Consider the following 230,686-nt stretch of genomic DNA (forward strand, 5'->3'; position numbering starts at 1 on the left):
TGTTGGCTTAGAAGCAGCCATCATTTAAAGAAAGCGTAATAGCTCACTGGTCGAGTCGGCCTGCGCGGAAGATGTAACGGGGCTAAACATACCACCGAAGCTACGGGAGCATGCTTGCATGCTCGGTAGAGGAGCGTTCTGTAAGCCGTTGAAGGTGGATCGTAAGGTCTGCTGGAGGTATCAGAAGTGCGAATGTTGACATGAGTAACGATAAAGGGGGTGAAAAGCCCCCTCGCCGAAAGACCAAGGTTTCCTGTCCAATGTTAATCAGGGCAGGGTGAGTCGGCCCCTAAGGCGAGACTGAAAAGTGTAGTCGATGGGAAACAGGTTAATATTCCTGTACTTCGTATAATTGCGATGGGAGGACGGAGAAGGCTAGGCCAGCGTGGCGATGGTTGTCCACGTGAAAGGCAGTAGGCGGTAAACTTAGGCAAATCCGGGTTTACATTACGCTGAGAGTTGATGACGAGTGTCTACGGACACGAAGTGGTTGATGCCCTGCTTCCAGGAAAAGTCTCTAAGCTTCAGATTATACGAAACCGTACCCCAAACCGACACAGGTGGTTGGGTAGAGAATACCAAGGCGCTTGAGAGAACTCGGGTGAAGGAACTAGGCAAAATGGTACCGTAACTTCGGGAGAAGGTACGCTCTTGATGGTGATGGGACTTGCTCCCTAAGCTGCTGAGAGTCGCAGATACCAGTTGGCTGCAACTGTTTATTAAAAACACAGCACTGTGCTAAATCGAAAGATGACGTATACGGTGTGACGCCTGCCCGGTGCCGGAAGGTTAATTGATGTGGTTAGTCTTTGGACGAAGCTATTGATCGAAGCCCCGGTAAACGGCGGCCGTAACTATAACGGTCCTAAGGTAGCGAAATTCCTTGTCGGGTAAGTTCCGACCTGCACGAATGGCGTAATGATGGCCAAGCTGTCTCCACCCGAGACTCAGTGAAATTGAAATTGCCGTGAAGATGCGGTGTACCCGCGGCTAGACGGAAAGACCCCGTGAACCTTTACTACAGCTTGACACTGAACATTGACCCTACATGTGTAGGATAGGTGGGAGGCTTTGAAGCGTTGTCGCTAGATGATGTGGAGCCGACCTTGAAATACCACCCTTGTAGTGTTGATGTTCTAACGTTGGTCCCTTATCGGGATTGCGGACAGTGTCTGGTGGGTAGTTTGACTGGGGCGGTCTCCTCCCAAAGAGTAACGGAGGAGCACGAAGGTTGGCTAAGTATGGTCGGACATCATACGGTTAGTGCAATGGCATAAGCCAGCTTAACTGCGAGACAGACACGTCGAGCAGGTACGAAAGTAGGTCATAGTGATCCGGTGGTTCTGTATGGAAGGGCCATCGCTCAACGGATAAAAGGTACTCCGGGGATAACAGGCTGATACCGCCCAAGAGTTCATATCGACGGCGGTGTTTGGCACCTCGATGTCGGCTCATCACATCCTGGGGCTGAAGTCGGTCCCAAGGGTATGGCTGTTCGCCATTTAAAGTGGTACGCGAGCTGGGTTTAGAACGTCGTGAGACAGTTCGGTCCCTATCTGCCGTGGGCGTTTGAGAATTGAGGGGAGCTGCTCCTAGTACGAGAGGACCGGAGTGGACGAACCGCTGGTGTTTGGGTTGTTATGCCAATAGCATTGCCCAGTAGCTACGTTCGGAACTGATAACCGCTGAAAGCATCTAAGCGGGAAGCAGGCCTCGAGATTAATTCTCACTAGGACTTTAAGTCCTCTGAAGGGCCGTTGGAGACTACAACGTTGATAGGCAAGGTGTGTAAGTGCTGTGAGGCATTGAGCTAACTTGTACTAATTACCCGTGAGGCTTAACCATACAACACCTAAAGGGTGTTGCTTATAGATACCTTATTTTTTGACCATGAATACTTGTTAGTACTCGTGAGATATTTTTAGCTTTTTCGAATGTTAAAGACAACAGTTTTTGCCTGGTGGCAATAGCGTTGTGGACCCACCTGATTCCATGCCGAACTCAGAAGTGAAACGCAACTGCGCCGATGATAGTGTGGGGTTTCCCCATGTGAAAGTAGGTCACTGCCAGGCTCTCAATTTAAAAACCCAGCTTATAGCTGGGTTTTTATTTCGCTGATATAGCTCAGTTGGTAGAGCGCACCCTTGGTAAGGGTGAGGTCGGCAGTTCGAATCTGCCTATCAGCACCATATTCAATAAAGCCCGGCACTATTGCTGGGCTTTTTTGTTTTTATCGGCCAATTGTTGGTCGATATATCTGATTAGGTTGGGGCAAATAGCTTCAACTCTAATAACCTAAATGCGAAATTAGCCTCTTTTTAGCTGTTTTTTGATTGCAGCTTTCGTGGTAACTCTTTGTTTATTATTGTTTTTTTAATTAAATTAAACAAAATTTAGACAATCCTACCAATTAAAAAATTAGGGTGTTATAATTTCGCGCCCTTTAATTAGGCAGCCAGAGATCTCAGCGCTAATTGCTGGGGTCAGTTGTAATATATAGCGGAGCACTGAAATGATCCAAATGCAATCTACTATGGACGTGGCGGACAATTCCGGCGCGCGCCTTGTACAATGTATTAAGGTCCTAGGTGGTTCGCACCGCCGTTATGCACGAATTGGCGACATCATTAAAGTTACTGTTAAGGAAGCAATTCCTCGCGGTAAAGTTAAGAAAGGTGACGTAATGAATGCTGTGGTAGTGCGTACTAGAAAAGGCGTACGTCGTCCTGATGGTTCTGTAATTCGTTTTGACCGCAATGCAGCGGTTATCTTGAATGCAAACAATCAGCCTATTGGTACTCGTATCTTTGGTCCTGTGACACGTGAACTGCGCAACGAACAGTTCATGAAAATTGTGTCTCTAGCGCCAGAAGTACTTTAAGGAGTCCAAAATGGCTAATAAAATCCAAAAAGGCGATGAAGTAATAGTTATTGCAGGTAAAGACAAAGGCAAACGCGGTAGCGTAACCAAAGTTTTATCTACTGGTAAACTATTCGTTGAAGGCGTGAACGTGATCAAGAAGCACCAAAAGCCAAACCCACAATTGGGTGAAGCAGGCGGTATTGTTGAGAAAGAAGCGGCCCTTGATGCATCAAACGTAGCGATTTTTAACCCTGCCACTGGCAAGGCTGATCGCGTTGGTTTTCGATTTGAAGACGACAAAAAAGTTCGTGTATTCAAATCGTCTAATGAAATTGTAAAGTAACTGGAGTTAACGATGGCGAAACTGCATGACCTATATAAGGAAACTGTAACGCCTGAACTCTTAAAGGAGTTCGGTTACAAATCCATCATGCAAGTCCCTCGGATTGAGAAAATCACCCTTAACATGGGTGTGGGTGAAGCGGTTAATGACAAGAAAGTACTAGAGCACGCAATTGCTGATCTAGCGGCTATCTCAGGTCAAAAACCACTTACTACCAAAGCTCGTAAATCTGTAGCAGGCTTCAAAATCCGTGATGGATACCCAATTGGTTGTAAAGTGACTCTACGCGGTGAGCGTATGTGGGAGTTTTTAGAGCGTTTGATTTCGATCGCTATTCCTCGTGTTCGAGATTTCCGTGGTTTGAATGCTAAGTCATTCGATGGCCGTGGTAATTACAGCATGGGTGTACGTGAGCAAATCATCTTCCCTGAAATCGATTATGACAAAGTTGATAAGGTTCGTGGTATGGATATTACTATCACTACTACTGCCGAAACCAACGAGGAAGGCCGCGCTCTGCTGGCTGCCTTTAACTTCCCATTCCGTAAGTAAGGTAGAGTTAGTTATGGCTAAACAATCAATGAAAGCTCGTGAAGTGAAACGTGAAAAAGCCGTTGCTCGCTTCGCGGAAAAGCGCGCTGCGCTTAAAGCGATTATTAGCAGCGTGAACAGCTCTGATGAAGAGCGTTGGGACGCAGTGTTAAAATTGCAATCGTTACCTCGTGATTCAAGTCGGTCTCGTCAGCGTAACCGCTGTAACGTAACTGGCCGTCCACATGGCTACCTACGCAAATTCGGCCTAAGCCGTATTAAATTGCGTGAAGCTATGATGCGCGGTGAGGTTCCTGGCCTTAAGAAAGCCAGTTGGTAATCCACTTAATTACGGAGTAAACGATTATGAGCATGCAAGATCCTATTGCAGATATGTTGACTCGCGTTCGCAACGGTCAATCAGCAAATAAAGTATCTGTTGTTATGCCTTCATCTAAAGTAAAAGTGGCAATTGCTAACTTGTTGCAAGAAGAAGGTTACATCACAGGATACGCTGTGACTGGTGACGTGAAAAAGTCATTAGAAGTTACCCTCAAGTATTTTGAAGGTAAAAAAGTTATTGAAAAGATTGAACGTGTAAGCCGTCCAGGCCTACGCATTTATAAAGGTGCTAAAGACCTACCTAAAGTTATGGGTGGCCTTGGCGTTGCAATCGTTTCTACATCTAAAGGCGTAATGACTGACCGTGCAGCACGTAAAGCTGGCATGGGCGGTGAAATCGTCTGTTACGTAGCTTAACCGGAGGTAGGTAATATGTCTCGCGTAGCCAAGGCTCCCGTTACGATTCCTGCTGGCGTTGAAGTAAATATCAACGGCCAAGAATTAACGGTTAAAGGTAGCAAAGGTACATTGACTCGCGTTTTTAATGACGCAGTTGTTGTAACGAAAGAAGAAAACGAATTGAAATTTGCTGTTGTTGAAGGTGGTTCTTCAGCTCAAGCAGGTACAGCTCGCGCTCTTAGCAACAACATGGTTGTTGGCGTTACAAACGGGTTTGAGAAGAAACTGACTCTTTTAGGTGTTGGTTACCGTGCAGCCGTAAAAGGCTCGGTAGTTAACCTTACTTTAGGTTTTTCTCACCCTGTAGAATACACCTTACCAGAAGGTGTTACAGCAGAGTGTCCATCACAAACTGAAATCGTACTGAAAGGTGCTGATAAGCAAGTTGTTGGTCAGGTAGCAGCAGACATTCGCGCGTTCCGTCCACCAGAGCCTTACAAAGGTAAAGGTGTTCGTTACTCTGACGAAAATGTTCGCCGTAAAGAGGCTAAGAAGAAGTAGGTTAACACTATGGAAAAGAAAATTGCTCGTCTGCGTCGTGCAACACGCACTCGCAAAGCTATGCAAGAGTTGGGTAAAACCCGCCTGGTGATTCACCGTACTCCGCGCCATATTTACGCGCAGGTGATTGCACCTGATGCACAGGTTATTGCCGCAGCATCAACAGTAGATAAAGCCGTTGCTAACGGTCTTGAAAGTTTAAGCAATGTAGCTGCCGCTACTGCAGTAGGTAAAGCAATCGCTGAACGTGCTGCTGAAAAAGGCGTTACATCTGTAGCTTTCGACCGTTCAGGCTTTAAGTACCACGGCCGCGTAGCTGCGCTTGCAGAAGCAGCTCGTGAAGCTGGTCTTCAGTTCTAAGGAGTGAGTCATGTCTAAATTTGAAGCACAAGCCGGTAGTGATCTGAACGAAAAGCTTATCGCTGTAAACCGTGTGTCAAAAGTAGTTAAAGGTGGTCGTATCTTCAGTTTCACTGCTCTAACAGTAGTGGGTGACGGTAACGGTCGCGTAGGGTTTGGTTATGGTAAAGCTCGCGAAGTTCCAGCTGCTATTCAAAAAGCAATGGAAAAAGCGCGTCGTAACCTTACAAGTGTACAGCTGAGAGGCACTACACTTCAGCATCCTATTAAGGGTCGCCACTCTGGGTCGCGTGTTTACATGCAACCTGCATCAGAGGGTACTGGTATTATTGCCGGTGGTGCGATGCGTGCTGTTCTAGAGGTTGCGGGTGTGCAGAACGTATTGTCTAAGGCATACGGTTCTACTAACCCAATTAACATTGTTCGCGCTACTATCGACGCTCTTGAGAATATGCATTCTCCACAAGACGTTGCTGCGAAGCGTGGCCTAAGCGTCCAAGAAATTCTGGGGTAATAAGCCATGTCGAACAAAATTAAAGTAACACAGACTAAAAGCGGTATCGGGCGTTTGCCTAAGCACCGTGCGACCTTAACTGGTCTAGGTCTTCGTCGCATTAACCACACTGTAGAACTTGAGGATACTCCTTGTGTTCGCGGTATGATTAATAAAGTTTCTTACATGGTTAAGGTTGAGGGAGAATAATCATGCGTTTGAATACTCTTTCTCCAGCAGCTGGCTCTAAGCCAAATGCTAAGCGTGTAGGTCGTGGTATTGGTTCTGGTTTAGGTAAAACAGCCGGTCGTGGTCACAAAGGTCAGAAGTCTCGTTCTGGCGGTAGTGTTCGCCCAGGTTTCGAAGGCGGTCAAATGCCTTTGAAACAGCGTTTGCCTAAATTTGGTTTTACTTCACGTAAATCAATGGTAACTGCTGAAGTTCGCACTAGCGAGCTAGCTAAAGTTACTGCTGACGTGGTAGATTTGGACGCTTTGAAGGCTGCTGGTCTTATTACTCGCAACATTAAGTTTGCAAAAGTAGTACTATCTGGCGAAGTAAAAGCACCAGTTACCTTACGTGGCCTGCGTGTAACTAAAGGCGCACTGGCAGCAATTGAAGCTGCTGGCGGTAAAATCGAGGAATAGTACAAAACATGGCTAAGAATCCAGGAACAGCATCAGCAAGTGCACAAGGCGGCTTAAGCGAGCTTAAGAGTCGTTTATTATTTGTGCTTGGAGCCATTATTGTGTTCCGAGCCGGCTCCTTTGTGCCGTTACCTGGGATTGATGCCGCTGTACTGGCCGCGTTGTTTGACCAGCAGAAAGGTACCATTCTGGAAATGTTTAATATGTTTTCAGGTGGTGCACTTTCACGTGCGTCTATTTTCGCGTTAGGTATCATGCCGTATATTTCGGCATCGATTATCATACAGTTATTGACTGTTGTTCACCCAACACTTGCCGAACTTAAAAAGGAAGGTGAGTCGGGTCGACGTAAAATTAGTCAATACACGCGTTATAGCACACTGGTTCTAGCAACCTTCCAAGCTATTGGTATAGCTACTGGCTTACCAAATATGATGGCTGGTCTGGTAATCAACCCAGGTCTACCATTCTATTTCACTGCGGTGGTTAGCTTGGTAACGGGAACAATGTTCCTAATGTGGTTAGGTGAGCAAATTACTGAACGCGGTATTGGCAATGGAATCTCGATTCTGATTTTTGCTGGTATTGTGGCAGGATTGCCTTCTGCAATCGGTCAGACGGCTGAGCAGGCGCGTCAAGGAGAGTTACATTTGTTGTTACTCTTGTTCATCGTTGCTCTTGTATTTGCGGTGACCTTCTTTGTGGTATTTGTAGAACGTGGACAACGTCGTATCGTTGTTAACTATGCAAAACGCCAACAAGGTCGCAAAGTGTTTGCTGCGCAAAGCACACATTTACCACTTAAGGTAAACATGGCGGGTGTTATCCCAGCTATTTTTGCTTCAAGTATTATTCTGTTCCCTGGCACGTTGGCGCAGTGGTTCGGTCAAAATGAAGGTTTATCTTTCTTATCTGACCTGTCACTAACCTTACAACCTGGGCAACCGTTATATGTGTTCTTGTATGCAGCAGCCATTATCTTCTTCTGCTTCTTCTATACTGCGTTGGTATTTAACCCGCGCGAAACAGCAGATAATTTGAAGAAGAGTGGTGCGTTCATTCCGGGTATTCGCCCAGGTGAGCAAACCTCGCGATACATCGACAAGGTGATGACTCGTTTAACCCTAGCTGGTGCTTTGTACATCACGTTTGTATGTTTAATTCCTGAGTTTATGATGATCGGAATGAACGTTCAGTTCTACTTCGGTGGTACTTCGCTACTTATTGTAGTGGTGGTTATCATGGACTTTATGGCTCAGGTCCAAACCCATTTGATGTCTCATCAATATGGTTCGGTTCTGAAAAAAGCTAATCTTAAAGGTTACGGCCGATAGGCCGCCCTTGAGATTGGACTTTAACTTTCGCGGAGATAGCAATGAAAGTACGTGCATCCGTTAAGAAAATCTGCCGTAACTGTAAAGTTATTAAGCGCAACGGTGTTGTGCGTGTAATTTGCAGTGAGCCAAAGCATAAACAGCGCCAAGGCTAGTTAGTAGATTTCAAGACAATATTATTTGCAATGTGGTCATCTGTTGAGTATCCTTACGGGCTTTTCACAGATGGCCTTCGTTTAACACGAAAAATAGGAGTGTGCCAATGGCCCGTATAGCCGGCATTAACATTCCTGATCAGAAGCACGCAGTTATTGCTTTAACTGCAATCTTCGGCATTGGCTTAACCCGTTCACAGAAAATCTGTGCGGCAGCCGGTATCGCTGAAGATGTTAAGATCAGAGAACTTGACGAAACACAAATCGATAAACTTCGTGACGAAGTAGCTAAATTCACCGTTGAAGGTGATCTACGCCGTGAAGTATCAATGAACATTAAGCGCCTGATGGACCTCGGTTGTTACCGTGGACTTCGTCATCGTCGCAGTTTGCCCCTTCGCGGTCAGCGCACTAAAACTAATGCGCGCACCCGTAAAGGTCCTCGCAAACCTATTAAGAAATAAGGGGTGAGTGATAATGGCTAAAACTCCGACTCGCGCTCGTAAACGCGTAAAAAAACAAGTTGCTGATGGCATGGCTCATATCCATGCTTCTTTCAACAATACTATCGTGACTATCACTGATCGTCAGGGCAACGCGCTTTCTTGGGCTACCGCAGGTGGTTCAGGTTTCCGTGGTTCTCGTAAGTCTACTCCGTTTGCTGCACAGGTTGCTGCTGAACGTGCTGCTGAAGCAGCTAAAGACTACGGCCTTAAGAACGTAGAAGTGTTTGTAAACGGCCCAGGTCCTGGTCGTGAGTCTTCAATCCGTGCATTACATGCAGCGGGTTTCCGTGTGACTAACATCACCGACGTGACTCCGATTCCACACAATGGCTGTCGTCCACCTAAGAAACGCCGCGTGTAGTTTCTGGATAGATTGGAGAAAGAAAAATGGCAAGATATTTAGGTCCAAAGCTTAAACTTAGCCGTCGTGAGGGTACCGATCTTTTCTTGAAAAGTGGTGTACGTGCGATCGACACAAAGTGTAAGTTGGATACAGCACCTGGACAACACGGTGCACGTAAAGCGCGTCTTTCAGACTACGGTTTACAGCTTCGTGAGAAGCAAAAAGTTCGTCGTTTATACGGCATTCTTGAAAAGCAATTCCGCAACTACTATAAAGCTGCTGCTCGCCTTAAAGGCAACACCGGTGAAAACTTGTTGCAATTGTTAGAAAGTCGTTTAGATAACGTTGTTTACCGTGTAGGTTTTGGTGCTACTCGCGCCGAAGCTCGTCAACTAGTTAGCCACAAATCTATTCTAGTAAACGGTAAAGTGGTAAACATTCCTTCTTACAAGGTACTACCAGAAGACGTTATCAGTGTTCGCGAAAAATCTAAGAAGCAAGCGCGTATCGTTGCATCTTTGGAAATCGCTGGACAACGTGAAGCGGCATCGTGGGTAGAAGTAGACGCAACTAAGATGGAAGGCACTTTCAAGCGCCTACCTGAGCGCGCTGACTTGTCTGCGGAAATTAACGAACAGCTGATCGTCGAACTTTACTCTAAGTAAAGTTGAATTATAGAGAGGACACAATGCAGGGTTCTGTAACAGAGTTTCTAAAACCAAGGCTAGTTGAGATCGAACAAGTTAGCCCAACTCGTGCAAAGGTTACGCTTGAGCCATTAGAGCGTGGTTTTGGCCACACTTTAGGTAACGCTCTTCGTCGTATTCTTTTATCTTCTATGCCAGGTTGTGCGGTAACTGAAGTAGAAATCGATGGCGTGTTGCATGAGTACAGCAGTAAGGAAGGTGTTCAAGAGGATATCTTGGAAATCTTACTTAACCTGAAAGGTATTGCTGTAAAGTTAGAAGGCAAAGACGAAGTAACATTGAGTCTTGCCAAGTCTGGAGCAGGTCCTGTGGTTGCAGGCGACATTCAGCACGACGCTGATGTCGAAATCACTAACCCTGAGCACGTTATTTGTCACCTTAGCAGCAACGCTGAAATCAGCATGCGTATTAAGGTAGAACGTGGTCGTGGTTACGTACCAGCTTCAGTTCGGGTTCACTCTGAAGATGAAGAGCGTCCAATTGGTCGTTTGCTAACGGATGCGGCTTACAGCCCAGTAGAGCGTATTGCTTATACTGTTGAAGCTGCACGTGTAGAGCAACGTACTGACTTGGACAAATTGGTTATCGATATGGAAACCAATGGTACTCTTGATCCAGAGGAAGCTATCCGCCGCAGTGCAACAATTCTTGCAGAGCAGTTGGATGCCTTCGTTGACTTACGTGACGTAAGTGAGCCTGAAGAAAAAGAAGAGAAGCCAGAGTTTGATCCAATCCTGCTTCGTCCTGTCGATGATCTAGAGTTGACAGTACGCTCTGCTAACTGTTTGAAGGCAGAAGCGATTCATTACATTGGTGACTTGGTACAACGTACCGAAGTTGAGCTACTTAAAACCCCTAACTTGGGTAAAAAGTCGCTTACAGAAATCAAAGATGTATTGGCATCACGTGGTTTGTCTCTAGGCATGCGCCTAGAAAACTGGCCACCTGCTAGCATCGCTGATAAGTAGTCACTGGTTTTAACGTCTTAATATAGAAGGATAAGGTCATGCGCCATCGTCAGAGTGGTCGTCAATTGAACCGAAATAGTAGCCATCGTCAGGCTATGTTCCGGAATATGGCCAGTTCATTGGTTCGCCATGAAGTTATCAAGACAACATTGCCTAAAGCCAAAGAGCTTCGCCGTGTTGTTGAGCCATTAATTACATTGGCTAAAAATGACAGTGTAGCTAACCGTCGTCTAGCTTTTGCTCGTACTCGCGATGCAGAAGTTGTTGGTAAGCTATTTGCTGAAATCGGCCCACGATTCAAAGAACGTGCAGGCGGTTATACTCGCATTTTAAAATGTGGTTTCCGTGCTGGCGACAATGCTCCTATGGCATACATTGAATTATTGGACCGTCCTGAAGTTGAAGAAGTAGCTGAAGAAGCTGCTGAGTAAACTCAGACACCAAGCTTAAAAAGCCGGACTTAGGTCCGGCTTTTTTTTGTCTAAAATTTGTAGTCGTTAAGAAGTTATAGCTGAATAACTACAAACGCTTATTGTGGTCGAAGTAGTAAGAAATCCTCGCGCGAGGGTTAAGGTATTCAAACACTGCATCCGGCAACGCACTTGGTTTTAAGGCTTTTTCGATGGTTAAGCCAGCAGCTTCTAAGTCGATGATTGGTGCTTCGGTGCGTGGGATATTGGCATCATAAACTTGCACTGCAGGAAATAATAAGCGCTCCGAGTTAACTGACATCACCAAGCCAATTTGACCGGAACTAAGCTGTACCACACTGCCAGGTGGGTAAATCCCCAGTAAACGGATCAAAATCCCCAAATCTGCTGTATTAAGCTGTTCTTTGCGCTGTTTATAGAGGTATGAGATAACCGTAAAAGGAATGCGAGTTTGTTTTACATCGCGTGGATGACACAAACTATCGTATTCGTTTACCACTGAAATTAGCTGAGACAAGCGGTCTATCTGCTCGCCTTTTAGCTTCTTCGGATAGCCGCTCCCATCTAAAAACTCGTGGTGCTGTTCAGCAATTAACTTTACTTTTGCTGGTAAGGTTTCTGAGAGTTTAAGAAAGTCTGCACCGTACTTGGTGTGCATCTTGAGTAAGTTGTCTTCTTGCTTGGTTAACTTACCTACTTTGCGCAATATTTTGTCTGGGATTTTCATTTTCCCAACATCATGGAATAAGCCAGCTAAACCTAAAATCTTAATATCTCGCTCAGAAAAGCCTGCAGCTTTAGCCAGCATCATCGCTAGGATTGATACATTGAGGCTATGGTAATAGAAGCTGTCAGCATCTTTACTGTCGTTCATTAAATGAAGTACAACGTTTTCGCCGGACAGTAAGTCATCGGCTAAGTTGTTAATGAGGCTGGTAGCGTCGTCTACCGCATTTAGCGGGCGGCTCTTAAGCTTAGACATGACAGCGCGAACTTGAGCCATGGATCTGTCGAACTCTTTTTCCACTTTTTGCAGATTGCGCCGGTAGTTTTTAAGCTCTTCAATACGGGCGCGCTTTTCTTCCCAGAGGGCTTTTTCAGCTTTTTCTTGCGCCTTGCTATCAGCTTTTGGATTGCCGTTACTTTCTTGATCAACAGGCAAGGGTGGTTTGTCGCTCTTTTCAGGAACAACAATGACATGTTTTAAACCGAGGTTGTGAATTACTTCGATTTGGTCTTGGCTCTTTATCTTGAAGCTGGTGAACATAAATGGGTGTTCGCCCCATTTAACAGGGAGTTTTACATAAACTCCTATCTGTAAACGTTCAACATTTAGCTTTAACTCTGCCATTTTCCCTTTCTACTTCATCCGTCTAGCCTGCATTATGAAGAATTTGCTGCATAAAATCAGCTGCTTTTAACAAGTTCTAGACATAGCGTACAATCTAACTAAAATAGGTATCTAGATGTCTAGACATACATTTCCTGTTGTTAGCAAGGAACCTTTATATGCCAATTTGTATTCCTGATCAGTTACCCGCTGCTGAAGTATTGCGCAATGAAAATATATTTGTAATGCCAGAGAGCCGAGCTGCTCATCAGGATATTCGTCCCTTAGAAGTGGTATTGCTTAATTTAATGCCAAAGAAAATCGAGACCGAGAATCAGATCCTCCGCTTGCTTTCTAACTCGCCGCTGCAAGTGAACGTAAAGCTATTACGGATTAATCATCGAGTGTCTAAAAATACCCCGCAAGAGCATATCGATAAGTTTTATCGAGATTTCGAGAAATTGCGAGAACGTAATTTTGATGGCTTGATTATAACCGGCGCACCACTGGGGCAAGTGGCCTTTGAAGACGTTTATTATTGGGATCAGGTGAAAGAGATCATTGATTGGTCGACGACTCACGTAACCTCCACGCTTTACCTATGCTGGGCAGCTCAAGCCGCTTTATATCATTTATACGGTTTAGAAAAACAGACGCGTGAGAAGAAGTTATCAGGCGTGTATTGGCATCAAACTAAACACAAGCACAATCCCTTAGTACGTGGCTTTGACGATGCATTTTTAGCGCCTTTGTCACGTTATGCCCACTTTGATTCCAATTTGATCAACGAAGAAACCGACTTAAAAGTGCTGGCCGATAACCCTGAAGCAGGCAGTTATTTATTTGCCAGTGAAGATTTTCGCCAAGTATTTATTACCGGCCACCCTGAGTATGCCGCAGATACCTTACATAATGAGTATCAACGCGATAGCCAAGAAGGCTTAACACCTCAGTTGCCTGAGAACTATTATCCTCAGGACGATAGCAGCAACCCGCCGTGTGCAACTTGGCGTAGTCATGGGCATTTACTCTACAATAACTGGTTAAACTATTGCGTCTACCAGATCACCCCATACGACTTAGCCGAGCTAAAACCAAAATCCGATAATATCTTGAAATAATTTCATATAACTTTATCGCAGCTAAGCCAATAAAGGCAGTGTGCTACACTGCCGTGTCGAAATACCAGCGAAAGAAATAGGATGTTCCCGTGTCAGCAAGGCCTCAACTAGAAAAGCAACTTTCTCAACGCATCATGATTATTGATGGCGGCATGGGAACCATGATTCAGTCTTACAAATTGGAAGAGGCTGACTACCGCGGCGAACGCTTTGCTGATTGGCATACAGACGTTAAAGGTAACAACGATATGTTGGTACTTTCTCAGCCAAAAATCATTGCGGATATCCATCGTGATTACTTATTGGCGGGCGCTGACATTCTCGAAACCAATACCTTTAACGCCACCACTATCGCGATGGCTGATTACGACATGGAAGCCTACTCGGCTGAAATCAACCGTGAGGCCGCCAGAGTTGCTCGTGAAGTAGCCGACGAGGTTACTACTCTAAACCCAGAGCGTCCGCGTTTTGTAGCGGGGGTGTTGGGGCCAACAAACCGCACCTGTTCTATCTCTCCCGATGTAAACGATCCTGGCTACAGAAACGTTACCTTCAACGAGTTAGTTGAAGCGTATATAGAATCAACTAAAGCTTTAATCGAAGGCGGTAGTGACTTAATTCTTATCGAAACTATTTTCGATACCCTAAATGCTAAAGCGGCTGTATTTGCTGTTGAAACGGTGTTTGATGAACTGGGTTACAAACTGCCTGTAATGATTTCCGGCACCATCACCGACGCCTCTGGTCGCACCTTGAGCGGGCAAACCACCGAAGCATTCTATAACTCGCTACGCCACGCCGATCCAATTAGCATGGGTTTGAACTGTGCTCTTGGCCCTGATGAGCTGCGCCAGTACGTCGAAGAGCTAAGCCGGGTGAGCGAAAGCTATGTATCGGCTCACCCTAATGCCGGTTTACCCAATGCCTTTGGTGAATATGACTTAGAAGCTGCCGAAATGGCCGAACATATTGGAGAGTGGGCGCGTGCTGGGTTCTTAAACCTTGTGGGTGGTTGTTGTGGTACCACTCCTGAGCATATTAAAGCGATGGCCGAAGCGGTAGAAGGTGTTAAGCCTCGCCAACTGCCAGAAATAGATGTTGCTTGTCGCTTGTCTGGTCTAGAGCCCCTTACCATCACGCCAGAAACCTTATTTGTAAACGTGGGTGAGCGTAACAATGTTACTGGCTCGGCCATGTTTAAGCGCCTGATTAAAGAAGAGAACTACGATAAAGCTATCGAAGTTGCCTTGCAGCAGGTAGAAAACGGCGCGCAAATCATCGATGTAAACATGGACGAAGGCATGCTTGATTCAAAGGCTGCCATGGTGCGTTTTCTAAATATGGTGGCTTCAGAGCCAGACATCGCCAAAGTACCGGTGATGATCGATTCTTCTAAGTGGGACATTCTAGAAGCTGGTTTACAGTGTGTTCAAGGTAAACCGGTAGTTAACTCCATCTCAATGAAAGAAGGTGTTGAGCCCTTTATTGAACAGGCAAAAATACTGCGTCGCTATGGAGCGGCAGTAATTGTGATGGCCTTTGATGAAGTAGGGCAAGCCGATACTCGAGAGCGCAAGTTTGAGATTTGTAGTAAGTCTTACGACATTTTGGTTAACCAAGTTGGCTTCCCACCAGAAGATATTATTTTTGATCCAAATATCTTTGCGGTAGCCACCGGTATCGATGAGCATAATAACTACGCCGTTGACTTTATCGAAGCGGTTAAAGACATTAAAGATAACTTGCCGCATGCGATGATCTCCGGCGGTGTATCTAATGTTAGCTTCTCATTTCGTGGTAACAATCCAGTGCGTGAAGCCATTCACGCGGTGTTCTTGTATTACGCCATTAAAAACGGCATGGATATGGGCATTGTAAACGCTGGGCAATTGGCCATTTATGCAGACATTCCCACAGAGCTTAAAGACAAAGTTGAAGCGGTTGTTCTAAATACCCATGATAACGCAACTGAAGAGCTGCTAGAGATCGCCGAGAAGTACCGCGGCGACGGTAGCCAGCAAGAAAACACTCAAGATTTAGAGTGGCGCAGCTGGGACGTAAACAAACGCTTAGAGCACGCCTTAGTTAAAGGCATTACCGAATTTATTGAAGAAGATACCGAGCTCGCTCGCCAAGCGGCAGAGCGCCCGCTGCATGTGATTGAAGGGCCATTAATGGATGGCATGAACGTTGTGGGCGACTTGTTTGGTGACGGTAAAATGTTCCTACCACAAGTGGTTAAATCTGCGCGGGTAATGAAACGTGCAGTGGCTTACTTGCAACCTTATATCGAGGCGGAAAAAGGCGAAGGGCAGCGCTCTAACGGTAAGATTGTAATGGCCACTGTAAAAGGCGATGTGCATGACATTGGTAAAAACATTGTTGGCGTAGTGCTGCAATGTAATAACTTTGAAGTGATTGACTTAGGCGTAATGGTACCTTGCGACAAGATCTTAAAAGTGGCCAAAGAAGAGCAAGTAGACATGATTGGTCTATCTGGCTTGATTACGCCATCGCTAGATGAAATGGTGCATGTTGCTAAAGAAATGCAGCGTACTGGTCTAGATTTACCATTGCTGATTGGCGGCGCGACTACTTCAAAAGCCCATACCGCAGTAAAAATTGAACAAAACTACGAAAAACCAGTGGTGTATGTATCTAACGCTTCTCGTGCCGTTGGTGTGTGTCAAAGCTTGTTATCAGACGAGTTACGCCCGGCATTTGTTGAAAAGCTCGATAAAGACTATGAGATTGTGCGAGAGCAACATGCGCGAAAACGCCCGCGTACTCCGCCAGTTAGCCTAGACGTCGCTCGCGCCAATCGCGTAGAAATTGATTGGCAAAACTATACGCCGCCAGTACCTAAGCAGCTGGGTGTACAAAAATTCGAAAATGTATCAATTGCCGAGATAGAACCTTATATCGATTGGACTCCATTCTTCATGACCTGGTCATTGGCCGGTAAATACCCTCGTATTCTAGAAGATAAAGTGGTGGGTGAAGAGGCCAAGCGGATTTTTGCTGATGCCAAAGAGATGCTAGAGCGCTTTAAAGCCAAAGGTGAGATTAAAGTTTCAGGGGTATTTGGTTTATTTCCTGCTAACAGCGTGGGTGACGATATCGAAATCTATCGCGATGAGTCGCGCAGTGAGTTGTTGGGTATAAGCTCTCAGCTTCGTCAGCAAACTGAAAAGAAAAAAGGAGCCAACAACTGTTTAGCAGACTTCATTGCACCTAAATCTTCAGGCAAAGCTGACTACTTTGGCGCCTTTGCGGTAACCGGTGGGATTGGCGAAGATGAATTGGCCGAAGCTTACAAACAAGAAGGCGATGATTACAACGCCATTATGGTTAAAGCGGTGGCCGATCGTTTAGCCGAAGGCTTTGCAGAATACTTGCATGCTCAAGTACGTAAAGAGTATTGGGGCTATGCCGCCGATGAAACACTTAGCAATGAAGAATTGATTCGCGAAAATTACCAAGGTATTCGTCCAGCACCGGGTTACCCCGCTTGCCCAGAACATACCGAGAAGGGCCTTATTTGGGAGCTGCTGGACGTTGAGCAACGTATTGGTATGCAACTTACCGAAAGCTACGCAATGTGGCCTGGTGCCGCTGTGTCTGGTTGGTATTTCTCACATCCTGATAGCCGTTATTTTGCAGTGGCATCAATTCAAAAAGATCAGGTTGAAGATTATGCTCAACGTAAGAATATGAGCCTGGAAGAAGCCGAGCGTTGGTTAGCACCAAACCTAGGCTATAACAGCTAACAAAGCCCGTTATTATTGCTCCGAGGTGCTGGCCTCGGAGCAATAATAACTTGAAATAAAGCCCGTTCCCCCCTACAATTTGCGCCGATTTTATTACCGAGAAACCTCTATGAACCCGGACCCCGACAGTCGAAATTTTTATTGTTTTATAAGTTTTATACAACCTTATTTCTTCGTGTAGTCCGGTGCGTTGGTGTCTGGCTCTATGCGATAGCTGGAGCAGTACATGGCACAACTTCAACAAAAACTAGAGCTAGCCCTACTTAATCTCGATAAGTTAACTCTTCGTTCCACCCTTGATGAATATCACTTTGCCGATATTGGCCAAGCCTTGGCTGAGTTCGAGCCCAAAGAAGCTTTGCCGCTTATTTCTATGTTTTCATTGGGTGACCGCGCCAAGGTCTTTTCCTATTTGCCGCCTTACTTGCAAGCAGATGTTGCCGCATTAATGAAACGCCATAAGTTGGCCGCCTTGTTTTCTCGTATGGACGCCGATGAGCGAGCCGATTTATATAATGACTTAGACGAAGAGCAACGCGCCATGGTGTTGCCGGGTCTAGCACAAGCTGAACGCGAAGATTTGCGCAAGTTATCAAGCTATGCAGAAGGTACTGCAGGGGCGATTATGACTTCTGACTACGCCACTCTAAAAGAGCATTGGTTAGTCAGCCGGGCGCTTAAGCAATTGCGATTAGAAGCGCCAGATAAAGAAACCATTTACCAAACCTACGTGATTGATGGTCAGCGCCGTTTGCTAGGTACCGTGTCTTTGCGTGAACTAATACTCGCTTCTCCAGATACTCAAGTACGCGAGCTAATGCGAACCGAAGTGGTATCGGTTTCGGTGGATGAAAGCCAAGAGCAGGCAGCTAAGCAAATTCGCCACTACGACTTATTAGCTTTACCAGTGGTTGATGAGGTGCAAAAACTGGTAGGTATTGTTACTTATGATGATGCAATGGATGCTGCCGTTGAAGAAGCTACTGAAGATGCGCAAAAGAGTGCTTCGGTGGGCAAGTTGGATGAAACTGTAGACCGAGTGAGCATTTGGGAGCTATATCGCAAGCGAGTAATGTGGCTAGTATTACTTGTTTTTGGTGCGATGTTCTCAGGCGCAGGTATTGCCCACTTTGAGGATACTATTGCTAGCCATGTTGCCTTGGTGTTCTTTTTACCCTTGCTTATTGGTAGTGGTGGTAATGCTGGTTCACAGGCCGCTGCATTGATGGTGCGGGCGCTGGCAACTGGCGAAGTCGACAAAAATGATTGGTCGAAATTGTTCGCTCGAGAGCTTCTGGTTGGTTTAGCCTTAGGTCTAACCATGGCTGCTGCGGTATACAGCGTTGGGGTATTTAGAGGCGGTCCCGATGTTGCGATGATCGTATCTATGTCGATGATCATTATTGTTTTGGTTGGCTCTTTAGTAGGTTTAAGTCTGCCGTTCTTGCTCAACAAGATGAAAATGGACCCTGCCACAGCATCGGGGCCATTAGTTGCCACCATTGCCGATGTATCCGGGGTATTGGTGTACTTTGGTTTGGCCAGCATGGTGCTAGGTTTATAAGCCTAAGCAAATTTAAGACACAAAAAAGCGAGTGCTTAACACTCGCTTTTTTATTGCCGATATAAAACTTACTGTTTGTTTTTCTCGTTGCTATTCGCAGGTTTAATTAGACCAACCCCTTCGCGAATAAGCATTAAGCCTACGCCAACTAACTTCACGCACACCCAGAGAAATACTACCAATACGATAACCTTAATAAAGGTTTGAAATATTTCGAAAAACTCTTCGCTTACTTGCTCAGTAATCGCATTGCTATCAGCCATTAGCCATTCAAAAAAGCCCTGCATAAATGGTGCATCATGGGGCAGTGAAACTAAGCTGATGGTTTGCGGTAATACATAGGCGATTACTGCAATACCCACCACAATTAGCACAATGGCAATAATCAATCGAGAGCGGTCTAACGCCGTGTTCATATACATCCTTGAATCATTATTAATAGTTCTGTTGTTAGTTACCTTACTGTACTAACAAAATTGGTCAAGTGGCTTAATTCACCTGCTCTATGCCAAAAGCTTGTTGTTGCTCTTCTAGCTGTTCTTGCAGGTCAAACCAGCTTAGCTCAGTTTCTTCGAGTTCGCTCTTAAGTTCGGCTTGTTGTTTTAACAGTTTTTGCAGCTGAGCTTTATTTTCAGCCTCATACAGCTCTGGCTCTGCCATTTTCTGCTCGATATCATCAAGACTTTTTTGGGCTTTAGCGCTGCGCTTTTCCAAGCTTTCTAGCTCTTTTCGAATCCCTTTAGTTTGTTGGCGAAACTCTGCTTCTCGGCGCTTTTGTTCTTTGCGCTGGTTAACCGGGTTATTGGTGGATGCTGTACCGGCGCTGCTATTTTCTACTCGGTTAGCTTGGCTAAGCCATTGTTGGTAGTCTTCTAAGTCGCCATTAAAGGGGGACACCTGTTGGCTATCGACTAAGTAAAACTCATCGGTAGTAGCTCTTAGTAGCGCCCGGTCGTGCGAAACAATAATCATCGCTCCAGTAAACTCTTGCAAGGCAAGGGTTAGCGCGTGGCGCATCTCTAAATCGAGGTGGTTGGTAGGCTCATCCAGCAAGAGTAAGTTAGGTTTTTGCCAAACTACCAAGGCCAATACTAGGCGGGCTTTCTCGCCACCGCTAAAAGGTGCCACAGGCTCTAGAGCTTTATCACCTTGAAAGCCAAAACTGCCTAAGTACTTACGCAGCTCTGCTTCGCTGCTAGTTGGGGCAAGGCGTTGCAAATGCTGCATTGGGGTATCGTCGGGGCGCAGGGTTTCAAGCTGGTGTTGAGCAAAGTAGCCCACTTTCGCCATTTTGTTTATTTCAACCGTGCCCGCTTGTGCTTTAAGCTCGCCAGATAAGAGTTTGATAAAGGTAGATTTACCAGCACCATTACGCCCCAATAGGCCAATTCGGCTGCCGGGAACTAAGTTAAATTTAACCTGTTCTAAAATGGTTTTGTCTTCATAACCAGCGCTCACCTTTTCCATAGTGAGCAAGGGAAGTGGCAAGTTGTCGGGCTCTCTAAAGTGGAAGCTAAACTGCGAATCAACATGCGCTTGGCTTATCACTTCCATTTTCTCTAGCGCTTTTAAGCGGCTTTGAGCTTGTTTGGCCTTGCTAGCTTTATAGCGAAAACGGTCCACAAAACTTTGCATGTGGGCGCGTTCACGTTGCTGCTTTTCGTACATGGCTTGCTGCTGGGCTAGCTGGGTAGCACGCATTTGCTCAAAATCGGAGTATCCGCCGGTGTACTCATTAAGTTTTTGGTGTTCGATATGCACGATGCGATTGATGATGTTATCGAGAAAATCGCGGTCGTGAGAAATCAAAATTAGGGTGCCAGGGTAGCGTTTAAGCCATTGCTCTAGCCACACAACGGTATCTAAGTCTAAGTGGTTAGTTGGCTCATCCAATAACAGCAAATCTGAGCGCACCAACAGGGCTTGCGCTAAGTTTAGACGCATGCGCCAACCACCAGAGAAATCACTCACGCTTTGCTGTTGGCCGGCTTCGCTAAAACCTAAACCAGCCAGTAACTCGGCAGCTTTGGTTTTTATCTGGTAGCCACCAATGGTATCCATTTGGGTGTGCAAGGTAGCTATAAGCTCACCTTTGCCAGACTCTTCAGCCGCCGCAATGTCTTGTTCAAGCTTACGAAACTCTTGGTCGCCATCAATCACGTAATCTATGGCGCTGCGGTGTAGCTCTGGGGTTTCTTGAGCCACGCTGGCAATTTCCCATTTGCTGGGTACTTTTAGATCGCCTTCATCCACTTGCAGTTGATTTTTAAGCAAGGCAAAAAGCGAAGACTTACCACAGCCATTTTGACCGACTAAACCCACTTTTTGACCGGCGTGAATAGTGAGGTTGGTTTCTGCTAATAGAAATTTGCTGCCGCGCTGCAGGCTTATGTTGTTGGCTACGATCATGGTTGTTGCTATGTGCTGCTAAAAGTATGCAATAATGCCGCTATGATAACCGATGCGGTGAATGCCGCATAGCAACATGGTAGTGCAAACTAGAGTTAACTATGGCAAGACATCGTTTTATTGCTGGCGCAGTATGCCCAGAATGTAGTGAACAAGATTCTATTCGTTTAATCGTTGAGCAAATCGACGGTGAAGAGCGCGAGCACATTGAGTGTGTAAGCTGTGACTACCGCGCCGAGCGTCCCAAGCAAGCTGCAGAAAAAGCAGAGCAAGATATCATAGGTTTGTTTAAGCCTTAATGAGGTTTTAGCCTTATCGACTTAAGCAATTTGCGGCTCTATTAAGGCATAGCTTACCCTTTTATTTCGGTAAGCAGTGATCATAATGCTTATTTTAGTCCAGTTAGCTCATCTGACTTTAAGTGAGAGTTTTACCCAGTATTGTTAAGCTGAAGTCTTGGCCATCCATTCGGGCTACATTAGGTAGTTGGCCCCAGCGTTGATATTCAAGTTTTTCGAATAGGGTTAGGCTAGGGGTATTGTGACTAAATATGAAGGCAAGTAGGATTTCTATTCCTAGCGCTTGGGCTAAGCTTTCGGCCTCAATTAACAACTTACCGCCTAAACCTTTACCACGCTGGCTTTCTGCTAGATATAAACTTATCTCAGCGCTATGTTGGTAGGCTGGCCGACCATAAAAATCACTAAAGCTTAACCAAGCAATCACCTCTCCTGTTTGTTCTAGCACATATAAGGGGCGCTTGGGATTCTGGTGTTGTTCAAACCAAGCTTGGCGAGAGGTCACTGTTTGTGGCTCTGTGTCTGCCGTTACTTTGCGTGAGGCAATCGTTGAGTTATAGATCTCAACGATGCTGGGCAGATCGGCCTGCTGGGCTAAACGAAATGAGTGAGACATAACGGCGCTTAGTAGTGAGGAGGGGGCGTTTCTTGCTCTTGCGGAGCAACCGCTGCGCTGCCATCACCTTCAAACAGTTTGGCGCGAATCAATTTAAATTGGTGCTCTAAGGTTTCTAATTGGTTTTGCTGGCTTTGTAAAGCGAGGTTTAGTTGTTCGATAGTGTCCTCTTGAAAAGCCAACTTTGTTTCTAAGCGTTCAATAACACTTTCTAATTCTTGCTGATTCATACTACTTTTTAACCTGCCAAATTTCGACCAATCCACTGGAGCTTGCGCTCGCTAGCTGGCCATTATCAAGCATCGCTGCGCTATACACAACTGCGCTTTTGGGACGGGTTTTCTTGGTGGGGGTGACCAACCAATCTTGCAAGGCTTGGCCGCTGGCCACATGCCATAAACTGAGCTTTCTAGCCGCAGAACCGGTGATTAGCCACTCACCATTATTGGTAAAACTCACATAAGAGAAAATGTTTTGTCGGGCGGTGAGCTTAAGTTTACTCACCTGTTCGCCGCTCGGTAAGGCCCATACTCGCGCAAGTTTGCCGTTGTCAGAAGTAAAAGCGTACTTTCCATCAGATTCTAAAGCCACCGAGGAAACGCGCCCTTGATGAGGGAAACGCAAAATAACTTGCGCGGTTTGGGTATCCCAAAAGAGTGCTTGGTAGTCGTTACCGCCAGTGAGCGCATAGCGCCCGTTGGCCGACAGTGCAACAGAGTTGATTTTTTCGCTGTGCCCTAGAAACTCTAAGCGGCGGCCAGATACCAAGTTAAGGTGAATCACTTTGCCATCGCCCAAGCCAATCAGCACTTGTTGGCCATTGCTTGATAAAGCGATGTCGCGAATGCTTGATTCACTGAGCTTCCAATAGCCTAAAGCTTGCCCGCTATTGATGTCCCAAACTACAAAATCATCGCGGCTAGCGCTCACCGCAAACTGACTACCTTCGGCAATTTTAACCAAGAATACTTGGTTATTTTGCTGGTTCTGATGATCCCATTGAAACAGCTGACGTTGTTGTTTTACATCCCAAAGGCTTAAACCATGATGAATAGAAGAAACCAAACTCAAGCTTCCATCACTCGAAAAATCGGCAGCATAAGCGCCGTCGGTAGCCTGTTGCCAGCTACTTAACGGGGGAGCATCGTCACTACAACTACTGAGTAGCAAAGCGATACCATAAATCACAAACAACTTAATAAATGTCATTTTTTTACGTTTTTTTACGGAACTGTCACTAGGTTGTGTTGACTAATAGGGTTAGTATAAGGGCTTTGTCGGCTAAGTGTTTAATTATTCATAATGATCTTGCACGCAATGCCACAGATTTAATGCGACTCTATTGGAGATAAATGAATGAAAAAGTATTTTGCCGTGTCGGTTTTAGCCGCCTCGATTTTTGCCGTTACTGGCTGTCAGGAAGAAAAAGCTGAAGCTCCAGCGGCAGCGCAAGTTGCCTTAGAAAATGTAGACCAGCAGCAAGCATACGCGATCGGTGCGTCTGTTTCTCGCTACATTGCGACAACTCTAGAACAGCAAAAAGAGCTTGGTCTTGAATTAGACAACGCATTGGTTCTTAAAGGTATGCAAGATGGACTTAGCGGCGAAGTTGCTATGTCTGAAGAAGATATTCAAGCTTCTCTTAAAGCACTAGACGAAAAGCTAGCAGGTTTAGTTGAAGCAAAAGCTGCTGAAGATGCAGCAGCTGCTAAAGCAGAAAGCGACAAGTACCTAGCTGATAATGCAGCGCGTGAAGGCGTAACGGTTACTGAGTCTGGCCTTCAATTTGAAGTACTTACTGCTGCTGAAGGCGACAAGCCAAGCGCTGCAGATACTGTAACAGTTCACTACAAAGGTACCCTAACTGACGGTTCTACTTTTGATAGCTCTTACGACCGCGGTGAGCCAGCAACATTCCCACTTAACCGTGTAATTCCAGGTTGGACTGAAGGCGTTCAGCTAATGTCTAAGGGTGCGAAGTACAAATTCTTCATCCCTTCTGAGTTAGGTTACGGTGAAAACGGTGCTGGTAGCATTCCACCAAACTCTATCTTGGTATTCGAAGTTGAGCTAATCGAAATCGAAAAAGCTGATGCACCAGCTACAGAAACTCCTGCTAGCTAATAAAGCCTTAAGCTTAAACAAAAAACGCAGCACTAGGTGCTGCGTTTTTTCATGGCTTTTTTGTATAACTAAGGGCTATCGTAGGCCTTAGAAATTATTCAGCGGCTTCGCTTTGTTGACTGTGTTGGTAAAGGTGATCCAGTAACTCATCTTCAATGGCAAAGCGCACTTCCATTTCTTGACCAAGTAGCGACAAATCTTTATCAAAGCTGCCAAGCTCTAAATCTTCATTTACTTCGGCGTATTTGTCATTAAAGGCTAAGGCTGTGTCGGTGGTTTCGGTAATTTGTGGGAGCAGCTTCTCGCCAGGTAGTGTGTCCCCGTCATTGGCGCATTCACTAACAATTTGCTCGTAGATTTCGAAATGGCCGGTGGAGGCATAATCAACCAGCTGTTGGCAAAACTGAGTTATTTGAGATAGTGCGGGTAGTGAGCGTTCGTCACTGTCGTAAGGTGGCAGCCCTGCCAATTCACAATAAGCGATGAGTAACTGTTTTCTGGCATCTAGCCAAGCATCAATAACTTGACTGGCGCCTCCCCATTTGGCTTGAGCTTGTTCTAGTTTGCTTAGCATCGCTCTTGCTCCTAGTTCCCTAATTTATGTAACTATAACTAAATAAAATCGCGGCTCTCGTCAACCGATATTTAGTTTAAGTGCGGCGTAGCTAAACATTTGTCAGTCGGTAAAAGCTTGTTATGTAGTGTAAGCTTGGTCATTATTCGCTAATTGAGCAAGCGCACGATAGAAAAGGACGAACCGTGAATAAGCAATTTGGCTGGTGGTTTTTCACCTGTGGTAACCAAATACTCGTTATTCCTCAAGGGGAACGGATCCCCTATGGCGATGTTGACGATCTGCCTTTGCCAGAGTTGGATTTTTCCCAAGTAGAACGCTTTTCTCACTATCAAGGTGAAGCTTGTTTGCGCCTAGAGCTTGCCGAGCCGATTGATTTAGGCATGGGCGAGTGGATAGAGCTGCGCGCCAGTATGGCGGTGCTAAATAGTCAGTTATTTGATTTGGTGGGCAAGGCACAGCAGTTTGCTTTGTTTCTAAAAACCCACCGCTTTTGTGGCAGTTGCGGCGAGGCTCTGCAAAGAGTGGACTGGGAGTTGGCGATGCAATGCCAACAATGTGGTTTTCGTGCCTACCCGCGCATTTCACCGAGCATTATTGTGTTGATTAGCCGCGGCTCTAAGGTATTGCTGGCTAATCATCGTCGTCATCAAAAACAAGAACATCCCATCTATACTGCTATTGCCGGTTTTGTAGAAGCCGGCGAAACGCTGGAGCATACAGTTCATCGCGAAGTGAGTGAAGAAACCGGATTGCGTATAAAAAATTTGCGCTATTGGAAAAGCCAACCTTGGGCTTTTCCGCACTCGATAATGGCTGCTTATTTTGCTGAATATGAAAGCGGTGACATTCACATCGATCGCCGAGAACTGGCCGATGCTCAATGGTTTGATGTTAGCCAATTGCCGCATTTACCTCCACCAGGCACCATTGCCCGCGAAATGATTGACCATTGGACAGAGCAAGTTAGCCACAATAAGTGATAATCGGGTACAGAATTGCCCATTGCTAGTGCTAAAGGCTTGAGTTGTTAAGGCAGCTAGTTACAATGCTCTAGCTAAAATTTCAGATAATTGGGAAAGGTATGTCGGAACTCAAAAACGATCGCTATTTGCGTGCACTGTTAAAGCAGCCAGTTGATGTGACGCCAGTTTGGATGATGCGTCAAGCTGGGCGCTATTTACCAGAGTATCGCGAGGTTCGCGCTGGCGCTGGTGATTTTATGTCGGTATGCCGCGACGCTGATTTGGCTTGTGAAGTTACTTTGCAGCCATTGCGTCGTTTTGATCTTGATGCCGCTATTTTGTTTTCAGACATTCTTACTATTCCCGATGCCATGGGCTTAGGTTTGTACTTCTCTACTGGAGAAGGCCCTAAGTTTGAACGCCCAGTCACCAGCAAAGCCCAGGTTGAGGCTTTAGGTGTGCCAGATCCTGAGCAAGAGCTGGGTTACGTAATGAATGCGGTTCGCACCATTAAGCGTGAGCTAAAAGGTGAAGTGCCTTTGATCGGCTTCTCTGGCAGCCCGTGGACTTTGGCCACCTATATGGTTGAGGGCGGCACAACCAAATCCTTTGCCGGTATTAAAAAAATGGCCTTTAGTGAGCCAAAAACCCTGCACATGTTGTTAGATAAACTGGCCGACTCGGTAATTCTGTATCTGAATGCTCAAATCGCTGCTGGTGCGCAATCGGTGATGGTATTTGATACATGGGGCGGAGTGTTGTCGCCACGCGATTACAATGAGTTCTCGTTGCAATACATGCATAAGATCGTTAATGGTTTAACCCGCAGTGTCAATGGCCAAGCTGTGCCTGTGACTTTGTTTACTAAAAATGGCGGCCAATGGTTAGAGCAAATCGCCGCTACCGGTTGTGATGCAGTTGGCTTAGATTGGACCATTAATATTGCCGATGCTAAAAAGCGCGTTGGCGACAAGGTTGCCCTGCAAGGCAATATGGATCCTTCTATGTTGTATGCACCGGTAGAGCGGATCCGCGAAGAAGTACAAACTATTTTGGCGGGCTTTGGTGAAGGCAACGGCCATGTGTTTAACTTAGGCCACGGCATTCACCCAGATGTAAATCCAGAGCATGCTGGGGCATTTATTGATGCTGTTCATGAGTTTAGTGCTCAATACCATAAATAGATTAATATGTGGTTACCACCACATATTACGAAGTTAAATAACACATATAAGCGCCATGTTTAGTTATTGAACTGAAAAGCGCTCGCTATTGTAAATGTTTTTGCTATAGTGAGTGCCTTAGAACTCTTTACGGATGAAGTTCGTTTATACCCGTAACAGAGAGCTTGATGTTATGAAATCCCCATTACAAATAGGCATTGTTGTTGTATTGATGCTGATAGTTGTTGTCACCTACAAGTTAAAAAGCGTAGGTGAGTCCAGCGTACACCCCTATATTTCTTCGCATTTTTCCCATGCTGATACAGAAAATCTTGCGCAACCTTTACGCATAACGCAGACTGAGCGCATTAACTAAAAAGTAGCGCTGTTATTGTTGTGATGTTTTTAAGCTTTCTGCTCATTGGCGCAGTGGCCGGTTTGATGTCGGGACTGTTTGGTATTGGTGGCGGTCTTGTCATTGTGCCGGTGTTAATTGGTAGCTTTGGCGCCATGGGCTTTGCCAGTGATTCCGCTATTCATCTCGCCATTGGCACATCTTTAGCTTCTATTATTGTTACCGCTAGTAGCGCCAGCTATGCCCATTACTGCAGAGGTTCTATTGACTGGCAAGTGGTTAATCGCTTAGGCATTGGACTGATTGTTGGCTCAATGGTTGGTGCTTGGGTGGCCACGCAATTACACGCTGATCACTTAAGTGCTTACTTTGCAGCCTTCTTATTGTTTATGGCCGCATACATGGCGTTTGGCAGAACTCCCAAGGCGCAGAGAAGCTTACCAGGGCCGGTTGGCACGGGGCTGCTGGGTACGCTGGTTGGAAGTATTTCGGCAATGTTTGGAATTGGCGGTGGCACCATTACTTTCCCTAGCCTTAGTTGGTTTGGTGTGCCAGCGCCAAAAGCTGTGGCTATTTCTGCCGTGTGTGGGCTACCGATTGCGCTGGTAGGTACTATTTCTTATATCTACAACGGTTGGCATGTTGCTGAGCTACCAAGTTGGAGCCTAGGTTATGTGTATTTGCCTGCGTGGTGCGGCATAGTATTAACTAGCTCTATTTTTGCTCGCTTAGGCAGCCGTTTGGCTTACCGTTTGCCCGCGCGACGACTAAAACAAGCCTTTGCGCTGTTGTTGCTAGTGATGGCCATTAAATTGCTCACAGAATAGGAGTGTACTTTTGAAACCACTGATATTAGGCATCCTGATTTTCTTTAGCAGTATATATTCTACTTATGCTTGTAATGGAGTATCTCAAGAGTATTTAGGTGAAGTGCTGGTGGAGTCTCGAGAGGGGCTTTATCAAGAGCCACCGGAGCAAGATTATGCACGTTTAATCGCTTTTGGCTTAGATACACGATATGGCGTTTTTGTAAGAAGTTGGCTGTATTTTGAGCTGGAGATGGTGACTCAAAAGCTGAGCATGCAACCTGACGACCAAGCAGCCCAGCAACGTAAGCAAATTCTTTTCAACTTACGCCGTCAAATTGATTTAGAATAAGCCCGATTTCAACAAGGAGTATGCATGTCGTTACTGTTAGCTATCACCATTTTGGTGTGTGATGTATTTGCCATCGTAAAAATCATAAAAAGTAGCGCTGAAGTAGGGCGTAAGTATTTGTGGGTATTTTTGATTTGCTTGCTGCCATTGGCAGGCTTTTTACTGTGGTTAGTTAAAGGGCCAAAAGATTAAGCCGATTTAACCTGCTCTAATAATTGCTGCATTTGTTGGTTGTTATAATCTAGCACCACTAATTCGGAGCGAAATAGAGCAGGCAGTTCTACTATTGTAATTGCCACTAATAAGCCTAAACCAAGCAGCCCTGCGCCTAAAACTACCAGTAGTATTGCAAGTATTGATATCAGTAAATTAACCGCACCACGTAGCCATTTCCCCAAATAAAAATGATGCAAGCCAGCCAATAACAGGTAGTTAAGCACTGCGTAACTGTCGGGATCTTTAACCTGATTTTGCCAGCGCTGATAAAAACGCTTGCGTTGCTCTTGAGGCAACAGAGCAATTTGCTCTCGCAATTGCTCTTGCTGTTGCTCGACCTGCTCGCGGTTTAACATGTTTAGCGTCCTAAAGTGACAATCACCGTCTCGCGGCTCCAAAAGAGCCAAAAACGACGATTCTCGATAACTTGGAATACTAACTGCCAACCATTGGCCGCTTCTTTATTCAGTGTGGCTTCTACTTTTTGTAGAGGCATGCCGGAAGCTCCCAAAAATAAGGTGCCTAGGGCGCCCTCGGTAATTGCTAAAACTTTGTATTCTTTATACGCCATAATTTCTCTCTTCATTTAACCTTAGATGCGACTATAAGCTATGCTTAAATGCAAAACCATCATTAACCACTAAACAGAAGCTATGCTAATGTTAATTAAGGGATGACGTTTTGAACAAGCTGTTTTTAAAGGTAATTGTTGAATAGCGTCCGCCACTTGGTACACAGAAAGCAGAGCTTTGGCTAGGTCAAAGTTGCTATTTGTTGGTTAATTTGTTGCTATTGTTATGTGAATGGCTAAGCGTTAGGAACCTACTATGAAAGTAACCATGCTTTATTACGATGAGGATAACCCGCTGTTGTTACAACAACAGGTATTGTCGGGGCTAAACCAAAGTAGCAAAGGCCGAGTGATTATTCCTAATGAAGACAAAGTAGGTAAGATAATTATCGCCATTCTCGATGGCGAGGTGAAAGTACTTAACTCTCTAGGAGACCGTGCTTTTGCGGCTTTTGATTTAGAAAAACAAATTGCCTTTGAAGGTGACTCTTAAAGCGTCGTGAGGCAGCGGACCTTTCGCTGCCTAAATAATCCTTCTCACTAATACCCCTTTGCAAAATCGACTCTATCGCTTAACTCTTCCCCTGCTAAATAGTGCTGCAATTTACTCGCAAACAGTTCGATGATATCGCTCACTCGACTTGGCGCTGCAATATGAGGGGTAATAGTACAGTTAGTTTGCGACCAAAGAGGATGGTTACTTGGCAAAGGTTCTGGGCTAGTAACATCTAAAATGGCTTTAGCTGTGGGCTTAGCCTGTAAAAAGTTAAGTAAGGCATCTTGGTCTAAGGTGTCGCCACGGCCAACATTAAAAAACACTACGTCGTCGGCTAAGCTGGCAAAAAATTCAGCGTTTAATAAACCTCGTGTCTTAGGCGTATTGGGCAATACGGCTACCACCGCTTTGGCACTGGGACATAGCTGTTGGTGCTGCTTAAAGTTAGCGACTTGGGCAAAAGGCGCTTTAGCTTTACCGCTATAACTTAAGGCTACTGGGCGCATACCAAAATGAGCGGCGGTGCGAGCAAGGTGCTGGCTAATATTGCCGCTGCCTACACAGCAAAATGTTTCTCCTTGCAAGCCTTGGCTAGATTGCGGCTGCCATAAGCATTGCTGCTGTTGTGTTTGGTAAACGGGGTGCAGCTGAACGTGGGCAAGTAAGTAAGAAAATACATATTCGCTCATCAAAGGGCCAAATACACCACGGCTATTTGTAAGCAAGTAGTGCTTAGGCAGGTGAGCTTGTAATAGCGCGTCGACTCCGGCAAAGCTAGAGTGTAACCACCGCAAGTTTGTCATCTGCGAAATAATTTTAGCAGCTTCGCTAGGTGTGGCTAATAGAACTTCACTTGCCAAACCCACCTGTTTTAGGCTGTGCGCATCTTCGGCATAAAACCATTGGCATTGAGGGAAACACGGGCTTAAAGCCTCGACATACCGCTGAGCTTGAGGAGTTACAATGGTAATTTGCATATGGCACCTTGTGGTTGAATAAGACTAAACTTCGCTAAGCAAGCGTGCTGGTGTTAAGCTGCATAGCAAATTAGCCCTGATTATCTTAATCGTTTTATTGAGTGCGGAGCAAACCATGCTTACCCCTTGTGATATCGACCGTTTAGCCCAGTTAAGTAGTAAGCAACAATCACTTTATTGTTTAGCTTTATGCCAACGCATGGCGCCAAACTACTTATTGTTTTGCCAAGCTGTAGAGCTGGAACACGACAGTGACTTTAACAAATTACTCAGTCTATTTTGGGAAAGCGCCCTTCATCCTAAAACCAAAATTAACTTTTCTGCTCAGCGTGAGCGCTTTGATAGCTTAATCCCAGACCCACAGAGTTACGACATGTATGGCGTTTATCCTGCCTTAGATTGTTGTGTGGTGGTGGAGTGCTTATTTAATGCTTTACTTGAACCAACTGGTCAAGAAGCTGAACAAGCTAGTCAAACCTCATTAGCTAGTGTTTTAAGCTTGTTAGAGCTGCAATTTGGAGAACAAACAGAACAAGAGATCTTGGCGCAAGATTTAGTGATACAAGAGTTGGCTTTTCAAAGTGAATTACTTGACCTAATTGAGCAACTTGAACTAGGCAAAGCATCTATGCAAGCCTTGAAAACGCTGGCTGTTAACCAAGGTGTTAGCAATTTAGGGATCTGTTTAGAAGACAATGCTTAAGGAATAATCCTCTTTTAAACGGTGTTTTTGTGACTGTTTACGCATAAATTGGTTAAAGCCCCGCCAAACAAGGCTCTAAAGAAGAAAAACTCTTTGCGCAGCGTTTTTTTTTCTCTTAAAGTGAAGCTGGATTATTTAAAACGAACATAAAGGATTTAGACATTATGAACAAAACTGAACTAATTGATGCTATTGCTGAAAAAGCTGACCTATCTAAAGCTCAAGCTAAACTAGCACTAGAAACAACTTTAGGTGCAGTAACTGACGCGCTTAAAGAAGGCGACCAAGTTCAGCTAATCGGCTTTGGTACATTCAAAGTTAATCATCGTGCAGCGCGCACTGGTCGCAATCCTCAGACTGGCGCTGAGATTCAAATTGCAGCAGCCAATGTACCTGCCTTTGTAGCTGGTAAAGCATTAAAAGACGCTGTTAAATAGTTTCTTTAAAACTAGCCCTCAACTCTGAGGGCTGGTTTTCTTCAATATCTCCTTTCCCATCTCTAGACACTTTCAGTAAGATACCTGCAATACCTACTCAATTGGCTAGCGCCTAAATTGAATTAATCTAGTAACTCTTAGGAAGTGTATGAAAGCCTTATTGGTCGTGGCACACGGAAGCCGCCGTCCTCAATCAAATCAAGAAGTGGTTGAGCTGGCAAAACAGTTGGCTGAAAAGCTAAGTCATTACTCTCAAGTACATGCCGCTTTTTTGGAATTGGTTGAGCCTACTATTCCGCAACAAATAGAACGTTGTTACCAGGCTGGCGCTAAACAAATAACCTTATATCCGCACTTTTTAGCTGCTGGTACCCATGTGGTGAACGATCTGCCACGTATTATCGAGCAAGCCACTAGCGAACACCCAGACCTAAATATAGAGCTGTTGCCGCATTTGGGGGGCTTTGATGGCTTGGCCGAGTATATTAGCCAAGCGCTCTAGTTGATAATTGTCGAGTCAAGCTGAGTTGGATCTGCTTGGCCTTATAGTTTGCTTAAAGCAGTAAGCCACAGCTGCAAGTTCGCTGTGGCAACTTAGCCGAGCTTTTATACCAAAAGCTTTATGTGGCCTGTCTAATTGGGTTTACTTAAGCCGTATGCTTAGACTCTGAAAAATCGCGTAATCGCTCTAGCAACTGAGATAAATAGTGTGGGTGCGCCAAGCGCAGTAAATCATTCCAGTTGCGATAGGTGAGGGTCTCTTTTAGCAGCAGTACCACTTTGGTGAGCGGAGCCGAACGCAGCAACTCAGGGCGGTACAAGTAATCGCCTCCCTCTTGCACAAACCAAGAGCTCGCTTCAAAGTGCTCAAAAAGCTGTTGGCGCTCTGCGGTGTCTCTTAGTACGGCTAATTGGTTTAGTTGATCAAGTGAGCGAATGCTTAGGCTTATACTGGCTAACTCATCAATGTGTTGCTGTTGTGGCAAGCTGCGCAGAGAGAACAAATGTTCCATTAATGCTTGCGATGCATTAGACGGGGTTTGGTTGGACGGGTAGGGTACTACGTTGTCGATACTCATCGGCTATCTCCTAATTTTCAACCTCCTTGTTGATTAATATTGCAGCGTTATTGAGTGAATGATGAACGGTTTCATAAGTGCTCGCAAGCGACTTACGGTTATTACTGATATGTAAAAAATGAATCAGTTAGTAAGTGCTTGAAAAGGTTTGCAAGAAAAAAGTAAATAAGACTAAGGTCGAGGTGTAGATGTCATAAACTTGGTCTAGTCTGTTGGTCTATCATCTCTAAAATAATTAGAAATACCAATTGCAGGGAGCACACAATGTTAGCCTACCAAGCTAAAGACATGGAGTTGTCATTATTACCCAGTAGAAGACGACGCAATAGAAGAAATTCCTTGGCTAAATCGGAATTGGATGTAAACGTTTCCACCAGGCTTCGTGATAATCAGCAAGTTAATAAGGGAGCATTTGCCACTGCCTCCGAGAGTTGTATTGTGCAGTGCTTAGACTGAGAGCTCGACCAGCGAACTAAGTAGTGGCAAGGTTTGCTGATAATGCTTGGCAAAGCTGCTGTGTTTTGTTGTAGTGTGGCAACGTTTATTTTGAGAGATAGTTATGAAAGTTGCTAAAGACACAGTGGTTCGTTTTGAATATACCTTACACGAAACCGATGGAGCTCTATTAGAGAGCACTAATGGCGAAGCTGTAGCTTATTTACATGGGCACAAGTCGATGATCCCTGCCATTGAAGAGGGCTTAGAAGGTAAAGAGGCCGGCGCTGAAGTAGCCCTGAGTTTAGCACCAGAAAATGGCTACGGTGTGCGTAATGAAGAAGCAGTAGAGCGCATTTCTGTTAAGCACTTACAGGGTGCTAAAAACTGGAAAGCGGGCATGCCAGCAGTGGTGCAAACAGAGCAGGGGCCGCGCCAGGTTACAGTGATTAAAGTGGGTAAGTTTATGGCCACTATCGATACTAATCACCCCTATGCAGGCAAACACTTAGACTTTGCGATTAAGCTAGTGGAAGTGCGTGCAGCCAGCGAAGAAGAAATTTCTCATGGCCACGCCCATGGTGCAGGTGGCCATCAACACTAACAATTCACTCGCGTAGCATCGGCTACGCGAGTTATCGTTTAGGCTGGTTGAGCTTGGCCTTGCTCTTGAGTAATCAGCTGCTGATTAAACGCACACAATACGGCTTTAAGGCTGGCGGTTAATATGTCTTTATCAATAGCTACACCTAAGTAGCGTTTACCGGCAATTTTGGCTTCTATGTAACACACCGCTTCTGCTTCCGCACCTTTACTTAATGCATGCTCGTTATAGTCGAGTACTTCAATTTGCTGGTCGAACTCTGCCTCTAAACCAACTACAAATGCGGCTAAAGCGCCGTTGCCAATGGCTTGAATATCGCAGCGTTGTTGCTGGCGCTCAATAAGGACTTGGATCTGCTCTTGTGCTTGGTAGTTAACTTGGTAATTGGCTAACTGGTAACCTTGAGGTTGCTTCAAATAGTGGTTTTGGAATAGAGACCAAATTTTTTCAGGGCCAATCTCTTCGCCACTTTGCTCTGCATCTGCTTGGACTATTGCGCTAAATTCAATCAAGGCCCACCGAGGTAATTGGATGCCGTAATCCTTATCGAGGATATAGGCGATGCCACCTTTACCTGATTGGCTGTTAATGCGGATCACTTCTTGATAATCGCGGCCTAAATCAGCCGGGTCTATCGGTAAGTAGGCTACATCCCAATGTTGATCGGCTTGTTGAATATCTAAGCATTTCTTAATCGCGTCTTGGTGACTACCCGAGAAAGCGGTAAATACAAGTTCGCCCACATAAGGGTGGCGAGGATGAACCGGCAATTGGGTGCAAAACTTCACTACTTGTACAATTTCGTCTATGTCGGCTAAATCCAATTTAGGATCGATTCCTTGGCTATAAAGGTTCATAGCCATGGTAACAATGTCCATATTGCCGGTACGTTCGCCATTGCCTAGCAAGGTGCCTTCTACACGGTCGGCTCCAGCCAATTGTCCAAGCTCTGCAGCGGCTATGCCACAACCTCGGTCATTGTGAGTATGCTGGCTAATAATAATGTTTTGGCGATGGGCAATATGCTGAATAAACCATTCTATTTGGTCGGCATATACATTGGGTGTCGACATCTCAACGGTGGCGGGCAAATTAAGGATGATTTTCTGTTGTGCTTTAGGGCGCCATTCAGCCACTACTGCATTGCAAATATCTACCGCAAAGTCTAATTCAGTGCCAGTAAAACTCTCGGGAGAATACTGAAATTGCCAATTGGTTTGTGGATAACAGTCGGCATGTTTTTGCAGCTCTTTAGCGCCTTGCACGGCAATATCTATAATGCCGGCTTTATCTAACTTAAATACCTTATCGCGCTGCACCTTAGAGGTGGAGTTGTACAAATGCACAATGGCATTCTTAGCCCCCTTTAAAGCCTCAAAAGTACGAGAGATCAAGGCTGGTCGCGCTTGAGTTAATACCTGAATCGACACGTCACCAGGAATTTGATTAGTTTCAATTAGCCAGCGTACAAAGTCATAGTCAGTGGTGGAAGCTGCCGGAAAGCCCACTTCAATCTCTTTAAAACCAAGTTTGATTAATAGTGCAAACAAACGTTGCTTTTGTTCTACCGACATTGGCTCGATTAGCGCTTGGTTACCATCGCGCAAATCTACGCTACACCACTGGGGGGCTTGATTAATGCTGTTATTTGGCCATTGGCGATTTGCTAAGACAACGGGCTTAAACGAAGAGTATTTAGTGTGATTAAACTGAGACATTGCGACATCCTTGATAAGAGTAAAAGAGTGAGTAAGGCCAATTGGCAGCCAGCGCTTGCCTAGTTAATGCGCTGACTGTGGCTTAGTCGCAGAGGAAAAGTCATAGTGTTTATCTCAGATAATGAATATGGATAAAGTGTAAGCACTATAGAGGGGAGAATGTTTGCAAATATTGCAATGTACGGAGTGGTTTGAGCAATTATTGCTTACAAGTGGCGCTTGGTAAGCAATAATTGTCTAAATGATGACGTGTGTGTAGCGTCGACAGCCTTACTCAGCCGTTTTATTATAAACGCGAACCGCTTCATCGGCATGGTTGAACAGGTAGCATTCAGACAGTTCGCAGCTCAGCGTAATGTCGGTGTAGCGCGCAACTTGATGGTCGCCATTCACGTGTACTTTAATTCCATCAATATCGCCGAGTTGGCCAAATAGATAAGTCGCATTACCGAGGCGCTCGCTCACTTCATTTTTGAAGCTAAGTTTGAGTTCACCTGTTTCATCTAAGCGCAGGTGCTCAGGGCGAATACCTAGCTTAAGTTCTTCCCCAACTGCGACACTATTATCACGCACAGTAATATTAATGTGCTGTCCATCGGCCAATTGAATATCGGCTTGGTCGCCTTGCAAGGCATGAACTTTACAAGGCATGAAGTTCATTTTAGGTGAGCCGATAAAGCCTGCAACAAACAGGTTCTCTGGGTAGTTATAAAGCTCAAGCGGTGAACCTACTTGCTCAATATTACCAGCACGCAAAACCACAATTTTGTCGGCTAAGGTCATTGCTTCTACTTGGTCATGGGTTACATAAACCATGGTGGTTTGCAGTTCTTTATGCAGCTTGGCGATTTGTAAACGCATTTCCACCCGCAATTCAGCATCAAGGTTAGAAAGAGGTTCATCAAAAAGAAAAACCCGAGGATCACGAACGATCGCACGACCAATTGCAACTCGTTGACGTTGTCCGCCAGAGAGTTCTTTTGGGGTTCTTTGTAACAAGTTTTCCATCTGCAAGGTTTTTGCTGCAAGGTTCACGCGTTTGTCGATTTCGGCTTTCTCTACGCCATTCATCTTCATGCCAAAACCCATGTTTTCGGCCACGGTCATGTGTGGGTATAGGGCATAAGATTGGAATACCATTGCGACGCCGCGCTCAGCTGGGTCAACATTGTTAACCACTTGATTATCAATGCTTAATTGGCCATCTGAAATATCTTCTAGACCCGCGATCATACGTAGTAGGGTAGACTTACCGCAGCCCGAGGGCCCAACAAATACTACAAACTCTCCGTGTTTAATATCTAAGTCAACGCCGTGAATCGTTTCAATTTTGGCGTAGCGTTTCACTAAGCCGGTAAGTTTTATATCTGCCATTTTCTATCCCTATCTTTGGTCGCTTTTAAATCTTAGCAACGGAACAAGTATGATGTTGATCATAAATCTTACTTTACCTTAACATTCTCCTTGTGAAAACGTTTACTTGTCACAATTTTTGATCTAAGTTTGATTATAACAATAGTTAATTGATTGCTCGTAAGAGTGGTCAAAATTGCTGAAATGCGATGTGTATCAAGGGTAAGCCGCTATTTATAGCTATATTGTTTGATACCTGCAGGCAAATAAGGAACATGGAATGACGTCGAGTTCTTCAAATAAATCTCCAGAAAATGCCGTAAATTCGGCTTCTGAGTTAACTGCGGGTAAACGATTACGCGCTAGTGATGTCGCACCTTGGATGTTTTTGGGTCCGGCATTAATCATTTTTTCCATTTATGTGCTTTTTCCAGTGCTGCAAAGTATCTGGCTAAGCTTTTTCGAATGGGATGGTCTAGGTGAAAAGACGTTTATTGGTTTTGGTAACTATGTTGAATTGTTCGACAGCGATCAGTTTTGGACAGCCTTAACCAACAACATTATGTGGATGGTGTTGTTTATGTTGGCGCCGCCCATGGGCTTAGCTATTGCACTATTTCTTAACCAGCAGGTTTATGGAATTCGCCTGGTAAAAGCTTTGTTCTTTTTCCCCTTTGTTATTTCGCAAGTTGTTGTAGGTTTGGTGTTCTCTTGGTTCTACGACCCAAGCTTTGGTGTTTTGAATAGTGTGATCACTTTCTTTGGTGGCGATCCAGTTTCTATTCTAGCCGACGAAGACTTAGTTACTTACGGCATTATCGCCGCCGGGCTTTGGCCGCAAATCGCTTACTGCATGATCTTGTACCTTACAGGCCTCAATAACCTCAATCATGAGCAGCTAGAAGCGGCACGTTTAGACAATGCCAAGGGCTGGAAAATGTTGTGGTACATCGTATTACCGCAATTAAGGCCTGCCACCTTTATTGCCATTGTGGTAACCGTGATTGGCGCACTGCGTTCATTCGACTTAGTGGCCACTATGACCGCGGGTGGTCCGTGGGGCAGCTCAACAGTATTAGCATACATGATGTATGAAGAATCAATTTTCAATTATCGCATGGGTTACGGCGCAGCGGTGGCTGTAGTGCTATTTTTAATTATGGATATCTATATCGCTTACTTCTTGTGGCGGATGATAAGGAGTGAGAAATAATGTACCCACGTCCTATAGAAAAGGCGTCTGCCTTCACCAACATTAGCTACCGTGTGGCATTGCCCATTTCGATTGTATTGTGGCTACTGCCATTGCTAGCTGTAATGGCAACCTCGGTGCGCTCGCTTAACGATATTAACCAAGGTAATTACTGGGGCTGGCCAAGTGAGTGGATGTTAATTGAAAACTACACTCAGGTATTTACTTCAACGCCGATGTTCCAGTACCTGATGAATAGCTTAATCATTACTCTGCCCGCAGTAGCGGGTTGTGTAGCCTTGTCTACCATGGCGGGGTTTGCCCTGGCTAAATACAACTTTAAAGCCAACATTTGGATCTTTGCTACCTTTATCGCGGGTAACTTTGTGCCGTTTCAGATTTTGATGATCCCGGTGCGCGATTTAACCATTCAGTTTGGTTTATACGATACTCACTGGGCGCTTATTTTATTCCATGTGGCCTTTCAAACAGGGTTTTGTACCTTGTTCATGCGTAACTTTATTGTTGGCTTACCTACTGAGTTGATTGAGTCTGCGCGGGTAGAAGGCGTAAGTGAATTTAAGATTTTTTGGCACATTGTATTGCCATTGGTAAAACCGGCTACAGCGGCGTTAGCGGTACTGGTGTTTACCTTTATATGGAACGATTTTTTCTGGGCCTTGGTACTGGTACAAAGCGATGAAGTGCGACCAGTTACCGCCGGTCTCAGTGCGTTGCAAGGTCAGTGGTTGGCATCATGGCAGTTGATCTCAGCTGGCGCGGTAGTAGCGGCCTTACCTCCGGTCATACTATTTTTTACCATGCAACGTCATTTTATTGCTGGGTTGACCCTCGGGGCAACTAAAGGCTAAACACACCCTCAAGCAATAATGAGGGAAGTAAACAAATCCTGCTCAAGGACAACAAAACTAAAGGAATGTAAATGATGAGTAAACTAAAACAATGTGGTCAAGCCTTAGCGCTAGCTACTTTAATTGGTGGCTATGCTAACGCTGGCGAACTGATTATTAACTCTGACGCTTCTGACCCTGCACCTAAAGCCGCATTTGCAGAAATCATTGCTGAATTTGAAAAAGAGTACCCAGACATTAAAGTGAAGTACAACTTGTACGATCACGAAGCCTACAAAACTACCATTCGTAACTGGCTAGTAACCTCGCCGCCAGATGTTGTGCACTGGTATGCAGGTAACCGTATGAAAGCCTTTGTTGATAAGGGCTTGTTTGAAGATGTGAGTGACCTTTGGCAACAAAACGATATGGCTGCAGACTTTGCAACGGCAGCGCCAGCAATGACCATTGACGGTAAGCAATGGGGTGTTCCTTACACCTATTACCAGTGGGGCATTTACTACCGCAAAGACATTTTCGAAAAATATGACATCGAAGAACCCTACTTATGGGAAGAGTTAGTTGAGGCGTCTAAAATTCTTAAAGAGAATGGCGTAGCGCCTATCGCTATTGGTACTAAGTACCTATGGACAGCCGCTGGTTGGTTCGACTACATGAACTTGCGTGTGAATGGTTTAGACTTCCACATGGAGTTAATGGACGGCAAGGTGCCTTACACCGATCCACGTGTTGTCAAAACCATGGAAAAATGGAAAGAGATGATTGAACCTGGTTACTTCCTAGAGAACCACGCATCATACTCTTGGCAAGAAGCACAACCATTCTTGTACAACGGCGACGCAGCCATGTACTTAATTGGTAACTTCATTACTCCTAACTTCCCAGATGAAATTAAAGATAAAATGGGCTTCTTCCAGTTCCCAATTATCGACCCAACCGTGGGTGTGGCAGAAGATGCGCCAATGGATACCTTACATATTCCAGCTAAAGCCAAAAACAAAGAAGATGCTCGTAAATACCTAGCGTTTATGGCTCGTCCTGAGAATCAAACTAAGATCAACAAAGCCTTGTTACAAATTCCACCTAACAAGAAAGCAAAAGCAGAAGACAATGAGTTCTTAAATAAAGGTGTGGCAATGTTAGGTTCGGCATCCGGTACTGCGCAGTTTTATGATCGCGATACTGATCCAGCAATGGCTAAAGCAGGTATGAAGGGCTTCCAAGAATTTATGGTACACCCTGATCGCCTAGACAAGATTTTGAAAGGTCTTGAAAAAACGCGTCAGCGTACTTTTAAATAAGATTGCTAGTACTTTCCTTAACTACATATCCCTAATAAAAAGCCCTGCTTAGCAGGGCTTTTCTTTTTAGAAGTTAAAGGCGGCACCAATATAAAGGCCTTTAGTAAAATCTAAATCGGGTTCGTTAGTGTAACGGAACTGAATCGCGCGGTAGCCTAGGTAAACATCTGCTTGAGGCATGATCGAGTAGGCAATTTTTGCGTCTAAATCGTAGTAACGATTTAGCTCACTGCTGGTTAATACCGACGGCGCATAATAAGCACTGCCAGATACTTTTAGGTTTTGAGCGATAGCAATGCTGTAGTCGCCACCAATCGCGAAGGCATGAGGGTTTGCGCGGTGGTTTGCCCAAAGCTTGGTAAATTTAGCGCCAATGGCAAATTTATGAATGTCTTGCTGGTGGGTCGCTTTAATGCCGAAGTCTGCTAAATCACCCTCTGGACGAGAGTACATATAGTTGGCTGACATCTCTGCGCCAGGTGCTATTTCTGTTGCAAAGCCAGTTTCAAAAACGTCGTTATTAAGGTCAAACTTAATTGAACTCGCTAAGGCTGCGGTACTACTTACAGCGAATAGACTCGCCACTAACAAAGAACGCTTAAACATAATTCTCCTACAATAAGCTCTAATCAGACTAAAACGCGGCGATCATACCATTTATCTAAGTTATTATCTGATTACATTGTATTTATTGAATGTAAAAACTGATTTATACGATATTTTAGGTGAATTGATTAAACCGCTCTCCTCAACTGTAAAGCTTGTACAGCAGGCTAAATCACCTATCTGAAGTAAAAATCAGTGATGATGTAATTTGTGACCTATAGTTAGGCTGCTGTAAGACAATTTGTATTGTTAACTAAATGTTTGAAAAGGAGAGCAAACATGCCGTTGTTTAATCGTTTAATTGCCGAAGGGATCGGCACATTTTGGTTGGTATTAGGTGGATGTGGCAGTGCGGTTTTAGCTGCTGCTTTTCCCGAAGTGGGGATTGGCTTAGTCGGCGTGTCTATCGCCTTTGGCTTAACGGTGCTTACCATGGCTTATTCCATTGGCCATATTTCTGGTTGCCATTTAAACCCAGCGGTTACTATTGGTTTAACCGTTGCCGGGCGTTTTTCTAAAGTAGATGTGTTTCCTTATATTTGTGCCCAATTGCTTGGCGGTTTTGTAGGTGCAATTATTCTGTATTTAATTGCCAGCGGCAGTGGTGATTATGATTTAGCCAGTCACGGTTTAGCCAGTAATGGCTATGACATGCATTCACCGGGTGGCTATACACTAATCGCAGCTTTGGTCTGTGAAATTGTGATGACTTTTATGTTCATTTTCATAATTTTGGGAGCAACCGATGAGCGTGCGCCAGCTGGATTCGCCCCCATTGCTATTGGCCTGGGTTTAACCCTTATTCACCTCATCTCTATTCCGGTGACGAATACATCGGTTAACCCGGCACGAAGCACCGCACCAGCGCTTATTGAGGGCGGCATTGCCTTAGGCCAGCTTTGGCTATTTTGGGTAGCACCGCTAATTGGCGCGGTATGTGCTGCCCTTATGTATAAGCAGGTATCGGCTAAAAACTAACTTTTCAGCTTCAATCAAACCCCGCTTAAAGCCTTTCTTTTTAGAAAGGCTTTTTAGTCTCTGTTTACTCACTAAATGCTGTTATGAGTCGGGCTAAGGCTCTGTTATTATTCTGTTAATGAAACCCACAAATCGAATTAGGTTTCAGCAACACAACATAATAATAATCAATGAACAACTACCTACACATAAGGACCTATCATGAGAAAAGGATTGCTCTGTTTCGCTGCGTTGTTGGCGAGCTGCTTTTCAATTAATGCCATTGCTGAAGGCAAGGTTTACAAGCTTAAATTGGCAGAGTCTTGGCCAACCAAATTCCCATTGCTGGATACCGGAGTACAGCGTTTTGCCAAAATGGCTGAACAGATGTCAGATGGCCGATTACAAATTCGGGTAGATTCTGCTAACAAACATAAAGCCCCTTTGGGCATATTTGATCTGGTAAAAAGCGGCCAATATGACATGGGCCACTCTGCTTCTTACTACTATAAAGGCAAGGTGCCCAACACCATGTTCTTCACCACCATGCCTTTTGGCATGACAGCAATGGAGCAACACGCTTGGTATAGCTATGGTGGTGGCAAAGAACTTATGGCGAAGGTGTATGAGCCGCATAACTTGCTAACCTTCCCAGGTGGCAATACTGGTGTACAAATGGGTGGCTGGTTTCGTAACGAAATAAACAGCGTTGATGACCTACAAAATCTAAAAATGCGTATTCCTGGTTTTGCCGGAGAAGTATTAGCCAAGCTGGGTGCTACGCCGGTAAACATTCCACCGGCTGAGTTATATACCGCACTTGAGCGCAATACCATTGATGCCTTGGAGTGGGTTGGGCCATCGCTTGATTTACGTATGGGCTTTCACAAAATAGCGCCTTACTACTACACCGGTTGGCATGAGCCAGGTTCAGAGAACATGTTTCTTCTGAACAAAAAGAAGTTTGAGTCTTTACCAGCCGATTTACAGGCGATACTCGAAACCGCAATGCGCGCATCTGCCTTTGATATTTACGTAGAAGCCACTGCAATGAGCACTAATAACTGGGCAACTATGCTGCAAGAGTATCCAGACATTAAAGTACGTACTTTTCCTAAAGAAGTATTAGTGGCATTGAAAAAAGCCAATGATGAGCTGTTAGCGGAACATGCTGCTCGTGATCCATTAGCTAAAGAGATTATCGAGTCGCAGCAAAGCTTCACAGAAAAAGCGCGCGCCTATACGCTGATTTCTGATTTAGGTTACCTAGAGAGCACCAAAGATTTGTAAATCACGAGTAATAAAAAAGCGGCTTAGGCCGCTTTTTTTTATCTTGGTTATGCGCCTCTGCGTTACTTAGTTAGCAACCTTGACCACTATATTGCCAGTGGCACCTGCTTGCATAACTGCTTCATGGGCTAAAGTGGTGTCAGCTAAGTTAAAGCTCTGGCTGATGACTGGGCGAATAAAGCCAGCGGTAGCGCCAGCATAAATGGCAGCGTGAATTTGAGTAAGTTGTTGGCTGTCAGCATTAGCTAGGGCCATGCCCATAACGCAGGCATCTCGAGCCATTAAGTCGCGAGGGTTAATTTCAACGCTACCACGGCTGCCTATTACCACTACTCGTCCGCCTTTATTTAGTAAGGGCAAATCATCTCCCAAGTTCTGATTAGCCAGCATTTCAAGAATTACATCCACCTTGCCTGCCTGTTGCAGCGTTTGGTAATGCTCCGCTTGGTGGTGATTGGCAACCACATCGGCCCCTTGTTGCTTTAATAAGGCCAAGCCAGCTTCGCTGCCTGCGGTGGCGAAAACTCTGCAGCCCGCAGCTTTCGCTAATTGAATTGCCGCTAAACCTACGCCGCCGCTCGCGCCATGTATTAATACCGTTTCTGCCGATTGGCTATGGGCACGAATAAACAATGCCCGCCAAGCAGTGGCATAGGGTGTTCCTAAGCAAGCGCCTTGTTCATAGCTTAAACAGTCGGGAAGCGGATGAACTTGCTGTGGGCTGGCTAAACATAATTCAGCGCTGGCGCCACTTAAGGTGCCTGCACAATAGACTCGCTGGCCTATTTTGAAGCCGCTTACCTTTGCTCCCAATTGCACAATAGTGCCGGCAGCATCTTTTCCTGGAGTATGAGGAAAGGTGGCCGTGTAGTTGTTGGTTCCCGCAACAATATAAGTATCAACCGGATTTACACCTGCTGCCTCAACCTTTATTAGGATCTGCTCTTCGTTAGCTTGTAAATCGGTAATCTGCTTAAGCCTAAGTTGGTCGCCATGATGTTGGGCTTGGATAGCTTGCATTGTTGCTCCTTATTTATAGAGAGACGATCTTTTTCCAAGGGTCTGTTGACCTATCGCGGTTAAATTTCGTTCGAAAGTTTAACAAACCCTAGCATAGTGCAAATAAGTGCAGGAAAAAGAGTACCAAGTAAGGCCTTTAGGATCTTTTTGCTGCTTATAAGTGAAAAATTCTTCGCTCAAGCTGAAAGAAAACTGTAATGAAAGTGTTTTCAAAGAAGTTGTTTGGTAATTAAATTACCAAAAAATAAATTTAGCAATATAAAAAGTAAATTTAATAATACTAAATGTGCGCCGTGTCGCATAATATTGAAGCCGTAAGAGAAAGTTAGTAACAAAAAGCCTTTGGCAGCGGTTATTTTCTTTCAAGATTAAGTTAAATAAATAGGTGGAAACATTATGGAATTATTCGGTTTATATTACGCTCTTCGCGCTAAAAACGTTAACAACGAACAAACTGTAGCTGAACGTAGCCGCTAGTTAATCAACTAACAATAGGAAACAAATTATGTACGAATTATTTGGATTAGTAGCCCTTAACTACTTAAACAACAAAAAAACTGAAGAACAACGCTTAGCTGAACTAAGACGCTAAACTAAACACTAATAGAGAGAGAATTATTATGATGGATTTAATGGGTTGGGTTGCACTAAGCTACCTACACAACAAAAAAACTGAAGAACAACGCATTGCTGAATTAAGCCGTTAATCTCAGAAAACAGTTAGATAAGTAAAGATTCACAGTAACAATGATGTAATCGCCGATCAGGCGAACCGGCTCTCCTCAATATCACCGAGGAAGCAAATACCTTAAGTACTCACTCCAACTTCACTACACAGATAATCGCAACTCAGTTAAGAGTTACGCGTTTAGCTATGCTTGCTATTCTAGTCCTTACACTTTTGCCTGCGCTACCGTTTCTTGATACACATGACAGCCAGTGATGTGATCGTTCACCATGCCTACAGCTTGCATAAATGCATAACAAATAGTGGGGCCAACAAAACTAAAACCAGCTTTCTTTAAGGCTTTTGACATGGTTTGTGACTCTGGGCTTTCCGTTGGGATCTCTTGCAAATTCGCGTAGCTGTTTACAATGGTTTTACCACCGACAAACTGCCAGATGTATTGATTAAAAGCTTGGCCGCTAGCCTCGATAGCTAAATAGGCTTTGGCATTTTTCACGATGGAATTGATCTTAAGTTTATTGCGAACGATCCCTTTATTTTCCATCAAGCGCTGACAATCTTGCTCTGTAAACAAAGCAATTTTTTCTGCTTGGAACTGAGCATAGGCTTGATAGTAGCTTTGCTGCTTCCGCAATATAGTTATCCACGATAAACCCGCTTGTTGCCCGTCTAAGCAGAGTTTGGCAAATAACTCGACGGAGTCATAAACAGGGCGGCCCCACACTTTGTCATGATATTGTTGATACAGCTGATCGCTTCCGCACCAAGGGCAACGTTGCAGAGTGGGCATTATCCATCCTCATCTTCAGGTTGTGGCATCCGTTCTTCAGGAATCAAGTCGATTAATTCCTGTTGGGCAGGTTCTTCGGTATTTGGCGCTTGAGCCTCGTCTTGAGCTTGGCTGTTTGGTTGCGCCTCATTACTTACTGCTGGAGCTTGCTCACGTGATTTACCGCTAGTTTCTTCGGTTGATGGAGTGGGCTGATCAACTTGGTTTGGTTGGACAGCGTCAGCATCGGTTGCTGTTTGCTCGCTGTTGGTTTCTTCGCCTTTGGTTTCGCTTAAGCCCAATTGCTCTACAGTTTGCGCAGCCACTTGTTTCTTGATTTGTTCACCTTCCTGCTCGAGGTCTTCAATGCTGCGGCGTTCTCCCAAGTTGTATATGGCGAAGCCAGCACTGACCACTTGGTTTTGAGCTCGGCCTAGGACCACCGCGTTGAATGGTGCCAAGACTTGTTCTTCATCATCAGTGATTGGATTAGAAATAGTACCCAACAGCTGGCCTTTATTAACCCGAGTGCCTAGGTCGACTTGATTCAGCAGAATGCCGCCATCGCGTGCGCGTAACCACTGAGAAGCATAAAAAACCGGCTGTGGCGAAGACCAAAAAAACGAACGTGGTAGCATATTTACCGAGCTCAGGTAACTTTGTACGGCTTTAACTCCGGTCTCTACCTGTTTCTCATCCACGGTATAAGGGCCGCCTACTTCCATAACTACTGCTGGAATACCTGCTGCAGTTGCTGCGCCGCGCAGGCTGCCTGAAGGAGCAATGCTTTGTAGTACCGAAATGGCGCCAAACTGCTTAGCCACTTCGGCCACTTCAGGAATGGTTAGATCAGCGCGAAGCTGGGTGAGATTCTCACGAAACATCGAACCAGAGTGTAAATCCACTAAACTATCGCAGTGGAGAATGATGCTGTTAAACAAGCTATAGGCAACCCGTGAAGCGGTAGAGCTGTTTGGGCTGCCAGGGAATGCGCGGTTTAGGTCGCGGCGGTCAGACATGTAGCGATCTTGACGCCAAAGTCCGTCAATGTTGACTACCGGAACCGAGATCACCGTACCTTTAAGGTTTTCAGGACTGAGCCCTTTTACCACTCGTCGGGCTATCTCTACGCCATTTAGCTCGTCACCGTGAATGGCCGCGGTAATGCACACTCTTGGACCGGGCTCGCTGCCATGTATAGCGATGACTGGGGTGGCGACCTCAAATCCACCGGGCAAATGGCCTGAGTACCAGTCTAGAGTGGCGCTACTGTTTGGGCTAAGTTCGGTATTGAGTAAAGACAGTGGTCCCCATACTTCTTCCTGCGCTGGTTCTTCGGTGGTTTGGCTGGCACTAGCTGGGCTAGTGTTACCGGCTACGATGGGAATGATGGGCTTGGGTTGATCTGGCAGAGCCGGTTCTACTTGCGGTTGGCTTTCAGCTTCAACTGAATCAGCTTCTGCATTGGGCTCGGTGACATCCGAGCCCACCTCTGCCTGCTGTTTGTTAGTCTCTGTTGTGGTTTCTTCTATGTCGGAAAGTTTTGGATTGTAGACTTCTTCATATTGGTCTTCTTGTTCTGTCGCAGAGACACTGAAGCAGAAACATAACAAAACCAAAATTAAACGGCGTGACATAGCGTCTCCAAAGATTGAGCAAGCGGCAATTTTTGTTAAGCCGCGAGTGTAGCAATTAAAAGTGTAAACCAGCCTCAGCCTAGCTGTGCCTGTATTAATACATTACGTGGACTCGTTTTAAAGGGAAAAAGTTCCACTAATCTAACTTGATAGCCTTGTTGTTGAAGAAACAAACATCTATCTAACAATAGCCAACGTTCCATGATGGGGCGAAATAGCTGCTGGACTAATTCTAAACGCCTCACTAGCAAGTGGCGTTGTTGGCCTTTTTCTAGATAGCGCTGTTCATCAAGCTCTGCCGGTGCGCTTATTTGATGTTGCTGGCAGGCCCATTCAACAAAGTCTTTAAACGTAGCGTTTTTGCTAAACCATTGTTTGGCGATGGACGGAAGTGATTGGTAGTGCGCTTGCTGGGTGAGTTCCTCGCGCAAGCATTGGTAGCTGAGTCGCCAATGCAGTTCACGTTGACGTAAGGTTTGTACTCGCTGTCCGGAGGTGACCGATTGCGCAACTGCCAAGCGTAAATCTGTTTTGCTTAAGCGCAGCTTAGTTTGTTGGGCAAGGTCAGATAAGGGGGCGTAGTGCTCGCCATTAATAAGGTGATAGCAGCAAGGGCAAATGCTTAGTTTTTGTGGTTTGTGCTGGGCCGCTAGGCGCAATAGCTGCAGGTGCAGCTCTCCGCAAGCGTGTAAAGCAACGGCATGCTGCTGGCTTTGTAAGTAGCGCTGAGCTTGAGGTTCTAATACATCACAATGATGAAACTGTTGGGGTAATTTAAGCTGTTTGGCTTGTTGCTCGCCACTTTCACACAGCGTTGCTTGCCATTCCAAACTGGTAACGGGCAAGTGATGGTGAAAACTAATTAAGCGGCCTAAGTGTCCTTTACCTGCACACCATTCTAGTATGGCTAAATTTTCTCCTTGTAGCTGCTCACTAAAGGCTTGGATCTGCTCGGCCTTGCGACCTTTTATGCCGTTGGTTAGCCAAAATGGTGTTGCCAATTTAGCAGCATTTTTAGGTGCTAGTTGCCACTCTGCCAAGCAAGTACTTAGCTCTGGAAAGTGCTCAGAAAAATGTAAGGCTGCTTGTTCAGGTTGTTGCTCCAAGGCCTCAATCTCTTGAAGGCTTAAGGCTTGAAGGTTCTCGAGCAGCGGGTTGTTGTCCCAAGGTAAAACGTGTTGCTGAAAAGGGCTAAATTGCCAGTATTGCTGGTAGCCTTTTAGCAATTGGTCGTGTTGGAGAAAAACCGCTTCGAGTGATTGATTAAACATAGTGAAAGATTAAGACAGCCCTTGATAGCGACCACTTTTATGGTTGAGTGCAATAACAATGTTTAAGGCAAAAGCGCCAACAATGGACCACAGTAACACACTCAGGGGTACTAAGAAGTAGGAAGCCGTTACTATCACTACGTCTAATGCCATTTGTACGTGGCCAGCGCGAATATTAAAGCGCTTTTGTAAATACAGCGCCAGAATGTTTACCCCACCTAGGCTGCCCTTGTGGCGAATTAAGATCAGCATACCAGTACCAATTAAAAAGCCACCACTGAGCGCGGCATAGATGCGATTAAGCTCTGCTAGCTCAATAACTAAGTGCATATAGTCGGTAAAAACCGATACCAGCACCACACAAGCCATGGTTCGAAAGGTAAAGGCTGCGCCCATTTTGGCAAAACCCAGGATAAAAAAGGGCAGGTTAATTAATAAGAAGAGTTGGCCAAAGGAGAGACCAAAAAACTGCGCGGCCAGCAAAGCTAAACCGGCTGTGCCACCAGTGAGCAATTGGGTTTCTTTAAAAAAGAATACGCCCAAAGCCACCATAGTAGTGCCAATCAATAATGCTAAGAAATCTTCTAGCCAATTATGTTGTTCCATAAGACTACTGAACTTAAGAAGTGATTTTGAATAGTGAATAATAGCACTTATGGTCTAGCTTTGAGATAACTCGCTGCACCAATCGTTAAAAACAAAAAAAGCCACTGCGAAGTAAACTTCTAGTGGCTTTTTATATTGTTCAGCTTGTGCTTAGCTTAACTTACTTAGCTGTTCTCACGAGCAATTGCGCGGTAGCCAATATCGTTACGGTGGAACATGCCTTCCCAGGAAACTTTTTTCACTAGTTGGTAAGCATTAGCTTGTGCTTCGGTAACGTTGTTGCCTAGGGCTGTTGCACACAATACGCGGCCACCGTTAGTTACAATGTTGCCATCTTTTTCGCTAGTGCCTGCATGGAATACTTTAGCACTGCTAGTTTCTTCGCTTAGGCTAGGAAGCGTAATTACGTCGCCCTTAGGATAAGAGCCAGGGTAACCGGCTGCTGCTAGTACCACACCCATGGCGGCGCGAGGATCAAACTCGGCAGTTTTAGTATCCAGTTTACGGTCAACCGCAGCTAAACACAGTTCAACAATGTCTGATTGCATACGCATCATAATTGGCTGAGTTTCTGGGTCGCCAAAACGGCAGTTGTATTCAATGATTTTTGGCGAACCGTCGGCCATGATCATCAAACCTGCGTATAAGAAACCGGTGTATTCATTGTCTTCTGCGGTCATGCCTTTAACCGTTGGCATGATCACTTCGTCCATAATGCGCTGGTGGATTTCAGGCGTTACAACTGGAGCAGGAGAGTAAGCACCCATGCCGCCGGTGTTTAAGCCGCTATCGCCATCGCCAACACGTTTGTGGTCTTGGCTGGTTGCCATCGCCAATACATTGCTGCCATCTACCATTACGATAAAGCTGGCTTCTTCACCGTCTAAGAACTCTTCAATCACCACGCGAGAGCCGGCTTCACCAAAGGCGTTATCGGCAAGCATGTCTTCAATGGCGGCAATCGCTTCGGCTTCGGTCATGGCAACAATTACGCCTTTACCTGCCGCTAAGCCATCGGCTTTAACCACAATTGGCGCACCTTGCTCTTTAACGTAAGCAATCGCAGGAGCGACCTCAGTAAAGGTTTGGTAGTAACCGGTTGGAATGTCGTGACGGGCTAAAAAGTCTTTAGTGAAAGACTTAGAGCCTTCTAGTTGAGCTGCTTTCTCGGTTGGGCCGAAGATTTTAAGGCCAGCCGCTCTAAACGCATCAACTACACCAATTACTAATGGCGCTTCTGGGCCAACGATAGTCAGTTCAACCTGGTTTTGCTGAGCAAAGCTAAGTAGTGCTGGGATGTCTTCCACACCAATCGCTACATTCTCTAACTTTGGCTCTAGAGCCGAACCAGCGTTACCGGGGGCAACAAATACTTTTTCAACTAAAGGAGATTGCGCAGCCTTCCATGCTAGAGCATGTTCGCGGCCACCGCCGCCAATCACAAGTACGTTCATGTTTGTCTATCCAATACTGAGTAAACGGGGCTTGGCGCACCAAGCCGAAATACAAAACAGCCAGCGCGAGGCTGGCTGTGGTTTTTAGTGGTAGAAGTGGCGCATGCCAGTGAACACCATGGCCATGCCATGTTCATCGGCTGCGGCAATCACTTCGTCATCGCGCATTGAGCCACCCGGCTGAATCACACAGGTGATACCGGCTTCTGCTGCTGCGTCGATGCCATCGCGGAATGGGAAGAAGGCATCAGATGCCATAACGCTACCCGCAACTTCTAGTTTCTCATCGGCGGCTTTAATGCCAGCAATTTTAGCGCTGTATACGCGGCTCATTTGGCCTGCGCCTACGCCAATAGTCATGTCGCCTTTAGCGTAAACAATGGCGTTAGACTTAACGTATTTAGCCACTTTCCAGCAGAATAGTGCGTCACGCAGCTCTTCTTCACTTGGCTGGCGCTTACTCACTACACTTAGTTCGTCTTGAGTTACCATGCCTTGGTCGCGGTCTTGAACCAATAAACCACCGTTTACACGCTTAAGCTGCAAACCGGTAGTTTTAGTTGACCATTCACCACACTCTAATAAACGTACGTTTTTCTTAGCGGCAACAATTTGCGTAGCAGCTTCAGAAATCTTAGGTGCAATGATTACTTCAACAAACTGACGAGACACAATGGCTTCCGCTGTATCGGCGTCTAACTCGCGGTTAAACGCGATAATGCCGCCAAAGGCAGAAGTTGGGTCAGTTTTATAAGCGCGTTCGTAAGCTTCTTGAATATTGCCGCCTAACGCTACACCACATGGGTTAGCGTGTTTTACGATTACACAGCAAGGCTCGTCGAATTCTTTCACACACTCTAGTGCGGCATCGGTATCAGCGATGTTGTTAAACGACAAGGCTTTACCTTGAAGTTGAGTAGCAGTAGATACCGAAGCTTCTTCAATATTGTTTTCAACATAAAAAGCAGCGGCTTGGTGGCTGTTTTCGCCGTAGCGCATATCTTGCTTTTTAATGAATTGGCTGTTGAAGGTGCGTGGGAACTTGCTGTCTTCGTCGCCTTCTTTGTTGTCGCCGTAGCTTGGTACCATGGTGCCAAAGTAGTTAGCGATCATGCCGTCGTAAGCCGCGGTGTGTTCAAAGGCTGCAATGGCTAAATCAAAGCGAGTTGCATGCGTTAGAGACTTATCGTTAGCTGCCATTTCGGCTAGCACGCGGTCGTAGTCTGAGGCGTTAACTACAATGCTTACGTCTTTGTGGTTTTTCGCTGCACTGCGCACCATAGTTGGGCCGCCGATGTCGATGTTTTCTACTGCATCCTCAAGGCTACAATCTGGGTTGGCTACAGTAGCTGCGAAAGGATAAAGGTTAACAACAACCATATCGATGGCATTAATGCCGTGGTTGTTCATTACTTCATCGTCGGTACCGCGTCGACCTAAAATGCCACCGTGTACTTTTGGATGTAAGGTTTTAACACGTCCATCCATCATTTCTGGGAAGCCAGTGTAGTTAGAAACTTCAATAACTTCGATGCCGTTTTCGGCCAGTAATTTTGCGGTGCCACCAGTAGATAAGATCTCTACACCTTGTTGGGCTAAAGATCGTGAGAATTCGATAATGCCTGTTTTATCTGAAACACTAATCAGTGCACGTCGAATCGGTCGAGCGTTTTCCATTGGGGTTTTATCCTCATTAGCAGTTACATGCGCTAGCGGTACAAGTTGCCCGAAAAATAAACAACTTAGGTTTGAGGCGCGCATTTTACAGCAAAAGTGTGAAGAATGCGCCGTTTTTAGCTGAGAAATGTTGCTATGAGGGCCAAAATTGGCGAATCAAATGGCCAAATTGGCTGTTATGCCAAGCTGTTAAATGGCCTTAGTTGACCACTTGGTAAGCATTAATTGCGGTTTAGTCAGGATACTAAGCTTTAGCGTCTGTTTCTTATCTTTAACAAATCTTTATTAACTGTTTATCCATTCACTTTAGTATTTGAATCTATAGTTGGCTTGCTTGAATCGGCTTCTGGCAGTTTAAAGCGAAAAGTATTGCGACCGTTTTGTTTGCTTAAGTAGAGTGCTTTGTCGGCTAAATCGATGATTTCTGCTAAGCCAATATCGGCGTTTTCGGCAATCGATACGCCTACGCTAATAGTGACGTTTTTCTGGTTTTCAACCAAGCTAAATTGATGGGGGATCTCGGCTTTATTGATGGCTTTTACCAAGCGATTAGCCGAGAACTCGGCATAGTCGAAATCACTATTACTCAAAATGGCAATGAACTCCTCACCGCCGTAACGGGCAATTAAATCACCGGGTCGCTTACAGATACCAGTCTCGATCAGTGTTTTTGCTACCTTCTCTAAACATACGTCGCCCGCTGGGTGACCGTAGTGGTCGTTGTATAGTTTAAAGTGGTCAATGTCGATAAGCATAATCGTTATAGGGTAGCCACCACGCTGAGCACGGCGCCATTCTTGCTCAAGAAATTCATCGGCGCAGCGGCGATTGGGTATGCCAGTAAGGCTGTCGGTAACCGCCAATTTTTCTAGCTCGCGATAGGCGGTGCGTAGCTCTTGTTGTGAAGCTTCTAAATCCGCAGTGCGCTCTTTTACTCTATCTTCCAATACCAACCTTGCTTGGCGCAGATCTTGTTTTGCATTGCGTTGACTAAAGTAGAGCAACAAAAACAAACTCACCGCGACCAGCAAAGAGCTGATTATACCCAGTACCACAATGTTGCGGGTGCGATAGTAAATTTGAAAAGCTTCGGCTTTGTCTATTTCGGTGGTTAAACCAAAGTTATAGCTGGGTTGCCACGTCCACGCGCCAACTACATTAACGCCGCGATAATCGGGATAGCCTTTGATATTAAAGGCAGTATTGCCTTTGATAGCGCTTTGCGCCATTAGTGTTAGGGCTTGCGAGGCATTGTTTAGATTAGCTTGGGGAACGGTGACATATAAACTATTAATAGCGTCTTGGCCGGGCTCTAATATGCCGACGCGGTGTAGCTGTTCTTCAAAGCGGCTAGCAGAGAGCATTAAGCCGTTTTGATCAAAGGCGTAGGTCTCGCCAGAGTTCCAAATCCGACCTAGCTGAGTGATGCGACTGAAGTGATCGCGTTGATTTACGCTAACAATCAACGCGCCATGCACTTGCTGATCTAAATCTACAATAGGCGCGCTGAAGTACATGTTATTGCTATGCTTGTTTTGTTGCGGCAAGCCGGTGATAAACAAGCTTTCGCCCTCAATCACCTGTTCCATTTTGTCACGTTTTAACTCAAATAAGGGATGAACTTGCTTTGCGGGAACCCTTTGGTTGGAGAAAACCACCCGCCCTTGCCGGTCGCTAATCCAATAGGATTTATCTTGATAGGTTTCCATCATTTGGGTGAAGCTGCGTTCAATGTTAGCTTCAGCACTGGCGCGCATGATGGAAGGGCTTGCTGGGTTATTGAGAATGTCGGTAGCTACCACCAATCGCTCTGACCGAGCAGTATTACCCAGCTCTAAAAGCCGATGTTGGATCCAAATGTGGTGAGCCTCTTGGGTGGCACGTAGCACCGTTTGAAGTGACTCTTTAACCTTTTGCTCTACTTCTTCTTCGATGTTTTCTAGTGCGGTAAGTACAATCGCCAAGATCGCCAAGCTGAATACCGCCACCATCACCACTACTGTTCCGAGTTTGACGTATTTAGTATTGAATTGTGGTGGTGCGGTCGCTTTGTCGGCCATTTGACTAAAAAGTTACAATTGCTTGATATTTGACCAGTATGGACGGCTAAGCAGTATGACTCAACTATTTTTCCTAAAATAACTTTTATATCAGTAACTTGCGAAACTGTTGCTGTGAATTTTGTTAGTTATTATTGCTGAGATTCAAGTTGCTCTATTTCTTTCCATAGTTCGTCAGCATCGGCACTTAACATCGAGTAAGTCATAATATCGCCACGCCGCTGAGCCAGCATTGCAGACTCCAACAATGCATCGTACTTTTGGCGCTTGCGTTTAAGTGGGTTAGGTTTTAGAAAACTAAACATAGACACTCCTTTGTTATCAACAATAGAACGCTTTAATGCAGTAAATAGTTCTCAAGTATGCGGGAAAAAGATGACTTTTTTATGAGGACTGGTTATTGCGGTTTAAAATAACTGGTCCTTGTCCTTCGCTGGCGAGTTGGTCATCGGGGTTATAGAGCGGGCAGCTTTTCATGGATAAACAACCACATCCGATGCAGCCAGTGAGGGAGTCGCGTAAATTCTCCAGCTGTTTGATACGTTGGTTTAGTATATCGCGCCATTGCTGCGAGAGAGCTTCCCAGTCGGTTTTATTAGGGGTACGTTGGTTGGGCAGCTTAGCAAAAGCGGCTTTTATCTCTGCCAAACTTATCCCCATTTTTTGAGCAGCCTTAATGACCGATACCCGCCGCAGTACATCGGGATGATAGCGCCGCTGATTACCGTGATTACGCCAACTATTAATTAAACCTTTAGTTTCGTAAAAGTGCAGCGTAGACACCTTAATACCACAGCGTTTAGCCACAAAACCAACAGACAAGGCCTGTTTAGGTCGATCTTGCATAGCTACCTCCTACAAATTTTAAAGATTAGGCAAAAAATCTCTTTACCTCAACTTAAGTTGAGGTTTTAGGCTGGTAAGCACAGTAACAATAAATAGCTTTAATTAGCACTAAAAGCGCAAAGGAGAACATGATGCAATTAGAACATCTGAACTTAGTGGTAAATGACATGCAGCAAACCTTGGCTTTTTATCAAGCGGCTTTTCCTCATTGGCAAGTGAGAGGAGAGGGTAAGCAAACTTGGTATGGGGTAGACCGGCATTGGTTACATTTTGGCGATGATGACCAATACCTTACGTTTAACGATCAGGGGTATGGGGAGAATCGACCGCTTGAAGGGAATCAAGTAGGTATGGCGCATTTTGCTTACATTACGGCTGATTTAGACGGCTTAATCACTCGTATGTTAAATGCAGGCTTTCAGATTCACCATGAAGGGGCCCAAAGTCGCCATCGTCGTAATGTGTATTTTCGCGATCCGAATAACTTTGAAGTGGAGTTTGTTGAGTATTCTTCAGACTTGCCCGAAGAGCGTAATCGTTACGAGTAGCGCAAGGCTAAAATTACTATCCCCAAAAGCCTGATTTTTATCAGGCTTTTTTGTTTCTTTAATAAAACTCTTGACCCTATACCTAGCTACAGGGTTTATCATAAAAGAAATGGAGGATGGCTATGTACAAGATTGGTGAGCTAGCAAAGCTAAGTGGTTTAACGGTGGAAACCTTGCGTTTTTACGAACGCAAAGGTTTGTTGGTGCCGACTGCTCGCGGCGAGAACCTCTACCGTATGTACAGCAAGCAAGATTTAGCACGTTTGAGGTTTATCCAGCGCGCTAAACAAGCCGGTTTATCAATTAAAGATATATTGGAGCTACTCACTCTGCGAGAGCATGCAGAAACCGCCAGCTGTAACGATGTAAGCAATGTTGTAGGGCAAAAACTGGCTAAGGTGCAGCAGCAACTAGCAGAGCTAAAAGCCTTTGAAACAACCCTTAAAACACTTCACGATGCCTGCTGCGGCGGAGAAGAAAGCGCCCGTTCTTGTTCAATACTAAAGGCCTTAGATGATGCTATTGAATAACTTTATAAACCTTTTCTTAAGCGCAGCCCCATGGTTGTTTTTGGGCTTTGTGATTGCAGCTAGCCTTAAGTTAGGCTTACCTAGCCGTTGGTTAGCCAAGCACTTGGGTAACAGCAAAGCCAGCACCACAGTTAAAGCCGCATTTATTGGTGCGCCGTTGCCTTTGTGTTCTTGTGGGGTGATTCCTGCGGCCATGGGATTGCGCCGCGCTGGCGCGTCTAAAAGTGCCACTACCTCGTTTTTAATTGCCACCCCAGAAACTGGGGTAGATTCAGTAGCCGTTTCTTATGCCCTGCTAGGGCCGGTAATGGCGGTTGTGAGGCCAATAGCAGCAATAGTAAGTGCTATTGTAGCCGGCTTATTGGTTGGCAAAGGCGAGGACGAGCCAGCCAGCGCTACCGAGGTTAAAAGCTGTTGTAGTGGCAAAAATAGTTGTGCCAGTGAGGCCAAGCCTTCGCCAGCGCAGAGTCGGGCAAAAGTTAATACTAAGCAATGGCTGCATAGTTTTGTAGAGTTAGTGGAAGATAGCTACCTGTGGCTAGTGTTGGGCTTAGTCTTTGCGGCACTCATTCAAACTTACTTGCCCGAAAGCTTTATGACTCGATGGGGGCAAGGATGGATCACCATGGTGGTAATGGTGTTGGTGGGGATCCCCATGTACATTTGTGCCACTGCTTCAACGCCCATTGCTGCAGGCTTAATTATTGCGGGTATATCTCCAGGAGCTGCCTTGGTATTTATGTTGGCTGGCCCGGCGACTAACATTGCAACGCTAATGTTGGTTCGCCAAGAAATGGGCATGCGAGCATTAGTCGCTTATTTGGTTGGGGTGGTTGCTAGCGCAATGGCATTTGGTTGGGGATTAGACTGGGCCATTGCTCAATGGCAGTGGCAAGTAAACCCGGTAGAGTGGCAAGAGCATCAACTAGTTACTAGTTGGTGGGTCTTGAGTAGTAGTGCCGTGATTGCAGCATTGATGGCTGTTGCGGGGATTAAAGATGCACGGCAGCGCTGGTTTAGCGCTACCGTATAAACCTAAAGACCTAGCTTTTAGGTACGCGCTTAAACATTGCACCGTTGTTTAAGCGTAAGTTCTCGCCATCACTCACTAAAGGCTTTTCTAGCGCTTGAACAAATTCCATTTCAATTTTGTTCGCCATGTCGTCACACAACATGCGGGTCATGCCTATTGGTTGGGTAACGTTGAGTTGCTTTCCATCCCACCCAGCTTGGCCAAAAAAGTTATTGCAGCCTGTGGTGCCAGAAATTTTAAAGCCGTTTTCATTTTCTTCTAAGGTAAATGCTGGCAGCTTAATATCTGCAATGTTGTAGAAATCACCCGTCATATACCAACGACTATCTGCTAAATCCATGCTTGGCTCCGATTGTTTACTGGCACAGCCGGCTAAACCTAGGGTTAAAGTTAAGCCAATAAGTAGCTGTTTATTCATGGTTGTTACCTCAAGTAAGCACAAAAACTATTTCAGGCTATTGTAGAACACAGCGGCCAAGAAAAGTTCGATTATTGATAAATTTAATGTTTTTTTGAGCAGGCTTTTTGATCAACACAAGCAGTAACTATTAGGCTATTTGCTGCTAAGTTCGCTTCAAATGCGAGATGTTTCACACTTATTGCTCAGTTCTCGTCCTATGCTCTGCTCATCAATCATTGGACGACATTAAGTAGGTAAACATGAACCAGCAAGCGAGTGTATTTCATCTTGGCTTAAACCCAGAGATGCTAAAAGGCGCAACTTTAGCCATTATTCCTGGCGACCCGCAGCGCGTAGAGCGGATTGCCTCGTTATTAGAAGAACCTGAGTTTTTAGCCTCGCAGCGTGAATTTACCTCTTACCTAGGTAAATTGGACGGTACACCCGTTGTAGTATGTTCAACCGGCATTGGCGGGCCGTCTACTTCAATTGCGGTTGAAGAGCTGGCACAACTAGGTATTCGCACCTTCTTGCGGGTAGGTACTACCGGCGCTATTCAGCCACATATTAATGTGGGTGATGTAATTGTAACTACCGCTTCGGTTCGCTTAGATGGCGCCAGCAGCCACTTTGCTCCCATGCAGTTTCCTGCGGTAGCCGACTTTTCTTGTATGCAAGCTTTAAACAGTGCGGCATTAGACGCTAAGGCAACCTGTCATGTGGGTGTAACTGCTTCTAGCGATACCTTTTACCCAGGCCAAGAGCGCTACGACACGGTGTCTGGTCGCGTAGTTAAAGCCTTCCAAGGTTCAATGGAAGAATGGCAAGCCATGGGCGTACTTAACTTTGAAATGGAAAGCGCCACTTTATTTACCATGTGTGCCTCGCAAGGCTTAAAAGCAGGCTGTGTAGCAGGCGTTATTGTGAATAGAACCCAGCAAGAGATCCCAGACGAAAGCTTGATGAAAAACACCGAACACCAAGCAGTAAACATTGTTGTTGAAGCTGCACGTAAGATGCTCGGCTAAACACAAAGTGCCAATACATTTTGTCTGATGTATTGGCAGTCCTTTCCGAACGTTTAGCCCAATCTCTCTTGATAAGTGAGATTGGGCTTTTTTGTGCCAGAATCAGCGAGATGGCAGATTGGGCAAACTCACCAATGCAGCCATTTTCGCTAATTCAAACATTCGAGGTCACTGAGCTAATCCCAGTATTGCCTTAGCCTGTCGCAGCCTGAAATACGATCTCCTTCAAGTATTAGGGGCTGGCTATCGTGAATATGGCGATATTAAATATCGCAAATGGTACTTTGTCTGCTGTTAAATTTGGCGCGTCTAATTTGGTGGTGTTAATGATGAAAAAACTACTTATAGCTACTTCCTTGATCATGGCTTCTGCGATGGCAAGTGCAGATGTATTGGTGCACAAGGATGCATTTGGTGAAGAGATTACTCATATCGCTACCATCGTATCTCATGAGCGCAATATGTTGATCTTTGTTTGTTATCCCGAGGGGCACTATCAAGCAAATATGTACGGAAATCGCGCCTACCACGAACCTCGGATAGAGCTTAGCACTAAGGTTAAGCTAGCGGGAGGCGAAGCTCTTGAAGGAATTGGTAGCGCAATACGCAATAATCAGGGCGTTGCTTTAGATGTACCATCTAGCGATAAGCTGTTGCAGAGTGGCAATGCGACCTTATTTGCGCAAGGTATGATTCACGATGTCGAGTTTGCTATAGACATCCCTCAGTCTCAGGTTGAAGAATTTAAAGCGACCTGCAGCCGTAAGTTTGGTACCGAGTTTAGCTAGTTCGGTGTGTGACAAAAACAAAAAAGCCAAAGTGAAATTACTCACTTTGGCTTTTTAATCAATACCTTATGAACAGGTGTTTAGTTCATGCCGTATTTTTTCAATTTTTTGCGTAAAGTACCGCGGTTGATACCTAACATGATTGAAGCGCGAGTTTGGTTTCCGCGGGTATATTGCATAACTACGTCAAGCAACGGAGCTTCAACTTCAGATAGTACTAATTCGTACAATTCAGACACATCTTCGCCATTTAACTGGGCGAAGTAGTTGCGCAATGCTTGCTCAACTGAATCGCGCAATGGACGTTCTTTCACTTCAGTGCTAGTTGCACTGCTAGTCATAGTAGAAAGTGTGTTTGTGGTGGTATTTGAATCAAACATACTTGACGCTCTTTTTAATTAATTAATGATCACAACTATTCGAAAAACTGTTCAATCGCGGACGTTTGTACCAGGGCTGATTCAAGCTGGTTAAACTGGCTACGAAACTCATCCGTGTCCGCTAACTGCTTCAAGTACCACCCCACATGTTTGCGAGCGATACGTACCCCTTGATACTCCCCGTAGTGTGTATACAGATTGTCTAAGTGGTGAAGCATTACTTCCTTCACTTCTTCAGCCTTGGGGGCATCTAAATGCTGCCCAGTGCTTAAGAAGTGATTAATTTCTCTGAAAAGCCAAGGGTTACCTTGAGCTCCTCGACCTATCATGATGGCGTCCGCGCCGGTGTAATCCAAAACGTGTTTGGCTTGCTCCGGTGTGGTGATGTCGCCATTTGCCACAATCGGTATCGAAATTTCTTTTTTAACTGCTTTAATGGTGTCGTACTCGGCTAAACCTTTATACATGCATGCCCGCGTCCGACCATGAATGGCTAAAGATTGAATACCGGCAGCTTCTGCAAGCTTGGCAATTTGCAAAGCATTGCGATGTTCTGGTGACCACCCTGTACGAATCTTAAGGGTCACTGGTACATCCACCGCCTGCACAACAGCATCAAGAATTTTTTCCACTAGCTCGGGTTGCTGCAATAGCGCCGAACCAGCTAACTTTTTGTTTACCTTTTTAGCTGGGCAGCCCATATTGATATCGATGATTTGCGCGCCATTTGCCACATTATGTTGGGCGGCGAGAGCCATCAATTCTGGATCTGAACCTGCTATCTGAACACTGCGTATGCCACATTCATCTAGGTGAACCATACGGTCTAGTGATTTTTTACTGTTCCAAACCCGTGGGTTACTGGACACCATCTCTGAAACCGTAAGCCCTGCGCCTAAACGCCAACATAAGCGACGAAAGGGTTGATCGGTTATTCCAGCCATAGGCGCTAGTATCACCGGATTGTCCAGCTTGTAACTGCCTATTTGCATGACTGTCGTTCTTCTCAATCTCAGGGCGGCGTAGTTTACGACTTTTTAGCCACGCTGAAAAGGCTATATTTTGAACATTTTTCAAAAAAAAAGCTGGATTTTTAGATACAGAATATGGCAGCAAACCCTTTAGTAGAGGGTTTGCGCCACATTATTGGTGAACTTAGCGCTTTGTTCCGCTTAATCGACACCATTCTTGATCAAGAACAACCGGATCCATATTGCACTGTGTTTGATAGGCGGCGACTACCTCGTCACTCTGCTCTTCTAAAATGCCTGATAGGGCAATAGAGCCTTGCGGTTTAAGGTAGGCAAGAATGATTTCGCTGAGCTCTTTAAGTGGGCCAGCCAATATATTGGCTACCACTATGTCGGCTTTGAAATCCTTGGGTTGGTCTTTAGGTAGGTAGAGTTCTAACTTGTCGGCCACACCATTGCGTTCGGCGTTATCGCGGCTAGCTAAAATCGCTTGTGGGTCGATGTCTATGCCTACAACACGTTTGGCACCCAGCTTAATCGCCGCAATGGCTAAAATGCCGCTACCACAGCCAAAGTCCACCACGGTTTTGTCGCTAAGATCTAGTTGGTCTAGCCATTTTAAACAAAGTGCAGTAGTGGGGTGGGTGCCTGTGCCAAAGGCAAGGCCTGGGTCTAGCATTACGTTAACCGCATTAGGGTCGGGGACATCGGTCCAACTTGGGCAAATCCACAGACGTTCGCCAAATTGCATTGGATGAAAGTCTTTCATCCATTCGCGTTCCCAGTCTTTGTCTTCTAGTTGGTCTAGCTTGTAGTTGCCGTCTTCTAGAATCAGCGCTTCTCGTAAGAAGTTAAGGATAGGCGACATATCGGTAGCTGCGTCGTACAGGCCTTGTACATCGGTATCGCCCCATAATGGGGTTTCCCCTAGTAAAGGCTCAAGTACAGGCGTGTCGTGGCGGTCTAAGAAGGTAACCGCTTGGCAGCCGGTTTCCATTAGAATATCGCCAATGGCGTCGGCTGTATCTTTAGTGGCGTTTATTTTTAGCTGGATCCAAGGCATTGTCCGCTCCTCTACTAGATTAGGCGGCAAGTGTACTGCGTTAGTTTGCGCTTATCATCATAAAAATAGTTTAGTCGAGGGACGCATTAAGTAGGGAGGCGGTTTTCAAAAAACTGTTCTTGTAAAAATCCGCATTTAGCCACTAGGGATTTAATCTAGTTAGTATGTGCAGTTTCGATGAGTAACTATTGGTTGGCTGGGCTTAATCCGCGGTTACGGTATTGTGCTCGTTTATATAGTAGTACCAAGCCACGACATCCGGCTAATGCGGCGACGATTAGGGCAGGAGTGTTAAACAGCAAGCTTAGAATCAGCACGCTGCTGGCAAGGTATAAAAAGGGAATAAACTCGTAAACTGGCTCGGGAATAGCCTTAGTTTTGCGGGCCAATGTTTTTTTGTATTTATCGTAACGGCGGTAGTTAGAACGTAGTACCCATATCAGAGCGCCCATACAAAACAGCAATGCACCGCCAACATGAGCCAGCCAAGGTTCAAGTAATAACATTGACCCGGTACCTGCAGATAAATAGCCGCTTGGTAAAATCTCATATATGGCGCGTGGCAGCATAAGCACTCCATGTTACATTTAGCAACCTTCCATTAACATTGCTAAGCATAGACTCAGTTACAAGTATTAGTCAAATTGTATGTTGATTGGCTGCTGGACCTAATTGCTCGTTTTCGCAGAGTTAGGTATTTTTTGCCAAGTATGTCGGCGATAACGATGGCGCATATACAACAAGGAACAGCCTCGATATAAACAAAGTGCTGCAATGGCGTAGGCGGCAATAGACTGTTGTGTTGATGCTAGGGAGAGAGCCAAACCAATAAACAAAAAGGGCATAAACTCGTATAAAGATTCAGGAATATTAAAGCGCTTACTAGCATGAGCAGCTTGGTCTAAACGTCGAAAATTAGAACGCATTACCCAAATCAGCGAACCTAAGCAAAACAATAGCACGCCCCCCGCGACTCCTAGGGTAGAGTCTACCCACATTACCGAGCTTGAGCCGGCAGCCAAATAAAGGCTCGGCAATATTTCATAGATTGGCTTAATAATCATGGTATTGCACTCAATTCCGTTTTAGGTGTTGGCTAAATTATCACTTCCCAAAGCATAACTTTGCTCTAACTAAGATGGTTTAAGTGTAAGACATATTTTTGAAACTGCCGATTTAGCGCTAAGCCTAGCCTTGGTTATCTGTAACAAAGTGCTTACATATAACCCTTTAAACACAAAGTAAACTTATGGGTTTACTTTGTGTTTGTCTAAAAGTACACTCGTTGGTGTAATTTATGAGGATGCTAATTTGAGCATACGTAACAAGCTTATGAGTTTTTGTTTGGGAGGATTAATGAGTACACCGTTAGCTTCAGCCATGGCGACTGACACCAGCCTATTTACCACCCAAGTTAATGAAGGCAAATACCAAAATGCCCAAGCAATGCCAGCCAATGCTTCTGTTTGGGGTATTTTATGGCGTTATGTGAGTGAGAAACGCGTAGATGCAGAGCCAAGCAAGGGTATTCCAGTGATGCCTTTAAATGCCTCACTGCTTGCTGCTTTGCCCGCTGAACAAAGCAGTGTTATTCGTTTTGGCCATTCCAGTGTTTATATGCAAGTGGCGGGGCAGCGTTGGCTGATAGATCCGGTATTCTCGCAGCGAATTTCTCCCTTTCGCTTTATTGGCCCCAAGCGCTTCCATCAACCGCCGGTGGAACTTAGCGACTTAAACAATATAGATGGCGTGCTGATTTCGCATGATCACTACGACCATTTGGATAAATACAGCATTAAGCTGTTAAAAGACAAGGTACAGCACTTTGTGGTGCCTGAGGGTGTTGACCAGCATCTGCTTGATTGGGGAGTTGAGGCTAACAAAATTAGTCGCCTGCGTTGGTGGCAATCGGCGAGCTTTGGTGAATTAACCGTTACTGCTACGCCTACCCAGCATTTCTCTGGTCGTGGCTTATTTGATGGTAACCAAACGCTTTGGGCATCCTATGTGATTGACGCGCCTGAGCAGCGGATATTTTTTAGTGGAGACTCTGGTTACTTCGATGGCTTTAAGCAAATTGGCGAGCGCTATGGCCCTTTTGATTTAACCATGATGGAAACTGGTGCGTACGACAAAGATTGGTCGGCAGTACATATGACGCCAGAGCAAACCTTGCAAGCTCACTTGGACTTAAAAGGCAAAGCCTTAATGCCGGTGCATAACTCCACTTTTGATTTGGCTTTTCATTCTTGGTATGAGCCACTAGAACGAATTAGTTACTTAAGTGAATTAGCTCAGGTGCAGTTAGTGACGCCCAAAATAGGCGAGGTGTTTACGGTTGGGCAAGCACAAAAAACAGAAACGTGGTGGCGGGATCTTAAATAGCTTTACCAAACAAAGAAAAAGGCCTTAAGAATACTTAAGGCCTTTTTAGGATTTACTACTAAATGCCTAGTTTCTTTTCTAGGTAGTGAATATTCGCGCCACCAAACTGGAAGTTCTCGTCTTGCATGATTTTCTCTTGCAGCGGAACGTTAGTTTTAATGCCGTCGATTACCAATTCAGAAAGCGCATTTTTCATTCGCGCAATGGCAATATCACGGTTTTCACCATAGGTAATTAGCTTACCAATCATCGAGTCATAGTAAGGCGGTACCGAGTAACCTGCGTAAACATGCGAGTCCCAGCGAATGCCCATGCCACCTGGTGGGTGGAAGCGATTAATACGACCTGGAGATGGGATAAAGGTTTCCGCATCTTCGGCATTAATACGACACTCAATCGCGTGGCCAGTTAGTTTCACTTGCTCTTGGCTAAATGATAATGGTTGGCCTGCCGCAATGCGCAGCTGCTCTTTGATTAAGTCGATACCGGTAACCATTTCCGTTACCGGGTGCTCAACCTGAATACGGGTGTTCATTTCAATGAAGTAGAACTCACCATTTTCATACAAGAACTCGAAGGTACCAGCACCGCGATAGTTAATCTCGATACATGCGCGAGTACAGCGTTCGCCAATATTGCGACGCATATCTTCGGTGATGCCCGGAGCTGGAGCCTCTTCAACCACTTTTTGGTGACGACGCTGCATTGAGCAGTCACGTTCACCTAGGTGAATTGCGCCACCTTGGCCGTCTGATAGTACCTGAACCTCTACGTGACGAGGGTTTTCTAGGTATTTCTCCATGTACACGATGTTGTTACCAAAGAAAGAACCTGCCTCTGTGCGGGTTAAATCAATAGAAGTATGTAGTTCTTCTTCTTTGTAAACCACGCGCATGCCACGACCACCGCCGCCACCAGCGGCTTTAATGATAATCGGGTAACCAATGCGTTTGGCAATGGCGGCATTTTGTTTTTCATCGCTGCCTAGTGGGCCGTCTGAACCCGGTACACAAGGTACACCGGCTTTTTTCATGGCTTTAATCGCTTCAACTTTATCACCCATCATGCGGATGGTTTCAGCTTTAGGGCCAATGAAGATAAAGCCACTTTTCTCTACAATCTCAGAAAACTCAGCGTTTTCAGATAAGAAACCATAACCCGGGTGAATGGCTACTGCATCGGTTACTTCAGCAGCAGCAATAATGCGCGGAATGTCTAGGTAACTTTCTGATGCTGCAGGCTTACCAATACAAATTGATTCGTCGGCTAACAATACGTGTTTAAGGTCACGATCGGCTGTTGAGTGCACAGCTACCGTTTTTATGCCTAGCTCTTTACAAGCGCGCAAGATGCGCAGGGCAATTTCACCACGGTTAGCAATAACTACTTTATCTAGCATACAAATGCCTCTTTATTCGATGATGAATAGCGGTTCATCAAACTCAACGGCTTCACCGTCTTCAACCAAAATGGCTTTAACAACGCCAGATTTGTCAGCGTCGATTTGGTTCATCATCTTCATAGCTTCAATGATACATAGGGTGTCACCTACGTTTACTTGCTGGCCTTCTTGCACAAATGGTTGCGCTTCTGGAGATGAAGAACGGTAGAACGTACCTACCATTGGCGACAATAATTGGTGGCCAGAAACTGCTTCGCTAGCGGCAGGAGCAGCCGGTGCGGCGGCTGGCGCTGCTGCAACTGGGGCAGCAACCGGTGCAGCAGCGTATACGGTTTGAGCCGCACCGCTGAAGTTACGGCTGATACGTACTGCTTCTTCACCTTCGGTGATCTCTAATTCAGCTACACCTGATTCTTCAACTAATTCGATTAATTTTTTAATCTTGCGAATATCCATAAGGGCTCTCTTTATCGTATTAGGTTAATTAAATAGCTATTTCTGCAGTTTGTTTAGCGCTGCAGTTAAAGCAAATTGATATCCTTGACTACCTAATCCACATATCACTCCCTCTGCTTTATCGGCAAGGAAAGAGTGATGACGGAATGATTCACGTGCATGTACGTTAGATAGGTGAATTTCTATAAATGGAATGTTCACACCCAGTAGCGCATCGCGCAGTGCCACACTGGTATGAGTAAAAGCCGCAGGATTGATGATGATAAAATCTATCTCGCCCATGGCTTGATGAATGCGGTTAATCAGTTCGCCTTCGACATTGGATTGAAAATCCTGCAGGGTGACACCCATGTCATTGGCTTGTTGGCGCAGTTGTTCAACAATGTCATCTAAACTCTGATGACCGTAAACCTCAGGCTCACGTTTGCCCAATAAGTTTAGATTTGGACCGTTGAGTAACAAAATAGAGAATTTATTAGTCATTTTCGTTGAAAAACCAGCTTAAATTATAGAACGTGTCGATTTCTTAAGATTAACACACTTATCAAAGATAAATGTGCTAAGTCATCGACATTTTCGGCAATTATAGGGTTTTCGCAGAAAATGGCAGCATTTTTCTGGTCTAATCAGTTGGTTTCGGCGAGAGGCTCGGTAGTAAGGTTACGTAGCCACTTCTTCTGATTCATCCGCCAAAAACACAACATGGCTTTAAATACTTCTTCACTTAGGGCAATGCAAAAAGCCGTTATCAAACTCACATCGAAGACAAAAATGGCGATGGAAGTAAGCATTAAACCTACGCCCCATTGGCAAAATGTGTCCGACATTAGGCAAAAGCCGTTGTCGCCTCCGCTTCGCAAAATGCCGTTAATCAGCACCATATTAAAAATGCGAAGCCAAGTAGAAGCTGCCAGTATTAATACTAGCTGTTGCGCCAGTTGCAAAGTTTCAGACTCTAAAGCGCCAAACAAGTTCAATAAAGGATAGCTCAATAACCAAATTGCCACACCAATACCAATTGCCGCAATGGGGCTTACTAGCAGCGCTAAACGGGCATCTACCCAGGCTTGGTTAAACTGGTTAGCGCCAAGTTTATTGCCCACCATTATTGAACAGGCTGCAGAGAATCCCATGAAGCAAGAGATAGCAATGCCTTCAATAGGGCTAATCAAGCTCATTGCCGCTAGCGCATTGGTTCCTAGTTGGCCGTATAAAGTGGCAAATACAAATACGCCGCTCGACCAAATGCTAAAGTTTATAACTAGTGGCACTGCAAGCTTGGCGTATTTGCTTAGCTCGGCTTGCTTAAACTGCCAAAAGCCGATCAAACATACTTTTAATAGCGGGTGAGATTGCCACCAAAGGCTGGCCCACAACACCACAAACTGCAGTAAACGTGCTATCACCGTGGCAACACCTGCGCCTACAATTCCCATTGCTGGAATAGGCCCAAAGCCAAAAATAAGCACTTGGTTTAGCGCTATGTTGGCCACTACCGCAAACACACTAATATACAGCGGCAGTTTGGTATTACCGCTAGCGCGCAGTGCAGACTCAATCACAATCACCGGTAAGGTGAATAACACCATTAAAGCGGTTGCGCGAATATAGTCACTACCAATGGCGATAAGGTGTGCGTCGTTGCTGCCCCATTGCATAATGGTGCTAGGGCTAAATACCATGAAAGCCAAGGTCGCTAAGGTAAAAATAAGGCCGGCATAAAAAGACAAAGCTACGGTTCTACCAATCGCCGTCCAGTTTTTAGTTCCCCAGTGCTGAGCGCTTAAAATGGCGCAAGCAGTTGAGAAGCCATTTAAGATGACGATGGCAACAAAAAATGCCCGCCCTGCATAACCTACCGCAGCCACTTCGGCATCACCTAGGGTCGCAACCATCAGTACATCTACCAAGCCTAATAGGCTTAGCAATACTGCTTGTAAGGATATAGGCCAAGCTAGGCGCCAGAACTGCTCTAGCCATGAGCGATTCAATGAAATAGGAGATGCGTGCATAACAACCTCAAAATGTGACTTGCATCAGATATAAACTATCTAGTTAAAAGTGGTGATTTAAATTTATGGCTGCGATCCTATCTTATATATGGGAAGTTCCACATAATTGAAGCTATCAAAAATATGTTCAAAACTATCATTTATGAATGAGCTACATTGGCAAGATAAGTTTGAGATAGGCCCCGCGTGTGTTGAACGTTTCTTAACTACCGAACGTTTTTCTGAGCTAAGTAAACTGCAGGTTAATTTGTCTGGGGTGTCGTATCTACGTGGTGAGTACTTTGTTAGTCGTCGCGCGCCGCAAGAACATACTTTGTTATTTTCCATGGCAGGGGCGGGCAGCTTGCATACTGCGGAGTTTAGCCAGCGCTTGGGGCCTAATGAGCTGGTTATTTTGCCCGCTGGCGTTAACTACTCACTGAGTTTGGCCAGCCATTTTTGGCGGCACAATTGGTTTCAGTTCTCGTCCGATATTAGCTGGTATCGCTTTCCCAAAGAAGCTAAAGTGCTGAACATCAATTCTAGTCAAAATATTGATAAGTGCATGAAGCTGTTGCTCGACGAGGAAACTAAAGCTAAAGCAGATCCTCTAGTAGAATCGGCTTTAACCCAACTTATAAAGCGCTATTTGCTGCAGCTACTCAAACCCTTAAAAAATGCCGAGCCAAGCCCCTTACATAAGCTCGAGCAGCAGTTGCGTTCTTCTTTGCACTACCCTTGGACAGTGGCCGAAATGGCACAGCGTTTGTCGGTGTCAGAAGCGCATTGTTATCGCTTATTTCAGCAAGAGTTCAAGGTTAGCCCTAAGCAATACCTAACGCGATTGCGTTTAGAGCACGGTAGCTATTTGTTACGTGAAAGCCACTGGTCGATAGAAGTTATCGCCAGTCAATTAGGCTACCAAGACGGTTTTGCCTTTGCCCACCGCTTTAAAAAAAGCTTTGGGGTATCTCCTGGGCGTTATCGGCGTAATTACAACTAGCTCAAACTAGCAAGTAAGTGCTTGCTAGTGAGTTAGCTAATGGCCGTTTATTTGTTGATGCTTTGTAAACTCGCAGCGACTTTGGCACTGCTTACTCGTTTAAAAGTGTCTAGGGTGAGTGAGGCCACTTGCTGTAATTGCTGTTCTGTTGCGCCATTAGTAGCGTGAACATTTAAGCCCTGTAACACGGTGGCTAAGTAGTGAGCGAGGGCTTCTGGATCGGCATCGGCGGTCAAATCTTTGTCAGCTTTAGCGCGTTCGAAACGTTGCTGTAAGGCGACACTGCCTTGGGCACGGCGCTCCTGCAACGCTTGCTTAATGGTGCTAGCAGACTCACTACACGACAGTGCGCCCTGCACAATCACACAGCCCTGCGGTTGCGTGGGATCGCTTAAATTAGCCACTGCACCTTTCAGCATGTAATCCACTACATCGTAAATAGTGCTTTGCTCAAGGGCGGGGTAGAAATAGGCTTGTGGTCGAGATTCGTAAAGCTCTATGGCCTGCAAAAATAACTGTTCTTTATTGCCAAAAGCCGCATACATACTGGGTTTGTTAATGCCCATGGCTTGGGTTAGATCGTTTAAGGATGCCCCTTCGTAACCTTTCCGCCAAAACACTTCTAAGGCTTTTTCTAGCGCTTGGTTAGCGTCAAAGCTGCGTGGACGACCAATGTGAGAACAGCACTTGGGGGACATTTTTCTACCTCAATTTATCATTAAACTGATCATAGCTAAGCCACTTAGACCTGTCTAGATAAATAAATACCACTTGGTACAAAAAGATCTTGATCTCGATCATACTTCGTGATTAATATACCATCCAGTACAAAACGAAATATCATCCATATATCAATTTATCATCACTTGAGGGAACGAAGATGGCATCAGTTTTTGATCTACCAAAACTCATCGCAGTAAGTGCTTTAAGCATTTTCCTAGTGGCTTGCGGAAAACCGGAAGCTGCGACCAATCAAGCACCTCCACCACCAAGTGTAGATGTAGCCGAAGTATTGCTTGAGCGCGTTACCGAGACCGATGTGTATACCGGTCGCCTGCAAGCGCCACAAACCGTGATGGTAGTGCCGCGAGTATCGGGCTACATCGAGCAAGTATTGTTTGCAGAGGGCAGCCTAGTTAATAAAGGTGATGTGCTATTTAAGATTGATAGCCGCATTTTTGCTGCCGAAGTCGCTCGCTTAGAAGCTGAGCTACAAAGTGCTAAAAGTAGTTTAGAACTGGCGCGAAAAGGGTACAAGCGGGCCCAAGCCTTAAATAAACAAAACGCTATTTCCGACGAGATTTTAGATAATCGCTTTTCGGCGCGAGAGCAAGGCGCGGCTGCTGTGGCATCTATTGCCGCAGCCTTATCGCGAGCTCGCTTGGATTTAGACTTTACCGAGGTGCGCGCTCCCATTGGTGGTCGAGTGTCTAACGCGCTGATCACCGAGGGCAACTATGTAAACCTTGGCGCTAGCCAGCTTACGCGTATTGTCTCTACTCAGCATATGCATGCTTATTTTGACGTAGATGAGCAAAGCTTTTTGAAATACCAAGAGTTAAACAATGTATTGCCGCTGCAAGGCGCGCAAGACACCGTAGCGGTTGTGCAAATGGCCTTAGCCGATGAGCAAATCTTTAAGCACTTAGGCCAAATTGACTTTATCGACAATGCCGTCGCTAGCGGCACTGGCACTATTCGCTTGCGCGCCAGCTTTAGTAACCCCAGTGGTGAATTACTGCCGGGTATGTTTGCTCGCTTACAAATTGCTGGAAGCAGCTCTTATCAAGCCGTGCTGATTGACGATAAAGCCGTTGGAACCGACTTAAACAATAAGTTTGTATTGGTATTGGACGAAAACAACCAAGTGCAATATCGCCCGGTCGTGTTGGGTGAGCGGATTAATGGTTTGCGGATTGTTTCCCAAGGTTTATCGGGTTCAGAGCGAATTGTGGTTAACGGTATTCAACGGGTACGGCCGCAAATGCAGGTAACGCCAATTGCCACCGCGATGGCTAGCGAAGAGGTTGTTTCTGCCTTGCGTGAGTCTCAACAGTTACTTGACCAACAACATCAGCAATTAAGCCTTAACGCTAAGTTGTAAGTTCAACAAGGATAGATTCGCCCATGTTTTCTCAGTTTTTTATTAAACGGCCGATTTTTGCGGCCGTTATATCGCTGCTGATGTTTATTGGCGGTGCCATTGCCGTATGGCAATTACCCATTACCGAATACCCAGAAGTGGTGCCACCAACAGTAGTGGTCACAGCTAACTACCCTGGGGCAAATCCTAAAGTGATTGCCGAAACCGTGGCTTCACCGCTTGAGCAAGAAATTAACGGTGTTGAAGACATGTTGTATATGTCTTCTCAGGCCACCTCTGATGGCCGCATGACGCTTACCGTTACTTTTGCCATTGGCACCGATATCGACCAAGCTCAAACGCAGGTACAGAGTCGAGTTGATCGCGCCACACCGCGTTTGCCCTTAGAAGTGCAGCGCTTAGGTATTGTGACCGAAAAGTCATCACCGGATCTTACTATGGTGGTTCACCTTAGTTCACCAGAAGATCGCTACGACTTATTGTACCTGTCCAACTATGCGGCACTTAATGTTAAAGACGAGCTAGCCCGAATTGAAGGTGTGGGTGCTGTGCGTTTGTTTGGTGCGGGTGATTACAGCTTAAGAATTTGGCTAGACCCTAATAAAGTAGCTGCTCTAGGTTTAAATCCAAACCAAATTATCGCGTCGATTAGAGAGCAAAACCAGCAAGCCGCTGCCGGTAGTTTGGGCGCACAGCCTAGCGGTGAGTCTGATTTTCAGATTTTGATCAACGTGAAGGGGCGTTTAAGTACCACCGAAGAGTTTGAGAACATCATCATTAAAGTGGGCGAGCAAGGCGAAGTTAGCCGCTTGCGAGATGTTGCTCGGGTTGAGTTGGGTGCTAGCAGCTATGCCTTGCGCTCGTTACTCGACAACAAGGATGCAATTGCCATTGGTGTGTTTCAAGCATCTGGCTCGAACGCTATCCAGATCTCTGAAGATGTACGGGCGCGTATGGCCGAATTAGCGCAAAACTTTCCTGAAGGCCTAAACTACGACACGGTTTACGATCCAACGGTATTTGTTCGTGGCTCGATTGAGGCAGTAGTTAAAACTCTGTTTGAAGCGGTGCTATTAGTGGTATTGGTAGTGGTGCTGTTTTTACAAACTTGGCGCGCTTCGATTATTCCTTTAGTTGCGGTGCCGGTATCATTGGTGGGTACCTTTGCCTTTATGCATCTAATGGGCTTTTCGCTTAATGCCTTGTCTTTATTTGGTTTGGTATTGGCCATTGGTATCGTGGTGGACGACGCTATTGTGGTGGTGGAAAATGTTGAGCGAAATATTGCCGAGGGTTTAAACCCAGTAGCCGCGACGCAGCGCGCCATGAAAGAGGTAACCGGGCCAATTGTGGCAACCACCTTGGTATTGGCGGCGGTGTTTATTCCTACTGCCTTTATGTCTGGCTTAACCGGACAGTTTTACAAGCAGTTTGCTTTAACCATTACTATCTCGACCTTTATTTCGGCAATTAACTCGCTCACCTTGAGCCCTGCTTTGTCGGCCTTGCTGCTAAAAGGTCACGACGAACCGAAAGACCGTTTAACTCGCATTATGGACAGCTTGTTTGGCAGGTTTATATTTGCGCCGTTTAATCGCTTATTTAATAAAGGTGCCAATGTATATGGCGGCATCATCAAAAAGACTATTCGCTTGTCGGCTTTGGTTGGCATTATTTATGTGGGTTTATTAGGGCTTACAGCTTATCAATTTGACACCACTCCTACTGGTTATGTGCCAGGGCAAGACAAACAATACTTAGTGGCGTTTGCTCAGTTGCCCGATGCTGCCTCTTTAGAGCGCACCGAAGCGGTAGTGAAAAAGATGTCTGAGATTGCGCTGGCACAACCTGGGGTTGAACATGCTGTGGCGTTTCCTGGCTTAAGCATTAACGGCTTTACCAACAGCCCAAACAGCGCGATTTTGTTTACACCTTTGGCCGATTTTGACCAACGCCAAGATCCAAGTCTTTCGGCCAATGCCATCGCTGGGGCGCTTAACCAACAGTTTGCCGGTATTCAAGAAGCCTTTATTGCGATTTTCCCGCCACCACCGGTGCAGGGTTTAGGCACTATTGGAGGTTTTAGATTGCAGATCCAAGACCGCGCAAACCTTGGTTATGAAGAGTTGGCCAATGTCACCATGCAAGTGATGCAAAAAGCTTGGGCAACACCGGCACTTACAGGCATTTTCTCTAGTTACCAAGTAAATGTGCCGCAGCTTGATTTGGATTTGGATAGAACCAAAGCCATGCAACAAGGGGTGGCCATAGATGAAGTCTTTTCTACCTTGCAAGCTTACATGGGTTCAACCTATGTAAATGACTTTAATAAGTTTGGCAGAACTTATCAGGTGAACATTCAAGCCGATGAGTCCTTTAGGCAATCGCCAGAACAAATTAGCCAGCTTAAGGTGAGAAATGCCGATGGTGCGATGATCCCGCTAGGCTCCTTTGTTGATGTCTCTTATGTGGCGGGCCCAGACCGAGTGATGCACTACAACGGTTATACCACGGCAGAAATCAATGGTGGTCCAGCACCGGGTTATAGCTCCGGTGAAGCGCAGGCAGCCATCGAGCAAATTTTGGCGGAAACTTTGCCCATCGGCATGAGCTTTGAGTGGACCGAGCTTACCTATCAACAAAAGCTGTCGGGTAATACTGCGATGCTGATTTATCCCTTGGTGATTATTTTGGTATTCATGGTGTTAGCTGCTCAGTACGAGAGCTTGCGTTTGCCAATGGCGATTATTTTAATCATTCCTATGACCTTGTTATCGGCCATTAGTGGTGTATTGCTATGGGGTGGCGATAACAACATCTTCACCCAAATTGGTTTGATTGTGCTGGTAGGCTTGGCCACCAAGAACGCTATTTTAATTGTAGAGTTTGCTAAGGAATTGCAAGACCAAGGTCGCACGGTGATGGAGGCGGTATTAGAAGCGTCCCGGCTACGTTTGCGGCCAATCTTGATGACCTCAATCGCCTTTATTATGGGGGTTGTGCCAATGGTGTTTTCTACTGGTGAAGGGGCAGAGATGCGTCAAGCTATGGGCGTGGCGGTGTTCTCTGGCATGATTGGGGTTACCATTTTTGGTTTGCTACTTACCCCACTATTTTACTATTTGCTGGCAAAACGTAATCCTAAGACCAGTGAGCAAGCCGAGCCGCTGGCGCTAGACGCTGATATATTGGCTGCTAAGTAACACAGACAGTGGCAATTACTCTAAAGCGCCGTTACAGATTATGTAGCGGCGTTTTTGTATGGGGTGTTCAATGACTCTTTGAGGCGAGCATTTCTTTTAAGCCGCCACCGTTTACCACCTGCTGGTAACCCATAGCTTGTAATACTTGTAAGGCGTAACCAGAACGATTACCCGAACGACAATAAACCACGATAGGCTGGCTTTTATCTTTGGTGATGGCGGTGATCTGCTGGGCAATCACGGTGTGCGGAATGTTATGTGCGTTATTCAAGTGCCCTTGGTCAAACTCTCCTTCGCTGCGAACATCAATGAGTATTGCGTGTTGCTGCTCTAAACTTTGCCAAGCAAGGTCGGAGCGCTCTGAAGCGTGGGCTTGTGACAATAGACCTATAAAACTGCAAAGCACTAGGCTTTTAAATACATTAATCATCTTCTTATCATCCTTGTTCAGAAGCCTGCATGGTGATGTGAAATTGCTTAATAGTGTATCGGTAACTGATGACGAAATTCTTGATCTGGTTAAACGATTTTTTATGCTTGCTGTTAACTTTTGGATACAGACTGGTACTAAGTTGCATTATTTTTGGACAGAAAAAAGCCGCTAACTAAAGCGGCTTTTTGGTTTTAGCAGTTAAGCTGCATTCGATTTTTCTTCTATCAGCTTATCAACCACAGATGGATCCGCTAGGGTCGAGGTATCACCTAGAGAGTCGGTCTCGTTGGTGGCAATTTTGCGCAGAATGCGGCGCATAATTTTGCCAGAACGGGTTTTAGGTAAAGCTTCGGCCCAATGCAAAATATCGGGTGTAGCAATGGGGCCAATTTCCTTACGTACCCAAGCCTTCACTTCTTTATGAAGTTCGGCGCTAGCCTCTTCACCGGCCATCAAAGTGATGTAGGCATAAATGCCTTGGCCTTTAATTTCGTGAGGTACACCAACCACAGCGGCTTCTGAGATCTTAGGGTGAGCAACCAGTGCACTTTCAATTTCGGCGGTTCCCATGCGGTGGCCACTTACATTTAGTACGTCATCTACGCGACCAGTAATCCAGAAGTAGCCATCTTCATCGCGGCGTGCACCGTCACCAGTGGTATAGGTGCCGGGGAAGGTGGAGAAATAAGTTTGCTCAAAGCGCTCATGGTCGCCATATACGGTGCGCATTTGTCCTGGCCAGCTGTCTTTAATAATCAGGTTACCTTCGGCAGCGCCTTCTAGCTCATTACCTTCGTTATCTACTAAGGCTGGTTGCACGCCAAAGAATGGGCGAGTCGCCGAGCCGGGTTTAAGTGCGGTTGCTCCTGGTAGTGGAGTAATTAAAATACCGCCGGTTTCGGTTTGCCACCAAGTGTCTACAATTGGACAACGCTCGTCACCAATGGTGCGGTAATACCACTCCCACGCTTCCGGGTTAATCGGTTCACCTACCGAGCCCATAATCCGCAGGCTACTGCGGCTGGTACCTTGCACCGCGGCATCACCTTGCGCCATTAGGGCGCGAATAGCAGTTGGAGCAGTGTATAAAATGGTCACTTGGTGTTTGTCACATACTTCGCTCATACGTGCTGAGGTAGGGTAGTTAGGCACACCTTCAAACAAGATGGTGGTCGCACCGTTGGCTAATGGCCCGTATACCAAGTAACTGTGGCCGGTAATCCAACCTACATCAGCGGTACACCAGTATATGTCACCTGGGTGATAATCGAATACATATTTAAAGGTCATGGTGGCGTAAAGCAAGTAACCACCCGTGGTATGTAATACGCCTTTAGGTTTGCCGGTAGAGCCAGAGGTATAAAGGATGAACAGCGGGTCTTCGGCATTCATTGGCTCTGGTGGGCATTCGGCAGCTTGTTGCTCGCTTATTTCATGCCACCATACATCGCGGTTTTCGTTCCAATTAACTTCGCCGCCAGTGCGTTTTAATACCACAACACTTTTAACAAATTCACAGTCTGGATTTTCTAAGGCTTGGTCTACGTTGGCTTTAAGTGGTACGCCACGTCCGCCGCGAACACCTTCATCGGCAGTAATCACGTATTTAGAATTTGAATCAATAATGCGACCGGCTAGTGCTTCTGGAGAGAAGCCGCCAAATACAATCGAGTGAACCGCGCCAATACGGGTACAAGCTAACATGGCTACTGCGGCTTCTGGCACCATCGGCATGTATAAACACACCACTTCACCTTTTTTAACACCTTGCTCTTTTAAGGCGTTAGAAAACTTACACACTTTTGCGTAGAGCTCATTAAAGGTGAGCTTGCTGTCTTCGTCTGGGCTGTCGCCTTCCCAAATAATCGCCACTTCATCGCCACGATCTTTAAGGTGGCGGTCTATACAATTGGCACTTACGTTAAGCAGGCCATCCTCAAACCACTTAATGCTTACATGACCAGGGTCGTATGAGGTGTTTTTTACTTTTGTAAAAGGCTGGATCCAATCGAGTAACTCGCTACCGTGCTTCCCCCAAAACTGATCAGGCTGGGTGATAGATTCTTGATACATATCTAGATATTGCTGATCGTTTAACAAGCAGTTGTCTGCAATGTTTGCTTTAACGGGGTACAGCTTTTGTTCACTCATCTTCCTCTCCTTGCTTCCTCGATGTGAGGCGGGATATCGTCATTGACGTCTCGGATATGAATCTAGACTCGCACCGACACCGGTTGTCGACAATTAGACTTTTGGTTAATTATTTGTGAAGAATAGTAAAATGCTTTATTAATCAAAGTGATTTTTTATGTTGCGAGTTGAAACTGAGAGACGGCTCACGGCCTGTGTTGGATTAATTTGTGAACTGTAGCAAAGCTGGGTCGTCAGTGGTTTGTTGATTCTATATTTTGTCAGCTGGCTTAGGGCTTATTTAGGTGAGTGAATATGAACGATAAGCGCGCCAATGAAGATAGCTGCAATCCCAACAAAGCTGCTGGGATTGCACATGAGCCTATTTGCTGTAGTTAAGTTTCATGCCTTCTTCGCTAAGGCTTAGCACTAACTTGCCATCAACAATATTGGCGTTGTTGGGTGAGAAGGTAACCAAGTTAGATTCAAAGCCCCAATCGCCTTTGCCCCAGCGCTTTTGGTCAAAGTTGTCAAAATCGTCACGCCAAGTTAAGGCAAACTCTCCGTTATCTTGGTATTCGTGATACTCAATCCAATCTACAACTTGGTGAAGTGGCAGGCTACTGGCTTTAAAGCGACCTACCCAGCCAATGGCTTCCGAAATCCAAATGTTCATGCGATAACTTTGTGGAATGTCGCGCATAGCGATAACTTGCTTTGAATTTTCAGCGGTGTCGTGGCGGATTGTTTCGCCATCTACCTCCCAAGTAATCTCGTTTGGTGTCCAGGTTATGGCGTATTCAACAAACTCTTCTAGCTGTGGAACTTGGTGTTTCTTTTCGCTGTGTTTGCGTTTATTGGCTTGGCCAGTGATGAGGTTGGTTTGCAGCTGATGAGGCGTTTTACCAATGGCTTCGAAGTCTATTTCGCTCCACGGAATGCCATTGCCTTGCCAAGATTCGTTGTCGTAAGTGAAAAACGACGAAACTACTCCGGGCTCGGATACTAACTTCATGCGTACCACAAATTTGCCGTATAGCACTTTGTCGTTGCTGTAAACTTCGGCGCCAAATAGCGGCGTTTTACTGCTGTTTAGCGCACCGGTTTGGGCCAAGGTATCTTGGTTTGGTTGCTCTGCAAAGGCGGAGTAAGAGACTGAACTAGCAAGTAAAACTAATAGGGCGAGTTTTTTCATTTAACCTTCCAAACTGGAGAAAATTAGGGCTAATGTAGCCTTAAACATTTGCTGGTTCTAGAAGATTTGGGAGGTAAACTCTGGGGCTGTGATTAAGCGCCAATTGGCCAGATTGATGATGAAACTCGATTCACATTAGCGTTATCTTCATCAATAATATTAAGCACTTATAGCTTGAGGAATTGCGTTGGTTGGCCTTGGTCCAAATTGTAAACGCAGGTAAATCATGGCGGCGGTGATGGCATCATCAATGGCTTGGTGACGGCCCGATAGGGGAATGCCTAAGCTTTGGCAAATATGCACAAGATCTTGATTGGGACTAATGCCTACGTGGTCTACATGAACTTTGTCAGCAAACATACGGCCTACATCAACTAGCGGGTTTACCAGCTTAAAGCCATAACGCTCTTTGCAGTGCCGATTTAAAATTCGTTGGTCGTAGCCAATGTTGTAACCCACGATTGGCCGAGCGCCAATAAACTGCAGCAGTTTCGGCAAAGCCTCTTCAATGCTGCAGGCTTGGGCTAAATCACTGTGGCGAAGGCGATGTACTTTAATTGAGTCGCCACCAAGTTTATCGGTAGCGCGAATTTTTATATCAAAACACTGGCTGGCCAAAATACGATTTTCACTGATGATGACCGCACCCATAGAAACGATGTCGGCCAGTTTGGTGTCTAAGCTGGTGGTTTCTAGATCTAATGCTACGTATTCTTTACCGCGATAAGGGGCAAACAACGTGGCGAATTCGCTGTCTTTATATTTTCGTTGGTAAAGCAAACGCTGCAACATTTAACCGCCTAGTAATCGCGAATATTAAAGTGTAGCGCTAATAGCTGCTTAAACTTTTTCACTACGTGTAAGCCATGGCGTAATAAATCTCGCTGACTGTGATTGAGCTTGTCTAGCTTAAGCACGTGATAGTCTTGGCCCTCTTCAGCTGGGAATAGCTGTTGAATACGCAGTTTAAAAAACAGCAATAGTGCTTCTTTAAGGTTAGCTGCACTGTCCTCGTCTATCACTTTTAATGAGGCGAGTTGTTCTATGCGCTCTAGGGTATTGGTCGCGCTAATTGCATGTTCTAAGGCTAGGGCGCGTACCCCATGCACAATAGGAAAAATCCCGCCTTTCTTAATATCTAAGCCTGCTTGTTTGGATTTAATATTGCCAAACATGGTGAGTGGGGTATGAAACTTTAAGGCTGGCTGGGCAAAAAACGCCAAGGTAACGCTGCGATTGGCCATTTGTGCCATTAGATCTTTGCGTAATCTGCGCAATAGGCTTTTATTACCCGCAATGGCGTGGGCATCTAATACTATGGCGAGGTTCATCATGGCATCGCCGTGGCCGGTTTCTATCCAATTGGCAATGGTTTTACTCCATTGGCTTTGTTGCTGCACCCATTCTGGGTTGTTAACCATAATGTTGCCGGGGCAAGGCGGATAACCTAACTCGAGCAGGTATTCGCTAAACTGATTTAGCTGCTGTTGTCGCTCTGGCCAATCGTATCCATCTTCGATGACTAAGCCGTTATCTTGGTCGGTTTTAACGATTTGCTCGCCGCGACCTTCACTGCCCATCACCATTAAACATATGTGGTTGTGATGTTGGTGAGGAATGCTCAGTTCAAACACTCGGCTAATAATTTGCTCATTCATGGTGGCTAGCAACTTCATAATAAATAAGGTGCGAATGCCGTTATTGCAGAGGTTTTCTACCAGTTTATTGAGGGTGTGTGCCGCTTCGCTGAGTTCTTCAATACTTGAGGCGCGAGCAATGCGTAAAGCCAATACATGGGAGTGGGTCGAGAACAAGCTAAGCAGATGCGCCATCTCCAGTATGCCAATGATCTTTTGCTGGTCTTTTACCACCACCCGCTCGATGCTGTTGCGCGTCATTAACAGCATGGCGTTAAACAAAAAGTCGCCTTTATTCACACTGATTAAGTTGAAGTTGGCTAGCTGGCAAACCGGAGTATCGAGGGATTGCTGAACCAGTACCGCAGCATGGAGTAAATCGGTACCTGTTAGCATGCCAAAGCAGCCATCGTGATTGACCAGTAATGACTCCAGCTTTTGCTCGCGCATAATTAGGGTGGCTTGCTGCAGCGAGGTCTCTCCTTCAATGACCACTGCGGGTTGTACGTTGCGTTCATCAATGGTGGTGAGGATAAACTCGGCTAAATTTTTATTACCTTCGCGAGACTCTACCAGTTGGTGACGGGTGGCTAGGTCGCGCTGAAAATAGTCGCCAAAATCGCTGTTTTCACTCACTAAACGACGAAATATCTGACTAGGAAGGGCATAACATAAGGTTTCTTCTAAGGCGATGTAGTCATGCTTGGCATAGCCGCCAAATTGCGAACGCACATCAAACCAATCTTCCAGAGTATAGTGAGCAAAAACTTCATCATTGTTGTCGGCTCGTTCTTCAACTTGGCCTTTAATAATGATGAACAAGCTAGAGGCCTGTGCGCCCGCTGTAACAATTTTTTGCTGGCTTTGAAAATAGTGAATGTCGAGGTTGCTAGACACCAGTTCACGCTGCTTGGGCTCAAGCTGATCAAAGGGCGGGTGTTGAAAATTAAAGTCTGTGCTCATTGCCTCACCTAGTCGTTTTATAACTCAGGTATTGTTCGGTATTTAGCATGGTCTTTTTTACCTTGCCAACCTAGACGACTTTAGTCTAAACGCGCTTTGAGGCGGGTTTTAGCAGCAACAAATAATGGTTTTTGTTAAGTCCATGACTACAGTTTTTCTGCAATAGTTTGGTAAGCCTTTGTATTAATCACAGTTATCACCGATCTTTTTTGCTAGCGTAAATACTTCATCGCGCTGGATATGAACTGTTTCAAGGGAATTGATTGTAAATGCAAATAGTAAGTGAAGGTTGGTTAGTTATTCCGCTGTCGTTGGCCTACCTAGGGCTGCTATTTGTTATCGCCTATTTCACCGACCAAAATGCCAGTGCGCGCCTGCGTTGGCAGCCTGCCTTCTATAGCTTTTCTATCGCCGTTTATTGTACCTCATGGACCTTTTACGGCACGGTAGGTCAGGCCAGCGAAAATTTCTTATCATTTATTCCCATTTATCTTGGCCCAGTGCTGCTATTTATATTTGGTTGGAAGCTGCTGGCGAGGGTAGTGTTAATTGCCAAACGCGAGCATATCACCACCATTGCCGACTTTATCGCTGCACGTTATGGCAAGTCGCAAACTCTTGCGGTAGTTATTTCGCTTATTTGTATTATTGGCGTGCTGCCTTATATCGCCTTGCAGTTACGCGCCATTGTGATGGGTTTAGATTTGTTTGGCGGCGATGCAATGCGTGAAGCCGTGGGCAAGGGCAGTAGCTCGCAAATCGCTTTGTTTGTGAGTATCGCCTTGGCGATATTCACCATGTTATTTGGCACTCGCCATATTGATGCTACCGAACATCACCGCGGGGTAATTGTTGCTATCGCTTTTGAGTCGCTGGTTAAGCTGGTGGCCTTTGTGTGTGTGGGATTGCTGGCGGTATCAATATTGTGGGATTTACCACTGAGCACCCAGCAAGCGGTGAGCGAGTCCTTTAGCTTTAAGTGGCAAGAGATTAGCATTGCCGATGTAACAGACTTGGTGATTGCCACTCTATTGGCAATGTCGGCGGTCATTTGTTTGCCTCGGCAATTCCACGTAACGGTGGTGGAAAACAACCAAGTTAATGATCTTAAAACCGCCCGTTGGTTATTTCCTGCCTATTTGGTATTGCTGGCTATTTTTGTCTTACCCATCGCCTTTGCTGGAGATGTATTGCTGCCGGCAAATACCCCTGCCGATAACTATGTGATTAGTTTGCCATTGGCGGCCGGTCACGATTGGCTAGGTATGGTGGCGTTTCTTGGTGGTACCTCAGCCGCCAGCGGCATGGTGGTGGTGTCTACCATTGCGTTGGCCATTATGGTGAGTAACGATTTGGTATTGCCACTGCTATTGAAGCAAGGTGGTTTGAGTCGCCGCAATTTCGCCCAGTTTAGCGAGTTACTGCTTAATGTTCGCCGCACCACCATTCTAGTGATACTACTGCTGGCTTGGGGCACCTTTTTAATGCTGGGGGAATTAGCCAATCTAGCGGATATTGGTTTTTTATCTTTTGCTGCCATCGCCCAACTCGCTATACCGCTGATTTTTGGCTTGTACTGGCGAGAAGGTAATCGCACCGGCGTTTATGCAGGCTTATTAGTGGGCATGAGCCTATGGCTGCTCAATCTACTTAATATGACCGATAGCCTTAGTCCTATTATTTTTAACCAATGGCTCGCCGAGTGGCTTACCGCACCACAACTGGCGGGAAGAGCGCTTATCTCCAACGATAACTGGGGCATCGTGCTCAGTTTGTTGGGGAATTTGATAGCTTACTTGTTGGTGTCTAAACTATCTAGCCCCGCAGTTTCTGAGTGGTTGCAGGCCAGTAACTTTGTTGGTCAAACCGGTAAAAGTGACGATGCAGGCGCACTTTATCAATCAAAGGTGAGTGTAGAAGAACTGCACATGCTCGCTTCCCGCTTTTTAGGTAGCCAACGGATTAGCGAAGCCTTTACCAAATACGCCAGTTCACGCGACCTCGACCTTAGCCCAAATCAACAAGCGCCAGTTGAGTTAATCGCCGAAACCGAGCGCATGTTAGGCGGTGTATTTGGTGCTTCTTCGGCACGTTTAGTACTGGGTTCAGCTTTGCAAGGCAAGCAAGTCCAGCTAGAGGAGTTTGCCTCGATTGCTGAAGAAGCCTCGGAGCTTCTGCAATTCAATAAACACCTGTTACAAGGCGCTATTGAGCATATTGATCAGGGCATCGCTATTGTCGATAAAGAGCTTAAGCTGGTTTCTTGGAATCGCCGTTACACCGAGTTATTTGATTTCCCCAACGGCATGATTGCGGTAGGGCGACCTATTGAAGATTTAATACGCCACAATGCTATCAATGGTTTGTGTGGCCCCGGTGATATTGAAGAACATGTAGAGCGGCGAGTGGGGCATTTACGCCGGGGTAATAGCCATACTTCTTCACGAATTCGCCGTGATGGTCGAGTGATCCAAGTGCAAGGCAATCCCATGCCAAATGGCGGCTATGTAATGACTTTTAGTGACATTACTACCTTCCGCCAAGCCGAAGATATGCTGAAACAAGCCAATGAAATTCTCGAAGCGCGGGTGGCTCAGCGTACCCAGCAATTGTCATCGATTAACCAACAATTAGTGCATGCCACGCATGCGGCCGAACAAGCCAACCAATCTAAAACCCGCTTCTTAGCTGCGGTGAGTCATGACCTTATGCAACCCCTTAATGCCGCAAAACTTTTTGCCGGTTCATTACTGGAAGCAGACTTGGCAAAAGACACCAAATTTTTAGCCGCAAGCATTGATAAGTCACTCTATTCTGCAGAAGAAATTATTAGTGATTTATTGGATATTTCGAGGCTCGAGTCTGGGCGAGTCGTGGTGAGTAAAGAGCAGTTTGATATAGGCCATTTACTCGATCATATTCATGCCGAATTCATTCCCTTAGCTCAGCAACAAAAAGTGGACCTAAAGTTACACACCAGTAAGCTTACGGTAAGTAGCGACAGCAAATTATTGCGCCGTATTCTGCAAAACTTCCTCACCAATGCATTACGTTATAACCCCAAAGGTAAAGTCCTGCTGGGCGCCCGACGTAAAGGCAGTAGCCTGCGTTTAGAGGTTTGGGATAATGGCCCTGGCATTGAAGAGAGCAAGCAACAGCAAATTTTTGAGGAGTTTCAGCAGTTACAAAAATCTGGGCGCGCTCGTGAAGAAGGCTTAGGTTTAGGCCTAGCCATTGCACAGGGTTTTGCCGAACTGTTAGAGATCCCTATTGGTGTTGAGTCGGAGCTAGGCAAAGGCTCGGTATTTTACGTCACCGTTCCGGTTGTAGAAGCAGCCAATGTATACAAAACTAAGCAATTAGAGGGCGCGCCTATTAGCACCACCCAAGGTGCTAAAGTGCTTTGTATTGATAATGAGCCCGACATTTTGGCCGGTATGGAAAGCTTGTTGGGCCGCTGGGGTTATGAAGTTATTTGCTGTGAAGACGCCGACACCGCGGCAGAAGTTATTGAAGGTGGCTGGGTGCCAGAACTGATTTTGAGTGACTACCATCTCGACTACGACAAAACTGGCTTAGAAGCACTGCAGCGCTTAATTCATCAAGGGCAACTCTCTTGTCATGGCATTGTTATTAGCGCCGATAGGCAAACTGATCTAATCGACCGCGTACGCGCTCAAGGCTTTGCCTACTTAAGTAAACCACTACGCCCATTACGTTTGAAAAAACTCTGCCAGCAGCTGCTTAATAGCCAAAAAGGCGCTAATGATTGGCTAAAGCCGAGCTCTTAAGTAGGCAGAAAGGTTGATGTTTTAACGCGTACTTGAACAACAACAGTTTTACGATGTCGCTAATTTTTCATTTTTTATAAACGGGAGGGGTAGCTTGATTAGGTGGGGAGTAAATAGTTTTCTTAGCACTAATATGCGGCTGATGGCAAATTGGAATGGCAGTGCTTGGCAGGTGTTTGATTGTTTTATTGTGGCTAAACCAAAAACCTTACCCGCTCCAACTTGTAAGATATCTCCAACCGGCAGTTGGCAAATTTTTGAAACAGCTGAAAGAACCTTGTATTTGTCTTTGGTTAATCGAGAGTTGCTAGTTAGTTGGGCAGAGCTCATCCCATTGATGGCTGAATATAGTAAAGGCTTTGTGCAAACGATGCTCCGCCAAGAAGTCCAGAAGCTAGTATTAGAAGCAGAGAGCAATCCCCAAGAAGTAAAACGAGCGCGCCAATTAGGAATTAATGTTCATCAACTCTGGTGGTTGCAAGCGCTGGACCAGTATCCAGAAGAGCTGGCTTATCAAAGTAAAACCAGCTCACATATAGCTGAATGGCGATGTGAACCGCTCGAACCAGCATTTACTAAACCATTAGTGAGCCGTGATTTACGCGCTCTTACTAAGTTGGGGTGGTTGTCGTTTGATGGAGAACGTTATCATCGTACTAGTAAACTTATCCCTCCGGCAGCAGAGCATGTGACTAAGGGGGTTTATAATTTTGATTGAATTCTTCAAAGCCCCACTAAACTAAAGCTATTAGCGTTAGTTTAGTGGGGCTTAACTTAATCTTTAATTAGACTATGTTAAATCTCGTTATCTTCTGGGCTTGGCTCTAGCTCTAATTGCTGTAAGGCAATTACTGCTTGGGTGCGATTTTTCACGTTGAGTTTGCGGAAAATGGCGGTAACGTGGGCCTTAATGGTGGCCTCCGATACGTTTAGCTCGTAGGCAATTTGCTTGTTTAGCAGGCCTTCGTTAAGCATTACCAATACTTTGTATTGCTGTGGTGTAAGGCTGGCTAAGCGCTCCGCGAGAGGGTCTTCCTCAGCTTGAGCGCTAAAGCTTATGCCTTCTGGGAACCAGTCGTCACCTTCAATAATGTGCTGAATGGCTGCAACTAACTGTTGTAGTGGCGTGGACTTAGGAATAAAGCCAGTAGCGCCAAGCTGTTTGGCTTTTTGTACTACGCTCACTTCTTCGCTGGCAGAGATCACCACGATAGGTAGCTCTGGGTATTGACCATGTAAGTGGGTAAACGCTGAGAAACCATTGGCGCCTGGCATCTTTAAATCTAATAACAATAGGTCGGGTTCGCGCTCTAGGTCGAGCAGCTTAAGTAGGTCGTTAACATTCTCAGCTTCTAGTAACTGAGCATCGGGAACGGCAGTTTGTACTGCCTGCTGAAGAGCACTACGAAACAAGGGGTGGTCATCAGCGATAATGATCTTGTAGGTATCTTCCATAACCATGATTCATCTGCCTTTTTTTTGACCATAGCACCAAGCCTTGCGGGTTTCAATTTGCAGAGGGCTTAACTGTGAAGGCCGAGCAAAGTTCCCATTCCAAGTAGGGTTGTACCGCTAAATCTATTGACCCATTGTTGATAGCGCTGCAGCTGTATTTGCACTTTATGGTGCGACAAAATGCGCACTAATAAGTACCACAGTAATGCGGTTTCTAGTAACAAGGCTGCCCCGAGTATCAGCTTTTCGCTAAGTAGTGTTTCGCTACCAATAAATTGGCTAAATACGCTCACAACAAACACCAATATTTTGGGGTTGAGTAGATTGCAGGCAACGCCACTTAACACCACTTTATTAGCGCGTTTAGGTGTTCCTTGGGCAGCAAGTTCAATAAGCTCGGAACGGCTAAACAAGGTTCTTAAGCCTAGGAATACTAAAAAGCCAGCGCCGCCCCAACGCAATACTTCAAACAACAGAGGGGATTGCTTAATAAGAATGGATAAGCCACCAATAGCGAGGGCAATGTGGATGCTAAAACCCACTAGTACGCCCATTACGCATAATGCCGCTTGGCGTTTTCCGCTGCTGGCATGGCGCAACACCATTACCATGTCTGGGCCCGGGCTTAACATACCCAACAAATTAATCAATAGCAGTGCGCTTAATGCTTCTAACACGCCTTCATCCCTGAAAAGTAATGAGATTTAAAAACTGCGGCTAGTGTAGGGCCTGTCTCTAAGTGGATAAATGGAATTGTAGCTATTCTACATATTCCATTTTGGAATTATTGGTTCGGTAAAGATTATAAAACTGTGAGCTGAACGAATTCAGCAGTAGATTAAATTGATATTGCGTAAGTAGGAGGGTTTAGCCCAATGCTAAATTTTGTCGTCTTAGTGTTAATATGCGCGGGTAGTTTAGGCAGTAAGCTTAAAGGAAGAGCATGCAAATGGCTGAAGTATCACTTAACAAGTACCTAATGTGGTTTTCACTGGTTTATTTAGCCAGTTCCTTAGTTTTTGGCACCGTGGTGTCGTGGTTAGATTTAGAGTCCAACAGTTTTTTAGGCATTATTATCTTGATGTTGTCTGCATTTATTGCGGTGCAGTTGTTTGTGAAAGATCACCAGCGAGGGCTTACTCGTAAAGAGCTACGCTATTTAAGCTTTTGGTCGTGGCTTGCTTCGATATTCATTTCTGTGGCTGAATTGCTGGCGGTATTTGCCTACTCATTTTATGAGATTTATGGGGTGATTGCCTGGCTAGATGTGCAGGCTGAGCTGTCGGCTTTGTTGTTTGAGCTGTCTATCGACTTACATGCCCTTTACGCGATTATTGCCGTGGTATTGCTCATCTTTTGGGGACTAACCCGCTTGGCCTATGGTTTTGCCAATAAAACCTCCGCTAAGCAAGTAGATAAGCTAGCTTAGTTTGGTTAATTACTTGAAGTAGGATAAGGGCAGTGTCGACAGCCATTACCGCAGCAGGTGCCTCGTTTTAAGTGATACCAAGCACTAAAAACCATCAAGCCATCTTCCATGCCGAAGTCTAGATGTTCTTGCAAGGCAGCTTGTTGGTTAGCTGGTGTTCGGTAGCGCGCAGCTAATTCTAATAGTTCATGATGAGGTGTATTAGCTATCAACAGCGTTAATTTCTCGGCCAACTTTTTGGATAAGCATGTTTGACAAAGACATGCCCGCTCATTGAGATCTGCGCTTACTGGCAAAATAGCTGGCATATTCATACACCAGCATTGTTCATTGGCTGTGCAGCCGACTGAGGCTCCACAGCTAGGACAATCTGAAAGGACTTGTTGTGCCACGAGCATGTTTCTTGGTTAATGTCTTTTATTCGAGCATAAAGTATTTAGCCTTTGCTTCCTATGTGAGTTTGCATTTAGTGGCTTTGATTTCCAACAAAACTGACAGTCTCAGCAATAACCTGAGGGTCTTTTAGCAGGCGAAAGTGGCCTAGTCCTTCTGTTTGCTGGTGTTTTGCATTTGGCCAGCACTGTTGAATTTGCTTAAACTGTTGTTGGCTAACTTCTTGGTCTTGGCTATCACTAATTAACAAACCTGGCGTAGCTTGCGGGGTTAAGCGCTCTACACTAAACAATTGCCAAGGATCGTCACCCGCCAACAACTTCTGCATTTTTTGTCCCACTTGTTCTTTAAAGGTTGCTTTAAGCTTCTGGCGTAGGTTGAGTAGATTGGCATAGGTGGAAAACATTTCTTCTACATCTAAATGTGGGGCTAACATAACTAGCTTGGTTGGAGCAAAACCGCGTAACTGGGCTGTGGTAGTGGCCATAGCACCAAAGGAATGAGCAAGTACACAGTGCACCTTGGCAACTTGCTGTTGAATGGCCATTAAGCTGTCACTGAATTCGAGTAAGTGGCTATGCGAATCTTGATGACTGCCGTGTCCGGGGGCATCAAATGTCGCAACTTGGTAGCCAGCATCAACCAAAGGTTGAACAAAATGGCGAAACTGCACGCCGCTGCCACTCCAGCCATGCAAGCAAACCACTAAAGGTCCTTTCCCCCATAAGTGCAAGGGTAGCTTATGTTGGTTTACCTTGAGTGTGATGGTTTGCTCGGCACTTTGCCAAAAGGCTTGAGTATTAGGGCTAACCTTCCGCTTAAATACACGAAACCATAACTTAGCCAATGTGTTTGCCGCCCAAGCTTGACTGACTAAGCCGGCCAGGTTAAATGCTAACCCTGCTGCTTGATAACGTAAGGGCACCACTCGCTGGTGTCGTTTTTGTTTGTTACTTGGCTGCGGGGTATCACAGTTTAGTGAGTTGGCTTGATTTGGCTGAGTCATATAGTCTCTCCCTGAGATTTAGTCACTAGTATCCTATTTGCTGACAGGCTTAAAAAGTGTCATATTTGCCATTATGATGGTGAAAATGGACAAGGTTATGAAAGCTGCAATTTTGTTAATGGATAACTGCTTTGGCACGGGTATTAATGGCATATTAGATGCGCTTATTGCGGCTAATTACAGCTTGATTAAATCTGGCGCCATGCCGTTGTTTGAGTGGGAGCTAGTGTCGCTAGATGGTAATCGGGTCACTCCCACCAATGGATTGCGCATTGAGGCCGATTGCGATTTAGCTAGTTTTATAGCGCGTTCTGAACAACCCGACATATGGATTATTCCTGGCATTTATCAATCGGCTAGCAACTTTGAAAAAGTGCAAACGGCGATGCGCCAAAGCGAAGTAATGATACCTGTGCTTCAGCAGCATGTAGCAGATAACAAAATGATTGTGTGTATGTGCACTGGCGCTTTTTTGCTAGCGCAAGCCGATTTGCTGGGCAAGAATCCGGCATTAATGCATTGGCGTAATGAGCATCATTTCCGCCGTGCCTTTCCGCACTTAAGCATTGATAGCCAGAATACCATTGCTGAGTATGGCAATTTACTGTGTTCGATTGGTGGCAGTATGGCTTATGAGTATTTAGTGCTGCGTCTTGTAGAGCGCTTTGCCGGGCATCAAACAGCCATTAACACCGCCAAGTTGCTGATGATGGATCTTAATGCCCCGCCAGCTGCGCCTTATCGTGCTCACCAGTACCAGCCAGAACATCAAGATGCCTTAGTGCAACAGGCACAGCTTTACTTGCAGCGAAATAGCAGCCAAGACATTAGCATGGTGGAAGTGGCTCAAGAATTAAACATTAGTGATCGCCAGCTAAAGCGACGCTTTGCTGCGGCCTTAGATTGCTCCCCCTTGCAGTACCTTCAGCGGCTTAGGGTAAATCAAGCTTGCAGCCTACTCGAGGCGACCCAATTACCCAGCAATAAAATTGTGTTGGAAGTCGGCTATCAAGACGAAAGCAGTTTTCGTCGTTTATTTAAAAAACAAATGGCAATGACCATGGAAAGCTACCGGCAGCAATTTGGTATTCAACATCAGCAACATATGGCTGTTGGTTAGCAAAGCCATTTAATCTAAGAGTAATAAGGTAAGTAAGTGCTTACATGGCTAAGTCATTGCTTGATGGATTTGCTGTCTAAACCAAGTGTGAGCGGGATCGTGATGGTTGCGATGATGCCAAATCAACGAGTAGTCAAAAGGGCTAACCTCAAAGGGCAAAGCAACCATTGCTAAAGGGCGCTGTTTTAGCAGTTGTTTGGCGATTTTTGCGGGCAAGGTAAGAATGAATCTTGTCTCACTGAGAATTTGCACCGTGGCTGGATAGGAAGAGGCGCGAAATTGAATTTGGCGCTGTAAACCTTGCTGGCTAAGGTGGCGGTCAATATGGCTGTTTTTGTCTGCACCAGTAGTAATGATGGCGTGTGGGTAGCGGCAGTAATCGCTCATGCTGGGTTGCGTTATCGATAAATAGGGGTGTTGTTGGTGCATTAAACACACTAAGTGATCGGTGCCTAAGGTGGTAGCGTGTAGCTCGGTGCTATCCCGTGGAGGCAGTGTCATGCCTAGGTCTACTTCGCCACTGTGTAATAGCCTATTAGTGGTATGGTCCCAGTTACATAGCTCAATGTTTAGCTGAGGCGCTTGCTGGTAGATGCCACCGAGAACTTTTGGCAGTAAGTGTTCACTTACGTAATCAGAGGTGGCAATGGTGAAGGTACGCTGGCATAAGCTAGGCTCAAAGGCTTGTTGGTGGAGCAAGTTTTCCACAGAGTCTAATAACGGTGCTACTTGGGCTTTTAGCTCAATGCCTTTGGGCGTTGCCTGTAGTTGTCCTTGCACTCGCACCAGTAAAGGATCACCAAATACTTCGCGTAATTTAGCTAAGTGTTTACTCATGGCCGACTGGCTTAGGTGCATTTTTTCTGCAGCGCGAGTAACACTTTGTTCTTGCAGTAAATAATACAATGCACTGAGTAAATTTAAGTTAATTTTTCCAAGTTGCATATTGAGCTCATCGTTAGTCTACGTGCCTAGCTTACTCGGCTATAGCGATTCTGTATAGCAAGCCAAAACTAATTTTATTTCATAACTAGAATGTGCTTTGTGCCACGGCTTAAGCCTTGCCTATTCTGGTTTTATGAGCCAAATCACCCTTTTAATCAGTAACATATTATTAACCTCAGCATAAAGATCGAGCAGCTCTCGAAAACGTGTTTTCATAAATTTATATTATGAAAACATAATCTTTAGCAGCTAGTTGCACGGTTATTATGTAAGCGCTTACATACGGAAGTGAACTAATTAAAGAAGTGAGATTAAAGATGCTAGTACATAAAAAATTGTCCATTACCCAGTTGATTCTGGCGACATTTTCAATGCTATGTATCGTATTGCTGGTGCTCGGTTTAGTTGCATGGAAACAAATGCAACAGGCAGAAAACACAATGGGTGAAGTGATCACTCAAGCTTTCCCTTTAATGGGACATACGAACCAGCTTGATCGTAGTTTAACCGCTGTAGAACGCGTGCTGAATAACACCATTCAAGAACGCGATGAACAAAAAGTTAATCAACTTATTGAGCAATACCATCAACGCGTGGCCGATTACCAAGCGGCAGAGCAAGTATTGGTAAATTGGTTGTCGGAAAATGGCGTAGAAAGTGAAAACTTTAGCCTTGTTCAACAGCAAAATGAATTGTTATTCGAAGATGCAGAATACCTTATTGAGTTGCATCAAGATGTTATCTCTAGTGGCACATCCCTGTCTGAGCGTACCGCAACTTTCCAAGGCATTTCCTTACGTATTAACTTGTTGTTAGGCCAACTGTTTGATGAAGCAGATCCTAATATGCTTAAAGTATTGCTAGACGCTGTAAGTGCCGATCTCTCGGCAATGCAACTAGCAACCATTAATGTGCTCAACTCAACCGATCCTCGTGAAGTTGGTAAGGTGATTACTAGCAATAATGAAACTAAAAGCTACGTAGAAGAAGACTTTGGTGACTTGATCGTTGAGAAAGAGCTGAAAGGCGTTCAGGGCGAGCATGAACTAGTAACGCAAATTCCTTGGTTGCTTAACGAAGTGACCGCGTTTGGTGGCCTGTTAGGCCAATACCAACAATACCTAATTAAGCAAAACAAACTGATGAAGCTTAAAGCTTCCATTACTGATCAGCTACAAGATGTAAATAGTAATTTAAGTGCGCTTACTGCAGAGAGCCAAAGTTCCACCGAGCAACAAATCGAAGAAGCTTCTGGCAGCATTTCTACCTTGATAAACAGTGGTGCGGTGGTTATTCCTCTTACTATTTTGTTCTGCATCGCCATGGGTTTAATCATTCAGCAGTTGATTAGAACGCCGCTTAAGCAATTGGTTAATACCCTTAAGCACTTAGCAGAGGGTGATTTGAGCCAGCGCTGTCAGTATCAAAGTGGCAACGAGTTTGGCATGTTGAGCAACCAGCTAAACCAGGTTATTGAACAGCAGCGAGACACCGTAACGGGCTTGCGTGAAAAGAGTGAAGCACTAGGGCAAGCTTCTACCGTAAACCGTCAGCACGGTAGCGACATCATGAAGCAGCTAGACGAGCAACGTAGCCAATGTATTACCGTGTCGGCCGCTATGACCGAAATGGAGCAGGCGATTCAAGATGTAGCGCGCCGGGCAGACTCAGCAGCGCAAGGTATGCGTGAAATTAGTGATAGCACTCAAGACGGCGTTCGCCTCACCGAAGAAGCTTTAGAAAACAACCAAGCACTAGCGGCTAACATTGCCAGCTCTACCGACAGAGTTAAGCATGTGAGTGAAAGCAGTAACGCTATTTTTGGCATTCTAGAAGTGATTGAAGGTATTACTCAGCAAACCAACTTATTAGCACTTAACGCCGCCATTGAGGCAGCCCGTGCCGGTGAGCAAGGCCGAGGCTTTGCGGTAGTGGCCGATGAAGTTCGCCAGTTAGCACAGCGTACCGCCTCTTCTACCACAGAGATTCAAACTATGATTGGTGGTTTGCAGCAAGATACCGAGCTAGCCGTGAAGGAAATTGAGCAGTGTAATAAGAGCATGGAGCTCAATGCCAGCAACGTGAATGCGATTAACCAAAAAATTGGTGATATTGCTAGCCACATTGAGCATTTATCGCTGCTTAACGAAGAGATTAGTGTGGCAACTAACCAACAGCAAACCACCAGTGTGGATGTGTCTTGCAGTATGGAAACCATATCGAGTGCAGCTCAACAAAACCTTACAGTTGTAACAGAGCTAAACCGCTTGAGTGATGATTTGGAATCGGTTGCTAAAGAGCAGGTAGATTTAGTGCAAGGTTTTAAATTTGCCTAAGCTTCCTCGCAATAATGACTAGGGTCTGTTGATCTTTGCTGATGGTTTTTGCAGCAATTAATTAGCCATTTAGGCAAGGCAGTGAGTGTGCAGTTAAGTGGGCTTAATAATCACTCGCTAACGCTGAATAAATGGCTAAGAAATGCTGCCCGAAGGGTTCGGATAAGCGAACTTTACTCTTTGTTAAGCACTTCTTGCTTAGTCCACTATGCTTCTAAGTGCTCGCCGCGATTAAAGTCCGCTTATCTCGAACAAAATTTCAACACCAAAGATCAACAGACCCTAACAGAAAGCCACCCGAAGGTGGCTTTTTTATGGCTTATAAACCGTTAAGAATTAAATGTGCACTAAAGGCTTCGGCGTTCATAAAGCCGGTGACTCGGGCTTGTTTTAACTCTTCACCGCTTTGATCAAACAGCAATATTGTTGGCAAACCTAACACTTCATAATGATTGAGCAGCTTAACCGCGGTGGCGTTTGTTTGAGTAACATCCGCTTGGATTAACACCATTTTATCTAGCTTGGCAGCAACTTGCGGAGCGTGAAAAGTCTTATTCTCAAAATCCTTACAGGCGGTGCACCAGTCAGCATAAAAATCCACTAAAGCGGGTTTGCCCTGTTCGGCTGCTAGCTGCAGTTGCTGCTGCATTTCTTCTAAGTTGCTCACTTGAATAAACTCTCCCTGCTGCTGGGCTGGCGCGGGAGCAAACCAAGGTTGAGCGGCCCACAATAAGCTGATTGCCATTATTGCCAGCAGCAGTAGTTGCCTAAAGGTTTGCCAGCCACTTAATAAGGCTAAACGGTTTTGGTGGTAGTAATAGCCACTCGCGCCAATCACTAAGGCAGCCCACAGGATGCGTATAGCTTCACTAGATAAAAAGCGTTCTAGCATTAAAATCGCAACCGCAAGCAGCATTACCCCAAAGAAAGTTTTTACGTGATTCATCCACGCGCCAGCTTTTGGCAGTAAACGCCCACTGCTCGCGCCTAGTAGCAATAGTGGTAAGCCCATTCCTAAGCTCAAGCTGTATAGGGTAATAGCGCCTAAGGCGAGGTCGCCACTTTGCGCTACGTAAATAAGTACTCCAGAGAGTGGGGCGGCGGTGCAAGGCGAGGCGACTAGGCCAGATATCATGCCCATAATGGCAGCACCAGATAAAGAACCTGCTTGCTGTTGGTTACTTAAGTCATTCAACTTTTGCTGCAAGCTGTTGGGCAGTTGCAGATTAAATAAGCCAAACATCGATAGCGCTAGCACCACAAATAACACAGCTAAGCCGCCTAATATAACCGGGTGTTGCAGTGCCGCTTGAAACTGTAGACCCGCGCTGGCCACCACTAAGCCTAGGGCGGTGAAGGTAGCCGCCATACCTTGCACGTAGGCCATCGATAAACTAAAAGCGCGCTTAGTGCTTAGCTGTTTACCTGCACCGGCAATAATGCCGGTAAGAATGGGATACATGGGAAATACACAAGGCGTAAAAGCGAGGCCAATGCCTAATACAAAAAACAGCAATACATTTAGCCAAATATTGTTGTTGGTGAGGCGATCGGCCAGCACCCATTGTTGGCTAATGGGTACCGAGCCTTCGTTGTTTGCAATTGGTGCAGCTGGTGTTGTGCTGGGCGCTTGTGTTGCAGCATTAGCAGCTGAAGATTGTGAAAGAAAAGCTTGCTTGGTTTCTGGCGGGTAACATAAGCCGGCTTCGGCACAGCCTTGATAAGTGACCTGAATATTATTGGCTTGATTTAGCTGGTTAAGCGGTACAGAGAAAGAGACATCTTGCGGGTAAATAAACACTTCACCAAAGTAAGCATCGTTATATAGCTTGCCTTGTGGCAGTAGCTTGCTTAAATCAATCGATTGGCCGTCAGCCACAACTTTAAACTGAGCTTGGTAAAGATAGTATTGCTCGGCAACTTGCCAACTAAGGTGCAGGGCACCGTCTTGCTCAATAAAGTTGAAGGCAAAAGCGCTATCTACAGGTAAGAATTCATTCGCATTAGAACTAGGAGAGGCCTTTAGGCCGGGCAGTTGGTCGAGTAGGTTGTCGGCAATACTCGGTAAGCTCAAACAGAGCAAAAATACTATTGTAAAGAATCGTTTAGCCATTTCAGGTAGTCACTCGCTCCTTGTTCAATGGGTAGCGCAATAAATTCTGGGCAATCATAGGGATGATGCTGTTTAAAATAACACTGTAAGGAATGTAAGCAGCGTAAATTGGTTTTAATTTGCAGCTGTACCTCACTACTGGATTCAATATTGTCTTGCCAGCGATAAATAGACCTGACTTGCGGCAAAATATTAACACAAGCCGCCAATTTTTTTTCTACAAGCTGCTGCGCAAAGTGCTGAGCAGCATCTACATTATCAAAAGTGGTGAGAACTAAATAGCAAGCGGTTTCCATATTGAGCCTCTGGTAAGCAGATGTCACTTTGAGTGTAGAAAGTAGCTATTGAAGCGCCATTAAATAAGCGAAATGTCTTGTTGTTTGCTGGTTTATTGAGCATAAGCCTTTAAATTTGCTCCAACTGCCCTCATATTTTACCCTTAAGGTGAAGCAGATTTTCAGCTTCTCCATGACTTTGAGGAACTACGCCTTGTTTTTATATGTATTTTTATTGTTTGCTGGCCTGTCTTACGCAGAAATTTATGTGTTAATTCAGGTGGGCAGCCAGATGGGCGCGTTAAGCGCTATTGCCTTAACCATTCTTACTGCATTGGTTGGTGCATCTCTAGTTCGTAGCCAAGGATTACAAACCGCTTTTCAGGCGCGTTCGGCAATGGAGCGAGGAGAAACCCCTGCTCAACAAATGATTGAAGGCCTAATGCTAATCATTGCAGGTGCAATGTTAGTGATGCCTGGCTTTATTACCGACTTCTTCGGTTTGCTTATTTTACTACCGCCACTACGAGCGCTATTGGCTGCTCGAGTGTTAAAGTCTCAGGCCTTAAAAATGCAGTCTATGCGTTTTCAAACACCTGGAGAGGGCAATGTGAAAGATGCCAACCCACCTAGCGGCAAGGTTGATAATAAGCCAGGCAGCACCATTGAGGGTGAGTTCGAAAGAAAAGACGATTAATAGCAAAATTTGGATAAAAAAAAGAAGGGCAATAGCCCTTCTTTTTTTTATCGATAATTGTTGCTCAGGCAATTAGTGCCTTTGTGTTACCACACGAGGATTCAAGCCTTTGCTGGTAGACAAAAACGAATCAAACTCGTCGGAACGTAGATGCTCTTCGGCTTCTTTAACGCTACCTTGAAAAGGTAAGTAAACAGTTTTCTCTTTGCTTAGAAAACCACTTAAACGCTCAAATGCAATATAGATTTGCTGCATAATCAAGTGCTCCCGCTGTTACGCCAAATAAAACCAACATTTGTTATTAGTTTGTTATCTAATTGTTGGTATAACTGTCTAGTACGACCAGTCGCTGTGATCCTGCTCAAATTTTTGTCTGGGTTCAAGTGTTTTTTGTAAAATTTGTAACTGAAAATGTTTTCATTTTGATATTGGCCAAGTTTTTAAGACAAAAAACCAAAAAAAAATTGCTAGCAACCCTTGTATGCAGCGTTTACGCCCCCATCTTAAATTCAACATTAAAGCTTTGTAGCCCTTGGCTGCATTTTCATAGACAAAACACGATTGTTTTATTTAAGGAGAGATAGCAATGAACATCCGTCCGTTGCATGACCGCGTTATCATCAAACGTAAAGACCAAGAGAATAAATCAGCTGGTGGCATCGTGCTTACTGGTTCTGCGGCAGAAAAGTCGACTCGTGGCGAAGTACTTGCTGTAGGCAAAGGTCGCATGCTTGACAATGGTGAAATCCAAGCCTTAGACGTAAAAGTTGGTGACACTGTTGTATTCAACGAAGGCTACGGCGTTAAAACTGAAAAAGTTGACGGCGAAGAAGTGCTGATCATGTCTGAGTCAGACATTCTAGCAATTGTAGAATAATCTCCCTTTTTTCTGGTTAAGAAAAAGCTGAACGAATATTAGGAAAGGTATCATGGCAGCTAAAGACGTAATTTTTGGAAATGATTCTCGCAGCAAAATGCTAGCGGGTGTAAACGTACTAGCAGACGCAGTTAAAGTTACATTAGGTCCTAAAGGCCGTAACGTAGTGCTAGACAAATCTTTTGGCGCACCAACCATCACTAAAGATGGTGTTTCGGTAGCTAAAGAGATCGAGCTAGAAGACAAGTTCGAGAACATGGGCGCACAAATGGTGAAAGAAGTTGCTTCTCAAGCCAACGATGCCGCCGGTGATGGTACTACTACCGCTACAGTATTGGCTCAAGCCATTGTAAACGAAGGCCTAAAAGCCGTTGCAGCTGGCATGAACCCAATGGATCTTAAGCGCGGTATCGACAAAGCAGTTATTGCAGCAGTAGAAGAACTTAAAGGTTTGTCTGCTCCTTGTGCAGATACTAAAGCGATTGCCCAAGTAGGTACTATCTCTGCTAACTCTGATACCACTGTTGGTAACATCATTGCTGAAGCAATGGAAAAAGTGGGTAAAGAAGGCGTAATTACTGTTGAAGAAGGCCAAGCGCTAACTGATGAGTTAGACGTGGTTGAAGGTATGCAGTTTGACCGCGGTTACCTATCTCCTTACTTCATCACCAACCAAGAAAACGGCACTGTTGAACTAGACAACCCGTTCATTCTATTGGCTGATAAAAAAATCTCTAACATTCGCGAATTGCTTCCTTTATTAGAAGCACTAGCTAAAGCGGGTAAGCCATTGCTTATCATTGCTGAAGATCTAGAAGGCGAAGCGCTAGCGACTTTAGTTGTAAACAACATGCGCGGTATTGTTAAAGTATCTGCTGTTAAAGCGCCTGGCTTTGGTGACCGTCGTAAAGCTATGCTACAAGACATCGCTATTCTAACCAACGGTACTGTTATCTCTGAAGAAGTTGGCCTAGAGCTAGAAAAAGCTACTTTAGAAGATTTAGGTAGCGCTAAGCGTGTAGTTATCTCTAAAGACAACACAACTATCATTGATGGTGTTGGTGAAGAAGCTGCTATTCAAGGCCGCGTTTCTCAAATTCGTCAACAAATCGAAGAAACCTCTTCAGACTACGACAAAGAAAAACTTCAAGAGCGTGTAGCTAAACTAGCTGGCGGTGTTGCAGTAATTAAAGTTGGCGCTGCCACTGAAGTAGAAATGAAAGAGAAGAAAGACCGCGTAGAAGACGCACTTCACGCTACTCGCGCAGCGGTAGAAGAAGGTGTTGTAGCGGGCGGTGGTGTTGCACTAGTACGCGCCGCGGCACTAGTAGCTGGCCTAGAAGGTGACAATGAAGACCAAAACGTAGGTATTCGCTTAGCACTTCGCGCTATGGAATCTCCACTTCGCCAAATCGTAACTAACGCAGGTGACGAAGCCTCTGTAGTAGCGAATAAAGTGAAAGAAGGTGAAGCGAGCTTTGGTTACAACGCTGGTACTAGCGTATACGGTGACATGCTAGAGATGGGTATTCTTGACCCAACTAAAGTAACCCGTTCTGCTCTGCAGTTTGCTGGTTCTGTTGCTGGTTTGATGATCACTACCGAATGTATGATCACTGACAAGCCAGAAGACAAAGCTGCTGGTGGCGCTCCAGATATGGGCGGCATGGGTGGCATGGGTGGTATGGGTGGCATGGGCGGCATGATGTAATCATCGCTCCAGCTATTCATAGAAACTCATGAAGTTTCTTAAAGCCCGTAAAGCATTGCTTTACGGGCTTTTTTATTCCTTTAGTTATTCAGTTAGTATCATGCTATTTCATAAAGCGTCAAAATTGGTGGGGTACAAAGTGGGGTACAAAGTGGGGTATCGTCTATAGTAGGACTTCAATTTATTTGCTATATTTTTGTAAATACCCCACTTTATACCCCAAAAGTACCCCACCTTATGGCCTTAACTGCTTTAGAAATCAAGTCAATATCTTGCCCAGAAGGTAAGTCTAGCTCTAAAAAATATGATGCTAATGGATTGTTTTTGTTGGTTAAATCTAGTGGGTCTAAGCTTTGGCGCTTGCGTTACAAATTCGCTAACAAACACCAAGAAATGGCTTTGGGAAAGTACCCCAATGTCAGTTTAGTTGAAGCAAGGGGCTTAGCTAAAGATGCTCACCTAATGCTCGCTCAGGGTATTAACCCCATGGACGAAAGGCGTAAAGCGAAAAAGAAGCATAGCTCACCCGAAAAAACGTTTGAGTGGGTTGCTTTACAATGGTGGGAAAAACAAAGAGAAGCATGGTCCGAAGAGCATGCTAATAGAATAAAGCGTTGGCTAACCCGAGATGCAAAAGAGATATGCCAATTAGCCATAGAAGAAGTTGATGCTGGGCACATCACCGAATTGATGCTTTCGATTGAAGCCTCAGGAGCTCCAAAGAAAGCTCCGACCATTTTATCTGTAGTTAATCGAGTATTCGCTCACGCTTTAGCTCATCGTTTGATTCGAAGTAATCCTGCTCAGGGGTTATCACTAAGAGATATCATCGCACCTTTACCCAAAGTCAAACATCAAGCCGCTATAACAAACGAGAATGAACTAGGTGCTCTCATCAGGGATATCGACAGCGATCGTTCTAGCGGTTATTGCACGATAGAAGCATTACGTCTGATTCCAAGGTTATTTTTAAGGCCAAAGGAAATTCGACATTTAAAGTGGTCGTATATAGATTTTGAAAACAAAATTATCCGGATCCCGGCTGAAAATATGAAGCGAGGGAGAGAGCATTTGGTGCCATTAGCCACGCAAGTGGTTGAGCAACTTAAGAGTATAAGGCTTGTCACTGGATACTCTGAATTTGTGTTTCCTAGTGAGAGGGATGGCAACAAGCCAATGAGTAAAAACGTAATGACAAATAGGCTTCGGTCTTTAGGTTACTCAGCCGATGTTATCTCTGCGCATGGTTTTAGAAGTACAGCATCAACATTACTGCACGAGCAGGGGTGGAAACATGACGTTGTTGAAGTGCAACTTGCTCATCTAATCGGCTCGGCTACTTCCAGAGCTTATAACCGTGCATTGTATTTGAAGAAGCGAAAAAAAATGATGCAGAAATGGGCGGATTACTTAGATTCACTCAAATAAATCGATGTTTGGGAACTAACCAGTACAATCGTACTGGTTAGTAACGAGGGGAGTTGTTGCTTAGAAGCTGTAGGTGATGCCTACACGGCTTCTTAATTGACGGTCGCTGCTTTTTGATGATACTGAAACATTACCAAATTCTGCGTATGGGCGAAGATTCCAATCTTTGCCTTTATAGCCAATTTGGAAAAGTAGATCCCAATTCGTATCATCGTTGTCAAACAGCACTTGGTCATCTAGGCCTTTTTCATAGTTACCTTCCAAGCCAAATTGGAAGTAGTTGTAGTTATAGTTTAGGTTTGCGGTAATTTTACTTTTTTGTTCTCCGCTTTTGTCCTTCTCATCCGTAAAGCGGCGAAACTCATGGCGATAACGTAACCTTGCTCTTAAACCAGAATCAAATTTGTATTGAACACGAAGCTGAGGTTTAAACGTTACGTGACCTGGGAAAAAGGTAATTGGCATGCCTGGGATTAGCATCCATTTCTCATCTATTTTGTATTTATAGCCAAAGTCAAATTCATTCCCCTTTGACTCCCAGTCAGAAAAAATATGGCCATGTTGCATGGCCTCTACCCCAAAATAATAATTACCTACACCAGCACCTAACTTAATACGACTAGCGTATTTTTCAGTATCGTGTTTATATTCCTGACGAAAGTCTAATGAAGCTGCAGACACGGAACCTGCCGATAATAATAGGGTAGTGATTAGTGCTATTTTTTTGATTTTCATACTGTGCTTTCCTTGTACGATTTATATTTATTGGTTATTTAAATAATAAATTTTGGATGTTTTTCTGATTGGCTTTGTCTTTTTTCAGTTCGCTAATAGCGTCTGAAAAAATAGGGTCGTTATAGGCTTTATTTGCAAAAAGCATATTGGTGTAGGCTTTGGAGGCTTGAAATCCTTTTAGCTCTTTATAGTCCCACTCCTCAGAGGCCATGGCGTATTTAGCTACGTACTGATAACCTTTTTTAAGTGAGTGTTTGTCTACTTCATAATTCCAAACATCTACACCAACTACATCGCCGTAATGGCCCAACAAGCTATAGGCTTGCAAATTGAAGTTTGAATAGTGCCAAGGCTTGGTGCGCTCTAATTCTGCGTGTTGTTGGCCGTGCATGTTGAATTGAGTTCCAATTCTTCGCATTTGTGTGACTCTAAGTCGCTTCTTAGCAGTATCTAAGTCACCGGTAAATATCGCAAAAGCGACAACTTGAGCGTCGTACCAAGTACCGTGATTGTTATGCCAGTTATCTTCTTCAAAGCCGTTATTGCTGGTGATTAACCAAGTGTTGAACTCTTTAAACCAGTTATTAATTGCAGTGTATTGTTCGCTTGTTAACTGTGCTTTTAGTATCTCTACACTATCTACCACGCCAATTAGCAGTCGGCTATCAATGATCCCAATGCCGCGCCCGTCTACAATTCCAGGAATCGCCTGAGCATGATTCAAGTTTGGATTCATGCGAGTTTCTTGATCAATAAACCATGCGTTTAGCTGATCAATCGCTTTGCTGGCATAGTCGTTTTTGCCAGTGAAGTAATATGCCAAACCAAGGTTAGTTACATCTTTTGTGAAGCGAATAAATCGCTGTTTGTCGGTGGCCGCTGTTTTTGTAGCCATGTTGTATTCGCCATCACGGCGAATGTAGGGCAGCCCATCTTTTGTATCCGGATTCGGCCACCAGTATGGTCCAAAGCTAAAATAATCGTGTGGGTCTCCACTAGCGGGAAGAAGAGTTTTGTTGGTAACAGGGTCTATGTCGGCTTTAAGCGCTTTTTCTGCTTTAGCTATTAATGTGGACAAAGCCTCAGCTTTATTGTTGAGGTTGTCTTTGTTGTACTCGAGAGCTGCGCTGTCGTAAGTGATGAATTTCGTGTTCTCTGCAAATCCTTGAGAAACATTTAGTGCACTAAGCATAGTGATTAACATTAATGTTTTTTTCATGCCTTTCTCCTTATGAACTGTTGTACTGATTATAATGAAAAGGTGTTTCAAAAAAGTGATCTAGTAAACGATATAGAAAATTTATATGATGAAAAAGGGTTTAAATAGAGGGTGACAAAGTGGTGCAGTATAGACAGAGTATTATTTTTAGCGGTTTTTTGACTGTTTTTTAATGTATTCACACATCTAGATTTAGGATAATGTGTAATTCAGGGGGTTGATAAGAACGCTGAGGTATTGATTGTTAGCTTTTGAGTAGTTTAATAGAAGCGCCGTATTGTTCTAATTTTAATTTTTTTATTTGAACTATAAATAGCTCAGCACATGATAGGGCATCGATTGCCGCCGAGTGAGCTGAGTATTCTGGTAGCTTATAATGATTCCTCAAGTCGCCGAGGTAATAACTAGAGTGAAGCCTAGTGCGCCCCGCAAAACTATATTTTTTCTCTATTTCTAAAGTGTCGAAATAATGACAAGGAAGCTCAGATAGCTGATAGCGTTCCAAAAAGTATTTTTTTAGAAAGCCTTTTTCAATAACAGCGTTGTGGGCAAGAACGACTTTACCGCGAATGGTATTAAGTAGCTTGTCTATTGCCAAGTCTAGCGGTTGTCCTTTGTCGAGTTGATTGGAGGTTATTCCGTTTACTTCTGCTGTTTTGGCTTGCACGACCTGTTGATTACAAATGAAAGTTTCACTGGCCGTTGCTAGGTTAATCGACTCTGTGTTGAAGTTAACTGTTCCGATCGACAGCATTTTGTCCTTACTAAAATCTAAACCGGTAGTCTCGATGTCCAGTGCCACAAACTCTAACTGAGATATTGGCACTGATAAATCAGCCAAAGGCGTTGCCATATATTGTTGAACACTCTTACTCCAAACCGCGGAGGGGGTGAGTGATCGTCTTAGTTGCTCCATTGGCGGTTGAGATGAATGCTTAAACCACTTCATTGTCTCTTAGATACCAGCTAGAAATTTTAGTTTGGCGACATCTTGCAATTGACTGATAATTTTGAAAGCTTCTTTAAGGTGTTTACGTTCGAAGCTAGAAAACTCAGACGGAGATATGTGATTGTCAGGCAGTCCTCCATTTTTTAGTGCATTCAGCTGGTGGCGAAATCTTACTTGTGAAATAAAGCGGTAGGCTTGAATGATGTTATCGCAACTATCCTGCGATAAGCTTCCTTTTTCGGCGGCATAACGAAAGCGTTCTTCGGTTCCAGTTAGTGAACCTTGCACTTTTAAACTGAAGATTCTGGCTAAATCAATAATCAGGTTTAACGCATATTTTTTTATGTTAAGGGTGTTTGAATGTTCACCGCCTCTTTCTAATACCAAACTATTAAAGATGCCTAATGGAGGATTAATGGTAATCGCGTCCTTGACTAACGCGACTAGAAAACCTGGGTGGTTTTGTATGTGTTGGTGCATAGCTTGGTGTATTGACTCTACAAGTGTTGGATCGCCATAAATTGAGCGAATTTCGAGAAATACACTGATATTCAATAGTTGGTTGTATTCTGGGCTTTTCACCCACTTTCGGTAGTAGTCTTTCCAGCATGAGATTTTTTGGCACCAACTAGGTGTCGCCGCCATAAACTTTCCGCTACACAGTGGATAACCACAGGCATGTAGGCCGTTACACACTTTCATTGCGAGGTGCAGGAAGTAAATGCGGTCTTCTTCGCTTGCTTCATCAGCAATAACAATGGCACTGTCTTGATCGGATAATAAGTGAACTTCATTACGGGCATGCGATCCGGCTACCAACCAGGCATAAGGGCAAGGGGCTGCTCCCAGTACATCTTCAGTTAGTTGAATTATTCGGCGAGTAAAGGCATCCATAATCATAGACATAACATGCCCTTGAACTTCAGCACTCACCCCGCTTTCAACCAATGCTTGAAAGATGGATTGTTTTTCCCCTTTCAAGCTAGCAAGCCCTTCTATAGACCTTGTATATTTAATTTTTTCGATCAGGAAAAGTGATTGAGTTTTATGGTTATGAACAAGGTGTGAGGTAGTCAGTAAGCCTGTGACTTGTTTACCGGTAAGCACCGGTAAGCAGCGAATATTGTATTGCAGCATTAGGGAAATAGCATGAATGATTTTTTCATCACTTTGAATCAAGGTGGGGTGTTTATTCATGACTAAAGAAATCGCTTCATTCGTATCTATATCTGCCGCGATGACATTTTTGGTCATGTCACGGTCTGTGACCATGCCAACAATTTCATGTTCCCGCATAATTACTGCGCATGAACTTGCTTGTTTACCACACATATGACGCGCTACGTCTTTTATGGGGGTGTCAGCGCTGACAATAGTGATATTTTCGCTGGCGACTTCACTAACATTGCGATAAAACAGTGCGGTATCTTCTTTTTTTACCGTGGAATTAATCGCACTATGTAGTCGATTTCTACTTTGTACGGCAAAATAGTCTTTGCATTCAGGATACTCTTCACACACTCGCTTTAGCTGCTCATGGGGAATTAAGTACAGCAGCGAGTCCTCAATGGCATTAGCTTGATAACCATCTTCCGCTTTAGTCATTGGGTCTAAGAATGTAAAGCCAAATTGGTCTTCCTCACCTAATTTAGCTTTTAATATGCCAGAGGGAGCGCGTTGCTCAATTGCCCCAGTACGTATTATGTAAAGAAAGCGCTGTTTGCACAAAGCACTAAATGCAATGCTTTCATTCTTTACTAAGTACCTTACCTGCACCTCCTTGGCTAAACTGTCAACAGCATGTTTGGGCAATTTGTCGAAAGGGTCAATATGGCTGATGAATGCGCTTATATTAGGTGAGAGTGTGTTAATCATTTGGTATCTCTATTTAATGAAACGCTGTTTCATTAAACTTATAGCACAAAAAAAAGCAGCTCTAAAGCTGCTTTTAAGATTATTGAATGGGATAGTCCTTAAACCCTAGTTGCTCCGAGATTTTCCTTCCGGCTGAGTGCAACAGCTTAATGTAGTGAGATTTTTTATTTTCATCAAAGCGAATAGTGGGGAAAGAAATTGATACGCCTGCGATAATATTGCCAAAGCGGTCATATACTGGTGCCGCGATACAGCGCAGGCCAGGTTCTTGTTCTTCGTTATCTTCCCCAAAGTGTTGTTGTTTTACCTTGGCCAACTCTTCGATTAGTTGCTCAACATTTTCTAGGGTGTTAGGGGTACTTTTTACAAACTCCACATCTGAAAATGTATGACGAATAAAGTCTTCTTCGCGATTCGATAATAAAACTTTACCGATTGCTGTGGTGTGGAGTGGGTTTCTGCGACCAACGCGAGAGTGCATTCTTAGTGCGTAACTAGAGTCGATTTTGTGAACATATATGATAGTGCCTTGGTCAAGAGCTCCTAGGTGAATCGTTTCATTTGTTTCGTCGGATATAATACGCATTTCTTTTTCAGCGATGCTTACTAAGTCAACCCACTCGAGAGATTTTGATCCTAGCTCAAATAACTTCAGTGTTAATGAATACTTATCTGCTTCGCCCTGTTGTGAGACATACCCAAGCATCTTCATCGTTTGAAGAAAACGGTAAGTGGTAGCTTTGGACATCATCAAGCGGTGTGATAATTCTGATACACCTATTTCCTTTTGTTCACCTAACATCTCAAGGATATTAAACACCTTAAGAACTGATGATACAGCCTCAGGTTGAGTGGATTTGTCCAAGTCGTTCTCCCTTCAAATTTTATCTATCAAAGAAGAATAGCAAAGTTCAAAAATTTTGAAAAGACCTTTCAAAAAAATAGAATCACAGCAAGAGGCTAATCACAAATACAACAACAGTTACAAATATTTTTGAAATGATGTTTCAAAAATATTTGTAACTATGCCGAATTTCTTTTATTGTATGACTATATTCAGTGAGCGAAACTAAAATTCGCCGCTTTAAAAACACAGTGAGGATAAAAACATGGTGTTAGAGTCATTTAATCTGCAAGGAAAAGTAGCAATAGTAACCGGTTGTGATACGGGCTTGGGTCAAGGTATGGCTCTTGGTTTAGCTGAAGCGGGTTGTAAAGTTGTTGGCGTTAATTATGTTGAGCCTACAGAAACTATTGAAATGATGCGTGCAGCAGGTCATACATTTTTTGATCTGCGAGCAAACCTGCTACAACAAACAGATATTCCATTAGTGATTGATAAGGCAATTACTGAATTTGGCAAAATAGATATTTTAGTTAACAACGCCGGTATTATTCGCCGTAATGATGCGATTGAGTTCTCAGAGCAAGACTGGGACGACGTGATGAATATTAATTCAAAAACTGTTTTCTTTATGTCTCAAGCCGTTGCTAAGCAGTTTATTTCTCAGGGTACTGGTGGAAAAATAATTAATGTTGCATCTATGCTGTCTTACCAAGGTGGTGTCCGCGTACCTTCTTATACTGCATCTAAAAGTGCAGTGATGGGAATTACTAGGGCGATGGCTAATGAGTGGGCTCAGTATGACATTAATGTTAATGCCATTGCTCCTGGTTACATGGCCACCAATAATACTCAGGCCTTACGTGAAGACGCTGAGCGGAGCAATGCGATTCTTGACCGCATTCCAGCCGACCGTTGGGGCACTCCTCAAGATGTTGCTGGTCCATGTGTCTTTCTTGCTTCAGCAGCTGCTGATTATATTAATGGCTATACCATCGCTGTTGATGGCGGCTGGTTAGCCCGCTAGTCATAGAGGTAGAGTGCATATGATGAGTTTAGAGATAACTGCGCAAGCATTTGGCCTGCTTAGTTTTGTGCTAGGTCTTTCTACTTTTTATCAAAAAGACGATAAGAAACTGAAGGTAGTAATGCTCATCTTTAATCTCAATCATGTTGTGCATTACTTGTTGTTGGGGTCAATTGTTTCGGCTTTAGGGGCATTGCTCTCGGCCGTTAGAACTGCAACAGCTATACATTTTTCATCGAAAAAGTTCGCCTTTATATTCATTGCCATCAGTGTCGTTAGTGGGCTGGCCTTGGCTGATAATGTTTGGCAGCTATGGCCAATAGTTGGCACGGTTATTGGCACTTACTCGGTGTTTGTACTCAAAGGAATCAAGTTACGAATAGGTTTTTTACTGGGAGCCTGTTGCTGGTTAATCAACAACATCCTTGTTGGTTCAATCGGCGGTACATTGTTGGAAATGTCGGTGATCATGATGAATACCGTGACAATTTGCCGCTTATACAGAGAACAGCACACCAAGATCGTAGCGAATTAATAGGTATAAATATGTTTGTTTACAATAATCAAATTGAATTAGAAGACTTAGGCGAAGGTGTTTCACGTAAGATTTTGGCACATAGCGACAATATGATGGCCGTAGAGGTGCATTTTGAGAAAGGTGCTATTGGGGCTATGCATAGTCATCCTCATGAACAGTTAACCTACGTACTATCTGGTGAGTTTGAATTCACAATTGGCGGTGAAACTAAGGTGGTGAAGGCGGGTGACACTATGTACAAAGAGCCAAATGTTGAACACGGTTGTGTTTGTCTAGAGGCGGGTATTCTTATCGATAACTTCACCCCTATGCGTAAAGATTTCGTTTAATTATTTTAACTTTTTGAGCATCGTTTGGTGCAGGAGAACTATATGAAAATTGCGTTGATGATGGAAAATAGTCAAGCCGCTAAAAATGCAACAGTATTTGAGCAGCTTAATACCGTGGTAAAGCCTTTAGAGTATGCGGTATTTAATGTAGGCATGAGCGATGAAAACGACCACCATCTTACCTATATTCACCTTGGAATTATGGCGAGCATTTTAGTTAACTCAAAAGCTGTTGATTTCATTGTTACCGGTTGTGGTACAGGTCAAGGTGCCATGATGTCCCTGAATATTCATCCTGGAGTGGTTTGTGGTTACTGCTTGGATCCGTCAGATGCTTTTCTATTTAACCAGATTAATAATGGGAATGCTTTAGCGTTGGCCTTTGCTAAAGGTTTTGGGTGGGGAGCTGAACTCAATGTTCGTTATATTTTTGAGAAAGCATTCACCACTGGCGAGCGTGGCATGGGTTACCCGCTTGAGCGCGCCGAACCTCAGCAACGCAATGCTGGTATTCTTAACCAGGTTAAGGCTGCCGTGATAAAGGATGATTACTTAGAGGCACTGCAAGCTATCGATCGTGATTTAGTTAAAACAGCTGTGTCTGGTGAGCGCTTTCAACAATGCTTCTTTGAACATTGTCAGGTACCAGAAATAGAAAGCTATATCAGATCGATTTTAGATTAATGCCAATATTATGGCTGGCTGTGTTATTCGCTTGATGACTTCGATTGTGTTTCGCTGTAAATAGATGGCGAGCGATTAACTGCAACTCACAGTAATCAAGCGAGTGTTGGGTTAACTCTCTAAATGGTAGTAGGAAATTGTAATGCCCCCAAGTTGTCGTGTAGCCGTGATCGGCGAGTGTATGGTAGAGCTTAAAAAAGTGTCGGGTAACTTAGAGCAAGGGTTTGGCGGTGACACTTTAAATACGGCTGTATATTTATCTCGATTAACTAAAGCTAACGGTGTTGTCACTTCTTATGTAACTGGCTTGGGGCGTGACCCGTTTAGCTTAGCCATGCTTAATGCTTGGAAAGGCGAAGCCTTGAATACTGATATGGTGTATCTCTCCGAGGATAAATTGCCGGGGATCTATGCCATTGAAACCAGTGATGATGGCGAGCGTAGTTTTTTCTATTGGCGTAATGACTCTGCCGCAAAGTACTGGATGCATGGGCTAGAACCCAGCCAGTTAGCGAGCGAGCTTTCTAAACATCAAACCTTGTACTTGAGCGGTATTAGCTTAGCCATTTTGCCTAAGGAATATCGTCAAAAGCTAATTGATGCGCTAACTATTTGTAGAAAAAATGGCAGTAAAGTGGTGTTTGATAATAATTATCGCCCGACATTGTGGGGTGATCGTGCTGAAGCACAACAGTGTTATAGCCGCATTCTCACTATTACCGATGTCGCATTGTTGACCTACGACGACGAGGTGATGCTCTGGGGTGATGAAACAGAAAAGCAAACTATTGCTAGAAGCCAACAATTTGGGGTTACAGAGATTGTCGTCAAACGTGGCCCAGAGGCTTGTTTAGTTGTAACTGATAAAGGGCTGCAAGCTGTTGCAGCCAACTTAGTAGAAAATGTTGTCGACACTACCGCGGCTGGTGATTCATTTAGTGCTGGTTATTTGGCTAAACGACTTAGCGGTGGTGATCCTATTCAGGCTGCTAAAGCGGGTCATGCTCTCGCTGGCAGCGTTATACAATTTCGCGGAGCGATAATACCTCGCGACGCTATGCCTACAATTTAAGGAAGATTTTTATGGCAACGATTAGTCAACGCTTGAGTGAGATCAAGGTGGTACCTGTTATTGCTATCAACGATGCATCAAAGGCAGTAAAACTTGCAGAGGTACTCATTGAAAATGGCCTCCCGTGTGCAGAGGTGACCTTTAGAACGGAACAGGCTGTTGCCGCTATAATGGCGATGCGTGAGGCTTACCCCGAGATGCTGATAGGCGCTGGAACCGTATTAAATGTTAAGCAGGTTAATCAAGCAATTGATGCTGGTGTTGATTTTGTGGTTAGCCCTGGTTTCAATCCTACAACGGTAAGGTATTGCCAACAGCGTGGTATGCCCATTATTCCTGGCATTAACAACCCTAGCTTGGCAGAGCAAGCGATGGAACTCGGCTTAGATACCTTAAAGTTTTTTCCTGCTGAACCATCTGGTGGAGTTGGAATGCTAAAAGCTTTAAGTGCCGTTTACCCGATTAAATTTATGCCAACAGGTGGGGTAAACCCACAAAATGTAAAAGAGTACTTGGCCTTATCTAGTGTAATAGCATGTGGTGGCACATGGATGGTTCCTAACAAGCTCATTGATAACCAAAGCTGGGATGAGCTCGCATCTTTAGTTAGAAATGTAGCCTCTGTGATAGCTTAGGCAATGCTTTGTCCTTAATTCCCTCCTTTGCTTACTGATTAACTTGATAGTTTTTTAGTAAGCAATTCCTTAGCTTACATGATATTTGGAGATAGTTTTAACTTATTGTTTTAACTAAGTATGTTGTGAATTCCAATGCATGCTTTAAGACTATTTAGTGTTTCTACTTTATCTGCGATACACATCTATTTTCCTAAAAACTAGCAACGTCTAGATCACAAATTCCCTTAAATTCCCTTTAATATGACTAGTTACTGTCTATTATTGAAACATTGTTTTAAAAAATTAATTCAAATGCTTGTTAAAATGAAAAGGAATTCAAGATGAATATCGATATGCTCGTAGTGGGCGTCTATTTTATCTTCATGATAGCGATAGGGGTCATCTTCAAACGATTTGCTGGTAGCTCTACTAGTGACTACTTCCGCGGGGGCGGCAAAATGCTTTGGTGGATGGTAGGTTCCACAGCATTTATGACGCAGTTTAGTGCTTGGACATTTACAGGAGCAGCGGGTAAAGCGTTCACGGATGGCTTCCCTATTATGGTTGTGTTCATGGCCAATGCGTTTGGTTTTTTGCTTTCTTGGTTGTACTTTTCTTACCGCTTCCGCCAAATGCGGGTGGTGACTCCTATCGAAGGGGTACGCCGTCGTTTTGGCACAACCAATGAACAAGTCTTTACCTGGGCAACCATGCCAACAAGCATTGTTTACACCGGTATTTGGTTAAATGGTTTAGCGCTGTTTGTTAGTGCAGTATTTAAAATTGATATTGAAACCACCATTGTTGCCACAGGCTTAATTGTTCTGTTTATTTCGGTGATTGGTGGAGCATGGGGTGTAGTAGCTTCAGATTTTGTACAAATGGTCGTTATCATGGCGGTAACGGTTGTGTGTGCGGTGGCTGCATTAGTGAAGATTGGTGGTCCATCGAACTTAATTGAGCAATTCCCCGCAGAGAGTATTATGGGCTCAGGGATGAACTACCCATTACTGTTTATCTCTTGGTTTATCTTCATGTTCGTTAAGCAATTGCAAAACATCAATAACATGCAAGACTCATATCGATTCTTAACTGCTAAAGACTCTGTGAATGCGCGTAAAGCCGCTTTACTAGCCTTTGTGTTAATGCTAGTGGGTCCAGCGATTTGGTTCCTACCTCCTTGGGTAACCGCAGTTATTTATCCTGATGCAGCGACAGCGCATGCCGCAGAGTTAGGTAAAAAAGCGGCCGATGCGGTGTACTTGGTTTTTGTTGAAAAAGCGATGCCAGTAGGCATGGTTGGGCTGCTAATGTCTGCTGTTTTTGCAGCCACTATGTCATCTATGGATTCAGGCTTAAACCGTAACTCAGGCGTATTTGTACGTAACTTCTATGCGCCTATCATCAACAAAACTGCAGATGATAAGAAGTTAATGCGAGTGAGCCAACTAGTGACGCTGGTATTTGGCGTACTGATTATTATGGTGGCACTGTTCATCAACTCCCTACGAGGCTTAAGCCTATTTGATGCAATGATGTACGTGAGTACCTTATTGCAAATGCCAATTTTGGTGCCGTTATTCTTTGGTATGTTTATCAAGAAAACGCCAGATTGGGCGGCATGGGCCACCTTGGTTGTGGGCATGATAGTGTCTTACTTGGTGAGTTTTGTCTTCACGGCAGAAGTGATAAATAACTGGTTAAATCTAGAATCGCCATTTACTGGACGTGAAGCGAAAGACTTAAAAGTACTCTTAGGTATTGTGGGTCACTTGGTAATTACAGGCGGGTTCTTCTGTCTTACTACTAAATTCTACAAAGCGCCAAAAGCAGAGCGTAGCAAAGAGCTAGCGGCTTTCTGGAATGATGTAGATACCCCAGTGATTGAGGGTGCAGGTCAAGACGAAATGGATCGCCAACAGCGTGAGATGTTGGGCAAATTAATCTTGGTATTTGGTGCGCTTGTGAGTGCGATGGTACTGATACCAAATCCATTCTGGGGACGTATGGCCTTTGTGTTCTGTGGCTTGGTGATTGTTACGGTGGGTAGCTTATTACTAAAAAGCGCTAGATCAACAGTAAAGTTACAAACTAGCTCAGTAGTCTAGATTCAACGCGCATCATTGAAGATGCGCTCATCCTTTCTTTATAAACGATATCAATACATGAGGGCCGCTATAAGTAAATAGCGCCTCTTATTAGTCAAAGTGGCTAACGATTCTAGTGGTAAGTGGTATGTAGTAAGAGTCCAAGGTTTTTTTGGCATTTTAACTCTGTTTTCTTTCTATAAGGAGATTCAAATGAAATTGAAAAAAGTGGCAGGTACAGTGGTGCTTAGTTACTTAGTGGGGGCTTCGTGGGTATCAGCGGCACCTGGCTACAATGGAGGAGGGCCTCTACCTAGTCAATTTGATTTAGTGATTGATGCCACCCAACATGGTGTTAATAGTAACGATGGAGTAGACGACTCCGATGCTCTGCAAGCCATTATCGATAATATGGTACCTAATAACCCCGATGCTCTTACCTTGATTCAGCTTCCCGCAGGGGAAATTAACCTTAGCGACGAAATTCATGTTGATAAATCCGGCTTGGTTATTCGTGGTGCTGGTAGCGACCCAGTTAGTGGCACAAAAATCGTTGTTAAATCTTGGTCGCCATATGGGGTTGGAAGTGATAATGCGCCAGATTTTGATAAAAAATATTGGCCTGGTTTTGCTGTGTTTCGAGTTGAAACTCGCCAGATGCATGCCAAAGAACAGGCCTATGAGGGAAGTATAAACTTTCATTGGAAGCACTCTATTGAGTTTGCCGAAACCGCAAGTATTGGCGATACCAGTGTGGTGCTTGAATCCGGTAAGGCTAAAGAGTTTTCTGTTGGTGATTTCATCTATATTGGTGCAGCGAGTGATAAAGCATTTCTCGATAAAGGGCAAGTTCCCACGTCGCGACGAAGTGCTACGCATATTATGACCGGTCATATGCGTACTCAGATATTTAAAGTGCTGGAAGTGGATATTAGCTCAGATGAAGTGACACTTGATCGTCCGCTTGAATTTAACCTTCCGCTAAATAATGAGTCTGGCTATAACAGCAGAGCAATGCCCGTTACTGCCATCCAAAATTTTGGATTGCAAGATTTCTATTTAACCATGGATACCAGTGGCAGTGCCTGTGAGGGCTATAACACTGCAGCTTACTCACCGCAAAACCCGAATGGCGTGTTGTATCGTTACGAGAATGTTTGTTCTCAAGATGCTATCCATGGGGTCATTTTAAAGTGGGTACAAAATGGTTGGGTGAAAAACCTAAATATTGAAATGATTGGATCGCATCCAATTGTGACTGAGTTTGCAAAAGATGTAACGATATCAGATAACAATATTAATGGATCCTGGAATAAAGGTGCCGGGGGGAATGGATATTTTAGAGGCTCAAAGCTTTACGATAGTTGGATCAAAGACAATACCATCAAAAACATTCGACATTTAGCGCTACAGTGGTCGGCTACGGGTAACATTGTAGAGAATAACTATCTAAATGAAGATTTGAACTTACATGGTGGCTGGGAGCGCAATAACCTGATCCGTAATAATACTGTTGAAGTACCTTTTGAGCATCGTAGTTGGTCAAATGGGGCTCCAGAAGCGGGCTCGACATGGCAGCCTATTTGGGTTGGATCAGGTGATCACGCTAGTAAATGGTCTGGGCCAACTGGACCTAACAACGTGTTGCTAAATAATACTTTTAAAAAGGCAAAAAGTGCTGGTCAGCCGATAGAAACTTGGGGCTTATTTGATACTCCTAACGTTGAGTACGCTCTAGGATGGAATGGTAGTCAGTTTGAACATTTAAATGTTGATGGCGCGCCTATTGCTACTTGGAACCAACTAATTGCTGAAGGGGTATTTGCTCAAATCCCTCACTCTGGTGTCAACACCGCTGGGGGATCTTGGCAACGACCTGTTACCGAACCTTCTGAGCCAGAAGAGCCGGTTGACCCTCCGGTAAACGCTGATTGTAGTGAAGTACTTAGTTATGCTTGGGGTAGCAAGCAAGAACTGATTATTCACGATGGTCTGTGTTTGCAAATAGATCGTCCCTTAGGCGATAAAACAGTGCAAGTGTGGGATAGTGACACTAACTCTAGCTGTGATTTTCGCGGCATGGTAAGAGCGCTCGATGATACTTCCGAACTGGTTGTGAGCTCTAATTATGTTAGTACTAAATCTCTTATTGGAAGCCTACTTAGCTTTAATAGTTCAAATGGTTGTAATTATTTAAAATTTAGAGCTTATTAGCTATATAGAAAAACATATTAAGCCAAGATTCTTAGCTAGAATCTTGGCTTTTTTATTTTGTGTATTCCAGTAAACGTTGAGATTTTATTGCTCCTCGCTTTTGTTCGCGATAGTTCCTATGCCACTTTCTCGCTTCCATCACCTAGTAATATATTCAGCATGGATCACATATTCTTATACGAACACTTTATTGAACCGCTATTAATGCAATAATAAAACAACGTTTCAAAAAATAATTTGTGAGTGAGAAGGAGTTCCAAATGAATATCGATATGCTCGTAGTGGGCGTCTATTTTATCTTCATGATAGCGATAGGGGTCATCTTCAAACGATTTGCTGGTAGCTCTACTAGTGACTACTTCCGCGGGGGCGGCAAAATGCTTTGGTGGATGGTAGGTTCCACAGCATTTATGACGCAGTTTAGTGCTTGGACATTTACAGGAGCAGCGGGTAAAGCGTTCACGGATGGCTTCCCTATTATGGTTGTGTTCATGGCCAATGCGTTTGGTTTTTTGCTTTCTTGGTTGTACTTTTCTTACCGCTTCCGCCAAATGCGGGTGGTGACTCCTATCGAAGGGGTACGCCGTCGTTTTGGCACAACCAATGAACAAGTCTTTACCTGGGCAACCATGCCAACAAGCATTGTTTACACCGGTATTTGGTTAAATGGTTTAGCGCTGTTTGTTAGTGCAGTATTTAAAATTGATATTGAAACCACCATTGTTGCCACAGGCTTAATTGTTCTGTTTATTTCGGTGATTGGTGGAGCATGGGGTGTAGTAGCTTCAGATTTTGTACAAATGGTCGTTATCATGGCGGTAACGGTTGTGTGTGCGGTGGCTGCATTAGTGAAGATTGGTGGTCCATCGAACTTAATTGAGCAATTCCCCGCAGAGAGTATTATACCAGGGATGAACTACCCATTACTGTTTATCTCTTGGTTTATCTTCATGTTCGTTAAGCAATTGCAAAACATCAATAACATGCAAGACTCATATCGATTCTTAACTGCTAAAGACTCTGTGAATGCGCGTAAAGCCGCTTTACTAGCCTTTGTGTTAATGCTAGTGGGTCCAGCGATTTGGTTCCTACCTCCTTGGGTAACCGCAGTTATTTATCCTGATGCAGCGACAGCGCATGCCGCAGAGTTAGGTAAAAAGCGGCCGATGCGGTGTACTTGGTTTTGTTGAAAAGCGATGCCAGTAGGCATGGTTGGGCTGCTAATGTCTGCTGTTTTTGCAGCCACTATGTCATCTATGGATTCAGGCTTAAACCGTAACTCAGGCGTATTTGTACGTAACTTCTATGCGCCTATCATCAACAAAACTGCAGATGATAAGAAGTTAATGCGAGTGAGCCAACTAGTGACGCTGGTATTTGGCGTACTGATTATTATGGTGGCACTGTTCATCAACTCCCTACGAGGCTTAAGCCTATTTGATGCAATGATGTACGTGAGTACCTTATTGCAAATGCCAATTTTGGTGCCGTTATTCTTTGGTATGTTTATCAAGAAAACGCCAGATTGGGCGGCATGGGCCACCTTGGTTGTGGGCATGATAGTGTCTTACTTGGTGAGTTTTGTCTTCACGGCAGAAGTGATAAATAACTGGTTAAATCTAGAATCGCCATTTACTGGACGTGAAGCGAAAGACTTAAAAGTACTCTTAGGTATTGTGGGTCACTTGGTAATTACAGGCGGGTTCTTCTGTCTTACTACTAAATTCTACAAAGCGCCAAAAGCAGAGCGTAGCAAAGAGCTAGCGGCTTTCTGGAATGATGTAGATACCCCAGTGATTGAGGGTGCAGGTCAAGACGAAATGGATCGCCAACAGCGTGAGATGTTGGGCAAATTAATCTTGGTATTTGGTGCGCTTGTGAGTGCGATGGTACTGATACCAAATCCATTCTGGGGACGTATGGCCTTTGTGTTCTGTGGCTTGGTGATTGTTACGGTGGGTAGCTTATTACTAAAAAGCGCTAGAGAACAATCAGCATTAAATCTCAGTACAGCTAAATAAGCTTTTGCCTAGAGAGCTTAAAACCTCTCTAGGCCTTTGTTTCGTGTTGAATCCATAAGTTCTTAGAAAATAACTTTAAATCAATTAGTTATTTTCCAATCACTTATTAAAAAACCTAATTATGTCGGTATTTATACATCCAAACTTTTTGTTACAAGGGAATACAGCTGAAACGCTTTACCATAGCTACGCTGAGTCAATGCCTATTATTGATTTCCATAACCATTTAGAGGCTCAGGATATCTGGAACGACTACCAGTACCAAAATATTGCAGATGCTTGGTTGAGTCGCGATCACTATTTATGGCGGGCATTACGCAGTAATGGCGTTGATGAGTTCTATATTACTGGAGGGGCGGATGCTTACAGTAAGTTTGAAAAGTGGTGTGAAACAATTCCTTATTTGGTCGGTAATCCCTTATATCATTGGTGTCATTATGAGCTAAAAAAGTACTTTAATATTGACCTGCTGCTCAACCCCGACAATTGTGATGAAATATGGCGGCGGTGTAATGATTTATTGCAGTCTAGCTCTCATTCGGTACGGCGTTTACTTATTGACAGTAAAGTAGAACTACTATGTACCACTGACAGTCCTCTTAGTAACTTGGTTTATCACCAACAACTTGCAGCCTCAGACTATCCTGTTCAGGTGCTACCCACTTTTCGTGCTGATGACTTACTAGCCATTGAGGAACCCAAATTGTTTCTTAATATGCTTGAATCATTGAGCCAAGTTAGCGGAGTGGTGATTAGTGATTTTAGTTCTTACCTCAAGGCCATTTATTCCCGTATTGATTATTTTGCCGCCAATAACTGTCGCTTATCTGATTTGGGCTTAAAGGTTATTGATTTTGCTGAATATTCTTATGCAGACTTAGATGATTCGATAGCCAAACTGATTGGCGGAGAGAACTTAAGTAAGCTGGCAGAGACACAATTTAAAACTGCTATTTTTCACGCTTTAGGAAAGGCCTGTCATCAGCATGGGTGGTCTATGCAGTTGCATATTGGAGTGTTGAGTAATGTAAATAAGCGTCGTTGCAATACGTTGGGAAAGGGTACTGGTTTTAGTGTTATAGGTGACAATGCGATCGCTGAAAGCTTATGTAAGCTACTCAACTTGTTGGAAGAGGATCGCTGTTTACCTCAAACGATTTTGTATAGCCTAAATCCAAAAGATAACGTGGTCTTAGGCTCTATTATTGGTGCATTTCAAGACAGTGATGCACAGCCAGGAAAAATCCAATTGGGCGCAGCTTGGTGGTTTAATGATCATCAATCTGGAATTGAAAAGCAGCTTAAGGATCTTGCTAACTTGGGGGCTCTTGGTCGCTTTGTTGGCATGTTGACAGACTCTAGAAGTGTTTTATCTATGTCGCGGCATGACTACTTTCGTCGCATTTTATGCAATCTCTTAGGCGAGTGGATTGATAAAGGATATATGCCTAACGACCAAGCGCTAATTAAGCAAACCGTAGAAAATATTTGTTATAGAAATGCCAGGCAGTATTTTAATTTTCCACACCGGTTAGGTGATGTATAGGTATTCATTATGTTGCAGTTTACTGAAAAAGAAATGGCGGTTATACGAAAGCATGCAAATCAAGAGATCATTGATCAAATTATTGCTGATAACTCTGTAGTACTAGAGTCTGAAACGCTCGTGCCACCAGACGCTAGGGCCACTTGGAATCTATACTACTTTTGCCCAAAACACGGTGTGCGCTTAACTTGGGATAGAAATAAGCCAACAGAGCATGTTTGCCCAGTTGATGGTGAAGTATTAACTGGCGAGCCCTATGATGGCGCATGGTGGCGCTGGCTGAATGGATTGAATTCGAAAGCTTGCAATGATTTAGGGCTACTTTGGCAAATTACTAAAAACGAACGTTATTTGCATAAGGTTAGAGAGATCTTATTAGCTTACGCCGAGTTTTACCCTGATTACCAAGAGCATGGAGGGATCCCTTATAATGGTCCTGGTAAAGCCAATGCTCAAACCTTGTGCGAGGCAAACTGTAATATCGATTTCGCTCGCGGTTACGATTTTATAAAAGAAGATTTAGATCGTGAAGAACAGCTTTATGTCGAGAAACGCTTATTGTTGGAGGGCGCTGAATTTTTAATGCAGCACCGTAGTGACCAACTGCATAATCATGAAATGAAAATTTCAGCGACCATTGGTGTAATCGGTTTAATCATCGATAATGAGCAGCTAGTAGAGTTTGCGGTCAATACACCTTATGGCCTTAAATACCAATTAGAAAATGGCGTTAAAGGCGATGGATTGTGGTTTGAAGGCTCTATTCACTATCATTACTATGCTCTACAAGCCTTGCTTAATTTTGAAAAAATTGCCTGTAAAACTCAGTATTCTCTAAAAGATCAACCTAAGCTCCAGCTAATGATGGCCTTTCCACTGAAGCTTCTCATCAATACTGGCAACTTCCCTCGATTGAATGACTGTATTGCTGGTCAAGAGAGGCTCACCCATAGTCATATATTTGAGTTTGCTTACCGAGAGTACCGAGACCCCCTGTTTGCTTCGGCATTACAAACTATTTATCAAGCAGAAGAGCGTCACAATATTGAGGCTTTACTCTATGGTGTTGAGGAACTGCCTCCGGCTAAGCCTTTAGCCTGCAACAGTATTCACGCTGAGCAATCTGGTATTACTATCATGCATGATAACACTCGGGATAACATGTTATTGGTTAAGCATGCTCCTTATGGCGGGGAACATGATCATTATGACCAACTGGGCCTGATCATAAGCCGCAAAGGGAAAGAAATTTTGCCTGACCTTGGTACCACCGGCTATGGGGCTGAATTGCATTACCAATATTACAAAAATACGCTTACCCATAATACCCTGGCCGTTGAGCAAAAAAATCAGCCCCCAGCCACGCCTAAAGTAAATAAATTTTTGGTAACAGACAAATTTACTTGGTTGGATGTGGAGGTAGATTGGCGCGGAGAGCTGCCTGTTGTAGATAGCCATACTATTGTGCAATGGGATGAAGAGGCGTATCGCGGCCTTAAGTATCGTCGTCAATTGTTATGGCTAGGAGACTTGCTCATTGAGTTTAACGATGTTGATAACTCAAAGGGCAGGCAGCTAGATCTAGTTTGGCATGTTCGAGGGAAACACAAACAATTAGATGCCACTCATAAATGTGATAACCCGATGCAGGGACCATTAGCCAGAATGGTGCAATGCCATCAGCAACAAATTGATGAAAGCTACAAGCTTAGTTACGATATACAAGAACAAACGGCGTTTAATCAGCATATTATAACTAATAGTTCAGCCAGCTTGGTACGCGGCTATGCGCCTGATAATCCTGCAACCACAGATTTAGCTTACTCTATTGTTCGCTCTGTCGATGAGCATTTTAAAGTGGCGGTGATCCACGATTTGAGTGAACAAGCTAATATTCAAGTTCAGCAGTTTGTTTGGATCGAGCAAGCTCTTGAGCTGACGCTTGAATATCCAAAACATACATTAAGCATCAAGGCAGATATGGAACAAGGTGAGATAGTAGTTAGTAAAGAGTGCAGAGCCTAAGCGCTCTCATGAAGTAATATATGATTTTTAGCTTAGTCAATATTGGGACGGATGTTTAGCATTTGCAGTGACCCTTAATCATCGCTCCTGCTATTCATAGAAACTCATGAAGTTTCTTAAAGCTCGTAAAGTAGAAGAATTAAGTTAAATCAGTGCTATAACTTAGATGGGTTAGCATAAATGAGGCTAGTTTGAAGGGAGGATGACTGTCATTTAATCACTGGGACAGGCAATTTAAGACACTAAGCATTCTCACTATGAATAAGCAATATCACACCTTATAGCTGCATCAGCAATACTCTCAATAGCGACACCATCTACTTCGATTTACCTAAATGCAGGTTATCCGAAGTAGGTGGATTCAATCCGAGTTACTAATTCGAAATTGTTCGATAATGAGTTAACAACTGACACCAGTGTCAATTGTTAATGATATTGTTTAAATGGAATGACGCAGCCATAGGATCGTGCATTATGCGTAATTTAAGTCTTCGAACCATTTTTCAACATCCTCTTTTTTCCAAGCTACCCGACGCTCTGACAAACGAACAGGTTTTGGGAATTTACCTGCTTGGCATAGTCGATAGATTGTGGAAGCGCTCAATCCTGTTTTTGCCGCAACTTGTGATTTATTTAGTAGTGTTCCGCTGGGAGAATTGTTCATACCGTTTTCCATATTTAGAGTCTCCCTAGTCCTAGTTTAACTCTAGAAGTGGTTTTGCGGCTATCTTTAGAACAAAAGGAAGCATGTAGCGGTTCATTTATTCATTTTGGTTATATAAAGTGTTTGCACACTTATCTTCCCTTTGTAAACCCACTAGTTTGGCAATGTTATTTGGGATATACCTAAAATACACACCTGCTGATAATGGTGATGCAAGCCTAGAAAGTCCACAATGATAGAATCAATGTAGCGGATTAAATAAACCGACAAACAAAGTTAGAGACAAGTATCGCGAAAATTACCGCACGAATAGATATAAAAAAATAGGGTTTATATTTCTAAACGGTATATAAATAATTGCAGATTTGCTTAAAACATTAAACTGATAAGTAGGGAGTACACAAAAAATGGAGAGCTACATGTAGTGGTCAACTAAATTTGATTTATGGATAAAAGCACCATGGATTCATTGAAAATAAACAACTTTCCGATACTGAAAGTGAAGACGCCCATAAACACAGGTGTTGTTGCACACTTGGGGAACCGATTGGGGACCAAGTTGATAAATGTGTTCTCAAACCAAGTGCACTTTCCTAATAGAATATAGTCGTTTATTCGCCATATATCTTCAATTATTGTTGGCTTGTTTTTAGAATCGATAACCGATAGTCAGTCGCGCTATGTCAGCATCATTTTCATAACCTTTTTTATCAATTACTCTGGTTAAACTACCACCAACAAACCAAGTTTGAGTATTACGCCAATGTGGGTAATAGTTCACCCCAATGGTGACAACTCCCTTTGTGTCAAAAGCGCTAGCGTGCTCATATTTGTCTTGGGCAAAGTAAGGTCCGGCACCGAATCGTCCTTCAAGGTGGCTTCCTAGTGGAATAAAGCGCCAAACTTGAGCGGTAATACCGCGGCGTTCAGTCCACCCACTATCACCACCCTCGTCTAACCAACCTAGTGATACTGCGTAATTGTTTGAGAAACGATGAGCACCTTCAACGCTATAGCCCACAGTGGTTTCTGGACCACCATGATTAATTTTAGTATTTGCTAACGACACCCACACCTCATTAATAAATCCGTTCCCACCTTGCTTAACTTGATTACTGCCATTATCGATATCAATACCAAACCCCACTAAAAAGGAGTTACTGGTTGGCCTATCTGGAATTAGATAATTGTTCCATTGGCCCCGTATATGGGCACCCGTTCCGATGTAATTAATGGGATAAACCAAGGCTACAGTGCTCACCATGCCCAAACGTTTTTCGTTAAGCTCTACACCTTGGGCATTTCTAGTGGTATCAAATGAAAAGTAAGGGCCACTACCAAGTTCTAATCTGGCTGTTTTAGTCAACATAGGGGTGTAAACTAGCTGGGTAGAAAAACCATCTCGATGGTGGTTGTAAGGATGGCCCTCATTAGCATGCACAAAGTCTAAACGGACACTATCTGTTAAATACTGGCCAAAACGTACATCAAATGAACGGTGATTTTGTTTCTTATCTTCTTTATCCACACCTTCAACGTTGGTGATGCCCGACCCCATAGTTAAAGCAAAGTAGCTATTACGAGAATTTACTGACTGATAAGTAGATGACTTATCTTGGGCCACAACACTAGTGCTAACTAAAGCCACTATTAAGGCTAATACTTGTAAACATTTTACGAGTTGCGCTCGTTGCCATGTTGAAAAAAATGCTTTGCTGTTGATCGCTACTGCTGCAGTGCTAATAGTCATGAGATGGTTCCTAATTTGCTACTACCAGGCCAAACACCTAGCAACTAAAATTTCGGGTAGTTTGTTATCCATGACACTGCTGATAGCCAATTTGACTATCTTCTAAAATCCCTCTCTTAAATTGGCCTAACTTCCCCTTGTTTAATTCATGTTCATTCTTCAGGTGATTTATTTGATTCTTTCCTTTCTTCCAGAAACCTTAATAAAGAAATAAACAGCATTGAAACAATCCCAGTAAATAAAAACGCAATATATATACTCATTATCTATCCTCTAAAACACTCTTAAGCACCACATTGTTAACATGGCGAAAACAAGCCAGAGATTAGATAGAAAACAAAAATAAAAAAATGACTTAGAGAAACCCAAAATTGGCGTTCCTTAATGGCTTTAAAATCGTAAGCCAAATAGCAAAGTTGAATTTCTCTAAACCGTACTAAAACCTACCCAAATAAATACAATCATTTCCAACTTAAACAGCACACCAACTTGTGCACTTATTTGAAGAGATATAAAAATGAATAAAACTACACTATTAGCATTAGCCATTAGCTCAACGTTTTCGCTTAATGCGTTTTCTGCAGAAACATCGCGCTTTAGTGGAGAGGTATTCCTGCTTGGCGGCTACACCTCTACCAACTCAAACTTAAGTACAGAGAACAATGCACGTTTAGATAACCGCAATGGAAACGGAGAGACTCAAGACGACTTTATTGTTATTCCATTAGGAAGCCTAAGTTATGACTTGGGACAGCAGCGCAATCAGCGCGTTTATTTAGGTACTTCACGTGATGACTTGGCTGTGGGTGACTTAGCATTTGAAGTGGGTTACCAATATGATTTTGCCAATGGCACCCAAGTTGACCTAGCATTTTTGCCGACCGTACTTTCTGGTGAGGTTTGGGCTAATCCATATGATACTCAAAACGCACGTACCGAGACTGATGTTGATGGTTACGCCTACCGCGTAAAGCTTAACCAAATCATGGGCAGTGGCTTTTCACTAGACTTGGGCGTGGGTAAGACTGAAATTGATAACGAGCAAATTGAGTTCAACAGCTTGCACCGTGATGCTGACGTTTACTACGCCAAGGGTAGCTACGCCTTCCAAATTGGCCAAAGCTCGGCACTCGTTCCTGCATTTAGCTATACTCAGAACGATGCAGTAGGCGCAGCAGCAAGTTATGAACGTTATGAAACCGAGCTAACCTACTACATGGCACACAACGCGCATTCATTGGCCCTAACCGCTGGCTTTGGTAAAACCGAATACGATGCGGTTAACCCAATCTTTGACAAGACTCGAAAAGACGACCACTACAAGCTGTTCGTCGCCTATGAGTACGCCAACGTTATGGGATGGGACAACTGGAACTTCGTATCACTTTCTGGCTTGAACACCACCAGTTCAAATATCGATTTCTATGAATCAGACGACTATGTGGTAACAGCCGGCCTTAGCTACAAATTCTAAACATAACGAAAGAACCTGCGCCTTGTGGTTGAGCTTAGACTCAGATCGAACTTAGCCACAAGTGCGCTTCCTCAACACTACCCGACATACTCATTAGAGACGACCCAATGAAACTACTTAGCAACTTAACTCGCATTCCACTCGCGTTTGGCCTTGTTACCGTGCTGGCAGCCTGTAGCGCGAAGCCGGTACAAGTACAAGGTTACCAACCCGTTGCTGAAACAGACGGCCTAGTATTGGATCATAGCCATGCACCTAGTGTGGTTTACGTTCGCCCCGGTGCTGCTAGTCTCAGAGAGTACGATAACTTTATTATTGACCCGGTAATCGTGGTTGATGGCGAACGTTATGTGAACAAAGATAACGCAGAAAGTATCGCTAAGATGCAGCAATATTTAGCTAAGTCAGTCAGCGAAGAACTCTCTAAAGCTGGATACCAAATTGGTGGTGAAACTACTGATAATACGCTGCGGATCACCTTTAAGATTTCAGGAGTAAGCGCGCCTTCAGCGGTAGCTAATGTCACAACGGTATTAGCCCCATTCGCGCTAAGTGTGGGAGAAGTAACTATAGAGACGGTGTTCCGTGAAGCGGCCAGCGAGCGCATTGATGCGGTAGCAGTTATGCAGTCTAGAGGATCCCGCTTCCTTAACTCTACTCCTTGGTCCACATGGGCTGATGTAGAACAGACTTTTGATAGCTGGGCTCAGTCCTTCCGTCAATCTGTAGACCAAGCTTATAAAGCCTAACATCCTATTTGTTATTCAAATTAGCCTCGGTAGTTTACTGCGCTTGAGGCTCCATTATTTTCGTAGAATTGCAAGCTTGGGCTAATTCCCCATTGAATAGATAAATAATGTCCTATTCACATTAATTAACTTTTCATATTGCGCACAGGCTACTAGGTACTACCATCACAATATACTTAGCGGCGAGGAAAGCATGTTAAACCCATATACAGTTACAACATGAGTAAGCAAATGGACTTCGCCTTATAATGAACATAAAAACTCGATTTATAACACTTTTCATTTTTCTTACAGCTATGCTAACCGCTGTGTGGTTTTGCATTGAACGTATTAATCATCATAGCCAAGCAACTACCGAAGCCGAGAAAGTTAGGCTCGATTCTCTTAGGCTAGCCGACCATCTTCGACAAAGCTCCGATGACCTCACTCGTATGGCCAGAACTTACGTCGCGACAGGTGAGCAGCGCTACGAGAAGTATTTTCACGATATTATTGATATTCGTAACGGTAAAGCCCCGCGGCCAGCTAACTATGACGAAGTTTATTGGGACTATATTACAGCCCTTGGCGAGAACTTCGAGGTAATCACAGGTGACGCTGTTAGTTACGTCGACTTGTTTAAACGATTAGGTGGTACGGAAGACGAATTGAATATATTAGAGCGCGCTCTGAATCGCTCCAACCGTTTAGCGGTAATAGAAACGGAAGCGTTATACGCTATGAAAGGGGTGTATACAGATGACGAGGGGCTTTACACCCGCCATGGAGAGCCAGACCAAGCTTTGGCCATAAAACTGTTGCATAGTGTCGACTACCACCAAGCCAAGGCAGCGATAATGCATCCCATTGAACAGTTTTATGAACATATTGATAGCCGCACCGCACTATACCTAGAGCGAGCAAGAGCTCAGCAAGATAAATATGAAGCTATAGCAATGTACTTAATGGTGGGGCTTGCGCTCTACTTCTTATACTCTTTTTTTCAAGTGAGAAACAAGATCGTAAACCCCATCCTTGAACTCTCAGAAGTTGCTAAACATATTAAAGCTGGTAAATCAGATGTGCGGGCAAAAGTGTTTTCGAAAGACGAAATTGGTCAGCTAGCAAAGTCATTCAACGAGATGAATGACAACCTAAGCCAAGTCATTTCCGAACTAAAAGACCTGTCGTACATCGATCCACTCACCCAGGTCGCCAACCGTCGCGTATTCGACCAAACGCTGAGTAGAGAACTACGTAGACATAAGCGCAATCTTAAGTCTTTATCTTTATTACTAATAGATGTTGATTACTTTAAAAGGCTAAACGACTCGGCAGGCCACCAATTAGGTGACCAGTGTCTTATGCAAATAGCAGCGGCACTAGAAGCTCATTTCAAAAGAGCTGGCGACTTAGTAGCTAGGTACGGTGGAGAAGAGTTTGCAGCGATTTTATCTGAAACGGAAATAGATAATGTTGAAGATATCCCTACTAAAGTCTGTGAAGTAATAGAAAACGCGGGTATATCTCATCCAAACTCGAGTATCTCAAAGTTCGTTACGGTGTCTGTAGGCGCTGTGAGTATGGTGCCCGAACAGGATACCACCAGTTCTAAGTTGATAAACGTTGCCGACAATGCTCTGTACAGAGCTAAAGAGTTGGGCAGGAATCGCGCAGAGCTCAAGAAGCTTTAATCAATGTTAAGGGGGAAGATCATATCTCCCAGGTGCAGTATCCGGACAGTGCTTGTTAAAGTATTGAATATGTAGCAGTCGACCATACAATGCAGTACAATTCCAGAGATATTCATGCTGTCCTCATCAACTGGAGAGGCCTGTAATTCAGCAGTTGAACACAAACGCTGGATCATAGGTATGAAATGGAAAAAAAAACAATTTTACTGGCTGATGATCACGCTTTAGTGGTGGAAGGCATAAAAAAACTACTAACTGCGCAATACGATGTGCTGGATATTGCAGAGGACGGAAATCAGTTAGTTCAACTGGCTAAAAAGCTTAAGCCAGATGTTATTGTTTCGGACATATCAATGCCAATCATGAACGGTATTAACGCTGCCGAGCAAATTCTGTCCTCAGGGCTGGAGACTAAAGTGATCTTGCTCACCATGCTGCCAGAAGTCAAGTTTGCCATGAAAGCCTTAGATATTGGTGTCCATGGCTATTTGTTAAAGCACGCTGCCCCCGAAGAGCTTTTGATCGCAATTAAGACAGTGTTGATGAACAAAACCTACATCACTCCAACCTTAGCCGCTGATATTATGGAGGCATACAAGAGTGGCAAGCGTGAAGAGTATGACCCCTTAAATGTATTAAACGCGCGCCAACGGCAAATCTTACAACTCTTGGCAGAGAGTCAATCGATTAAGGACATAGCAAGCATTCTTAACGTTTCACACCGAACTGTCGAATTTCACAAGTACAAAATGGTTGAGATACTAAATCTGAACAATGCGAGTGAACTAGTACCTTTCGCGATCAAAAACGGCTTGGGGTAAGTAGTCGGTGAAGGGGTACGAATGACTTTTAGATTACTCCTTAACTGCCAGCTTGTTTAACAAACGATTTTTGTATAGGCCAATTGAAAGCAAGTAGGAACCTAGCATCATGAGCTTTTCACTGCCCTTTTTTTATAAATTCCGTTCTAACTTTTCAATCCGGACACAAAAGATTTTACAACTTATTTGGCTGGGACTTATTTGCGCACCAGTGATGGCAAATGCTTCAAAAATACCATCTCCAAAAGGTGCGATAACTATCGGCGTGGCAAAAGAAGGCTGGGCACCTTTTGAGTTTGTCGAACAGAATCAGGCCAAGGGCTATCTAGTTGAGTATTTAGAACTGGCAGCAGCTAACGCGGGCTTAAACATTAATTGGGAAGTAGTGGAAGACCGAGCGGCTCAGCTAAAAGCGGCTGAGGAAGGTCATCACGATCTACTTATCTATGGTTCAAAAGTCGACGCTTATAATGAAGATTATATGTTTGGTAAAGTTGTTCTGCCTCGTTATATCGCGGCATTCTCTCGCCCGAGTAGTAAAATCGATTGGGCAGAGCTGGAGCAAAACACTCATATTATTATCGCGTCACCGAAAGATCAGAAGACGACTTCAGACTTAAAAACGCGCTTTCCCAACATTCGCTTGCTTGAGACTAATAGTGTAAGGGAGTCGTTGTCAGCGGTTGCTCTCGGAAATGCTGACGTAACTTTTGCTGACATTGCCGTAGGTCGCTACTCTCAGCAAAAATACCTAATCCCAAATCTGAAGGTCAAACCAGCGATAAAAGAAGTTACCCAGCTGTTTAAACCCGTTCATATCCTTTATCAAAAATCTTTAGACAAAGAACTTATTCAGCGTTTAGAAAATGGCAGAGAAGCAATCACTAATAGCCAATTGGCCGCATTGAGAAATAAGTGGATAGTCAACTTTTTTGAGCAACCCAAAGCCATTAGCCTCACAGAGCAGGAACGTGTTTGGCTGGCAACGGCACCAACTATCAATGTGCATACGTACAGTAATTTCCCTCCCTTTAGCTATGAAAAAAATGGTCAAATCATTGGTTATTCCATTGACTACTTCCGTTTGCTCGCCAGTAAGCTTGGTCTCAATGTTACTTTTGATGCCTCACATAGCTGGAGTGAAATGCTGATACTAGCGGAAGAACGCAAACTAGATGTGCTGAATTTTTTACGATATCGAGAGTCCATTGATGACTACATGGATTTCAGTCATTCATATTATGAAGGAGCCCCTTCACTACTATACAGCCGAGAAAGCAAGCCCAAGATAAATGCCCTAACCAGTATTACAGACCAGACAATCGCTGTTCAAAGGGGTCACCTAGAGCATACTTACTTGCTTAACAACTACCCCGATATCAACACTGAAGTGGTTGATAGTATCGGTGAGGGCATCAACGCGATTTTACGTGGCGATGCAGACTACTTTATTTGTATCCCCATGGTATGTAATACCTACATGTTTAAAAACTTCATTACCAATGTATCGGTTAAAGGAAACTTGGGTATTAAGGAACTGGATCAAAGCCAACACGCCCGTTTAGCTATCCGCAGTGATTGGCCTTACTTATTATCTTCACTCAACAAAGCCATTGAGGCGGTCTCGCGCGAAGAGCTCAATAACCTCAGAAAAAAATGGTTTACCGAAAGCACCACTCCTCTCGCATTGAAAGAGACCTTAACCCAAGAAGAGCAAGACTGGCTAGAGCGAAATCCTCGACTGGCTTACAGCTCGCCTCTAAAATCAGCACCATTTGGGTATTTCGATTCTAATGGCGAATTGAAAGGAGTGGCTAAAGATATCGTGGCTACTTTTGCCGCTAAGTTCGATCTAGATACTCATGTTGAGAGGTTCAGTTCATGGAGTGAAACCTACAATGCCTTGGTAGAAGGTGAAATCGACTTTATGCCCGGCGTAATCGTAACACCCGAGCGGAAACAGCAGCTTTTATTCACCAATCCTACCTACACCTTAGATTATGTTATTCATACGCAGCTCGGAGAGCGGCTATTCAACGAAATAGATGAGCTAGAAGGTTACAAAGTAGGGGTTGTTAAAGGCGGCGGTATAGGAGAGATACTTAAAAAGAACCATCCATCAATTCAGTTGGTTGAATATCTCACGCTTGAAAATACCATTCTGGCCTTATCAAAAGGTCAAGTCGACGCGATTATCGAGAATCCTGTTATCGTGCAGTACCATGTTGACTCCCTTGGACTGAGCAACCTAAAGAGTACAGGGAAAACAAAGTACAGTATGAGGCAAGCAATTGCTGTACACCCCTCCAAACCAGAGTTGGTGAGTCTGTTAAATAAGACCTTGGCACATATAGGCTCTGATCAACTTCAGTTAATGACTGAAAAATGGAGCAATGTTCGATTTATCCAACGCGATGAGTGGAAAAATCGCATTTTATGGCTGGTAGGGATCGCTTTGGTGATGACTTCATTGATGCTCACGTTTATCCATTTTAATCGGCGCGCTACGCTTAGCAAGATGCAGAAGATTACCGCTCAGTTAGAGAATGCTCAACGTGTTGCAAAACTAGGCAGTTGCGAAATTGCTATTGATAATAAAATGCACAACTTTAGCCCCGAAGCGTGCCGCATTCTCGGGGTGGCTCACGGTGTGGAGATATCGAATATAGACTATCTGCAAATGATTGATGAAAGAGACCGAGAACGCTATTCAACCTCATGGAGCAAGGCATTGAAGACGGGGTTAATCAATGTTGAGTATCGGCTAAAAGTGAATGAAAGCTCAAAATGGCTGAATGAAGTGGTTGAGCTTCGCTTCGATGATAATGGCAAGTTACAGAGTGGCTCCGCTATTTTGCAGGACATTAGTTTGTTTAAGGCAACCCAAGACTCTCTTATCAACCAACAAGATGAGTTGAGAGAGCTCACATCTAAGCTGCTTCATGTTCAAGAAGAAGAACGAAGAAGGGTTGCCCGAGAATTACACGATGATTTGACTCAAAGGCTTGCCGCAATAGCCATTGATGCAGGCACCTTTATGTTAACACTCCAAGACGAAACTCAGAAAAGCGCACTGATGAAAATAAAGCAGAGCTTGGTGGAAGTTGCCGACGACACCCATAGCTTATCGCGTCGTTTGCACCCTTCAATACTTGATCAATTAGGACTGGTCGATGCCTTGCGCTCGGAGGTTGATAGCTATCAACAGCGAGAGGGGATTAAGGTAGAGCTTTTCTGTTCGGTGAAGCGCTTGGCATTGGCTAAAGATGATGAGTTAGCCATTTTTAGAATTGTTCAAGAAGCCCTTAGAAACATAGCTAAGTACTCTGAAGCCTCTAGGGTTCACGTCTCGTTTACAGTAATGAAAGACACCTTAATCTTGCAGGTTAGTGACGACGGAATGGGCTTTGACGTTGAAGAAGAACGCCAATCACCGGGCTTGGGCTTAAAAAGTATGATGGAACGCGCTCGTCTTATTGGTGGTGAACTCGTCATCGAATCAGAGATTAACAAAGGTTGCACTATCGAGCTTCATGTTCCAGGCAAGGTGAATCTTGACACTCGTTCTAAGCATACTTCTCCCTAATAGCGGTTTAAGTCATTTATCGATGGCTCAGAAAGTAACTTTATCTAGTCAGACCTGATTAGAGATAATGCTTATTGTAAGCTTCACATGCCTAACAGCCAAGTATGCTTCTTAAACGCCATCGAAGTAGCTCTGTACTGCTTTGTGTATGGCCTGCGTTAGAGGAAAATCCCGCTTTGACTGCAGGTATCCGCCCACCAAGGTAAAATGACTAACCGCACTTGGCATGAAAGGTGGTAAAGGATAGCTTTCTAGGTCTGGATTAAGTTTAGCTAGGTTTGCGCTGCCAAACATAATTGCATCTGAAACTGCTAGTTTATTGAGCAATGCAGAAATGGAGTGAGTGCTAAATACTAAGCGAGGTTTGTAGCCCTTTGCAGCAAACACATCATCGATAGGCTCTCGTTTAGAGTCCACGCCATCAATAATCGCCTTAACCATTGGTAGCTCGGCTACTGCCTCCCAATCACTGGTTTTAGTTAGCACAGGGTGGCCTTTTTTAGCTACTAAACAGGCCGACACTTCAGTTAAAGCGGGGCAGTGAATGTCCTGTGGTAGTTGAAAATCTTGAAAGTGAATTAAATAGTCCACTTTGGTCTTCAATATATCCACTAATGTATCTTCTTGCCAATAAACGAGTTCTAGGTTGGCGTTTGGGAAAACCGCATGCAAGGCTTCGCTTAAATTAGCGCCGTGCACTTCAAGTACAAGTAGGTGAGCCGCAATTTTAATTGTTCCGTCATACTCTTGAGCATTGAACTCTTGAAAGGAATCAATCACTCGAAGGAAAGGGGTTAGCATCTCTGAAGCTGCCTCAGCCAGTTTTTCCGCTAGCGCTGAAGGCTCCACGCCATGGGCTTTTCGAATGAACAAGCGGTCACCAAAGCACTCCCTTAATTTTGCCATGCCACGACTGACACTGGTCTGAGAAATACCTAACTTTTCTGCGGCAATGTGAGTGTTTTTCTTTTCTACAACAGCACATAGTAAACGTAAAAGGTTTAGGTCTAGATTTTCTAGTTTCTGTCTCATGGCAAATTCTCCTTGTCTGTATCTCTGGTGGGTACTTTAGCAAGGAACATAAAGCGAAATATTTAGGAAATTTACTAACAGGCAGAGCAAGATTTCCTAAACTTTTTTGTTGAAGCTAGGAAGTGATTAGAACATTGAAATACTAAGGCTGTTTCAACGTTCATTGCTTCACTTACTTAGTTTACCCTAGTCTATCGTAGTGATTTTCGATTGAAGCTCACGGATCCAAGAGGTTTGGTGGGTATTGTGGACATAGCGCTTAAACAGTAGCGGAGCCAGTTGCTCACTAAAACGGTATCCCATTGCAAATGAATCTATCAATGTTTGGTCTAGCCAATAAACATCTAATAACAAGGCCATATCACGGGCGATATCGCTCATCTCAGACAAGGTGTAATCGTGAGGCAGCTTTGACCATGCAGGGGTAAAATCTACAAGGATGAAGCGCTGGTCATTCGGCTCTGTAAGTATGAGTGTGTCAAGCCGATGATGTGTTGAACCTAGGTACATCATTATCACTGTGCAAGGCCCTTCACCTAAATCTCGTACGCTATATAAGCGGTCATTTAGTCTTAGCATACTACTCATTATCTATTCTCTAATTTGTACCTTACGTTCATTATTAATAGCGAGTAATAGTACACAAGGAATTTAAGAAATTCATATTGTGGCCTTGGCTCTTTTTTTACTGAATAGCAATGCATTGATAGTTCCACTGCACAGATGAAAATTGCATAAGCAATATTCCTCTCTTAAGGTGTCGAAGGGAAATTAAACTAGACGAACATTATTAATGTTCTCTGTGTCTCACTCTAAAGGGGGCCTTTATAACGAGTGCGTCTTTCTTAGTTATCAATCTGCTCGCTCGCCTAGAACCCCGCTAGGTTAAAAAGAAACCTGTCCTTGTAATATCACCCCATCTAAAGTTCACAATCAGTTTAGGCAATTTTGCATTTCTCTAAACCATATTAAATATAAATCAAAATTGTAAAATTCGTTTCGAACTTAACAGCAGCAGAAGCCTAGCACTTTTAGTAGTGATTTTGGGCTAACCACACGCTGCATTACCCGAACTAGAACATTGACTATTAAAGAGATTAAAAGATGAAACAATTTACCAAGCTAACCCGTATTCCTTTCGCTCTTTGCTTAGCAACCCTATTAGCTGCATGCAGTGCTAAGCCGGTTCAAGTTCAGGGCTACCAGCCAGTTGCGAACACTGATGGCCTAGAATTTGATCCCAACCATGCTCCTAGTATTGTCTATGTCCGACCTGGTGCCGCTAGCCTAAAATCCTATGACAATTTCATTATAGATCCGGTGATTATTCTAGATGCTGATAGCGAACTTGACGCTGCTAGCAGCGAGCAAATTGCCAAGATGCAAACCTACCTAGCAGAAGCCGTAAGCCAAGAGCTATCTCAAGCAGGGTACCAAATAAACGGTGATTCAACCGAAAACGCTTTGCGCATTACCTTTAAAGTTTCCGGGATGAAGGCTCCTTCGGCTGCAGCCAATGTAACTACCGTATTAGCCCCATTCGCGCTTAGCGTGGGAGAAGTCACTATTGAAACGGTATTCCGCGAAGCCGCGAGTGAGCGTATTGACGCTGTAGCGATTATGCAATCAAAAGGATCTCGTTTCCTAAATTCCACACCTTGGTCGACTTGGGCAGATGTAGAACAAACATTTGATAGTTGGGCTAAGTCGTTTCGCCAATCTGTAGACCAAGCTTGAACCCTCTTTTTTACAACTACCTCGGCAGCCTAGCGCTTCCGAGGGGTCTTTTTGCCACAAGTAGTAGAATTTAAATCTATCACCTATCACCTTTCACCTTTTAGTTTTACAAGCCAAAACTAAAATCTGCTAGACCCAACCAAGTGATTGAATTAGCCTAGTTATTCACTCGAATCTGCCATATGCAAGGATGTACCTTATGACTCGAAGTCTGCTCCTAGCCGGGATGTCACTGCTCTTAATTGCTTGTAGCTCCCCTCCGGAGCGGAACGCTCTCCCCTTAAATAAGCTGGAGCTTAGCGGGATACTCGCCGACCACAACATTCGTACTTGGGGCGATGTTGATCCAGATATTGATAACCTTCATGCTTACAATGAAAGCTTCGACAACCAGCTACTTGTCGACGAGCAAGGTAATTTCCGCATACAAAATATCTTAACGATCTCTGGAGGTGGTGCCAACGGGGCTTATGGCGCTGGTTTACTAAATGGTATGAGTGATAGCGGGCAACGCCCAGAGTATCGTTTGGTAACCGGCATCAGTACTGGAGCTATTCTCGGATTATACGCCTTTCTCGGTTCTGACTATGACTACAAAATACGCCGTTTCTACACTGAATACTCTGACGACAACATCTATAACAAGCGCAGCTTGTTTAGATTGTTTTCTAGTTCATCTCTTCTAGATACCCAACCCTTCATACAGTTGGTACGTGATGAAATCAATCAGGAGTTAATGGCACAAGTCGCCGCTGAGCACCTGCGTGGACGTCGCTTCCTAGTCAAAACAACCAACCTAGATGCGCAGCGTGCCGTCATTTGGGATATGGGCGCTATCGCCCAGTACAAAGGTGAAGAAGCAGAGTTACTATTTGAAAGCGTCATTATAGCTTCAGCTGCTATACCTGGTGTTTTTGAACCAGTGCTACTACCCGTAATGGTTGATGGTGAAGTCTATGATGAACTGCATGTAGATGGCGGAGTTATGGCTCAGGTGTTTTTCATTCCTGAAAACCTCGATATATCTGTTTACCGACGTTACGAAAGTCAGTACTTAGAATCCTTAGGGGTTGGTTCAGGGCATAATTTGAAAAGCAGAGTATGGGTCGTTAGTAATTCTAAGTTAGCTTCAGAATGGCAAGAAACCGATCCAGGTTTATTTGGCATCATGGGGCGCTCCATCGCCACTATGTTGCGTTTTCAAACCCAAACTAATGTTTCCTTGATTGAACGTCAGGCCAAACTAACCAATTCAGAACTCAAGCTTTCCTACATTCACCATACCGTCCCCGGGTTCCCTGTCGACGCCCCTTTTGACAATACCTATATGCGCTGGCTTTATTGCTATGGATACAGTCAAGGTATCAACCCTCAGCATTGGGAAACGCACGCTCCAAATTATGCTGCGCTTTACGAACAACAGATTGCAGAGGCAGAGCAACAGCAATTAGCGATAGATATCACTAGTTTTGACTGGGAACATTTAGAGCCAGGACTGAGCTTAAAAATAGAACAATGCCTTAGCACTCTGTAGGGCTAGCTAAACAGAAACAAAAAAGCGCTCTTGCGCTTTTTTGCTTTATGGAGTTTGGTTTTGGCCAGTAGTGATAGTTACTGGCGGGAGTAAGCTCAGTGCGCTTGAATCGTTTTCTTAAGTAGTAATAGCACCGAGCATATCGCTATTAGTTAGATAAGTATAAGCTACTCCGTGCTGGTCGAAACTAACCTAGCACAACAATTTGCTAAAATGCTTAGTTATCATGGTTGTTTGGGTTAGATAAGCCGCAAGATTATTATCTTGTCAGCACTAAGTTAAAAGCCTGCGGTTTATATATAAAAGCAAACCACTTAGCAGTTATTTACTTTGCTATTTATTAAGCCACCCAACAAACAAGTAGAGATTAGAAAAATTAAGAAATGTAGCTGTAAACTGCAACTAACTAGCCAAACACTTGCCTTGCTGCCACAGGAAGCAGAGTAACAAGAATTTGCATAATGGCCGTAAAATTAGTTTTTTTCATAAACAAGCCCTTATAAAAAACAAACAGGGCCTTATTATTTAATTTAAAAATATGGGTAAGAAGGATTTAGAGAAATTTAAATTTGCATCAATAAATCAGCCTCCGTAATTAGAGGCTGATTTACTAGAAGCTTATGTAAATAGCCCAATAAGGCCGTTAATAATTAGAGCATTGGCTATATCAATAAAGAAACCACACACCAATGGTACAATTATAAAGGCCTTGTGCGCCGCACCATGCTGCTGGGTAACCGCTGTCATGTTAACAATTGCTGTAGCGGTCGAGCCCAGAGTTATACCGCCGAAGCCCGAGCTGATTACCGCGGCTTCATAGTCTTTGCCCATAAGCTTGAACACTATAAACACAGTAAAGGTTATCGAAAGCACCAGTTGAGCAAACATCACTACGCTGATGAAACCAATAGAACTTACCAGCTGCCAAAGCTGCAAGCCCATCAAGGCCATGGTTAAGAACATACCCAAACAGATATCAGAGATAAGGCTTAGACCTTTACTGGCGTTCTCATCCATTTTCTTTTTAAGAACCAGGCTCTTAAAGTTTCCTATGCCAATACCGGCAATCAGACAGGATACAAACAACGGTACGTTAAGACCGGCTTGTTGTAATACAAGGTCTAGCATGTAGCCCAAAATCATACTTACATTGAGGAGCAGCCAGGCGTAAAGGTAACCGAAGTGGTCTAGGTGTACCGACTGTTCGTGATGCACACCAATATCCAGCTCATCTCCTTCAGCAGTTTTTAATTGATTACGATTGATCAAATATTTAGCAATTGGACCACCAATCAAACATGCGGCAATCAAGCCAACGGTATTACTAGCAATGCCTAACTCTGCAGCTCCCTCTATGCCCATTTCTTCAAAAGTAGGTGCCCAAGCCATGGTCGTCCCTACTCCACCAATCAAAGAAATTGAGCCAGAGAGCAGGCCAACAATAGGCTCTAGGCCGAACATAGCGGCCACGCCTAAACCTATACCGTTCTGCAGCACGATGTAGATAACTGCCAATAGGGTTAATACCAACAAGGGCTTACCGCCGGAGATGAGGGTTTTAAAGTCGGCCTTAAGGCCAATGCCCGCAAAGAAGTACAACAGCAGGTAGTCACGTAACTCTAGGTCGAATTGCAGTTGAATATTAGCTAAATAGTAAAGCAGCGCAACACCCGTTGCGCAGACAAAACCACCAATCACTGGTTCTGGGATGCTGTAATTACGTAACACTGCAAATTTTGCAGTGGCCCATTTACCAACAAATAACAACATAATTGCCAAAGTGAAGGTAAGAAAGCCTTCTATTTCAATAACATTCATTTTTTATTCCTTTCCCTTTAACGATGAGCAAGGTGCTAAATAAAAAGGCGAACTTAGTTAACCGCTATGTTCGCCCTATTTATGATTTATGCGATATTTTCTAATTGTTCTACTGGTTGTTCTGCCTTCTGTTCTGAGGCGGCAGAGTCGGCCTTAATACGGAATATCAAAGCATAGAACAGAGGAATCACAACCAACGTCAGCAGCGTTGCGAACAATAAACCGAACATGATGGTCACTGCCATACTCTTGAAGAATGGGTCTACCAATAGCGGTGCCACACCAAGAATCGTGGTACAAGCACCTAGCAACACTGGGCGAGCACGGCTAGTCGCTGCTGCGATAATCGCATTGTACGGCGGCATACCGTCTCTAATTTCAACGTCAGCTTGGTCTACCAGTACAATCGCATTCTTCACCATCATGCCCACCAAGCTTAGGAAGCCTAAAGTGGCCATAAATTCAAACGGCGTCTGGAAGCTAACCAGACCAATCGCTACACCGATGACTGCAAGTGGCACTGTCATCCAAATAACCACAGCTTGGCGAATACCGTTAAACATAAATACTACTGCCAGTACCATCGCGGTGAAGCCATAAGGTGCTGCCGCCATTAAGGCTTCGTTGCTTTCTTTAGCCTCTTTGTATTCACCATACCAAGTTAGGCTGTAGCCCGGTGGAAGTTCCATGGCTTCAATCTTGGTGCGAGTAACCTCAAAGGCTTCAGCGGTGAGCATACCTGGTGCAGGATCTGCCTGCGCCATAATGGTCGGCACGCGGTCTATCCTTTTTAGCATAGCGTCTTGCCAAAGCACATTCACGTCATCAACCAACTGTGCTAGCGGAATGAACTGGCCAAGGTTTTGGCTAAACACTTCGGTGTTTTCTAAAGCGCGCGCATGGTTACGCTCCTCTTGAGGTGCACGCACCACGATTGGAATTAGATCGTTACCTTCACGATAAGCACCTACATTGCGACCACTCAGGGTTTGGTTGATCGCGGCGTTGATTTCGCGAGAAGTTAGGCCGTAACGCTGGGCCTTCTCACCAGAGAACACTGGCTGAACCACTGGCACTTGTTGACGCCAATCGTCTTGAACGGCAATCAATTCCGGAGTCTCATTCATTAGCATTTTCGCTTGCTCGGCTAGGCCGCGCAGCACTGCGCTATCAGGGCCTTGGAAAGCAGCTTCAATTTTCTTGCCGCCGCCAGGGCCGAGCATAAACTTCCACACCATGATTGATGCATCTGGATTAGCCTGTTCTAGCTCCGTTTGCAGCTCTGTTACCAATTTCTCAATCACATTGTGGTCAGCAACATCGACCAACAATTGACCGTAAGCTGGGTTACCGGGCTCTGGCGAATAAGTCAGCATAAAGCGCAGACCTCCACCACCAATAAAGCTGGTGATATTAGTGACACCCTCTTTTGCTGCAACGTCTTGCTCAATACTGTTGATAACCTGGTGGGTACGAGAAATGTCCGAACCCTGCGGTAAACGTACATCCACCACAAACTGTGGGCGTTGCGATTCCGGCATAAAGCCAGGAGGCACATAGCCAAATACTTTAAGGCCGAGCATCAGGGCGCCAGCAATGGCAATCAGGGATACTTTGCGGTTATTTAGTACCCAATGTAGCACGCGGGTATAGGCGTTCATTGGGCGACTAACTTGGTTAGTTTTCGCTGGCTTAACTTTTAAGTAGTCGTGACACAGCATTGGGGTAACAGTTACTGCGAACAGCCAGCTAAGTAGCATCGAGTAAAGAATTACCCAGAATAGCGAACCAGCATACTCACCCATGTTTGAAGGTGACAAACCAATTGCACTAAAGGCACAAATACCTACGATGGTACCGCCCAACAGTGGCCATTTAGTTGCAGCAACAACATCAGACACCACTTGCTCACGGTCTGCATTTGGATCTTTTTGTAAGCGTGCTAACACGCCATCGGTCACTACAATGGCGTTGTCTACCAACATGCCTAGGGCAATGATCAGGGCGCCGAGCGAGATACGCTGCATTGCGATGTTATCAATCAACATCACAATCAAGGTGCCAGCAACGGTTAGTACCAATACAAAGCCAATGATCAGGCCAGTACGTAGGCCCATAAATAGCAACAACACCACGAATACAATCGCTACCGCGGCAATCAAGTTGTTTACAAAGTCTGATACGGAAGCGGCTACCGAATCCGACTGTAAAGAGACTTCATGCAGCTCAATACCCAGTGGGCGCTGGCTGGCTAGTTCTTCAATACGCGCCTTAACCGCGTCACCCATGGTGACCACGTTACCGCCAGCTACATTAGATATACCAAATCCAATGGCACGCTCGCCGTTGTATTGCATCAACATGGAAACGGGCTCTTGGAAGCCACGGCTTACCTTAGCCACATCGCCTAAGCGCAGAATGGTGTTATCACTACCCAAGCCCAAGTGGATGTTGCGAATATCGTCAAAAGAGCGAATGGTAGAGCTTGGAATCACCGGAATGTGCATATCACCACTGTCGATGGCACCGGCCACGGTAATAGTGTTCTGGTTTTCTAAAACTTGATAGATCTGCTCAGCCGAGATGCCAAGCTGCGCTAGACGCTGGTTAGAAATCTCAACAAAAATGGTTTCATCTTTTTCCGCCAAGGTTTGGGTACGCGCAACTCCCGGCACCAGCACTAACTCGCGACGCAACACGTCTACGTAATCTTGTAGCTGCTTGTCTGTATAGCCTTCACCAGTAACTGCATAGAACTGCGAATACACATCGCCAAAATCATCGTTGACGATGGGCTGCCCAGCGCCTGGCGGCAGTTGGCGCTGCACATCATTAATTTTGCGGCGCACCTTGTCCCAGATTTGTTGAAGTTCGGCCTCGGTTTTGGCGAACTCCATCTTCATTTCTACGGTGACTTCAGACATGCCCTGTTTTGAGGTAGAAGTAATCTCTTTTACTTCTTGTAAGCTTTGCAGCGCGCCTTCGATTACGTCGGTAACTTCATCACTGACTTCTTGTGCTGTAGCGCCAGAATACGGCGTTATAATTAACGCTTGGCGAATTACAAATTCAGGATCTTCAAAGCGGCCTAGTTTTTGGTAGCTGATGTAGCCACCAATCAGTATTAAGGCAATAATTACCCAAACACTGGTGCGTTTAGCAAGTGTATAACGAGCAATATTCATCTACTTGGCTCCCTTTGTGTCAAGTTGCTGAGCGCGCACGGCCATACCTTCGGTCAATCCAGCTAAACCGGTCACCACCACTTGTTCGCCTTGAGTAAGATTTGCAATGATTTCCACTTGGTCAATGCTAATCCCACCCACTTCAACTTCGCGGCGCTCCAGTTGCTCGTCACTATTCACCACCCAAACGAACTGCTGGCCCATGTTGTTTGGCTGCACCGCAGTAACTGGCACCATTACTGATTGAGCTTGATCTTCAAACTTATCGTTTGGAGTGACAGTCACCGCCATACCAGGGAATACTCGTTCATCGCGAATGTCATCAAAGGTCAAGGTGATGGCATAAGTGTGAGTAACAGGGTCAGGCTCGGTAGCGTAGCGGCTCAATGAGAGATCAAATACCTGGCCCGGAATGGTGCGTAAAGTAGCATATGCTTTACCGCTACCACCGCGGGTTTGCATTACACTCGCGGGTATCTGGATAACCACCTCAAGATTGTCCAAGTCATGCATGGTCAGCACAGTTTGTTCAGCTTGAACAAGGTCGTAGTCTTCTGCTGCTCGGCGAGCAATTACACCATCAAAGTGAGCATACAAGTTAGTGTGCTTTAATTGACGTTGCGCTTCTTTAACCCGATTTTGTGCCACCAAGTAACGGCTTTCGATTTGATCCAACTCTGCCTTGGCAATCGCGCCATTATTGTCGAACAGTTGCTTGGCGCGAAGATACTCACGGCGGGTGTTCTCTTGGTCGATCTCAGCGCGAGACAGAGTAATTTGCGCATCGGTAGGGTCTAGTGTTGCCAGCAAGTCACCCTTAAGCACTTGGTCACCCTCATCGACTAGAAATTCGGCAATGCGGCCACCAGTACGAAAGCCCATCTCAGCGCGATTGGCTGACTGCACTTCACCATAGAACTGGCTCTGGCTATTGAGCACAACCGTAGCCGCTGGCTCGGTAAACACGGGACGAATAAGTGTTGCGGCTTCTTCAACTGCTTCACTTCCACATCCTACTAGGAACGTAGTAGCGATAAGTGAAGTGAGTAGTCGCTTACCTTTTGGCATAGCAAACGATGTTAATGATGTGGGCTGACACAGGCGCATTACAGGGCTCCAAAGAGTAAAGTTAAACTTCCTTTCAAACGAGTTCAGCGTTTGATTAGTTATATATTCAGAATCACATAGGCTTTCCCTGCCGGTGTTCACTAAATCCATGTTTGTGAAAGTTGCTGCGAAGTTTACCCACTTTAGATAAGCGTGATACGGTTTTGAGAAATTCAGATATGCAAAAGCACTATTCAGCAAATATGAATTTCTTTAAACCATGGTTTGCCACGCTCAGTTACCCATAATAAGCACCTCTTGCAAATAGAGGGATAACCATGAAGTACCAAGTAAATCTTAATGACCGTAGTTACCATATTACAGATTCAGGGGAAGGCGTTTGTGTACTGTTACTGGTGCACCGCAGTGCACCTGAGCAATTAAAAGAGCTAACCACATCGCTGAGCAGATTAAACTATCGACTACTAAGCGTCGATCTATCAGCAGCTTGGCCTCAGTCGCCAGCACAATTAACTCAGAGTCAATTGGGCGATATCGCTAGTGATTTACATTTACTGGCAGACATAAATTGGCTAGACGAAATTGTATTTGCTCCTTGTTTACTCGGCCCTAGCTTTTTCATCTTATTGGAGCAAAAGCTTAGAAGCCGTATTCGCCAGCTAGATAGCCGTGCAAAAAAGTCCCAATTGTTACCTCAACCTGCTTAGCAACTAATCCTGCAGCTCTAGAGGAGGTGTTTCTATATTTTCAAAGTAACTCAACAGTGTTTGATGCAAAGCTTGCGTTAGAGGGTAATCACGCTTTGTTTGTAGATAACCACCACACAGGGTGTAACGAGATACGGCGGCGGGCATATTTGGAGGAGGAGGGTAAAATGCCACCCCGTCGTCGAGGTCTCGAAGATAGGTTGTGCCGTACATAATCGCATCTGAAGTTCTGACTTTTCTCAAGATTGCCCGTATACAATGTGAGCTAAAAGTTACATTCGTCTGAAAACCCTTTGCTTCATATATCTCATCCATCGCTTGGTGTCGTGTCACTACTCCGTCAGTGACAATTCTGGCAACAGGCAAGTTACCCACACTATCCCATTCGCTTGTTCTGGAAAGTACTGGATGATGTTTTTTTGCCACTAAACATACTTGATATTCAAGTACCGGAAATAGATAGATTTCTTGTGGCAGAGGAAAGCCATCAAACTGGACAAAAGCATCTACTTCCCCAGATAGCACCTCAAGGGTGGTTCTGTCTTGCCAATATAAAAGCTCAATACGAGCCTGGGGAAAATCTTCGCGTAATGCTTCAAACAAATCTGGGCCATGAACTTCAAGAGCTGCTATGTGTACCGCGATTCTCACACAGCCATCAAACTCTAAGGGGTCAAAATCTTGAAAAGACTCCAAAACCTTCACTAGCGGATCCAGCATACTGTTAGCCGCTTTCGCTAATCGCTCAGCTAGCTCCGAAGGCTCTACTCCATGAGCTTTGCGAATAAACAGTCTATCGCCAAAAGTCTCTCTGAGTTTAGCCATACCTCGGCTGACGCTGGTTTGTGAGATGCCCAGCTTATCTGCCGCCGTATGGGTATTACGTGTTTCTACCACTGCACACAATAAACGGAGAAGGTTTAAATCTAAGTCATCTAATTTATTTTTCATCGTTGATACTTCTTCTTATACTCCACTAAAACACATATTGCGCACTCAAATAGGGGCCTTGAAAAGTGTATTTCAAGGTGACCTCATTCCAATCTACTTCCACCTGATAATAGTCATAGCTTAGATTAATTCGCCAGTGCTGGTTAGCGAGATAACGAAGCCCTGAACTAAAGTCCGTCATGTAACCGCTCACTGCCTTTGAATCTAAATAAAAAGCATGGGCTGAGCCGTTAAGATCCCAGTCTTCGGCAAAGATCAGGTGTAAACCAAGGCTAAGTCCAAGCTCATTACGGCCTTGTTGATAATAGAAGAATCACTATTCGAAGCAAATGCACCAAGCCCAATACTCAAACCACCGGCTAAGGCTGATAAGGCGAGTGATTGAAAGCTTAGAAAAACTGCAATAAGTAGCTTATTAGTCAGCGTTGCTTAATCTCATCCATGAAATTAATACATAAGTAATTGATTCTGTTTAGCATACAGGCTTAACCAACAATTAACAGTAGCTAAGTGCTCAAGCATAAAGCTTAAGGATAATTAGCCTTCACAATCCTTCTTAGTGAACCAAGGCCACGTCCACAATTCCGCTAATTTGAATTTCTCTAAGTCCTATTCGTTAACAACCAGCTCCTTATAATCACTCGCAAATCAGGCCGAACAGCCTTCGTTAGTTACACAACCAGAGAAAATAGCGATGAAATTTAGTTCGAAACTAACCAGTAACTCACGCGGGAAGAAAACAGGTAATCGAAGCATGAAAGCTTGTTTGCTGTTCGCTGCCCTCTTTACTGGGAGTTTCAATCTACTAGCAGATGAAGACAGAATTGATGTCTACGATGTGCAAGCTGTTGAGAATGGCGCAGAAACGGTAGTAATCCCCATCTTAGGTGCGATGGACAGCACTGGTTTACTAGTGGGCTCAGTTGTAACGATAACCGGTGTTGGTCAACCACAAGCACAAGTTGTTGGTTTCGGTGCTTATTCGGTTAACAACAGCTACATCAGCTACTTAGGTTACTTTAATCTAGGTTTGACAGAGCGTTGGACCATGGATATTTCTGGGCTACAGGCCGAATTTATGGATACACAAATGTTTATTGGCGAGCGTCCAGATGATCCCATCGATGTGCCTAACGACGCCTCTTACTTACAACGTGACTGGCTACTTACCTTTCGCTACCTACTGTCTGAAAGCCAAGAGCAAGCCTATAAAGCTCCACTGCTTGGCCTCCCAGCAACGCATGAATATACTGCGCGAACAGTATTTGAAGTAGAACCGTTTTATCGTAGCCGAGATTTTCGTTCAGACTATGTAAGCAATGTTGAAGGTAGAACCGCGGGCGTGCAATTTACCTTAGATCATGATGCACGTAACTATGCTCCTTCACCGAACGCTGGTCATCATAGTTATGCTCGATTGATTCGTGACTGGGGCAATGCCGAGCGAGCCAGCTACACGCGTTTAGAAGCGCAGCAAGTAAACTACTTTGACCTTGGTAATACTTCCTGGACAAGACAGCAGAGTTTATCACTTACTGCTTATATTTCTGATATACCCACTTGGGATAAGAATGATCCTAATAGCCAACCTGCTTGGTTTGCTCAATCAGTGCTCGGCGGCGGCGATCGTATGCGTGGCTATGCCGATGATTACTTTAATGATCGAAGTGGCCTATTTTATGCGGCGGAATATCGCATGATACCTAGTTGGCAGCCCCAGACCAGCGCTCCATTTATCCGTAACTATAACTTCCCATGGTGGCAATTTGCAGTATTTGCAGAAATGGGAAAAGTTGAAGACCAGTTAGATATTGCAAAATTGCACCAAAACATGAATTGGAGCGCTGGCTTTGGCGCACGTATTTTCATTGAGAACATTGTTGCGCGAGCAGACCTAGGCTTTAGTAAAGATGACTCAATCTTTCGCTTTACAGTAAATCAGCCTTTTTAATAACGAGTGTAAGGCCGCACTATAAGGTTTTAAATGCAACAATGTCCGTTGCGGATTAAGAGTTGCAGTATTGTGAAAAATTAGAAATAGGCTAATCCTCTCAGACATTAGTATTCAAACTCACTTATAGCTGATTTTGTAGAAGTCGATTGTTGTAATGCATCTCACAGTCATTAATTCAGTGTTAGTTATGAAGTAGTTTGTAGATTATACCCATACGACCACATTTGTCAGTTCTGCATATTCGTATTCAATAGGATCTTGTTCACTGAAATGACTACAGCGTTTCATGAAATTTAGAACCTAATGAATACGGAGCATTGCTATGAGCGGTCAAAATGTGGGGTATATCCGAGTTAGTACAGTTGATCAAACGAGTGAACGGCAGCTGTATGGCATTTCGCTGGATACCATTTTTGAAGATAAGATTAGTGGCAGCACCACTGACAGGCCAGGGTTAAATCAATTACTTTCCCACGTTCGTAGTGGCGATGTTGTTCACGTGCATGACATATCACGGCTGGCTCGTAACACCGGTCACCTGCTCGAACTAGTTGAGCGTCTTCTTGGCTCTGGTGTCGCCATTACTTTTCATAAAGAACAACTAACGTTCTCCGCAGATAAGGCCAACCCAATAAACCAGCTTATGCTCACCATGTTAGGGGCTATTTATCAGTTCGAACGGTCTTTAATCCTTGAAAGGCAGCGTGAAGGGATTGCGCTTGCAAAAATGCGTGGTGTCTACAAAGGTCGGAAGCGGTCTATCGACACACATCAAGTAAAAGTGCTGCGAGAAAGCGGAATGAGTTACAGGAAAATAGCTCAGGAGCTAAGCATCAGTTTGTCGAGCGTGCAGCGAGCATTGAAGGTATAAACTTAGAAAATTGTCAGTTTTTTGGTGAAATAGTGTGGCATTAAATAGAAGAGATAACACTATATGCACACAAACTACATTTACTAGCCAAGAAGAAACACTCATTAACGCGTGGCTAACTGTTGATGAAGAAGCAGCAAACTGTGCCGCCAAACGCCTGTCTGACTTACGGGTATACCAGTTGCCGGGCCTATACCTAGTCTCTTTGCCAGAAGGTATTGGTTGTGAATCGTTAACTCTGGCATTGCTGACAGTCAGTGATATATCGGTTAAAACTTTAAAACACAAAGTGCGCCGAGAATGCCCTCACTGTGAATAAACCAGTCGGCCCTGCGCCGGCTGTCTTTGACGGGTTATACAAATTGAGAAGACTATTTACCAATCGAATGGCTTCAGAAGGAGGAGCTTAATCAACAGCCGCACTTCATCGACCTTCCTCTTGTTATAAATCGAAAGCTGAACTTCATTCCGTTCATCATTGTTTTTCACTGTAAGTTAACTAAATTTTATGGCCTCCAGCTAACAAACCAACATCCCTGTTGATGTTTCGTTGTTTATATGTTTTTCAATGAATCCATAAGTAAATAAAAAAAAGCATAAAACTCCAGGTAAAAGTTAATAGGGAGGTGTGTTTTCAGAATAAATGTCTGCGAGTTAGAAGGTTGTAGAATTTTATTGTTTTTTGTTTTTTTAAAGAAATCGCCTTTAAAAGTTAAGCATTAACTAAGAGTTCAAAAGAAAAGGTAATTGATAATGAGCGAAAATGTAACTTCTACAGCCAGTTCTGAGCGCACAGCAAAGCTTGATAACGTTTCTAATTGTACAGAGCTGAATAAACCGATGGAAAAATATCTTTTCCATTATGCGCAAAAGATTGATTTCGGGGGGACAGTTGTAGAATCGATAACGCCTACTGTCATTGAATACGTAAAAGCAACAGAGGGAACGGCAAAACACACGGATTTTGTCGGTCATTTTGCGGCAGCATATGCTATGCAAAATACGGATGGTGTTATCGCTAGAATCCCAAAAACCGTCACATTTTCACTCACCAAAGAAGACCGAATTTATTTAGAGTTCAAGTCGCTACTTCATTGCTCTGAATATAACACGATTTTGACATCTTTCGCCGCTTGGGTGCACATGCATCCTGAATTTATCTCTGGTATGAGTTCAGCCTCAGAGGCTGCTGCTCAGTTGAAATTGGCTATTGTCGGTATTCCTCGTCGCTCTATTTTAGTTATCTGTAAGAAATTAAAGAATGGCGAAACTAGTGCTTCATTGCGTAGTCATTTTGAGCGCATAGAAGAGCTGATGGTGAAGCTAAAATACCGGCCAACGCATGGGTTTGAGAAGGAGCAAAAAAGCAAAATTGATAAACAAAAGGCGCTAGTAAAAAAAGAGGAGGGGGGCAATGAAGCTGCACAAGGAGCTAGCGACAAGAGCGCTACAGATAGCAGTGAAATCTAGCAAACCTGGAGCAGGTTTTTTAGCTGCAACGCTGCTTACCGGTTTAACAGGTAAGCTCTATTTCACACTATCGAATAACAGTAAAGCTATCGCTAATCATGAAGTGTGCAGTGGCTTGCACTTTATCTGCATTAATTGCAGAGCGATTGATTTGAAGCTGGATGCCGCACAAGAAAGCTCTCCGTTCGCAGGTGTTCAGCGAAAGGTTAGCCTTCGAATTCCACACTGTATTGGTGAAAAGCTACTGAAAGATATAGCGCAATTTAATTCATATGAAGATGCCAATAGGGCTGTGAGGGAACTGTTGAAAACTCATCAGTTCGCTCCGCATGTCACATGTCACATGGCACCGCTTAGCTTTGAGAGCAAGTAAAACGCTACAAAAAGAGGGACTGGTCAGTGCGCAGCTCTACGGTTCGCAAACCGATACTAGTTATAGTGCAGACGATATGGCTGTCATTAAAGAAAAGCATCAAGCTATTATTTCTCGCTGGATTGATGCGCCAGAGCTGACAGTTTTGCATGAAGAGCCAATTGAAAATCACAGTGAATATTGGGGAACGCAAGGGTTGCTCAAACACGCTGAATTGAAACAGGTTTTGAATTATAGCCAATCAACCCTCAACAACGCACAGCTCGACTATGCCAAAGCTCCGTCTTTTCATACTCACATCGCACTGCATAATGCCCACGCACTAAGGACGTCTTTGATTTGGCATTTAGCAACAGCATCGAGGCCACTTATAGATAAAGCTGTGCGGGCTAGTGATATCGATTGGAATTATCAGTGTGCATCATTGCCAAATAAGAGCCGTCTTGGTACTCGTGTGATACCGCTTTGTAGCACAGCTATAAGTGCGTTATCTGAGTATGAACGTTGGTGCGAGTCACTAACTGGAACTATGGCGAAGCTTGTTACTGATTCATTGAACGCTAAGGTGCCACTATTTGGCCTTTTTAACTTCAAAGGGCTATCTGTCACCTACACCCCGCTTGTTCCTAAGGTGAGTGCTTCTATATACTTTCAGGGAGTCAAGGCTCCTTCTAACTGGTCAAGAAAAACCACTATTGATTACCTCTGGCCGTATTTTCATGACTCACCGGCCTTTGAAGCTTTTATTGATCACAATAAAGCACAAGCGAGCGTTAGTGAAATGAAAGAAATAGCCGATGTAATAGATAGCTGGCTTATCAAGCTGATGGAATGAGTTTTAGTGCTATTCACCTAACGCAAGCTAACGACTACATAAGCAATGTGTTGAACTCGTCTGAAGTCAGGCCGGAGGGGGTGATCTGTGCTCTAGGTTTATCGCTGGTAATAAATGGCGGTGTACTACGACTACCACTTTGGCGGCGGTTGATGGAGCAGATAAAAAACAAAGCTCCACTCGAGGTTTGTCAATCATCGATATGGCTACAGTACACAGGGCATCCCGCTTTAAACGAGCGAGGTAACATGCGTAACGCAGACAAGAGCGAGCAATTCATAGAGGGACGATGGTATCCCGATAATGTGTCACTGAGTTTATTGCTGGCTTTGCATAAACAACAGGGGGAAATCGATAATAGCGAGGATATAGATTGGCATTCTATCCAGAAAAAATCTGGCATTAAATTCAGCTTTAGGCAGCTTAGTATTGATGTGCGACAGTGCTGGATGCGCCGCCCCGATAATACGTTAACTGAGAGTCTTGTGAAGGTTATAACAGGTGAGTACCCCACAGCCCCACTTGACCACGCTCGGCACCGTGTTTGGATTACCGGCAATGAAGAGGTGTTGCTAACACGTCGCTTTAGTGTTGATGAGGGGGAACCTGATGCTGAGCTCAATCTTACAAATGCAGAGCAGCTTGCGAGGCATGATTTAAAGCTGATTAAATCCTGCTTTAGGAAATACCAAGATAATGCCGAAAAGTATAACACTCGCACCAATGCCGCCAAGCTGGTCAAGCAAGTGCTACCTCAGCTCTCTGCGCCGGGGCGCTGTATCGCCGCTTGGCTTAGCTGGAAAATAACCGAGGGCAGAAAAGTTCTGGTATCCACAGCTCAAAAATATGCGGTATTACTCGGTGAAGAGTGTTTCCACTTACTTGCGGGAATAATCGAAGAATCCGAAGGCTCTGTGGCTGACTTAATTAATGAAAATATCCCCGCCCTTCGAGAACGTTTAGATGAGCTTTGTGGGGGAGGTGTCGCTGAAGATAGAGTGCAATGTATACGCCGCTTTTTAAATGACTTGCACTCACTCAGTGATGAGAAAAACAGCACTAAAAGACCATTTAGAGGGGCGGCATTTGCCGCCAAATTTGTCAACGCAGGGCTGATGAGCCGTGGTCAGTTTTGCAAAATTCTTCGAATCCAACCTGGAGGCATTGGGCCTCTCGAGTGGTGGTCGTGGCTATCAACCTTGCGCCAGCAAGGCTTACGCTGTGGGGAGCTCAGTTTAATCAAGCCTGCGGATGGGGAGTTCTATACCGACGGCCTGCTTGAAACGCATATCCACGGACGAGTTAAAACGCGCTCGGCTAATCGTTTGGTTACAACGCAGGATGAATGTGTAAAGCTCTTCTATGCTATGCGCAAATGGCTTTTGTCTAAAGATACTAGGCTATTAATGCCATTAGGAGGCTACAAGGGGGAAAAATCTATTGTTTCAAAAGTGGTTAATGAGGTTATTAATCAAGTTCTAGATGATGAAGATATGGTCGCCCATACACTCCGGCATACTTATGCCAGCGAAGCATTTGAAGATATTTTAGATAGTTACTCTTTCGCAACATTTAAACTAGAGGAGAGGCTAAGCGAGCTGTCGACAAAGTTGGGGCACAGTTCGATAGCGGTGACCTTTGCTAGCTATATACACAATAGTGACAGCCTCATTGCAAAACGCTTAAATGCTATGACAAAGCCTTTAACGGCAGAGCAGATGGCTGCATTAACTCACACTCGCTTTATTTCTTCAGCTAAATCAAATCAAATGAAAATAAACGATCAGCGCAAGCAATTGATGAATGCATTCCTTCGTCTCGATACTGTTATTGTTCACCAGCACAGGCAAGGGCGAATGGCGCTAGAGATCCCACCGATTAATGATGTCTCTCATTTAATTGCTGTATTTAATGCGTTAACGTTGCTGCCGTTTTACAAAGAGGAAAAAAACTGGTTTGAGCAGAAGTTACGGTATGTATGTGAACGCTTTCCAAACCTAGATAAATCGAGCAAAGTTTTGGGGGTGAGCAAGCCTAGATCAAAAGCCGATTCAACGTTGTTTGAGCATGTGTTCGTTAATGCATTAATGCTGCTTCAAAGAAAACCAACCGCAGAGCTTGATCTGTTCACGTTAATAAAGTGCTATCGTGTTAACGCGAGTCCGAACGGTTTCTATTGCTGCACACTTAAAGAAGCGAGAGGAGTGCTGAAGTGGCTCGCTCGCTTATTACCTGCTGATACTGAACTAAACATTAAAGTCGTTCCATGCGAACACGCTTTGATTTATCACAGTGAGTGGCAACGAGCGCTGAACGGGTTTGCTTTGAGCCCCGATGGGGCAACAAAAGGTGAACTGATGATCCAAGTTTACTCAAAAGTGGGCAACAACAGCGGTTCAGGAATGCTCCCAGCGCTAACATGTATTGCTCTTCATTTGCTACGGTAGCGTCCCCCTTCCGCAATCTGTGTAAGTAGTTTTTAAGCCGTGACTGAGCAAAAGAGGCGATAATGCTGCGCGTTTTTGGGTCTTATTTTACGCAAAATAGGTTCAAAGCGTGGTTCGTAGCGTTTTGATATTTATTGAAGCTTGACGGTATTTATTTTTGTAAAGACAAAAGCTGTTATGTAAAAAACCTTCGTAAACAATGATTTAGATAGTTGCACTTGAAATCGCAAAACTATAATTACGCTTTATTCAATTCAATCTATATTGGGTGGGGGTTTTTCCTGTTTTCGATTTAAATACTCGGCAGAAATAGTTAGGGTCTTGAAACCCTGAGCGGCGAGATATTTCATCAAGTTTAAAGGGGTAGTTTTTTAGCAAAAACTTAGCACGTTCTAGTCTTACCCAAGAAATGTAATCAGCAAATCTCATATGGCCTTCTAGTCTAAAAACTCTTGATAAGTGACTGGCTGAAACATTGAAACGTGTCGCTACGGTGTCTCGAGTAATATTTTTATGAAAGTTCTCTTGCACGTAGATGCAAATACTTTTGTAAAGCTCTTCACTGCGGTTCTTCACTTTTAACTTTGGTCTATCTACTAGAGTTTTCGACGCCCCAACCAAGGCTAAAATTAGCGCTTTTAGGGTGACCGTATTGTCAGATGTTTCTTGGTAATTTAATGCGGTTAGCGCGGCAAGTATATGCTCTACTGGACTACCTGGATGGCGTGGAACGCTATGCTTAATAACATCGTAGAACCCTTCATCATTTGCATGCTTGCTCACTAAGCTAAAACCTAGTTGGCTTTTACCAAACAATAAGCTCAAAACGGAGCATTCTTGCTGCCAGTTGGGTTTATTCCAAGCATTGGCGGGTATGAACAGCGCATCACCAGCCTTTAAGTTTGTATGTAGTACTCTACCTGTGCTGTCTTCAATTGCGTTTTCATAGTTGCCTTTAAATACTAATTCCAAGCGCGGGAAGCTTACTTGGTAGCATTCCTCAAGCGGGGAGTTATGACCACTTGCACAATAAACATTAGTAAGTGATGAAGGTTCACTTAATACTGCATCGAATAGAAAGGTAAAAGTATTTGGCATAGCTATAACGAAAGTTAAATCGTAACGTTATCATAAATTGTGGGGTTTAAATAAGTTAAACCCCACAAAAGCTGTATTATTGTGTTGCTAGATGTTTCTCTATTTTTTCCATTATTTGTGGTGCTTTTTTTACTGCATCAGCAACGCCAACTCTTACAATTTTTTTGCCTTCAAATCGCTGCTCATTCTTAATGGCGATGTCTTTGGTGAGAATAATAATGTCGGCCTCTGATACTTCTGAGGTGCTAATTTCATTTTCAATCCCAATTGAGCCTTGGGTTTCTACTTTTACTTGCCAGCCCTTTCCTTTCGCTGCAGTTTCTAAAGCTTCTGCGGCCATGTAGGTGTGTGCCACGCCTGAAGGGCAAGATGTTACTGCTAATAGTTTCATGGTGTTTCCTTTGAGTTAGTCGAATTCTAGTTCTAGTGAGTCATCGACTTTGGTGTTATTGCTAGACTCTGATTGTTCAGTAATTGGTTTCTTAAGGCTGTTTACCATTACAGCTGTAACCACAGCTCCTGCTAATGTTGCTAGTAGGTAGTACATTCTTCCATCGACCACCGGCAGAACAATTAGCCCGCCCCACGGCGCGTGGTTGGCTACGTTAAACATGAAAGCAACGACGTTGCCTACCATTCCGCCAACCACAATGGATGGAATTACGCGAATTGGATCTGCAGCTGCAAAGGGAATTGCGCCTTCTGTAATACCGATACAGCCCATAATGCCTGCGGCTTTTCCGGCTTCTTTTTCTTCTGCAGAATAGCGTTTAGGTGACAATAGTGTTGCTAAGAACATTCCTAGAGGAGGTACACAAATTGCGACGCCTACACCACCCATAAGTTGCGGGTTTTCGAATACTTGTGTTTGAGCGAATAGGGTTGCTACTTTGTTAATAGGGCCGCCCATGTCGAATGCGGTCATACCGCCTAAGATCATACCTAATACCGCTTTTGAAGCACCAGCCATGCCTTGCAGCCACTCGTTTAAGTTGGCCATGGCGAATGCGATGGGGCCTCCGATAACCCAAATGACTAAGCCGGATACGATGAAGGTGCCACCAATAGGTAAAATAAAGTATGTCGATAAGGCTCTAAGTTTGGTAGATAGTGGGATCTTTTTAAGGTAAAGCACTACGTAACCCGCTAAAAAGCCAACGATAATGGCACCTAAGAACCCAGCACTAACTTGGTTTGCTAGGTAAGCGCCAATCATACCTGGTGCTAGGGCGGGTCTATCTGCGATTGAGTAGGCAATATAGCCGCCTAATACAGGTATAAATAAAGTAAAACCAGCAATACCCATATCCCATATCCCGGTGAGTAACGCGCCTTCAGGCACAGCACCTTCACCATTTAACATTACCGATAATGCGAGTAGCACACCGCCGGCAACAATAAATGGCAGCATATGGCTGGTACCTGTGAGCAAGTGCCTTTTTAGTTCCGATATTTTGTCTTTCATTTTGTCACTCCATGTTTTTATTTAGAGGGATGTAATCCCTTGTTGTTTTTCTAAACAAATTATCTGCAGCTGAGCGCACGCTTAAAATGAGAGAATTGAGGCTTAAACTGGACTTTTGTAGCAGAAAGGAAGGGCTGTGATAGAGGTCTCAGTTGATTTCGTATCGTTACTATTTGGTTGTGTGGTGATCTGGTTCACAAGGTGTGTTTTCGGGTACAAATGTCCAGTTTTTAGCGACTAAATCCTATTTAACTTGCTTAAAATTTGACGAATAGTGAGCACCATTACGCAAGCAATTTAGGACGACTAATGAATGTTGTAGCTATTACTGCCTGTCCAACAGGTATCGCTCATACCTATATGGCAGCAGACAAACTGGTAGAAACTGCAAGGAAGCTGTCGATTGGTATTAAGGTGGAGACTCAAGGTGCAATGGGAGTGGAGAACAAGTTGACTCCTCAGGATATCTCCCATGCCGATGTAGTGCTAATCGTGGCTGATATTCGCATTCAAGGTGCTGCTCGTTTTGATGGAAAACCGCAAGTTAACGCCAGTATTCAAGAATCTTTACAGCAAACCCAAAAGCTTATTTTGCGTTGTAAATCCATGGTTTCTTAAGATAGATAAGGTAGTAAAATGTCTTTCCAACAACAATTTAAATGTGTGCTGCCCAATGGTATCCATGCACGACCTGCTAGTTTATTAGAAAGTGTTTGTAACCCGTATTACTGCGATATTAGTTTGCATAATCTGCGAAATGGTAACGTAGGGAATGCAAAAAGTATGTTGAGTTTAGTGGGCACGGACACACTCTTAAACGATGAGTTTGTCTTAATGTTTGAGGGAGAAGATAGCCAAACGGCTATGCTAGCGCTTACTCAATTTATGAATGAGCGTTTTCCATATTGCGATGATGATATCACGCCAGTAGAGGTACAGCGATCAGTACCTATTCCGCAGTCTTTGTCGCGGCACCAGCCTTTTTTACTGCGCGGAAAATCATTGGTTAACGGCATTGCTAAGGGAAAGCTAGTTGCCAGTTCTGAGGCTGATCTAAGTTTGTTTTTGAATTGCTCATCAGATCAGGGAAAACCGTCTTTCCAGCAAGTGCATAAAGCTGTAGTAGCAGAGTTAGAGGCTGAGAAGTTGCAAGCCTCTGGTAAAGAGTCTGAGATTCTAGCTGCGCACCTATCTATTTTACAGGACCGAGAGTTTCTTGAATATATAGAAGAACAGCTGGTTCATCAGCCTATTGCTCATGCCATATTGGCTGCCTTAGAAAGCTTTAAGGCGATGTTGGAGAGATCAAATAGTCAATACCTTCGTGAGCGAGTATTAGATATCAAAGATGTCGCGTTGCGTTTACTGGTGAACGCATACCCGAATGTGAATATTGAGCAGCAAAGCCAACTGAGCGAAGCTACTATTTTACTCGCTAGTGAACTAACCCCTTCTCAGTTTCTAGCACTTGATAAACGTTACTTAAAAGGGCTGGTATTAAGTGACGCAGGTAGTACTTCTCACACTGTTATTCTAGCCAGGGCTTTTGATATTCCTACCTTGGTGAATGTCGATTACGAGTTATGCCATGCCGAACTCAACTCGGAAGTGTATTTGGATTGTTTGTTAGGTGTTGTTGCGATTAAAGCTGATGACAATGTAAGCGTATATTTTGAGCGGGCGTTGAAATTACAGCAACAACAGAAGCAACGATTTAGTGAGCATACCGACAAACTAGCAATGACTACTGACGGTCATGAGGTAGAAATAGCAGCGAACATCGCGTGTTCAATAGAGGTTGCTCCGGCTATAAAAGGCGGGGCTCAAGGAGTGGGGCTTTTTAGAACAGAAATGCTCTTTATGGACCGGAGTGAAGCCCCTAGTGAACAATGTCAGTATCAAGAGTACCGTGAAGCGTTAATCGCTGCTCAAGGTAAGCCTGTTATTATTCGTACAATGGATATTGGTGGTGATAAACCACTCGACTATTTAAACCTACCTAAAGAAACCAACCCGTTTCTTGGCTACCGTGCGGTAAGAATCTATCCTCAATTTTTAGAATTGTTTCATTCACAGCTTAGGGCAATATTAAGAGCAGCTTGCCATGGTGCAGCCAAAATTATGATCCCTATGGTGCACAATGTTGAAGAGATTCGCTGGGTAAAGCAGCAGATTAGCCTAGTTGAAAAGCAGCTTAAAGAGGCAGGACTTGAATACAACAACAGTGTGCCACTGGGGATTATGGTAGAGGTTCCCGCGACCGTGTTTATTATTGATAAGCTTGCTCATGAAGTTGAATTTTTCAGTATAGGTTCTAACGACATGACGCAATATCTGTTAGCGGTGGACCGAGATAATGATGCAGTGTCTTCTCTGTATAACAGTCTGAGCCCTGCTTTTTTAAGAATGTTAGGGCAAATTACCTTAGTTGCCAAACAATACGGCCGCTGGGTAGGAATGTGTGGTGAGCTTGCTGCCGATCCTAAAATACTCCCACTTTTGGTTGGGGCAGGCTTAGATGAGTTAAGCATGAGCTCGCCAAATATTGCTAAAACTAAACAGCAAATTGCCGGTTTGAGTTTTATTGAATGCGAGGCCTTATACCAACAAGCCTGCGAGTGCTCTACTCGGGCTGAAATAGAAAAGCTTTTGAGTGATGCAGAGTCTGAGAAAACGGCGCTACCACTGCTCGACGAGGCTTGTGTATTTACTCAGCTGGACGTGATAAACAAGGAAGAAGCTATTCAAGCGCTAGTTGGGAATATTGGTGTGCTTGGTCGTAGTCAAAACGCACTATTACTGGAAGAAGATATTTGGGCTAGAGAAGAAATTTTTTCTACCGGCTTAGGAAATGGTTTCGCTATTCCTCATACTAAATCAGACAATATAGAACACTCGACCATTAGCATTGCGCATTTAGATCATGCAATTAACTGGCATTCTGATTCGGGGGATGTCGATTTCATTATTATGCTTACTTTAAATAAGGCTCATAGTGACCAGCATATGCAAATTTTTTCTAAATTAGCGAGAAAACTAATCCACGAAGACTTTCGTGGTCAACTTAAAGCAGCAACTGAACCAAGCAAGATAATTACGATATTACAAAACGAATTATTCTCTAGTTAGTTATTTCTTTAACTAAGCTTTGTAATTAAGAAAAGGGGCTTTTACCCCTTTTCCCACCTTCGCTTCATCGTTAAATCATATACACGGCAGCTCAATAGTGAGCTGCCGTTTTTCGTATTTCAATTGAAGTATTTCACAAGCAAAATTGGATGCGATTTAATCAGTGAATTGTGTTTATGTCGTATAAATTGCGATTGCCTCGCTTGCATAGAGTTAAATACTGACAAAAGCCTGTTTAGTAAATTTTTGTGATCTATGATCGAAACGTTACGATTTTTATTTGGTAGCGTATAAATAGTCAAATGAGCGGACTACAGATTGTTTTACCGCTGCAGTCATTGATTTAACTCAGGTCTTGGTATCTGAGTTTTATGCATCTAACCAATAGTGAATTGTTAATAAATAACCTTATCGATAAATCGTAACGTTATTTATTGGCTTAGTTTGTCCGAATTTAAGGAATAAAGAGGACCTGATGAAAATCAAAATAGGATATTTTTTGGTTATGGTCGCTCCTACAGCATGGGGAGCGAGCATTTGTGATTCAGCCAATTGGGATACTAACATTCAATACAAAAATGATGAGTTAGTAGTATTTCAAAATGCTGAGTACAAGGCCAAGTGGTGGAATAAAGCAACTACACCTGATAAGTCTGAACAGTGGGGCGCCTGGCAGTGGTTACATGATTGTGAGCTAGCAGAAACTCCCCTACCAAGCCCTGGTACTCCTGCCAGTGAGTTTGTATTAGTTCCAGCTGATGCAGTTTTAGACGGCGCGGATCTAACTGATAACGCGGTAAGCTTGAAGAATGGTTTAGCAACTTGGCATATAAATGTAGCTAATGCTGGTCAGTACGCTGTGGAGTTCGACTATCGCTCCCCTCATGGTGATAAAACCAATACTTTTTTTGCAGGGAGTTACTCCGAGCAAGTTTTAACGCCACAGTCTAGCAGCACACAAACGCTGAGCTTTGACATAGACCTAGCGGCCGGCTCAAACTCTATTGGTGTAAATGGCTCAAATGGAAACTGGGGTTACATTTTCATCGAGCAGGTTCGAATTACGGCTAAGTCTACGCTGCTAACACCACCACAACTGAGTCAAACTCAGATAGACTACGACTTAGCCAATAATGTCCCATTAGCCCTTAGCTTAAGTGCTGGAAGCTACCAACTTACCCATGTAACAATCAACGATACTCAAGTAAGTGACTATAGTTTTGATGGTTCGCAGTTAGTATTATCAGCTTCATTGATGGCGACATTGAGTGAAGCAGAGCACAATGTCGAGTTAGTGTTTTCAGCTGAAAATGCCGAAGATGTTGCTTTAAGCCTAACGCTCAATGTTAGTGATTCTGATACTAGTAATAATCAAACTTATACCTTAGTTCCAGCTGATGCCGTTTTAGGCGGCGAAGCTCGAATTACCAATGGTTCGGTTGATGTTAAACATGGTGTGGCAACTTGGTCATTAGAGCTTGCTAGCTCTGGTAAGTACACCGTAGAGTTTGATTATCGCTCGCCCTATTCAGCTAAAACTAATGGTTTGTTCATTGGCGATTACCAAGAGCTCTTCACCTCTGAACACAGTAGTGAAAAGTTAACCCATTCTATTGAATTGGATTTGGCTGCTGGGCGAACTGAGTTGGGCGTTCAAGGAGAAGGCAACGAAGGCTACATTTTTATCGATGAGATAAGAGTGATCAGTGAAGCCCCTACACAACCAATTCCTGATAAACCTAGTACTAGTGTTAGTACTGTTAGTTTCGACTTAGCAAACCCGACTAATGTAGATGTATCTGTAACATCTGGGGACTACCAACTATCAGCACTTATGGTGAATCAAAACCTTCTAAGTGCTGACCAGTACAGCTATGTAAATCAACAACTGATTCTAGAAAATAGCTGGTTAGAGGGGCTAAGCCTTGGCCGTTACACTGTTAACCTAACTTTCAGTTTAGATAGCTATGCAGATCAACAGATAAGTTTCACCTTAAACGTTATTGACTCAGATAGGCCAAAGCCTGATTACCCTGGCTCAGAAGTCACCGATAGTACCAAAGAAAACTATGCTGATTATGCGGATACAATCGCTCATGTAGATCTTAACGACTACATCTCACAGCAAGACCAAGATAAGCAATTTGCTAGCTACGGTAACTTATATGATAAATCTCTTTACGCTACTGGCTTAGGGGAGGATGTTGGTATTGCCTGGGCTGGCTGGAATCCTGCTCACTACGAAGCAAATAAAGCCACTAAAATGGCGATTATCGACGAGATGAATATTAAGCGGGTGTCGTTCATTCCTACTTACTTCATAGATACCTACAGTGAGGGAGTACGTTGTGAGGATACAGCAAATACCTTAAGTGCGAGCAAACAAGTTGATTTACTTAACGAGTTGATGGGTAAAGGTGTGCGTATTAACTACCGCCCACATATCGACCCGATGAAGTTTTCATGGGTGCAGGCAAGCCCGAATGCTGATCCTGGGCAACTTAACTGGCGAGGTTTGTTCGATAAACTAGACCCAATGAGTGATGGCTATGTATGTATTGTTGATAAAGGTCTAGATATTCTGGAGCAGGTTTTAGCAAGCTCAGCATTGCCGCTAAAAGAACCCATTCGCTTTGATATTGGCGCCGAGTTGATGGAGTCAACTAAAAAGTTCCCTCATCGTTGGGTTGAGCTGGTAAATCATGTACGAGCAAGAATTGCAGCTAGTTCTGAGCTGCAAGCTAACGTCACTGTGAGTCATAACTTTAGTCATCACATTCAGTACTTGATGGAGATTGAAGAGCATCCAGAGTACTTTACGCGTATTGTCTCTGGAGACACTTTCCACAACTATCCTAACTTGTTGTTTGTTGATGATATGACTCAACAGCAACGTGCTGATTTGGCAGACTATATTCGTGCACTAGATATTGTGACGGTATCTCAGTACATGCCAATGGATGTAGTAAATCCTATCTCTGATCCAAAATCGACCAATGTCCCAACAACGGCTGAAGACGTAAAAGTTGCGCTGCAAAAACATGAGCAAAACTTTATTCAAAAAGTGTTAATGGGCAAATTGGGTATTGATAAAGATGACATACCTTCATTCCACCTTGGTGAATACGGAATGGGCATTAAAGGTTTGGTAACGCCTAATGTATGGGACGCAACCGCTGTAACCAATGAAGAAATGGTTAGCTATGAAGCACATCAAGTGCATGCTCAAATCGCAATCAATGGCTTGCTGGCGTATATGCAAGATCCAGAAACTATCGCTAAATCATTGATGATTTGGGTAAGTGGTGCACCTTATGACGTGATTGGTTTCTATGAAGGAGATGGTCAAGGTTTAGATGTGGGTGATGCAGGGCATGGCTACCCTGGTAAAAAGCCTTATAACGCCAATGCTGCCAACGACTTGAAGAACTATTGGACGGAGTCTGGAAGTGTCGATCCAGATCCACAAACACCACCTAAAACTATTAGCTATCAAGGACAAGAGCTGTTTTTAAATGGGGTAAATGTTGCTTGGTTTAACTTCGCTAACGACATAGGTAATGGACTTGATGAAGCGTCTTTACGTGCTGCTTTGCAAGATGTAAAAGACTCCGGCGGTAATACACTTCGTTGGTGGATGCATACCGATGGTGCTTATACACCTGCTTGGGAAGTTGTTGATGGAAAAGCATTAGTTGCCTCACCGGGCGGAAGCTTTATTGCTGACCTGAAACAGGCTTTAGATATTGCTGCTGAATATGATGTTTACATCCAGCCAAGTCTTTGGTCGTTTGACATGTTGCGTTACAACGATGTACGTAATAATCCTGTTGCTAACAACTTTAGCTTGTTAAGTGACGATACAGTATTACAAAGTTATATCGATAATGCGCTTGTTCCTATGGTCAATACGCTAAATAGTCATCCTCAGCTGATTGCTTGGGAACTATTTAATGAACCTGAGAATATGACAGAAGGCTGGTTTACTGGTTTAGATGTAGTGAATCACTTTCCTAGCTTAAATCAGTTACAGCGAGTGCAAGCAAAAATGGCTGCCGCTATTCATCGCGCCGCAGAAGCTAATGGAGAAATTGCATTAGTAACAACGGGTTCTAAGTCGATGGGGAAATATAACTCAGATGTAGCTGGTGGTAGTAATTTGTATTCAGACGCGGCATTAATTAGTGCTGCCGATGGAGACCAACTGGCAACTTTCGACTTTTATCAGCCGCATTACTACAACAACGAAGGTAAAAATGGTGCGTGGTCGCCATTTCATCATGACGCAAATTACTGGGGTGTATCAAAACCAATCGTATTGGGCGAATTTTACCTAACCGATTTAACGGTAAATGGCGAAACCCTAACTGCAGCTGATATGTGTAAGCGTTTATATGATAACGGTTATGCAGGAGCTTGGGGATGGCAGTGGAATAAATACCCTGAACAAGCCAAAGCTTGCATGGCTGGCGTATTGAGCGAGCCTGTTGACCCAACGGACCCAACGGACCCAACGGACCCAACGGACCCAACGGACCCAACGGACCCAACGGACCCAACGGACCCAACGGACCCAACGGACCCAACGGACCCAACGGACCCAACGGACCCAACGGACCCAACGGACCCAACGGACCCAACACCGGTAGACCCCATAGAAACTACAGTGCTAAGTGGCACTGACGCAGCTCTAGAAGGTGATGCAGTATTAAGTGGCGCTGACGTAAGTTTGCAAGGTGCAGGCTCTAAAGCCAGCTGGCATTTTAGTGTGGCTGAAGCTGGTGAATATCAAATAACTCTGCACTACAGCGCACCACATGGGGCTAAATACAATACGGTGAGTCTAGATGGTTTAGGCTCTAGTATAAACTTTAGCGCTGAGGCGAATGGTGAATACACTCAAACACTAAGCCTGGAAGCGGGAAACCATGTTCTTGTGGCTGAGGTGTTAGGTAGTGATTGGGGCTACATTGACCTACATGGTGTAAGCATCAGCTTAATGGGCAGTTTGAACATAAGTAGCCCTGCTAACCTAGCGCAATTGCCTTCTGGAAGCGATATTGAAATTGTCTTCAGTAAGCGTGGTGAAGGAGCGGTTACTTACAGCCTAAATGGTAGTGATAGTGAGCTTTACTATGGTGATAGCCCGTTAGTTATAGCTAATCAAGGGGATGGAGTATATCGTATCTCCTTGGGGCTAGAAGGCACTAAAATTAGTGAGACATTAAGATTGAATGTTGGTGAAGTAGCAGTTAGCGCCTTTGTCGAAACTGATGGTACTAACTTCATCTTAGATGGAAAACCTTTCTACTTTAATGGTACCAACCAATACTACGTAATGTACAAGCCTGAGCCAATGGCCAAAGACTTCTTTGATCGTGCCGCTCATATGGGCTTAACTGTTGTTCGCACTTGGATGTTCTGTAACGATGATCGCACCCACGATGGCGTTTGCATCAACCTAGAAGACAATGGGCAGTTTATTTTAAGCATTCCAGAAGAACAACGTAGTGATAGTCAGAAGGCCATAATCAAGCGTAGTTTTGAGTTGTTTGACAACTACGTCGCATTGGCCGAAGAGCGTGGTATTCGTCTCGTTCTATCATTAGCTGACCATTGGGACTACTTTGGCAATGTGGATAGCTACGGCGGTTACGCAAGTGTGAGCGGGCGGGAAACATTTAAAGCCTTTATCACTAACTTGTTAAATCATACTAATGCGCTTACTGGCGTTAAGTACAACGAAGACCCCACTATTATGATGTGGGAACTGGCTAATGAACCGCGTATTGGTAGTGACTTAAACGGCTTCAAAGCGTGGGTAGACGACATTGCTGCACACCTAGCAGAACAAGCACCAGATCAGTTGCTATCAATTGGTATGGAGTCATCGTTTGGTTTTGGAGGTTCGGGTGATGACTACGAGAACTTGAAAATCGTTAACGCTAACCCACACATTGACGCGATTAGTGCTCACTTATACCCAACGTGGTGGAATATGAGTGACAATCAAACCTTGGGTAACTTTGATAGTTTGGCTGCGTTAGCTACAGAGCTCAATAAACCTGCCTACATTGGTGAGTTTAGCTGGCCTGCTAATGTAGTTCGCGCTACTAACTCTGCTGATGATAAGAGTTATTCGACAGGTACCGTTGAAGCAGGCTTAGCCAAGCGTACTCAGTTGTTTGAAGCTTGGTATGACAAGGCTTGGCAAAACAAAGATACTATTGCAGGTATGCTAAGTTGGCAATTATCAGGCTTAGAGTGGGGTAATGGGAATGGTACTCCAGGTAGCTGTCAGTGGTGTTCTGGCCCATATGGCGAGTACTCGGGCGGTTGGACTGCAAACAATGACGGTTTCCAGTTCTACTGTGTAATGGATAGCTCCGAACTCTCTATTACTGGTGTAGGCGCACCTGGAAATAATGTAGAAGGGGATGGGATTCGCTTAGATTTACACGAGCCAGTTTGTGAGCTTATTCATACATACTCAGATATGTATAAACAGGCCTCAGGCATGTAACTGGTAACAAACAACGTATAATGATAAAGGCGCTTCTAGCGCCTTTATTACGTTCTAAATCACATTTTTCTCGTTTTCTTTTTTTTTACTCTGAATAGCGTGTTTTCGCCAATGGATCGTAACGTTACGGTTTGCTAGTGTTTAACTAAGAGAAGTATTATTAAAAAAGGAATTTACATGGCGTTAAAGCGATTTATATTAAAGAATGCGGCTATTGGTATTTTGTCAATATTAGGCTTGGCGGCCTGCGGAAGTACTGCTACTCAGCATGAGGAACCAGTGGTTTCGGTGCCTCAGGCTGAGCCTATCGCACAGTTCGTAAAGCAATCAGGCAAACAGCTTACGTTGTCAGGGCAGTCCTTTCGATTTGCTGGTGCAAGTAACTTCTATCTTCATCGCAGTGACAACGTAACGATTACTTCATTTTTAGACGATGCAGAAGCAATGGGTCTAAACAGTGTACGTATTTTTGGCTTTTTGGATGGCGAAGACTACAACATGAGTTTACAACCAGAGCTAGGTGTCTTTAAAAAAGCTGGCCAAAAAGATGCTTTAGAGCGTATTGATTTTATTGTTCATCAAGCCTCTCTTAGAGGTATTAGATTAGTGATTGTACTTACTAATAATTGGCCAGAATATGGGGGAGTTCCTCAGTACGTTAAATGGTTGGATTTAGAGAGCCACGATGAGTTTTTCAGCTCCAAGCAAGCCAAGGAGGCGTACAAGAAGTACGCCGCTCACTTAATTGGTCGTGAGAATCAGTATACCGGTAAGCGCTATAGTGACGATCCCACGATAATGACTTGGGAACTCATTAATGCTCCTCGAACTCAAGATACCAGTGGGCAACTGTTGGTTGAATGGGCTGATGAAATGAGTCGATACGTTAAGTCTATTGCCCCTCAGCAATTAGTGGCGCTGGGCAGTGAAGGATTCTTTAATCGACCTGGTAACACAGATTGGAACTATAACGGTAGCGAAGGTGTTGATTGGGAGCGCCTAATTCGGTTACCAAATATCGACTACGGAACTTTCCACCTTTACCCCGAATATTGGGAGAAAGCAGATGCTGAAGCTTGGGGGACGCAATGGATTGTAGAGCACGCTGAGGCCGCAAGCTTAGCTAATAAACCTTTTGTGCTGGAAGAGTATGCGATTTTAGCCAATGACATTAATAATCGTGATTTTGTTTACGACAAATGGCATAGAACGGCATACGCACAAGGTGCATCAGGAACCATGGTATGGGGCCTAAACAGCTTTAAAGATGCGGCTAAGAAAGAGCTTTACCCAGACTATGATGGCTATAGAGTACTGGCTGACCGAGGACGTACTCATCAGCTATTAGCACAACACTCTTTGGTTATGCGTGGCTTATTGCCAGGCTATGACGCACGCAGCTACATAACTACGCCTTCGCCATTACAGCGCATAGATAACCAGTGGTTAACTGTTAAAGCGAATGTATTGGCCGCATCATCGTCGGCTAAAAGCATGTCAGTTCGAACCAGTGTGGACCGCTATGAGTTAGATGGGCCTGACGCAGAGGGGTATTACACTGCTTACGTGGAGCTCGATCCTAGCACTTTGGGTGAGCAGCAAATATCGTTAGTCACTAAGTTGGACAATGGACAGCGCCTTAGTGATAAGTCCTCGGTATTGTACAACCCAACTGTGGTGGGTTATGAGCGAACTTTCACCTATGATTTTTCAAGTGGCTTAAAACAAGGCTGGCATAGTGATGGGGCTTGGCAAGCTAAATGGAATAAGCCGGCATTAACGATCAGCGATGATCTTGGCAAATCAATGTTGAAACTTAATGGTGAACTACCGGGTTTGGAAGAATGGGAAGAACTAAAAATTAGAAATAGTCGTATTCAAAACCTTAATCGCCAAGACCGTATTGTGTTCACTGCTTACATACCTGCTGATGAAACGGGTGCCGGCGGGGTACGACCTTACGCTGCTTTAGCTGATGGCTGGGTAAAGTTGGGCATTGATCAATATAGAGAGTCTGTTTCGTCGTTAGAAAAGGTGATTGTTGACGACCAAGTATATTACAAACAGCTTGTAGAAATAGAGCTAGGCAATACCGCCGGTAAGCAGCCAGACATTTACATATGTTTTGTGGGTGAAAAGTTGCCTTTAAGCAAACCGGTTTATCTTGATGATATTCATTTCGAAAAGGCTTTATATAAATAATGTAGAGACTCCGTTAGTAGAACATTGAGTCTAGAGCAACAACGACATTTATTTGCCCTGAACTGATAGTTGCGTGAAACAGTGTTCGCGCAATTATCATTCTCGAATCTTAGGTTTAAGTGTAATAAGACGGATATGGAGTACACAGGATTTTGGAAACGGTTTTGTGCTTATTGGATAGACGTAATCATTTCTCTTCCCATTATGTTTTTATCCCTATGGGGGTGCGAGCAATCTCGTTTGTTTCAGTTGTATTGGTTACTACCAGGACTGGTGATTGGCCTTGGGTTTCATGTGTATCTAGTAAGAACTTATGGTGGTACACCCGGTAAGCTGCTGCTTAACATTAAAATAGCCAAAGTTGACGGCACGGATGTGGGGTATAAAGAAGCGGTACTTCGCTATGCAGTGTTGTTTATCTGTTCTTTAGTGATGTCTATAGCGCTAGTTATAGTGGCATTAGATATGACAGATGCTCAGTATTTTTCGATGACATGGCTAAAGCGTCAAGCGTATATGGTCGAGCATACTCCTGTTTGGTACAACGTAGCCAATATCACCATGAGCATATGGATATGGAGTGAGTTCATCGTGATGCTTACAAACAAAAAGCGTAGGGCATTACATGATTTTGTTGCTGGAACTGTGGTCGTTCGCAATTCGCAGGTCACTGATAATTAAGGGCGGATTTGTTATTTGCCTGATTGATAGCCAAGTACAACTGAGCAGCTTTAGCTTGAAGGTAATTGAAATAAGCAGCTATTTATAGCTGCTTTTTTTATCTTCTTCAGAATCGACATTTAGCCCTTCACATAAGCTCGTATCAGGGCTAAATGCATCTAGGCAGTAGTGCATTAGTAAACCTTCATCTTTCATTGCGCGTAAGTGTGCAGTTAGTTCGTCTGCCAGAGCTCGGTGTTTGCTGTGGATGTAGGGGTAAATAGTGACTGAGTCCAAGTTACCCGAGTCCATGATATGACCTTTAAATTCCTCGCTGTTTAATAGATGGCGAACCCCGATATCAGCTTGTACAAACATGTCTACGCGACCATATTTTACTTTCAATAAGCCTTGGCGAATGGATGTTACAGTGCCTAATTTAGATACTGGTAAAACTTTCTCTAGGTTCAGTTTGTTGATTAGGGCTCCTCTTTTATATACCACCGTGTAGTTTGTGTTCTTAAAGCTTGCCCAGCCACTGTTTAACGTAGTGCTATTGCTGGTGTGGGAGTAAGCGTTAATATTTATCTTATAGAGAGGAACATCTATCCTGATTTGGTTCGGGAAGTTATCTTGGTATTCATATACTCGTCCAAATTGACCATCTATCGAGCCCGCTACTGCTTTTTTGGTGGCTCTTGCTTCTGGCAAATAAGTGATAACGAGAGGGATGTCTAGGCGTTTGAACAACTCTTTGTAAATAGCAGTAAGCCATTGGGAAGCACTAGAGTCTTCGACTTGATTCGAATACATCACAAAAGGGTCGGGTTTGGCAGGATTACTAGGTGAAGCGGAGGCGAGTTGAATAGTTAGGAGACTAGACCAGATAAATAGCATTGGAGTGTTTCTCATAATAGGGTAACTATGCTCTCGTCTTTTATGCCTAGCGCCCTTTAGTCTAATTACTTGATTCTGTTTGTGTGTCTAAAGCGGGTGATTGGCTTAAGTTAATCTCTCTATGAGTTTAGTTCAGCATTAGTGTTTGTAAATATTAGCTAGCTTGTTGGAAAGAGGCTTAGAAGCGAGTTTGGCAGGAGAGATGAAATTAGAAAGTGAAAGTATAGGAGTATTTGTCTCTTCAACAGCTATATGAAATCGGAGTTGTGAGCAGAATTATTTTATGTTTAGTCGTTTAGTTCTTCGTTCAGTATATAAAAAAGCCACCCGTAGGTGGCTTTGTAGGCTCTACTTCATAACGCGTTTTTTAGCACGATTCCAACGGCCGTCTAACTTTTCTAGTGCTTCGTTAAAGTCAGACGCAGTCATTACATCTTGTACGTAACCGCCAGAGTAAAAGTCGATCTGAGAACGGTTAGTTACTTCAATAAAGGTAGATGAGTTAGTTGGAGTTTGAATGATTGTAGGGTTGTAGCTCATAAACTCATTAAGCTGAGGAAGTGTAGGTTTCTTCGCTTTAATTGTTGGAATGAAACCTGCTACCTCGTCAAAATCAGATTCTTCTAGAATGAACTTAATGTAAGCTTTCGCAGCTGGTTTGTTCTTAGAGTGTTTGCTTACCGCATAGCCCCAGTCGTGGTTCATTTGAGCGCGAAGCTCACCAGACTCTCCCGCAGGAATAGGCATGAAGCCAACTTTCTCGCTTGCAATACCACGATCAATTACTTGAGGAATGAACCAGTTACCTAGATAGAACATACCCGCATCACCTTCGGCAAGTAAAGACTTAGATTCTTCCCAAGAATTGGTGATTAAGTCTTTTTCTGTCCAACCTTTATCGATCAAGGTTTTCAATAGAGATAGAGATTCATGGTAAGCGGTATCGCCAGAGAATGCTTTATCTTGAGTTAACATCTTCTCGTACACACCAGCATCGCCTTCTGCAACAATTGGGTATTTATCCCACTGCTGTAATGGCCATTGCGCACCAAAGTTCACATAGAAAGGAATCTTGTTCTGAGCGGCGATCTTTTCAGATGCTGCATATAAATCAGATAAGGTTTTAAGTGGTGTTTTTACACCGGCTTCAGCAAGCACATCTTTGTTATAAACTAGGCCCTCTACTGAGTTACCCATTGATACGCCATACACTTTACCGTCGTTTGACCATGCGTCATGGAAGTAAACTTCATCAGGACCGTACATGTCTAGTGGCTCGTAGAAATTACCATATTGCTCAGATGGAACCGAAGGCAAAATTAGTACTACATCGCCGTAGTCTCCAGTGTTCATGCGTGGGCGAACACCACCTTGGTAATCGGCAAAGCCAATAACTTTTACTGAAGTAACTCCAGGGTACATCTTTCTAAATTCTTTGGTGTAGCGGTCATATACGCCTGCTTCTACTAAGTCGGTACGGTTAGTAAAAAAGGTAATTTCGCCTTTTACTTCCAAATTGGTAAGGGGATTCCCTTCAGCAAAAGCTTGTGCACCAAATAAAACACTGCTGGCAACGGTTGATGCTAGCAGCGTTTTAGTAATGATTTTATTCTTCATTTTATAAGTCCTTTAGGTCACTGAGGTGATCATATATTGGTTATACGGAGATAACACCTTCCTAATCTCCTTGAATAAACCATAACGTTACGATTTGTGCTTTTCAATCCGCTAATAATCATATCGTTAAGATACGTGAGGGTGATCACTCTCTGTTTTATAATTGTGTTAACTAGGTTCTCCATTTATTGCTTTGTATATGGTTTCTTAGCCCGTATACAACAATATTGTGATAGCGCTCTCATTTATAGTATGAATTTCAATTCAAATCGATAAGTTCGTCCTATTCATCGAATCGAAACGTTATCATTTGTGGCGAATGGTGAAACAATGTGTACGTCTGTTAGATGTGATTTGATAAGGATTTGATAATGAAGAAAACATTAATCTGGTTAGGCACGGTTGGCCTAGGTACTGCAATTTTAGCTGGGTGTGGAAGTACCACCGGAGGAGCGGATGCCCCAGTTATCGCAGCTGAACCAATTACTGATTTTGTAAGTCAATCCGGAGAACAACTGCTATTAAATGGCGAAGCTTTTCGGTTTTCGGGCACCAACAACTACTACATGCATTACGGTGATAACAAGGCTATTACCACAGTATTGGATGATGCTCAAAAGATGGGCCTCAATGTAATTCGTGTTTGGGGGTTCATGGATGGTATAAGCCATGGCCATACTATGCAGCCAGAGATGGGAGTGTATAGCTCGACTGAAGCGAAAAGTGGCTTAGAGCGATTAGATTTCACCATCGCCGAAGCAAATAAACGAGGCATACGTTTAGTTATTGCATTAACCAACAACTGGGGCGACTTTGGTGGTATGCCACAGTATGTAAATTGGATTGGTGGAGACCACCATGATGACTTTTATCGCGAAGCTGAGGCGCGCGAGGCTTATAAAAACTATGTAGCACATGTATTAAGTCATACTAACAAATATACCGGCGTGGCTTACGTCGAAGACCCAACTATTATGACATGGGAACTGGCTAATGAGCCGCGCGCCCAGTCTGATACGAGTGGTGAGCTGCTTTACGCTTGGGCAAAAGAAATGAGCGACTACGTCCGTGAGCTAGCTCCTAAGCAGCTAATTGCTTTAGGCAGTGAAGGCTTCTTTACAAGACCTGGAGAAGAAGACTGGGCGTATAACGGCAACGAGGGGGTAGATTGGGAGCGGATCCTAACTCTCTCAAATATTAACTATGGTACTTTCCACTTATACCCTGAACATTGGGGAAAGCATAACGCCGAGCAGTGGGGGACACAGTGGATTCTTGATCACATTGATGCTGGTAAAGTTGCTAATAAACCTGTGGTTTTGGAGGAGTACGGGATTGGTGCAGCAGAACCATTTAACAGAGACTTTATCTACGACAAATGGACTCGCACCGCTTATGAAAATGGCGCGGCAGGAACGATGTTCTGGATTTTAACCAGCTACGATAAGAATGCTAGCGACAAGCTGTATCCAGATTACGACGGCTTCCGAGTGCTTGCCGATGGCGGAAGAACCAATCAAGTTCTTACTCGTCATACTAAGCAAATGTTAGGGCAACCAGTAGAGCTAAAAGACTCGGTTTACTTTACTTATCCTGTTGATAATTTATCGGTAACTGACCAGACAGTAACGGTTCAAAGTTATGTAATGAGTTATAAAGAGCAGCCTACCGAGTTACTGCTACGCACCCCAGCGGGTAACTACCCAATGGAAGACAGTGACAAAGATGGCTACTACAGTGCTGAGATCAAAGTTGAAGATATAGGCTTTGGTGAGCAACAATTAATTACCGTAGCCACAATGGAAAGCGGCAAGCGTATTACCGATAAAATTACAGTTAAGTTTGATCGTCCTATAACAGGTTATAAAATGGGTCCTAGCTTCGACTTCTCTAGTGGTGATTTATTAGGTTGGCAAAAAGAAGGAACTTGGCAAGCCAAGTGGAAGAATCCTGCTTTAGAAGTAAGCTCTGATTTGGGCTCGCCAATGCTTAAGTTAAACCTTGTTTGGTCGGGCAAAAATGATTGGGAAGAGCTTAAGTTGCGCAATATGCGAATTAAGAACTTCCAACAGCAAAACCGTTTCACTTATGATTTATACATCCCAGTAAATGATGGGGACAAAGGTGGTGTTCGACCATACGCTGCCCTAGGAGACGGCTGGGTTAAGTTGGGCGTAGATAAATACCGCAAACAGGTTTCTGAGTTAGAAAAAGTAACCAAGAACGGTAAGCAATACTATAAGCAAGAAGTGGTGATAGAGCTTGGTGATATATCGGGTAAAGCGCCAGACATTTTCATTGCAGTTGTTGGAGATAAGCTGCCAATGGATGGTTCTGTGTATCTCGACAATATCCGGTTTGAGGAAGCTACATACGACTAGTGGCATAGTCATCTGGATTAGGCGTAAGCCGCTATCTAAAACCGAGCCGATTGGCTCGGTTTTAGTCGTTTAGGTAGCTCTGGACGTTGTTTTAGACTGTTGATGGTCCTGTTTTAGTCTCCGCGTCATTCTAAGCTATATAGGGATTGGGTCATTAGACCTTTGGTTATAGTAACGTTGCTATTTTTGTCTTTTTTCAATCCATTTTGTACAAGAAGTGGTGCGTTACCATTTTGTGAAAAAACTGTTCATGTTCAATTACATTTTTTTCTACCAGTATCTACGCGGTCTAGCTTAGAGTGATCGTTTTCACACTTCGATATTCCAGACTTCATTTTATCTTGTGAATATCAAATCGTAACGTTACCATTATTTCGGTTGGTAGCATGATGGTTATCTTTTAAACCTAGGGCATTTTAGTTTTACGTCACTATTGGTTAGAGGGTATCCCTGATTTTTGCCTAACCTAAGAAGGCTAGTCTTTTTTAGCCAAGGAAATTGTTCTTAATTGAAGTAAGTCTCGAGTTATGTCGGGCAGCATCGGAGAAACCATGTTTAACCTTACTCTTAAGCAGCAGCAGCGAATAATCATCGTAGCTTTTTTAGCTATACCGTTAGGGTTGTTGTTTACCTTTTCATACTATCCCGCGAGTCAGTTGTTCTACATGAGCGTGACCGATTGGGATGGATACGCGCCCGTTAAAAACTTGGTTGGCTTAGACAACTATCAATATATGGTTGAAGAGCCGGATATCTTGGGACCTTTACTAAACACTTTGTACTATTTTGTTGGTGCGGTGATTCAGCTGGTGTTGTCTTTGTGGTTTGCTGTTTTAGTTAATACAAAACTCGCAGGCCGAAACTTCTTTAAAACGCTGCTATTTATCCCCTTTGTTCTAAATGCCGTTGCTGCGTCGATGGTGTTTCAAATTTTTTATCAAGTGGATGGCGCATTCGATAACTTCTTAGCTGCTTTAGGTTTAGACGCTTGGATCATGCCCTGGTTGATGGACAGCGATGTTGTGAATTGGTCATTGGTTGGCGCTTCAGTGTGGCGTTACCTTGGTTTTAATTTAATCCTGTTTTTTGGTGTGTTGCAGTCTATTCCTCAAGACCAATACGAAGCGGCTAAAATCGAAGGCGCGGGTGAATGGGATCAGTTCCGCTACATAACTTTACCTTCTATTAAGTTAATTATCGGCCTTCAGGTATTACTCGCTTTTGTTGGTTCGCTATCTGTGTTTGAAATTCCAATGATCATCACCAAAGGCGCAAATGGTACTAAAACCTTTGTAATGGCAACTTTAGAAACAGCATTTAACTTCAACGACTTTGGTTTGGCGTCTGCAATGGCAGTATTTCTATTGTTGATAGTGGTGTTGTTTATGATTCTTCAAAAAGTATTGTTCGGAGATAAGGCATAATTATGAGTAGTCAGCAAGTTTCCTCTATGGCTCCCTCGGCCTCTTTACCTGCTCAGGTTAGAACTGAGGACGAGATAAAAAAAGCTCGCTTTATCGGTAAGTTGAAGCAGCCTCGCTGGGTATTCTGGACACTGTTTAAGTACATGACCTTAATACTGGCTTCTGTGGCTGTATTAGTGCCGCCGTTCGCTGTGCTATTGGCGTCATTTAAAACCTCAAAAGAGTATTACACCACCAGTAAAGTTGCGTTGCCTGAAAGCTTCATGAACTTTGATAACTACATCAAAGTGTTCGCTGACGGAGACTTAGGGTTGGCGTTTACTAACACCGGTACCATCTTAATTATTTCTCTGTTCTTTACGGTCGTTTTTGGTACCCAAGTTGCGTATGTATTATCGCGATTCAACTTTAAAGGCAAAAAGTTAGTGCTTCTTGCTTATGTTATTGCAATGGTGGTGCCCGCGGTAACTACCCAGGTTGCTACATTTGAGGTAATTAAAGCACTTAATTTAATCAACCATAAAGGCTCGGTAATCATGTTATACATCGGCGCCGATGTGGTCATGATTTACATCTTCTTGCAGTTTATGAAAGGTATCCCTGTTGAGTTGGATGAGGCTGCCAAAATTGAGGGTGCATCTTATTTCCTTATCTACAGGAAGATAGTTCTACCATTGTTAAAGCCCGCTATTGCTACGGTAATTATTCTGCGAACCATCTTCATTTATAACGACTTTTACTTTCCATTGCTTTATTTGCCAGAGAAGTCTCAAGTGACTGTATCTACTGCCTTATATAAGTTTACTTCGGTATTTGGCACCGAGTGGACCACTATTTCAGCTGGCATCATTATTATTTTGATTCCTTCTATCGTGGTGTTCCTTCTGCTGCAGAAGCAAATTTACGCTGGTGTAACAAACGGCGCAGTAAAAGGGTAATTGTAATTATGAGTCAAGCATCCCCACTAATAACTTTTTGCAACTGGTTCAGCCAACTGGTTGTGATGAATTTGTGTTGGATGCTGATGGTTGTATTGGGAGCTGGAGTGTTTGGTGTGATCCCTGCAACCAGCACCTTGTTGTTAATGCTCCGTCGTTACATGAATAAGGACAACAAAACCGGTTTTATTGATTTTTTTGGGGAATGGCGCAAAGAGCTAGTGGTTAGCAACATAGTTGGTTTACCCGTTGTGTTGATAATGTTTTCTCTAGGTTGGTATTTAAATTGGGCACTAGGCAGTGATATCGAATTATTGCAGCTGCTTAGTTTAGCTATTTTACCGTTGCTGGCATTTTTGCTGATGTTATTAAGTGCGTCAATTCTTCAAGGAAGCATATATCGAGCATCAGCAAAACAAAGATTTTCGCTAGCGCTGAGCCTATTGCGCAGCCATCCAGGCTTGCCATTTACGCTACTTTTAGTGAGTGCGTTGTGTGTTTTAGTGGGCCTGTTGTCACCCATTGTGTTTTTGTTGTTTGGCTTAACGCCAGCCGCCTTATTGGTAATGGCATGGTATATCCACAAATTTCCTGATTTAAAAAAAAGTAAATAAAAAATATGAAACTACAAGACTTTAAGCAAGAAATGGCGCACGAGGTAGATAATAATATCTTGAGCTTTTGGCTTGAAATGATAGACAAAGAAAATGGTGGTTTTCACTGTTTTGCTGATTTCAACGGAACTGTTGATAAAGAGCATGACAAAGCCGTGTTGTTGCATTCTCGCATACTATGGAGTTTTTCTGCTGCCCATCGAATTCTTCCAAATGATAAGTATTTAGCAGCCGCTAAACATGCCTATTTGTTCATAAAAGAACAAGCTTTAGATCGCGAGAACGGCGGAGTTTACTGGATGCTTGATAGTAAAGGTAAGGTGAAAGATCCGCAAAAGCATATCTACAATCAAGGCTTTGCCATTTATGCTCTAACTGAATACTTTCGCATAAGCAAAGATCTAGAGGCGCTTGATATTGCCAAAGGCTTATTTGAGCTTATTGAGTCAAACGCATACGACAAGGTCAATGGTGGTTATATTGAAGCGTTTGACCAGCATTGGCAGCCCATAGAAAACCACCTTGTATGTGATACCTCAGAAGAAGTTCTCGCTGAGAAATCGATGAACACCCACCTTCATATATTGGAAGCTTACGCAAATCTGCATCGAGTATGGCCCGATGAACTGGTTGAGCAACGCCTTAGCGAGTTACTAGTGTTGTTTCGCGACACCATTGTCGATGAAGATTTACACTTCGGGCTGTTTTTTAGTCGTGAGTGGCAGTGTGTATCTAAAGATGTGTCTTACGGGCATGACATTGAAGGAACGTGGTTATTAGACGACGCTGCCGCATGTATCAGCGATAAGCAACTCTCCGCGAGTATTTATGCGCTAACTACTAAAATGGCCGACGTGACCCTGCAGCAAGGTAGAGACGCTGATGGTGCTATTTTTAATGAGCTACAACACGGGAAAATGTTAGACAGCGACCGTATTTGGTGGGTTCAAGCGGAAGCCATGGTGGGCTTTTATAACGCCTTTCAAAAAGACTTTGACCCTAGATATTGGGCGGTCGCCCAAGACTGCTGGAAGATCATCAAAAACCAAATTGTAGATACAGAAAATGGAGAATGGCATTGGAAGACTGATCGCCAGGGTAACCCTTATACCGGCGAAGCAAAAGTTGAACCATGGAAATGCCCTTATCACAATGGCCGTGCGTGCCTAGAAATTTATTCAAGAATCACCAGTTATGAGGAAAATAGCTATGCATGCTGTTGAAGTTAAAGCGTTAAATAAAACCTACGGTAAAAATGTAATTATCGACGGTATTGACCTAGAGATGGAAGCCGGCGGGTTTACTGTTCTGCTTGGCCCGTCAGGTTGTGGTAAGTCAACCTTATTGCGCCTAGTTGCAGGCCTAGAAGATGTAACTGCAGGCGGCGTTTTTATCGGGGATAAAGACGTCACTTTAGAAGACCCGAAAAACCGCGATATAGCTATGGTGTTTCAATCTTATGCGCTCTTCCCGCATATGACTGTTTCTGAAAATATTGGCTTTGGCATGTTAATCAACAAAAAACCAAAGGCAGAAATAGAGAAGCGTGTTAAAGAAGTTGCTCAGCTGCTACAGATTGAACCTTTATTAGGTCGTACTCCGGCTCAATTGTCCGGGGGGCAACGTCAAAGGGTCGCAATTGGTCGCGCATTAATGCGTAATCCTAAAGTATTTTTATTTGATGAGCCACTAAGTAACTTGGACGCGAAACTGCGTGGTGAGATGCGCTTAGAACTTAAAAACCTGCACGCTAAATTAAACGCTACCATTTTGTACGTAACTCATGACCAAATCGAGGCGATGACTTTAGCTACCAAGATTGTGTTGTTAAATAAAGGAGAGATCCAACAAATTGGTACTCCTTATGAAATTTACAACCAGCCTAGCAATGTATTCGTCGCGAAATTTGTTGGTTCTCCTCAAATTAACTTATTAAAAGGTGAGTTAATGGGAGGCGAAGGTGACTGGAGTGTATTAGTTAATGATATCCAGATCCCTATTCCAAGCTATGAGTTTACTAAACAGCCCAAAAAGGGCATGCAGGTGTTGCTAGGTATTAGACCAGAGCATATTACCCAATCGCCGCTTAATAGTGCTTTTGAAACTGAGCTAACTGTATCAGCGTTTGAAATGACAGGCTCTGAAACATTAGCTGAGTTCGATATGCACGGTCAGCCAGTGAGAGCCAAGTTAGACGCAAATATTCAAATTAAGAATGGTGATAGCTTTGGTCTGCACTTTAATCTGCAAAATATTTCGTTATTTAATGCAGAAACAGAGACCAGATTGTAATAATCATTCCTTATGGAAAGTTTGTTTTTCGGTTAATCGAACAAGTATTAACCGAAAACTTTGACATGATTCGTAACTTTTGCATTTATAGGTGAGTATTCTATCCATACCCTTGTTACTAAAGGGGGGGTGTGAGACCATTTTGGTTGAAATCGTTACGAATTTATGTAGAGGAAGTGAAGGTAATCATGGCAAAGGCAACGTTAAAAACTATTGCAGAATATACGGGTTTGTCTGTCACTACAGTGTCAAGGGCACTGAAAGACGGTGATGATGTAAAGCAACCTACCAAAGAAATAGTTAAGGCAGCCGCTAAAAAGCTTGGTTATCGACCCAATCCCTCTGGTGTTGGCCTACGCACTGGCATTAACTACAATATTTGTGCAATTTTGCCTGTAACCAAGCCAGGCGATATTGTGGGCGACGTAGGCTCACTTGCATTGATTGAAGGTTTCACCGCTGCACTTAAGGGAACGCCTTACCATCTAACTGTATTGCCAATGGCTCCGGATGAAGACCCTATGGAGCCGGTTAGGTATGCATTCGAAAATAACCTTTGTGGTGGCATGATCTTCAACTTGACCAAAACTCAAGATGAGCGGGTAGCTTATCTGCATGACAACGAGATTCCGTTTGTCACTTTTGGCCAAACTGAAATGAGTATTGAGCACCCATATGTCGATATCGACAACCACGATATGGCTTATAGAGCGGCCAGGCAGCTTTACGAGCAAGGGCGCAAAAATATTCGTCTGTTAAGTTCTTCTCATGATTATACCTACGCATGGCATAAGTACTATGGTGCGCGTCGAGCCGCTAGAGAGTTTGGTTACGATTTTGAGATTGAAAAAAACATCATTTTCGATTCGGACGTTGATGACTATCGCAAGCTTGGCAACAAGCTTATGTCGGGCGAACAAGCTCCTGATGGCTTAATTTGTGGTTCTGAAATAAGTGCCTGTGGTTTGTTGGCTGGGATCCAAGATACAGGCAAGACTATTGGTGACGATATTGATGTGGTGTTGGTAGAGACCTGTGACCTACCAAGCTTTTTTATGCCGCCAATCTCAGGCTACAGACAAGACTTTCACCAAGTGGGCCGAAAGTTGATTCAACACTTGCTGCGCCGAATTAACGGCGAACCGGTTAAGCATCTGCAAACCTTACAAAAAACGGTTTATTATCAACGCTAAACGGTATAGTGAACTGATTCGCGTGACTTGTCGTTTTAAACGAAAACGAGTTACAAGTCACATTCCCTAGTTTTTAGCTTACATTCTCTTGAATTAAGCTTTTCATATCGTAAAATGGTAACGTTACGATTTTGGAGTGAATAAGACCATGCATAATACATCTGCTTTTAAAGCTTACGACATTCGAGGTAAGTTACCTGAGCAACTAAATAACGATTTGTCTTATCGAATAGGTAGGGCGTATGCGGATTTTCTTAAACCTAAAAAAGTTGCTGTAGGCTACGACATTCGCCTTAGTAGCCCAGAGTTGGCCGAGTCAGTTATCAAAGGCTTAAACGATAGTGGTGTAGAGGTTTTGGAGTTAGGTTTAGTTGGCACTGAAGAGGTATATTTTGCCACCGACCATCTAAACCTAGACGGCGGAATAATGGTTACAGCTAGTCATAACCCTAAAGATTACAACGGCATGAAGCTGGTAAAGGAATCTGCTAAGCCGATTAGCGGAGATAGCGGCCTCAATGAAATTAGAGCCTTAGTCGAAAGTGCTGATTATTCTGCCCCTGTAGAGTCTATTTTTGCTGGGAAATCGAAACGTTACGACATTTCTGAAGAATATACTCAACACCTACTAAGCTTCATTGAAGCTGCTAAATTAAAGCCGCTTAAAGTTGTTGTTAATGCTGGCAATGGTGCGGCGGGCCATATGCTTGACAACTTAGAAGAGCATCTTCCGTTTGAGTTTATCAAAGTAAATCACCAACCTGATGGCAATTTCCCAAATGGAATCCCTAATCCATTATTGCCGGAAAATCGTGAAGACACTCGCAAGGCGGTGGTAGCGCACAAGGCAGATTTTGGTGTCGCATGGGACGGAGATGTAGATCGTTGTTTCCTGTTCGACGAAAACGGCGATTTTATCGAGGGGTATTACATCGTTGGTTTGTTGGCCAAAGCATTTTTAACTAAACAGCCTGGTTCTAAGATCATTCATGACCCGCGTTTAACTTGGAACACCATTGATATCGTGGAAGCAGAAAAGGGTGAGGCAATACAAAGTAAAACCGGTCACGCCTTTATTAAAGAGCGGATGCGAGCCGAAGACGCAGTATATGGTGGTGAAATGAGTGCGCACCATTACTTCCGTGATTTCGCTTATTGCGACAGTGGCATGTTGCCATGGTTGTTGATCGCAGAGCTGGTATCCAATGGAGAGCAATCTTTATCGCAATACGTAAAAGAGCAACAAGCCAACTTCCCTATTTCTGGGGAAATCAACAGCACCTTAGGTTATGCAAAAGCTGCGGTTGACGCTGTACTGGAAGCATTCAAAGAAGAAGCCTTAGTTGTAGACAAAACCGATGGCATCAGTCTTGAGTTCGAACAGTGGCGCTTCAACTTACGAAGTTCTAACACCGAGCCGGTGGTGAGGCTGAATGTGGAGTCGCGTGGCGACCAAGAGTTGATGAAACAAAAAACACAACAAATTTTGACTATTTTACAAAAATTTAAATAAGCTGGAGTAAGCAATGACTGTAAAAATTTTGGGAGCATCCCTACCAAATATTCCTTGGGAAGATCGCCCGGCAGATTGCCAAGATGTAATGTGGCGCCATAGCAAAAACCCGATTATTGGTTGGAATCCGTTTCCAGCTGCAGCCCGTGTTTATAACAGTGCTGTAGTACCGTTCAACGACGGTTTTATTGGTGTATTCCGCTCAGACTACAAAAACGGTCGCCCACACTTGCATGTTGGTTACAGCCAAGACGCTTTAAGCTGGGAATTTGAAGAGGAGGCTATTCAGTGGGTAGATGCTGAAGGTAAACCTTTCCAGCCAAGTTATGCTTATGACCCTCGCGTAGTTAAGCTAGATGATACCTATTATGTTACCTGGTGTACTGATGACCACGGTGCAACCTTAGGTATGGGCATGACTAAGGACTTTAAAACCTTTACTCGTCTAGAGAATGCTTGCGTGCCGTTTAACCGTAATGGTGTGTTGTTCCCACGTAAAATTAACGATCAATATGTTTTGCTTAACCGCCCCTCAGACAGCGGTCACACACCGTTTGGTGATGTGTTCTTAAGCCACAGTAACGACATGGAGTACTGGGGTAAGCACCGCCATGTAATGGGTAAAGGCGGAGAAGGTTGGTGGCAAGGTACTAAAATTGGTGCCGGTCCAATTCCGATTGAGACTAGTGAAGGTTGGTTGATGATTTATCACGGTGTTTCAGGTACTTGTAATGGCTTTGTTTACAGTATTGGTGCTGCCATTCTAGATATCGATGAGCCTTGGAAAGTTAAGTACCGTACTCGTGATTACTTATTAACTCCAGAAAAAGAGTATGAAACAGCTGGCTTTGTGCCAAACGTTGCCTTCCCTTGTGCTGCTTTAGCAGATGCAGATACTGGCCGTATTGCAATTTACTACGGCGCAGCAGATACCTATTCAGCTGTTGCTTATACCCAAGTTGATGAGTTGGTTGAGTACATCAAGAACAATTCTGAAGTTTTCTAGAGGTTAATATGTCGGTATTTCAACAACGATTAACAATGCTGCAGGCAGAGCACCAGCACTTACACGCTAAAGTAAATCAAGCAGAATTGCCTGGGAATGGGGTATTTTTACGCTACAAAGATCCTGTTTTGACAGCCGCGCATGCACCGTTAACTTGGCGCTATGACTTAAATGCTGAGACCAATCCTTATTTAATGGAACGCCTTGGAATTAATGCAGTGCTTAATCCTGGTGCAATTGAATTAGATGGCAAGTTTTACATGGTTGCCCGCGTTGAGGGCCATGACCGTAAGTCATTCTTCGCAGTGGCCGAAAGCAGCAATGGTATTGATGGTTTTACCTTTTGGGATAAGCCCTGTGAGATTGGCGAAACAGAAGTGCCTGATACCAATGTGTACGACATGCGTTTAACGCGTCATGAAGATGGTTGGATTTATGGCTTGTTCTGTACAGAACGTAAAGACCCAGAAGCTGCTCCTGGAGACGAGTCGTCTGCAGTAGCGCAGTGTGGCATCGTTCGAACAAAAGACTTAAAAACTTGGGAACGTCTTGCTGACCTAAAAACTAACTCTGCACAGCAACGAAACGTAGTTCTGCACCCAGAGTTTGTTAATGGCAAGTATGCTCTTTACACTCGCCCTCAAGACAGCTTTATTGAAGCCGGCAAAGGCGGTGGTATTGGGATGGCGTTTGCTGACTCAATGACTGAATGTGTAGTAGACATTGAGCATGTGATTGAGCCAAAAACCTATCACACGATCAAAGAGTCAAAAAATGGTCAAGGGCCTGCACCGATGAAAACCGATAAGGGTTGGTTACATATTGGTCATGGTGTTCGTAATACAGCAGCCGGTTTGCGTTATGTATTGTATTGCTTTATGACCGACCTTAATGACCCGATGAAAGTAACTCATCGACCAAGTGGCTACTTCTTAGCTCCGGAAGGAGAAGAGAGAGTGGGCGACGTTTCTAACGTCGTGTTCTGCAACGGCATGGTAGCGCGAGAGAATGGCGAAGTGTATATCTATTACGCTTCTTCAGATACTCGTTGCCATGTACTTACTACTAGCATTGACCAGCTAGTAGATTATGTGACCAACACGCCAGAAGATCCGTTAACCTCTGCTGGTTGTGTTAAGCAACGAATTGCCTTGATTGATCGCAATTTAGCGCTTTAGTAAGTTCCTTTGTATCTAACAAAGCGGCCACTGGCCGCTTTTTTCGTATCGATACCATAGGCGCTTCAATCCTCATGAAATAATCGTAATTAAAGTCATTACTGTTGTGAATGGTGTGATCTGCATCTCATTCGTAACGTTGCGTTGTGTTTTGTTTTTGTCATGCTTATTTATATTTTGTTTTTATTTTACAGTTGCTTAGGTGGATTCCTTATAGTGTTTTTGTTTTTGTGACATTTTTATTGAATGAAAAATGTGATCAGAGATCGTAACGTTGCCATTTTTTGTTGTTATTATGGCTTTGCCTTTTTCAATAGGTCCGCTGCGCAGTACTAATAGGGAACATAGCAGCGGGTTGAATTTTTCCTTAACGATAAGATGGAACGATATGAAAAGATCAATTCTAAACAAAAGCATATTCCTCGCATTAGCTTGCGCTGCTGGTTCTGCTTCTGCTGTAAGCACCGACTTTGGCATGCATGGCTACATTAAAAGTGGCTTGTTAATTAACTCTGACGGCACCCGTGCGGAGCGTATCGGACTTTGGAGCGATACTGCGAAATTCCGTTTAGGTAACGAACACAATACCAAAATTGAGTTACTGCCAACCGTTACTATGACAACTGACGACGGTGTAATTGCCCGCGTTCGCGCTAACTTAACCCACGAAACAACCTGTACTGCAGATTGGAACTGTGTTGATGCAGATGGCCATGAAATACAATTCCGTGAAGGTTTTGTAGAGCTTGAAAACGTTGCCTTTGCACCAGGTGTTGTTTGGTGGGCGGGTAAGCGTTACAGCTCAAGCAATGCTTCAAACCACCAATATGACTGGGAGTACATTCAATACAACGGTACTGGCGGTGGTGCAGATAAAATCGACCTAGGTTTTGCTCGCTTAGATGTAGGTGTATACGCGTTTATGCCTAGCGACCGTAACTCTGAAGATCCAGTAGATGGAACGGTTCAGGGATATTCTGACGATTTCTCGCTAAATGTTTGGCTTAAGGACATTGGTGGCATTGGCTTAGATTTACAAGCTGTTGGCCACACAATGGAGCAACACCCTTGGCATTCAAACGCAGCAGAAGATGGCTTAGGTCTTACTGCCATTTATAACTTCAATGGTTTCTACAATTTTGCTAACGGTTACTCACGTGCAGTACTTCAATATGGTGAAGGTTTAGCTGCTGGCGATTCACTAGGTAAAAATGGTTGGGGCTTTGCTAACAGCAAAGGCACTAAATCATGGCGTGGTGTGCTAGATGGCCTAGCAAGCTTTGGTAACTGGGATGTATCAACTTTTGCTTTCTACCAGCAAGACAAAGACTACAAACCTTGGAGCAACGTTGTTGAGGGCGAAGGTGACGACGTAAATCGTTGGGCTGTAGGTGTGCGTCCATTCCACCAAATCGCACAAAACTTCGCGATGCAATACGAAGTAGGTTACGAGTACTTCGACAACACAACCACAGACCAAAAAGGTGGATTAGTTAAAGCGACCATCGCGCCAACTATCACCTTCGAATCTGGCTTCTGGAGCCGTCCACAAATCCGTACTTTCGTAACTTACGCTAAGTGGGATGACGAAGTAGGTGATCGCATTGGTTCTAGCTATACACGTGATGGCCAAACTGACACTTGGAACTTTGGTGTGCAGGGTGAAGTTTGGTTCTAAGCCAGCAAACACCTAATACCTAATAAAAATAATGGGGAGCCCATGAGCTCCCCTTTGCGCTCTCAGCAACAACTTTGGAGAGTTCTATGCGTATTACGATTCAAATTCTCATCTCATTCGCCATCGTATTAGGCTTATATGCAGTATCTACCGGTATTGCTGTTAAGCAGACTAATCAAGCTAAACAAGACATTCTTGTGCTGATGGAAGATTCAGCTAAGTTAGACCAAGCCTCGAATCAACTACGACTAAACCTATCTAATTTTCAACAATCCATTCTAGAGCTGGTTCAAGCTAAAGACGTTTCTTTGCAGGCAAGTTTTGCAGAAAAGAACAAGCAGATACTCAATGCCATTAGCGAGGTATATCAGCAAGGGTTATTGCAGGTTTATCTTAGTGAAGACCAACAACAACAATTTACCCAAGATTTAACCGAGCTTCGCTCGCTGGCCAAGTCTATTCAAAGCGAACATTTTGAAAGCTTAGTCTTAGCAGAGCAAACGCAAACACTTCGTAATGAGTTATCTAACCAGGTAGCAACTGCCGATTCAGTGCTTGATAGAGTCACAGCTAGATACATTAAAGACGACTATTTTTTACGAAAAGAGCTTGAGGAATATACAGACTTAAGGGATGCCCTGCTCGACATGAGCTACCGAGCATTCTTTGCCGATAGCAGTGAAGACGCTCTACAGCTTGACAATGCTATTAGTTCAGCCGAAGAGAATTACCTAGATCTGCTGGAAATCATCTTAGAAGACTTCCCAGCCTTAAATAGCGAAAAAGACTTTTTAAACGCCAGTCAACAAATCACCAAGTTCCTATTTAGTGAGAATCGACTCACCTATTTGTTGGTCGCTCAAACCTCCGCCAGCGAAGATGCAGAACTCGAGTTGGCTGAGCAACAAGGCATTTTGTTCCGAATGAACGAACTGGTTGGCAATGTAAGTGCACAGCTTAAAACAGAGAGCCAACAAAATAGCCAACTAATTGCAGGGAGCCTCGATACTGTTAGCAATATTCAACTAGCCGTTATGCTGCTTTGCTTGCTAATTGTATTGGTTATTGGCTTTGTGCTTACTAGGAGTATTCGCCAGCCACTAAACTATTGCTTAGAGAAAATGAGTTTGTTGGCGGCAGGTGATTTTAGTCAACAAATTAGCACACATTGGCCTAAAGAGTTTTCTGAACTTACTCAACAATTGCAAAAAATCATACACACCAACAGTCGATTGTTTGAACAGATCAAACATCATGGTAGTGATATTTATGACATCTCCTTAAACAATGCAGAACAAACAACCAAAGTAAAAGAAAGTGGTGATGAACAGTTGGCTGCGGTTTCTAGGATCTCAAGTGCTGTTTGTGAACTAGAGCAAACCAGTAGCCACGTTAGAGAGCTTACTCAAAACCATCTGGAGCAAAGTCGCGAAATTAGCAAGATAGCTGAATCGGGCGGTGTGGCTATTGAAGCAAACAACCAAAGTAATACTGAGCTACAAAGCCAAATCGAAACCAGTTCACAAGTTATTGATGAAGTTTTCCAACAGAGTCAAGACATCAGTCAGATCTTAGAAGTCATCGAAAACATCGCCAATCAAACTAATTTGTTGGCGCTTAATGCGGCTATCGAAGCAGCCAGAGCAGGCGAACAAGGGCGTGGTTTTGCGGTGGTTGCTGAGGAAGTGCGTGACTTGGCAAAACGCACCACCCAGGCAACGGGTCAAATTCAAGACATGATTGAGCAATTACAAACCGCATCGCAAAAGGCGGTGAGTAATATGCAGCAATGTGACCAGCACATGAAAGTTAATTTTGAAGCCGTGCAAGACAGCAAACAAAGCATTTTCGACATCAATGAATTGCTGCACTCCTTAGAGAAAGACGTGAATTTTATTTCTCAATCAACCCAAGAGCAACACAGTGCTTGTGCAGAGATTTCCGAGTCTTTAGAGGGCATCGCTCTAGCGTTTTCTGAGAGTACCGCCACCTCAGCAGATGTGGCAGAGCAAAGCCAAATTCTGGCTCAACGCACTCAAGAACAGCAAGCTGAATTAACCCAAATACGAACCCTCAAGTCTACTTAGGCGCATTAAGTAAAAAGACTTTGTTAACACACTTTTGAATTACTCCATATTTAACGAGGAAAAGATGATAGAAATTAAGGGTATTGAACAACATTATGATTGGGGTGGGGAGTTCTATATTCCTTTATTAACTGGTCAAGAACACGCCTCGGGCGAGCCGATGGCCGAACTTTGGCTTGGCGATCACCCTAATGGCGTGGCAACCTTGACCAATGGTATACCACTTACCGATTGGATGGCCGCAGATTATCAGGGGCGCTTGGGAGACTCATGTATAAAACACTATGGGAAGCGTTTACCATTTTTGCTTAAAGTGTTAGATGTAAAAGCTCCGCTTTCTATTCAGGTTCATCCGACTAAAAAGCAAGCTGAAAAGGGTTATGACCTAGAGCAAGGCTTATCAATTGAGCCTAGTAAACGCAATTATAAAGATGCTAACCATAAGCCGGAGTTAATGCTGGCCCTTTCCGATTTTTGGCTGCTACATGGCTTTAAATCAGAGAAAGAAATTACCGCATTGTTAAGCAAAGAACAAAGCTTAGAAAGCTTATTGTCTCCATTTACCGAGGGTGGAACCAAGCAGCTAGTGAGTTACATTTTTGCATTGTCTGCTAGCGAGCTAGCCCCGCTTATTATGCCAATTGTGAATCGATATTTAGATGCTTATCAGGAGAATCGTTTATCTAAGAATAATGCCTACTTCTGGATGATGAGAGCCTATATGAGAGCCGCTTCAGCAAACGCTCAACTCGAGGCAGGTTTGCTGATGGTACTGCTACTTAACCTTTGTTATGTAGCTAAAGGCGGCGTTATTTTTCAGGATGCCGGTATCCCACATGCTTATTTAGAAGGTCAAAACATTGAGTTAATGGCAAATTCCGATAACGTGTTGCGTGCAGGTTTAACCAGTAAACATGTTGATCCGAAAGAACTATTAAGCATTGTTAACTTTGATCCCGTTAAAGCAGAAAGTATTTCGCCTATTGCTAAAGACGGCGGCTTAGAGTACCCCGTTCCGGTAAATGATTTTTGCCTAACCGAGTATCGCTTACAAGCCGGAGAGTCATTATCTCTTCCCGAGAATCCAGGCCCCTGTATTTGGTTTGTTTTAAGTGGTGAAATGACAGTGAATGGGCAAGATAAGTATTGGCGTAATGGTAGCGCTTTTTACCAAGAACCCGGCAATACAAGCACTATTTACGCGCAAACCGAGTTGGTTATATACAGGTCTTCCGCCAAACTATAGTCTAAGTGTTAATGATAAACGCGAGAGGGAATTATGAGCAAAAAAGGATGGATAACGGCCTTACTGTTAACGGCTCCTTGGGTTCATGCTGCGGAACAAGGTTCATTGAATCGTTGTGTTGCCGTGGTTGACCATTTGGAGCGCTTACAATGCTATGACAGTACAATGAGGGAGCTGCAGAATAAAGATAGTAGCGCTCAAACTGAAGCTGTTGACAATACTGCTGTTGTGGCTGTTGCTCCGCTTGTTGCAACTGGAGCGTGGACCTTAAAGCGCGATGCTGAGGATGAGGAAAACAACTTAATTGCTCAGTTAAAAGTCGACCCGACTGATTCAAGCGCGCCTCAAGGCACAAGCTTGAGCATAAAATGCCGGAAAGGAAGCGCTGAGATTAGTATCGCTTGGCTGGCTTATATAGGGCGTGACGTTTATGTCACTTCCGGAGAAAAAGGCCAAAAGGGCAAGCGCGAGAATTGGCGTTTAAAAGATAATGACACCACCAGTGTTTATCCATTCGATAGCCAAGACTTAATTAATCGATTATATGGAATGGATTACTACTTAGCGCAAGTGCAGCCGGTGAGTGACGGTGCTTTGGTTGCTAGCTTTAATGTCTCCGGTCTAGAAGAAACCCTTAGACCACATAAAGACTTATGTGGTTTAAAATAAAGCCAAAAGCGTCTACGGGCGCTTTTTTTAGCCTACTTGCTCTGCAGTAAGATTGTTTTGCCAAGCTTTGGTAAAATAATGTCTAAAGCACAGTACTATTTTAATCGCCTCTTCAACAAACATCACTGCATATACCCAATGAAATGGCCATTCCGCCCAGAAAGCGGCTATAGCAGTGAGTGGCAAGCCAAACAACCACATAGCTAAAAAGTCGGTGCGTAAACAAAACTTGTTTTCGCCTCCTGCTCTAAGTACTCCGTGAATAACCATTAAATTGAGCATTTTCAACCACATAGCGCCGGCCATAATTAATAGTGCAGGTTTGGCTATAGGTAGCACCTCAGGCTGATCGAGGTTCAACCAGCTCAAAATAGTAGCATTGTTTAGTATTATTACTAAGCCAATGGCTAAACTACCAACTAGAGCAATTGCGATGAATTGAATAGATACTGAGTAGGCTTGGTCAAAATTGTCTTGCCCTAATTGCTGTCCTACAACTACTGAGCAAGCCACTCCCATACCAAAAAATAAGGAATGACTTAAAGACTCAAATGGACCAAGCATACTGAATACGGCAAGCTCTTCTGTTCCCATTCTTCCAAAGATTATTTGATAGCTAAGTGTGCCTATAGCCCAAAGCAGCGAGTTAAAGACTAACGGAACGGCGAGTTTTCTGTATTTAGTACGCAGTGCCGGCATTGTGCCTGTGCAGGGAGTAAATAGTAGCCAGTGTTTCATCCGAAGAAGTACCAACCCCAATACCATTAATTGGATTACTCGCGCGACTGTTGTTGCTAGGGCTGCTCCAGCAACTCCGAGCGCCGGCACACCTGCTCCTCCATGAATAAACCAATGATTTAAACCAATATTCAAAAAGATGGTAAAAGCAGCCATGAATAATGGTAGCCAAGTTTGACCGCTAGCTCGCATACTAGATTCTGTGCCGATCACAAAGTGGGTGAGAATTAGCATTGGCAGGCTAACTAGCAAGTACTCACTCCCCACAGATATGACTAGGCTGGAATCGCTTTGCATACTCATCATCTGCTTAGAAAATAGGCCAACACATAAAGATATTGGGAGCAGTAACTTAACACCGTTTATGAGTGTGATAACGGTGATTGATTTGGCTTCACCTATGTTTCCTTTTCCCCAATATTGAGCGACAAGAGAGCCGTTAGCATTGGCTAGCCCTGCCATTATCATTATGATTACAAAATGCCATTTACTGGCCGCGCCAACTGAGGCAGTAGCGCCATGTCCTAAACCACTTACCATTAAAACATCGGCTAAAGAAAGGCAGGCAACCAAGGCTGTTTGTAGAGCAACAGGCAAGGCTAACTGAGTAAAGTTGTGTAGCATATTGGGATTATGGGAACGAGTTTTTGCTAACATGATAAACGCCTCTAGGTAAACGCCAATAATGTAAGCTAGTATGCCTACTTTATACATGTTGAATTCAGGCGGTTTGATGTCCATTCCAATCATTGAGGGTAGGTATAAAGACCGGGTTAGTATGCACGACTCTTGCAGAGAGCGTTTTATTACCCAACAGAAAATTGTTGGATTACATGAACAAGAAATCTATATGGCGGGCCTTGCCGACATGCGAGAGCAGTATTTGGTCGAGCGCAAAGGCCCTAGTATGCATACCTTGCTGTTTACCTTACAAGGTCAAGGCTTACTGGAGACCTGCAATGGTTCTCAGTTGCTTACAGCAAACTCCTTAGCGGTACTACCTGCGGGAAAGCCATTTAGGTTTTTTATTGGTGATGACGTTAATCACTGGCAGATGGCTTGGTTGCTGTTAGATGTGAAAAGGTTGTGGTTGGGTAGCCAACTAAATGAGCAAAAAGTGGTAGCCAGTGAGTATGCTGAGAGTGTTTGGGCTTTATTAAGCTTAATGATTGCTTCGCACTGTAACCCGTTAAAACAAAGCTTATGGTTGAGTGAACTCGTGACTAATTTAGAAAGTGCCTTGTTACTTGGAGCAGGGCAAAACACCGCTCAACAACGAGTGAAGTCTGCCTTTGAGCAGGTGTCATTGCAGCTGCATCAAAACTGGACGGTAAAAGATATAGCTAGTTTGAGTTGTTTAAGTGAAGCGCATTTAAACAGAGTTTCAACTAGGCTGTTCGAACGCTCTGCATATCAACACCTTATTTACTTAAGGATAGAGAAGGCTCAAGAGCTGTTACGTTATAGTCAATGGAGTTTAGCGATTATTGCCACGCACTTGGGATATAGCGATGCTTACAGCTTTTCTAAGAGCTTTAATCAAGCCGTGGGGTGTTCTCCCAAGGTGTATAGGTTGAGAAATGCTGGTTAATCTTTAATTAGCAGTTTTATACCGGTTGGAAAAAATGCAGCTTCAGATGTAGTTAATATGCTCATCTTTTTAAAGTTTATATTATTCCAGTTTGCTTGTTGAAGCTGATGAACAAGTAAAGGATCGTGCTGAGTAACTAGGTCGACCTGAATATTAGGCATATTGGCTAGCAGTTGCTTGTTTACTCCATTGAAATAATCGTAAAGGTAAACTATAGCAGAAGCGGCTGCTAATACTTGCCCACCGGCACTAACATGATATTCGCCTTTTAGCATTAGTGGAAAGATATCAAGTTGCCAGTCAACCCCTCCAATTATTACATCAATACCAGGCCTCAATCCCATTTCTACTAGTGCTTGATGAGCACCCAGTGCGTTGCTATCAGATGCGCACCATATGATCTTGGTATCTGGAAATCGTTTTAGTAGCTTAAGGGTTTTAGCTTTGCTGGTAGCTTGGCTCCAGTTGGTATGAGTAATTTGATTAAGTTTTACTTCACTTGTTTCTTCTAGTGCATCAAGGAGACCTTGGTTTCGTAGTGCTGATATCTCATCATGCCTTCCTGATAGGGCAACTAGCTCTATCGGGGGGGGGAACATACGCTCTGCTTCTTTAAATAGGCTTAAGGCTAATTTGTAGCCACTTTCATGATCGTTAAAGCCTTTTTGAGTTAACCAGTAGCTAAATTTTTCTCTAGGGTAGCCTAAGTTCTTATAGTCGCGTTCGTCTAAAGAGTTTTCTAATGTGATAAATGGAAGTTGTAGCTGTTCTAAGGTAGAAAAAAGAAGAGCGTTATCATCACCGCTACTGGCCATAAATATGACAGCATCAATTGGAGTGCTTTTATCCTCTAAAGCTTCAAAAATAGGGTACAGGGCGCTTCGTTTCTTTTCATTTACTCTTTTGTATATGACCTTAATATTAAGTTGCTGGGCTGCGATAGCAACTAGTTCTTGAGCTTTATCCCAATTGGGCTGCCCCTTTTGTGCTGGATTAATAAATAATATGTTCAGTGCCCAAGATAGCGGAGAGAAACAAAGCAGAGTGAACATCAAAAAAAAGGATAAATATTTTATTTTGAGCAAATTTAACTCCCTATGTAGTATTAATAGATAGTCTTTTGCCTTAGAAAGTGTAGACCGAATAGGCTTATAACGAAAATAAAAGGAGTAGCAATTTTGCTACTCCTTAGAGACGGTGTTTTAATTGTCTATCTGAATGTTATCGATAGTAATCTCCACATTAACGGCAGCATCGCCAGAGCCTGCATAAAAGGCAAGGCCTAGCTCTTGAACGTTGCTAAGTGCTCCGTCAACAGGAAGTGTCCAGCTAACTTCTGTCCACGTATCTGCTGTTAGATCTGTCCAAGGTCCTTCATTCCAGGTAAAACCTTCACCAGTCTTAGCAAATACTTTGCCGCCAGTAATGCCACTTGCTACCGCTTCGCTAGATAACTTAACCATGAAGCTAGCTGCACTTAAGGTACCACTGCCGCCAACAGCTTGAACAAAGTTAGGCTTCTTCTCTGCCCCTGCTTCATTAACGGTCATTAGTACTGCTTTAGAACTATCTACGCCGCCGTCAGTTGTTAGTGAAAGGGCTACCGTTCCACTGCTATCCGACGTGCCAGAAAGCTCTGTAGGTACGCTGTCATTCGCTTCAAAGTCATAGGTAAAACTTGGTTCTACTGGCGGCTCTGGCAACTCCGCTTGAGCGAGTAAGCTTACATCATCAAAGTAGATTGCTACCCCATCAGCGGCCGCACTGTTTTCACCGGCATAAATTTGTACACCTAACTCACGAATGTCGGTTAACACTGTCGCTGGTGTCCATGAGAACAAGGTCCATTCGCCTACATTGGCGTTAAACCAATCACCTTCTGCCCAAGTCCATGCGTCACCGGTTTTAACAAAGATCTTACCACCGCTATAACCTGCGTCTGCTGCGGCTTGAGGAATTTTAACCCAAACGTTCACTGTTGCCACTTCCGGCATGGTTTGAGGATCAACAGGAAGTAAGAGGTTGGTTTGCTTCTCTCCTTCGGCTTCCGTTGCACGCAAACTTAGTGCGTTACTATCGCTTCTTCCTTCAGCTGCGGTTATCTCTAGCTGGCCACTACCAGAACTATCTGAAGAGGAACTAAACCCAAATGGCACCTCACCGTCTTCGAAATCATAGCTCGAGCCTGCACTTGGGTCTGGAGCATCGGCTCCGCTAAGGGCTCTAACACAGTTCAAAACTGAAGCTTGATATTGGTTTGTCCATTGCCAAGAGATCCCGCCTGCGTATTCATTTTCACTTAGTCTTACACATAGTTGCTCTTCGCCGATGGGGTCACCAAAGTAGTCAAATTCAGCTGGCTTATATGCATCTTTATCTGCGAAGAACTCGCCAATAACTACGGGTTTATCTAACTCCCAATAACTGGCTTTGTGGTAGAACGGAGACCAAGTACCTTCTTTTCCTTGGTCGTCGTAATAGTGAGGCGCATAAAAATCTAGCGCGGCATTATCACCACCCAAAGCAATCATGTTGGCATCAGAGTAATGGTTAGTACCTCCAAAACCATCAGCATTAAGTAAGCCAAGAGATTTAGGTCCAGTCGTTACAAGTACCTGTTCACCCAGTTCATCAGCTTTGTTATGGATGGCATTACTTAAAATTGCAGTAGTTGTGTGAATGTCGTTGTAGTCGGGGACTAGAGCGCTGTCTAAGCTTTCACGGTCAATAAACCAAGATTCAGTCATGTTTTCTGGTTCATTAAATAAATCTATTGCCACTAAAGCTGGGTGGCCTGCAACTCGGTCAAGTAATGGGTTTAAGAAGTTGTCGATGTAACCTTGAAGCACATTTGAGTCTGTTAGTAAGGAGTGGTTAGCGCTTAATACTTGATTGGTCATGTTCGCCTGAGTTGCCGCTAACATGTCAAATGACCACAAACATGGCATTACATAAATGCCTTTTGCTTGCGCAAGATCTAAAGCTCGCTCTATGTCGTCGATAACTTGCTGCTGATCTGCTGCAGGTGCAATAGCGCTGCGGTCAGCGTTCCAAACTGGGCTTTGGGTTCCATTTACGTGTATCCACCATCGAATGGTGTTACCGCCTGCTTCTTTCACTTGGTCAAGCATATGGTTTAGTTGGGTTTCATCTAAACCTTGGCCAAAGTCTTCAGCAAAGCTAAGCCATGCTACATTCACACCGTTAAGGTAAATATCGTTACCTTGATAAGAGATAGTATTTACACTGGTTCCGTTACCACCAGGGGATTCGTAACCTGGTTCTTCACCTCCTCCACCATTTGAAGGGTCATTAGCATAGCTTGCATCACACCCAGTAAATTGGGTAGCAACTAATGCGAGTGTTAACGCTGAAGCGATTTTGTTTATCCTGAACATTTCTAATCCTTAATAACTACATTGATCGTAACGTTATCTTTATGTCGCTTAAACAAGGCTTTAGTGACATAACTATCGTTAGTTTTTATGGAAGAGTGATAACGTTGTCACTTTTCTCTGATGTTCTCTTGTGTGTACTAGTCATTCTATATATGACGCTATCTAATGTATGATCAATTAGCTTTTAGCTTAATCGAATCGTTACGATTGTGTGTGTTTGATCAGCTTTTTCTAACAAAATAGTTTGATTGCATACAGTTTTGTGATTTCACTCAAACTATTATACATTAATCGTAACGTTACGGTTGGTTGGGTGCTATGGTATTTGTGAAATGTGTTTTAAGCGCTTTCAAAGTTAATACATTTCATTAGCTATTTGTAGCATCCTTTCTTTTTTTTCGGATTCTTTCCAAGCCGCTGTCTTTAGCGGTTTTTTTTTGCCTAAAGGTTAGTGATGAGTGATACCAAAGTAGAAATTTTAAAAAGGCTGGTACTATCAAAGTGTTGGTATACCTACTCTAAGTATTCGTATCGTTATAAAGCAAAGGCTAGCGCTTGGCGAACTCAGCATCGTGAGGTACTTAATAAAGGAGATGGCGCAGCGGTTTTGTTATTTAACTACTCGAGAAAAACAGTGGTACTCGTTAAACAATTTCGTTTACCTACCTATTTAAACGCTCACTCTACTGGTCTAATGATTGAAACTTGTGCTGGTGTATTAGATGGAATGTCTCCTGAAGAATGTATTAAAAAAGAAATACTCGAAGAAACCGACTTTATTATTGATGATCCAGAACCTGTAATGACAGTTTATATGTCTCCTGGCGCTGTGACGGAAAAAAACTACTTGTTTGTGGCTGATTATTCAGGTGCTGAGCGGCCTAACTTGGGTGGAGGGCTCGCCAGCGAAGAGGAATTTATTGAGGTGTTAGAGCTTCCTTTTGAGCAAGCTTATTCGATGTTTGAGAATGGCGAAATCGTTGATGGCAAAACCATTATGTTGTTGCAGTATGCAAAGCTAAATATATTTTTCGATTAAGTGGGGAGATTGAATTAATGGAAAATAAAATTGAATTAGGCTTATCACAGTGGGCGTTCCATCGGGCTATCTTAGGGGATAGTAGAGACAACTACGATAAATACTTAGCTACTCTGCAAAATGACCCAGAAAAAGTACTTCGCGGAAGTATGGCCAACCGAGACATTGTCGAGCAAGCACTCCAACTAGACGTGAAGGTGGTTGACCTGGTTAATTTATTGTTTTTTTCGAGAGTATCAGATGTTCAGTGGCTACGTAGCTGGAAACAGGATGCTGAACAGCAAGGGGTGCGATTTGCTTGTTTGATGTGTGACGAGCTGGGTCATTTGGCTGCGAGTAGTGTGAAAGAAAGGCAAAAATCAATAGAGCTGCATAAACAATGGCTAACGGCCGCTGCAGAGTTAGGCTGTTCTCAGTTGAGAGTAAATGCTTATGGTGACGGTAGTTACTTACAACAACTTCGCCATTGTAGTGAAAGCTTAAAGGTATTATGTGATTCGGCAGCATCGATGGGTATTAGTATTGTGGTGGAGAATCATGGTCATCCATCGAGTAATGGGGCTTGGTTGGCGATGCTAATTGAAAGTGTTGAGCGGGACAACACGGGAGTTTATATCGATTTTGATAACTTTTTTATGGGAGGTTGGCATCATTCGCCAAAGCGTTTGTACGACCGTTATCAGGGTATGGAGGATCTAGCTAATATTACGGTAGGCGGCAGCGCTAAATCTTACGCTTTTGATCAGAGTGGTAATGAAACAACAGTCGATTTTGCTAGATGTGTGAGTATTTTGACGGAGGCAGGATTTAGTGGTGTGTTATCTGCTGAATATGAGGGTGATCTTCATTCCGAGTATGATGGCTCAGCTAAAACTCTGGCTCTGCTTAACAAGGTGCTGAATTAGCAAATAACTCGTTCAAGTATTTAACAACCAGAACTATATACTGGGCTTAACTCGCTTTTGTTTTTTTGGGTGAGGCTCGGTATTACATACCTGCAATATTTACTATCATTTTGACTAAATTTTCCCTAGAAAACTGATTCACTTACCACCAATTACTCTCTTTGTTACTACCGATTCTGTTGCTGTTGCAACTTAGCTACGAAGTGGTAATCTTTATTCGTAACGTTATCATTATTGTTTTGTGATGATAATTTGATGTTTGCCATTTAAGTAGTAAGGTTGAATATGCACTCACTTCCTAATCAGTCCAAAGCATGGACATTTACCACCGATATATCAGAGCCACAAGACATGGACTTGCGTTGGCTTGCCCTTAATAAACCGCAGGGAACCGACGTTGTTGTTGAAAACAAGGCTATCTCCTTAAATCCCGTAGATTGGAAAATAATCCACCCCGGTATGGTGGGGAGTGATGGGTATAAAGTTTCTGGTGTTGATGGGGCGGGGGTGGTTGTAGCAGTGGGCCCCGAGTCTGATATTAATGTTGGAGCGCGAGTTGCTTATCATCAGTCTTTGTCTCGCCAAGGCTCCTATGGGGAACATGCTGTGGTCGACGGTCGTTTAGTTTTTGAAATTCCTAGTGATGTGGATTTTCATGTGGCGACAGCTCTTACCTGCACAGGCTTAACCGCGTGGCAGGCTCTTGAGAAATTACCCACTTCTTGTGGGTCATATTTATTGGTTAATGGAGCCGGTGGCTTGGTAGGTAGACTGGCTGCAGAAATAGCTGTAAATAAAGGATTTAATGTAGTTGCTGTTGCGGATAGCCAGCATCATGAAGCATTGAAACATGCCGGTGTTACGCAATGTTTTGACTATAAGCAATCTGGTTGGCGTCGCGATTTGGGCGCGTTTTTGTCGGCGCAGCCTGCGTTTGCCGCTATTGATACTGTAAACCGAGCAAGCGCTGAAAGCCTGTTTAATTTTGTAGATGTAAATGGTCATATCGTTACTATCCAAGATCGTTTTGAGAAAAATCCATTTCCGAGCTTTGATAAGGCTATTTCGATTCATGAAGTAGCCTTAAATGTATTTAACAAACACTTCTCTCCACGAGAAATGCGTAGTTTGAGGCGTGGTTTTAGTACCTTAGTTAGGGACCACCAACTAGCTGTAAACTCTCGACTATCAACCATCTCTTTTGATGAAATTCCTGAGGCTTTAGAGAAGCTTAAAGCAGGCTTAGCATCTACAAAATTTGTCGCTATTTTGTAAGGACGTCTAGTTTATTGGGCTCCATATTTGGCGGTTTATTTTGTTGAAAGAGCCATTTGTAAAATAAGTAAATACTGTACTTAGTTGAATCCATATCAAATAAATATAAAAAGCTTGAGCTTGCTCAAGCTTTATTTTTTTTAGTTTGCTTTAAGTCACAATCGAAACGTTACGAATTTGTTTATATTTGCCGTGTAAAAAAGTTGGCATGCGCAGCCTTTGTATTCACGTAACTAATGGATTTGACGAAAATGAATCAAGTTAAAAAGAAGTTGTTAGTAGCCTCGCTAGCTGCAATAAGTGTAGCTAGTTCATTCGGACTGGCAGCAGATACTTATACCTTGAGTAATGCTTCTTCTACACAAACAACGGCTGACATCTACAATTGGATTGCCCACTTACCTAACCGAAATACTAACTCTTTGTTAAGTGGGGCTTTTGGAGGTTATGCCAACGTATCTGACTCTAATGGATTTTCAAGTTCTGAGTCAGATAACATTAATGCTTTAGCCAGCCAACGACCTGGTATTTACGCTTGTGATTATGCCAGAGGCTGGGATGTGACTGCCGCAGGCAGTGAAAGTGACTTGATAAACTATAGTTGTAATGCCCAACTGATTTCTCACTGGCAATCGGGTGGTTTAGTGCAAATTAGCAACCATCTACCAAACCCTATATTTGAAGGGAATATTGCCTACTACAACGATTCAGGTAAAGCGGTTGGAGGACTCAATTCAATCGTCTCAAATGATGACCTTGCCAAATTATTAGTCGATCAGTCAGCTGAACGGATCCGTTGGTTGGCTATTTTAGACAAAGTAGCAGAAGGCCTACAAGAGTTAGAAGATGCTGGTGTTCCAGTCATCTATCGCCCACTACACGAAATGAATGGCGAGTGGTTTTGGTGGGGAGCCACCTCTTACAACTCAAGTGATCAAACTAGGCAGCAGCTTTATGTGGACCTATACAAAGACATGTTCGACTACTTTACCAACACCAAAACTCTAAACAATCTTATTTGGGTGTATTCGCCCGATGCTAAACGCAATGCTAAAACTGCTTTTTATCCAGGCAGTGCTTACGTTGATATTGTTGGTTTAGATGCCTATTTAGATGACTTTAGTTTGATGAACGGCTACTGTGAAATGCTAAGTTTAAACAAACCCTTTGCTTTGGCTGAAGTGGGTCCTGACCAAAACAAGGGCCAATTTAACTATCACGAAATGATCAAGGTGATAAAAAGCCACTTTCCTCAAACAAGTTACTTTATTCCATGGAATGATGTTTGGAGCCCTACTAACAACTTGAAAACCAGTGAAGCCTTTAATCACGATGCTGTGGTTAATTTAGGTGAGATATGGGAAGGCGAACACCTCTCGAGTATTGTTGAAACTGCCCCTTTTCAAACAGAAGTTCTTTATGATTTTGAAAGTGGAACCGAGGGGTGGGGAAGTGAGTCTCAAAGTGTATCTGGTTATTGGGCTGTTAATGAGTGGGCGTGTTCTGGAGGGCAATCACTTAAAGCCAATATTGAGTTAAAGAATGATGATACATTTGATCTAAAGGTGGCTTCGGCCTTAGATCTTTCGGATAAAAACTCTCTTTCAGTACTCGTGCGTTTGGCCTCTTGGGGTAACGTTGGTTCTGGCCTCAAAGCTAAATTGTACCTCAAAACTGGTCCAGAATATCAATGGTTTGACGGTGGAGAGCTGACCATTACCAATGGGCAAACAAACACTGCAATACTTGATTTGAATACGGTTGTTAATCGAAACGATATCAGGGAGCTGGGTATTTATTTCTCGACCGGTTCAGCAAGTGGTTCAACGGCGCTATATATCGATAAGGTACTTGCCTATTAGCACCATTTTTAGAGTTATAGCGGCAACTCCAATGAAGTTGTCGCTTTTCATCTTTTTTTTGAAGGAGCATGCATAATTTACATACTTTTGTGATCTTAAGGTTAATTTATCGTAACGTTGTCATTGGTCTATTTGAGAAGATTAATAGAAGCATGTTGTAGATAACTAAGGATGGATTCATGAATGTTCTTCAAACTATGCGTATAAGCAGGCGAATTTTCATATTGGTTTTGATGCCACTGATTATCATCTTGTTTTTTGCTAGCGAGCAAATTAATAGAGCGCTAAGCCAGCAAAAGGCGATGCATGAGCTAAGTTTGGTTATTCAATACATTCAGCAGCTTTCGCCCCTTTTAGCCGCGCTTGATAAAGAGCAAAACTCGGTCGCTGACTTTTTAAGAGTAGATGAAAAACAAAGCTCTCAGCAATTGGCTCTTCGTTCTGCAATGAACAAAGAGCGGGCCGATACAAAATCACATGAACAACAGTTACTCCATTTTTTGTCTGAAAATGAAGCAACCCTCGCTAACTCGGGCTCTTGGACAGATGAGGATTTAGCATTTATTCGCAAGAAGCTAAAACAGCTAGATCTCATCAGGCTTGTAGCGGATGAAAAACAAGTAAGTTCAGATAAGTATAAAAGCCAGTTTGATGATCAAACTATATGGACTGGTGTGGATATACAGCGCACTAGAATGGCTTTATTACACACTATTAGTAAGGTGGTTGAAGTGGCAATGCGAGACCATGATCTAGGTATGATCGCTAATGCTTACTACTATCTGTTGCTTGCTTCTAGCGCAAACAATGAACTACATGAAAACATTAACTCAGCCTTATCGAGTCAAATGGGAGGTTATACTTTTGGCCAAATGATGCTGTATCGTGAAAAGGAAGGTAGCTTTAGGGAAATGTATGTTCGTTATGCAAGTACCGAATCAATGGCGGTATATCAAAAAGCTTTCTTAGATTCTGGATTATTAGGATCATTAACCAATGCTTATTGGGATGTATTTGATTCATATAAGTTTATCGACAAATCTGCTCTAACTTTACGTCCTGAGCTACAACGCCGTTGGCCGAGTCTCGCTCAACAAACTGCCCAAGCCTATCAACGCGTTGAAGACGGATTGTTAGCAAGTTTATCTGCTACAAAAGATCTTAAAGTTAGTGAAGCACAACACCTTCTTCGCATGTCAATATTTTGGGTTGCAGCGGCTATCGTTATTACTTTAGTGTTTTCGTATCTTGTAGCTAACAGTGTTACTAAACCGATTGACTCATTGGTGCGAAGCTTTACCCAGTTAGCTAAAACTAGAGACATGAGTTTTAGATTGGCAGCCAAAGGGAGAAATGAAATTACCGCTCTGGGAGAGGCCTTTAATCAATTAATTGAAAGCTTCAATGAAGCCTTAGTTGGAGTAAGGCAACAATCTAAAACCATGGGTGAAACTACCGAACAAGTGGCTGGCGCGATGCAGTTGTCTCTAAATTTATCCGCTCGCCAGCAAGAGTCTACAGACAGTATCTCAGTAGCAACCAACGAGATGACTACCACCATTCAAGAAGTGTCTAATATGGCTCAGCAAACTTCCACAGCGGTGCAAACGGCCCATACAGTGTCTTTAGACAGTGCTCGCTGTGTGGATTCTAGTCGTGAGCTGATGGTTAAGCTAACTGAGGAGCTAGGTGATACAAGCCAACAAGTAGAAAACTTAAATTCAGAGGCGGCACAAATTGGCAACATACTTAATGTGATTAGAGACATCTCTGAGCAAACCAACTTACTTGCGCTGAACGCTGCTATTGAGGCAGCAAGGGCTGGTGAAAAGGGGCGGGGCTTCGCGGTAGTTGCTGATGAGGTGAGAAATTTAGCGACTCGAACTCAAGACTCAACGAAACAGATTCAACAGCAAATTGAATCATTGTTCGTAGGAGCGTCAGCAGCCACGGAGAAAATGAAAGCATTAAAAGAAGAGGGCAGTAACGCTGCTGATTTGGTACTCAAAAGCTCAGCTTCTTTTGAAGAACTAAAACAAGAGTTGGATAAAGTTCTGGATATGGCGACTTATATTGCAACTGCCACCGAGGAACAAACGCTGGTTTCTAATGACATAAACAAACGTACCGTTGAAATGAGAGATGATTCTAGCGACCTAGCTTCTCAAGCCTCTAAAACTATGGAAATGACCGAGTTACTTAAGAAAGATGGTAGTACGTTACAAGGCTATGTTGACCGCTTTAAAGTATCAGAAATGCCTTCTTAGAATTAAACAAAGTGGTGTGAAGTATAGATTTACTCATTTAGGATAAATCTATACTCGCTCACTGTTTTGTTGCTAAAACAGTGGATTGAAATCTATTCCCGATGCTCTTTCTGCCAACCAGATGAGGGCGACAATACCTACTAATGAACTACCCCCTCTAAGGATAAACGTTTGGTAGAACTTGTATTCCCGACAGTAATAAAGTAACGGGAGTAACACAGCAACAATAATTAGTTGACCAACTTCCACACCAACATTAAAGGCGATTAAAGCAACATAGGTTGCTGTTTTTGGTAAAGATAATTCTAACAAGACATTGGCGAAGCCAAAGCCATGGATCAAACCAAAAATAAAGGTGATTAGTGTTAATTGTTTATTTACTCTTGGGAATAAGCAATTTAATGCCACAACAATCACTGACAGCGCAATAATTGATTCGGTGATGCGAGCAGGAGGAAGGCTAACCCAGCCTAAAACAGCACTGATTAAAGTGATGCTATGGGCAACCGTAAATGCGGTAACAATTTTGAGTGTCTCTAAGGTGACCTCTTTAAATGATTCTTTGGCATGCCACTGTTTGTTAGAGATAAATAGTACAGCCGGTAAGATCAAACACACCAGAAACAATATATGATCAAGACCTATCCAGATATGCCAAATACCTTCAATCAAAAACTCTTTAATGGTTTGGGTAATGCTGATTTTCTCTAGAGATATGCTTTGCTCGCGTTGGTCGCTAAAGAAGCGAACTTGGGTCATGGCATCGCCTTGGGTAAGGTGCATAGAGCCACTGTGCTCTTCATCATTTTCAAAAAGCAGGTTGTAGCTTGCAGAGATACTTTGCTCTATTGTTGGGCACTGATGTTCGAGCAGAAATCGTAGATAGTTACCGCTGCCATGAATCACAAATTTGTGGTTACTGATAGTGTATTCACAACTTTTCCCATCGAAACGAATGCTTAAATTGTTACTGATGTACTGGCTAATAGCATTTGCAGGGTAGTTGCGCTCTTCCTCCACGCTAAGCTTTCCATCTGAATTTTCGTCTAAGTTGAAGCGCTTGTTTAGCTCACCAGTTGTGAGATCAAATTGTAATTCCGCATGCCCTTTTTCATCTAAAGTTACGACTAAGTGACCGCCTTCCCCTAAGTTGTGAGCATATGAAGTTATGCTTGTTGTAATAAGCAGAAAAAAAACTAAATAGATACTTTTCATGTTGTACGTCTCATAGCAACAAAGCGAAACACCTTGGGTGTTTCGCTAATAGTAAGTTGTAAGTGATTGCTTGTTATTCGGCCACAGAGCGCCATTTGTCTAGGTTAGGTAGATAGACCTTTTGGTGTAGGGCTTGTTGTTGGCTATCGGAATAGTCTGGGTAGCGTAAATCACCAACCTCATCGATGGCCAAATCCTTCATCGTTTCGTAAGTCCATTCAACTTCCCCATCATCATTGCTTGTTGCACGAATGATTAGATGGCCTATATCAAAACTCATCAGCATCTCTTTGTAGCGACTGCCATGACGCCTTAGAAAGTTCACCGCTTCCATGGCGTCTTGAGTGAAGGCGCCTCGCGCGTAGACCACTTCACTGGCCGGAACGAAAATTAGTGATGGGTCGACATTTTTTACGTACTCTGGATTGATAGAGCCGTGCCAATGGTGGTTCCCATACAATACCTGCCCGGTAATGGCACCTAGCCCATATTCACGCATAATGCGGTCTTGGTTATGGGCATAAATGTCACCTTGGAACTGCACTGTAAAGTCTTGGTAATTCATGCTAAATGCTAAGGAGTTGGCATTTAAATCACAGGAGTTAACAGCGATGGCATCTTCTGAACAAGAGTCACCAAACGTATTGAGAATTTTTACGTTGGTACCTTCAAATTCAAACTCTCGTCCACTGGAAAAAAAGTTTCTATCACCGCCGTCTTCTTCGTGCATCGAGCGTTGCACCATTACATTTGGAAAGGCGTTTACAAAAGCTTCGTGTCCGTCGGAGATAAACCCATCATAAACTTGGCGTCGATAAGTTCCGGCAATATGGTCTCCGTGAGGGTGAGTTAACCATAGGTAGTCTGGCTCAATGTTGTTGGCTTTAAGGAATGGAATTACTCTATCAAGGTTCACCCACCATTGGCCTAAATCTACAATCAGCGTTTTACCGCTGGGCATTAAAAATGCCGCAGCATTACCGTGGCTAGAGTCAAAAAAGATCACAACAAAGTCGTTGTTAACAGGTTCTTGCTTACTCACTATTGCCAGTTGTGTTTTTTGAATGTCTCCATTAGAAAGCTGCCAAGATATTTCATAATCTCCAGGAGCTAAGTTCGCTAACTGTTGGCTACTTAAGTGCGCAAAAAAACCGCCATAAATGACGCTAGTGAATCGGCCCTCAATGACATCCTTGTACTCTTCTACTTCATATTGCAGTTCAGCATCTTGTACCTCAGAGTCTTCAGCTAACCCACTAATGGTCACTTGGGTGAGTTGATTACCATAGGGGTCAACTTTGATTGATAATTGCTTTGGCTTGTCTAGGTAGAAGCTTTGTTGCTTAGGCCCAATTTTAGCGGCCATGGCAACTGGCTCTCGTGATACGTCAAAGTAGTCAAAGTCTTGGTATCCCCAACTTTTGATGATTTCAATTTTGTTGCTGCCTTCTTTAAACTCCATGGGGAAATTGGCTGTTTCCCAATAGGTTCGACTGGAGCGAAAACCTGCGCCAGGTAAAGCAAACTCATCATTCACTTTTATATCTTGTGCTTTATCGCTACTGCCGGTTCGATAGCGGAAACTTACGTTATACAAACCCGCTTGGGCTACGTTTACATAGAACAGCAAGTTACCGCTATTTTCCATGCTGACATACTTACCACCACTGGCTGCATCATCAAGGGTATCCCAGTCTGAGTCCCCATAACTGCGAACTTTCATTAGTTCGCCAAGGGTTACATCTTCGGCTTCATAGCGATCACCTGCTGGGCCCGTTAGATTTTCATCCTCAATGACTTTGATTTCAAAGGTTGTCGGCTCCATGTAGTCAAAGTCGACCTGTGCTTGATACGAGCCGGGTTCAAGTTGGGAAAGGCCATCTGCACTGATTGTTAGTTGGTTGCACTCATCATTTAGCGTATAGCTCGCGGGTTCTCCACCTATAGACACACCAACTAACTTGTTGGTATTTAGTTTTAACTCTGCAGAAATTGGGTTCATTTCTTTGGTATAGTGCACGCCTTGTGTGAGTGCATATTGAGAAGCAAATCTTATAGGGCTGCTGCTCACTTCCAATTGGTCAAAAATGGTATATCCCCACGACAGGCGAATCTCCATAGAGTAGTTCCCAGCCTCCAATTCAGGACGCATTATGAACTCGTGCCATTGGGGATCAGCATGCTCTAAGAACTCATAGCCCCATTGGGAGAATGCAGCATTTTCGTGCTGATCGTCTTGCAGGTTGGTATGGTCTAATTGCCCGTCTTTATACAAGAATATGTGTTGTTTTTTGTATCCTGGCTGAGTGTTTGCGTGGATTTTAAATTCATACACACCGTCTTCGGGAATGCTTATGTTATGCAGGTATAGCTTTCCAGAATTACCATTCATGTATACATATTGACCATTGCTCGCAGGGTCTAAGCTTAACTCTCCGTCACCGTCATGTTGTAAAGTTGGAGCATTTCCAATAACGGCTCCTTTTTCTAAACTCTCATCAAAGGCCGCTTCAAACTCATAATTGTCATAGCTCTCTACCTGCCAGTCTGTATCGACAACCGATTCGGCCATTAAAGGTAGGCAGCTAGCAGGGATAATGTTATCTACGGGGGTGTCATGAGTATTCGCATTATTGTTATCAGATGAGAAACATCCTGCTAGAGCGCCACTCATAAAAGTGGCTATTAGCAATGTTGCAATTTTAGGGGGCTTACACTTGTTCATTTATCCTTCAACTCCAAAAGTGTATTAGTGATTTAAATCGATTTTTGTTCATAGTGAATACTAAATCGTAACGTTTTCATTTTTATTTAAGGAATATGATGCCGATGACTTTTCGAGTACTTGATGATTTGTCATCTTGATAACTATCGATTGTTATTTGGGAGTTTATAAAGAGAGGGATATCTAAGTTTCAGTAAGTTTCTATAGAATAACCTTTGTCGTAACGATACGATTTCTGGCGTTTTTGTTTTGAATTTTACAAGAGGTATGTATGAAGTTATCTCCGTTTATTGCGGCACTTACAATAGCTTTAGTCTCGACGGGCTGCGTTAGCTCTGGCAATGATAGAACCGAAGAGAGCAATAAAGCTGCTCAGTTAAGTAATCCAGATTCCTCGCTAACAACCCAAGAGCTATACAGAAAGTTAGTAAGCCTAGAAGATAAAACTGAGAACAAACTACTTAGTGGGTTGTTTGGCGGATATAGTGACATTGAAAGAACCGATTACGGCCGCTATAACGGAGATGGTGAGTTTGTTCAGGATGAACAAGGTCAAAAAGTAGATGATAATGAAATGGTGCGAATTGAAAAAGTAACTGGTAAACGCCCCGTCATTTATGCCTGTGATTTTGGTCTGGGATGGAACGCCTATGAGAAAGCAAGTGATGCTATTTATACCGGCTGTGCTGAAGATTTAATACTTAAAGCCAAGCAAGGCCATGTAGTACAAATTAGTAACCACTTAATTAGCCCAATCAATACTTTTTCAGATAACTTTAAAACCGCAGTTAGTAACCAAGAATATGCCCGTATTTTTGAAACCGGAAGTGTGGAGCGCGCACGTTGGTTAGACATAATGGATGAAGTTGCCATCGGATTAGAGAAGTTTAAGCAAGCCGACGTGCCAGTTATCTTTAGGCCCTTGCATGAAATGAACGGCGATTGGTTTTGGTGGGGAGCTGATAACGCAGAGGGCGGCACCGCCGAGCGGCAGGCACTGTTTGTTAAGTTATATCAAGACATGCACAAGTACTTAAGTGAAGATAAGGGCTTAAACAATTTGATCTGGGTTTATTCACCTGACCGGGGGCGACCTTCTTTAGTAGAGTATTACCCTGGTGATGCTTACGTAGATATTGTTGGCTTAGATGCATACTTTAATGGGCAAGCAGATATTGATGATCTAAAAGCTGACTATAGGGTGATGACCACCACGTTTAACAAACCTTATGCATTAACCGAAACCGGGCCCCGTTCAAATTGGAATCCAAATGGACGATGGCTACCTAAAACGCCATTTGATTACCATAACCTAATCAAAGAAATTGAAAAGGATATGCCAAAAACAGCCTTTTTTATTACCTGGAACACGGGCTTTGGCCCTTCTTGGAACCTGAACGCAAAAGAGGCCTTTAATCACCCTTGGGTGGCTACCTTAGGCGAGTTTTAAGTTTAAGCATCCCTCAAAAAGGCTGAGTTAGGTAGCCTTTTTGAGGGAGTGTAATTCGATTAAAGTTATGGACTTCTAATCTTGATAAGCTTTAATTAGGTAGTACTCTTCAAGCTGTTTTATCTCACCGCTATCTTTCATCTCTTGGAGCTTACGATTAACTTGAGGTAGGTATTTTACAAAGGGGGAATGTTTTGAAAAAGCCATGTAGACTTTTTCTGTTTTAACCGGTGCAAAACTTAAAGAAAACTGATCTTTATAGCCCAATTTAGCAAGCTGAATCTTGGCGTTGAACTCAGAAGCAATAACATAGTCGATTCTTCCTGCTAGCAGTTTTCCTATGTTCTGCTCAAAGTATTTTACTTTGTCGATGTCCAGTTTATTCGCTATAAAGCTATCTAATTCGACTCCCCAACTATCTCCAATGATGCTGCCTCCAGTTAACCCGGTAAGTTCGTTTAAGGTAATCAGTGGAAGTTGGTTTTCTTTGTTGGTAATAATAACAATGCGATCTTCAGAGTAGTATGGGTCACAATAGACTAAGTAGTCAGCCCTCTCTTCGGTGAAGTAAATGCTATTGATTAAGTCTATAGAGCCTTGATAAGCGCCAGATACCGCTCTCTTCCATGGGAGAAGCACTGGTTCTGTAGTAATGCCTAGTTCATCAAAAATCAATTCAACTAGTTTGGGACCCACTCCAATTAAGTTGCCTTCTTCGTTCGCCCAGCTAATTGGAGCTTCAGTCGGGTGGGAAGAGTATTTGAGGCGCTTTTGTGCATGGGTATCGGTGGAAAGACCGATTAACAAAACAGCTGCGAGTAAAAGTAATTTCATCTTCAAATGAGTATTTATAAGCTTTGCCAACCTGCATACTGTTAGTATCATTTAAATAACATATAGCAATGAATAGCTCGATAAGCAAAGCTAGGACCTCTGCGGCATTAGCAGAGTTTCACGTTAGAGTTGTAGGGAGTATCTAGAGTCGTCAATAGGCTCGTGTTAGCACCTCTTGTGCATCCACGGTTTTGCAACAGTTCTCGCTTTTAGTTTAACGGAGATTTCTTGATATGCTCTTAAACTAATCATTTGGTTGGTAAGAGTTTTGTTATGCATCGTTGAATTAGCGTGTCCGCTATTGTAATTACCTGTGGGTTTTAGCGTCAGTTCGCTTTAGTCCAAAACCAATTGTGTGAACACTACAATCACAAATAACATGCTAAGCAGGCAAAAATTATTGGCTAGATACCGCTTTTTGTAAGCGCAGCGATGTAAAAATAGGATGTATTTAAACTGTTGTGGGGTATAAGTTGGGGTATCTAAAATACAGATTGAATAAATTTACAATTTTATCAAATGCTTATGTTTTGATGGGCGACATGATATAGCCAGCTTCTCAAGCTTGAAAAAAGGGTAGGCTTTTTAGCTTGCCCTTTTTTATTGGCTGAAACTCACGCATACTCAAGATGTGACTGCAACAAATGCGCTATGGTTTAGGATTGAACGATGGAGTTAAGCGCAGCTAACCACGTTAAGGAGAACGAGTTATGCGATTTTTGTTAGCATTAAGTTTATTGCTATGTTCCTCATTCAGCTCTGCTGAATTAGCAACGCCACAAGACGAACCGATACTAACCATTGCTGGCCTTATTCAGCATGGAAATAATCAAGGTGCAGCAGACTTTGACCTAAAGATGCTACAGGCCTTGCCACAGCACACCATTGTTACACGCCACCCCTGGGTTGAAACCCGCCATCACTACAAAGGCCCAAGAGTGGCTGAAGTACTCGAGTTAGCCGGGGCTCAATCGAGCAAGCTTACCTTAGTGGCCTTGAATAATTATGAAATTGAGATCGACTTTTCCGACATAGAGAAGTTTGAGCCTATCTTGGCTTGGTCTGATAACGATCGTCCAATGCGGGTGCGAGATAAAGGCCCATTGTGGTTAATGCTGCCGATAGATGACCATCCCGAATTGCTGCAAATGCCTTATAATGATTTTATGATTTGGCAGTTACGACGCATTATTGTTAAGTGAGCCTAGCTATTGATGAATTGGCTTACCCAGCTTTCGCAAAAATATAAGAAGTTTTTAATTTCCTTAGTGGTATCACTGTTTGTGGTCAGTGCGGTCATCAGTATTTACCAATTAAGGCAAATTATTCAACTACTTGAGTCGCCTAAGTCGTCTACGTCTTGGTCGGTTGTTCAGTTGCAAATGGAGCATCGTCGTTTCATTAATTCGCTGCAGCTGTATCGGCTTGGCGGCGTTAAGCATTCTGACCTGATGCTGCGTTATGACATTTTGTGGAGTCGTTTCCCGGTGCTGTTAGAAGGCCAAGAAAATGCGGGCTTTCATAATATAAAGTCTGCCAGACAATTGGTTCGAGAACTGTTTCAAGAGGTTCAACGTATCGAACCTTTACTGCAAGCTTTACCGCCTAGTCATGAAAAATTTGAGCAGGTTATTGAACGGCTGAATATGTATTCGGCGCCTATCAACACCCTGGTGAATAAAGAGTTTCAGCGAAATAGCGAGTTTGATAAGAAAACCGACTTTAAGTTATTGCAACTGCAGCTGATTTTGTCTTTTGCTATTGGTGCGCTGCTAATTAGCGGCTCCATTTTGATTGTGATGATAGTGCGCGAGAATCATATCAACCGCTATCTTGCTAATCATGATGTGCTCACCGGCCTACCTAACCGCGCCGGTTTACGAGAATTTATTGCGAGTCTAGAAAACAATCGTCGTGATTACGCGATTATGGTGCTAGACCTTAACGGCTTTAAAAGCATTAACGACAGCTATGGTCACGAGTATGGCGACCGCATCTTAAACGTGGTGGCGCAGCGCTTAAATGGGCAAATGCGCCACTGTGATTATGCGGTGCGTTTAGGTGGTGATGAATTTGCCATTGTACAAACTAGAGTGCGCTCTAGTGAAGATTGCTCGGGCTTCGCGCAGCGCTTAATTAACGTAATAGAAAAGCCTATGTCTTTAGAAGACAGGGAGTGCTTTGTAGGCACCAGTATCGGCATTAGTACCGCCTTAGATAGCCAAGACGACTGGCTAAGCATATTAGGCCAAGCTGATACCGCGATGTATCAGGCTAAGCAGGAGTCACGTTGCAGCTCTTGGAAATTCTTCGAAGGACAAATGCAACTGGCTAAAGAGCGAGAGCAGCACCTACTTAGCCAGTTTCGTGATGCCTTAGAAAACCAGCAAATGAGTTTGTTTTACCAACCTATTTTGGACCTAGCGAATGACAAAGTGGTCGGTGCCGAAGTGCAAGCGCGCTGGGAGCATCCGGTTTATGGTTGGGTAGAGCAGGCCGAGTTGGTCGATGTTGCCCATGCTTGCGGCAGTGTGGTGGCGTTGGAGTCTTGGGTACTGCGAGCATCCACTCAGCAACTTAAGCGTTGGCAGCATGGCTTAAATACCAATTTGCAATTGGCGGTGTCGATTTCTTCATCCACCTTACACAACGACTTATTAGTCCTGGTGAACAAAGTATTAATTGAAAGCCGAATATTGCCACATCGCTTAATCATTAACATTATCGATAGCAACCAACAAATGCTATTAGATTGTGTGGATGCCATTCGTGAGTTACGCAGAATTGGGGTGAGTTTATCACTGGATAATTTTGGTAGCGCAGAATGCCCCTTGGAATTGCTTAATCACCTGCCTGTACAGTACTTGCGCGGCGCTAAATCCTTAATGTCGGACTTGCTTAATACCAGCGACAAACAGCCTATGTTGATAGCCACAGTGATGTTTGCCAATCGTTTGGGAGTGAAATTATTGGTAGACGGCGTAGAGAATCAACAGCATTTAGAGCAGCTTAAAGACATTACAAAAGAAGTGTTGGTATTGGGAGCGGCTGTCGCTGCGTGGGCGCCAGCCGAAGAGTTCTCCCCTTACCTGAGAGCATTTGCAGATCGCGCTAGCGAGTAAGCTGTTTGAAGTCGGCCAGTAAGCTGTGGATTTGCTCTAGTTTGGCAACCATTACCTTTAATTGAGTAACAAAGTGCTCGTCGTCTTGGCTTTCTTGTAGTAGCACCAAATCACTCGCTAACTCTTCTACATAGGGTAAAAACTGTTGGTCTTTGGCCTTAAATAAACTGTCTTTAAACAACTCGGTATACTTGGCTTTGCCTTGCTCTTGTTGTTGCTGAATCACCGTGTCAGCATCAATAGCCTTGTGGTAGATGTCTTTGAGGTTTTCTTGTATTTGCTCAATGAGCTTGGTTTTATCCATGAATGTGGTCACTGTATTTGGGTGAATACGCGCTTAACTCAAATGGCAGTTAAGCCTTGTTCTGTTGCTTTAGTTTAGCTCAAGCCAATATCTATTGGTGTTTTACTGCGTTTGCCTGCTTGCTCGCGGGCTAAGCGAGGAACTAAAAAGCCAGGTAAGCGTTGATACAAGTCTCGCATTATCGACACTGCGCTTTGCTCGTCAATATCGTAATGTGCTGCGCCTGCAACTTTATCGAGCAAGAACAGGTAGTAGGGCAAAATATTGGCCGAGAATAAGGCCTCACTTAACTTTGCCAAAGTGTTGGCATCATCGTTTATATCTTTTAGTAGCACACCTTGGTTAAGCAGGGTAATACCCACTTGGTGTAATTTGGCAAAGGCGCTGCTTAGCTCCTGGTTTATCTCGTTGGGGTGGTTGATATGGCTTACCACAATGGTTTGCAGGCGAGATTGAGCCAGCAGCTCGACCAATTCGTTTGTAATGCGGCTGGGGATCACCACCGGTAAACGGGTGTGAATACGCAGACGCTTTAAGTGGGTAATTTTCTCTAGTTGTTCAACTAACCAAGCAAGCTGTTGGTCGTTTGCCATTAGTGGGTCGCCACCACTAAATATCACTTCATTAATCGCTTCATCTTTAGCTATGTAATCTAAGGCTTGCTGCCAACCTTGTTTATTCGGGCTGTTATCCTGATAGGGAAAGTGGCGACGGAAGCAATACCTACAGTTTACCGCGCAGCCGCCACGCACTATAAACAGTACTCGGCTTTGGTATTTATGTAGCAAACCTGGCACAGCGGCTTGGTGCTCTTCAAGGGGGTCTTGGCTAAAGCCTGCAACGTCAATAAATTCTGCTTGTTGGGGTAATACCTGTAGTAGCAACGGGTCTTTAGGGTTGCCACTTTGCATGCGTTTGGCAAAGCTTAAAGGTACGCGCATTGGGAATAATTTGCGGGCTGCAATGTCTAATTGATAGTTTTCTGGGTCCAATTGCAAAAATTGCAGCAGATCTTTGGGAGCTGTGATGGCGTTTGCCAGCTCTTTTTGCCAATTACCCTGCACAGCAGCGTCGTTTCGCGGTATTATTCGCAACATTGAAATTGATATTACCTTGTAAGTAGAGGACCAAATGGCGTCATATAGTACCAGTGAATTCAAAGGCGGGCTAAAAATTATGCTCGACGGCGAGCCTTATGCAATTCTAGAGAATGAATTTGTAAAACCAGGTAAAGGCCAAGCGTTTAGCCGCGTTAAATTACGCCGTTTACTAACCGGTAAAACTTTAGAAAAAACCTTTAAGTCGGGCGAGTCTGTAGAGGCGGCCGACGTGATGGATTACGAATTAGCCTACTTGTATAACGATGGCGAATTCTACCATTTCATGAACAACGATACTTTTGAGCAAATTGCTGCAGATGAAAAAGCTGTCGGCGACACGGCTAAATGGTTAGTTGAACAAGACATATGTGTTATTACTACTTGGAATGAAAACCCAATCTTAGTGACGCCTCCTAATTTTGTTGAGTTAGAAGTAACCGAAACTGACCCTGGTCTTAAAGGTGACACTGCCGGCACTGGTGGTAAACCTGCTACTTTAACCACAGGTGCAGTAGTACGTGTGCCTTTGTTTATCCAAATTGGCGAAGTGGTAAAAGTTGATACTCGCAGCGCTGAATATGTAGGCCGTGTAAAGTAATCACTACTTCACAAAATTTAAGGGAGCTTAGGCTCCCTTTTTTTATTTGGTTTTTTGTTTAAGATCTAGTTTGATCAACTGACTTTTTAGATGAAAAATATGTTTGCTAGTTGAATAAAATTTCCTCGTTAATCGCTTTGATTTAAGTCAATTTTAAACTTTGCGCAAACGCTATTTGTCTGCAATGCTTAAGCAATGACTCACTTAATGACAAAAAGGTTATCAGTATGGATGCGGTGATAGAAGCACCAGTAGGACACGTAAGTAAGCGTTACTCCCACAAGCTGAGCTTTGCTAAAGGTGGAGGTGATTACCCAACGGGCGTGTTTGAGCAATTGGCTTGTAAAGAAGCCGAGTTGGATATGCTTAAACAACGAGAAATGCAGTTAGAATCTGAAATTCGTTTACTTAAACGTAACTGCCAGCGAGATTTGAAAACAGGCTGATTTTTTTCGCCTGCTATTTCCTACCTAACCTAGTAAAAGTATTGCCTATGGCGCTACTAGCACGATATGTGTGTGAGCCTTTTACTAGGTATAGTCGATATCTAAAATCACCACTTCTTTCATAGCTCTGTAGTTCGCTCGCCCAAAAGCTTTCCTGCTTGGCTAATGCTGTGCAGGCGCTACTGTTTGCATTGATGGTTTTAATTTGTTGGTGATGCTCTGCTCACTAACGGCTCTCTTCGATTTTGTTGGTATAAATTGTCGCTAGGTGAGCTAGGATTTGCAGCTCTGCTGTGGCGAACACCTGGCTCCTGTTTCTTTACCTGAGTAACTATTGGCTGTGTACCTTTGTTTCGCGTCTTAGTCACCCTGTTTTTTAGCAATGCTACGCGCTTATTGGGTAGGCATTTTTGCGGGTGACTGGGTTATGCTTTGTCGAAGCCTATTGTGGGCAGGTGTTCTAACGCTAGCGGGGAATACACTGGAGAGGGTTATTTGTCGAATAACAGAGCGTGGGCTAAGCGCTTAGCCCACGTTTATTAAACTACTTACACAAGGCCTAGTAATAGCAAGGTTGCGCAAGCAATAGAGCCTGCAAATGCTACGCCGTAGAACAATGCTTTTACTAAGTTGCCAGCGTGAATGCCGAAGTCATGCAGGGTGTGATAGAGGCGATGCATACATAACCAAAGTGGTAAGCTAATCACTATCCAAATTACTGCTGCGCCTAACCAGTGTTGGGAGAAGGCTAGGAGTCGCTCATAAGAGAATTGTTCGCCCGGAATAATTCCCATAGGCACCAGTAAGCCGGTAATTAAAATAGCAATAGGTGTGAAGAGCGCAGCAACCATACCGCCAGCGCCAAACATTCCCCAAAATACAGGTTCATTAGAACGTTTCATTGGTGTCTCCTAAATCAAAACCAAGATTAAGCCAGCTAAGCTTATTACTGCCAAAGCGCCGTACATTCCACTTACTATCCAGCTGTCGGGTACGCGCTTTTGGCCTAGCCAAATGTTGGCGGCTTTGGGGGCTAAGCTAAACCAGGTAATGCTGTGGTATAGCGTCCACGCAAGGCTGAGTAGGTGAAATACAATCCAGCCGGGTTGGCTCATGGCTTCCACCCAGCCATTAAAGGCTTCGGCGCCTTGGCTTAAGCGAAATAAGCCAAATAGCAATACAAAGCTGTAGATGGCAATCACTAGGCTTGAGCCTTCACGGATGATGTACTTGGTATGAAACGTGTTTTTTAGCCACCACGTTGCACCCATTTTTCTTTCATAAGGTTTACGTTTGCTCATGCTTACTCTCCTGGCTTGAACATGGCTATTACATAGTCTTTGGCGCTATCTACTTTACCAAGTTGAATCGCTGCTGCTGGGTCTACATCTTTCGGACATACCTTCGAGCAGTAACCAACAAAGGTACAGCCCCAAGCGCCTTCTTCAGCGTTTACTATCTTCATGCGCTCTGCTTTGCCTGCGTCACGGCTATCTTGGTTATAGCGATGAAGCAGCGCTAATGCGGCAGGTCCAGTAAAGGATTTATCTAAGCCATATTGCGGACATGCGGCATAACAAAGGCCGCAATTAATACACATAGAAAACTGCTTGTATTGGGCCATTTGCTTAGGTGACTGAGTGTGGCAACCATCTTCTAAAGCACGCGGGTTGTCATTGATGATGTAGGGCTTAATAGCTTCCAACTTCTCAATAAAGTCGCTCATGTCTACCACTAAATCGCGCTCGATGGGGAAGTTCGCTAAGGCTTCGACTTTCATTCCGTTTTTATAATCACGAAGGAAGGTTTTGCAGCCAAGTTTTGGAACGCCATTTACCATCATGCCGCAGCTGCCACAAATGGCCATGCGACAGGACCAGCGATAGCTAAGAGTGGGGTCGAGTTCGTCTTTAATGTAAGCCAAGGCTTCTAGCAGTGACATCTCGTTGGTGAAGGGCACATCATAACTTTGCCATACCGGTTCGTTATCGCTTTCTGGGCGGTAGCGCAGAATATCGATTTTAATTGAGTCTGTCATGTTAGTTTGCCTCCGCTTGTTTCTTGGCTGCTTCTTGGGCGTCGGCTGCTGCGCCGTAGACTCGTTCGGCGGGTTGTGACTTAGTAATATTCACATCGCTATAGCTAATTTCTGGCGCGCTATCCGGGCGGTAGTTAGCCAAGGTATGTTTAAGGAAGTTCACGTCATCACGCTTTTCGAAGCCGTCAATACGTTGGTGAGAGCCACGGCTCTCTTTACGGTTGATGGCCGAAACTGCCATAGCTTCGGCTACGTCGAGCAGATAACCCAGCTCAACCGCGTATAACCATTCAGTATTAAATACTTCGCTGTCATCCACCAACTTGATGTTTTTATAACGCTGTTTTAACTCGGCAATTTTGTCGATGGTTTGCTGCATGGTTTCTGCGGTGCGGTAAATACCCACGCCCGCTTCCATGGTGCGACCTAGCTCATTGCGTATATCTGAGGTTTTCTCATCGCCTTGGTTGGTTTTTAGCGCTTGGTAACTCGCTAAGGTTTGCTCTGCTTGGGCGAGTAAACTGGCGCTGTCGCTATGTTCGCTAACAATGGCATTACGTGCAGCCGATTCGCCAGCCACTTGGCCAAACACGGTAATTTCGGTTAGTGAGTTTGAGCCTAAGCGGTTAGCGCCGTGTAAACCTACTGACGAACATTCGCCAACAGCATACAAGCCCTTCATTGAGGTGGCGCAACGTCCGTCGGTTTCAATACCGCCCATGGTGTAGTGAACGGTTGGGCGCACTGGGATTGGCTCTTTCACTGGGTCTACACCCATGTAGGCTTTGGCCAGTTCGCAAATAAACGGCAAACGCTCTAGTAAGTAGTCTTCGCCTAAGTGGGTTAGATCTAGGTTTACGTAGTCGCCGTTAGGTCCTTCAATGGTGCGGCCTAATTGTGCCTCTTGCCAAAAACACTGGCTTAAGCGGTCACGTGGGCCTAGTTCCATATATTTGTTTTCGGGTTTGCCTACCGGTGTTTCTGGCCCTAGTCCGTAATCTTGTAGGTAGCGGTAGCCGTCTTTATTAGTAAGAATGCCGCCTTCACCACGACAACCTTCGGTCATCAAGATGCCTGAGCCAGGTAAGCCAGTTGGGTGATATTGGACAAACTCCATATCTCGCAGGGGCACACCATGGCGATAAGCCAGTGCCATGCCGTCACCGGTCACAATGCCGCCGTTAGTATTAAAGCGATAGACACGGCCTGCGCCGCCAGTGGCAATAATTACCGATTTAGCTTGGATAAGCTTAGCTACGCCTTCGGCAATGTCTAGGGCGATTAGGCCTTTTACTTCACCATCTTCAACCACGAGGTCGAGCACAAAGTGTTCGTCGTAGCGTTTAATGCTGGGGTGTTTGATAGAGGTTTGAAACAGGGTATGAAGAATGTGGAAGCCACTTTTATCAGCGGCAAACCAAGTACGCTCAATTTTCATGCCGCCAAAACGGCGCACATTTACGCTACCATCTGGGCGACGAGACCAGGGGCAACCCCAATGCTCTAGCTGGGTAAGCTCTTTAGGCGCGCGTTCAACAAAAAAATCTACAACGTCTTGCTCACACAACCAATCGCCACCCGAAACGGTGTCGTTAAAGTGGTTTTCAAAGCTGTCGTGGTCTTGGGCTACGCCAGCAGCACCACCTTCGGCGGCAACCGTGTGGCTGCGCATTGGGTATACTTTTGAAATTAGTGCCACTTCTAACTCTGGGTGCTGTTCTGCAACTTCAATAGCAGCACGCAAACCTGCGCCCCCAGCGCCAACAATGGCAACATCAGTTTTGATTACTTCCACGCTTTTCTCCATACGAAATAAGCCTACAATGATTGTGCGGGTATTAGCTTTTTGGTGTTTGACTAAAATCAAATATTGACGCTACTTTGCGCAAGCGGCTGAGATAATTTGTCTTTTGAGATATAACTCCCGCTTTTGTTAGCAAAGTGGTATAAAACCTCGCGAAACTCTCTAACTCAATGCAGGAAAAAATTTGCATGTCTGAAACACTTTGGCAACCCTCGGCAAGTATTCAATCTCTTCAGCAGCGGGCGAAAATCATTAATAAAATCAGATGTTTTTTTGCCAAGCGTGAAGTGATGGAAGTTGATACTCCCTGTTTGAGCCAAGCCTGCGTGAGCGATGTGCACTTGCATAGCTTTAGTACAACTTTGTCTGGGCCGGCAGCACCCAAAACCATGCCTTTGTATTTACAAACCTCGCCCGAGTTTCATATGAAGCGATTACTGGCTGCAGGAAGTGGCTGTATTTACCAGTTGGCTAAAGCTTTTCGTAATGAAGAAGCGGGGCGTTTTCATAATCCTGAGTTCACAATGCTGGAGTGGTACCGTATTGGTTTAGACCATTTTGCCTTAATGGATGAAATGGATGAGTTAATCACCGAGGTCTTGGCTTGTGATAAGGCAGAGCGCATAAGCTATGTTGAAGCCTTTGAGCGACACCTTGGCATCAATCCCATCAATGCTAGCCAAGCTCAGTTTGTTGCTGTAGCTAAACGTCTATCGGTTGAAGATTTAGTGGCGAATGAGCCTGATCGAGACACCATTTTGCAGTTGTTATTTAGCTTGGGCGTTGAGCCTAAAATTGGCCAGCAGCGCCCTTGTTTTGTTTATCACTTTCCAGCATCACAAGCCGCGCTAGCTAAAATTTCAGCAAAAGATCCACAAGTCGCAGAACGCTTTGAGCTGTATTTTAAAGGTGTAGAGTTAGCCAACGGCTTCCATGAGCTCACCGATGCCAAAGAACAGGCTGAGCGTTTTGCTAAAGACCAACAACAGCGTGAGAATATGGGCTTGCCAGCGGTTCAAGTTGATAAACATTTTCTAGCTGCACTTGGTGCGGGCTTGCCCGCTTGTGCGGGAGTTGCTCTAGGTATTGACCGCTTGTTGATGCTGGCCCTAGACGCGGCCAATATTCAAGCGGTGCAAAGTTTTAGTGTTGACCGCGCTTAAGGTTGTCAGCGGGAGCTCTCGCTCCCGTACTTAGTTACCTATAAAAATACCATCATTGCCAAGTAAAGCAGGGTTAAACCGGTGCAGCCAATAACGCCACCTACCTTAATCAGGTCTTTGGTCTCGATAAAGCCAGTAGAGTAGGCCAAGGCGTTAGGCGGGGTGCTTACCGGTAGCATCATGCCTAAGGAAGCAGATAGCGCCACAATGATCAGTAGTGTAGTAATGCCGCCGTCACCATCTAAGCCGTTTAAGCTGGTGGCTACCGCAGCGGCAATCGGCATAATTAAGTTGGCGGTGGCAGTGTTCGACATAAAGTTCGCCATTACCACACAAACAATCGATAGCGCTACAATCACCGCTAAGGTTGGCAGACTGGCAAAGTCGATAGAGGTGGCGATTTTGGCGGCTAAGCCGCTTTTCTCCAGTGCCATGCCCATGGCGATACCACCGGCCACTAGCCAGAGTACGTCCCAGTTAAATAGCTTGAGATCGTCTTTGCCAATGACCCCGGTGAGGGTGAACACTGCTAAAGGAATTATCGCCACTACGTAACTGTTCATGCCATGCCAGGCGGTGCTTAACCACAATAAAATGGTGAGCGCGAAGGTGGCATATACAATGTAAGCCCGGGTACTTTTTTGAAAGCGGCCTTTTAGATTGAGTTCTAATACACCGGTTTCCGAGGGGTAGAGCTTGCACAACAAAAACCAGCCAATCGCTAATTGAATAATCACAAAGGGAATGCCAAAAGCCATCCAAGAAGCGAAGGTAATTTGTCCTTCGGGAATATATTGCAGGGCGATTGCGTTTGGTGGGGTACCAATAGGAGTACCAATACCACCAGTATTAGCCGCCACGGGAATTGCCAAAATCAGACCTTTCATACCAAGGTCGTTACGTGGCGCGGCGGCAATTAAGGGGCCTACAATCGCCAGCATCATTACGGTGGTAGCAGTGTTGCTCATAAACATACTGAAAATTGCGGTAATTAGCATGATGCCAAGCATTATCATTGGGATGCGCTTACCAAAAGGCTTTAGCAGTACTCGGGCTAAGTTGTTGTCTAGCTCAAACTTAGACGCGCCAATGGCTAGGGCGAAACCGCCCATAAACAGGATGATGATTGGCGATGAAAAAGCATTAAAGATACTGGTATAAGGAAGCAAGTCGCCCATTGGCGCAGGCCCGGTATCGGCCACTATGGCACTAATCCCTTGGTTAGAAATGAGCACCAGTTCTAGGGTGATGATTAATAGTGAAGTGGCAAACACTGGCACTGGTTCAAAAATCCACAGCAGCGCCGCTAATACAAAGATAGCAATGATACGGTGTTGAACTACGGTTAATTCCGGTAGTGGAATTGCACTGGTGGGAAGCGCCAGTATTAACAGGGGAACAATAAAACAAACCAGCAGTTTGAAATGTTTTTGCACGGCCATGATCGAGGGTCTCTGGGCTAATTAATTGAAATAGTAGTTTTTTGTAGCCCTAAGATAGCAAAATCATGCTCAGGTATTGAGAGATATATCTAATTGTGGGTAGGCTATCTCTACCTTATTCGCCTTAAACTTGTCATTGATCAAAGTGTACAGTTCATGGGTCATCGGTAAGCGGTAACGCATTTCACTTACGTGGATACGCATCTCAAATTTCATTCCGTTATTGGTGTACTCGGTAAAGTAGATTTCTGGAGCTGGATTGGCCAATACGAGGCTATTTGCATCAACTGCTTCTTGCAGCAGCTTGGTGACTAATTCATTATCAGAGCCCTGTTTTACTTGCACCATTAGCACCACGCGGGTGATGGGATCGGTAAGCGACCAGTTAATAAACTGCTCGGTAATGAAGGCTTTGTTGGGTACGATAATTTCTTTGCGATCCCAATCCACAATTGTAGTAGCGCGCGTTTCGATATTAGAAATAGTACCGGTAAGTTCGCGAATGGTGACGGTATCGCCAATTCTAATTGGTTTTTCAAACAAGATAATTAAGCCAGAAATAAAGTTAGCAAAGATCTCTTGAAGGCCAAAACCTAAACCAACGGTGAGCGCTGCCACTAGCCATTGTAATTTCGACCACTCGATACCCAGTAAACCAAATCCACTGAAAATACTAAACAATATCACCATGTAATTAATCATGGTGGTGATAGCAAAACCAGTGCCTGGGTTAAGGGATAAGTGCTGAAGCACCATTAGTTCTAGTAAGCCTGGCAAGTTGCGAATTAATACCACTGCAAAGAAAAATACCAGCAAGGCCGAGCCTAACGAGCGCAGGGTAATGGCATCTACCGTTGCGACGCCGGCGCGGCTGCTATTGCTTTCCCATAGGGTGACATTATCTAAGAATGAGAAGGCGCTGGTCATTTCCGACCAACTCAGCAGCAGAATTAGCACTAAAGACAATACAAAGGCGGCGCGTAATAAGCCTAAAGACTGGGCACTAATGGTGTCTAGGTCGATAACCGGTTCATCGATTGAGTCGATAACACCTTCGTTGGAGCTGTTTGGATCCTCTTCTTCAGATTGGCGTTGGGCAATCATTTCGGCGCGGCGCACCTTGGCTCGGTCAAAGGCAATTCGGCGGCGTTGCAATAGCATCCAGCGATGAATAAGCAAATAACCCAGTAAGAAAACTGCAGCAATGATGAAGCTAAGCACTACTTGCCAATAAACCGTAAATGCTGTGGCAAAAAAGCCAGCAGCAGAAGCCAGTGCAGCCATTAGGGGAATGCTAATGGCGGCGCCCCAAATCAGCTTTTTAGCTAATTGCGGTGCTTTAAAAATGTCTAAGTGATAGTTAACCGGAAGCTCAATGCGATAGATGCTATGAAAGCCATAAGCCACCCACAATAGCAGCACTATAAAGCTCAAGCGTGCCAAGCCACTATAGGTGGGTTGGCTGGTTTGTAATATGCACAGATTGAGAATAAATACTAAGGGTAAGCTTACGTAAACCAAGCGGCGGATTAAAGTAATGGCTTGGCTGATATTTACCAAAGGCCATTTGAAATGGGTATTTAGGAGGCCATTTTTTTGGCAAAACTGCTGCAGTAAGTGAAATAGCCACAATACGATGGCAACGTTAAATAAGGCATCTCCCACGTCGCGGGCGAAGGAAGATTCCCACTCATACATCAGGGCAAAACCTGCGCTAGCAATAAATAGCGCCAAGGGTGTGGCAAATACCGCACTGACTAACAAATTGGCAAGGGTATAGCTAAATTTGTCACGGGTAATGTTGCCGGTCTTTGAATCGACGCGCTGCAGGTATCCTTTAAGCCAATGTTTTTTTAGGTAGTAAACGTAAGCAACACTGGCTGCCACTAACACCAACCAGGCTAACCATAGCCAAGACAGCTTGGTGGTGGCATTGCTGAGTTGAGAATACTGCTGAGCGCTAAATAACCAAATCAAGGAGTAACGAATATCACTGAAAAAGCTTAAATCGATAGCTTTTACGTCGGCCGTCCAGAATAGCTCTTGATTGGCCTCTTGGTTGATGGTGTTAAGTTGACTATTGAGCTTGGAATAATCCAGCTTGAGTCTTGCTAGCTCAAATAATCTGGCATCTAGCTCTAATAGATACTTATCAGACAGCTGCTGATTAAGCTTTAAATGCTGATTAAATACTCGAGCTTGTTCTTGATTTAAGCTGGCGATGAACTCGCGCTGAGCCTTTCTTTGGCTTTGATTACGTTGGTTGTAAAGCAGATTTTGGTGGCGATGTTTACTGATCCGCACTTCAATAATCTGCTGCTCTATTGGCGCTACCGCTTTGAATTTTGGCAAACTGGTGATTTGCTCTCGTAGGTATTCACCGTATGAGCGAGTGACCTTCAGCCAGGAAACTTGTTCTTTAAAGTTGGCAAAGGTGAGTTTGATGTGTTCAAGCTCGTCGTTTACTTCTTCTTGTAAGTCGGCAATTTCTTCACTTTGCTCAAATAAGGCCGATAGTTCAGTTTGTAGTAATTGGTTCTGTTCAACCAAGTTCTTCACTATTGGGTCATTCAGTAATTCGGGAGCGGTAAAAGCTAGCTGATCAGACAGACGCTGAGCTTCTGCTCGATGTTCTAGCGATAGTCGATTTTTAACACTTTCTAGAATGCGCTTTTCTGCCAATTGCTTGCGTTGGAGCACGCTTAATTCAAGTTGCAGTAGTTCGTTTCGATGGTTTGCACTTTGGGCGGCAAGTTCCACCATGGCCAGTTGAGCCGTTAAGCTGGCTTCGTTGACTTGGGCGCGAACTCGTTCGGCTTCTTCCACTTCGTTAAGTACGCCAAACTCCAATTGCTCAAGCTTGGCACGCACCGTGGTTAATTGCTCTCGCAGTGGGCCGCTGCGCTGGTGATTTTCACTTACGTCTAAATCGATGCGGTATTGGCGCTGTTTTAGCTCGTCAATTTGGCTGTTGGTATTGCTTAGCTGAGCTTGCCAGATAGTGAGCTGCTCACTTAATTGATTCGAATTTAGCGATGCTAAGTTGTCGATTACCGGCGCTTGATATTGATTAAGTTGCTCTTGTTGTTCTTTTCGTAGGCGGGAGAAATTGTTGATAATACCGCGGTAGTATTTGGCTTTTTCGCGGTAACTATTGCCCTCTTTTAATAGCGCTAAGGATTCTTCATAGATGAGTTGCTGTTGTTGGGTATTTAAGTTGCTGGGCTGGGTATCGAGAGAGCTAATTAAACCTTTGAGATGAGATTCTCCACCCACGTTGGCCTGTGCCGCTAAGCAAAAAAACAGTAGCGATACTAGGAAACCGCGAGAGAAAATCGATAAAGTCATTGGTAAACAGCCATGGTTAAGACCGCATCATTGCGCTTAGCTTTGTTAGTTATTTTATATTAAATATTTGAAATAGCGTAATAATAAGCAGAATTGAATAAGCCTTGGTAAAGAATTACCAAGGCTTGCAGTAGCTATTCAGCTTTAGTTGCAAAGTGAGTCCCCATTACGGTGGCAACTGTTGGCGCTAGTGATTGCTCAAATTCTATGGCGTCTTTGGCAAATAGCATCACTACGGTCGAGCCTAACTTAAAGCGGCCCATTTCTGCGCCTTTATCTAGGCTAATTTCTTGGTCTTGATAATTCCAAGTGAATACTTGTTTGCCACCTGGTGGCGTTACTGTACCTGACCAAATGGTTTCTATGCTGGCTACAATGGTGGCACCCACTAATACCATGGCCATGGGGCCAAACTCGGTATCAAAAATTGCCACTACGCGTTCATTGCGGGCAAACAGGTTAGGCACGTTGGCAGCCGTTAGTGGGTTAACCGAGAACAGTTGCCCTGGTACGTAGACCATTTTACGCAGTTTACCTTTACAAGGCATGTGAATGCGGTGGTAGTCTTTGGGGGCTAAGTAGATGGTAGCAAAGTCGCCGTCGCTAAATTCTTCGGCTAAAGCCTTATCTCCGCCGAGTAGCTCGCGGGCACTGTAGTCATGGCCTTTGGCTTGAATCAGTTGGCCATGCTGAATAGGCCCTAATTGGCTTACTGCGCCATCTACAGGGTGAGCTAAGTTGTAGTCGCCATCAACAATTGGGCGGGCACCCGGCTTTAATGGGCGGGTAAAAAACGCGTTAAAGCTTGAATAAGCGCTGGGTTCGCTGTGAACCGCATCGTTCATGTCTACTTGATAGCGATTAATGAACTTTTTAATCACCCAATGGCTTAGCTTTCCTGCTTCAGCTTGAGCTAGTTTACCCACTAAACGGGATAAACCATGTTGAGGAAAGCAGTACTGGGCGGCAACTTTAATTTTGTCTAACACGCTAAGTTCTCGTTGTTTATTGGTTTGATTATTTCTTTCCGGGAATAGCCCGAGAAGGTTTGTTACTTTCCATCGTTTCGAGAATGCGCTGGTAGCTGTCGAAACGTTGTTGCGAAATTTTGCCAGAGTCTATCGCTTCTTGCATTGCGCAACCAGGATCTCCTTGGTGCTTGCAGTCACGAAAACGGCATTGATTTAACCAAGGGCGAAATTCGATAAAGCCCCAGGCTACTCGGTCTTTTTCAAGATGCCATAGTTGAAACTCTCGAACCCCTGGGGAATCGATTAAGCGACCGCCACATAGCAAGTGATATAAGCGTGCAGTGGTAGTGGTGTGCTGACCAAGCCCTGACATCTCGGAGACTTCTTTGGTATCTATGCTCTGCTCAGGCAATAAGCTATTCACCAATGAGCTTTTACCCACGCCAGACTGACCAACAAAGATGCTGGTTTTATTGCTTAACTGCTGGCTTAAATCGTCAAGCCCTTCGGCTTGTTTGGTGCTGGCGTAGATAACTTTGTAGCCGAGTTGCTGATAATTTTTGAGTTGTGCTTCTATAACGCTGCGCTGTTCTGCATCAAGTAAATCAACTTTGTTCAGCAGAATAATTGGCTCAAGATCAACATCTTCTACGGCAACTAAATAGCGGTCTACGATGCTGGTGGAAAACTCGGGAAGTACCGCAGACACAATGACAACTTGGTCGATATTGGCGGCAATAGCTTTAATTCCATCATAAAAATCGGGGCGAGTAAGCACTGAACGGCGCTCGTGACAGGCTTCAATTACCCCACGAATGCCGGATTGCTCTTCGTTGCCGGCACGCCAAACTACTTCATCTCCACTAACTAAAGAGCCTACTGAACGGCGCATATTACAACGGAACACTTCTCCATTGCTGGCTTCCACATCGGCATGTTGACCGAAGCGGCTAATGATAGTTCCCTCTTGTTGAGGGCCCAACTGGTCATCTAACCATTGGTGGCTATCTTGTTTTTTTAAGCGCTTTTCTTGGTTGCTGCGCACACGGCGAAGCTGACCTTGGCTCAGTTTCTTTCTCTTTGTCACGAAAACTGCTATTCAAGTAAGTGTAATAAATCGCTATGATACCGCTTATCAAAGATTTGCGGAAAATATTTCCGAAATATAAATAGGGTCAACATGACTGTTAGTGAACAGAACTTAGTTTGGGTTGATATGGAGATGACTGGTCTCGAGCCCATGACTGATCGCGTTTTAGAGATCGCGACGATTATTACCGATGCTCAATTAAACATTCTTGCAGAAGGGCCAGTGATAGCTGTGCATCAATCTGATGAGGTGTTGGCGGGCATGGATGAGTGGTGTACAACTACTCATACGGGTTCTGGTTTAGTTGACCGAGTGCTTGCTAGCACTATTAACGAACAGCAAGCTGCTGAACAAACTATTGAGTTTATTAAGCAATGGGTACCTAAAGGGGTATCACCAATGTGTGGTAATAGCATTGGCCAAGATCGCCGCTTTATGCATCAGTATTTGCCTGAGCTTGAGCAATTCTTCCATTATCGAAATATTGATGTGAGCACGGTGAAAGAATTGGCTCGCCGTTGGCAGCCTGAGATTCTAGATGGCTTCACTAAAAGTGGTACCCATCTCGCGCTAGACGACATTCGTGAATCGATTGCTGAAATGCAGCATTATCAAAAAACCTTCTTCAAACTGGGCGAAAACTAAACAAACAGTTTGAGAGCTGCAAATTTTTCTTTTACAGCTCTTGCAAAGGTAAAAATTCCTCGTATAATTCGCAGCCCTAAACAACGTGAAGGCACGGCCTTACGACTGTTAGGCTTGTCACTTTTGTTAGTGATAAAGAATTGAGCAGCACTGGCTCAGTGTGGGTACAAAGAGTAGCGCAACCATTGGTTAGGCTCTCGACACACTAAATAGTGATAAAGATTAAGCGGCACTAGCTCAGTTGGTAGAGCGCAACCTTGCCAAGGTTGAGGTCATCAGTTCGAACCTGATGTGCCGCTCCAAATTTAAAGCTTTAGCTAATACCAAGTAGTTAAAGTTAGTTTTAAGAAAGATTAAGCGGCACTAGCTCAGTGTGGATATAAAGAGTAGCGCAACCTTCGGTTAGGCTCTCAACACACTAAATAGTGATAAAGATTAAGCGGCACTAGCTCAGTTGGTAGAGCGCAACCTTGCCAAGGTTGAGGTCATCAGTTCGAACCTGATGTGCCGCTCCAGATTTAAAGCTTTAGCTAATACCAAGTAGTTAAAGTTAGTTTTAAGAAAGATTAAGCGGCACTAGCTCAGTGTGGATATAAAGAGTAGCGCAACCTTCGGTTAGGCTCTCAACACACTAAATAGTGATAAAGATTAAGCGGCACTAGCTCAGTTGGTAGAGCGCAACCTTGCCAAGGTTGAGGTCATCAGTTCGAACCTGATGTGCCGCTCCAAACTAAAGCCCTGCATCATTGATGCGGGGCTTTTTTTTTGCCTCTTGTTTTGTGGCCAAGCGATTAATACCAATCGTTCTAAGTAACGGTTTATTCTATCTGGTCAAAATACTCGATAACTGCGTTAGAATTTTTAATTGTAGAATAATTACTTATCGAAAAATCCTGCCTTATTCTCGATAATTTTACCTGCGTTATTTCTGAACACTTACTTAGTGTGATTGGTATAAAATACGCAAACCTCTGTTGGTGGTTTAAGCTGGTGCTTAAAGTAAGCATTTTGCTTCCATAAAAGGGTGAACAATGGATCAAGTCAAGCAAGTTCAACAAGCCCTACGTGAGTTTGCTGAGCCAGAAAAGGCCGCGTTTTTGCCGACATTTTTTCAAGCATTGCCCGGCGGTTATGGCGAAGGTGATCAGTTTTTAGGTATTCGGGTACCTAACATAAGAAAAGTTGCCAAAGCTTACCTTTTACCGCTAGAGCAACTTACAGACTTAATTTGTTCTGTTTTTCATGAAGAGCGCTTTTTTGCTCTGGTAGTCATGTGTCAGCATTATCAAAAAGCTAAGTCTGATGACGAGCAACAAGCAGTGTTTGCGTTTTATCAGCGCTATATTAAGAACGTGAACAATTGGGATTTAGTGGATTGCTCAGCCCCTAAAATTGTTGGGCCTTTTATCTGGCATCATCAAGATTGGGAACTGCTCGAACAATTTGCTAGCAGTACTAGCATGTGGCAGCAGCGCATTGCTATGGTGAGTTGCTTTTACTACATACGCCAAAATGACGTTGATATTACGATTGCGCTAGCTAAGCGTTTTCATAGTCATACTCACCCCTTAATGCACAAAGCGGTGGGGTGGATGCTTAGAGAGCTGGCCAAGAGAGATAAGCCTGCGGTAGAGTTTTTTTTGCAACAGCACCTTAGCGTCCTGCCTAGAGAATTGCTGCGTTATAGCATTGAGCATTTTGACGAGCCGCTTCGCCAATCTTACTTAAGCGGCTCTATTCTCGAATCTTAATTAGCTTTGATGCTGGGCGTACATGGCTGCGCCAACAATGCCAGCTTGGTTTAATCCTTGAGCTGGCAAAGTTTCTGCTTTTAGATCCAGCTGTGTTTGGTATTTTTCGAATTTTTTACTGGCACCGCCACCAATAATGAAGCAGTCGGGCGACATTAAAAACTCGAGACGCTGTAGGTAAAGGTTGAAACGCTTGCCCCATTTTTTCCAGCTTAGCTCCTCTGCTTCGCGCACTCTGGCGCTGGCGTAGTGTTCGGCTACACGTCCTTCTAGAATAATATGGCCAAACTCGGTGTTGGGAAGCAATTCGCCATTTACAAATACTGCGCTACCTAAGCCGGTGCCTACGGTAATAATTACTACCACACCTTGGTGTTGGTGACCCGCGCCAAACGCCATTTCGGCCATACCGGCTGCATCGGCATCATTGACTACATAACATGGGCAGTCGGTATATTCAGCGAATAAGGCCTCAACGTTGGTGCCAATCCAGCTTTTATCAATATTAGAGGCAGTTTGGGCAACCCCATGGTGAACCGTTGCAGGAAAGCCGCAACCAATAGGCCCTTGCCAAGAGAAATGCTCAACCATTTGCTTTAAGCTTTGGGCTACTGCTTTGGGCGTGGCAGGCTGTGGGGTGGCAATGCGGTGGCGCTCGCTAATTAGCTCGCCAGTGGTAGAGTCTACGATGGCCGCCTTTATGCCGGTGCCACCAATATCAACGCCAAGTAAGTGCATGAGCTGCTTCCATTTTATTTGTTCTTAAAAAGTGTAACAGAACTTGTTCTGCCGATGCATTAAGCATCGCGAGTTAATCCTTTTTCTATAATACGGATCAAACGGGCAGTTTTGCGAGAATCTTTTGCCGCTTTGTTTTGCTGTTGCTCTATTGCCCAGTCAACGTGGTGTTGGGCAACGGCTTCAAGCCCTTGCTTGGCGCTTAGCGCATCAATAGCTTGTTGTGAATAGGCGGCGTTGCCTAAGGCAATGGCTACATTACGTAGCCACTGTTGATAGCCGATCCGACGAATTGGCGAGCCTTCGGTTTTTTTTAGAAACTGTTCTTCGGTCCATGCAAACAAGGTAAGCAGAGTAGGTTGGTCTAGCGATTCTCTTGCGGCAAAATCAGCTTCTTGAGTGAGTTGGGCGTAACGGTTCCATGGGCATGTGAGCTGGCAATCGTCGCAGCCGTAGATGCGATTGCCCATTAGCGGCCGTAATTCTTCATCTATTATCCCATCGTATTCAATGGTGAGATAAGAAATACAGCGACGCGCATCTACTTGATAGGGTTCTACAATGGCCTGCGTGGGGCAAATGGTGATGCAGGCAACACAATCACCACATTGCTCGTCAACCGGCTGGTCGATGGGCAGGGGTAAATCAACAAACAATTCGCCTAAGAAAAACCACGAACCGGCACCTTGGTTGATGATTAAGCTGTGTTTACCAGTCCAGCCTAAACCTGCTTTGGTGGCCAGTTGGCGCTCCATTACCGGGGCAGAATCGACAAAAGGGCGCATGTTTAGCTGCTGTTGGCAGTAATCGTTAATCGCTTTACCTAGCTGATTTAGCCGCTTACGCATTAGTTTGTGGTAGTCACGCCCCAGCGCATAACGGCTAATATAGGCCTGTTCGCTGGCGCTGAGGCTTTGGGCAAACTTAGCGTCTTCCGGCAGGTAATCCATGCGCACCGAAATGATTCGTTGGGTGCCTTCATGCAGCTGCTCTGGGTGTTTGCGAAGCTCCAGATTACGGGCTAAATAGTCCATTTCTCCGTGGTAGTTTTTTGCCAGCCATTGCTCAACATCTTGATGATGTTGACTGAGATCCACATCTGTTATGCCGATCTGTTGAAAACCTAGCGATTTAGCGGTTAGCTTGATATGTTGAACCAGCTGTTTTAGGTCTATTTCGGATAGTAGGGACATGGCTCCAGAGCACCGATTGTTTTCGCACAGTTTACCACAGAGTTTATGGCGCGCCGAAGTGGTGAAACACCAAGAAGCAGTGCTGGCTCACCAGCAAGGTACTAGCTTGTATTCTTTAATGGAGCAAGCGGGCTTAGCTGCCTTTAAACTAATGCAATGCCAATGGCCCAATGGCAAGCGTATTTTAGTGTTAGCCGGTGGTGGCAACAACGGCGGAGACGCCTTGGTGGTTGCGCGATTGGCTAAGCAAGCAGGTAAACAGGTAAAGGTGCTTGCTTTAGGTGACTTAGAACGTATGCCTAGCGAAGCGCAGAAAGCCTTAGCGGCCTGGCAAGCCGAGGGTGGGCCGCTTGATCTTAGTCAACAATTTGATTGGCCCAGTGATGTAATTATTGATGGTGTATTGGGGATTGGCTTAAACACTGAGGTTCGCGCGCCATTGCAGGCATTGTTCGCCCAAATCAATCAAAGCGGCGTGCCAGTGCTAGCCTTAGATTTACCCTCAGGTTTATCTGCCGATACGGGAAAGCTATTAGGAAGTGCAATAAAAGCCAGCGCTACCATTTGTTTTATCGCTGCTAAGCAAGGTTTATTTATCGGACAAGCGCCTGAGTATGTGGGCAAACTAGTTTTTGCCGGTTTGGGGTTAAGTGATTTATTCGAGCAACAAAATACTACTGCAGTTAGCCTAGCTGATTATGCTCAGCTAGGCTCTTTGCTCGCACCTAGAGCCAAAACAGCGCATAAGGGCAGTTGTGGTCGAGTGGCTCTAGTTGGCGGCAATGTGGGAATGGCGGGCGCCATTCGTATGGCTGCTGAGGCGAGTTTACGTTCCGGTGCTGGCTTGGTTAATGTATTTACTCAGGCGCAAAATCAGTCTGTTGTGAGCACCGGCCGCCCAGAGTTAATGGTTGCAGCAGTGGCTAAGCATTCTCTTCAGCAGCTCGATTGGTGCTTAGCCCAGGCAAGCTGCAAAGTAATTGGCCCTGGTTTGGGGCAAGATGAGTGGGCGCAAGCGCTGTTTTCGTCAGTATTAAATGATGATAAAGCCTGCTTGGTAGATGCAGATGCACTTAACCTTTTAGCAAAAGCACCGATGCAGCGTAACCATTGGGTATTAACGCCGCATCCAGGTGAGGCAGCACGTTTATTGAAATGCTCCGTGGCTGAAATAGAAGCTGATAGAATTGCTGCTGCCCAAAATATTCAGCACCGTTATGGCGGCGTATGTGTACTAAAAGGCGCTGGCACCGTTGTAGCTGGCGCGCAAGGGCAAGTGAGAATTTGTACCGCAGGTAACCCCGGCATGGCTTCGGGCGGGATGGGAGATGTTTTGTCTGGTATAATCGGCGGCTTAATCGCCCAATTTGCAGCTAAGCATTTATTATTCGATATTGTCTGCCTCGGGGTATGTATTCATGGTATGGCTGCAGATAGAGCTGCAGAACAGGGAGAAAGAGGCATGCTGGCCTCAGATCTAATGCCTTTTATAAGACAACTAGTGAATCCAAAATTGTAATGAAAACGTGGCATATTGAATTAGCTGATGCAGAGCAAACAGTAGCTTTAGGTGAACTTCTCGCCAAGGCGTGTCAGCGAGCATCAGTGATTTATTTAGAAGGTGATTTAGGGGCTGGAAAAACCACTTTAACCCGTGGTTTTATTCAAGGTAAAGGCCACGAAGGTAAGGTTAAAAGTCCTACCTACACCTTGGTTGAACCCTATGAGTTGGGTGATTGGCGAGTTAATCATTTTGATTTATACCGTTTGGCCGACCCAGAAGAACTAGAATTTATTGGTATTCGTGATTACTTTGCCGACGATTGTTTGTGTTTGGTGGAGTGGCCTGAAAAGGGCCTGGGCTTTTTACCAGCAGCAGACTTATTGGTTGAGCTAGCTTACCGAGGTGAGCAGCGCAGTGCTCAAGTGAAAGCATTGAGCGAACAAGGACAAAAAGTAGTGGAGTGGTTGAGTCAACATGCTGGGTAGTTTTAAATTAAGCCGCTGGATAGGCTTAGGCTTAGGCTTGTATTTGCTTTGTGGGCTGGCAATGGCCAGTAGCGATGTTTCGGGAGTGCGTGTTTGGAGCAGCCCTGACAATACTCGTATTGTATTGGATTTATCTGGTGCGCCAAAATTTAGCCATTTCAATTTAAACAAACCAAATCGCCTAGTGTTGGATCTTTCTAGTAGTAAAATGCTCAGCGATTTGAGCAAAGTGCCCTTATCGGGTGACTTGGTTAAAAAGATCCGACCTAGTACGCCAAAGGCTAAAGGCGATTACCGCTTGGTTATCGAGTTATCGCAAGCGGTTAATCCTACGGTGTTTGCACTCAAACCAACCGGAAACTATGGCCATCGGCTGGTCATCGACCTGCCAGACAAAGCCGGTAGCGCGCAAATAAAAAAGCAACAGCAGCAGATTTCCAAAGCTAAAACTCAGCAACAGTTAGCCGGCAATCGCGATATTATTATTGCTATCGACGCCGGCCACGGCGGTGAAGATCCCGGCGCAATTGGCAACAAAAGAACCTACGAGAAACACATTACCTTGGCAATAGCCAAACGCGCCCAGCGTCTAATAAACCAAGAGCCGGGCTTAAAAGCCGTGTTAATTCGCGAAGGTGACTACTTTGTTAACCTTAATAAGCGCTCGCAAATTGCTCGTAAAAATAAAGCCGATTTCTTAGTCTCTATTCATGCTGATGGATTCACTTCCTCGCAACCAAAAGGTGCCTCTGTGTGGGTGGTGTCTACTCGCCGGGCTAAAAGTGAAGTAGGTCGCCATTTAGAAGATCACGAAGCCGAATCTGATCTGCTTGGCGGCGTGGGTGAAGTAATGGGCAGCGTAGAAAATG

The 230,686-nt window shown here is 44.1% G+C and carries 202 protein-coding genes, 4 tRNA genes, 2 rRNA genes and 1 pseudogene (2 of these 209 running past the window's edge); 124 read left to right on the top strand and 85 right to left on the bottom strand.

Annotated features, from left to right (window positions below; genetic code table 11):
• From K5609_RS02105 to rplQ, 20 genes are all read left to right on the top strand, one after another.
• A 23S ribosomal RNA gene (locus K5609_RS02105) occupies positions 1-1,845 on the top strand (it extends 1,045 nt beyond the left edge of the window).
• Between the two features lie 111 nt (positions 1,846-1,956).
• Positions 1,957-2,072: ribosomal RNA gene (rrf, locus tag K5609_RS02110) — 5S ribosomal RNA — on the top strand.
• A gap of 41 nt (positions 2,073-2,113) precedes the next feature.
• Positions 2,114-2,189 (top strand) — tRNA-Thr (locus K5609_RS02115).
• A 323-nt stretch (positions 2,190-2,512) separates the two neighbouring features.
• The gene (gene rplN / locus K5609_RS02120) at positions 2,513-2,881 is read left to right on the top strand and encodes a 50S ribosomal protein L14 (RefSeq protein ID WP_016402143.1); all 369 of its coding nucleotides are present in this window, start codon (positions 2,513-2,515) and stop codon (positions 2,879-2,881) included.
• A 10-nt stretch (positions 2,882-2,891) separates the two neighbouring features.
• Positions 2,892-3,206, top strand: coding sequence for a 50S ribosomal protein L24 (gene rplX / locus K5609_RS02125; RefSeq protein ID WP_163134676.1), 315 nt, complete (start codon positions 2,892-2,894; stop codon positions 3,204-3,206).
• Positions 3,207-3,218: 12 nt separating this feature from the next.
• A complete protein-coding gene (gene rplE / locus K5609_RS02130; RefSeq protein WP_040307252.1) occupies positions 3,219-3,758 on the top strand; it encodes a 50S ribosomal protein L5 in 540 nt (179 codons plus the stop codon).
• Positions 3,759-3,771: 13 nt separating this feature from the next.
• A complete protein-coding gene (gene rpsN, locus K5609_RS02135) occupies positions 3,772-4,077 on the top strand; it encodes a 30S ribosomal protein S14 (RefSeq protein WP_016402140.1) in 306 nt (101 codons plus the stop codon).
• A 26-nt stretch (positions 4,078-4,103) separates the two neighbouring features.
• The gene (rpsH, locus tag K5609_RS02140; RefSeq protein ID WP_016402139.1) at positions 4,104-4,496 is read left to right on the top strand and encodes a 30S ribosomal protein S8; all 393 of its coding nucleotides are present in this window, start codon (positions 4,104-4,106) and stop codon (positions 4,494-4,496) included.
• A 15-nt stretch (positions 4,497-4,511) separates the two neighbouring features.
• Positions 4,512-5,039, top strand: coding sequence for a 50S ribosomal protein L6 (gene rplF, locus K5609_RS02145; protein ID WP_221075764.1), 528 nt, complete (start codon positions 4,512-4,514; stop codon positions 5,037-5,039).
• A gap of 9 nt (positions 5,040-5,048) precedes the next feature.
• Positions 5,049-5,399, top strand: coding sequence for a 50S ribosomal protein L18 (gene rplR, locus K5609_RS02150; protein ID WP_016402137.1), 351 nt, complete (start codon positions 5,049-5,051; stop codon positions 5,397-5,399).
• A gap of 10 nt (positions 5,400-5,409) precedes the next feature.
• Positions 5,410-5,913, top strand: coding sequence for a 30S ribosomal protein S5 (gene rpsE / locus K5609_RS02155; RefSeq protein WP_016402136.1), 504 nt, complete (start codon positions 5,410-5,412; stop codon positions 5,911-5,913).
• 6 nt (positions 5,914-5,919) lie between these two features.
• Positions 5,920-6,102, top strand: a complete 183-nt coding sequence (gene rpmD / locus K5609_RS02160) for a 50S ribosomal protein L30 (RefSeq protein WP_016402135.1) — start codon at positions 5,920-5,922, stop codon at positions 6,100-6,102.
• Positions 6,103-6,104: 2 nt separating this feature from the next.
• Positions 6,105-6,539 (top strand): 50S ribosomal protein L15, encoded by a 435-nt coding sequence (gene rplO, locus K5609_RS02165; RefSeq protein WP_221075765.1) that lies wholly within the window; start codon positions 6,105-6,107, stop codon positions 6,537-6,539.
• A gap of 8 nt (positions 6,540-6,547) precedes the next feature.
• Positions 6,548-7,873, top strand: coding sequence for a preprotein translocase subunit SecY (gene secY / locus K5609_RS02170; RefSeq protein WP_016402133.1), 1,326 nt, complete (start codon positions 6,548-6,550; stop codon positions 7,871-7,873).
• Positions 7,874-7,914: 41 nt separating this feature from the next.
• Entirely contained in the window at positions 7,915-8,028 is a 114-nt protein-coding gene (rpmJ, locus tag K5609_RS02175; RefSeq protein WP_000868186.1) for a 50S ribosomal protein L36, read from the top strand.
• Between the two features lie 107 nt (positions 8,029-8,135).
• Entirely contained in the window at positions 8,136-8,492 is a 357-nt protein-coding gene (gene rpsM, locus K5609_RS02180; RefSeq protein WP_016402132.1) for a 30S ribosomal protein S13, read from the top strand.
• Positions 8,493-8,505: 13 nt separating this feature from the next.
• Positions 8,506-8,895, top strand: a complete 390-nt coding sequence (gene rpsK, locus K5609_RS02185; RefSeq protein ID WP_016402131.1) for a 30S ribosomal protein S11 — start codon at positions 8,506-8,508, stop codon at positions 8,893-8,895.
• A 26-nt stretch (positions 8,896-8,921) separates the two neighbouring features.
• Positions 8,922-9,542, top strand: a complete 621-nt coding sequence (gene rpsD, locus K5609_RS02190; RefSeq protein WP_221075766.1) for a 30S ribosomal protein S4 — start codon at positions 8,922-8,924, stop codon at positions 9,540-9,542.
• 23 nt (positions 9,543-9,565) lie between these two features.
• Positions 9,566-10,552: a DNA-directed RNA polymerase subunit alpha gene (locus K5609_RS02195; RefSeq protein WP_137673767.1), complete on the top strand. Its 987-nt coding sequence runs from the start codon at positions 9,566-9,568 to the stop codon at positions 10,550-10,552.
• Positions 10,553-10,590: 38 nt separating this feature from the next.
• Entirely contained in the window at positions 10,591-10,983 is a 393-nt protein-coding gene (rplQ, locus tag K5609_RS02200; RefSeq protein WP_221075767.1) for a 50S ribosomal protein L17, read from the top strand.
• Positions 10,984-11,071: 88 nt separating this feature from the next.
• Here rplQ and K5609_RS02205 read toward each other — a convergent pair whose 3' ends face one another.
• A complete protein-coding gene (locus K5609_RS02205; protein ID WP_221075768.1) occupies positions 11,072-12,334 on the bottom strand; it encodes a cyclic di-GMP phosphodiesterase in 1,263 nt (420 codons plus the stop codon).
• Between the two features lie 158 nt (positions 12,335-12,492).
• On the opposite strand from K5609_RS02205, the gene metA reads away from it, so the two are divergent.
• From metA to mgtE, 3 genes are all read left to right on the top strand, one after another.
• Positions 12,493-13,434, top strand: a complete 942-nt coding sequence (gene metA / locus K5609_RS02210) for a homoserine O-acetyltransferase MetA (RefSeq protein ID WP_221075769.1) — start codon at positions 12,493-12,495, stop codon at positions 13,432-13,434.
• An 89-nt stretch (positions 13,435-13,523) separates the two neighbouring features.
• Complete coding sequence (metH, locus tag K5609_RS02215) at positions 13,524-17,204, top strand: methionine synthase (RefSeq protein ID WP_221075770.1); 3,681 nt, start codon at positions 13,524-13,526, stop codon at positions 17,202-17,204.
• Between the two features lie 226 nt (positions 17,205-17,430).
• Entirely contained in the window at positions 17,431-18,768 is a 1,338-nt protein-coding gene (gene mgtE, locus K5609_RS02220) for a magnesium transporter (protein WP_221075771.1), read from the top strand.
• A gap of 68 nt (positions 18,769-18,836) precedes the next feature.
• Here mgtE and K5609_RS02225 read toward each other — a convergent pair whose 3' ends face one another.
• Positions 18,837-19,184, bottom strand: a complete 348-nt coding sequence (locus tag K5609_RS02225; RefSeq protein ID WP_221075772.1) for a hypothetical protein — start codon at positions 19,182-19,184, stop codon at positions 18,837-18,839.
• A gap of 73 nt (positions 19,185-19,257) precedes the next feature.
• Positions 19,258-21,177 (bottom strand): ABC transporter ATP-binding protein, encoded by a 1,920-nt coding sequence (locus K5609_RS02230; RefSeq protein WP_221075773.1) that lies wholly within the window; start codon positions 21,175-21,177, stop codon positions 19,258-19,260.
• Between the two features lie 101 nt (positions 21,178-21,278).
• On the opposite strand from K5609_RS02230, the gene K5609_RS02235 reads away from it, so the two are divergent.
• Entirely contained in the window at positions 21,279-21,476 is a 198-nt protein-coding gene (locus K5609_RS02235) for a YheV family putative zinc ribbon protein (protein WP_016402121.1), read from the top strand.
• Between the two features lie 118 nt (positions 21,477-21,594).
• Here the strand turns inward: K5609_RS02235 and K5609_RS02240 are convergent, their stop codons facing one another.
• The 3 genes from K5609_RS02240 to K5609_RS02250 are packed head-to-tail and all read right to left on the bottom strand — an operon-like array spanning position 21,595 to position 23,301.
• Positions 21,595-22,092, bottom strand: coding sequence for a GNAT family N-acetyltransferase (locus tag K5609_RS02240; RefSeq protein ID WP_221075774.1), 498 nt, complete (start codon positions 22,090-22,092; stop codon positions 21,595-21,597).
• An 8-nt stretch (positions 22,093-22,100) separates the two neighbouring features.
• Complete coding sequence (locus K5609_RS02245) at positions 22,101-22,322, bottom strand: SlyX family protein (RefSeq protein WP_163134657.1); 222 nt, start codon at positions 22,320-22,322, stop codon at positions 22,101-22,103.
• A gap of 1 nt (position 22,323) precedes the next feature.
• Positions 22,324-23,301, bottom strand: a complete 978-nt coding sequence (locus K5609_RS02250) for a WD40 repeat domain-containing protein (protein WP_221075775.1) — start codon at positions 23,299-23,301, stop codon at positions 22,324-22,326.
• A 147-nt stretch (positions 23,302-23,448) separates the two neighbouring features.
• Between K5609_RS02250 and fkpA the strand changes: the two genes are divergently transcribed.
• Positions 23,449-24,216, top strand: coding sequence for an FKBP-type peptidyl-prolyl cis-trans isomerase (gene fkpA / locus K5609_RS02255; protein WP_221075776.1), 768 nt, complete (start codon positions 23,449-23,451; stop codon positions 24,214-24,216).
• A gap of 94 nt (positions 24,217-24,310) precedes the next feature.
• Here the strand turns inward: fkpA and rsd are convergent, their stop codons facing one another.
• Positions 24,311-24,790 carry a sigma D regulator gene (gene rsd / locus K5609_RS02260; RefSeq protein WP_163134654.1) on the bottom strand — a complete coding sequence of 160 codons (480 nt, stop codon included), beginning with the start codon at positions 24,788-24,790 and terminating at the stop codon, positions 24,311-24,313.
• A gap of 185 nt (positions 24,791-24,975) precedes the next feature.
• On the opposite strand from rsd, the gene nudC reads away from it, so the two are divergent.
• From nudC to K5609_RS02290, 6 genes are all read left to right on the top strand, one after another.
• Positions 24,976-25,773 (top strand): NAD(+) diphosphatase, encoded by a 798-nt coding sequence (nudC, locus tag K5609_RS02265; protein WP_221075777.1) that lies wholly within the window; start codon positions 24,976-24,978, stop codon positions 25,771-25,773.
• Between the two features lie 101 nt (positions 25,774-25,874).
• Complete coding sequence (hemE, locus tag K5609_RS02270; protein ID WP_221075778.1) at positions 25,875-26,939, top strand: uroporphyrinogen decarboxylase; 1,065 nt, start codon at positions 25,875-25,877, stop codon at positions 26,937-26,939.
• 172 nt (positions 26,940-27,111) lie between these two features.
• Complete coding sequence (locus tag K5609_RS02275; RefSeq protein ID WP_221075779.1) at positions 27,112-27,294, top strand: hypothetical protein; 183 nt, start codon at positions 27,112-27,114, stop codon at positions 27,292-27,294.
• A 23-nt stretch (positions 27,295-27,317) separates the two neighbouring features.
• The gene (locus tag K5609_RS02280; protein ID WP_221077191.1) at positions 27,318-28,100 is read left to right on the top strand and encodes a sulfite exporter TauE/SafE family protein; all 783 of its coding nucleotides are present in this window, start codon (positions 27,318-27,320) and stop codon (positions 28,098-28,100) included.
• 10 nt (positions 28,101-28,110) lie between these two features.
• A complete protein-coding gene (locus K5609_RS02285; protein ID WP_221075780.1) occupies positions 28,111-28,431 on the top strand; it encodes a hypothetical protein in 321 nt (106 codons plus the stop codon).
• 24 nt (positions 28,432-28,455) lie between these two features.
• The gene (locus K5609_RS02290; RefSeq protein WP_016402110.1) at positions 28,456-28,623 is read left to right on the top strand and encodes a PLDc N-terminal domain-containing protein; all 168 of its coding nucleotides are present in this window, start codon (positions 28,456-28,458) and stop codon (positions 28,621-28,623) included.
• Here K5609_RS02290 and K5609_RS02295 read toward each other — a convergent pair.
• On the bottom strand, positions 28,620-29,003 hold the full coding sequence (locus K5609_RS02295; RefSeq protein WP_221075781.1) for a TM2 domain-containing protein: 384 nt from the start codon (positions 29,001-29,003) through the stop codon (positions 28,620-28,622). The two genes, K5609_RS02290 and K5609_RS02295, sit on opposite strands and share 4 nt — an antisense overlap.
• A 2-nt stretch (positions 29,004-29,005) precedes the next feature.
• A complete protein-coding gene (locus K5609_RS02300) occupies positions 29,006-29,233 on the bottom strand; it encodes a DUF4177 domain-containing protein (protein WP_425514832.1) in 228 nt (75 codons plus the stop codon).
• Positions 29,234-29,474: 241 nt separating this feature from the next.
• Between K5609_RS02300 and K5609_RS02305 the strand changes: the two genes are divergently transcribed.
• Positions 29,475-29,711, top strand: coding sequence for a TIGR02922 family protein (locus K5609_RS02305; protein WP_221075782.1), 237 nt, complete (start codon positions 29,475-29,477; stop codon positions 29,709-29,711).
• A 47-nt stretch (positions 29,712-29,758) separates the two neighbouring features.
• On the opposite strand, the gene K5609_RS02310 is transcribed toward K5609_RS02305, so the two are convergent.
• Positions 29,759-30,691, bottom strand: coding sequence for a D-2-hydroxyacid dehydrogenase (locus tag K5609_RS02310; protein ID WP_221075783.1), 933 nt, complete (start codon positions 30,689-30,691; stop codon positions 29,759-29,761).
• A 115-nt stretch (positions 30,692-30,806) separates the two neighbouring features.
• On the opposite strand from K5609_RS02310, the gene K5609_RS02315 reads away from it, so the two are divergent.
• The 3 genes from K5609_RS02315 (at position 30,807) to K5609_RS02325 (ending at position 32,333) form a co-directional block, all read left to right on the top strand.
• Complete coding sequence (locus K5609_RS02315) at positions 30,807-31,394, top strand: YjaG family protein (RefSeq protein ID WP_221075784.1); 588 nt, start codon at positions 30,807-30,809, stop codon at positions 31,392-31,394.
• Between the two features lie 164 nt (positions 31,395-31,558).
• Entirely contained in the window at positions 31,559-31,831 is a 273-nt protein-coding gene (gene hupA, locus K5609_RS02320) for a nucleoid-associated protein HU-alpha (protein ID WP_016402104.1), read from the top strand.
• Positions 31,832-31,979: 148 nt separating this feature from the next.
• The gene (locus tag K5609_RS02325; protein WP_221075785.1) at positions 31,980-32,333 is read left to right on the top strand and encodes a sirohydrochlorin chelatase; all 354 of its coding nucleotides are present in this window, start codon (positions 31,980-31,982) and stop codon (positions 32,331-32,333) included.
• Positions 32,334-32,478: 145 nt separating this feature from the next.
• On the opposite strand, the gene K5609_RS02330 is transcribed toward K5609_RS02325, so the two are convergent.
• Positions 32,479-32,910: a hypothetical protein gene (locus tag K5609_RS02330; RefSeq protein WP_221075786.1), complete on the bottom strand. Its 432-nt coding sequence runs from the start codon at positions 32,908-32,910 to the stop codon at positions 32,479-32,481.
• Between the two features lie 559 nt (positions 32,911-33,469).
• Between K5609_RS02330 and K5609_RS02335 the strand changes: the two genes are divergently transcribed.
• Positions 33,470-33,949 (top strand): FKBP-type peptidyl-prolyl cis-trans isomerase, encoded by a 480-nt coding sequence (locus K5609_RS02335; protein WP_221075787.1) that lies wholly within the window; start codon positions 33,470-33,472, stop codon positions 33,947-33,949.
• 38 nt (positions 33,950-33,987) lie between these two features.
• Here K5609_RS02335 and leuA read toward each other — a convergent pair whose 3' ends face one another.
• Both leuA and K5609_RS02345 read right to left on the bottom strand, forming a co-directional pair.
• Entirely contained in the window at positions 33,988-35,667 is a 1,680-nt protein-coding gene (gene leuA / locus K5609_RS02340) for a 2-isopropylmalate synthase (RefSeq protein WP_221075788.1), read from the bottom strand.
• Positions 35,668-35,937: 270 nt separating this feature from the next.
• Positions 35,938-37,041 (bottom strand): ABC transporter ATP-binding protein, encoded by a 1,104-nt coding sequence (locus tag K5609_RS02345; RefSeq protein ID WP_221075789.1) that lies wholly within the window; start codon positions 37,039-37,041, stop codon positions 35,938-35,940.
• 259 nt (positions 37,042-37,300) lie between these two features.
• Between K5609_RS02345 and K5609_RS02350 the strand changes: the two genes are divergently transcribed.
• The 3 genes from K5609_RS02350 (at position 37,301) to K5609_RS02360 (ending at position 40,385) form a co-directional block, all read left to right on the top strand.
• Positions 37,301-38,233 carry a carbohydrate ABC transporter permease gene (locus tag K5609_RS02350; RefSeq protein ID WP_221075790.1) on the top strand — a complete coding sequence of 311 codons (933 nt, stop codon included), beginning with the start codon at positions 37,301-37,303 and terminating at the stop codon, positions 38,231-38,233.
• Positions 38,233-39,084 (top strand): carbohydrate ABC transporter permease, encoded by an 852-nt coding sequence (locus tag K5609_RS02355; RefSeq protein WP_016402097.1) that lies wholly within the window; start codon positions 38,233-38,235, stop codon positions 39,082-39,084. The genes K5609_RS02350 and K5609_RS02355 overlap by 1 nt, the downstream gene beginning before the upstream one ends.
• A gap of 71 nt (positions 39,085-39,155) precedes the next feature.
• The gene (locus K5609_RS02360; protein WP_221075791.1) at positions 39,156-40,385 is read left to right on the top strand and encodes an ABC transporter substrate-binding protein; all 1,230 of its coding nucleotides are present in this window, start codon (positions 39,156-39,158) and stop codon (positions 40,383-40,385) included.
• Between the two features lie 66 nt (positions 40,386-40,451).
• Here K5609_RS02360 and K5609_RS02365 read toward each other — a convergent pair whose 3' ends face one another.
• Positions 40,452-40,991 carry a YfaZ family outer membrane protein gene (locus tag K5609_RS02365; RefSeq protein ID WP_221075792.1) on the bottom strand — a complete coding sequence of 180 codons (540 nt, stop codon included), beginning with the start codon at positions 40,989-40,991 and terminating at the stop codon, positions 40,452-40,454.
• A 279-nt stretch (positions 40,992-41,270) separates the two neighbouring features.
• Between K5609_RS02365 and aqpZ the strand changes: the two genes are divergently transcribed.
• Together aqpZ and K5609_RS02375 are read left to right on the top strand one after the other, a co-directional pair.
• Positions 41,271-41,969 (top strand): aquaporin Z, encoded by a 699-nt coding sequence (gene aqpZ, locus K5609_RS02370; RefSeq protein ID WP_221075793.1) that lies wholly within the window; start codon positions 41,271-41,273, stop codon positions 41,967-41,969.
• 201 nt (positions 41,970-42,170) lie between these two features.
• Positions 42,171-43,238, top strand: a complete 1,068-nt coding sequence (locus K5609_RS02375) for a TRAP transporter substrate-binding protein (RefSeq protein ID WP_221075794.1) — start codon at positions 42,171-42,173, stop codon at positions 43,236-43,238.
• Between the two features lie 66 nt (positions 43,239-43,304).
• Here the strand turns inward: K5609_RS02375 and K5609_RS02380 are convergent, their stop codons facing one another.
• The 10 genes from K5609_RS02380 to soxR all read right to left on the bottom strand — a co-directional run bounded on the left by K5609_RS02380 (position 43,305) and on the right by soxR (position 55,266).
• Positions 43,305-44,258: an NADPH:quinone reductase gene (locus K5609_RS02380; RefSeq protein ID WP_221075795.1), complete on the bottom strand. Its 954-nt coding sequence runs from the start codon at positions 44,256-44,258 to the stop codon at positions 43,305-43,307.
• A gap of 893 nt (positions 44,259-45,151) precedes the next feature.
• Positions 45,152-45,736 (bottom strand): DNA-3-methyladenine glycosylase I, encoded by a 585-nt coding sequence (locus K5609_RS02385; RefSeq protein ID WP_221075796.1) that lies wholly within the window; start codon positions 45,734-45,736, stop codon positions 45,152-45,154.
• Positions 45,736-47,352: a succinylglutamate desuccinylase/aspartoacylase family protein gene (locus K5609_RS02390; protein WP_221075797.1), complete on the bottom strand. Its 1,617-nt coding sequence runs from the start codon at positions 47,350-47,352 to the stop codon at positions 45,736-45,738. The genes K5609_RS02385 and K5609_RS02390 overlap by 1 nt, the downstream gene beginning before the upstream one ends.
• A 74-nt stretch (positions 47,353-47,426) precedes the next feature.
• Positions 47,427-48,623, bottom strand: a complete 1,197-nt coding sequence (locus K5609_RS02395; protein WP_221075798.1) for a methyltransferase — start codon at positions 48,621-48,623, stop codon at positions 47,427-47,429.
• Positions 48,624-48,632: 9 nt separating this feature from the next.
• Positions 48,633-49,229 (bottom strand): YitT family protein, encoded by a 597-nt coding sequence (locus tag K5609_RS02400; RefSeq protein ID WP_163134627.1) that lies wholly within the window; start codon positions 49,227-49,229, stop codon positions 48,633-48,635.
• A gap of 164 nt (positions 49,230-49,393) precedes the next feature.
• A complete protein-coding gene (gene purD / locus K5609_RS02405; RefSeq protein ID WP_221075799.1) occupies positions 49,394-50,683 on the bottom strand; it encodes a phosphoribosylamine--glycine ligase in 1,290 nt (429 codons plus the stop codon).
• Positions 50,684-50,767: 84 nt separating this feature from the next.
• The gene (gene purH / locus K5609_RS02410) at positions 50,768-52,360 is read right to left on the bottom strand and encodes a bifunctional phosphoribosylaminoimidazolecarboxamide formyltransferase/IMP cyclohydrolase (RefSeq protein ID WP_221075800.1); all 1,593 of its coding nucleotides are present in this window, start codon (positions 52,358-52,360) and stop codon (positions 50,768-50,770) included.
• Between the two features lie 293 nt (positions 52,361-52,653).
• Complete coding sequence (locus K5609_RS02415; RefSeq protein ID WP_221075801.1) at positions 52,654-54,420, bottom strand: sensor domain-containing diguanylate cyclase; 1,767 nt, start codon at positions 54,418-54,420, stop codon at positions 52,654-52,656.
• Positions 54,421-54,551: 131 nt separating this feature from the next.
• Positions 54,552-54,725: a DUF6435 family protein gene (locus K5609_RS02420; protein WP_221075802.1), complete on the bottom strand. Its 174-nt coding sequence runs from the start codon at positions 54,723-54,725 to the stop codon at positions 54,552-54,554.
• A gap of 79 nt (positions 54,726-54,804) precedes the next feature.
• Complete coding sequence (soxR, locus tag K5609_RS02425) at positions 54,805-55,266, bottom strand: redox-sensitive transcriptional activator SoxR (protein ID WP_221075803.1); 462 nt, start codon at positions 55,264-55,266, stop codon at positions 54,805-54,807.
• 128 nt (positions 55,267-55,394) lie between these two features.
• Here soxR and K5609_RS02430 point away from each other — a divergent pair, with 128 nt between their 5' ends.
• The 3 genes from K5609_RS02430 to K5609_RS02440 all read left to right on the top strand — a co-directional run bounded on the left by K5609_RS02430 (position 55,395) and on the right by K5609_RS02440 (position 57,377).
• A complete protein-coding gene (locus K5609_RS02430) occupies positions 55,395-55,814 on the top strand; it encodes a VOC family protein (protein ID WP_221075804.1) in 420 nt (139 codons plus the stop codon).
• A 122-nt stretch (positions 55,815-55,936) separates the two neighbouring features.
• Positions 55,937-56,344 (top strand): Zn(2+)-responsive transcriptional regulator, encoded by a 408-nt coding sequence (gene zntR, locus K5609_RS02435; RefSeq protein WP_016402078.1) that lies wholly within the window; start codon positions 55,937-55,939, stop codon positions 56,342-56,344.
• Positions 56,331-57,377, top strand: coding sequence for an SO_0444 family Cu/Zn efflux transporter (locus K5609_RS02440; protein ID WP_221077192.1), 1,047 nt, complete (start codon positions 56,331-56,333; stop codon positions 57,375-57,377). Before zntR ends, K5609_RS02440 begins: the two co-directional genes overlap by 14 nt.
• A gap of 10 nt (positions 57,378-57,387) precedes the next feature.
• On the opposite strand, the gene K5609_RS02445 is transcribed toward K5609_RS02440, so the two are convergent.
• Positions 57,388-57,795 carry an META domain-containing protein gene (locus K5609_RS02445; RefSeq protein ID WP_221075805.1) on the bottom strand — a complete coding sequence of 136 codons (408 nt, stop codon included), beginning with the start codon at positions 57,793-57,795 and terminating at the stop codon, positions 57,388-57,390.
• A 242-nt stretch (positions 57,796-58,037) separates the two neighbouring features.
• Here K5609_RS02445 and udp point away from each other — a divergent pair, with 242 nt between their 5' ends.
• Both udp and K5609_RS02455 read left to right on the top strand, forming a co-directional pair.
• A complete protein-coding gene (gene udp, locus K5609_RS02450; RefSeq protein ID WP_016402075.1) occupies positions 58,038-58,805 on the top strand; it encodes a uridine phosphorylase in 768 nt (255 codons plus the stop codon).
• 248 nt (positions 58,806-59,053) lie between these two features.
• The gene (locus K5609_RS02455) at positions 59,054-59,593 is read left to right on the top strand and encodes a hypothetical protein (RefSeq protein ID WP_221075806.1); all 540 of its coding nucleotides are present in this window, start codon (positions 59,054-59,056) and stop codon (positions 59,591-59,593) included.
• Between the two features lie 80 nt (positions 59,594-59,673).
• On the opposite strand, the gene fis is transcribed toward K5609_RS02455, so the two are convergent.
• From fis to K5609_RS02480, 5 genes are all read right to left on the bottom strand, one after another.
• Positions 59,674-59,973, bottom strand: coding sequence for a DNA-binding transcriptional regulator Fis (gene fis / locus K5609_RS02460; RefSeq protein WP_016402072.1), 300 nt, complete (start codon positions 59,971-59,973; stop codon positions 59,674-59,676).
• Positions 59,974-60,008: 35 nt separating this feature from the next.
• Positions 60,009-60,965 (bottom strand): tRNA dihydrouridine synthase DusB, encoded by a 957-nt coding sequence (dusB, locus tag K5609_RS02465; RefSeq protein WP_221075807.1) that lies wholly within the window; start codon positions 60,963-60,965, stop codon positions 60,009-60,011.
• A gap of 163 nt (positions 60,966-61,128) precedes the next feature.
• Positions 61,129-62,007, bottom strand: coding sequence for a 50S ribosomal protein L11 methyltransferase (gene prmA / locus K5609_RS02470; protein WP_221075808.1), 879 nt, complete (start codon positions 62,005-62,007; stop codon positions 61,129-61,131).
• 185 nt (positions 62,008-62,192) lie between these two features.
• Positions 62,193-62,576 carry a hypothetical protein gene (locus K5609_RS02475; protein ID WP_221075809.1) on the bottom strand — a complete coding sequence of 128 codons (384 nt, stop codon included), beginning with the start codon at positions 62,574-62,576 and terminating at the stop codon, positions 62,193-62,195.
• 99 nt (positions 62,577-62,675) lie between these two features.
• Complete coding sequence (locus K5609_RS02480; protein WP_221075810.1) at positions 62,676-63,071, bottom strand: hypothetical protein; 396 nt, start codon at positions 63,069-63,071, stop codon at positions 62,676-62,678.
• Positions 63,072-63,363: 292 nt separating this feature from the next.
• On the opposite strand from K5609_RS02480, the gene K5609_RS02485 reads away from it, so the two are divergent.
• The gene (locus K5609_RS02485) at positions 63,364-64,392 is read left to right on the top strand and encodes an MBL fold metallo-hydrolase (protein ID WP_221075811.1); all 1,029 of its coding nucleotides are present in this window, start codon (positions 63,364-63,366) and stop codon (positions 64,390-64,392) included.
• A 58-nt stretch (positions 64,393-64,450) separates the two neighbouring features.
• On the opposite strand, the gene accC is transcribed toward K5609_RS02485, so the two are convergent.
• From accC to K5609_RS02505, 4 genes are all read right to left on the bottom strand, one after another.
• Positions 64,451-65,791: an acetyl-CoA carboxylase biotin carboxylase subunit gene (gene accC, locus K5609_RS02490; RefSeq protein WP_221075812.1), complete on the bottom strand. Its 1,341-nt coding sequence runs from the start codon at positions 65,789-65,791 to the stop codon at positions 64,451-64,453.
• 12 nt (positions 65,792-65,803) lie between these two features.
• Positions 65,804-66,250, bottom strand: coding sequence for an acetyl-CoA carboxylase biotin carboxyl carrier protein (accB, locus tag K5609_RS02495; RefSeq protein WP_221075813.1), 447 nt, complete (start codon positions 66,248-66,250; stop codon positions 65,804-65,806).
• A 36-nt stretch (positions 66,251-66,286) separates the two neighbouring features.
• Positions 66,287-66,733: a type II 3-dehydroquinate dehydratase gene (aroQ, locus tag K5609_RS02500; RefSeq protein ID WP_163134609.1), complete on the bottom strand. Its 447-nt coding sequence runs from the start codon at positions 66,731-66,733 to the stop codon at positions 66,287-66,289.
• Between the two features lie 143 nt (positions 66,734-66,876).
• On the bottom strand, positions 66,877-68,262 hold the full coding sequence (locus K5609_RS02505; RefSeq protein WP_221075814.1) for an MATE family efflux transporter: 1,386 nt from the start codon (positions 68,260-68,262) through the stop codon (positions 66,877-66,879).
• A 142-nt stretch (positions 68,263-68,404) separates the two neighbouring features.
• Here K5609_RS02505 and K5609_RS02510 point away from each other — a divergent pair, with 142 nt between their 5' ends.
• A complete protein-coding gene (locus K5609_RS02510; RefSeq protein WP_221075815.1) occupies positions 68,405-69,244 on the top strand; it encodes an AraC family transcriptional regulator in 840 nt (279 codons plus the stop codon).
• A 47-nt stretch (positions 69,245-69,291) separates the two neighbouring features.
• Here the strand turns inward: K5609_RS02510 and K5609_RS02515 are convergent, their stop codons facing one another.
• A complete protein-coding gene (locus K5609_RS02515) occupies positions 69,292-69,942 on the bottom strand; it encodes a TetR/AcrR family transcriptional regulator (RefSeq protein ID WP_221075816.1) in 651 nt (216 codons plus the stop codon).
• A 182-nt stretch (positions 69,943-70,124) separates the two neighbouring features.
• Between K5609_RS02515 and K5609_RS02520 the strand changes: the two genes are divergently transcribed.
• Positions 70,125-71,348 (top strand): efflux RND transporter periplasmic adaptor subunit, encoded by a 1,224-nt coding sequence (locus K5609_RS02520; protein ID WP_221075817.1) that lies wholly within the window; start codon positions 70,125-70,127, stop codon positions 71,346-71,348.
• Between the two features lie 23 nt (positions 71,349-71,371).
• Complete coding sequence (locus K5609_RS02525) at positions 71,372-74,551, top strand: efflux RND transporter permease subunit (protein ID WP_221075818.1); 3,180 nt, start codon at positions 71,372-71,374, stop codon at positions 74,549-74,551.
• A 67-nt stretch (positions 74,552-74,618) separates the two neighbouring features.
• Here K5609_RS02525 and K5609_RS02530 read toward each other — a convergent pair whose 3' ends face one another.
• From K5609_RS02530 to K5609_RS02550, 5 genes are all read right to left on the bottom strand, one after another.
• The gene (locus tag K5609_RS02530) at positions 74,619-74,981 is read right to left on the bottom strand and encodes a rhodanese-like domain-containing protein (RefSeq protein ID WP_221075819.1); all 363 of its coding nucleotides are present in this window, start codon (positions 74,979-74,981) and stop codon (positions 74,619-74,621) included.
• Between the two features lie 201 nt (positions 74,982-75,182).
• On the bottom strand, positions 75,183-77,135 hold the full coding sequence (acs, locus tag K5609_RS02535; protein ID WP_221075820.1) for an acetate--CoA ligase: 1,953 nt from the start codon (positions 77,133-77,135) through the stop codon (positions 75,183-75,185).
• 361 nt (positions 77,136-77,496) lie between these two features.
• Entirely contained in the window at positions 77,497-78,309 is an 813-nt protein-coding gene (locus tag K5609_RS02540; RefSeq protein WP_221075821.1) for a family 16 glycosylhydrolase, read from the bottom strand.
• A 159-nt stretch (positions 78,310-78,468) separates the two neighbouring features.
• Positions 78,469-79,101 carry a 3'-5' exonuclease gene (locus tag K5609_RS02545; RefSeq protein WP_221075822.1) on the bottom strand — a complete coding sequence of 211 codons (633 nt, stop codon included), beginning with the start codon at positions 79,099-79,101 and terminating at the stop codon, positions 78,469-78,471.
• Positions 79,102-79,109: 8 nt separating this feature from the next.
• Positions 79,110-80,909: a DUF294 nucleotidyltransferase-like domain-containing protein gene (locus tag K5609_RS02550; RefSeq protein WP_152785681.1), complete on the bottom strand. Its 1,800-nt coding sequence runs from the start codon at positions 80,907-80,909 to the stop codon at positions 79,110-79,112.
• Positions 80,910-81,178: 269 nt separating this feature from the next.
• Between K5609_RS02550 and K5609_RS02555 the strand changes: the two genes are divergently transcribed.
• Together K5609_RS02555 and K5609_RS02560 are read left to right on the top strand one after the other, a co-directional pair.
• Entirely contained in the window at positions 81,179-84,700 is a 3,522-nt protein-coding gene (locus K5609_RS02555; protein ID WP_221075823.1) for a hybrid sensor histidine kinase/response regulator, read from the top strand.
• A 94-nt stretch (positions 84,701-84,794) separates the two neighbouring features.
• Positions 84,795-85,418 (top strand): hypothetical protein, encoded by a 624-nt coding sequence (locus K5609_RS02560; RefSeq protein WP_221075824.1) that lies wholly within the window; start codon positions 84,795-84,797, stop codon positions 85,416-85,418.
• 77 nt (positions 85,419-85,495) lie between these two features.
• Here K5609_RS02560 and K5609_RS02565 read toward each other — a convergent pair whose 3' ends face one another.
• Positions 85,496-86,161 carry a response regulator gene (locus K5609_RS02565; RefSeq protein ID WP_221075825.1) on the bottom strand — a complete coding sequence of 222 codons (666 nt, stop codon included), beginning with the start codon at positions 86,159-86,161 and terminating at the stop codon, positions 85,496-85,498.
• Between the two features lie 62 nt (positions 86,162-86,223).
• Positions 86,224-86,832 (bottom strand): LysE family translocator, encoded by a 609-nt coding sequence (locus K5609_RS02570; protein WP_221075826.1) that lies wholly within the window; start codon positions 86,830-86,832, stop codon positions 86,224-86,226.
• Between the two features lie 272 nt (positions 86,833-87,104).
• Between K5609_RS02570 and K5609_RS02575 the strand changes: the two genes are divergently transcribed.
• Positions 87,105-87,584, top strand: a complete 480-nt coding sequence (locus K5609_RS02575; RefSeq protein WP_221075827.1) for an ABZJ_00895 family protein — start codon at positions 87,105-87,107, stop codon at positions 87,582-87,584.
• A 5-nt stretch (positions 87,585-87,589) separates the two neighbouring features.
• On the opposite strand, the gene K5609_RS02580 is transcribed toward K5609_RS02575, so the two are convergent.
• Entirely contained in the window at positions 87,590-87,982 is a 393-nt protein-coding gene (locus K5609_RS02580) for a cysteine-rich CWC family protein (protein ID WP_343212504.1), read from the bottom strand.
• Between the two features lie 68 nt (positions 87,983-88,050).
• Entirely contained in the window at positions 88,051-88,983 is a 933-nt protein-coding gene (locus tag K5609_RS02585) for an alpha/beta fold hydrolase (RefSeq protein ID WP_221075829.1), read from the bottom strand.
• 97 nt (positions 88,984-89,080) lie between these two features.
• Between K5609_RS02585 and K5609_RS02590 the strand changes: the two genes are divergently transcribed.
• Positions 89,081-90,103, top strand: coding sequence for a GlxA family transcriptional regulator (locus tag K5609_RS02590; protein WP_221075830.1), 1,023 nt, complete (start codon positions 89,081-89,083; stop codon positions 90,101-90,103).
• Between the two features lie 48 nt (positions 90,104-90,151).
• Here the strand turns inward: K5609_RS02590 and K5609_RS02595 are convergent, their stop codons facing one another.
• Positions 90,152-91,048 (bottom strand): LysR family transcriptional regulator, encoded by an 897-nt coding sequence (locus tag K5609_RS02595; protein WP_221075831.1) that lies wholly within the window; start codon positions 91,046-91,048, stop codon positions 90,152-90,154.
• Between the two features lie 317 nt (positions 91,049-91,365).
• On the opposite strand from K5609_RS02595, the gene K5609_RS02600 reads away from it, so the two are divergent.
• Positions 91,366-93,384, top strand: a complete 2,019-nt coding sequence (locus tag K5609_RS02600) for a methyl-accepting chemotaxis protein (protein WP_221075832.1) — start codon at positions 91,366-91,368, stop codon at positions 93,382-93,384.
• 319 nt (positions 93,385-93,703) lie between these two features.
• Here K5609_RS02600 and K5609_RS02605 read toward each other — a convergent pair whose 3' ends face one another.
• Positions 93,704-95,497 carry a protein-disulfide reductase DsbD gene (locus K5609_RS02605; protein WP_221075833.1) on the bottom strand — a complete coding sequence of 598 codons (1,794 nt, stop codon included), beginning with the start codon at positions 95,495-95,497 and terminating at the stop codon, positions 93,704-93,706.
• Positions 95,473-95,793: a divalent-cation tolerance protein CutA gene (gene cutA, locus K5609_RS02610; RefSeq protein WP_220719151.1), complete on the bottom strand. Its 321-nt coding sequence runs from the start codon at positions 95,791-95,793 to the stop codon at positions 95,473-95,475. The genes K5609_RS02605 and cutA overlap by 25 nt, the downstream gene beginning before the upstream one ends.
• 193 nt (positions 95,794-95,986) lie before the next feature.
• Between cutA and K5609_RS02615 the strand changes: the two genes are divergently transcribed.
• A complete protein-coding gene (locus K5609_RS02615; protein ID WP_016402037.1) occupies positions 95,987-96,469 on the top strand; it encodes an FxsA family protein in 483 nt (160 codons plus the stop codon).
• Positions 96,470-96,541: 72 nt separating this feature from the next.
• Here the strand turns inward: K5609_RS02615 and K5609_RS02620 are convergent, their stop codons facing one another.
• Positions 96,542-96,724, bottom strand: coding sequence for a hypothetical protein (locus K5609_RS02620; protein WP_016402036.1), 183 nt, complete (start codon positions 96,722-96,724; stop codon positions 96,542-96,544).
• A gap of 331 nt (positions 96,725-97,055) precedes the next feature.
• Here K5609_RS02620 and K5609_RS02625 point away from each other — a divergent pair, with 331 nt between their 5' ends.
• The 3 genes from K5609_RS02625 (at position 97,056) to K5609_RS02635 (ending at position 100,485) form a co-directional block, all read left to right on the top strand.
• Positions 97,056-97,346, top strand: a complete 291-nt coding sequence (locus tag K5609_RS02625; RefSeq protein ID WP_221075834.1) for a co-chaperone GroES — start codon at positions 97,056-97,058, stop codon at positions 97,344-97,346.
• 52 nt (positions 97,347-97,398) lie between these two features.
• The gene (gene groL, locus K5609_RS02630) at positions 97,399-99,057 is read left to right on the top strand and encodes a chaperonin GroEL (protein WP_221075835.1); all 1,659 of its coding nucleotides are present in this window, start codon (positions 97,399-97,401) and stop codon (positions 99,055-99,057) included.
• 237 nt (positions 99,058-99,294) lie between these two features.
• A complete protein-coding gene (locus tag K5609_RS02635; RefSeq protein WP_221075836.1) occupies positions 99,295-100,485 on the top strand; it encodes a tyrosine-type recombinase/integrase in 1,191 nt (396 codons plus the stop codon).
• A gap of 60 nt (positions 100,486-100,545) precedes the next feature.
• Here K5609_RS02635 and K5609_RS02640 read toward each other — a convergent pair whose 3' ends face one another.
• The 5 genes from K5609_RS02640 to kdgR form a co-directional block, all read right to left on the bottom strand.
• On the bottom strand, positions 100,546-101,220 hold the full coding sequence (locus tag K5609_RS02640; RefSeq protein WP_221075837.1) for an oligogalacturonate-specific porin KdgM family protein: 675 nt from the start codon (positions 101,218-101,220) through the stop codon (positions 100,546-100,548).
• 34 nt (positions 101,221-101,254) lie between these two features.
• Complete coding sequence (locus K5609_RS02645) at positions 101,255-102,439, bottom strand: alginate lyase family protein (protein WP_221075838.1); 1,185 nt, start codon at positions 102,437-102,439, stop codon at positions 101,255-101,257.
• A 244-nt stretch (positions 102,440-102,683) separates the two neighbouring features.
• Positions 102,684-103,388: an exonuclease domain-containing protein gene (locus K5609_RS02650; RefSeq protein ID WP_220719145.1), complete on the bottom strand. Its 705-nt coding sequence runs from the start codon at positions 103,386-103,388 to the stop codon at positions 102,684-102,686.
• Positions 103,389-103,394: 6 nt separating this feature from the next.
• Entirely contained in the window at positions 103,395-105,263 is a 1,869-nt protein-coding gene (locus K5609_RS02655; RefSeq protein ID WP_221075839.1) for a DUF294 nucleotidyltransferase-like domain-containing protein, read from the bottom strand.
• Between the two features lie 79 nt (positions 105,264-105,342).
• Complete coding sequence (gene kdgR, locus K5609_RS02660; protein WP_221075840.1) at positions 105,343-106,128, bottom strand: DNA-binding transcriptional regulator KdgR; 786 nt, start codon at positions 106,126-106,128, stop codon at positions 105,343-105,345.
• A gap of 244 nt (positions 106,129-106,372) precedes the next feature.
• Between kdgR and kduD the strand changes: the two genes are divergently transcribed.
• From kduD to K5609_RS02715, 11 genes and pseudogenes are all read left to right on the top strand, one after another.
• Entirely contained in the window at positions 106,373-107,134 is a 762-nt protein-coding gene (gene kduD, locus K5609_RS02665; RefSeq protein WP_221075841.1) for a 2-dehydro-3-deoxy-D-gluconate 5-dehydrogenase KduD, read from the top strand.
• 19 nt (positions 107,135-107,153) lie between these two features.
• On the top strand, positions 107,154-107,669 hold the full coding sequence (locus K5609_RS02670) for a YgjV family protein (RefSeq protein ID WP_246611936.1): 516 nt from the start codon (positions 107,154-107,156) through the stop codon (positions 107,667-107,669).
• 11 nt (positions 107,670-107,680) lie between these two features.
• Complete coding sequence (locus K5609_RS02675) at positions 107,681-108,001, top strand: cupin domain-containing protein (protein WP_220719141.1); 321 nt, start codon at positions 107,681-107,683, stop codon at positions 107,999-108,001.
• Positions 108,002-108,043: 42 nt separating this feature from the next.
• A complete protein-coding gene (locus K5609_RS02680) occupies positions 108,044-108,685 on the top strand; it encodes an RpiB/LacA/LacB family sugar-phosphate isomerase (protein ID WP_221075842.1) in 642 nt (213 codons plus the stop codon).
• Between the two features lie 142 nt (positions 108,686-108,827).
• Positions 108,828-109,757, top strand: a complete 930-nt coding sequence (gene kdgK, locus K5609_RS02685; protein WP_221075843.1) for a 2-dehydro-3-deoxygluconokinase — start codon at positions 108,828-108,830, stop codon at positions 109,755-109,757.
• Between the two features lie 11 nt (positions 109,758-109,768).
• Entirely contained in the window at positions 109,769-110,392 is a 624-nt protein-coding gene (locus K5609_RS02690; protein ID WP_220719138.1) for a bifunctional 4-hydroxy-2-oxoglutarate aldolase/2-dehydro-3-deoxy-phosphogluconate aldolase, read from the top strand.
• Between the two features lie 323 nt (positions 110,393-110,715).
• Positions 110,716-112,482, top strand: a complete 1,767-nt coding sequence (locus tag K5609_RS02695) for a sodium:solute symporter family protein (protein WP_221075844.1) — start codon at positions 110,716-110,718, stop codon at positions 112,480-112,482.
• Positions 112,483-112,674: 192 nt separating this feature from the next.
• Positions 112,675-114,675: a right-handed parallel beta-helix repeat-containing protein gene (locus K5609_RS02700; RefSeq protein ID WP_221075845.1), complete on the top strand. Its 2,001-nt coding sequence runs from the start codon at positions 112,675-112,677 to the stop codon at positions 114,673-114,675.
• Positions 114,676-114,977: 302 nt separating this feature from the next.
• Positions 114,978-116,696: pseudogene (locus K5609_RS02705) on the top strand (sodium:solute symporter family transporter).
• A 121-nt stretch (positions 116,697-116,817) separates the two neighbouring features.
• Positions 116,818-118,242: a glucuronate isomerase gene (gene uxaC / locus K5609_RS02710; protein ID WP_220719134.1), complete on the top strand. Its 1,425-nt coding sequence runs from the start codon at positions 116,818-116,820 to the stop codon at positions 118,240-118,242.
• A 9-nt stretch (positions 118,243-118,251) separates the two neighbouring features.
• A complete protein-coding gene (locus tag K5609_RS02715; protein WP_221075846.1) occupies positions 118,252-120,267 on the top strand; it encodes a heparinase II/III domain-containing protein in 2,016 nt (671 codons plus the stop codon).
• Positions 120,268-120,739: 472 nt separating this feature from the next.
• Here the strand turns inward: K5609_RS02715 and K5609_RS02720 are convergent, their stop codons facing one another.
• Positions 120,740-120,943 carry a helix-turn-helix transcriptional regulator gene (locus K5609_RS02720; protein WP_220719132.1) on the bottom strand — a complete coding sequence of 68 codons (204 nt, stop codon included), beginning with the start codon at positions 120,941-120,943 and terminating at the stop codon, positions 120,740-120,742.
• Between the two features lie 637 nt (positions 120,944-121,580).
• The gene (locus K5609_RS02725; RefSeq protein ID WP_221075847.1) at positions 121,581-122,681 is read right to left on the bottom strand and encodes a hypothetical protein; all 1,101 of its coding nucleotides are present in this window, start codon (positions 122,679-122,681) and stop codon (positions 121,581-121,583) included.
• Between the two features lie 517 nt (positions 122,682-123,198).
• Between K5609_RS02725 and K5609_RS02730 the strand changes: the two genes are divergently transcribed.
• From K5609_RS02730 to K5609_RS02750, 5 genes are all read left to right on the top strand, one after another.
• Positions 123,199-124,155 carry a DUF2860 domain-containing protein gene (locus tag K5609_RS02730; protein WP_221075848.1) on the top strand — a complete coding sequence of 319 codons (957 nt, stop codon included), beginning with the start codon at positions 123,199-123,201 and terminating at the stop codon, positions 124,153-124,155.
• Positions 124,156-124,262: 107 nt separating this feature from the next.
• Complete coding sequence (locus K5609_RS02735; protein WP_221075849.1) at positions 124,263-124,904, top strand: DUF3313 family protein; 642 nt, start codon at positions 124,263-124,265, stop codon at positions 124,902-124,904.
• Between the two features lie 248 nt (positions 124,905-125,152).
• Positions 125,153-126,577, top strand: a complete 1,425-nt coding sequence (locus K5609_RS02740; RefSeq protein ID WP_221075850.1) for a diguanylate cyclase — start codon at positions 125,153-125,155, stop codon at positions 126,575-126,577.
• Between the two features lie 185 nt (positions 126,578-126,762).
• Positions 126,763-127,398, top strand: coding sequence for a response regulator (locus K5609_RS02745; protein WP_221075851.1), 636 nt, complete (start codon positions 126,763-126,765; stop codon positions 127,396-127,398).
• A gap of 109 nt (positions 127,399-127,507) precedes the next feature.
• The gene (locus tag K5609_RS02750) at positions 127,508-130,984 is read left to right on the top strand and encodes a transporter substrate-binding domain-containing protein (protein WP_221075852.1); all 3,477 of its coding nucleotides are present in this window, start codon (positions 127,508-127,510) and stop codon (positions 130,982-130,984) included.
• A gap of 111 nt (positions 130,985-131,095) precedes the next feature.
• On the opposite strand, the gene K5609_RS02755 is transcribed toward K5609_RS02750, so the two are convergent.
• Together K5609_RS02755 and K5609_RS02760 are read right to left on the bottom strand one after the other, a co-directional pair.
• On the bottom strand, positions 131,096-132,016 hold the full coding sequence (locus K5609_RS02755) for a LysR family transcriptional regulator (protein WP_221075853.1): 921 nt from the start codon (positions 132,014-132,016) through the stop codon (positions 131,096-131,098).
• Between the two features lie 186 nt (positions 132,017-132,202).
• Positions 132,203-132,604, bottom strand: coding sequence for a hypothetical protein (locus K5609_RS02760; RefSeq protein WP_221075854.1), 402 nt, complete (start codon positions 132,602-132,604; stop codon positions 132,203-132,205).
• A gap of 516 nt (positions 132,605-133,120) precedes the next feature.
• Here K5609_RS02760 and K5609_RS02765 point away from each other — a divergent pair.
• A complete protein-coding gene (locus tag K5609_RS02765; RefSeq protein WP_221075855.1) occupies positions 133,121-133,753 on the top strand; it encodes a DUF3313 family protein in 633 nt (210 codons plus the stop codon).
• 199 nt (positions 133,754-133,952) lie between these two features.
• On the top strand, positions 133,953-135,287 hold the full coding sequence (locus tag K5609_RS02770; RefSeq protein ID WP_221075856.1) for a patatin-like phospholipase family protein: 1,335 nt from the start codon (positions 133,953-133,955) through the stop codon (positions 135,285-135,287).
• A gap of 618 nt (positions 135,288-135,905) precedes the next feature.
• Here K5609_RS02770 and gltS read toward each other — a convergent pair.
• From gltS to K5609_RS02785, 3 genes are all read right to left on the bottom strand, one after another.
• The gene (gene gltS, locus K5609_RS02775; protein ID WP_221075857.1) at positions 135,906-137,105 is read right to left on the bottom strand and encodes a sodium/glutamate symporter; all 1,200 of its coding nucleotides are present in this window, start codon (positions 137,103-137,105) and stop codon (positions 135,906-135,908) included.
• A gap of 86 nt (positions 137,106-137,191) precedes the next feature.
• Complete coding sequence (locus tag K5609_RS02780; protein ID WP_221075858.1) at positions 137,192-140,290, bottom strand: efflux RND transporter permease subunit; 3,099 nt, start codon at positions 140,288-140,290, stop codon at positions 137,192-137,194.
• Complete coding sequence (locus tag K5609_RS02785) at positions 140,291-141,397, bottom strand: efflux RND transporter periplasmic adaptor subunit (protein ID WP_221075859.1); 1,107 nt, start codon at positions 141,395-141,397, stop codon at positions 140,291-140,293. It lies immediately after the preceding gene.
• A 278-nt stretch (positions 141,398-141,675) separates the two neighbouring features.
• On the opposite strand from K5609_RS02785, the gene K5609_RS02790 reads away from it, so the two are divergent.
• Complete coding sequence (locus tag K5609_RS02790; protein ID WP_221075860.1) at positions 141,676-142,065, top strand: hypothetical protein; 390 nt, start codon at positions 141,676-141,678, stop codon at positions 142,063-142,065.
• 3 nt (positions 142,066-142,068) lie between these two features.
• On the opposite strand, the gene K5609_RS02795 is transcribed toward K5609_RS02790, so the two are convergent.
• Complete coding sequence (locus K5609_RS02795; protein ID WP_221075861.1) at positions 142,069-143,016, bottom strand: LysR family transcriptional regulator; 948 nt, start codon at positions 143,014-143,016, stop codon at positions 142,069-142,071.
• Positions 143,017-143,041: 25 nt separating this feature from the next.
• Positions 143,042-143,197 (bottom strand): hypothetical protein, encoded by a 156-nt coding sequence (locus tag K5609_RS02800; protein WP_221075862.1) that lies wholly within the window; start codon positions 143,195-143,197, stop codon positions 143,042-143,044.
• A 513-nt stretch (positions 143,198-143,710) separates the two neighbouring features.
• Here K5609_RS02800 and K5609_RS02805 point away from each other — a divergent pair.
• The 7 genes from K5609_RS02805 to K5609_RS02835 all read left to right on the top strand — a co-directional run bounded on the left by K5609_RS02805 (position 143,711) and on the right by K5609_RS02835 (position 150,966).
• Positions 143,711-144,967, top strand: coding sequence for a BamA/TamA family outer membrane protein (locus tag K5609_RS02805; RefSeq protein WP_221075863.1), 1,257 nt, complete (start codon positions 143,711-143,713; stop codon positions 144,965-144,967).
• Between the two features lie 325 nt (positions 144,968-145,292).
• Positions 145,293-145,841, top strand: a complete 549-nt coding sequence (locus K5609_RS02810) for a recombinase family protein (protein WP_221075864.1) — start codon at positions 145,293-145,295, stop codon at positions 145,839-145,841.
• A 34-nt stretch (positions 145,842-145,875) separates the two neighbouring features.
• Positions 145,876-146,160 carry a hypothetical protein gene (locus K5609_RS02815; RefSeq protein ID WP_221075865.1) on the top strand — a complete coding sequence of 95 codons (285 nt, stop codon included), beginning with the start codon at positions 145,876-145,878 and terminating at the stop codon, positions 146,158-146,160.
• Between the two features lie 434 nt (positions 146,161-146,594).
• The gene (locus tag K5609_RS02820; RefSeq protein WP_221075866.1) at positions 146,595-147,311 is read left to right on the top strand and encodes a hypothetical protein; all 717 of its coding nucleotides are present in this window, start codon (positions 146,595-146,597) and stop codon (positions 147,309-147,311) included.
• Positions 147,301-147,684, top strand: coding sequence for a hypothetical protein (locus K5609_RS02825; RefSeq protein ID WP_221075867.1), 384 nt, complete (start codon positions 147,301-147,303; stop codon positions 147,682-147,684). The genes K5609_RS02820 and K5609_RS02825 overlap by 11 nt, the downstream gene beginning before the upstream one ends.
• Positions 147,671-148,519: a hypothetical protein gene (locus K5609_RS02830; protein ID WP_221075868.1), complete on the top strand. Its 849-nt coding sequence runs from the start codon at positions 147,671-147,673 to the stop codon at positions 148,517-148,519. The genes K5609_RS02825 and K5609_RS02830 overlap by 14 nt, the downstream gene beginning before the upstream one ends.
• A gap of 248 nt (positions 148,520-148,767) precedes the next feature.
• Positions 148,768-150,966 carry a site-specific integrase gene (locus tag K5609_RS02835; RefSeq protein ID WP_221075869.1) on the top strand — a complete coding sequence of 733 codons (2,199 nt, stop codon included), beginning with the start codon at positions 148,768-148,770 and terminating at the stop codon, positions 150,964-150,966.
• A 249-nt stretch (positions 150,967-151,215) separates the two neighbouring features.
• Here the strand turns inward: K5609_RS02835 and K5609_RS02840 are convergent, their stop codons facing one another.
• The 3 genes from K5609_RS02840 to K5609_RS02850 form a co-directional block, all read right to left on the bottom strand.
• The gene (locus K5609_RS02840; RefSeq protein WP_221075870.1) at positions 151,216-152,064 is read right to left on the bottom strand and encodes a helix-turn-helix transcriptional regulator; all 849 of its coding nucleotides are present in this window, start codon (positions 152,062-152,064) and stop codon (positions 151,216-151,218) included.
• 76 nt (positions 152,065-152,140) lie between these two features.
• Positions 152,141-152,455, bottom strand: coding sequence for a PTS fructose-like transporter subunit IIB (locus K5609_RS02845; protein WP_152785630.1), 315 nt, complete (start codon positions 152,453-152,455; stop codon positions 152,141-152,143).
• A 15-nt stretch (positions 152,456-152,470) separates the two neighbouring features.
• On the bottom strand, positions 152,471-153,529 hold the full coding sequence (locus K5609_RS02850; RefSeq protein ID WP_152785629.1) for a PTS fructose transporter subunit EIIC: 1,059 nt from the start codon (positions 153,527-153,529) through the stop codon (positions 152,471-152,473).
• 309 nt (positions 153,530-153,838) lie between these two features.
• Here K5609_RS02850 and K5609_RS02855 point away from each other — a divergent pair, with 309 nt between their 5' ends.
• From K5609_RS02855 to K5609_RS02875, 5 genes are all read left to right on the top strand, one after another.
• Entirely contained in the window at positions 153,839-154,147 is a 309-nt protein-coding gene (locus K5609_RS02855; RefSeq protein ID WP_152785627.1) for a PTS fructose transporter subunit IIB, read from the top strand.
• A gap of 18 nt (positions 154,148-154,165) precedes the next feature.
• A complete protein-coding gene (ptsP, locus tag K5609_RS02860; RefSeq protein ID WP_221075871.1) occupies positions 154,166-156,658 on the top strand; it encodes a phosphoenolpyruvate--protein phosphotransferase in 2,493 nt (830 codons plus the stop codon).
• A gap of 475 nt (positions 156,659-157,133) precedes the next feature.
• Complete coding sequence (locus K5609_RS02865) at positions 157,134-163,181, top strand: CBM35 domain-containing protein (RefSeq protein ID WP_221075872.1); 6,048 nt, start codon at positions 157,134-157,136, stop codon at positions 163,179-163,181.
• Positions 163,182-163,358: 177 nt separating this feature from the next.
• On the top strand, positions 163,359-165,383 hold the full coding sequence (locus tag K5609_RS02870) for a cellulase family glycosylhydrolase (RefSeq protein WP_221075873.1): 2,025 nt from the start codon (positions 163,359-163,361) through the stop codon (positions 165,381-165,383).
• Positions 165,384-165,518: 135 nt separating this feature from the next.
• A complete protein-coding gene (locus tag K5609_RS02875) occupies positions 165,519-166,064 on the top strand; it encodes an RDD family protein (protein ID WP_221075874.1) in 546 nt (181 codons plus the stop codon).
• 78 nt (positions 166,065-166,142) lie between these two features.
• Here K5609_RS02875 and K5609_RS02880 read toward each other — a convergent pair whose 3' ends face one another.
• Entirely contained in the window at positions 166,143-166,940 is a 798-nt protein-coding gene (locus K5609_RS02880; protein ID WP_221075875.1) for a type 2 periplasmic-binding domain-containing protein, read from the bottom strand.
• Positions 166,941-167,288: 348 nt separating this feature from the next.
• Positions 167,289-168,557 carry an ABC transporter substrate-binding protein gene (locus tag K5609_RS02885; RefSeq protein WP_221075876.1) on the bottom strand — a complete coding sequence of 423 codons (1,269 nt, stop codon included), beginning with the start codon at positions 168,555-168,557 and terminating at the stop codon, positions 167,289-167,291.
• Between the two features lie 371 nt (positions 168,558-168,928).
• Between K5609_RS02885 and K5609_RS02890 the strand changes: the two genes are divergently transcribed.
• The 14 genes from K5609_RS02890 to K5609_RS02955 all read left to right on the top strand — a co-directional run bounded on the left by K5609_RS02890 (position 168,929) and on the right by K5609_RS02955 (position 186,776).
• Positions 168,929-170,938 carry a cellulase family glycosylhydrolase gene (locus tag K5609_RS02890; RefSeq protein WP_221075877.1) on the top strand — a complete coding sequence of 670 codons (2,010 nt, stop codon included), beginning with the start codon at positions 168,929-168,931 and terminating at the stop codon, positions 170,936-170,938.
• Between the two features lie 551 nt (positions 170,939-171,489).
• Positions 171,490-172,362, top strand: coding sequence for a carbohydrate ABC transporter permease (locus K5609_RS02895; RefSeq protein WP_152785611.1), 873 nt, complete (start codon positions 171,490-171,492; stop codon positions 172,360-172,362).
• Positions 172,363-172,364: 2 nt separating this feature from the next.
• Positions 172,365-173,300, top strand: a complete 936-nt coding sequence (locus K5609_RS02900; protein ID WP_221075878.1) for a carbohydrate ABC transporter permease — start codon at positions 172,365-172,367, stop codon at positions 173,298-173,300.
• Positions 173,301-173,308: 8 nt separating this feature from the next.
• Positions 173,309-173,914, top strand: a complete 606-nt coding sequence (locus tag K5609_RS02905; RefSeq protein ID WP_221075879.1) for a DUF624 domain-containing protein — start codon at positions 173,309-173,311, stop codon at positions 173,912-173,914.
• Between the two features lie 5 nt (positions 173,915-173,919).
• Complete coding sequence (locus K5609_RS02910; RefSeq protein WP_152785605.1) at positions 173,920-175,137, top strand: AGE family epimerase/isomerase; 1,218 nt, start codon at positions 173,920-173,922, stop codon at positions 175,135-175,137.
• Entirely contained in the window at positions 175,124-176,206 is a 1,083-nt protein-coding gene (locus K5609_RS02915; protein WP_221075880.1) for an ABC transporter ATP-binding protein, read from the top strand. Before K5609_RS02910 ends, K5609_RS02915 begins: the two co-directional genes overlap by 14 nt.
• A gap of 188 nt (positions 176,207-176,394) precedes the next feature.
• On the top strand, positions 176,395-177,399 hold the full coding sequence (locus K5609_RS02920) for a LacI family DNA-binding transcriptional regulator (protein ID WP_152785601.1): 1,005 nt from the start codon (positions 176,395-176,397) through the stop codon (positions 177,397-177,399).
• A gap of 148 nt (positions 177,400-177,547) precedes the next feature.
• A complete protein-coding gene (locus tag K5609_RS02925; protein WP_221075881.1) occupies positions 177,548-178,912 on the top strand; it encodes a phosphohexomutase domain-containing protein in 1,365 nt (454 codons plus the stop codon).
• Positions 178,913-178,925: 13 nt separating this feature from the next.
• Positions 178,926-179,918, top strand: coding sequence for a glycoside hydrolase family 130 protein (locus tag K5609_RS02930; RefSeq protein ID WP_221075882.1), 993 nt, complete (start codon positions 178,926-178,928; stop codon positions 179,916-179,918).
• An 8-nt stretch (positions 179,919-179,926) separates the two neighbouring features.
• Positions 179,927-181,096: a glycoside hydrolase family 130 protein gene (locus K5609_RS02935; RefSeq protein ID WP_221075883.1), complete on the top strand. Its 1,170-nt coding sequence runs from the start codon at positions 179,927-179,929 to the stop codon at positions 181,094-181,096.
• A gap of 388 nt (positions 181,097-181,484) precedes the next feature.
• Positions 181,485-182,774 carry a carbohydrate porin gene (locus tag K5609_RS02940; RefSeq protein ID WP_221075884.1) on the top strand — a complete coding sequence of 430 codons (1,290 nt, stop codon included), beginning with the start codon at positions 181,485-181,487 and terminating at the stop codon, positions 182,772-182,774.
• 86 nt (positions 182,775-182,860) lie between these two features.
• Positions 182,861-184,861, top strand: coding sequence for a methyl-accepting chemotaxis protein (locus K5609_RS02945; RefSeq protein WP_221075885.1), 2,001 nt, complete (start codon positions 182,861-182,863; stop codon positions 184,859-184,861).
• A gap of 64 nt (positions 184,862-184,925) precedes the next feature.
• Entirely contained in the window at positions 184,926-186,107 is a 1,182-nt protein-coding gene (gene manA, locus K5609_RS02950; RefSeq protein ID WP_221075886.1) for a mannose-6-phosphate isomerase, class I, read from the top strand.
• Positions 186,108-186,140: 33 nt separating this feature from the next.
• Positions 186,141-186,776, top strand: a complete 636-nt coding sequence (locus K5609_RS02955; protein WP_221075887.1) for a type VI secretion system-associated protein TagO — start codon at positions 186,141-186,143, stop codon at positions 186,774-186,776.
• A 27-nt stretch (positions 186,777-186,803) separates the two neighbouring features.
• On the opposite strand, the gene K5609_RS02960 is transcribed toward K5609_RS02955, so the two are convergent.
• A complete protein-coding gene (locus K5609_RS02960) occupies positions 186,804-188,255 on the bottom strand; it encodes an MATE family efflux transporter (RefSeq protein WP_221075888.1) in 1,452 nt (483 codons plus the stop codon).
• Between K5609_RS02960 and K5609_RS02965 the strand changes: the two genes are divergently transcribed.
• Positions 188,248-189,105, top strand: coding sequence for a helix-turn-helix transcriptional regulator (locus K5609_RS02965; RefSeq protein ID WP_221075889.1), 858 nt, complete (start codon positions 188,248-188,250; stop codon positions 189,103-189,105). The two genes, K5609_RS02960 and K5609_RS02965, sit on opposite strands and share 8 nt — an antisense overlap.
• Here K5609_RS02965 and K5609_RS02970 read toward each other — a convergent pair.
• Both K5609_RS02970 and K5609_RS02975 read right to left on the bottom strand, forming a co-directional pair.
• A complete protein-coding gene (locus tag K5609_RS02970) occupies positions 189,102-190,190 on the bottom strand; it encodes an ABC transporter substrate-binding protein (protein ID WP_221075890.1) in 1,089 nt (362 codons plus the stop codon). The two genes, K5609_RS02965 and K5609_RS02970, sit on opposite strands and share 4 nt — an antisense overlap.
• 117 nt (positions 190,191-190,307) lie before the next feature.
• Positions 190,308-192,503 (bottom strand): cellulase family glycosylhydrolase, encoded by a 2,196-nt coding sequence (locus K5609_RS02975; protein WP_221075891.1) that lies wholly within the window; start codon positions 192,501-192,503, stop codon positions 190,308-190,310.
• 454 nt (positions 192,504-192,957) lie between these two features.
• Here K5609_RS02975 and K5609_RS02980 point away from each other — a divergent pair, with 454 nt between their 5' ends.
• The 5 genes from K5609_RS02980 to K5609_RS03000 all read left to right on the top strand — a co-directional run bounded on the left by K5609_RS02980 (position 192,958) and on the right by K5609_RS03000 (position 199,851).
• A complete protein-coding gene (locus K5609_RS02980) occupies positions 192,958-193,542 on the top strand; it encodes an NUDIX domain-containing protein (protein WP_221075892.1) in 585 nt (194 codons plus the stop codon).
• A gap of 17 nt (positions 193,543-193,559) precedes the next feature.
• Positions 193,560-194,447, top strand: coding sequence for a sugar phosphate isomerase/epimerase family protein (locus tag K5609_RS02985; protein WP_221075893.1), 888 nt, complete (start codon positions 193,560-193,562; stop codon positions 194,445-194,447).
• Positions 194,448-194,732: 285 nt separating this feature from the next.
• Positions 194,733-195,722, top strand: a complete 990-nt coding sequence (locus K5609_RS02990; RefSeq protein WP_221075894.1) for an alcohol dehydrogenase catalytic domain-containing protein — start codon at positions 194,733-194,735, stop codon at positions 195,720-195,722.
• A 251-nt stretch (positions 195,723-195,973) separates the two neighbouring features.
• On the top strand, positions 195,974-197,584 hold the full coding sequence (locus K5609_RS02995; RefSeq protein WP_221075895.1) for a glycosyl hydrolase: 1,611 nt from the start codon (positions 195,974-195,976) through the stop codon (positions 197,582-197,584).
• A 179-nt stretch (positions 197,585-197,763) separates the two neighbouring features.
• The gene (locus K5609_RS03000) at positions 197,764-199,851 is read left to right on the top strand and encodes a methyl-accepting chemotaxis protein (protein ID WP_221075896.1); all 2,088 of its coding nucleotides are present in this window, start codon (positions 197,764-197,766) and stop codon (positions 199,849-199,851) included.
• Positions 199,852-199,923: 72 nt separating this feature from the next.
• Here K5609_RS03000 and K5609_RS03005 read toward each other — a convergent pair whose 3' ends face one another.
• Positions 199,924-201,066: a HupE/UreJ family protein gene (locus K5609_RS03005; RefSeq protein ID WP_221075897.1), complete on the bottom strand. Its 1,143-nt coding sequence runs from the start codon at positions 201,064-201,066 to the stop codon at positions 199,924-199,926.
• Between the two features lie 73 nt (positions 201,067-201,139).
• Positions 201,140-203,791 (bottom strand): CBM35 domain-containing protein, encoded by a 2,652-nt coding sequence (locus K5609_RS03010; protein ID WP_221075898.1) that lies wholly within the window; start codon positions 203,789-203,791, stop codon positions 201,140-201,142.
• Between the two features lie 271 nt (positions 203,792-204,062).
• On the opposite strand from K5609_RS03010, the gene K5609_RS03015 reads away from it, so the two are divergent.
• Positions 204,063-205,241 (top strand): glycosyl hydrolase, encoded by a 1,179-nt coding sequence (locus K5609_RS03015; protein ID WP_221075899.1) that lies wholly within the window; start codon positions 204,063-204,065, stop codon positions 205,239-205,241.
• A gap of 75 nt (positions 205,242-205,316) precedes the next feature.
• On the opposite strand, the gene K5609_RS03020 is transcribed toward K5609_RS03015, so the two are convergent.
• Positions 205,317-206,075, bottom strand: coding sequence for a substrate-binding periplasmic protein (locus K5609_RS03020; RefSeq protein WP_221075900.1), 759 nt, complete (start codon positions 206,073-206,075; stop codon positions 205,317-205,319).
• Between the two features lie 710 nt (positions 206,076-206,785).
• On the opposite strand from K5609_RS03020, the gene K5609_RS03025 reads away from it, so the two are divergent.
• Both K5609_RS03025 and K5609_RS03030 read left to right on the top strand, forming a co-directional pair.
• Positions 206,786-207,277: a putative pterin-binding protein gene (locus K5609_RS03025; RefSeq protein ID WP_221075901.1), complete on the top strand. Its 492-nt coding sequence runs from the start codon at positions 206,786-206,788 to the stop codon at positions 207,275-207,277.
• Between the two features lie 12 nt (positions 207,278-207,289).
• The gene (locus K5609_RS03030) at positions 207,290-209,197 is read left to right on the top strand and encodes a putative bifunctional diguanylate cyclase/phosphodiesterase (RefSeq protein WP_221075902.1); all 1,908 of its coding nucleotides are present in this window, start codon (positions 207,290-207,292) and stop codon (positions 209,195-209,197) included.
• On the opposite strand, the gene K5609_RS03035 is transcribed toward K5609_RS03030, so the two are convergent.
• Positions 209,187-209,501, bottom strand: coding sequence for a primosomal replication protein PriC (locus K5609_RS03035; protein ID WP_221075903.1), 315 nt, complete (start codon positions 209,499-209,501; stop codon positions 209,187-209,189). The genes K5609_RS03030 and K5609_RS03035 overlap by 11 nt on opposite strands.
• Before the next feature lie 74 nt (positions 209,502-209,575).
• The gene (gene epmB, locus K5609_RS03040) at positions 209,576-210,598 is read right to left on the bottom strand and encodes an EF-P beta-lysylation protein EpmB (protein ID WP_221075904.1); all 1,023 of its coding nucleotides are present in this window, start codon (positions 210,596-210,598) and stop codon (positions 209,576-209,578) included.
• Positions 210,599-210,632: 34 nt separating this feature from the next.
• Between epmB and efp the strand changes: the two genes are divergently transcribed.
• Both efp and K5609_RS03050 read left to right on the top strand, forming a co-directional pair.
• The gene (gene efp, locus K5609_RS03045) at positions 210,633-211,199 is read left to right on the top strand and encodes an elongation factor P (RefSeq protein WP_163134559.1); all 567 of its coding nucleotides are present in this window, start codon (positions 210,633-210,635) and stop codon (positions 211,197-211,199) included.
• Positions 211,200-211,426: 227 nt separating this feature from the next.
• Positions 211,427-211,645 (top strand): FtsB/FtsL family cell division protein, encoded by a 219-nt coding sequence (locus K5609_RS03050; RefSeq protein ID WP_221075905.1) that lies wholly within the window; start codon positions 211,427-211,429, stop codon positions 211,643-211,645.
• 548 nt (positions 211,646-212,193) lie between these two features.
• Here the strand turns inward: K5609_RS03050 and frdD are convergent.
• Genes frdD through frdA form a run of 4 tightly spaced genes read right to left on the bottom strand, consistent with a single transcriptional unit; the run spans position 212,194 to position 215,478 of the window.
• On the bottom strand, positions 212,194-212,547 hold the full coding sequence (gene frdD, locus K5609_RS03055; protein WP_152785545.1) for a fumarate reductase subunit FrdD: 354 nt from the start codon (positions 212,545-212,547) through the stop codon (positions 212,194-212,196).
• A gap of 9 nt (positions 212,548-212,556) precedes the next feature.
• Complete coding sequence (locus K5609_RS03060) at positions 212,557-212,946, bottom strand: fumarate reductase subunit C (protein ID WP_221075906.1); 390 nt, start codon at positions 212,944-212,946, stop codon at positions 212,557-212,559.
• Between the two features lie 2 nt (positions 212,947-212,948).
• On the bottom strand, positions 212,949-213,683 hold the full coding sequence (locus K5609_RS03065) for a succinate dehydrogenase/fumarate reductase iron-sulfur subunit (protein WP_221075907.1): 735 nt from the start codon (positions 213,681-213,683) through the stop codon (positions 212,949-212,951).
• Position 213,684: 1 nt separating this feature from the next.
• Positions 213,685-215,478, bottom strand: coding sequence for a fumarate reductase (quinol) flavoprotein subunit (gene frdA, locus K5609_RS03070; protein WP_221075908.1), 1,794 nt, complete (start codon positions 215,476-215,478; stop codon positions 213,685-213,687).
• Between the two features lie 197 nt (positions 215,479-215,675).
• Between frdA and epmA the strand changes: the two genes are divergently transcribed.
• Positions 215,676-216,650, top strand: coding sequence for an elongation factor P--(R)-beta-lysine ligase (gene epmA, locus K5609_RS03075; RefSeq protein ID WP_221075909.1), 975 nt, complete (start codon positions 215,676-215,678; stop codon positions 216,648-216,650).
• A gap of 38 nt (positions 216,651-216,688) precedes the next feature.
• Here epmA and K5609_RS03080 read toward each other — a convergent pair whose 3' ends face one another.
• From K5609_RS03080 to rsgA, 4 genes are all read right to left on the bottom strand, one after another.
• Positions 216,689-218,092 carry an SLC13 family permease gene (locus K5609_RS03080; RefSeq protein ID WP_221075910.1) on the bottom strand — a complete coding sequence of 468 codons (1,404 nt, stop codon included), beginning with the start codon at positions 218,090-218,092 and terminating at the stop codon, positions 216,689-216,691.
• Between the two features lie 69 nt (positions 218,093-218,161).
• Complete coding sequence (mscM, locus tag K5609_RS03085; protein WP_221075911.1) at positions 218,162-221,440, bottom strand: miniconductance mechanosensitive channel MscM; 3,279 nt, start codon at positions 221,438-221,440, stop codon at positions 218,162-218,164.
• A gap of 134 nt (positions 221,441-221,574) precedes the next feature.
• A complete protein-coding gene (gene asd, locus K5609_RS03090) occupies positions 221,575-222,429 on the bottom strand; it encodes an archaetidylserine decarboxylase (protein WP_221075912.1) in 855 nt (284 codons plus the stop codon).
• A 28-nt stretch (positions 222,430-222,457) separates the two neighbouring features.
• A complete protein-coding gene (gene rsgA, locus K5609_RS03095; RefSeq protein WP_221075913.1) occupies positions 222,458-223,498 on the bottom strand; it encodes a small ribosomal subunit biogenesis GTPase RsgA in 1,041 nt (346 codons plus the stop codon).
• 93 nt (positions 223,499-223,591) lie between these two features.
• Between rsgA and orn the strand changes: the two genes are divergently transcribed.
• The 5 genes from orn (at position 223,592) to K5609_RS03120 (ending at position 225,897) form a co-directional block, all read left to right on the top strand.
• Positions 223,592-224,146, top strand: a complete 555-nt coding sequence (gene orn, locus K5609_RS03100) for an oligoribonuclease (protein WP_221075914.1) — start codon at positions 223,592-223,594, stop codon at positions 224,144-224,146.
• Between the two features lie 226 nt (positions 224,147-224,372).
• A tRNA-Gly gene (locus tag K5609_RS03105) sits at positions 224,373-224,448 on the top strand.
• 137 nt (positions 224,449-224,585) lie between these two features.
• A tRNA-Gly gene (locus tag K5609_RS03110) sits at positions 224,586-224,661 on the top strand.
• 137 nt (positions 224,662-224,798) lie between these two features.
• Positions 224,799-224,874, top strand: a tRNA-Gly gene (locus tag K5609_RS03115).
• A gap of 303 nt (positions 224,875-225,177) precedes the next feature.
• On the top strand, positions 225,178-225,897 hold the full coding sequence (locus K5609_RS03120) for a DNA alkylation repair protein (RefSeq protein ID WP_221075915.1): 720 nt from the start codon (positions 225,178-225,180) through the stop codon (positions 225,895-225,897).
• Here the strand turns inward: K5609_RS03120 and ppgK are convergent, their stop codons facing one another.
• Both ppgK and queG read right to left on the bottom strand, forming a co-directional pair.
• Positions 225,898-226,635 carry a polyphosphate--glucose phosphotransferase gene (ppgK, locus tag K5609_RS03125; RefSeq protein WP_221075916.1) on the bottom strand — a complete coding sequence of 246 codons (738 nt, stop codon included), beginning with the start codon at positions 226,633-226,635 and terminating at the stop codon, positions 225,898-225,900.
• Positions 226,636-226,694: 59 nt separating this feature from the next.
• Positions 226,695-227,828, bottom strand: a complete 1,134-nt coding sequence (queG, locus tag K5609_RS03130) for a tRNA epoxyqueuosine(34) reductase QueG (RefSeq protein ID WP_221075917.1) — start codon at positions 227,826-227,828, stop codon at positions 226,695-226,697.
• On the opposite strand from queG, the gene K5609_RS03135 reads away from it, so the two are divergent.
• The 3 genes in view from K5609_RS03135 to K5609_RS03145 are tightly spaced (each overlapping or abutting the next) and all read left to right on the top strand, a layout consistent with a single transcriptional unit that may run on beyond the window.
• Positions 227,827-229,347: an NAD(P)H-hydrate dehydratase gene (locus K5609_RS03135; RefSeq protein WP_221075918.1), complete on the top strand. Its 1,521-nt coding sequence runs from the start codon at positions 227,827-227,829 to the stop codon at positions 229,345-229,347. The genes queG and K5609_RS03135 overlap by 2 nt on opposite strands.
• Positions 229,347-229,817, top strand: coding sequence for a tRNA (adenosine(37)-N6)-threonylcarbamoyltransferase complex ATPase subunit type 1 TsaE (gene tsaE / locus K5609_RS03140; RefSeq protein WP_221075919.1), 471 nt, complete (start codon positions 229,347-229,349; stop codon positions 229,815-229,817). Before K5609_RS03135 ends, tsaE begins: the two co-directional genes overlap by 1 nt.
• Positions 229,807-230,686, top strand: partial view of an N-acetylmuramoyl-L-alanine amidase gene (locus K5609_RS03145; protein WP_221075920.1) — the 5' portion only. It continues 476 nt past the right edge of the window; only the first 880 of its 1,356 coding nucleotides appear in the window; its start codon is at positions 229,807-229,809; the stop codon falls past the right edge of the window. Before tsaE ends, K5609_RS03145 begins: the two co-directional genes overlap by 11 nt.

Source organism: Agarivorans aestuarii, assembly GCF_019670125.1.
GTDB classification, from domain to species: Bacteria; Pseudomonadota; Gammaproteobacteria; order Enterobacterales; family Celerinatantimonadaceae; genus Agarivorans; species Agarivorans aestuarii.

What these genes read in the sequence shown, in the direction of transcription:
- rplN (WP_016402143.1), top strand. Translation starts at nt 2,513, where the DNA reads ATGATCCAAATGCAATCTACTATGGACGTGGCGGACAATTCCGGCGCG.
- rplX (WP_163134676.1), top strand. Translation starts at nt 2,892, where the DNA reads ATGGCTAATAAAATCCAAAAAGGCGATGAAGTAATAGTTATTGCAGGT.
- rplE (WP_040307252.1), top strand. Translation starts at nt 3,219, where the DNA reads ATGGCGAAACTGCATGACCTATATAAGGAAACTGTAACGCCTGAACTC.
- rpsN (WP_016402140.1), top strand. Translation starts at nt 3,772, where the DNA reads ATGGCTAAACAATCAATGAAAGCTCGTGAAGTGAAACGTGAAAAAGCC.
- rpsH (WP_016402139.1), top strand. Translation starts at nt 4,104, where the DNA reads ATGAGCATGCAAGATCCTATTGCAGATATGTTGACTCGCGTTCGCAAC.
- rplF (WP_221075764.1), top strand. Translation starts at nt 4,512, where the DNA reads ATGTCTCGCGTAGCCAAGGCTCCCGTTACGATTCCTGCTGGCGTTGAA.
- rplR (WP_016402137.1), top strand. Translation starts at nt 5,049, where the DNA reads ATGGAAAAGAAAATTGCTCGTCTGCGTCGTGCAACACGCACTCGCAAA.
- rpsE (WP_016402136.1), top strand. Translation starts at nt 5,410, where the DNA reads ATGTCTAAATTTGAAGCACAAGCCGGTAGTGATCTGAACGAAAAGCTT.
- rpmD (WP_016402135.1), top strand. Translation starts at nt 5,920, where the DNA reads ATGTCGAACAAAATTAAAGTAACACAGACTAAAAGCGGTATCGGGCGT.
- rplO (WP_221075765.1), top strand. Translation starts at nt 6,105, where the DNA reads ATGCGTTTGAATACTCTTTCTCCAGCAGCTGGCTCTAAGCCAAATGCT.
- secY (WP_016402133.1), top strand. Translation starts at nt 6,548, where the DNA reads ATGGCTAAGAATCCAGGAACAGCATCAGCAAGTGCACAAGGCGGCTTA.
- rpmJ (WP_000868186.1), top strand. Translation starts at nt 7,915, where the DNA reads ATGAAAGTACGTGCATCCGTTAAGAAAATCTGCCGTAACTGTAAAGTT.
- rpsM (WP_016402132.1), top strand. Translation starts at nt 8,136, where the DNA reads ATGGCCCGTATAGCCGGCATTAACATTCCTGATCAGAAGCACGCAGTT.
- rpsK (WP_016402131.1), top strand. Translation starts at nt 8,506, where the DNA reads ATGGCTAAAACTCCGACTCGCGCTCGTAAACGCGTAAAAAAACAAGTT.
- rpsD (WP_221075766.1), top strand. Translation starts at nt 8,922, where the DNA reads ATGGCAAGATATTTAGGTCCAAAGCTTAAACTTAGCCGTCGTGAGGGT.
- K5609_RS02195 (WP_137673767.1), top strand. Translation starts at nt 9,566, where the DNA reads ATGCAGGGTTCTGTAACAGAGTTTCTAAAACCAAGGCTAGTTGAGATC.
- rplQ (WP_221075767.1), top strand. Translation starts at nt 10,591, where the DNA reads ATGCGCCATCGTCAGAGTGGTCGTCAATTGAACCGAAATAGTAGCCAT.
- K5609_RS02205 (WP_221075768.1), bottom strand. Translation starts at nt 12,334, where the DNA reads ATGGCAGAGTTAAAGCTAAATGTTGAACGTTTACAGATAGGAGTTTAT.
- metA (WP_221075769.1), top strand. Translation starts at nt 12,493, where the DNA reads ATGCCAATTTGTATTCCTGATCAGTTACCCGCTGCTGAAGTATTGCGC.
- mgtE (WP_221075771.1), top strand. Translation starts at nt 17,431, where the DNA reads ATGGCACAACTTCAACAAAAACTAGAGCTAGCCCTACTTAATCTCGAT.
- K5609_RS02225 (WP_221075772.1), bottom strand. Translation starts at nt 19,184, where the DNA reads ATGAACACGGCGTTAGACCGCTCTCGATTGATTATTGCCATTGTGCTA.
- K5609_RS02230 (WP_221075773.1), bottom strand. Translation starts at nt 21,177, where the DNA reads ATGATCGTAGCCAACAACATAAGCCTGCAGCGCGGCAGCAAATTTCTA.
- K5609_RS02235 (WP_016402121.1), top strand. Translation starts at nt 21,279, where the DNA reads ATGGCAAGACATCGTTTTATTGCTGGCGCAGTATGCCCAGAATGTAGT.
- K5609_RS02240 (WP_221075774.1), bottom strand. Translation starts at nt 22,092, where the DNA reads ATGTCTCACTCATTTCGTTTAGCCCAGCAGGCCGATCTGCCCAGCATC.
- K5609_RS02245 (WP_163134657.1), bottom strand. Translation starts at nt 22,322, where the DNA reads ATGAATCAGCAAGAATTAGAAAGTGTTATTGAACGCTTAGAAACAAAG.
- K5609_RS02250 (WP_221075775.1), bottom strand. Translation starts at nt 23,301, where the DNA reads ATGACATTTATTAAGTTGTTTGTGATTTATGGTATCGCTTTGCTACTC.
- fkpA (WP_221075776.1), top strand. Translation starts at nt 23,449, where the DNA reads ATGAAAAAGTATTTTGCCGTGTCGGTTTTAGCCGCCTCGATTTTTGCC.
- rsd (WP_163134654.1), bottom strand. Translation starts at nt 24,790, where the DNA reads ATGCTAAGCAAACTAGAACAAGCTCAAGCCAAATGGGGAGGCGCCAGT.
- hemE (WP_221075778.1), top strand. Translation starts at nt 25,875, where the DNA reads ATGTCGGAACTCAAAAACGATCGCTATTTGCGTGCACTGTTAAAGCAG.
- K5609_RS02275 (WP_221075779.1), top strand. Translation starts at nt 27,112, where the DNA reads ATGAAATCCCCATTACAAATAGGCATTGTTGTTGTATTGATGCTGATA.
- K5609_RS02280 (WP_221077191.1), top strand. Translation starts at nt 27,318, where the DNA reads ATGTTTTTAAGCTTTCTGCTCATTGGCGCAGTGGCCGGTTTGATGTCG.
- K5609_RS02290 (WP_016402110.1), top strand. Translation starts at nt 28,456, where the DNA reads ATGTCGTTACTGTTAGCTATCACCATTTTGGTGTGTGATGTATTTGCC.
- K5609_RS02295 (WP_221075781.1), bottom strand. Translation starts at nt 29,003, where the DNA reads ATGTTAAACCGCGAGCAGGTCGAGCAACAGCAAGAGCAATTGCGAGAG.
- K5609_RS02300 (WP_425514832.1), bottom strand. Translation starts at nt 29,233, where the DNA reads ATGAAGAGAGAAATTATGGCGTATAAAGAATACAAAGTTTTAGCAATT.
- K5609_RS02305 (WP_221075782.1), top strand. Translation starts at nt 29,475, where the DNA reads ATGAAAGTAACCATGCTTTATTACGATGAGGATAACCCGCTGTTGTTA.
- K5609_RS02310 (WP_221075783.1), bottom strand. Translation starts at nt 30,691, where the DNA reads ATGCAAATTACCATTGTAACTCCTCAAGCTCAGCGGTATGTCGAGGCT.
- K5609_RS02315 (WP_221075784.1), top strand. Translation starts at nt 30,807, where the DNA reads ATGCTTACCCCTTGTGATATCGACCGTTTAGCCCAGTTAAGTAGTAAG.
- hupA (WP_016402104.1), top strand. Translation starts at nt 31,559, where the DNA reads ATGAACAAAACTGAACTAATTGATGCTATTGCTGAAAAAGCTGACCTA.
- K5609_RS02325 (WP_221075785.1), top strand. Translation starts at nt 31,980, where the DNA reads ATGAAAGCCTTATTGGTCGTGGCACACGGAAGCCGCCGTCCTCAATCA.
- K5609_RS02330 (WP_221075786.1), bottom strand. Translation starts at nt 32,910, where the DNA reads ATGAGTATCGACAACGTAGTACCCTACCCGTCCAACCAAACCCCGTCT.
- K5609_RS02335 (WP_221075787.1), top strand. Translation starts at nt 33,470, where the DNA reads ATGAAAGTTGCTAAAGACACAGTGGTTCGTTTTGAATATACCTTACAC.
- leuA (WP_221075788.1), bottom strand. Translation starts at nt 35,667, where the DNA reads ATGTCTCAGTTTAATCACACTAAATACTCTTCGTTTAAGCCCGTTGTC.
- K5609_RS02345 (WP_221075789.1), bottom strand. Translation starts at nt 37,041, where the DNA reads ATGGCAGATATAAAACTTACCGGCTTAGTGAAACGCTACGCCAAAATT.
- K5609_RS02350 (WP_221075790.1), top strand. Translation starts at nt 37,301, where the DNA reads ATGACGTCGAGTTCTTCAAATAAATCTCCAGAAAATGCCGTAAATTCG.
- K5609_RS02355 (WP_016402097.1), top strand. Translation starts at nt 38,233, where the DNA reads ATGTACCCACGTCCTATAGAAAAGGCGTCTGCCTTCACCAACATTAGC.
- K5609_RS02360 (WP_221075791.1), top strand. Translation starts at nt 39,156, where the DNA reads ATGATGAGTAAACTAAAACAATGTGGTCAAGCCTTAGCGCTAGCTACT.
- K5609_RS02365 (WP_221075792.1), bottom strand. Translation starts at nt 40,991, where the DNA reads ATGTTTAAGCGTTCTTTGTTAGTGGCGAGTCTATTCGCTGTAAGTAGT.
- aqpZ (WP_221075793.1), top strand. Translation starts at nt 41,271, where the DNA reads ATGCCGTTGTTTAATCGTTTAATTGCCGAAGGGATCGGCACATTTTGG.
- K5609_RS02375 (WP_221075794.1), top strand. Translation starts at nt 42,171, where the DNA reads ATGAGAAAAGGATTGCTCTGTTTCGCTGCGTTGTTGGCGAGCTGCTTT.
- K5609_RS02380 (WP_221075795.1), bottom strand. Translation starts at nt 44,258, where the DNA reads ATGCAAGCTATCCAAGCCCAACATCATGGCGACCAACTTAGGCTTAAG.
- K5609_RS02385 (WP_221075796.1), bottom strand. Translation starts at nt 45,736, where the DNA reads ATGCCCACTCTGCAACGTTGCCCTTGGTGCGGAAGCGATCAGCTGTAT.
- K5609_RS02390 (WP_221075797.1), bottom strand. Translation starts at nt 47,352, where the DNA reads ATGTCACGCCGTTTAATTTTGGTTTTGTTATGTTTCTGCTTCAGTGTC.
- K5609_RS02395 (WP_221075798.1), bottom strand. Translation starts at nt 48,623, where the DNA reads ATGTTTAATCAATCACTCGAAGCGGTTTTTCTCCAACACGACCAATTG.
- K5609_RS02400 (WP_163134627.1), bottom strand. Translation starts at nt 49,229, where the DNA reads ATGGAACAACATAATTGGCTAGAAGATTTCTTAGCATTATTGATTGGC.
- purD (WP_221075799.1), bottom strand. Translation starts at nt 50,683, where the DNA reads ATGAACGTACTTGTGATTGGCGGCGGTGGCCGCGAACATGCTCTAGCA.
- purH (WP_221075800.1), bottom strand. Translation starts at nt 52,360, where the DNA reads ATGGAAAACGCTCGACCGATTCGACGTGCACTGATTAGTGTTTCAGAT.
- K5609_RS02415 (WP_221075801.1), bottom strand. Translation starts at nt 54,420, where the DNA reads ATGGCCGACAAAGCGACCGCACCACCACAATTCAATACTAAATACGTC.
- K5609_RS02420 (WP_221075802.1), bottom strand. Translation starts at nt 54,725, where the DNA reads ATGTTTAGTTTTCTAAAACCTAACCCACTTAAACGCAAGCGCCAAAAG.
- soxR (WP_221075803.1), bottom strand. Translation starts at nt 55,266, where the DNA reads ATGCAAGATCGACCTAAACAGGCCTTGTCTGTTGGTTTTGTGGCTAAA.
- K5609_RS02430 (WP_221075804.1), top strand. Translation starts at nt 55,395, where the DNA reads ATGATGCAATTAGAACATCTGAACTTAGTGGTAAATGACATGCAGCAA.
- zntR (WP_016402078.1), top strand. Translation starts at nt 55,937, where the DNA reads ATGTACAAGATTGGTGAGCTAGCAAAGCTAAGTGGTTTAACGGTGGAA.
- K5609_RS02440 (WP_221077192.1), top strand. Translation starts at nt 56,331, where the DNA reads ATGCTATTGAATAACTTTATAAACCTTTTCTTAAGCGCAGCCCCATGG.
- K5609_RS02445 (WP_221075805.1), bottom strand. Translation starts at nt 57,795, where the DNA reads ATGAATAAACAGCTACTTATTGGCTTAACTTTAACCCTAGGTTTAGCC.
- udp (WP_016402075.1), top strand. Translation starts at nt 58,038, where the DNA reads ATGAACCAGCAAGCGAGTGTATTTCATCTTGGCTTAAACCCAGAGATG.
- fis (WP_016402072.1), bottom strand. Translation starts at nt 59,973, where the DNA reads ATGTTTGATTCAAATACCACCACAAACACACTTTCTACTATGACTAGC.
- dusB (WP_221075807.1), bottom strand. Translation starts at nt 60,965, where the DNA reads ATGCAAATAGGCAGTTACAAGCTGGACAATCCGGTGATACTAGCGCCT.
- prmA (WP_221075808.1), bottom strand. Translation starts at nt 62,007, where the DNA reads ATGCCTTGGATCCAGCTAAAAATAAACGCCACTAAAGATACAGCCGAC.
- K5609_RS02475 (WP_221075809.1), bottom strand. Translation starts at nt 62,576, where the DNA reads ATGCTGCCACGCGCCATATATGAGATTTTACCAAGCGGCTATTTATCT.
- K5609_RS02480 (WP_221075810.1), bottom strand. Translation starts at nt 63,071, where the DNA reads ATGATTATTAAGCCAATCTATGAAATATTGCCGAGCCTTTATTTGGCT.
- K5609_RS02485 (WP_221075811.1), top strand. Translation starts at nt 63,364, where the DNA reads ATGAGTACACCGTTAGCTTCAGCCATGGCGACTGACACCAGCCTATTT.
- accC (WP_221075812.1), bottom strand. Translation starts at nt 65,791, where the DNA reads ATGCTAGATAAAGTAGTTATTGCTAACCGTGGTGAAATTGCCCTGCGC.
- accB (WP_221075813.1), bottom strand. Translation starts at nt 66,250, where the DNA reads ATGGATATTCGCAAGATTAAAAAATTAATCGAATTAGTTGAAGAATCA.
- aroQ (WP_163134609.1), bottom strand. Translation starts at nt 66,733, where the DNA reads ATGACTAATAAATTCTCTATTTTGTTACTCAACGGTCCAAATCTAAAC.
- K5609_RS02505 (WP_221075814.1), bottom strand. Translation starts at nt 68,262, where the DNA reads ATGCACGCATCTCCTATTTCATTGAATCGCTCATGGCTAGAGCAGTTC.
- K5609_RS02510 (WP_221075815.1), top strand. Translation starts at nt 68,405, where the DNA reads ATGAATGAGCTACATTGGCAAGATAAGTTTGAGATAGGCCCCGCGTGT.
- K5609_RS02515 (WP_221075816.1), bottom strand. Translation starts at nt 69,942, where the DNA reads ATGTCCCCCAAGTGCTGTTCTCACATTGGTCGTCCACGCAGCTTTGAC.
- K5609_RS02520 (WP_221075817.1), top strand. Translation starts at nt 70,125, where the DNA reads ATGGCATCAGTTTTTGATCTACCAAAACTCATCGCAGTAAGTGCTTTA.
- K5609_RS02525 (WP_221075818.1), top strand. Translation starts at nt 71,372, where the DNA reads ATGTTTTCTCAGTTTTTTATTAAACGGCCGATTTTTGCGGCCGTTATA.
- K5609_RS02530 (WP_221075819.1), bottom strand. Translation starts at nt 74,981, where the DNA reads ATGATTAATGTATTTAAAAGCCTAGTGCTTTGCAGTTTTATAGGTCTA.
- acs (WP_221075820.1), bottom strand. Translation starts at nt 77,135, where the DNA reads ATGAGTGAACAAAAGCTGTACCCCGTTAAAGCAAACATTGCAGACAAC.
- K5609_RS02540 (WP_221075821.1), bottom strand. Translation starts at nt 78,309, where the DNA reads ATGAAAAAACTCGCCCTATTAGTTTTACTTGCTAGTTCAGTCTCTTAC.
- K5609_RS02545 (WP_221075822.1), bottom strand. Translation starts at nt 79,101, where the DNA reads ATGTTGCAGCGTTTGCTTTACCAACGAAAATATAAAGACAGCGAATTC.
- K5609_RS02550 (WP_152785681.1), bottom strand. Translation starts at nt 80,909, where the DNA reads ATGAGCACAGACTTTAATTTTCAACACCCGCCCTTTGATCAGCTTGAG.
- K5609_RS02555 (WP_221075823.1), top strand. Translation starts at nt 81,179, where the DNA reads ATGCAAATAGTAAGTGAAGGTTGGTTAGTTATTCCGCTGTCGTTGGCC.
- K5609_RS02565 (WP_221075825.1), bottom strand. Translation starts at nt 86,161, where the DNA reads ATGGTTATGGAAGATACCTACAAGATCATTATCGCTGATGACCACCCC.
- K5609_RS02575 (WP_221075827.1), top strand. Translation starts at nt 87,105, where the DNA reads ATGGCTGAAGTATCACTTAACAAGTACCTAATGTGGTTTTCACTGGTT.
- K5609_RS02580 (WP_343212504.1), bottom strand. Translation starts at nt 87,982, where the DNA reads ATGCTCGTGGCACAACAAGTCCTTTCAGATTGTCCTAGCTGTGGAGCC.
- K5609_RS02585 (WP_221075829.1), bottom strand. Translation starts at nt 88,983, where the DNA reads ATGACTCAGCCAAATCAAGCCAACTCACTAAACTGTGATACCCCGCAG.
- K5609_RS02590 (WP_221075830.1), top strand. Translation starts at nt 89,081, where the DNA reads ATGAAAGCTGCAATTTTGTTAATGGATAACTGCTTTGGCACGGGTATT.
- K5609_RS02595 (WP_221075831.1), bottom strand. Translation starts at nt 91,048, where the DNA reads ATGCAACTTGGAAAAATTAACTTAAATTTACTCAGTGCATTGTATTAT.
- K5609_RS02600 (WP_221075832.1), top strand. Translation starts at nt 91,366, where the DNA reads ATGCTAGTACATAAAAAATTGTCCATTACCCAGTTGATTCTGGCGACA.
- K5609_RS02605 (WP_221075833.1), bottom strand. Translation starts at nt 95,497, where the DNA reads ATGGCTAAACGATTCTTTACAATAGTATTTTTGCTCTGTTTGAGCTTA.
- cutA (WP_220719151.1), bottom strand. Translation starts at nt 95,793, where the DNA reads ATGGAAACCGCTTGCTATTTAGTTCTCACCACTTTTGATAATGTAGAT.
- K5609_RS02620 (WP_016402036.1), bottom strand. Translation starts at nt 96,724, where the DNA reads ATGCAGCAAATCTATATTGCATTTGAGCGTTTAAGTGGTTTTCTAAGC.
- K5609_RS02625 (WP_221075834.1), top strand. Translation starts at nt 97,056, where the DNA reads ATGAACATCCGTCCGTTGCATGACCGCGTTATCATCAAACGTAAAGAC.
- groL (WP_221075835.1), top strand. Translation starts at nt 97,399, where the DNA reads ATGGCAGCTAAAGACGTAATTTTTGGAAATGATTCTCGCAGCAAAATG.
- K5609_RS02635 (WP_221075836.1), top strand. Translation starts at nt 99,295, where the DNA reads ATGGCCTTAACTGCTTTAGAAATCAAGTCAATATCTTGCCCAGAAGGT.
- K5609_RS02640 (WP_221075837.1), bottom strand. Translation starts at nt 101,220, where the DNA reads ATGAAAATCAAAAAAATAGCACTAATCACTACCCTATTATTATCGGCA.
- K5609_RS02645 (WP_221075838.1), bottom strand. Translation starts at nt 102,439, where the DNA reads ATGAAAAAAACATTAATGTTAATCACTATGCTTAGTGCACTAAATGTT.
- K5609_RS02650 (WP_220719145.1), bottom strand. Translation starts at nt 103,388, where the DNA reads ATGAAGTGGTTTAAGCATTCATCTCAACCGCCAATGGAGCAACTAAGA.
- K5609_RS02655 (WP_221075839.1), bottom strand. Translation starts at nt 105,263, where the DNA reads ATGATTAACACACTCTCACCTAATATAAGCGCATTCATCAGCCATATT.
- kduD (WP_221075841.1), top strand. Translation starts at nt 106,373, where the DNA reads ATGGTGTTAGAGTCATTTAATCTGCAAGGAAAAGTAGCAATAGTAACC.
- K5609_RS02670 (WP_246611936.1), top strand. Translation starts at nt 107,154, where the DNA reads ATGATGAGTTTAGAGATAACTGCGCAAGCATTTGGCCTGCTTAGTTTT.
- K5609_RS02675 (WP_220719141.1), top strand. Translation starts at nt 107,681, where the DNA reads ATGTTTGTTTACAATAATCAAATTGAATTAGAAGACTTAGGCGAAGGT.
- K5609_RS02680 (WP_221075842.1), top strand. Translation starts at nt 108,044, where the DNA reads ATGAAAATTGCGTTGATGATGGAAAATAGTCAAGCCGCTAAAAATGCA.
- kdgK (WP_221075843.1), top strand. Translation starts at nt 108,828, where the DNA reads ATGCCCCCAAGTTGTCGTGTAGCCGTGATCGGCGAGTGTATGGTAGAG.
- K5609_RS02690 (WP_220719138.1), top strand. Translation starts at nt 109,769, where the DNA reads ATGGCAACGATTAGTCAACGCTTGAGTGAGATCAAGGTGGTACCTGTT.
- K5609_RS02695 (WP_221075844.1), top strand. Translation starts at nt 110,716, where the DNA reads ATGAATATCGATATGCTCGTAGTGGGCGTCTATTTTATCTTCATGATA.
- K5609_RS02700 (WP_221075845.1), top strand. Translation starts at nt 112,675, where the DNA reads ATGAAATTGAAAAAAGTGGCAGGTACAGTGGTGCTTAGTTACTTAGTG.
- uxaC (WP_220719134.1), top strand. Translation starts at nt 116,818, where the DNA reads ATGTCGGTATTTATACATCCAAACTTTTTGTTACAAGGGAATACAGCT.
- K5609_RS02715 (WP_221075846.1), top strand. Translation starts at nt 118,252, where the DNA reads ATGTTGCAGTTTACTGAAAAAGAAATGGCGGTTATACGAAAGCATGCA.
- K5609_RS02720 (WP_220719132.1), bottom strand. Translation starts at nt 120,943, where the DNA reads ATGGAAAACGGTATGAACAATTCTCCCAGCGGAACACTACTAAATAAA.
- K5609_RS02725 (WP_221075847.1), bottom strand. Translation starts at nt 122,681, where the DNA reads ATGACTATTAGCACTGCAGCAGTAGCGATCAACAGCAAAGCATTTTTT.
- K5609_RS02730 (WP_221075848.1), top strand. Translation starts at nt 123,199, where the DNA reads ATGAATAAAACTACACTATTAGCATTAGCCATTAGCTCAACGTTTTCG.
- K5609_RS02735 (WP_221075849.1), top strand. Translation starts at nt 124,263, where the DNA reads ATGAAACTACTTAGCAACTTAACTCGCATTCCACTCGCGTTTGGCCTT.
- K5609_RS02740 (WP_221075850.1), top strand. Translation starts at nt 125,153, where the DNA reads ATGAACATAAAAACTCGATTTATAACACTTTTCATTTTTCTTACAGCT.
- K5609_RS02745 (WP_221075851.1), top strand. Translation starts at nt 126,763, where the DNA reads ATGGAAAAAAAAACAATTTTACTGGCTGATGATCACGCTTTAGTGGTG.
- K5609_RS02750 (WP_221075852.1), top strand. Translation starts at nt 127,508, where the DNA reads ATGAGCTTTTCACTGCCCTTTTTTTATAAATTCCGTTCTAACTTTTCA.
- K5609_RS02755 (WP_221075853.1), bottom strand. Translation starts at nt 132,016, where the DNA reads ATGAGACAGAAACTAGAAAATCTAGACCTAAACCTTTTACGTTTACTA.
- K5609_RS02760 (WP_221075854.1), bottom strand. Translation starts at nt 132,604, where the DNA reads ATGAGTAGTATGCTAAGACTAAATGACCGCTTATATAGCGTACGAGAT.
- K5609_RS02765 (WP_221075855.1), top strand. Translation starts at nt 133,121, where the DNA reads ATGAAACAATTTACCAAGCTAACCCGTATTCCTTTCGCTCTTTGCTTA.
- K5609_RS02770 (WP_221075856.1), top strand. Translation starts at nt 133,953, where the DNA reads ATGACTCGAAGTCTGCTCCTAGCCGGGATGTCACTGCTCTTAATTGCT.
- gltS (WP_221075857.1), bottom strand. Translation starts at nt 137,105, where the DNA reads ATGAATGTTATTGAAATAGAAGGCTTTCTTACCTTCACTTTGGCAATT.
- K5609_RS02780 (WP_221075858.1), bottom strand. Translation starts at nt 140,290, where the DNA reads ATGAATATTGCTCGTTATACACTTGCTAAACGCACCAGTGTTTGGGTA.
- K5609_RS02785 (WP_221075859.1), bottom strand. Translation starts at nt 141,397, where the DNA reads ATGCGCCTGTGTCAGCCCACATCATTAACATCGTTTGCTATGCCAAAA.
- K5609_RS02790 (WP_221075860.1), top strand. Translation starts at nt 141,676, where the DNA reads ATGAAGTACCAAGTAAATCTTAATGACCGTAGTTACCATATTACAGAT.
- K5609_RS02795 (WP_221075861.1), bottom strand. Translation starts at nt 143,016, where the DNA reads ATGAAAAATAAATTAGATGACTTAGATTTAAACCTTCTCCGTTTATTG.
- K5609_RS02800 (WP_221075862.1), bottom strand. Translation starts at nt 143,197, where the DNA reads ATGACGGACTTTAGTTCAGGGCTTCGTTATCTCGCTAACCAGCACTGG.
- K5609_RS02805 (WP_221075863.1), top strand. Translation starts at nt 143,711, where the DNA reads ATGAAATTTAGTTCGAAACTAACCAGTAACTCACGCGGGAAGAAAACA.
- K5609_RS02810 (WP_221075864.1), top strand. Translation starts at nt 145,293, where the DNA reads ATGAGCGGTCAAAATGTGGGGTATATCCGAGTTAGTACAGTTGATCAA.
- K5609_RS02820 (WP_221075866.1), top strand. Translation starts at nt 146,595, where the DNA reads ATGAGCGAAAATGTAACTTCTACAGCCAGTTCTGAGCGCACAGCAAAG.
- K5609_RS02835 (WP_221075869.1), top strand. Translation starts at nt 148,768, where the DNA reads ATGCGTAACGCAGACAAGAGCGAGCAATTCATAGAGGGACGATGGTAT.
- K5609_RS02840 (WP_221075870.1), bottom strand. Translation starts at nt 152,064, where the DNA reads ATGCCAAATACTTTTACCTTTCTATTCGATGCAGTATTAAGTGAACCT.
- K5609_RS02845 (WP_152785630.1), bottom strand. Translation starts at nt 152,455, where the DNA reads ATGAAACTATTAGCAGTAACATCTTGCCCTTCAGGCGTGGCACACACC.
- K5609_RS02850 (WP_152785629.1), bottom strand. Translation starts at nt 153,529, where the DNA reads ATGAAAGACAAAATATCGGAACTAAAAAGGCACTTGCTCACAGGTACC.
- K5609_RS02855 (WP_152785627.1), top strand. Translation starts at nt 153,839, where the DNA reads ATGAATGTTGTAGCTATTACTGCCTGTCCAACAGGTATCGCTCATACC.
- ptsP (WP_221075871.1), top strand. Translation starts at nt 154,166, where the DNA reads ATGTCTTTCCAACAACAATTTAAATGTGTGCTGCCCAATGGTATCCAT.
- K5609_RS02865 (WP_221075872.1), top strand. Translation starts at nt 157,134, where the DNA reads ATGAAAATCAAAATAGGATATTTTTTGGTTATGGTCGCTCCTACAGCA.
- K5609_RS02870 (WP_221075873.1), top strand. Translation starts at nt 163,359, where the DNA reads ATGGCGTTAAAGCGATTTATATTAAAGAATGCGGCTATTGGTATTTTG.
- K5609_RS02875 (WP_221075874.1), top strand. Translation starts at nt 165,519, where the DNA reads ATGGAGTACACAGGATTTTGGAAACGGTTTTGTGCTTATTGGATAGAC.
- K5609_RS02880 (WP_221075875.1), bottom strand. Translation starts at nt 166,940, where the DNA reads ATGCTATTTATCTGGTCTAGTCTCCTAACTATTCAACTCGCCTCCGCT.
- K5609_RS02885 (WP_221075876.1), bottom strand. Translation starts at nt 168,557, where the DNA reads ATGAAGAATAAAATCATTACTAAAACGCTGCTAGCATCAACCGTTGCC.
- K5609_RS02890 (WP_221075877.1), top strand. Translation starts at nt 168,929, where the DNA reads ATGAAGAAAACATTAATCTGGTTAGGCACGGTTGGCCTAGGTACTGCA.
- K5609_RS02895 (WP_152785611.1), top strand. Translation starts at nt 171,490, where the DNA reads ATGTTTAACCTTACTCTTAAGCAGCAGCAGCGAATAATCATCGTAGCT.
- K5609_RS02900 (WP_221075878.1), top strand. Translation starts at nt 172,365, where the DNA reads ATGAGTAGTCAGCAAGTTTCCTCTATGGCTCCCTCGGCCTCTTTACCT.
- K5609_RS02905 (WP_221075879.1), top strand. Translation starts at nt 173,309, where the DNA reads ATGAGTCAAGCATCCCCACTAATAACTTTTTGCAACTGGTTCAGCCAA.
- K5609_RS02910 (WP_152785605.1), top strand. Translation starts at nt 173,920, where the DNA reads ATGAAACTACAAGACTTTAAGCAAGAAATGGCGCACGAGGTAGATAAT.
- K5609_RS02915 (WP_221075880.1), top strand. Translation starts at nt 175,124, where the DNA reads ATGCATGCTGTTGAAGTTAAAGCGTTAAATAAAACCTACGGTAAAAAT.
- K5609_RS02920 (WP_152785601.1), top strand. Translation starts at nt 176,395, where the DNA reads ATGGCAAAGGCAACGTTAAAAACTATTGCAGAATATACGGGTTTGTCT.
- K5609_RS02925 (WP_221075881.1), top strand. Translation starts at nt 177,548, where the DNA reads ATGCATAATACATCTGCTTTTAAAGCTTACGACATTCGAGGTAAGTTA.
- K5609_RS02930 (WP_221075882.1), top strand. Translation starts at nt 178,926, where the DNA reads ATGACTGTAAAAATTTTGGGAGCATCCCTACCAAATATTCCTTGGGAA.
- K5609_RS02935 (WP_221075883.1), top strand. Translation starts at nt 179,927, where the DNA reads ATGTCGGTATTTCAACAACGATTAACAATGCTGCAGGCAGAGCACCAG.
- K5609_RS02940 (WP_221075884.1), top strand. Translation starts at nt 181,485, where the DNA reads ATGAAAAGATCAATTCTAAACAAAAGCATATTCCTCGCATTAGCTTGC.
- K5609_RS02945 (WP_221075885.1), top strand. Translation starts at nt 182,861, where the DNA reads ATGCGTATTACGATTCAAATTCTCATCTCATTCGCCATCGTATTAGGC.
- manA (WP_221075886.1), top strand. Translation starts at nt 184,926, where the DNA reads ATGATAGAAATTAAGGGTATTGAACAACATTATGATTGGGGTGGGGAG.
- K5609_RS02955 (WP_221075887.1), top strand. Translation starts at nt 186,141, where the DNA reads ATGAGCAAAAAAGGATGGATAACGGCCTTACTGTTAACGGCTCCTTGG.
- K5609_RS02965 (WP_221075889.1), top strand. Translation starts at nt 188,248, where the DNA reads ATGTCCATTCCAATCATTGAGGGTAGGTATAAAGACCGGGTTAGTATG.
- K5609_RS02960 (WP_221075888.1), bottom strand. Translation starts at nt 188,255, where the DNA reads ATGGACATCAAACCGCCTGAATTCAACATGTATAAAGTAGGCATACTA.
- K5609_RS02975 (WP_221075891.1), bottom strand. Translation starts at nt 192,503, where the DNA reads ATGTTCAGGATAAACAAAATCGCTTCAGCGTTAACACTCGCATTAGTT.
- K5609_RS02980 (WP_221075892.1), top strand. Translation starts at nt 192,958, where the DNA reads ATGAGTGATACCAAAGTAGAAATTTTAAAAAGGCTGGTACTATCAAAG.
- K5609_RS02985 (WP_221075893.1), top strand. Translation starts at nt 193,560, where the DNA reads ATGGAAAATAAAATTGAATTAGGCTTATCACAGTGGGCGTTCCATCGG.
- K5609_RS02990 (WP_221075894.1), top strand. Translation starts at nt 194,733, where the DNA reads ATGCACTCACTTCCTAATCAGTCCAAAGCATGGACATTTACCACCGAT.
- K5609_RS02995 (WP_221075895.1), top strand. Translation starts at nt 195,974, where the DNA reads ATGAATCAAGTTAAAAAGAAGTTGTTAGTAGCCTCGCTAGCTGCAATA.
- K5609_RS03000 (WP_221075896.1), top strand. Translation starts at nt 197,764, where the DNA reads ATGAATGTTCTTCAAACTATGCGTATAAGCAGGCGAATTTTCATATTG.
- K5609_RS03005 (WP_221075897.1), bottom strand. Translation starts at nt 201,066, where the DNA reads ATGAAAAGTATCTATTTAGTTTTTTTTCTGCTTATTACAACAAGCATA.
- K5609_RS03010 (WP_221075898.1), bottom strand. Translation starts at nt 203,791, where the DNA reads ATGAACAAGTGTAAGCCCCCTAAAATTGCAACATTGCTAATAGCCACT.
- K5609_RS03015 (WP_221075899.1), top strand. Translation starts at nt 204,063, where the DNA reads ATGAAGTTATCTCCGTTTATTGCGGCACTTACAATAGCTTTAGTCTCG.
- K5609_RS03020 (WP_221075900.1), bottom strand. Translation starts at nt 206,075, where the DNA reads ATGAAATTACTTTTACTCGCAGCTGTTTTGTTAATCGGTCTTTCCACC.
- K5609_RS03025 (WP_221075901.1), top strand. Translation starts at nt 206,786, where the DNA reads ATGCGATTTTTGTTAGCATTAAGTTTATTGCTATGTTCCTCATTCAGC.
- K5609_RS03030 (WP_221075902.1), top strand. Translation starts at nt 207,290, where the DNA reads ATGAATTGGCTTACCCAGCTTTCGCAAAAATATAAGAAGTTTTTAATT.
- K5609_RS03035 (WP_221075903.1), bottom strand. Translation starts at nt 209,501, where the DNA reads ATGGATAAAACCAAGCTCATTGAGCAAATACAAGAAAACCTCAAAGAC.
- epmB (WP_221075904.1), bottom strand. Translation starts at nt 210,598, where the DNA reads ATGTTGCGAATAATACCGCGAAACGACGCTGCTGTGCAGGGTAATTGG.
- efp (WP_163134559.1), top strand. Translation starts at nt 210,633, where the DNA reads ATGGCGTCATATAGTACCAGTGAATTCAAAGGCGGGCTAAAAATTATG.
- K5609_RS03050 (WP_221075905.1), top strand. Translation starts at nt 211,427, where the DNA reads ATGGATGCGGTGATAGAAGCACCAGTAGGACACGTAAGTAAGCGTTAC.
- frdD (WP_152785545.1), bottom strand. Translation starts at nt 212,547, where the DNA reads ATGAAACGTTCTAATGAACCTGTATTTTGGGGAATGTTTGGCGCTGGC.
- K5609_RS03060 (WP_221075906.1), bottom strand. Translation starts at nt 212,946, where the DNA reads ATGAGCAAACGTAAACCTTATGAAAGAAAAATGGGTGCAACGTGGTGG.
- K5609_RS03065 (WP_221075907.1), bottom strand. Translation starts at nt 213,683, where the DNA reads ATGACAGACTCAATTAAAATCGATATTCTGCGCTACCGCCCAGAAAGC.
- epmA (WP_221075909.1), top strand. Translation starts at nt 215,676, where the DNA reads ATGTCTGAAACACTTTGGCAACCCTCGGCAAGTATTCAATCTCTTCAG.
- K5609_RS03080 (WP_221075910.1), bottom strand. Translation starts at nt 218,092, where the DNA reads ATGGCCGTGCAAAAACATTTCAAACTGCTGGTTTGTTTTATTGTTCCC.
- mscM (WP_221075911.1), bottom strand. Translation starts at nt 221,440, where the DNA reads ATGACTTTATCGATTTTCTCTCGCGGTTTCCTAGTATCGCTACTGTTT.
- orn (WP_221075914.1), top strand. Translation starts at nt 223,592, where the DNA reads ATGACTGTTAGTGAACAGAACTTAGTTTGGGTTGATATGGAGATGACT.
- K5609_RS03120 (WP_221075915.1), top strand. Translation starts at nt 225,178, where the DNA reads ATGGATCAAGTCAAGCAAGTTCAACAAGCCCTACGTGAGTTTGCTGAG.
- ppgK (WP_221075916.1), bottom strand. Translation starts at nt 226,635, where the DNA reads ATGCACTTACTTGGCGTTGATATTGGTGGCACCGGCATAAAGGCGGCC.
- K5609_RS03135 (WP_221075918.1), top strand. Translation starts at nt 227,827, where the DNA reads ATGGCTCCAGAGCACCGATTGTTTTCGCACAGTTTACCACAGAGTTTA.
- queG (WP_221075917.1), bottom strand. Translation starts at nt 227,828, where the DNA reads ATGTCCCTACTATCCGAAATAGACCTAAAACAGCTGGTTCAACATATC.
- tsaE (WP_221075919.1), top strand. Translation starts at nt 229,347, where the DNA reads ATGAAAACGTGGCATATTGAATTAGCTGATGCAGAGCAAACAGTAGCT.